Here is a 226,767-nt window from a genome sequence, read left to right on the forward strand (position 1 = left end):
GGCCGGAGAGCCTCGCCGCATCCGGTGCCATGATCAGGTCGCGCTTCCCGAAGCTCATCTCCCTCGAAGAGCGCCTTGCGGTGATGGATGCGCAGGGCGTGGATGTGCAGCTCGTCTCGCCCTCGCCCAGCCACTACTACCCGTGGGCGGGCGAGGAGCTCGCCGTATGGGCGGCGAAGGAGGCGAACGCGGCCATCGCCGAGCACGTGGCCGGTGCGCCCGAACGGCTGCGCGGGCTCGGGCTCGTGCCGTTGCAGCATCCGCGCCGTCTCGTCGAGCTGCTCGACGACGCCGTGCTGACCAACGGCCTGGCCGGGGTCGAGCTGTCGTCATTCGCGGGTGACGTGGAGCTCAGCGACGAGCGGCTCGACGACTTCTGGCGCCGTGCCGAGGAGCTCGAGGCGATCGTGTTCCTGCACCCGTTCGGCTGCAGCCTCGACGAGCGCCTCGACCGTTTCTACCTCTCCAACACGGTTGGACAGCCCGCCGAGAACGCGGCCGCGATCTCCCACCTCATCTTCGGTGGAGTGCTCGACCGCTTCCCGAACCTCGTGCTCATCGCGGCGCACGGCGGCGGCTATCTGCCGACGTTCATCGGCCGCTCCGACCATGCTTGGGAGGTGCGGCCCGAGGCGCGCACCTGCCTGCGCGCGCCGTCCACGTACCTGCGGCAGTTGAGCTTCGACTCGCTCGTGCACACGCCCGACGCGCTGCGGAACCTCGTCGCCGCCGTCGGCGCCGACCGGGTGCTCCTCGGCTCCGACTACCCGTTCGACATGGGCGTCGAGAACCCCGTCGAGCGTGTCCACGACGCGGAACTCGGCGCCGAGGACGAGGCGCAGATCCTGTTCGGCAACGCCGCGCGGCTGCCCCGCGTCTGGAACACCGTGGAGGCGGCCCGGTGAGATACGCCAGGTGGATGCGCGACGGCCGAACGCACGACGGAGTCGTCGTCGCGCACGAGGGCGGCGACCGGCTGCTCGCGTTCGCCGACGGGTTGACCGTGCTCGGCGCGACGAGGCTCGGCCTCGACCGCGCCAACGCGATCGCGGCCTCGCTCATCGAGGGCGCCTGGGCGGACGGGTCGCTGGGTCTCGCCCCGTCGCTCGCCGACGTCGAGCTGCTTGCGCCCATCGAGGCGCCGAGCGTGCGCGACTTCGTTGCGTTCGAGGAGCACGTCGAGGGCGTCGTGAAGTCGATCGACGGCGACTCGGGCGTCGTCGCCGAGTGGTACGACGCGCCCACCTTCTACTTCACCAACCCGCACTCGCTTGTGGGCAGCGGGGCGAGCATCCGCCCGCCGGTGACCGAGCGGCTCGACTTCGAGCTCGAGGTCGCCGTGATCGTCGGCGCGGTGGACGGCAGCGACGGGGCGAACCTCGACGAGGCGGCCGCGGCCGGCCACATCTTCGGGTACAGCGTCTTCAACGACTGGTCGGCGCGTGACATCCAGTCGCGTGAGATGAAGGTGCGCCTCGGACCCTGCAAGGGCAAGGACTTCGCCGCGACGCTCGGGCCGTGGATCGTCACGGCCGACGAGCTCGCCGACGCGCACGACGCCGACGGCTTCCTCGAGCTCGAGCTGCAGGTGCTCGTCAACGGCGAGCTGATCGGCAGCGATCTGCTCTCCAACATGGGCTGGTCGTTCCCGCAGCTCCTGGTCTACGCGTCGCGGAACTCGCGGGTCGTGGCGGGCGACGTGCTCGGTTCCGGCACCGCTGGCAACGGCGGATGCCTCGCCGAGCTGTGGGGACGCGCGGGCTCGCTCACGCCGCCACCGCTCGCGGAAGGCGACGTCGTCGAGCTGCGTGTCGAACGCATCGGCGACATCAGCAACGTCATCGGTGCGGCCGTCGACGCCGTGCCCGTTCCCCGCGCACGGACCGCGTCGCGGGCACGAACGAGAGGACGCGTGAGCGCATGAGCGGCACAGACTTCGGCGCGAGCCCAGCTCCGGCCACGAACGACATCGTCATCGTCGCCGCCGCCCGGACCCCGCAGGGCAAACTCAACGGGCAGCTCTCGACGCTGACCGCCCCGCAGCTCGGCACCGCCGCGATCAGCGGCGCGCTCGCACAGGGAAGCATCGACGCGTCGCTCGTCGACGCCGTCCTCGTCGGGCACGTGCTCTCCGCCGGGGTTGGCCAGAACGCCGGACGCCAGGCGGCGCTCGCCGCGGGCATCCCCGCCTGCGCGCACGTCGCCACCATCAACAAGGTCTGCCTCTCGGGGCTGACCGCCGTCATCGACGCTGCCCGGCTACTGAAGACCGGTGACGCGCAGCTCGTCGTCGCGGCCGGCATGGAGTCGATGAGCCAGGCACCGCACCTGCTCGCAGGCTCCCGCAAGGGCTGGGCGTACGGCTCCGTCGAGGCGCTCGACCATATGGCCCACGACGGGCTGACGGATGCGGCCTCCGGGCAGAGCATGGGCCTCCTCACCGAGCAGCACAACACGAGCCTCGGCATCACGCGCGAGGCGCAGGACGCGGTCGCCGCGCGCTCCCACCAGCGCGCCGCCGCGGCCGTGGATGCTGGGCGCTTCGACGCCGAGATCGTCGCCGTCGACGTGCCCGCGCGTCGCGGAGACCCCGTCCGGGTGACCCGCGACGAGGGCATCCGCCCCTCCACGACCGCCGAATCGCTTGCCGGGCTACGTGCCGCCTTCGCCGCGGACGGGACGATCACGGCAGGCAACGCCTCGCCCATCTCCGACGGTGCGTCCGCGGTTGTCCTCACGACTCGCGCGTTCGCCGATCAGCACGGCTACGAGGTGCTCGCGGTGGTAGGTGCGAGCGGACAGGTGGCCGGACCAGACGCATCGTTGCAGTCGCAGCCCTCACGAGCGATCGCGCGGGCCTGCGGGAAGCAGGGCATCGCGGCTTCGTCGCTCGATCACGTCGAGATCAACGAGGCCTTCGCCGCCGTCGTCGTGCAGTCGCAGGCCGAACTCGGCGTCACCGACGAAGTCGTGAACCCGCACGGCGGCGCGATCGCCCTCGGTCACCCGATCGGAGCATCCGGTGCCCGCGTCGTCGTGCACGCCGTGCACGAGCTCGCCCGCCGAGGCGGCGGAACCGCGGCCGTCGCCCTCTGCGGCGGAGGCGGCCAGGGCGACGCCCTCATCCTCACCCGCTGATTCGCTGACCGCTGACCCGCTGACCGCTGACCCGCTGACTGGGCCATCCGGTCACCGCTGATCTCCATCGGCAACCGTTGACCACCGGTCCCACCTCCTCGGTTTCGGGATGGCTTTGGCGCTTGGGGATGGCTTGCAAGCCATCTGCGTGCGCGGAACCCATCTCGAAACGGTGGGATGGGGTGCGGTGGGATCGGCTGGGTGGCGCTGCGCGACGAGTCTCGGGATGGCTTTCTCGCTTCGTGCTGGCGAACTTCGCGCAACGAAGTGAGAAACCCATCCCGAGGTTGGCAGGTGAGTGCGCCGGGTCGCGTCGCTGCCGAGCGGCTTTCGGGATGGCCTTCTCGCTTGGGGATGGCTTGCAACCCATCTGCGTGCGCGGAACCCATCTCGAAACTGCTGCGGCAGTCAGCCTGGCCGAGCCGACCTACGCGGCCGCGGCCCCGGCGTCCGCCTGCATGGCGGCGCCGGCCTGCGCGAAGAGCCGCCGCATCCATGCGTGCTCGGGGTCGCTGTTGTGGGTGGGATGCCACCAGAGGGCCGCCGAGATGGGGGTCGCGTCGAAGGGGGTCTCGAGGACGCGGAACCCTTCGCGGGGGATGAGCACGTCGGTGAGGCGCTTCTGCATGAGCGCGAGCCGGTTCGTGCCCTGGACGAAGTGGGGGAGCACGTGGAATCCTTCGACGACGGCGGCCACGGTGGGTTCGATGCCGAGCTCGCGGATCTGCCGGCTCGCGGAGGTGAACGCCGACCGGGAGAGGTAGTTGAACACCCAGGGCAGCTCGGCGATGTTCTCCATCGTGATGTGCTCGCCGACGTGCGGGTTGTCGTCGGTGCAGATGATGCGCCATTCGTCGGTGAACACGTCGCTGTAGGGGAGGTCGCTGAGGAAGCCGTGGGGGATCATCATGGCGTCGACGGAGCGGAGCTGCGCGATGGCGTCTTCGACGATGCTGGGGTTGTGCATCCGGAACCGGAACCGGACGCCGGGTGCTGTCTCGGCGGCGAGCTTGGAGACGGCGGCGCCGATGGTCGCGAAGCCGTAGTCGGAGCCGAGCACCGTGAACTCGCGCGTCGACTGCGTCGGGTTCCACTCGGCTTGGCTGTCGAACACTCGCCGCGCGGAGTCGAGGGCGGTGGCGGTGAGTTCGCTGAGTCGAACGGCGAGTGGTGTGAGTTCGTACGTGTTGCCGGTGCGGGCGAGGATCTTGTCGTTGAAGTGGGTGCGGAGCCTGCCGAGGGATGCGCTGAGCGCGGGCTGGCTGAGGTGCAGCCGTTCGGCGGCCCGGGTGACGCTCCGCTCGGTGAGGAGAGCGTCGAGCGAGACGAGCAAGTTCAGGTCGAGCCTGGACAGCGGTGTTTCTGTGGTCACGTCGTTGTGCTTCCGGATCAGGGGTGTGGCGCCAGCATATCCGTCTCGGTGATGCGCTCGGCGGGTTCCGGGCCGACAGTTATGCGGAGCATCGCAACTACTTATGTGTGTTTTGCGCACAAGCCTGCCAGACTGAACCCACGCTCCGGCACAGCCGGAGGATCTTCGACAACGCTGTCAAGAAAGGCAAACAATGTCTCACTCCCGTAACCAGCGGATGCGCCTCAGCGCAGCACTCGCCCTCCCGGTTGCCGGTGTCCTCGCTCTCACCGGTTGCGCAAGCGGCGGCGGCGACACCGCAGGTGGCGGCGCCACCGAGTTCTCCCTCACCTACGCGACCTCGAACAACCTCGAGAACCCGTACGAGGCACTCGCGACCGCCTACATGGAAGCCAACCCCGACGTGAAGATCACGTTGAACCCGCAGCCGAACGACCGCTACGGCGAGACGCTCCGCACGCAGCTGCAGGCCGGCAACGCACCGGATGTCATCCAGACCGCTCCCGGCTCCGGCCAGGGCCAGGCTGTTCTCAGCCTCGGTGAAGCAGGCTTCCTCGCACCGCTCGGCGAGACCGCATCCGGCGTCATCCCGGACGGCAGCGAGGCCCTCTACACGTACGAGGACCAGGTGCTCGCGCAGCCCGTCGACTTCACCGTCGCCGGTTTCGTCTACAGCAACGCCTCCGCCGAGGCCGCGGGCGTCACGAGCTACCCGGCCGACACCGCAGAGCTGCTCGGCAAGTGCGCAGACCTGACCTCCCAGGGCAAGTCGATGATCGTCATCGCCGGTGCCGCCGGCCCCAACACGGGTATGACCGCCATGTCGATCTCTGCGACCCGCGTCTACGCGGAGACGCCGGACTGGAACGAGCAGCGCGCCGCCGGTGACGTCACCTTCGCCGACTCGCAGGGCTGGAAGGACACGCTCGAGACCATCATCGAGCTCAAGGATGCTGGCTGCTTCCAGCCAGGTGCCGAGGGTGCTGGCTTCGACGTGATCACCAATAACATCACGCAGGGCACCTCGCTTGGCGGGTTCCTCCCCGGATCCTCCGCGAACGAGCTCGCCGAGGCGAACCCCGACCTCGACTTCTCCATCGAGCCCTTCCCGTCGGCTGACGGCGGCAAGCCGTACGTGCTCGCGAGCTCCAACTACTCGCTGTCCATCAACGCGGCCAGCGAGAAGCAGGAAGCCGCGCAGGCGTTCCTCGACTGGGTCGCGGGCGACGAGGGCGCGAAGCTCTTCTCGGACGTGTCCGGCGCACTCCCCGTCTCCGGCATCGAGAGCTACGAGTTCGAAGGCTCGCCGTACGCGAGCGTCGAGCAGGTCCTCACCGACGGCTCCTACACGCCGCTGCCCAACAGCCTCTGGCCGAACCAGGCGGTCTACGACGAACTGCAGAAGGGCGTCCAGGGTCTCTTCACCGGTCAGACCACGGTCGACAGTGTCCTCTCGGCGATGGATGCGGCCTGGGACAGCTGACCCCCAGGTCACGCACACCCCACCGCATCGACACGTAGCAAAGGAGCCAGTTCATGACTGCGACACTGCACAGCGACGGCAAGACCGAGTCTGCTGCTGAAGACCAGTCGCCCGAGGGGAAGGGTGGCAAGAACGCCACCCTTCCCCGCAAGGGGCGTCCTCTTCTCCAATTCGGCCACTGGTGGTGGGTGCTGCCCGGGCTCGTGCTCGTGGCGTTCATCCACTACGCCGCGACGGCCGCCGGAGGCTTCTTCGCGTTCACGAACTGGTCTGGCATCGGCTCGTTCACGTTCGTCGGGTTCGACAACTTCGCCGACATCTTCGCCGACCCGACCAAGATCGGCGCAGTCGGGAACACCCTGTTCCTCGCGTTCGGCTCGGTCATCCTCACCAACGTCGCCGGTCTGATCCTGGCCCTCGCCCTCAACCGCGGCCTCAAGAGCCGCTACATCCTCCGCACCCTGTTCTTCATGCCGGTGGTGCTGAGCCCCCTCGCCGTCGCCTACATCTGGAAGTTCATCTTCGAGTTCAACGGCCCGCTCAACGCCTTCCTCGGGATGCTCGGCCTCGCCGAGTACCAGAAGGCCTGGCTGGCGGACCCGAACTGGTCGATCTGGGCGGTGCTCATCGTCATCGTCTGGCAGAACACGGGCTTCACGATGGTCATCTACATCGCAGGCCTCGCCAGCGTGCCCGTCGAGATCGAAGAGGCGGCCGCGATCGACGGCGCCAGCCTCTTCCAGCGCTTCTGGTACATCACGCTGCCCTCCATCCGCTCGGCCGTCGCCATCGCGACGACGCTCGGTCTCGTGAACGGCCTGCGCATCTTCGACCAGGTAATGGCCCTCACGGGCGGTGGGCCGGCGGGTGCCACCGAGACGCTCGCGACCGAGGTCTACAAGCAGACCTTCTCGCTCGGCAACTTCGGCTACGGCGCCGCGCTCGCGCTCATCCTCACCGTCATCATCCTCATCTTCGCCGTCATCCAGCAGAAGCTCACGGCCGAACGCCCCGAGAAGGGACGCTGACATGTTCAGGTACACCAAGTTCACGCTGATCAGGGAAGTCGCGGTCTGGCTCGTCGCCATCGTCTTCCTGCTGCCGTTCTACTTCCTCGTCATCACGGCGTTCAAGAGCGACCAGGAGGTCTTCTCGACCTCGGCCACCGAGCTCCCCGCGACCTGGACGGTCGAGAACTTCGCCAACGTCATGACCGCGACCGGCCAGTCGAACGTGCTCCTCGGCCTGCTGAACAGCATCATCATCACGGGCGGCACGATCCTCTGCATGGTCATCCTGGGAGCGCTCGCGGGCTACGTCATCACGCGCAGCACCCGCCGGTGGACTCAGGTGTCGTACTACATCTTCCTCATCGCGATCATCCTGCCGACGCAGCTCGGCACCGTTCCCCTCTACATGGGAGCCCGCGCGCTCGGCCTCACCGGCTCGCTGTGGGGCATGATCGTGCTCTACACCGGCATGCTCCTGCCGCTAGCGATCTTCCTCTACGCCAACTTCTTCCGCGGCCTCGGCACGGACTATGAGGAGGCGGCGGCCCTCGACGGGGCGAGCCCGACCCAGGTGTTCTTCCAGATCATCCTGCCGCTCATGGCCCCCGCCACGGGAACGGTCGCGATCCTCGCCGGCCTCATCGTGTGGAACGACTTCTTCACGTCGCTCATCTTCCTCGGCGGCTCCGACTTCCAGACGCTGCCCGTGGCGATGTACTACTACGTCGGCGCGCTCGTCTCGCAGTGGAACCAGATCTTCTCCATCGTCATCATCTCGATGGTGCCGATCCTCATCTTCTACCTCGTCGCGCAGAAGCAGTTCATGCAGGGCTTCGCCGGCGGACTCAAGCACTAGGAATCGAGACCTCACATGGCAACGCAAGACACCCTGCTCAGCGAGCAGAGCCTCTTCCCGCACCCGGACGGCGCCGCGCTCAGCCTGCAGCTGCCCTGGTACCGCAGCGTCTGGCTCTCCTCGGTCACGGGCCTCGCGCTCGAGATCGACGGCACCCCCATCGACGCGTCGAAGCTCCGCCTCGAGCACCGCGGCGCGAGCTACCGCCTCGACGAGATCGCCGAGCAGTCGGAGGTGCTCTGGTTCCTGCAGGACCGCCCGCGCCTCGTCGTCGAGCTCGAGGAGCCGATCGCCGACGGCAGCGAGCACAGCATCCACCTCGTCGCCGACCTGCGCCTGCCGTACATGCAGATCAAGCCGGGCAGCGAGACCGAGCCCGGCCTCTACGTGCCGAACCACGTCGACGTCACCCGCACGCTCGTGGCCAGCGAGGCCGCCGAGGCCGTAACGACGCCGTACTTCGAGGCATCGGCAGCGGATGCGCTCGGCGAGTTCGCCGAGCCGCGCGAAAGCGACCCGTTCAAGCTCGGCCTCACCCTCTACTCGGCCACTGCCGAGTTCGCGGCCGGCTGGTACGACTTCGACTCCCTCCTGGCACGGGTCGCCGAGCTGGGCGTCGGCCCCGGCATCGAGATCGTCGCCTCGCAGATGGTGCCCACCTACCCGCACGTCTCCGATGAGTTCGTCACGAAGTGGCGCAGCGCGTTCGACAAGTACGGCTTCGACGCCAGCTCCTTCGGCGCGAACCTCGACATGGGTCGCAACCGCTCCCGCGACATGAGCCTCGACGAGGAGTTCGAGTTCACCGAGACGCTGCTGCAGTCGGCGAAGAAGCTCGACTTCCCGCTCGTGCGCATCCAGAGCGCGAAGCCGGAGCTGCTGCGACGCATCCTGCCCATCGCCGAGCGGCTGGACCTCAAGCTCGGCTACGAGATCCACGCACCGCTCGGGCCGAACGCCGAGCCGATCGTGAAGGTGCGCGAGGTCTTCGAGGAGTTCGACTCCCCGCTGCTCGGCTTCGTCGCCGACTTCTCGTCGACCATGCACAGCATGGCGCCGACGCTGCTGCGTTCCGTCAAGAAGCGTGGCCTTGACGACGCCGCGACCTCGAAGCTGCAGGAGATCTGGCGCACCGACGTGCCCATGCGGGAGCGCCAGCAGGCGTTCATCGCGTATCTCGAGGGCCGCGGCATCAACCCTGGCATTCTCGGCTCGCTCGCACACCTGTCGTTCAACATGCAGGGGCGAGTGGATGTGCGCGAGTGGGCGGACATCATGCCGCAGATCCTGCACGTGCACGCCAAGTTCTACGACATCGACGAGAACGGCGACGAGCCCGCCATCGACTACCGCGCGATCACCGAGGAGTTCGTGCGTGGAGGATTCTCGGGCTACATGTCGAGCGAGTGGGAGGGCCACGCGTTCGCGGACCTCGGCGAGGTCGACCCGTTGGTGCTCGTGCAGCGCCAGCACGCCCTCATCCGCCGCAGCATGCGCGAGGTACAGGCGCTCGCCTGACGCGTTCAACCGACGCAAACATACGAAGAAAGCATGCTCGTCCTTCAATGAGCATGCTTTCTTCGTGTTTTTCTACCCGTTCGCTCTGCGCTCCGACCGCATCCGCAGCACCTAAGGTGCGCATCAGTCTTTCTTATGACTGAAACCGACATAAGTGCGTAGAGTGGACGCACAGACACAGAGAGTGAGCAACGATGCTTCTCGAGAGAGACCTCATCCAGTCCGTCGGCTTCCGCAACGTGCGCGAGGGCGACAAGGTCACCGGATTCCAGTTCCAGCTGCGCATGCCGTCGTACCGCGGCATGGCCGCGTCCCTCATCGACGGAGTGGGCGTACAGGTCCCCGGCGTCGTCGACGTCGAACCGACCATCCCGCTCTGGACACTCCAGGGGAACACGTACACGCTCGAGGAGCTGTGGGTGTCGAAGGATGCGCGCTGGCAGCTCGACGAGCCCGCCACCATCACCGTTCCGCTCGAGGGCGGCCTGCCGGACGGCGTGCACGAGCTCTCGGTCGACCTGCGCCTGCGCATGTCGTACATCCCGCTCGAGCACCAGCCGAGCCGCTACCAGGTGACGAAGCACGTCACCCTCACCCCGGAGGCAGCAGGCGCGCAGTTCAAGTACGGTGTCTCCCTCTACAGCTACATGGGCGACTACGGCACGGTCATGGACCTCGAGACGTCACTGCGCACGATCGCCGACCTCGGCGCGACCGGCGTCGAGATCCTCGGCGAGGGGCACATCCCGAACTACCCGAACCCGAGCGACGAGTGGGTCGATGAGTGGTTCGCGCTGCTCGACAAGTACGCGCTCGAGCCCACCAACTACGGCTCCTGGATCGACACGCGGCTGCACTCGAGCGGACCGCAGGCCCGCGACCTCACAGCGGCCGAGGGTGCGGAGATCCTCCAGCGCGACCTGCGCCTCGCCAAGCGCCTCGGCTTCAGGTTCGTGCGCCCGAAGATCGGCGTCGTCACAAGCGACCTCGTGCCCCACCACAGCTGGACGGAAGCGGTCGAGCTGAGCCTCCCGCTCGCCGCAGAGCTCGACGTCATCATCTGCCCGGAGATCCACTCGCCGACGCCCATCAAGCACGAGGTCGTCGACGACTACATCGCGCTCATCAAGCGCACCGGCACGAAGCACTTCGGGCTGCTCCTCGACACCGGCATCTTCCAGGACCGGCCGATCCCGCTGCGCCCGGGCGAGCTGCCAGGCAAGCGCCCCGACTTCCTCGACGGCATCGGCGTCGACCCCGCCGACATCGCCGACATCATCGAGCACGTCGTGTTCATCCAGGCCAAGTTCCACGACATCGACGAGCACCTCGAAGACCAGCAGATCCCCTGGGAGCCCGTGCTCAAGGCCCTCAAGGATGCCGGCTACACGGGCTACCTCTCGAGCGAATACGAGGGCGAGCGCGAACCGTGGCGCTCCATCGAGCAGGTCCGCCGCCAGCACTCCCTCATCCGCCAGCTCACCGACCGCCTCTGAGCACACGGCTTCCCACACTTCGAACCTCTCCAAAGGACTCACACATGTACCAGCTCGCACCGAACATCGAACTCCTCTTCACCGAGGCAGGCGACTACCACGACCGCGTCCGCGCCGCCGCGGCCGCCGGCTTCGACGCCGTCGAGATGTGGGGGCCGACGGGCAAGGATGCGCCCGCGAAGCCCAAGGACCTCCCCGCTCTCAAGGCGGCCCTGCAGGAGACCGGCACGCAGCTCACCGCGCAGCTCGCCGAACCGCGCACGCAGTTCATGATCCCGCCCAAGGACCACTCCTTCTTCTACCAGTGCCTCGATGAGGGCGTCGCCATCGCCCAGGAGCTCGGCTGCCCGCGCCTCGTCGTCGGCAGCGGAACGGGCTTCGGCGGCTCGAAGCGCCAGACGCAGCTCGACGAGCTCATCGCGATCTACGAGAAGGCCATCGCCCAGATCGACGGCTCCGGCATCACCCTCGTGCTCGAGCCGGTCAACGTGCGCGTCGACCACCCCGGCTCGCTCCTCGACCGCACCTCCGAGGCCGTCTACGTCGCCCGCGGCGTGAACTCGCCCAACTTCGGCGTGCTCTACGACATCTACCACTCCGCCGTCGAGGGGGAGGACATGGCCGCCGAGCTCGCCAACGCCGGTGACATCGTCAAGTACGTGCAGCTTGCAGATGCACCGGGCCGAGGCGAGCCCGGCAGCGGGTCGCTCGACTGGGCGGAGAAGTTCTCCGTGCTGCGCGCATCCGGCTACGACGGGCCGATCGGCCTCGAGTACTACCCGACCACGGAGTCCGCGGCGTCGGTCGCCTTCGTGAAGGAAGCCGCGGCGTCGGCATGAGCCGCTACCCGGAGCGCGTCGACGTCGCCATCGTCGGCAGCGGACCCGCCGGCGCGACCTACGCGCGCATCCTGAGCGAGACGGCGCCGGAGCTGCGCATCGCGATGTTCGAGGTCGGGCCGACCGTCTCGAACCCTCCCGGCGCGCACGTCAAGAACATCGAGGACCTCGAGGAGCGGAGCGCTGCCCAGCGGCGCTCCGAGGGGCGGGGCGAGGCCGCGGCCAAGCTGAACAGCCCCGTGGCGCTCGCGCAGGGGAAGCGGCAGTCACGCCCAGGCACCTACCTGCTCCCCGACGACGACTTCTCGGTCGACGGCGGAGACGGGATGCCCGTCGCGGCGATGTCGAGCAACGTCGGCGGCATGTCCGCCCACTGGACGGGGGCCTGCCCGCGGCCAGGCGGGAGCGAGCGCATCAGCTTCTTGGACGCGACGGGCGAGCTCGACGAGCTGCTCGGCGAGGCCGAGCGCTTACTCGGGGTGACCACCGACGCGTTCGAGGGCGCACCCTTCAGCCAGCTCATCCGCGATCGGCTCGCGCCGGTCGTCGACGAGGGGCGTGAACCCTCCGCCCGCGTGCAGCGCATGCCGCTCGCTGTGCGCCGCCGCGAGGACGGACGCCTCGTCTGGTCCGGCTCCGACGTCGTCCTTGGTGACGTGACGCGCGAGAACCCCAACTTCGAGCTCTTCGACGAGTCCCTCGTCACCCGGACAGTCATCGGAGACGACGGAGCGGCCGCTGGCGTGGAGGTGCGCGACCTCAGCGAGGCCGGCGCAGAGCAGCTCAACGTGGTCGCGGCCCGGGTGGTCGTCGTCGCGGCGGATGCGCTGCGGACCCCGCAAGTCCTCTGGGCATCCGGGGTCCGCCCCGACGCGCTCGGCCGCTACCTCAACGACCAGTCGCAGGTGGTCTTCGCCGCCCGCATCACAGGCATCGAAGCCCCGGAAGGGTCGGCGACGGCAGCGAAGGACAAGGCCGCTGGCGCCATCAGCGAGACGAGCGGCGTCAGCTGGGTGCCCTACACCGACGCGAAGCCGTTCCACGGGCAGATCATGCAGCTCGACGCGTCCCCCGTGCCCGTCGCGGTCGACGACGCCGTCATCCCCGGCTCCATCGTCGGGCTCGGCATGTTCTGCGCGAAGGAGCTGCAGCGCGACGACCGCGTCCTCTTCACCGACGGCCACCACGACAGCTACGGGATGCCCGCCGTGCGCATCCACTACACGGCCACCGACAGGGACCGAGCGGTGATGGATGCGGCCGAGGCCGAGCTGCGCACGCTCGGCGACGCGGTCGGCGAGCCGCTCGACGAGCGGGTCATCCGCCTGCCGTTCGGCGCTTCCCTGCACTACCAGGGCACCACCCGCATGGGCGAGACCGACGACGGCGAGAGCGTCTGCTCTCCGACGAGCGAGGTGTGGGGCTTGCCGGGGCTCTACGTCGCCGGCAACGGCGTCATTCCCACCTCGACCGCTTGCAACCCGACGCTCACGGGCGTCGCGCTCGCGGTGAAGGGCGCCCGCGACGTCGCGGCGAAGCTCACCGCTGCACCAGCAGTCGCCGCCCAGGCGACGCAGCACTGACCATGACTGACAACTGGCTAGGAGGCCACCATGATTCCTGATCGGATCATCGAGCAGGACACGCTCAAGACGAACGGCACACGCACCTCGGTCGAGGTGCGCCTGCCCTGGTACCGCTCGCTCCCCGCATCCTGCATCTCCGAGTTCGGCCTCTCGGTCGACGGCATCGCCGCCCCGCTCGAGACGCTGCGCTGGACCATGAACGGCAAGACCTACGCACCGGATCAGCTCGCGGGCGACACAACCGAGTGGTGGTTCCCGACCGACTCGGTCGTCGTCGAAGGCGACATCCCCATCGCCGCGGGTGACGGAGACCACCAGGTCGACGTCGACCTGAAGCTCTACATCCCGTACATCGTGACCGACCACGGGGTGCTCCGCATCGAAGAACACAACTCCAAGACGATGAAGGCGGTCTCCGCATGACTGGCGAGCTCGGCACCCCCATCCAGGGGGTCACCCTCTACAGCTTCACCCGCGCGTTCCACGGTCGCGAGTACGACCTCGAAGGACTCATCCGCAAGGTCGCGGCCGAGGGCTTCGGGCCCGGCCTCGAGCTCATCGGCTTCTCGAGCATCCGCGGCTTCCCGAACATCACCGACGAGTTCGCCGGCTGGTTCTCCGACCTCGTCGAGGAGCTCGACCTCGTCCGCACCTCGCTCGCGGTCAACGCCGACATCGGCATCCACCGCGACCGCCTGCTCTCGCAGGACGAGCTCGTCGAGTACATGACGCGGCAGATCGAGGCGGCCGCCAAGCTCGGCTTCCCCGTCGCCCGCGTGCAGATCTCGATCACCCCGGACTCGATGGAGCTGCTCGCGCCGATCGCCGAGAAGCACGGCGTGACCCTCGCGCTCGAGGTGCACGCCGACCAGTACGCCTCGCACCCGCGCATCCTCGCGCTGCGCGACCGCTTCGAGCAGGTCGGCTCCCCGTTCCTCGGCTTCACCGCCGACTGGGGCGCCACCACCAAGGCGTTCGCCCCATCGGCCGTCGAGGCCTACCGCCGCCGCGGCGCGTCCGAGGAGCTGCTCGCCGAGCTCGTCGAGCTGTGGGACGGCTACTACGCAGAGGGCCCGCCCGCCGACCAGGGCGTGCACGGCAAGCGCTTCGGCTCGTTCATCGGCCTCGCCGCCAAGCACGGCCGACCGGACTTCGGCATCGACTTCGCCATCAACGGCACCGGCCTCTTCGGCCCGGCCCGCGTCGAGGACTGGCTCGAGATCATGCCGTGGGTCAAGCACGTGCACGGCAAGTTCTTCGGCATCGACGAGCACGGCGAGGAGCCCTCGGTTCCCGTGCGCGAGCTCATCGCGCTGCTCGTCGAGCAGGGCTACTCGGGCGCCGTCTCGAGCGAATACGAGGGCTGGCACTGGAACCACTGGCAGAGCCCGTTCGACATCATCCGCGCCGAGCACGCCGTGCAGCGCTCCGCGGCAGCGGATGCGGGCTCGCGCATGATCACCGACCCAGCCGAGGCGCGCCGCATCCTCGCCGCCCACCATGCACTGCCCGTACGCGGCTGAGCGCCGGGACCAGAAGGAGAACACCATGACAGACGGAATCGCAGGAACGGGCATCAAGCTCGGCATCACCCTCTACTCGCTGACCTCGGAGTTCGCGGCCGGCCTCTACACGCCGGAGACCCTCGTCGAGGCGGTGCATAAGGAAGGCCTCGGCACCGGCGTCGAGTTCAACATCGCGCAGCTGCTGCGCACCTACCCGGACACCGACAAGGAGTTCGTGAAGTTCTGGCGTGACACCCTCGAGCGCGATGGGCTCGAGCCCAGCGCCGTCGGCACGAACCTCGACATGGGGCGCCGCAAGGACCGCGATATGACGCCGGATGAGGAGTACGAGTTCTTCGCACGCCAGCTGGCGACGGCCAACGACTTCGGCTTCCGCACCGTCGTCATCCGCTCGGCCGGCAAGGAGCTGCTCGCGCGCCTCCTACCGCTCGCCGAGAAGTACGACCAGCGTCTCGGCTATGAGATCCACGCCCCCTCCGGCCCGAATGCCCCGCAGATCCACGCGATCCGCGAGATGTACGAGGAGCTCGGCAGCGAGCGCCTCGGCTTCACGGCCGACTTCAGCTCGACGATGCACAGCCTCTCGCCGCGCCTGCTGCGCACGCTCAGCAGCATGGGCATGCCGGAGGAGTACTTCCCCGTCATGGACGAGATCTGGCGTCGCCCGCAGCCGATGCACGTGCGCAACCAGGCCTTCGAGGACTTCCTCACGGAGGAGAAGTTTGACTTCGCCCGCCTCGGCCCGTTCACGCGCCTGGCCTTCAACATGCACGGTCTCGTCGAGCCGGAGGAATGGCTCGACATCATGCCGCAGATGTTCCACGTGCACGCGAAGTTCTACGACATCGACGAACACGGCGAGGAGCCGGCCATGGACACGGCGCGCATCGTGCGCCAGTTCGTGAAGGGCGGCTACCAGGGCTACCTCTCCAGCGAGTGGGAGGGCCACGCGTTCGCCGACCTCGGCGAGAGCGACCCGGTCGAGCAGGTGCGCCAGCAGCACGCGCTCATGCGCCGTGCCATCGAAGAGACCGCGGCCGAGGCGAACAGCCTCACGGTCGCCTGAGTCAAGGGACGAGAACAACATGGCAACACACAATTCACTCTTCGCCGAGAAGGATGTCACGCGCCGAGAGGACGGCATCAGCGTCTCCGTGCAGATCCCCTGGTACCGCAGCCTCTGGCTGTCGGCCGTCGACAATGTCGAGGTCAACGTCAACGGCGTCGCCATCCCGAAGGACAAGCTGCGCTTCGAGCTGCAGGGCCGCTCGTACACGATCGATGAGCTGCCTGAGCAGTCCGAGACGCTCTGGTTCCTCTCCGACCGGCCCGACATCGTCATCCAACTGGATGAGGTGCCCGCCGCCGGCGACAAGCTCACCGTCGAGGTCGTGCTCACGATGCGTCTCCTCTACATGCAGATCGCGCCGGGCCGCTACGTCACCAACCGCGTCCCTGTCGAGCGTGAGGTAGTGCTCGCATGACCCGGCCGTTGCGCGTGGCCATGATCGGCTACGGCTTCATGGGAGCCGCTCACTCGGTCGGCTGGCGGCAGGCGCCTCGCGTCTTCGGCCTGCCAGCCGAGGTCGAGATGGCGGTTGTGGTCGGGCGCAACGGCAAGGCCGTCGCGGATGCCGCGAAGCAGTGGGGCTGGCAGGAGTCGGCCACCGACTGGCGTGAGGTCATCGTGCGCGACGACATTGACATCGTCGACATCGTCACGCCAGGTGACTCGCACGCTGAGATCGCCATCGCGGCGCTCGAGGCGGGCAAGCACGTCATCGTCGAGAAGCCGCTCTCCAACACGGTCGCCGAGGGTGAGGCGATGGCGGATGCGGCTGCTCGCGCAGCTGAGCGCGGCGTGAAGTCGATGGTCGGGTTCACCTACCGTCGCGTGCCGGCCGTGACCCTCCTACGCGACCTGATCGCGGAGGGCAAGATCGGTCGCATCCACCGGGTGCGCGCCTCCTACCAGCAGGACTGGCTCGTCGACCCGGATGCGCCGCTGTCGTGGCGGCTGCAGAAAGAGCTCGCGGGCTCGGGTGCGCTCGGCGACATCGGGGCGCACGCCATCGACCTCACGCAGTTCGTCACGGGGCAGAACGTCGAGCGGGTCTCCGGCACGATCGACACGATCATCAACGAGCGGCCGCTCGCCGACGGCTCGGGCACCGGGTCGGTGACGGTCGACGACATCGCGATCTTCACCGGACGGCTCTCGGGCGGCGCGCTCGCCTCCTTCGACGCGAGCCGCTTCGCGACGGGCCGCAAGAACGCCCTCGCCATCGAGGTCTCCGGCGAGTTCGGCGCCCTCGCGTGGAACTTCGAGGACCTGAACTCGCTGCAGTACTACGACCGCACAGTCGACAGCCGGGCGCAGGGGTTCGCGCAGGTCCTCGTGACCGAGCCAGTCCATCCCTACGTCTCGGCGTGGTGGCCGGCCGGCCACATGCTCGGCTACGAGCACGGCTTCACGCACCAGGTCGTCGACCTCGTGGGCGCCATCGCCGACGGCGCCCCGCTGCACTCGAGCTTCGAAGAGGGGCTCAGCGTGCAGCGAGTGCTCGACGCCGTCGAGCGCAGCTCGGCCGCCGAGAGCGCGTGGGTCGAGACCCGGTCTGCCGTCGCTGTCTGAGCAGCGCGGCTTCAGCATTCGAGAACGTTAGTTAAGAGGAGAAGCATGTCTCGTCCTGTCACGTTGTTCACCGGTCAGTGGGCCGATCTGCCGTTCGAGGAGGTTGCTCGTCTTGCGGGGGAGTGGGGGTATGACGGTCTGGAGATCGCCTGCTGGGGTGATCACCTGGATCCGTGGCGGTGGGATGACGCCGAGTACGTCCAGGGGCGTCTCGACATCCTGGAGCGCAATGGTCTGAAGGTGTGGACGATCTCGAACCATTTGAAGGGGCAGGTGGTGTGCGACGACCCGATCGATCAGCGGCACCGCGACATCGTCTCCGACCGGGTCTGGGGCGACGGCGAGCCCGAGGGCGTGCGGCAGCGGGCCGCGGAAGAGCTGAAGAACACGGCCCGGTTGGCGGCAGCGTTGGGCGTGAAGACGGTGACCGGCTTCACTGGGTCGTCGATCTGGAAGTACGTGGCGATGTTCCCGCCCGCCACGGAGGCGATGGTGGATGCGGGCTATCAGGATTTCGCGGACCGGTGGAACCCGATCCTGGACGTGTTCGAGGAGGTCGGGGTGCGGTTCGCGCACGAGGTGCACCCGTCGGAGATCGCGTACGACTACTGGACCACGAAGCGCGCGCTGGAGGCGATCGGGCATCGGGAGTCGTTCGGGTTGAAGTGGGATCCGTCGCACATGGTGTGGCAGGACATCGACCCGGTGGGGTTCCTGTGGGACTTCCAGGACCGCATCTTCCATGTGCATTGCAAGGACACGAAGAAGCGCCTGTCGAATGGTCGGAATGGTCGCTTGTCGTCGCATCTGCCGTGGGCGGATCCGCGGCGGGGCTGGGACTTCATCTCGACCGGGCACGGGGATGTGCCGTGGGAGGACTGCTTCCGCATGCTGAACGCGATCGGCTACGAGGGTCCGTTGTCGGTGGAGTGGGAGGACGCGGGCATGGACCGCCTTGTCGGCGCGCCGGAAGCGTTGGGGTTCGTGCGCAAGCTCTCCACGTACCGCCCGTCCGAGGCGGCGTTCGACTCGGCCTTCTCCACGAAGCAGGACTAGCGGGCGGGCCTCGCGCACCGAGCAGGCCTCACCTCTCGCTGAAGCCGCGGCATCCGCACGAGAAACGCACGTTCCAGACGTCGGGAACGTGCGTTTCTCGTGTGTCGGGCGACGCGCATCCGCGACCTGTCGGCGAACCGCCCGCCCTGCTGACCCGGCCGCAGCCACACCAGAGATGTAGGTTCCTGGCGTCAGGAACCTACATCTCTCGTGTGTTTGATGTGGTGGGTGTGGAGCTGGCGGGAGTTGGAACGAGTGGGACGGTGCAGGCAGCGCGTCACCGGGTGGCGGCGGTGGATACGCCGTCTGCGATGGCCTCGCGTGCGAGCGCCAGGTGGGCGCGGGTTGCCTGCTCCGGCGTGAGCGTGTCGATCCACTCGTGGCCGCCCCACTCGCTGCAGAGCGTGCCCGTGAAGCCGACGGCGGCGAGCTCACTCGAGATCTCTCGGATGGGGTTCGAGATGCGGCCGTCGCTGTCGTCGAGGTCCCAGAACTTCAGGTGCACGCCGCTCGCGAGGGGCAGGATGTCGCGCAGCTCACGTGCATCCGACCGCCCGAACCGGATGACGAGGTTCATGAACATGGTGTGCACCGGCGGCGGCACGGTGCCGTCGCGGAGCTCGCCCTGGACGGTGGCGAGCGTGGCCGGGTTCCGCCAGTCGCCTTCGAGCGCATCGACGAGTGCCGGGTCGACCCCACCGGCCCGTAGCTTCGCGAGGTAGCTCGGCGGCAGCGACGGCATGAGCATGCTGATGTCGACGAGCAGGCGGATGCGGGGGTCGTCGATCGCGGCGACCGTTTCGACGGCGGCCGCATGCTGTGGCTTATCGGGCGACTGCTGGCCCTGGAGCTCCTCGTAGAGTGTGAGGCCGTGCTCGTGCAGGTCGGGGAGGAGCCGTTCGAGCAGTGCGGGGCCGGCCTGGCCGATCGGCAGGCGGATGCCCTCGGCGCCCAGTCGTTGGGCACCGCGCAGCTGGGGGAGGAGGAACTCGTAGCGCTCGTCCTCCGAGCGACGCGTTGTCGCCGTCAGCCAGTCGTCGAGGCTCGCCCCGACGATGCTCACGGAGGTTCCCGTGGCGTCGAGGGTCTCGCGGATGCTGGCCGTCTCGGCGTCCGCCGGGCTCGGGAATGTGCGCCAGGTCTGCGCGGCTTCCAGCTCGATGATGCTCGCTACGCCTGATGCGCCGATCGAGGCTGCGATCTCGGGGGAGGTGCGGTCGGCGACCATGAGCTCCGGCGACCAGTTGAAGGCGGATGCGGCGAGCGTCCATCCGCCGGGCAGCTGCGCGTTCACACTTGGCTCCCGACGGGGTCGAGTGCCACGTCACGGGATGCGCGCGGGGCCGTGAGCGGTGCGTCCAACTCGAGCCTGCGGGCGGCCGCGAACGGGAGGATGAGCGGCTGGCCTGGGCCCGCGCCCATGTTGGGGATGAGCAGCTTGAAGGCGACGAGCACTTCATGCGTGCCGGGGTCGAGGGGCACGTCGGATCGCACGACGATCCTGTCCTGCACGAACCACCACGTCGGGCTGGGTGCGAGCTCGGGAAGCGGCACGGTGTCTCCGTCGATCGTCACGCGGAGGTCGTGGAGGCTCGCGAGCGGCAGGGAGCGGATCCAGGGGAGTGAGACGCGGAGGGAGAAGCCTGTGTCTTCGCTGCGCAGTGCGTCGTCGAGCAGGATCGCGAGGCTCACGAACGTGCTCCCCGGGGTGCGCGGATGCGCGTGGCGTTGGTGGGCATGACACTCCTTTGTGACGGCCATCTTCGGCTTTAGGAGTGAACCTACCTGCTTATGTCGAAAATCGGAAGAAGTGGATGCTGGTGGCGCTGCGTGGATCAGCGCCCGAGCGCGAGCCCTGCGATCGTGGGGCGTCCATCCGCGAACCAGCGGGTGAACGTCTCCTCGAAGAGCTGCTCGCGCACCATCGCCGCCCCGCCACGCAGGGGTTCTCGCACGTCGTTGGCGGAGACGACGATGTTGAGGTCGCGCGTGGCGAGGGGGAGTGAGTGCTCGTAGACGCGCTGCCTGACCTCGGCGAGGAAGATCTCGCCGGCGGAGGCGAGGGCACCGCCGACCACGATGACCTTCGGGTTGAACATGTTGACGAGGGCTGAGATCGATTCGCCGATGATCTTCGCCGAGCGCTGCGCGAGCTGGATGGCGAGGGCGTCGCCGTCCTCCGCGCACATCGCGATCAGCTCGGGGTTGAGCTCTTCCCCCGCACGGGCGCGCCGCGCGAGGAGTCCGTCGTCCCCTGCATCGATCGCGAGCTGGGCGTCGCGGACAAGCGCCCAGCCGCCTGCCTCGGCTTCGAGGCAGCCGATCTTGCCGCACCGGCACTGCGAGGTCGAGCCGAACACCTTCACGTGGCCGATGTCCCCCGCCGCGCCGTTCGCGCCGCGGTGGATGCGCCCCCGTGAGACGAGGCCTGCTCCGATGCCCGAGCCGACCTTGACGTAGATGAGGTCGACCGACGGCACCTGACGATTCGTGCGCTCGTTGAGCGCGAGGAGGTTCGCGTCGTTGTCGACCCAGACGGGCGCGTCGAAGCGCTGCTCGAAACGGCGGCGGATGTCGAAGCCGTTCCAGCCCGGCATGATAGGCGGGGCCACGGGGCGGCCGGAGTCGAAGTCGACGGGCCCTGGAACGCCGACGGCGATTCCCCAGACGGGAAGCTCGCTGCCCCGGCTCTTCGCGTCCGCGGCGAGGAGCTCCTCGACGAGCTCGAGGGCGGCGTCCAGTGTCGCGGCCGGTCCGCTCGAGATCTCCCAGTCGAGGTGGGCCTGGGCGATCACGTCGCCTTCGAGCTGTGCCAGGCCGACGTGGATGTGCAGCGCGCCGAGCGCGCAGACCACGATGAGGCCGCTCTCGCCTCGGAAACGCAGCGTACGTGGCGCGCGGCCACCGGATGAGGGGCCGACGTCGCCCTCTTCGAGGAAGCCCATGCTGATGGCCTGTTCGACTCGCTGGGTGACGACCCCGCGGCCGAGGCCCGTGACCGTGCCGATCTGCGGGCGGGTCTGGGCCTCGCCCATTCGCACGAGGTTGACGACGCGGAGGAGGCTCGTGACTTCGTCGGTTTGAGCACCGAAGCGCAGCGTTGACTCTCTCATGGCCGAACTGTACCCAATATGTCGACCTTGCGTCGCAGGGAATGCCCAGATACGTTCGTCCACAACGATCTTTCGCACGAAACATACAAAAGCGGACAAGGAAGTCATCGCATGTGGTCAGTCGGCGTCATCGGGGCCGGGCCGGGCGTCTCTGCGCTCCACCTCCCCACCCTGGCTCGCTTGCCTGAGCTGTTCCAGGTCGTGCACATCGCCGATTCGGGGAGCGGCCGTGCGGCCGCGCTCGCGCATTCCGTCGGTGCCCGCAGCGGCTCCAGTGCCGACGAGGTGTTCCAGGATGCGCGTGTGCAGGTGGCGCTCATCTGCTCGCCGCCCACCGAGCACGCGGCGCACGTGCGGGCCGCTATCGAGGCCGGGGTCGCCGGCATCCTGTGCGAGAAGCCCCTCGCCACGACCGTCGCCGAGGCGGAAGCGCTGGTTGCCGTCTGTCGCGAGCGGGGAGTCGCGCTGCTCATCGGCACGAATCATCTCTATGACCCCGGGTGGGTGCAGGCTCGGCGGGCGATCGGGGAGTTGCGCGCGCCAGTCGACAGTGTGCAGGTCACGCTGTCGTTGCCCCCGAACGACCGCTACCACCGGCTGGTCACCGAGGTTCCTGCAGGCGAGGCTCCTTCCGTGCGGCATCCACCGCCCGGGCTCCCCGCCCACGTGCAGGCGGGCATCGTGCGGCAGCTCGTATCTGGCCTCGCGATCCATGACCTGCCCGCTGTCCGTGATCTGCTTCCCGGGTTCAATGGCATCGACTACGCGCGCTTCGTCGCCCCGCTCGGGTTCGTTCTCGGCTACCGCTCGGGTGGTGCCAGCGTGCAGGTCGCGGCCATCATGCGGGAGGGCGGGGCGGATGCGCGGTGGCGGCTGACGGCGTCGGCGGGGGAGGCGCGCGTCGATGTCGACTTCCCGCCGGCGTTCGTGCACGCCGGGGCCGCACGCGTGACGGTGCGTCATGCTGACGGTTCGGTCGGCTCACCACCGAGGTCGCCGCGTGACGGCTACGAGGCAGAGTGGCTCGCCCTCGCAGAGCTGCTCTCCGGCGGTGCTCCGCTCGAGTATGACGAGCAGCTGGAGGACACCCGCTACGCCCTCGAGCTCGCCGCGGCCGCCGCGGCGCACATCCAGGCGAGCGCCTCGTGAGCGCGCGCGTGCCCGTCTTCGTGCCGCCTTTCGAGCGTGACGCGGCCGGCCCTCGTGGCGACGTCCTGGCTGCCTATCGCGCGGCGATCCAAGCGCTGCCGTTGAGTGCGGAGGCTGCGGGAGGGGCGGAGGGGGCGGTGGTCGTCGTGGACGGCCGTGCCACGGGTGGCTGGGCTGCCGGGCTCGACGCCGCCCTGGCCGCGGGCGCGCTCGGTGTCGTCGTCGACGAGGCGGTCCTGTTGGATGCGGATGCGGTGGCGGATGCGAGTGTTGGAGCGAACTCGGGCACACATGTGCGCGCGGGCGCCGGTGCAGGTGCGCCCATGAGCGCAGGCGTGGCATCGGCGGCGGGTTGGGTACCCGTGCTGGTCGCGCGGCGGTTCCTCCCGAGGGGTCTCGCTGATGGGGTGGGTGCGCTCGTGGAGCCTCTGACGGATGGGGCTCGACTGGTCACTGTCGAGGTCGGGGGCGCGGCCTCGAGCGGCGTCCTGCGAGACGCGCTCGGCTGGGCTCGGGTGCTCACCGGGTCGCAGCTGACGCTGACGGCTGTGCGAGGGGGAGGGCGGGGTGTGATCGCGCTGGCCGAGTCGGAGCGCGGTTTCCCGGCGTCCATCTCCTGGCAGCGAGGATCCGGACCTGCCTGGTTGCGAGTCTCCGCGCTCGGCGCGACGGAGATCGAGGTGCTCGTCGATGCGGGGATGGGCGTCGCGGTGTGTGCCGTGCGATCCGCGCGGGGTGAGCAGGTCGTCCGGGATGGCTATGAGGACGGGCCGCGCGGCCAGCTGCGTCGCGCGATCGAGGCGGTACGTGCATGCGAACCGCTGGATGATGTGACCGGCGTGCTGGCAGACCTGGAGCTCCAGCGGCGGATTCAGGACGCGGTCTGGTCGCCGCAAGGCGGAGATGCGCGACTTGCAGACCATCTTTAGTTGTTTTTCTACATAAGTCTCGGTAGGGTGGTTCAGACGCAGGGGTTCCACGAACCCGTCACCGGCCGCGACGCAGCGGCCGAGGGCACACCATGTCGCGTAGATCGTCCGATCGTTCGGGCCCTTTTATGCCACTCTCACCGTTGAGACTCCGTCTCCTTGTCGCATCCCTCCTCACCGTCTCCTTCCTCGGCGCCCTCGACCACACCGTCGTGTCGACCTCGCTCGCGACCATCGCGGGCGACCTCGGCGCGCTCGAGCAGATGGGCTGGGTCGTCGTCAGCTACACGCTCGCGAGCACCGTCCTCCTGCCCGTGCTCGGCAAGCTCGGCGACATCGTCGGGCCCCGCGCCGTGTTCCTGTCGTCGCTCGTCCTGTTCCTCATCGCCTCGCTCGCGTGCGGGTTCGCCCCGAACATGGGGCTGCTCATCGTCGCTCGCGTATTCCAGGGCATGAGCTCGGCAGGGCTGCAGCTCATGTCGCAGACGATCATCGCGCAGGTCACGAGCCCGCGCGCCCGCCCCAAGTACATGGCCATCATCGGGGCGGCGTTCCCCGTCGCGATCCTCATCGGACCCCTGCTCGGCGGCATCATCGCCGACAACTGGGGCTGGCAGTGGGTGTTCTGGGTGAACCTCCCCGTGGGGGTGGCCGCCCTGGTCTTCGCGCTCGTCGCGATCCCGAGCATCCCCCGCGCGTCGGCCCCCGGGTTCGACGTCCTCGGCTCGGTCACCTTCACCGCGGCACTCGTCGCTCTCGTGCTCGGCGTGAGCTGGGTCGCCGACCCCGAGCTGCTCACCCCCGCTCTCTCAGCCTTCGGCATCGCCCTCGCCGCGTTCGCGCTGTTCTTCTGGGCAGAGGTGCGCGCCGCCAACCCGGTGGTGCCGCTCCACATCTTCAAGAACCGCACCGTCGCGGCGGGCACGGCGCTCTCCGCGATCATCGGCGTCGGCCTCTTCTCCATCACCGCCTACCTCCCCACCTATGTGCAGGTGGCGTACAGCACCACCGCGACCGTCTCCGGGCTCGTGCCCATCGCCACCGTCATGGGGATGCTCGTGAGCAACCTCCTCACGGGCTTCCTCGCCAGTCGCTCGGGTCGCTACCGCGTCTACCCGATCGTCGGCACGGCACTGGGCGCCGTCGGGCTCCTCATCATGTCGATGCTCCCCGTCGGGCTCCCGCTCTGGGTGCCGATGGTCGTCATGTTCGCCGTCGGGCTCGGCACCGGCTCGTTCATGAGCCTCATCGTCGCAGTCGTGCAGAGCGCCGCCCCCAAGAACGCCACGGGCGCCGTCACGGCGAGCGTCAACATCGTCCGCCAAGTCGGGTCGACCGTCACGACCGCCATCATCGGCGGGGTCATCGGGGCCGGCGTCGCCGCCATGCTGCCCATCGGATTCGACGCCGCAAGCCTCACACCGCAGCTCGTGCACGGCAGCGACGCGGCCTTCCAGGCCACCGTCGCCGAGATCTACCGCGACGTCTTCGCGCCCATCTTCATCGGCCTCTCCGCCGCGTACGCCGTCGGCTTCGTCGCCGCGCTCCTGCTCCCGCCAGGGCGCCTCTCCAACGAGACGGGGAGCATCCCCGTCGTCGCCGAACCCCAGAACGAGCCGGCGTCGCGCGCCTGAGCACGGCAGCCGCATCCACTCACCCCTCACTTCCAAGGAGGAAGCACATGACCAAGAACCCAGTCGTCGCGATCGTCGGCAGCGGACCCATCGGGGCCGCCTACGCGCGGATCCTCCTCGAGACGAACCCCGACGTGCGTGTCACGATGTTCGAAGCGGGCCCACAGCTCACCGACATCCCCGGTGAGAGCGTGCGCAACATCGCCGACCCCGCCGAGAAGGAACTGGCCCGTGAGCGGTCGCAGGGACCACAGGCCGGCGACTTCCGGGAGTCGCTCGGCATCCCCAAGGCGGCCGTCGTCGAGGGCATGTTCACGGCTCGGCAGGGCACGCACCTCCTCGACTTCGGCGGCGAGGGCTCCGCGCACACCGAGACGTTCCCCGCCGCGGCCGCCTCCACCAACGTCGGCGGCATGGGCGCGCACTGGACCTGCGCGACCCCCGCCCCCGAGTTCAGCGAGCGCGTCGACTTCATCGAGAACGCCGAATGGGATGACCTGCTCGCGAACGCCGAGCGACTGCTGCACGTGCAGTCGGCGGCCTTCGCCGACTCCGGCGTGGGCGCTGCGATCCGCTCGCTCCTCTCCGAGGAGTTCTCCGCAGAACTGCCGGAGGGCTTCGGGCCGAGCACGCTCCCCGTCGCGGGCGACGCGCAGCCAGACGGCACCGTCCGCTGGGCGGGTGCCGACGTCGTCTTCGGCCCGCTCGTCGAAGCAGGCAACCCCCTCGCGGAGCGCTTCGAGCTGCGCGACCTCACCCTCGTGCGTCGCGTCGAACGCGACGCCGACACCGGCAGCGTCACCGGCCTGACCGTCGAGGACCTCCGCACGGGAGAGACGAGCTTCTTCACCGCCGACGCCGTGGTCGTCGCTGCCGACGCCTTCCGCTCCCCGCAGCTCCTCTGGGCCTCCGGCATCCGCCCGGCCGCGCTCGGCCGCTACCTCACCGAGCACCCCGTCGTCATCTCGACCGTCGCACTCGACCCCGAGGGCATGGCGCGATTCGCCACCGACGCCGACCTCGAAGAGGAACTCGCCCGCCGAGCCCTCAACCCGGCCGACCCCGTCGGCGCCGTCAACCGCATCCCCTTCTCCGAACCCGACCACCCCTTCTCCCTGCAGGTCATGTACGCCGAGAACCCGCCGTTCCCGCTCGACCCCGCGCATCCGCACGCCGGCAACCGCTGGGGATACGTGAACATGGGATACGGGATGCGCAAGCACCCGCGCGTCGAAGACGGCATCACGTTCCACGACGACGAGCTCGACTACCGCGGCTTCCCCAACATGACCGTCGACTACGCGCTCACCGACGTGGAGAAGACGGAGATCGCCGCCGGCGAAGCGCACCTGCGCCGCGCCGGCGAGAAGCTCGGCACCTTCATCGCCGAGCCGCGCCTCCTGCCGAACGGGTCGAGCCTCCACTACCAGGGCACGATGCGCGCCGGCGCGAACGACGACGGCACCACCGTCGCCGACCCCTACTCACGGGTCTGGGGCATCGACAACCTCTACGTCGGCGGCAACGGGCTCATCCCCACCGCCACCACGATGAACCCCACACTGATGAGCGTCGCCATCGCGGTCCGCGGAGCGCGCAAGCTCGCAGAAGAACTCGCGTAAGGGCGTCGGGGCGCGGCAGCTCTCGTGAGTCGCCGCGCCCCCTTCATCGCGCTGTCCTCGTCGTCGGAGTCTCGGGGTGGTTTCCTCGCCTCCGGATGGGGTGCGGCGCATCCCGAAGTGCGAAAGCCATCCCCAGCCGCGCACGCTGGGCGCAGTTCGGGCATCGGCGTTCCCTCGCTGGTGGCTGCAACGGCAGGACCAGCCTTCTCGGGCTGGAAGATTCGCTTCGTTCGGGGAAAGTTCCCACAACGAAGCGAGGTTTCCAACTCGAACGTCTTGGCGCTGGCGTGTGCTCGCCCTCGACCGCGATGTCGGCGGCCGCCGCTACCATTGCCTCGGTTCGACCGCGCACCGGTCGGCGACTCGAAGGGGAGCAGTCATGGCCGCATTCGCAGAGGGCATTCCATCGTTCGCAGAAGGCCTGCCGCGCCCGAACGTCACGATCGACGAGGTGCGTCGCATCGCGGCCGAGCTGTACGGCGTCGCTGGTGAGGTTCGCGAGCTCGGCAGCCAGCAGGACCGCAACTTCCTGTTCACCGAGTCTGCTTCCGCCACGGAGGCGCACGGCCGCCGCGTCCTCTTCAAGATCAGCAACCGCGCCGTGCGCCGCGACGAGATCGAGGCGCAGAACGAGGCCATGCGGCGGATGCACGCCGCGGGTCACCCGTCGCCCGCCCCGCTCCCCAGTGTCAACGGCCGCGACATCGAGACGGCTGACGTGGACGGGGCACCGCACAGCATCCGCCTGCTGACGTTCGTCGAGGGCACGCCCCTCATCGACTTCGAGCACTTCTCCGCCGACACGATCGCGGCCATGGGCACGCTCGTCGGGCAGGTCGTCGCGACGCTCGCCGGCTTCGAGCATCCGGGACTCGACCGTGCGCTGCAGTGGGACCTGCGCGTCGGCGAGCAGCTCGTCGAGGAGCTCATCGGCTACGTCGTGGAGCCCGAACGGCAGGCCTTCGTGCTCGGCGCGCTCGAGGACGTCACGGCCGCGCTGGCCCCGGTCAAGGACGAACTGCCGCTGCAGGCCATCCACGGCGACCTCACCGACGACAACCTCGTCGCGACGGCTGGTGCCCTCGGACGCCCGGAGCTGTCGGGCATCATCGACTTCGGCGATGTGGGAACGGGGTGGCGCGTCGCCGAGCTCGCCGTCGCCTGCACCGCCGTGTTCCACCACGACCCGGCCAGACCGCTCGCCGTCCTGCCACTCATCCGCGCCTTCGACGAGGTGGTGCCGCTCACCGACGCCGAGATCGACGCACTGTGGCCGCTCATCGTGCTCAGAGGCGCGACCCTGGTGGTGAGCGGGCTGCAGCAGGTCGCCATCGACGAGGGCAACGACTACGCAGAGGCGGCGCTCAACCGCGAATGGACCATCTTCGCCGTCCCGGCCGCCCTCGACTCGCGCGTCGCGACGTCCGCGATCCGACGAGCACTCGGACGCACGGTTGCGCCAGGACCAGACGCGGCACCCAGCGGCGCGACGCTCCTCGACCCCGAACTCGCGCGCCGCACCCGAATCATCACGCTCGACCACACGAGCACGGCACTGCGCGACGGCTCCTGGCTCGGTGACGAAGGGGCCGAAGCCGAAGCGCAGCTGCTGCTGCTCGCCGCTCGCACAGGCGGGGTCGCCGCGACCCGTTTCGGGGAGCCGCGACTCACCCGCTCGGTGGGCGTCTCCCGTGACGCCCCCGCCAACGTCGCCACCGGCGTCGAGCTGTACAGCACAGGCGACCTCGCACTGACGGCGCCCTTCGCGGGACTCGTGTCCTCGGCCGAGGGACACGTCACGCTGACGGACGGCACCCGCACCCTGGTCATCGCCGGTGCCCGCGGGCTCATCGAGGGCCGCTCGCTCGAAGGAGAGAGCGCAGCTGTCCCCACCCGCGTCGACGAGGGTGACCCCTTCGCTGAGATCGCCGGCTGGGCGCAGGTCTCCCTGCAACTCGGCGAGGTGTCGGCGGTGGACGCCGCTGCCGCGCCGGTGCCGCGCTTCGTGACCGCCCAGGAGTTCCCGGCCTGGCTCGCCGTCATCGGCGACCCGAGCGAGCTCATCGGGCTGGCCCCGAGCGAGGCCCGAGCGGAGGGAGCCGGAGCCGGCGAGACCCTCCGCGCGCGACTCGACACCTACGCGCCCCTGCAGGGCCACTACTACGCGCATCCGCCGCAGTTCGAGCGCGGCTGGCGCGAGATGCTCATCGACACCGACGGCCGCCACTACCTCGACATGGTCAACAACGTCACCGCCCTCGGCCACGGGCATCCCGTGCTCGCGGACACGGTCGCGCAGCAATGGCGCATGCTCAACACCAACTCACGGTTCAACTACGCGTCGGTCGCCGAACTCAGCACCCGGCTCCTCGAGACCCTGCCCGACGGCTTCGACACCGTGCTGCTCGTCAACAGCGGCACCGAGGCCGTCGACCTCGCACTCCGGCTCACGAAAGCTTTCACGGGGCGCGACGACGTCGCCTGCGTCGAGGAGTCGTACCACGGCTGGTCGTACGCGGCCGATGCCGTGTCCACATCCACGTCAGACAACCCGCTCGCCGCCGAGCTGCGCGCACCATGGGTGCACGCCTTCGACGCGCCGAACGGCTACCGGGGCACGCATCGAGGTGAGGACGCGGGCCAGCGGTACGCGGCGGATGCGCTCGCCGAGCTCGAGCGCCTCGCCGCCGCCGGAACCCCGATCGGCACGTTCATCGCCGAGCCGCGGAACGGCAACGCGGGTGCCATCGAGGTGCCCCCGGGCTACCTCGCCGCCGTCTACGACGCGGTACGCGCCGGCGGGGGAGTCGTCATCTCCGACGAGGTCCAGGTCGGGTACGGGCGGCAGGGCGACGTGTTCTGGGGCTTCGAACAGCACCCCGGCCCTGACGGCGAGCCCATCGTGCCGGACGTCGTCACCGTTGCGAAGGCCATGGGCAACGGGCATCCGCTCGGCGCCGTCATCACGCGCTCCGAGATCGCCGAGGCCCTCGCCGACCAGGGCACCTTCTTCTCCTCCGCCGGCGGCTCCACGCTCAGCGCGAGGCTCGGCATGACCGTGCTCGACATCATGCGTGACGACCGGCTGCAAGAGAACGCGCGCGAGGTCGGCGGCTACCTGCGCGAGCAGCTGCTGGGCCTCGCCGAACGGCAACCGCTGATCGGCGCCATCCACGGACGCGGGCTGTACCAGGGCATCGAGCTGGTGCGCGACCGCGAGACCCTCGAGCCGGCCGCGGCCGAGACGCTCGCCCTCTGCGACCGGATGCTCGCCATCGGCATCATCGTGCAGCCCACCGGCGATCGCGGCAACGTGCTCAAGGTGAAGCCGCCGCTGTGCTTCACGAAGGAGAGCGCCGACACCTTCGTCGCCGCCCTCGACGAGGTCCTCACCCGCGGCCTCTGACCGCGCCCACGCCGCCCGCCCCGCGCGGGCTGCGACGGATGCCAGCTGAGCGGTAGACTCGTCTCCCGGTGTGCCGGGAAGTCTGGTCGGCGGCCGTGCCGGTTTCCGCGGCCGGTCTCAGACGTCAGGAGAACCATGACAGCACCCGCCACACGACCGACAGGCTTCGCGCGACTGAACGCGTGGATCATGCGCGAGACCACCGGAGGGGCCCTCCTCCTGTTCGCGGCCGCCATCGCCCTCATCTGGGCGAACTCGCCGTGGCGCGGAGGCTACGAGGCGCTCAGCGCGATCACGATCGGTCCCGCCGCCATCCACCTCGACCTGTCGCTCGCGACCTGGGCGGCCGACGGCCTGCTCGCCGTCTTCTTCTTCACCGTCGGCGTGGAGCTGAAGCACGAGTTCGTCTCGGGCAGCCTCCGCAAGCCGAAGGAGGCGGCGGTGCCCGTCCTCGGCGCCGTCGCGGGAATGGCGATGCCTGCCATCCTCTACGTGATCGCGGTAACCGTCCTCGGAGACACCTCCGCGCTCCACGGCTGGGCGATCCCGACAGCGACGGACATCGCCTTCGCCCTCGGAGTCCTCGCCATCTTCGGACGCGGCCTCCCGCGCGGAGTCCGCACCTTCCTGCTGACGCTCGCGGTCGTCGACGACCTCCTTGCGATCGTCATCATCGCCATCTTCTACACGGCGGGCATCAACCTGCTCGCACTGCTCGGATCGCTCGTCGCGGTCGGCGTCTTCCTGCTCGTCGTCCGCTCCAAGCGCCCCTCCTGGTGGCTGCTGCTGCCGATCGCGCTCATCGCCTGGGCGCTCATGCACGAGGCCGGGGTGCACGCGACCATCGCGGGAGTGCTCCTCGGCTTCTGCGTGCCGTCCAAGAAGATCCACGGCGAAACCGACTCGCGCACGCATCTCTTCGGCGACAAGATCGGTCCGTTCTCGTCTGGCTTCGCACTGCCCGTCTTCGCGTTCTTCGCCGCCGGAGTGAACGTCGTGGATGGCGATGGCCTCGGAGCGGTGCTCTCACAGCCCGTGTTCGTAGCGATCGCAGCGGCGCTCGTGCTCGGAAAGCTCGTCGGCGTGCTCGGCATGACGGCGCTGGTCGTGAAGCTGACGCCGCTGAGGCTCCCCGACGCGATCGGCGTCAGAGACCTGCTCCCGGTCGGCTTCCTCACCGGCATCGGCTTCACCGTCTCACTGCTCATCGCCGAGCTCTCGTTCCCCGACTCGGAGCATACGGCGGCTGCCAAGCTCGCCGTGCTCGGTGGCAGCCTCCTCGCAGCCGTGCTCGCTGCCATCACCCTGCGTCACGACGCGAAGCGCGCTCGCAGCGACGACATGAATGAGGACGGCATCCCCGACATCGACAGGACGCCGATCGGAAGCGACGCCGACGAGTCCGAGATCGACGCCCACGTCGACGGGCGCGACGCGCAGCCGCACACCAAGGAGAGCTGACTCCAGCGCCAGCCGAGAAGAGCCGGGCCCGCATCCACGTGCCAGTGGATGCGGGCCCGGCTCTTCTCTGCGGGTCAGGTACGCCGGGTCAGCCGCGCGCCTTGGCTTCGTCGACGACGGTGACGGGGCCCGTCACGCTGAGCTCGTTCTCCCAGCAGTGCACGCCCTGGAGCTCCGGGAGGCGTGAGCGCGTGAAGACGGGATCCTTGCCCAGCTTGCGCTGGTCGGTGTAGTCCTTCAGCAGCTTGAAGGCCACGCCGGAGAGGAGGCCGATGGCGACGAGGTTCACGAGCGCCATGAGCCCCATGATGCCGTCTGCCGTGTTCCAGATGAGGTCGGCCGAGGCGATGGACCCGAGGAGGACGACGGCCACGACGGCGAAGCGGTAGACGCGGAGCACGGTCTTGTTCGGGTTGATGAACTCGATGTTCGATTCGCCGTAGTAGTAGTTGCCGATGATCGAGCTGAACGCGAGCAGGAAGATGATGATGCTCAGCAGGATGTTCGACCACGGCCCAAGCGCCCCGACGACGGCCGCTTGCGTGAGCGCGATCCCTCGTTCTGCCCCCGCGAGGTCCGGCGTCGAGACGAGGACGATGAAGGCGGTGATCGAGCAGACCAGGAACGTGTCGAAGTAGACTCCGAGCGTCTGCACGAGGCCCTGCTTGACGGGGTGGGTGACCGCGGCGCTGGCGCCTGCGTTCGGGGCTGAGCCGAGGCCCGCCTCGTTCGAGAACATGCCTCGCTTGACGCCGGTCATGATGATGGTGCCCACGGTTGCGCCGAGCACCTCGTTGAAGCCGAACGCCTGCGTGAAGATCTGTCCGAACACGACCGGCAGCTGGTCGATGTTCATGCCGACGATGACGATGCCCATGAGCAGGTACATGAGGGCCATGAGGGGCACGACGGCCTGCGTGATCGAGGCGATGCGGTGCACGCCGCCGAAGATGACCAGCGCGGTCAGGACGGCGAGGACGATGCCGACGACCCACGGGATCCAGCTGACGTCGCCGTCGAAGCTCGCCGAGACGGTCGCGGAGATGGTGTTCGCCTGGAGGGAGCTGAAGGCGAAGGGGAAGCAGATGACGAGGATGACGGCGAAGAGGATGCCCATCCAGCGCGACTTCAGCCCGTACTGCATGTAGTAGGCGGGCCCGCCGCGGAAGCTGTCCTTGTCGCGAACCTTGTAGAGCTGCCCGAGCGTGGACTCCACGAAGCTCGACGCGCCGCCGATGAACGCCATCGCCCACATCCAGAACACTGCGCCTGGCCCGCCGATGGCGATCGCGGTGCCGACGCCGGCGATGTTGCCGACTCCGACTCGCGACGCGGCGGAGATCGTGAACGCCTGGAACGCGGAGACCGACTGCGGCTCGCCCGCATCGTTGAGGGGGGTCTTGTTCGTGAGGGTGCGGAACATCTCCGGGATGAGGCGGAACTGGACCACGCCGGAGCGGATGGTGAAGTACACGCCGAGCAGGGCCAGGATGGGCAGCACTGCCCACGTCCACAGCAGATCACCGCCGGCGAGTATGAGTTCGTTGATGAAGTCCATAGTGTGAGTATGCCCGCAGGGAAGTTTCGCTGGAGTAACGATGCGGACTACTGGGATGGGCGACATCGCACCGGTCCCGTGCGCGGACGCTCCTGCAACGAGTCTCGGGATGGGTTCCACGTTTCCGGATGGGCTGCAACCCATCCCGAAGCGTGGAACCCATCCCGAGTCAGAGGGGGCGTCCGCGATGCGAGCGACCTAGTGCGCCATCTCGCCCTGCAGCGAGGCTGCGGCCGGAACGTCGGCGTCGACCGGAGCCTTGCGCACCCACTTCTTGAGCGCGACGACGGTCAGGCCGGAGATGACGGTTCCGATGAGGATCGCGAGCACGAACCAGAGCAGGTTGCCGATGGCGAAGAACACGAAGATTCCGCCGTGGGGTGCCTGCGAGGTGACGCCCGTCGCCATGGTGATGGCGCCGGTGGCCGCGCCGCCGAGGATGCTGGCGGGGATCACGCGCAGCGGGTCGGCTGCGGCGAAGGGGATGGCGCCTTCGGAGATGAAGGCGGCGCCGAGGAGCCAAGCGGCACGGCCGTTCTCCTTCTCCACGGGGGAGAAGAGGCGAGGCGCGATGGTTGTCGCGAGTGCCATGGCGAGCGGCGGGACCATGCCGGCTGCCATGACGGTTGCCATGATCATCCAGGGTGCCTGGTTGTCGAACGATCCGGCGCCGAGGCCGGCGACTGCGAACGCGTAGGCGACCTTGTTGACGGGGCCTCCGAGGTCGAAGCACATCATGGTGCCGAGGATGATGCCGAGGAGCACGGCGCTGGCGCCGGTGAGGCCGGTGAGCCAGGTGTTGAGGCCGTTGGTGAGGGCCGCGATGGGGCCGCCGAGGAGGATCACCATGAGGCCGGAGGCGATGATGGAGCCGACGAGCGGGATGATGACGACCGGCATGAGGCCGCGCATCCAGCGGGGCACGTTCCACGAGCCGATCCAGTAGGCGGCGCCACCTGCGATGAGGCCACCGACGATGCCGCCGATGAAGCCGGCGCCCATGATGCCTGCGACGGCACCGGCGACGAAGCCGGGCGCGATGCCTGGTCGGTCGGCGATCGCGTAGGCGATGTAGCCGGCGAGGGCTGGTACGAGGAAGCCCATCGAGGCTTGGCCGATGGCGGATGCGACGGCGCCGAGGTAGACGAGGAGGCCCGAGCGGGTTGCCTCGTCCGGCGGCAGGTTGAAGAGGGAGTTCTGCAGGATGATGTCGGTGTTGCGGCCGTCGCTGACGATGTCGTAGCCGCCGAGGAGGAAGCCGAGGGCGATGAGGAGGCCGCCACCTGCGACGAACGGGATCATGTAGCTGACGCCGGTGAGCAGCCAGCGCTTGATGCGGGCGCCGACGCTCTCGTTGGCGTTGTTCTCGGAGGCTTCGCTGGAGTCGGCGGCCGGGACGCGCTTGGCGTTCGGGTCCTTGGCTGCGGCGACGGCCTCGTTGAGCAGCTCATCCGGGTGGTCGATGCCGCGCTTCACGGGCGACTGCACGACGGGCTTGCCGGCGAAGCGGCCGCGGTCGCGCACGTCGACGTCGTTGGCGAAGATGACGGCGTCTGCACGCTTGATCATGGCGGGGTCGAGGGGCGTGACCTTCGAGGAGCCCTGGGGCTCCACGTAGAACTCGATGCCCATCTCCTTGGCCTTCGCGGTGAGCGCATCCGCTGACATGAAGGTGTGTGCGATGCCGGTGGCGCAGGACGTGACGGCGACGATGACGGGGCCGGTGGATGCGCCGCTCGCGGCAGGAGCCGCGGGTGCGGCAGCAGCTGCCGGCTTCGCTTCCTCTGGCTCGAGCGCCTTCTCGACGATCGCGACGATCTCTTCCGGGGTGGTCGCGGCGCGGAGCGAGTCGTTGAACTCGGGGACCATGAGGGAGCGGGCGAGCTTGGAGAGCATCTGGAGGTGCTCGTCGTGGGCGCCGTCGGGGGCGGCGATGAAGAAGACGAGGTCGCTTGGCCCGTCGTGCGCGCCGAAGTCGACACCCGGGTTGAGGCGCGACATGGCGAGGGTGGCCTCGGTGACGGCGCCGGAGCGGCAGTGCGGGATGGCGATGCCGCCGGGCACGCCGGTTGCTCCCTGCTCTTCGCGGGCGAGGGCGTCGGCGGCGAGCCCTGCGGCGTCGGTCGCGCGGCCCTGCGAGACGACGCGTTCGGCGAGGTTGCGGATGACATCGGTCTTGTCCGCACCGAGGTCGACGTCGAGGGCGACGAGCCCTGGCGTGATGTAGGTGGTCATGAGGCGTTCTCCTTGGTGCTGGTTGCGATGCTGTTGCTGTGTTCGCCGGTGGTGGCGAGGTGGTCGATGCGGACGAGGTCGGGCTGTGTCTGCTCGGGGGATGGGACTCCGCTGCCTGGGAGGGAAGCTGCGGCGCTTCCGTGGGCGACGGCTTGGGCGAGGGCGCGTTCGGGGGTGGCCCCGGTGACGCTCGCGAGCAGGTAGCCGGCGAGCGACGAGTCGCCTGCTCCGACGGTGCTGCGCACGCGAGTGGGTGGCGGGGTGGCGAAGAGGCTCGTGGTGGCGTCGCGGTAGATGGCGCCTGCGCCGCCGAGGGTGGCGAGCACGGCGTCGGCGCCTCGCTCGAGTGCCCGTCCTGCTGCGTCGGCGGCGAGCTGCGGGTCGGCTTCGAGGGTGTCTCCGTCGGAGATGCCGCTCAGGTCGGCGAGTTCGAATGCGTTCGGCTTGATGAGCTGCACGCGGGTTCCGGATGCGAGGAGCGCTTCGAGTGGGGCGTCTGAGCTGTCGACGGCGACACGCGGTGATGCGCTGCCGAGCTCGGCGCGAACGGCCTCGATGAGCGTTGCATAGAAGGAGGAGTCGACTCCGAGCGGCAGGGAGCCCGCGAGGACAAGCCAGTCGACGCCGTGGGATGCGGCGACGACGGCGGCGACGAGGGCGTCTGCTTCGTCGGCGCTGAGGTGCGGGCCGGGCTCGTTGAGCTTGGTGGTGGTGCCGTCGGTCTCGGTGACGGCGAAGTTTGTGCGCACCTTGCCCTCGATGCGCACGGGGAGCATCCGGAGTCCTTCGGCCTCGACGAGGTGCGTGAAGTCGTCGTCTGCGGACGCGGGGAAGATGGCGAGGTTGTCGAGCTTGGAGGCGCGGAGCGCACGGGAGACATTGATGCCCTTGCCGCCCGCCTGCGACTCGCTGCCGGTGAGCCGCTGGACTTCACCTCGAGCGAGCGGGTGGGGGAGGGCGAGGGTCTTGTCGATTGCTGGGTTGGCGGTGACGGTGACGATCATGCGAGCACTGCTTCCACGTCGTTCTCGGTGAGCGCGGCGGCGAGTGCCGCACGCGGGGGCTGGTCGGTGACCAGGGCATCGACGCCGGAGAGCGGCGCGATGTGGGTGAGGGCGTCTTGGTCGAACTTGGAGGCGTCGACGGCGACGACCACTCGGCGGGCGCCTCGGCACATGGCCGACTTCACTGCCGCCTCGTCGGGGTCTGGGGTGCTGAGCCCGAATTCGGCGCTGATGCCGTTGGTGCCGACGAAGGCGAGGTCGGGGCGGAGCGCGGCGAGCTGGGCGAGGGCGCTCGGGCCGACGGCGGCGCTCGTGAGGCCTCGCACTCGCCCGCCGATGGCGATCGTCGTGAGTTCGCTGTGCGCCGCGAGGAGCGCGAGGATGGGCAGGGAGTTGCTGATGACCTGCAGCTTCGCGAGCTCGTCTGAGGGTCGTCGCACGAGGGCTGCGGCGATCTCGGCGGTGGTCGTCCCGGCGTCGATGAGGATGGACCCGGTGAATCCGCGGGGGATGAGGCGCTCGGCGGCTTCGCCGATGCTCACCTTGGCGTCGTGGTTGAGCGGCTGGCGTTCGGCGACGGCGGTCTCGGCGAGGCTGCCGAGGGCGTTGCTGACGGCTCCGCCGTGGACTCGTCTGACGAGGTTCTCGAGCTCGAGCTGGTCGAGGTCGCGGCGGATGGTCTCCGGTGTGACGTCGAGGTCGCTCGCGAGTTCGCGCACGGCGACTTTCCCGTGCTGCGTAATGCGTTCGAGGATGAGCGCGTGCCGCTCCGTTGCGTACATGGATGCTCCTGTGCGATCCGGGTGTTGGTTCTGGTGGAGAGCGTACGCTCGAATCGGAAGTAAAACAAGAGAAACAAACACAAACACAGAATCAACTGCGATGGGCGCGCTTGCTACGCTCCAGCGGTGACCCAACGCGACGCTTCCTCACCTGCACCAGACGCCGATCAGTTCGCTCCCGAGCAGTTGCGGGAGCTCCTCGACATCGCGGTGACGCTGGCGACGGAGGCCGGCGAACTCGTGGCTGCGCGCCGGAAGGAAGGCGTGGCGGTCGCCGACACGAAGTCGTCGTCGGTGGACATCGTCACCGCATCTGACCGGGAATCAGAGGCCCACATCCGCCGCCGTCTCGAGGAGCTCCGCCCTGGCGATGGCTTCTTCGGTGAGGAATCAGACGCCACGGCAAGCGAGACGGGACTGACCTGGGTGGTCGACCCCATCGACGGCACCGTCAACTACCTCTACGGCTACCCGAACTACGCGGTGAGCGTCGCGGTCGTTCTCGGCGATCCAGGTTCGGAGCCCTCGAGCTTCACCGCGCTCGCCTCCGCCGTCGTCAACCCCGAAGGTCGCGAGTCCTTCACTGCCATGCGCGGGCAGGGGGCCTGGTGCAACGGCGAGCGGCTGCGCGTGGATGCGGCCCCGCCTCTCGAGCTCGCGCTCGTCGGCACGGGCTTCAGCTACTCGGCCGAGCGTCGTGTGCAGCAGGCGGAGCAGTGGAAGACGCTCGCTGGCCGAGTGCGCGACCTGCGCCGCGTTGGCGCCGCATCCCTTGATCTCTGCAACATCGCGATCAACCGGCTGGACGCGTACTACGAGTCGGGACTCAACCCTTGGGATCACGCGGGTGCCGCGCTGGTCGCTCGTGAGGCCGGAGCCGTCGTCGTGGGCGAGGCGATGGGACGCGAAGGGCGCCGCCTGATCATCGCGGCGAAGCCAGGACTGGAGCTCGAGCTGGCCGATCTGGTCACGGCGCTTCCTGGGGTCGGCCTCTGAATTCGTAACGGTGGCACGCCCGAGGTGCGCTCGTCCCGAGGAAAATCTGTGGGCTTGAAATGTCGTTCGCACCCGCGAGTTCCCGCGTGGTTACTGGCCAGGGGGGCCGGTGCGTCGGCCGTTTGGCCGCATGGCGCGGGGGACCGATTCTCCGGAGACCTTGAAGTTTCCGTGACCTGCGCGTTACTATTTACCAGTTCGTTATAAACCGCGGTAAGGATTTGAATCGTTGACTTCCCTTCTCACATCGGGCCAGGAGCAGGCTCAGCCGGCGCCCATGACCCGTCGAGAACTCCGCGAAGCAGAGCGTCTCGCATCGCTCGCGGCTAACGCGCCAGAGGCAACGCCGGAGGCATTCGCCTCCCGCCGTGCCCGCCGCGAGGCGGAGCGCACCTCGACTCCGGTGCAGACGTCCCCCGTCATCACCGCGGCTCTCGCGCCGCAGCTCGTGTCGGTCGCCGAGGCGGCCCCGGTCGTCTCCGCACCTGCGCCGGCTCCCGCCTCCATCGTCACGCCGAGCATCGCCGAAGTCGCGCAGATCCGCTCCGACGAGACCGAATCGACCGCTCGTATCGAGCGCGCTTCGGTCGCGGTCCTCGAGGTGCCGCTGAGCTTCGCACGCAACGAAGAGGCGCTCCGCCCCGAGGTGGACAGCAAGACCGGCCGCCGCGGCCTCGTCCGGGTCAAGAACTCGGAGTCGTCGCACAAGAAGCGCGGCGCCCTCCTCCGCGGCGCGGCAGGCGTCACAGCACTCGGCTTCGCAGCCACCATCGCCGTCGTCTCGACGATGCCGGCCAACGCGACGTCCACCCAGGAGGACCAGGTCGCAGGCGACAGTGCAGCAGCGCTCGCCGACGCCGTCTCCTCGGTTCCCGGCCAGACCCTCACGGTCTCCGGTGGCGAAGGCACGACGGTCGAGCGCGAAGACGCGTACGCCGTCACCACGATGGGGTCGGCCACCGCCGCCAACCTCATGAGCCTCGTCGACCGTGGCACGTACAAGAACGACCTCTCGTCGACCGTGCAGTGGCCGTTCCCGGTCGGCGTCGCGATCACCGACGACTTCGGTCCGCGCGTCTCGCCCGGCGGCGTCGGCAGCACGAACCACATGGGCATCGACTTCGCGCCGGCGCAGGGCACTCCGATCGGATCGATCGCGGGTGGCACCGTCAAGAGCGTCACCCCGACCGACAACGGCGGCCTGGGCGTGCACGTGATCGTCGAGCACGTCATCAACGGCCAGAGCTACGAGAGCGTCTACGGTCACATGCTGGTCGGCTCCATCGCGGTCAAGGTCGGCGACGTCGTGAAGGTCGGCGACGAGCTCGGCAAGGTCGGCAACACGGGCGCATCCACTGGCCCCCACCTGCACCTCGAGGTGCACACGGCGGATGGCAACAAGATCGACCCGATCGCCTTCCTCACGCAGTTCAACGTGGTTTCCACAGTCGTCACGATGCCGGGCGAGAGCGCCGGCGCGTAACACTCGGTCCACGACGAGGGTCGTGTTCTCACGGGGTTCCGTGAGGTGCTATCCTCATCTGGTGCCATTCGGAGCCACAAGCTCGATTGGCATCTCGCCCCGATAGCTCAGTGGTAGAGCACTTCCATGGTAAGGAAGGGGTCGTCGGTTCAAACCCGACTCGGGGCTCCATTCTGGAGCAGGTGTCTGTTGCAGAAACCCTTGGCTGGGTAGCTCAGTTGGTGAGAGCGCACGACTCATAATCGTGAGGTCGAGAGTTCGAATCTCTCTCCAGCTACAGACGAAGACCCGGTTGCCGACAAGGCAGCCGGGTTTTCTGCGTTACGCGGCGCACCGCTGTCGGTCTCGCCCGAGAGTCATGCCAGGGAGGTCTCGAGCACCTACGCGATCACAACGCTCTCGTCGGAGTACCAGCGGTGGTGCCCCCTGCCCGTGCTGAGACCACCAGGCCTGCAACCCCAGCTGCCACGCGACGGCGGTGTCCGCGTCGACGACCCGGGAGAGCGCCTTGGAGAGCTTCTCGGGTCCCGGCTCGGCGTGAGTTCTCGGGCGCAGAGCGAGGTGGCGGCGCACGCTCCTCTGCACGTGAAACGTGCAGCGTTGGATCTTCGTGTCTGGGCAGCAGGAGCGGGCTGTCGACGCTAACCGGAACCGCCACCGCAGACCACAACCACAGGAGCAGGGCGCGCGCCAAGAGCGCCGTCCAGGCGGTCGATGACTCGGTCGAGCACCATTGCCACACCAGTACCAGCAGGTCCTCGGTGACCGCGATCAACAGGCACCACAAACCGATAGAGGACCCATGGACCAGAACGACGCGATGGCGCGTCTCGACCGGGCCCAGCGTTGGCTCGATCTCCCAGCACGACGCCTACGCGGTCCGGCGCCGCAAGTGTCGGGCGGCGCTCGGGCCGCCGAGCTCGTTCGGGGAGAGCTTCTCGAGCAGCCACAGCAGGAACTCCCGCAGTTCATTCCGGCGAGCCAGGTCAGCGCGCTTCCGGACCAACGAAGACCCACGCGTCTGACACCGCCACCGCTGGGTCCCTGCGGCTGTTCTCTCGTTCTTCACTACGAGTGTGTGCGCGGAGCCTGAGCCATCAGAGCGGCTCTGAGAGGTGAGGTGCAGCTGCTGGCGCAGGGAGGGGATCCCTGTCGCTCCCCATGCTGCTCTCGCGGGGGAGTTCAGCGGTGGCGCTCTCGGCGCGATCGGATGGGCTGGCCACTTTTGTCTGCTTACTCCAACGTGTGGTTCCTCAACGCGCACGGCAAAGATGGAACTCACAGATGAAGTTCATCCAGATACTGAATCTACTGACGGTCCATTCTCTGAATGGGCCGAGACTGGATTGCATGTTCTTTGCTGGACACGAAGACCGAGGTCTGATTCCTCGAAGGTGAGGGACCGGACCTCGGTCTTACTGCGGGCGCAGGGACTCGCTGGTTCAGCAGGTGTTGGTCGCGAAGAGCGGCACCTTGGCGTAGATATCGTCGTTGGCGGTCTCGGCGCCAACGGGCCGAGGTGCGAACGTGAACGTGTAGGAGAGTGTGAGCGGGCCGGAGAGTGTCGCCGTGAATGACGAGGTGCGCGGAGCGGGCGGTGGTCCGGCGATCAGGATCTGCTCGAATCCGGGGTCCGGGTTGCGAGTCTGACCGGCGTAGACCGTCTGCGTCGGTGCGCCAGCCTGGGCGGCCGTGATCATGAGGCCCTGCTTGCTGGATCCGTTGGCGGCGATTCCGAGGCTGCCTCGGAGTCCCCACGAGAACGTGTAGGTGCGTCCGGCGACGACGTTGAACGTGGTTGACAGCGTCACGGTCGCCGTGGTGCTCGTTGACAAGTTATCGGCCACTGACAGGAACGTGTCGGTGGTGGTGTCGTACTGGATTGGGCCGGTGTTCTGAACGAACTGGCCATCGGTAGCGCCACTGCGTGTCCACTGGTTGAACTCGGTGAAGACAGGACAGGGCTGCGAGGCCACGGCAAATGGAGCGGCGGCCGCCAGTGCGATCACGGGTGCAGCCCAAGCTGCGGACGTGACGACGGTGCGCCGGGGTACTGAGTTGGACAAGAGCTCTCTCCGGGGATTCGTGCGAACAAGTGAACCAAAAGTGGTTCGGCCCGGAACCCAGCGCGAGACGGGGCAAGAAGACCGTATTTTGTGTTAATCCTCGAAAGTTGTCTCCTGTAGGTGGTGGGCTCGTGCTGTCGCCTGGGGTGGTTTCGCTGCCTACGACGAGCTCGTCGCCCTTCCGTGGCCGAGTCGACACGGCCTTCTGCTGACGTCAGGAGAAGGATCCGAAGCGGCGATCGCGCGTAACGTGATTGTAGATTCCCTCAGTTATCTCAGATTAACGGAAAACCTCTTTTCATTGAATGGTCCGGTCCAGGCGCGCGGGTCATGTAGTAGCGCCCATTAAGCGAACCCACGTCGTGTCGGCTCTTATTCCATTTTTGCAGTGTTTTCCTGTCATGTGTGCGGCTAATGAGTCGTTATGTGAATAGTCAAGTGGGCTCGGTGATCTTCCCGTCTCGACTCATCGTTCTGCGGGTATCGACAGCCAGCCGCTTGACGATTGGAATCAGGCTTCACTATGTTGTGCAGTATTCCGGCAACCCGACCGGAGGGACTCCCACTCCCACCCCTGCAGCGACTGCTGCCCCAGATCGCGAGGTACCCGAGTTGAACACTGTGCAGTCCGTTGAGATTTCTTCCCCCGACCAGGCCTCGACGACCCGTCGCTCCCTGATCACGGCAGGCGCGTGGGCAGTGCCCGTGGTCGCCGCCGCGGTGGCGACGCCAATGGCTGCCGCATCGCAACAGCCAGCCTGCCCGACGTGCATCAAGGCGGGCGTCCTCGGTCCTGTCACCTCGCAGGCGATCGTCCTGGGCAACAAGGGCTCTCTGCTGTTCGCCGGCGCCTTCGGGCTCGACTCGCGGACCTGCAACCTGAACCTGTTCCAGCCGCTGTACACCTCACTCGTGACGTCGGCGACCCTGACGATGAGCAACGGGGCGACGTACACCGGATCCGGGCTTGGAACAGGCACGGGTACGTTCGGTCAGCTCGGCGCGCTCCCCGGTTCATTCCTGTTCACCAACGTCTCGTTCCCGAACGGCACCTATCTCGCGAACAGCAACCCCGTTCGGCCGACCAAGATCACCATCACGGTCAACGTCGTTCTGATCGGCCTCCCGAGCCTCATCTCAATCACCTGCCCGCAGACGCTCACCTGGAACCTGAACACCTTCGGCATCGGCACGGTCATCTTCGGCGCCGGCACGATCAACTACTCGGGAAGTGCAACACCTGCTCCTTGACCGGTCCGCCGTGGACGGTGGAACGCCGCTGGCCGTGTGCCTGCTCTTCGAGCGCAGTGCGCTGAGCAGATCGCAGACGGCCAGAGGTAAGACAAATGCGGGCCCCGGCAAGATGCCGGGGCCCGCATTCGAGGTCGTGCGGGGTGCTACGCCTTGTTCTTGCTGCCGCGGCTCGTGATGAAGCCCCAGATGAGGAGCACGATGATCGAGCCACCGATGGCGAGAAGCCAGCTGCTGAGCGAGAAGAACGCGTCGACGCCCTCGCCGAAGAGCATGCCGCCGATCCAGCCGCCGAGCAGTGCTCCGATGACGCCGAGGATGAGGGTTGCGATCCATCCGCCGCCCTGCTTGCCGGGCAGGATGAGCTTCGCGATGGCCCCGGCGATGAGTCCGAGAAGGAGGAATGCGAGGAATCCCATGAGAGCTCCAAAGTTCGATGTTGACTGTAGTCGCCGGTGTCGGACGCTGGTCGACCGTCGTGGCGCTTGTGGCGCTCGGCGGTGCAGCCAGGCTGTTCACCGGACAGTCCATTGTGGGCCCCCGATATCGGTATATGGAAATCCTGTGCGCAAACACTCGGAAAGCCGTGCTCTTCCTGTGATAGTTGCGCACATATCCGCGATAATCGCAGAAAAAATCAGAAAAAGGCCCCGGATGCAAGATCCGGGGCCTTATCTGTTGTTTGTGCTAGTTGCTACTGTCTTACATCTTCGACGGCGGCATGAGCACCGAGTCGATCAGGTAGACAGTTGCGTTGGCCGTCTGGACTCCACCGCAGATGACCTTGGCGCCACCGGCGCCGACGGTCAGGTCGTCGCCCGAGCCCTCAACGGTGACGGTCTCGCCCTGGACGGTCGTGTGCTCGCCGGCGATCTCGTCAGGCAGGATCTGGCCCTCGACGACGTGGTAGGTCAGGATGCCCGAGAGCAGGTCCGCGTCGGTCTTGAGCGTCTCGATGGTGCCAGCGTCGATCTTGCCGAAGGCCTCATCCACTGGTGCGAAGACCGTGAACTCGCCGCCGTTCAGCGTCGAGACGAGGTCGACGTCAGGGTTGAGCTGGCCGGAGACAGCTGCGGTGAGCTGCGTGAGCAGCGGGTTGTTGGAAGCCGCGACCGCGACCGGGTCCTGGGACATGCCCTGAACCGAGCCAGCGCCGTCCGGTACCTGAGCCGCGTAGTCGGCGCAGCCGGGGCCAACGAGGTTGGCGGCTGGGTCCATCGTCTCCATGGAGGTCTCCATCGGCGACTCCATGGTCGTCTCCATGGGGGACGCTTCCATCGAGGCGTCAGGCTCAGCCGTGGGGGCCGAGTTCGAGCAGGCTGCCAGGCCGAAGGTCGAGATGGCCGCCAGCGAGAGGAGGGCGAGTGAGCCCTTCCTGGTGATAGTGCGCATAACTTCACTCCTCATTTCTCGGCCGGTGGGCCGGAGCCGCATCCGTTGCGGTTCACTGAGACATTCGGAGGCCCTCCCGGGACGGATTGGAAAAGTTCGGAATAAATTCCGGGACGCCCGACTTGCGGCTTTCGAGTCCTTACATATGGGTGCCCCTCCGAGACTCGGGATGTGACCTCCTTCAGCAACAGAAGAGGTGGTGGGACCAAACCGAAACGGACACCGCTCCGAACTCAGTTCACAGGCATCACTGACCGCCTGACAGCCACGCTGCAGGGAGCGCAACATGATCTCGCTAGGACTCATCGGCTTCCTCGGAGGCCTCATCACGGGAATATCACCATGCATCCTCCCGGTGCTGCCCGTCATCTTCTTCTCGGGCGGCGTGCAAGGTGCGCGCAGCGACGAGGAGATGCAGGCCGAGGCCCAGGATCCCGGGGCCGATGGGCCCGACGAGGGCGCGCTCAAGACGAGAGTCAAGAGCGAGCAGAAGACGAAGCGGCGCGCATCCGCCCGTCCCTACCTCGTCATCCTGGGCCTCGTTACAAGCTTCAGCGTCTTCACGCTGCTCGGCTCGCTGCTCCTCAGCCTCCTCGGCCTCCCCCAGGACGTGCTCCGCTGGGCGGGCATCATCGTGCTGGTGCTCATCGGCATCGGCCTCATCGTGCCGAAGTTCGAGCACCTCCTCGAGAAGCCGTTCTCGTGGATCCCGCAGAAGCAGGTCAACACCGACCGCGGCGGGTTCCTCCTCGGCATCGCCCTCGGCGCCGTCTACGTGCCATGCGCCGGCCCCGTGCTCGCCGCCATCACCGTCGCAGGCTCGACGGGCCAGATCGGCATCGAGACGGTCATCCTCACGGTGACCTTCGGCATCGGCGCGGCCATCCCACTCCTCATCTTCGCCCTCGCAGGGCGTCGAGTGGGGGAGCGCGTCAAGTCCTTCCGCAAGCACCAGCGCGGCATCCGCATCACCGCCGGCGTCGTCATGATCGCCCTCGCGATCGGCCTCGTCTTCAACCTGCCGCAGATCCTGCAGCGTCTCGTCCCCGACTACACGGCGGGCCTGCAGGAGCAGTTCAACTCGAACGAGCAGGTCGAAGAGGCCCTCGCGTTCGGCGGCCTCGTCAACGAGCAGAACGAGCAGCTCACGAACTGCACGCCCGGTGATCCTGAGCTCGGCGACTGCGGTCCCGCCCCCGAGATCCTCGACATCCAAGAGTGGATGAACACCCCGAACGGCGAAGAGGTGCAGCTCGCAGCGCAGGCAGCTGAGGGCAAGGTCGTGCTCATCGACTTCTGGGCCTACTCATGCATCAACTGCATCCGCTCCATCCCTCACGTCACCGCCTGGGACCAGGCCTACAAAGACGCGGGCCTGCAGGTCATCGGCATCCACTCTCCCGAGTACGCCTTCGAGAAAGAAGCCTCCAACGTCTCGAACGCCATCGACGAGTTCGGCATCGAGTACCCCGTCGCCCTCGACAACAACCTCGGCACGTGGACGAACTACCGCAACCGCTACTGGCCAGCCCACTACCTGATCGACGCGAACGGCACCGTCCGCGCCATCCACTTCGGTGAGGGCGGATACGCGGAGACGGAAGCCCAGATCCGCGACCTCCTCAAGGAAGCTAACCCCGACGTGCAGCTGCCGGGCGAGACCGACACGTCCGACACCACGCCAGAGCTTGGAAGCACGACCCCCGAGACGTACCTGATGCCGACGAAGGTCGTCAACTACGCAGGTGAGGGCGAGTACGGCCAGGGCGACCGCAGCTTCACGTTCCCCGGACAGCAGCAGCAGGACACCTTCGCGCTCGAGGGCGACTTCAACCTCGACTCTCAGGGCATCAGAAGTGACGACGAAGGCAAGATCAGGCTCTCGTACACCGCCTCGACCATTCGGATGGTGCTCGGCGGATCCGGAACGGTGACCGTCGACGACGGCACGGGCCCCCGCGAGATCCAAGTCGAAGGAAACCCGGGCTCGTACCTCCTCTTCGAAGGGGACGAGAGCAAGCAGGGAGAGCTGACCGTCACTCTGGGGGGTGGCGTGGATGCTTACTCATTCACCTTCGGTTGAGGCCAGGCCGAACGTCCCAGCCCCCGCCCGAACCAGCGCTGATTCACAGGTTGACGTCAACCGAATTCGCGAAAGCTTCGAGAGATGGCAAGCTGAACTGGTGAGCGAAGCCATCGGAGAGATAGAGGAACTTCTCGTGCGTACCGCCACAGGAAGCAAGGAAGCCTTCTCCACCCTCTACGACCTCATGGCCCCGCGAGTTCTTGGGCTCATCCGGCGAGTGCTTGTCGACCAGGCGCAATCCGAAGAGGTCGCGCAGGAGGTGCTGCTGGAGATCTGGCAGACCGCCGCGTCGTACTCGCCGAGCAAGGGCAAGGCGACCACCTGGATGCTGACTGTCGCGCACCGCAGAGCCATCGACCGGGTGCGTGCATCCCAGGCGTCGAAGGATCGTGACCTGAAGATCGGGGTGCGGGACTTCGAGGGCGAACGCGACGACGTCGCCGAGTCAGCGGAGATCAGCATCGAGCACAAGCGGGCGCAGCAGGCGCTCGCGAAGCTCAGCGATCAACAACGTGAAGCGGTCACGCTGGCCTACTACGGGGGTCTCACGCAGAGTGAGATCGCGGAACGGCTCGAGGTGCCGCTCGGTACGGTGAAGACGAGAATCAGAGACGGAATGAATCGGTTGCGACGAGAGTTGGGGGTGGAATCATGAGCAACGAACAGGATCGCGAACGCGAAGAGCTCGAGCAGCTGCTCGCTGCAGAGGCGCTCTCCGCCAACGACTTCGACGACGCCGCCGACCGGGCGCTCATGAACAAGCTCCTGGCCGACGGTGAGCTCGCCGAGGAGTTCGAGAGCTACCAGGAAGCCGCGGCGCAGCTCGCGCTCGCCACTGACCCCGTCCAGCCTCCCGTCTCCATGAAGGACTCGCTGTTCGCGAAGCTCGACAGCTTCCCGCAGCAGAACCCGGTCGGCGACGAGCGGGACGCGACGTCCTCCGCCGACGCCTCGGACGCGACCGAAGTGCCTTCGCGCGCCGACGTGGCGAACGAGGACACCCACGGCGAGGGGCAGCGCAAGCTCTCCCTCGTCCCGGAGCCGCAGACCGGCGAGGACGACGATCGTGATCTCCACGACGATCGTCGAGTCGCCTCGGCCGGCGGGGGAGCATCCAGCACCGGCAACCCAGGGGACGACTTCGGTCCCGTCGAGACGCGTGCCCGTGGCCGTTGGTTCCGCAGCAGCGCGCAGGCGATGTTCGCGGCAACCGCAGCCGTCGTGCTGGCCGTCGGCCTGTTCCTCGGCGGAGGCTTCGCCTTCGGCGGGTTCGGTCAGGATGGGCAGGAGCCGCCGACCGCGGACGGTGACGTCGCGCTGATCCTCGCCGCACCCGACGTCGACAGCGCCCGCACGGAGGTCGCTGGCGGCGGCACCGTCACCGTCTACTGGTCCGAGGAACTCGGTCGGTCGGCGGTCGTCGCCCACGGCATGGCCCAGCTGCCAGCTGAGAACGACTACGAGCTCTGGTACATCGACGGCGAGGGGCCGGCGCCAGCCGGCATCCTGACGATGGCCGACGGATCCCCGGCAGTGCGCGTGCTCGACGGCACGTTCGCGCCCGGCATGGCCGTCGGTGTCACCGTCGAGTCGAAGGGCGGCTCGGAGACGGGCCTCCCCACCACCGACCCTGTCGCGGTCGTGCAGAGCTAGACGCCCAGCAGAACACAGCAGGACAGGCCCTCGAGCGGCTCGACCGCTCGGGGGTCTTCCCTGTCCCGGACGGCCCGAGCGCCGCAATGTCAACCCATCATCTTTCGGTCAGTCTGAAGTCATAGCCTCGCGAGCATGGCAACCCCAGGCACGCCCCCATCCGGCCCCGCAGGCAACGACTTCACGACCGGCGACGCCCCCGCCAACAACAGCACTCCCGCGACCCCCGCACCGACCGGCAACGAGCCCGCGCTCAAGGCCAAGCCGCGCCCCGACGGGTCCGCTCCCCGCGTCCTGGTCTTCGGCTCCACCGGCTACCTCGGGGGACGCCTCGTGCCGCGCCTCCTCACCGCCGGCTACCGCGTGCGCGTGCTCGCCCGCAACGCGGGGCGCGTCGCCGCCTACGACTGGGGCGACCAGGTCGACGTCGTCGTGGGCGACGCCGACGACGCGAAAGCCGTGGGGGAGGCGATGCAGGACGTCGACGTCGTCTACTACCTCGTGCACGCCATGGGCTCCGGCTCCGACTTCGAGCGCACCGACCTGAAGCTCGCCGAGAACGTCGCCGAGCAGGCCGCGAAGGCGAACGTCTCCCGCATCGTGTACCTCGGCGGCCTGCATCCCGACGACGCGAAGCTCTCGAAGCACCTGCGCTCCCGCAAGGAGGTCGGCGAGGTCTTCCTGAACTCGCCCGTACCGACGATCGTGCTGCAGGCCGGCATCGTCATCGGTTCAGGATCGGCGTCGTTCGAGATGGTGCGCCACCTCACCGACGTGCTGCCCTACATGCCCGCCCCGCAGTGGGTGCGCAACCACATCCAGCCCATCGCCGTGCGCGACGTGCTCCACTACCTCCTCGGTGCCGCCCGAGTGGAAGCGGACGTGAACCGTCCGCTCGACATCGGCGGGCCCGACGTGCTCAGGTACGGGCAGATGATGAACGGGTATGCGGTGAAAGCGGGGCTCCCGCAGCGGGCCATCGCCTCGCTCCCCGTCTTCACGCCCGGCCTCGCATCGAGGTGGGTGAACCTCGTCACGCCCATACCGAAGTCCATCGCCCGCCCCCTCGTCGAGTCGCTGCAGAACGAATGCGTCGTCAAGAACCGAGACGTGGACGCGCTCATCCCGCCGCCCGAGGAAGGCCTCACGACGTACCTGCGAGCGGTCGAGCTGGCACTCGGCCGCGAGAAGCTCCGCGCGACCGAGACCAGCTGGCGAGACGCGAACGTGCACAACTCGCCGAGCGACCCCCTGCCCGCCGACCCCGACTGGGCAGGGCAGACGGTGTTCACCGACGAGCAGTCGAAGGAGAGCACGGTGCCACCCGAGCAGCTGTTCCGGGTCATCGAAGGCATCGGCGGTGACAACGGCTGGTACTCGTCGAAGCTGCTCTGGGGAGCCAGAGGCGTCATGGACAAGCTCGTCGGCGGCGTCGGCCTGCGCCGTGGACGCACGAACCCCGACCGTCTCGCGGAAGGCGACGCCCTCGACTTCTGGCGCGTCGAGACCATCGAACGCGGAGGCGAGCACGGCTCGCTGCTCCGCCTGCGCGCCGAGATGCGCGTGCCAGGGCTCGCCTGGCTCGAGATGCGGGCCGTGCCGGTGGGCGACGGTGACAACGAGGCGGACGCGCGCGGCGACGACGAGACGGGCGGGGAGCGCATCCGCTCTCGCTACGAGCAGCGCGCCGTCTACTTCCCGCAGGGCCTGCTCGGCCGCCTCTACTGGGCCGCCGTCTTCCCCTTCCACGGCTTCATCTTCGCGACGATGGCCTCCCGCATCGTCGCGACGGCAGCCGCGAACGCTGACGACTGAGGGCTCCCACTCTCATCCCTCCGGCCGGTCCCTCCGGCGACCTTCTGGGGCCCCAGCATCCACACGGAAAGTGCCGGTTCGTTACGCAACGAACCGGCACTTTCCGTGTGTCTACGTGCGGGGTGACGGATGAAGGGCGGCGGGCGTGGATGCGGGCACGGATGCGCGTTCTCGCTCAGCGAGAGGGGTGCTTTCGTCGGTCGGTTCGTTCTCCGTAGCCTCGCAGCGAGCGCCGCGCACCTGAGCGCAGGCGCCGCTCGAGTCAAGGAGGATTCATGAGCACCGAACAGCGCGTCGCCATCGTCACGGGAGCAGCACGGGGCATCGGCAAGGGGATCGCAGAGCGTCTCGGCCGGGACGGACTGCACGTCATCGTCGCCGACTTGGAAGGCGCCCAGGCTGGCGTCGAGGAGACGGTGACCGCCATCGAGCACGCGGGAGGCCGCGCGACGGGAGCTGTCGTCGACGTCACGGATGAAGCATCCGTCGACGCCCTCGTCGAGTTCACGGCCGAGAGAGCCGGGAAGCTGGATGTGTTCATCGCCAACGCCGGCATCGCGCAGGTCGAGTCTCTGCTCGACTACTCGAGCGCCGACTTCCAGCGGGTGCTCGACGTGAACGTCACCGGTGTCTTCTACCAGTACCGGGCCGCGGCCAGGCAGTTCATCAAGCAGGGCAGCGGAGGCAAGATCATCGGGGCGGCATCGATCGTCGCGTTCCGCCCGTTCGCGCTCCTCGGCCCGTACTCGGCGTCGAAGTGGGCCGTGCGCGGCCTCACCCAGGCAGCTGCGATGGAGTGGGCGGAGCACAAGATCACGGTCAACGCGTACGGCCCCGGCATCGTGGGCACCGCCATGTGGGATCTCATCGACGAGAAGCTCGGCGCGAAGCAGGGGCTCGCGAAGGGTGAGGCGCTCGCGGAGAACGCGAAGTCCATCCTCCTCGGCCGAGTCTCCGTGCCGAACGACGTCGCGCAGCTCGTCTCCTACCTGTCCTCCGAGGACTCCGACTACGTCACCGGCCAGACGATCCTCGTCGACGGCGGCATCCAGTTCAGCTAGTCACTCGCCCCTCCGCACGGCCGCGCCACTCCCGCGCTCGCGTCGCCCGGGGGCATCCACGCGGGGATTGCAGCTTGCTGACATCACGAGCCTGTGTTCCTCGTGTGGATGCACCCGGTTCGGGTGTCTCAGCGTTCGGTGACGCGGCGTGTTCGGAGGGCGTGCGCATGAGTGACGAATGCCGAAGGATCAGGCCAGAGGTCTGCGAGCACCAGGCGTTCCGGATGCCAATCCAAGGCCGCCACTCTCCGCGCCCGCCTGACATCCTTCTGCCATTGGCTCCGACTCGTTCGGTGCCCATCCCCGTCGTAGTCGTAGAGGATGCGTGCTTCCACGTCAGCGCAGTCACCGCGCGCGATCTTGCGCCCGTCCGGCCCGTAGAGGACGTGCTGCACCGCGAGCATCGGGTATCCCGACTGCTCGAGGTGGAAGCGCATCGTCGTCTCGTAAGGCGACTCGACGGTCAACCGGATGAGGGGCAGGACCTCGCGGAGCTTCGAAGCGCCGGTGCCAGGCGACCAGGCGAGAGCGGCGGTTGAGAGCTGCTCGGGCGTCGAGAGGTTTCCCCACCACCGACGCCCGGGATACCAGCGAGAAGTGGTCACCAGTGCGTCCGCGAGGACAAGCAGGTCCATGACGTCGAGCTCCCTCGCGAGCAGACAGAAGATCAGCTCGGGCGACGGCAGCCGCAGTCCGTCGAACTCGAAGGTGCGCCAGGCGTGCTGCGGCACGATACGAGTGGTCGTGCCCCGCGGCGAAGACGAGCTGAAGCCTTGCGGCACGATGAGGTGGACTCGTTCGTCCTGTGCAAAGTGCAGAGGCAGCGGAAGCCCGAGGATGCGTGCTGCTGAGACGGCACCGAACGCTTGCCGCTGCCGTGCCCTCGCCGCGTAGCTCAGGTCGCGATTCCGGAGCCGTTCGCTGGCATGCTCGAGCTCGGTCATGGTTGCGAGCCGGGCCTGCTCGGCTTCACTGAGCGGGGCGACCCGAACACCGTAGAACGGCCGATCCAGGTTCGCGTTGTCGAGCCGTCCGCGGCCGACGCCCATCGCGCGAGCATCCGCGACCGTGAACCCGGCCTTGCGGAGTGAGTCTGGCAACGGGATGCGCTCCCGCGCACGGGCCTTCGGCGTTCGCCAGCCCGTCAACCGACTCTCACAGGGCGGGGGAGGTTCACGCCGGCAGTCGAATCGCTCGTGCGGGAGCGCTCCGCGCGCTGAACTCGCGTGCTCCGCTGGTCGTGGTGCTCATCGTCTCCTGGTGCCATGCGCAGATGCGAGAAGCGCGCCCCCGCGCGTGGGCGCTTCCTGTCTGCGCCTGTGGATAACTCGCTCTTTCCCTCGCCCCCGCTCACTCTCTGAGCCCACCGCATCCGCTCGCAGACACACGAGGAGTGCATGCTCGTTCGGGAACGAACACGCACTCCTCGTGTGGATGGAGCCCCGTGCGGGAGACAAGAGGCGGGGCGGGGCGCGGCCGGGGCGCCCCCAGGCGCTACGCGGAGAGGGGGGCCTTCTCTCGGAGGAGCGCGATGAACTTGCCGAACCAGGGGCCGTTGTCGTTCCAGGCGCGGGCGCTCACGAGGTTGCCGTCGACGAGCGCCTCCGAGCTCTGGTAGGTGCCGCCCCCAGCTTCGATGTCGGCTGCGATCTCGGGGAAGCCGGACGTGATGCGCCCCTCGAGCACACCTGCCTTGGCGAGGATGATCGGCCCGTGGCAGGTGACGGCGACGGGGGAGTCCTCGCCGAAGAAGTGCTTCACGATGCGCTTCACGTCCTCGTTGTTGCGCAGGTACTCGGGGGCGCGCCCACCGGGCACGACCAGCGCGACGTAGTCGGAGGGGTTCACATCGGCGAGGGCGATGTCGGCGTTCCAGCCGTGGCCGAGCTTCTCCGTGAACGTGTCGTAGCCCTCGAAGTCGTGCACCACGAACTGCAGGCGCTTCTTGGTCGGCGCGGCGATGACGGGCTCGTAGCCCTCCTCACGGAGCCGCTCGTACGGGTAGAACACCTCGAGGGTCTCGGAAAAGTCACCGGCGAGGATAAGGACCTTGGACATCGTTGTCTCCTGTTCTCAGTTGCTGCGGGCGCGAAGGGCGCCATCTGTGGGATGCGCGGGGCCGTTCTCATCCGCCCCGACACGTCACAGACTCCCGTCGCGGCGACCGCCCAGGCAACGCCGTTTCTTGCATGTCGAGAATGCGAGTGGTGAGGGAATGGGCCTGCGGGGCACCGTATGAGCACCGCATCCACCACCGCGTCGCCGTTGACACGAGGCGGATGCTGGCCCCGCACCGGGCGTTTCGAGTCCGGCATCGACGGACCTTTCAGTGACCAATGCACAGTGAAACCTCAATGGAGAGGAGAGCGACACCCATGGCATATCCGGCCAAATACCCCCAGCTCAACGAGACGGAGCTCACCGAGCATGCGCGCGATCTGCTCGTGCGCGTCATCCGGGTGGCATTTCCGCACCCGACCTTCCCCGATTCGCCGTACCAGCGGACCGCCAACATCATCCTCGAGGAGTCGAAGTCGTCGACGTGGCTGCGGGTCACGCTCACGCAGGGGCTCCTCACGCTCGACTCCCTGTCGGCGGGCGACTTCACCGCCCTCGACGAGGATCAGGCGACCGCGGTGCTGCGCAGCATCGAGCACACCGACTTCTTCGGCTTCATCCGCCGCACCACGGTGTTGAACCTCTACGACGACCCGGAAGTGTGGAAGGCGGTCGGCTACGAGGGCTCATCGTTCGAGCTCGGCGGGTACGTGCACCGCGGCTTCAACGACCTCGACTGGGTGCCCGAGCCGCTCATCGAGGAGCCGGCGGATGTGCCCTTCTCGCCGCTGCCCGGACTGAAGCGTCCGCAGACGGGCGCCGTGCGCATCCCGGCGGCATCCGCCGCCGATGCGACCGGCGACGGCACCCCCATCTCCACCAACCAGCCAGGCGAACTCGCCGCGAGCCACGAAGGAGTCGAGCGATGACCGAGGACACGGGCGCACGCGCCACGCAGTTCGGGAAGCCCATCCCGCAGGACGACGAGGTCGTCGTCGTCGTCGGGTCCGGGGCGGGAGGCGGCACCATCGCGCACGAGCTGACCGCGAAGGGTATCCCCGTGGTGGTGCTCGAGGCCGGGCCGTACCTGCGCAACGAGGACTACGAGAACAACGAGTGGCAGGCGTTCAATCAGATGGCGTGGCTGGATGCGCGCACCACGAGCGGTTCGTGGCGCATCGCGAAGGATTTCCCGAACCTGCCCGCGTGGATCGTGAAGGCGGTCGGTGGCACGACGACGCACTGGTCGGGTGCGACGCCGCGCTTCTACGAGCACGAGTTCAAGGCGCGCAGCACGTACGGTCGCGTCGACGGCGCCAACCTCCTCGACTGGCCGATCACGCTCGAGGAGCTCGCGCCCTGGTACGTGAAGGCGGAGGACGCGATCGGGTCGACGCACACGGGCGGGCGGGCGCCGCTGCCGGCGAACAACAACTACAAGGTGCTCGCCGAGGGCGCGAAGCGGGCCGGTTACACGCACTACTCGACGGGGCCATACGGGACGAACGCGGAGCCGTACGACGGGCGGCCCGCATCCATCCAGGATGGCTTCAACTTCCAGGGAGACAAGAACAAGTCGAAGTGGAGCACGATGGTGCGCGAGATCCCGCGCGCCCTCGAGACGGGGCTGCTTGACCTGCGAACCGAGAGCCACGCCGTGCAGATCACGCATGATGTCGACGGGCGAGCGGATGGGGTGCTCTACCTCGACCGGGACGGCAACCTGCAGCGCCAGCGCGCCAGGGTCGTCGTCGTCGCGGGCAACTCGATCGAGACGCCACGCCTCCTGCTGCTGAGCGCGAGCTCGCTGTTCCCAGACGGCCTCGCGAACTCGTCCGGCCAGGTCGGCCGCAACTACATGCGCCACACGACCGGCTCGCTGTACGCCCGCTTCGACAAGCCCGTGCGCATGTATCGCGGCGAGACGATGGCCGGCGTGATCCGGGATGAGTCAGGCCACAACCCGAGCCGCGGCTTCGTGGGCGGCTATTTCATGGAGACGCTGTCGCTTGGGCCCGCGTTCCTGGCGAGCTTCGCCGACCCCGGCGCGTGGGGCAAGTCCTTCACCTCGGTGCTCGACGCGTACGAGAACACGGCAGGTATGTGGATTGTCGGTGAGGACCTTCCGCAGGAGTCGAACCGCATCACCCTGAACCGCTCGGTGACGGACGCGAACGGGCTGCCCGTCCCGAACGTGCACTACGACGACCACCCCAACGACGCGGCCATGCGCGAGCACGGCTACGACCGTGGCACGCTGCTCTACGAGGCCGTCGGTGCGGAGCACGTGCACCGCACGCCGCCATACCCGTCGACCCACAACCTCGGGACGGCGCGGATGAGCGAGCGACCCGAGGACGGTGTCGTCGACCGGTGGGGTGCATCCCACGACGTGCCGAACCTGTTCGTGGGCGACGGCTCTGTGTTCACGACGAGCGCCGCGGCCAACCCCACGCTCACGATCGTGGCGCTCGCCATGCGCCAGGCCGACTACCTGGCGACGCAGCTGCGCGCCGGCGAGCTGTAGGGAGCGGTCATGAGCCACGCAACACTCACCGCGGGCCCAGTCTTCGCTGCGCATACTGCTGCGGTGAGTGTCGACGTGGATGCCCCCGCAAACAGATCCGCCCCCTCGGTCGCCGCCGTGCCACCCCTCGAGCTGGACGCGAGTCCGGGCATGGCGTCGGCCGCGCCTTCCTCGAGCACGCTCAAGGCGCTGTCGCTGCTGGAACTGGTCGCCCAGAACGGCGGTGCGAGCGCGACGGAGATCAAGGAGACGCTCGGGTTCTCGCTGCCCACCGTCTACCGGCTCGCCCAGCTGCTGGTGGATGCGGACTACCTCGTGCATCTGCGTGAGGAGCGCCGGTTCGAACTGGGGTACAAGGTGCACGAGCTCGGGCGGGCGCTGCATCAGCAGCTCGGTGTCTCGCCGCCCATGCGGGCGGTCGTGCAGGCGCTGCACGAGGCAGGCGACGTCGCGGCGTACTTCGCGGTCTACCGGGGCACGGACGTGGTCGTGGCGCACGTCGCCGATTCGGCGCGTGCACAGCGGATCCGCCCCCTTGAGTTCGGCTTCCACGAGGCGACGCACGCGACGGCGTTCGGCAAGATCATCCTCGCCGGCATGAGCGTGGAGGAGCGCGACTCGTTCCTCGACGCGAACGGCATGCCCTCCTTCACGGATGCGACGATCACGTCACGCGACGAGCTCGAGCGGCACCTCGAACGGGTCCGGTTGCGCGGCGTGGCCTGGGAGCGCGAGGAGTTCGTGCCGGGTCACACGTGCGCGGCCGTCGGCGTGCGCAGCGCCTCGGGCGAGGTGATCGGAGCGGTGGCGCTGTCGCTCGAGTCACCGCGTCTTGGCCACCGCTCGGATGAGCTCGAGCGGCTCCTGCGCGGCGCGGGTGCCAGAGCCAGCCACCTCGTTCGCCGCGGGCGCTGAGCGCGCGATCTCGAGCCCGCGCAGCTCGAGCTCGCGGAAGGGCGTCGTGTTTCGGCGTTCATCCGGATGCAGGCACGCGGGAGATGCTGGTTCGTTGCGGAACGAGCATGCGCTCTTCGTGTGTGTGCGTGCGACGGAGACGCTCACTCGGGGAAGCCTGCGTGCGCGGAGGGCGGGAGGGGGTGCAGGGGGGCGCGAAGGCTGACGAGCCGGGTCAGTCGGCGGATGCGCCCAGGAACTCGACGTCGGTGCTGGCCGTGAGCGGCTCGTCGGTGACATCCGTGACGGTCACCGTGATCGTGTACGTGCCCGGCGTGCCGAGCTCGAAGGAGATGTCGCCGCAGACGGTGTCGTAGTTGCTGGGGAGCGCCTTGGCGGTGCGCGTGATCGTGTCGACGCCCTCGGCGCTCGCGGTGTACTCGCAGGTGCCGGATCGTGTGACGCCCGAGACGCGGGCCTCAGCTGTGATCCAGGAATGCCGGTCGTCGGCGGTCGCAGCGAAGATCAGGTCACCGTCGGACTCAGTGGCGCCGGGCTGGTCGGGGGCCGCTGACGAGGTCGGGGAACCGGGCGCGAACGTGCCGCTCGCTGATTCGGAGCTCGCTCCGGAACTGTCCGCGGTGCATCCGGTCAGTCCGACGACCACCATGATGGCGGCCAGAACCCCGACACCCGCTGTCGTCCAGCGGGCCGGGGAGCTGCGGCGTGAGGTCATGGATCAGGCTCGGTTTTGGAGCTCCTTGACGGCGCGCGCGAAGTCGCGGGTCTGCAGCACTTCGAGGGCGGCCCCTGCGTCGGATCCGGCCGAGACTACGCAGAGCTCGTCGATCTTGTTGATGAAGCCCAGGATGCGGCCGTCCTTGACGACGCGATACGTGTGCTCGGAGAGGCGGTCGACTCGGCCCTCGGCGGGCATCGTCGCGGTGAGAGGTGGAACGGGGAATGGCATGAGGCTCCTGCCGTCATTGGCGACCGTCTCGAACGGATAGTCGTATCCTCGCGCATCGACATGTGCGCGGAGCCGCTTCCACGGGATCTATGGAGGGTTCTCACCACATCTGTGGGAAGGCGATACCTCTGAGAAATACACCTTCCAGCCGATGGCTGTTCAGCTCTTGCCTCCCGGGCCGGGCAGGTGCTACCCAAGACAGATGGTTCGACTGCGAAGGTGGACGCCGACTCAGTCCGCGTGGACGCGGCATGCAGCGGGGAGCGGCTTCAGCTATCGGGATGAGCGCGGAGAGCGCATCGTCGACCCCGTGGTGCGCGCTCGACTCGCATCGCTCGCCATCCCGCCGGCGTGGCGGGACGTGCGCATCGCGCCCCACGAGAACGCCCACGTGCTGGCGGTGGGTGTGGATGCGCTCGGCCGCACCCAGTACATTTACCATCCCGACTGGACCGCGAAGCGCCAGATCGTGACCTTCGACCGGGCCCTGGAGCTCTCGCGCGTGCTGCCGTCGGCGCGGCGCGCGGCGACGAGGGCGCTCCGCACGGTGCATGACGGACGCGAGGCATCGCTCGCGGCGAGCTTCAAGCTCCTCGACACGGCGTTCCTTCGCGTCGGCAGTGAGCGGTCGGCGAAGCAGTTCGGGCACCGCGGCCTGACGACGCTCCTGAACCGGCACATCTCGCTGCAGGACGAGCAGGTGCTGCTCGAGTTCAAGGGAAAGAGCGGGGTGCCGTGGAGCGCCCTCATCGAGGACCTCGAACTCGTCTCGTTCCTCGGTGAGCGCAAGGCGAGCGGGTCGCCGGGGCGGCGCATCCTGTCGTGGAGGGACGGCCGCGCCTGGCGTCGCCTCTCGGCTCGGGAAGTCAACGACGACATCAGGATGCGAACGAAGGGCGAGTTCACTGCGAAGGACTTCCGCACGCTGCACGGCACGGTCTTCGCCGCGAGGCGACTGGCTGAGCTGGGCGTCGGGGCGACGGTGCGCGAGCGCACGTCACTCGTCGCGCACGCGGTGCGGGATACCGCGGAGCTGCTCGGGAACACGCCGGCGGTCGCGCGTTCGAGCTACATCGATCCAAGGGTCATCGAGGCCTACGACGAGGGGCGGGTCGTCGAGGTGGGGCGTGGGTCCGGGGAGGCGGCGCTGCGGAAGCTCCTCCTGGGTTCGTCCAGCTGACAGCCAGGTCGCGCACACGGGCCGTCCACGTTTCGGGGAGGTCCGTGCGAGACGGTGGATGCCTGCTCGCCGCGGGTGAACATCCCGGCTTCGATCGAGCAGCACACTCTTTCCCCCGACGAAAGGACGATCAGCAATGACGACTCTCGACACCAAGCGCGTGGCCTTCCTCCTCACGAACGACTTCGAGGACAGCGAGCTCACGAGCCCATGGGGCGCCGTGACCGAGGCTGGAGGCGATGCCTCACTCGTCTCTCCCGAGTCCGGCAGCGTGAAGGGCAAGAACGGGCATGAGCAGTCCGTGGACCTCATCTCGGCCGACGCCAGAGCGGGCGACTTCGACGCGCTCGTCCTGCCCGGCGGCGTCGGCAACGCTGATCTGCTCCGCCTCGACGAGGCGTCGGTCAGCTTCGTGCGCGACTTCTTCGAGGCGCACAAGCCGGTCGCGGTGATCTGCCACGGCGCGTGGATCCTCACCGACGCGAAGGTGCTCGACGGGCGCACGCTCACGAGCTTCCCGAGCCTCAAGACCGACCTCATCAACGCCGGCGCGACGTGGGTCGACGAGGAGGTCCATGTCGACCAGGGCCTCGTCTCGAGCCGAACGCCAGACGACCTCCCCGCGTTCAACGCGAAGCTCGTCGAAGAGGTCGCGGAGGGCAAGCACCGGGGCCAGACCGCCTGACCCGGCTTGGGCTCCCGACGCGAGGGGCGGGTGGATGCACGCATCCACTCGCCCCTCGCGCGTCTGCACGACGGCGTCCGCGCGAAGATGAGGCCGCTCTCATCTTCAGGGCACTGTGCGTCTCATGAACGCTCACGAAACTTGGGGCTACCGAGGCGAAGTCACGCCTCGGCAGACAACAGGAGGCAGCAGCCATGAACAAGAAGAAGAACACCTGGATCATCGTCGGTTCGGCCAGCGCCCTCGGCCTCGGCATCCTGACCGTCGGCGGGGCTGGCGTCGCCAACGCCCTCGAAGTGCGCGACGTGCCCGGCGAGCAGCTCAACCTCTCGACGCCGTCCGCGACGAGCAGCCCAGCCGCATCCACCACCCCATCGGCCTCTCCCACGACGGGCAGCAGCGCCTCACCAACCGCGACGCCCGTCTTCAGCTCCCCGAGCCCCGTCTCGGCGCAGACCCCGCAGAGCGTGCCGACTGTTCAGAGTCCCGTCTCCGCGCAGAGCCCCGTGAGTGCGCAGAGCCCGGTCTCCGCGCAGAGCCCGGTGAGCGCGCAGACCCCGCCGTCCGTGCCGAGCGCGTAGTCGCCGTTCTCCACAGCTGAGCACGTTCCCGGGCTGTCGCGCAGCGACCCCGGTAGGTTCGAGGCAGAGCCGCGGGACGCGGCGGCAGAGGACTCAGCACGACAGCAGCTCAGTGCAGCGCCGCAGGAGGAGCACATGTTCGCAGCAGCCAGGCAGGTGATCGAGGCCGTCGCCACGGGCACCGGCCGGGAGGTGGCGTCGGTCACGCTCGCCTGCGCTGAGCCGAGCGGCGACGGCGTGCTTGCCGGTTACGACGTCGAGCTCGCGTCGCTGCAGGGACCGGACGAGCGCATCCGTCTGTTCATCGACACGGCGACGAACCCCGCGGCCGCTTCGGTCGCCGGCGAATCGCAGCAGTGGACCACCGTGCAGAACCCCGCGACCCGCGAGCAGGTGCGCGTGTGGCGCTACCCGCACGACCCCGCCCTTCCCGCCCTCCCCGCGACGGCCTTCCCCGACTCCGCGCGCGAGACCGCGGCGCGCTTCGGCGCCGTCGGCGATGGGCAGCTCGAGATGCTCGCGTACCGGCCAGGGCGCCGGGCGGTGCTGCGTCTCGCCGGCCCCGAGGGGACCCTCTTCTTCAAGGTCGTCCGACCGGGGCACGCGGAACCGCTCCACCGCATCCACGAGGAGCTCGCCGGTGCCGGCGTGGCAGTGCCGCGAAGCCGAGGCTGGAGTGAGGCGGGCCTCGTCGCCCTCGAGCGCATGCCGGGCGTTCCCGCCGACTCACACGTGCCCCGAACACCGGATGCGCGGCTCGCGTTCCTGCGGGAGCTGCAGTCACTGGTCGCGTCCATCGGCGCCGCCAGAGTCTCCCGTGGAGCCCGCGCGAGCCTGACGGCGGGACTCGACTGGTACCTGCTGCGCCTCCACGACCTCCTCCCCGCGCGCAGGGCCGACATCGATGGGGTGGCCGCGTGCATCCGCGCGGAGGTCGCCCGAGCGCGCCCGGGGCCAGCGCGCACCGTGCACGGCGACCTCCACCTCGGCCAGATCTTCGTCGAGCCGCACGCCCAGACCGACGGCCGCGCCACGATCACGGGCGTCGTCGACATCGACACGGCGGGCGTCGGCGACCTCGCCGACGACCTCGGCGGTCTCTACGCCCACGCGATCGTGACCGCCCTCACCCACGACCTCTGCGGGAGGACCGATCTCCGGACCTCGACGTTCGAGCTCGCCGAGCTCGTGCGCCTCGCGTGGGGCGACTTCGCACACACCTGGAACAACCCAGGACAGGTCGGAACGCTCACCGACGACCCCGACCTGAGCATCCGCGCCAACGCGGTCGCCCTCACCCACCTGCTCTCGCACGCCTTCGGCGCCGCGGTCCGCGGCGGGGCCGGGCTCGACGCACTGCCGGACCGCATCCTCGATTTCGCCGTCGCCCTCTCGAAGGAGCCGAGACGATGACCACCCAGAAGTCCCGCCCGCGTTGGCTGATCCTTGCCTGCGCGGTTGCCGGAGCGCTCGCGATCGCGCTCGCCGGGGTCACGTTCGCTCAGGCCATGTCGCTGCGCTCGTCACCGGGTGAGACTCTCGACGTCGGGCCCATCGTCGGCGCGCAGTCGCCCGGGACGACCATCAGCGTGCCCCCGTCACCGACTGCCCCGGCCTCCCCGTCGCCCAGCAGCGTGCCCGACCCGGTGCAGCCCTCGCTGCCGACGGGAAGCATCCAGGCGCCAGTGCCGGTCGACCCGGTCGCGCCGTCGCAGATCGACGACGACGATGATGATGATGACGACGACGACGACGGGGACGACGAGGACTGACCTGGGGACGCCGAGGGGCACCCGTCGGTGCGCGCGGGCTCGGCTCAGCGCAGGCGGTAGCCCATGCCCCGCACCGTCTCGATCCGGTCCGCGCCGATCTTGCCGCGCAGGTACCGCACGTACACGTCGACGACGTTCGAGCCAGGATCGAAGTCGAACCCCCACACTCGGCTCAGCAGCTGTTCGCGGCTGAGCACCTGACCTGGGTTGCCGAAGAACTGCTCGGCGAGGCCGAACTCGCGCGCCGACAGGTCGATGTCGGTGCCATTCACCCGCACACGCCGCGTTCGGAGGTCGAGCAGCAGGTCGTCATGGGTGAGCTCGGTGGCCGCCACCTGGCCCGCATCCCGAAGCCGCAGGCGGATGCGCGCGAGCAGCTCGTCGAACTTGAACGGCTTCGCGAGGTAGTCGTTGGCCCCGCCATCGAGGCCCCGCACCGTCGCCTCGACTGAGGTGCGGGCCGTGAGCATGATGACGGGGACGGCGTTGCCTTCGGCGCGAAGTCGGTCGAGGACTTCGAAGCCGTCGAGACCTGGGAGTCCGACGTCGAGGAGCACCAGATCGAAGTCACCGCCGCGGGCGAGCTCGAAGCCGTCGGTGCCGTTGACCGCGACCGTCACGGCGTAGCCGCTCGACTTCAGGCCCTTCTCGACGAACGAGGCGATGCGCGCCTCGTCTTCGACGACCAGGATGCTGCTCATGCGGGGTCCTCTCGCTGGGGTTCGGATGTTGTGTCAGCCGGCTCCGGACCGAAGGCGGCGCCGGCGCCGGGCAGCACGATCGTGAACGTCGACCCGACGCCCGGTTCGCTCTCGAGTTCGACGCGCCCGCCGTGGCCGCGAGCGATGGACTGCACGATCGACAGCCCGAGGCCCGATCCGGTCTGGCTGCGTCCCGTCTCTGCCCGCCCGAAGCGGTCGAACACGCGGTCCTGGGCTGATGGGGGGATGCCGACGCCCTCGTCCCGCACCCACAGGCGCAGCTCGCCGCGCGCATCCACGAGGCTCCCGAGGCCGACCCGCGAGCCTGTTGGCGAGTACTTCGCTGCATTGTCGGCGAGCTGCAGCCAGGCCTGCGTGATGCGTCGCGCGTCGACATCGACGACAACCGGCGCCGTCTGCTCGAGCACCCACCGGTGCGCCGAGAGCGCGCTCGCCTTCGCGTGCACCTGCTCGGTCAGCTCGAGCACGTCGCACGGCGCCAGGCTCAGCAGCCCCTGCTGCTCGCTGACGGCGAGCGCCTCGATGTCGTCGATGAGCTCGCTCATCCGGTCGAGCTCATCGAGGGCGAGGGCAACCGTCTCTCGGGTCTCTGCGGGGTCTGTCGGGTCGAGGATCTCGAAGTGTCCCCGCACGATCGTGATGGGGGTCTTCAACTCGTGGCGCACGTCATCGAGCAGCTGCCGTTGGGCGGTGAGGGAGCCGTCGAGACGGTCGAGCATGCCGTTGATCGTGGCGGTGAGCGCGGAGACGTCATCGTGGCCGACGACGGGGATGCGCGCGGATCGGTTGCTGCCCGTGATGGAGGCCGCCGTCTCCCGCAGCTCACGCAGCGGCCTGAGCAGACGGCCCGCGACGAACCAGCCGACGAGGGCGATCACGGCGAGGGCGGCGACGGCGACAAGGGCGTACGTCTGGAAGGTGCTGTTGGTGTCGGCGAGCTCGGCACGCAGGTCGTAGGCGGCGAGGTAGAGGGCCGTGCTCGTGCCGTCACCCACGGTGAACGGCACGGCCACGTACCGGAGGGCGTGGGTGGCGTCGACGAACGTGCCCATGCGCACCGAGCCGTCGGCGGTCTCGCCCACGGCGCGTTCGACGAGGGCGGGGAGCTCGACGAGCGAGAAGGGCGTCGCGGTCGATGGGATGAACGCGGGCGCTCCGTCAATGAGTCCGAGCGCTCCCTCGTTGCGTTCCGGGATGAGGCGCTGCATGACGAGCTCGAGCGCCTCGGTTGAGCTCGCGAACGTTCGGGCGGCGTCTGGCGCGGTCGCTGATGGGCTGGAGGTCGCGGACGGGCTGGCGGAGTCAGGTGTCGTCGGTGCCGCGAGCTCCTGCCCGCTCACGAGCCCGCGCACGCTCTCGGCCACGGTGATGAGTCGTTCGTCGACGCCCGTGAGCACGCGCTCGCGGGCGGCGACGTAGCTCGTGGCGCCCGCAACGACCATGCCGAGCATCGTGACGAGCAGGATCGACGCGAGGATGCGCACCCGCACCGAGGAGCGCGGCCGCACCTCCAGCCGTGCCTCGCCCGCCGTCATCACCCGCATCCATCGATTATCCGGGGCGCAGGAGTCCGGAGCCTGGCAGGTGAGAAGACTCTCACGCGGACGCCACGGGCGGACCTCTGTCCACAGGCAACTCTGCTCATTCCACAAGTCCCAGCGGGATGACGAGGTGGCGCGTAGGCTCGTCGCGTGGAAACCGAGCGCTATGAACTGACCAGGCGAGCCAGCCTGGAGGTCCTGCGCGCCGAAGCGCAGGACGAGCGCGAGACGATGATCTACGCACGTGCCCGCAACGGGGAGGACCCGTGGCGCTTCATGCAGGAGCTGCCGACCGTCGACGAGCTGGTCGTGCTGCTCATGCGTGCCGAAGCGCTCGAGCGGGGTGGCGACGAGGCGCCGGAGAGCGGCGCGCACGACGCGCAGCTCATGCGTCGTATCGCGACGGAGTATCCGCCGCTCAGCACCACGGTGTGGACGATGCTCGCGGGCGAGAGCCGCTTCGGCGACCGGTGGAGCGCCTGACCTTCCGCCGTCGCGGCATCCGCGTTCCGGGGCATCCGCGCGCAGCGCACCCCTGCCCGTAGGCTTGGCCGCATGTCGGTGTCAGAACTCTCGGTGAGCGCGCAGAACTACCTCAAGGTGGTCTGGAGTCTCCAAGAGTGGTCGGATGCGCCCGTCACGGCCACGATCGTCGCCGAGCGGCTGCAGCTCCGGCTCTCGACCGTCTCCGAGGGTATCCGCAAGCTCGCCGACCAGGGCCTGCTGGAGCACGCGCGCTACGGGAGCATCTCGCTCACGGCGGAAGGGCGCGCGCACGCGCTCGCCATGATTCGCAGGCACCGGCTGCTCGAGACGTTCCTCGTCGAGGTGCTGCAGTACGGGTGGGATGAGGTGCATGACGAGGCCGAGAACCTCGAGCACTCCGTGTCCGACCTCATGGTCGATCGAATCGACGCGCTGCTCGGGCACCCGGAGCGCGACCCGCACGGCGACCCGATCCCGTCAGCGACCGGCGAGGTGAGCATCCCGCAGGCTGTGCTGCTCGGCAGCCTCGACGCGGGCACGCGTGTTGTCGTCGAGCGCATCTCCGACTCCGACCCCGAGCTGCTCAAGTACTTCGCCGCCAAGGGGCTCACCGTCGGGGCGCGACTCGAGATCGGCGAAAGCGACCCGTACTCCGAGTCGCTCCTGGTGGGCGTCGTGGATGCGGCGTCCGCGGCCTCGTTCGCGCTCGGCCCGGTGGCTGCTCGCGCCGTCTGGGTGACCTCGGTCTGAGGTCGGAGACCTACGCGACCCTCGCGCGCCGTCGCGCGAGGAAGCGCGACGTGACGAGCCCCTGCGTCGGCGAGAGCAGGTAGGCGAGCAGGAACGCGACGCCCTGCGCGAGCACGATCATGCCGCCCGACGCCGCGTCGAGGTAGTAGCTGGCGTAGAGGCCGATGGCGGAGCAGGCGACGGACACGATGGGGGCGATGACGAGCATCCGCGCGAAGCTGCGCGTGAGCACGGTCGCGGTGGCGCCGGGGATGATGAGCATCGCGACGACGAGGATGACGCCGACGGTCTGCAACGCGACGACGGCCGTCAGTGCGAGGAGTCCGAGGAGTGCGCCTCGCAGCAGTCGCGGGTTGAGGCCGATCGCGTGGGCGTGGGTGGCGTCGAAGGCGACGAGCGTGAAGTCGCGCCGCTTCACGAGCAGCACGATGGCGACGATCGCGGCGAGGATGCCGATCTGTACGAGGTCCGTGTTGCTGACGCCCAGGAGGTTGCCGAAGAGGATGTGGCTGAGGTCGGTCTGGCTTGGGGTGACGGAGATGAGGACGAGGCCGAACGCGAAGAGGGTCGTGAAGACGATGCCGATCGCCGCGTCCTCCTTCACCCTGCTCGTGTCGCGGATGACGCCGATGAGGCCAACGGCGACGAGCCCGAACACGAGGGCACCGAGCGCGAACGGTGCGCCCACGATGTAGGCGAGCACGACCCCGGGGAGGACGGCGTGCGAGACGGCGTCGCCCATGAGGGACCAGCCGATGAGGACCAGCCAGCAGCTGAGGAGGGCGCAGACGATGGCTGTGATGATCGTCGTGATGAGGGCCCGCACCATGAACTCGTAGCCGAGCGGCTCGAGGAGGAGGTCGACGAGATTCATGCGCGGTCTCCATCTCGGTGTTCACGCCGCTCACGGCGCAGAGTTGTGGATGCTTGCTGTCGAGGCGGCGGGGAGCTGCAGATCGCCACAACTCTGTCTGCGGATGCGGGGGTCATGCTGCCGCTCCCTTGCCCGTGTCGATGCCGAAGGCGAGGGCCAGGTTCTCCGGCCTGATGATCTCCTCGGGGCTGGCGTGCAGGAGCACGCGCCGGTTGAAGAGCACGGCCTCGTCGGCGAGCTCGGGCAGCGAGCCGAGGTCGTGCGTGGCGATCAGGATGCAGACGCCCTGCGCCGCGAGCTCGCGGAGGAGGCGCGTCATGGTCGCCTGTGACCTGGTGTCGACGCCCGCGAAGGGCTCGTCGAGCAGCAGCACCTGGGCCTCCTGGGCGATGCCGCGGGCGACGAAGGCGCGCTTGCGCTGCCCACCGGAGAGCTGCCCGATCTGGCGGCCCGCGAGGTCGCTCAGCTCGACGCGCTCGAGCGCCGCATCGACGGCGGCGTGGTCGCGCGCCTTCGGCCTCCTGGTGATGCCGAGGTGCCCGTAGCGGCCCGTCATGACGACGTCCCGCACCGACAGCGGGAAGTCCCAGTCGACCTGCTCGCTCTGCGGGACGTAGCTGACGCTGCCCCGCTTGCGCGCATCCGCCGACGAGCCACCGAGGATGCGGACCGTGCCCGCATCGGGGCGCACGACGCCCATGATGGACTTGAAGAGCGTCGACTTCCCGGAGCCGTTCATGCCGATGAGGCCGCACACGCGCCCCGGTGAGATGGTGAGGCTGGCGCCGTCGAGCGCGAGCACCTCGCCGTAGTGCACCGTGAGGGCGTCGACCTCGATGGCGGGGGACGCGGCGGTGCCGGGTTCGGATGCGCTGCTGGGGCCGGAGCTGGACGCGCGGCTCACGACTCGCGTCCCTTCTCACCGGTGAGGCCGGCCACGATCGTGTCGACGTCGTGCCGGATCAGGTCGAGGTAGCTGGGCACTGGGCCGTCCTCCTCGCTCAGCGAGTCGACGTAGAGCGTGCCGCCGAACTCGGCGTCCGTGGCGTCCACGACCTGACGCATGGGTGCATCCGAGACGGTCGACTCGCAGAAGACGGCGGGTACGTCGTTGTCGCGCACGTGGTCGATGACGCCCGCGATCTGCTGCGGCGTGGCCTGCTGCTCCGCGTTGACGGGCCAGATGTAGACCTCCTGCAGCCCGGCATCGCGGGCGAGGTAGGAGAAGGCTCCTTCGCACGTGACGAGTGCGCGCTGCGAGGTGGGGAGCGGCTCGATCGCGGCGACGAGCTCGTCGTGCACGGCCTGCAGCTCGGCCTTGTAGGCGGCGGCGTTCTCCTCGAAGATGCTCGCGCTTGCTGGCGCGAGGTCGGAGAAGGCCGTGACCATGTTGTCGACGTAGAGCTGCACGTTGAGGGGCGACATCCAGGCGTGCGGGTTGGGGAGCCCCGCGTAGGCGTCCCCCGCGATCGGCACCTCTTCGACGCCGTCGCTGACGACGACGTGCGGCACATCCATGCTCGCGACGAACTGCTCGAACCACGCCTCGAGGTTCATGCCGTTGTCGAGGATCAGGTCGGCCTCGGAGGCCTTCGCGACGTCGAGGGGGGTTGGTTCGTAGCCGTGGATCTCCGCGCCGACCTTGGTGATCGACTCGACCCGGAGCTCGTCGCCGGCGACCTGTCTGGCGATGTCGGCGAGCACTGTGAAGGTGGTGAGGACGACCGGGCGGTCGTCGCCCTCGGCGGCGGGGGCGCAAGCGGTGAGGGATGCGAGCGCGACGAGTGCGAGGCCGGCCGCGACGATGCGGGTGGCCTTCCGTCTGGCTGCATGCAGCACGGGGGTCAGCATGCCCAGAGCATAGCGCTACGGCTTGGGGAAGAAGAATGTTCGGTGCACCGAACCTCCGTACCGGAGTCGGGGCGGCCCGCGCGCGCCCGGAGTGATCCACAGGGTGAAAGACGCTCAGCGGGAGCATGCGGATGCGAACGTAGGCTGTGGCCACGATGTCACCAGGCGACCCCGGCGAGGAGCTGCGGCACCGGCCGAGCGTGCCGATGCCGCTGACTGTCGACCCCGCTTCGGGTCAAGCGGCCGGGTCTCGCTCGGGAGGATCCGCCGGGGGCGCTTCCGGCGCTCGGCATGGTGCGGACGCAGAAGAGACGCGCTTCCAGAGCGACTGCGTGCGCTGCGTAGCCCTCTGCTGCTCGGCCCTCGCCTTCTCTCGGGGCGACGACTTCGCCCACGAGAAGCCAGCAGGCAAACCGTGCCGCAACCTCGACGAGAACCTCGGCTGCAGCATCCACGCGGTGCTCCTCGAGCGCGGGTACCGGGGCTGCACCGTCTTCGAGTGCCACGGCGCCGGACAGCGGGTCACGCAGGAGACCTTCGGCGGCGGCGACTGGCGCGAGGGCGAGGGGCTGCGCGACGCGATGTTCGCGGTGTTCCCGCTCGTGCGTCAACTGCACGAGGTGCTGTGGCTGCTGACCGAGGCCAGGCGGCGCACAGCCGACCGGCCGCTGCTGCGCCGAATCGACTCCCTGTTCGATCGGGTGGATGCGCAGGCCGCGTCCCCCAGCGTGGCCGTGCTGCGAGCGGCAGTCGAATCGAGCAGGCCCGCCGCGGGCGAACTGCTTGGAGCCGTGAGCCTCGAAGTGAGGCGGGCGCACGCGCCCCGCCGCCGCGCATCCGGGGCCTGGTCGCGGGTCGAGCCGCGCGGCGTCTACCTCGGCACCGACTTCTCCGGAGGAGACCTGCGCGCCGTGGAGTTGCGCGGGGCTCTGCTTATCGCGGCGAAGCTTCGTGGCGCAGACCTGCGATGGGCCGACCTCCTCGGCGCCGACCTGCGGGACGCCGAGCTGCACGGAGCCGACCTGCGCCACGTGCTGCACCTCACGCAGCCGCAGCTGGCGGCGGCGTTCGGAGACGAGACGACCCAGCTGCCGGACTCGCTCACCCGGCCTCGCCACTGGATCTGAGACCGGGGCTGACGATGCGCGCCCGCTGGCAGATGTCGGTCAGTGTTCTTTCGTAGCGTGAGCGTGTTCCACAGGCTGACACCCACGGAGGGGCCATGAAGATCCGCCGCACGATCATCGTGTTCGACGCCGCTGACATCGATGCGGAGAGCACCTTCTGGGCGTCCCTGCTGGAGGGCGCGGTCGAGAAGGAGGACGACTGGCACAGTGTCTACGCTGACGGCGAGTGGAGGCTCGGCATCCAGCTCGCTCCCGACCACGTGGCACCGCGGTGGCCTGACGGGCATCCCCCACAGCAGATCCACCTGGACCTCTACATCGACGACCTCGAGGAGGGGCACAGGAGAGTGCTCGAGCTCGGCGGCCGTCTCCTCAAGGCAAGCGACAAGCCCGGCAGCCCCGACGAGTTCGTGGTCTACGCCGATCCCGCGGGCCACCCGTTCTGCCTCTGCAGAGCACCCCAGGGCTGAGTCGAAGCTCGGCGCCGCGCGGGCTCTGGCAGGGCCGGCCCCTGTCCCGGCCGGGAGTCCACGGATCGCCCAGACTCGGCCGCAACAATCGCACCATGAGCGACGAGAACACGCGAGAGTCCGGGGCCGATGACGATCAGCGGGAGCGCCGGAGCGCCGAGCATCTGCCGCCGGAAGGAGTTGACGAGGCGACCATCGCTGCTGTCGGGAAGCTCACGGAGGCGCTCGAGATGGTCGACCAGGCGCGCGGGCTGCTCTACAGCTTCCACCGGCTGACGGGGGCTGCCGACCTGGCGTTGGGTGAGGCATCCGATGCGCTGCGGGACGCGGGACACGTTGAGCTCGCCGACCGGCTCGACTCGGAGCTGGTCGGCCGCAACGTGATCGAGGGGCGGTGGACGTTCCAGATCGTCGAGGACTACGACGACACCTACTGGGAGCCGTTCCGGGCGGCAGAACGCGACGTCAGGGAGCAGCTCGTCGCAGGTCGCCGCCACCTCGCCGAGGCGGCGATGAAGGAGGACCGCCGAACGCACGGGGCACGCCACCACGAGGCGCGGCCCAGCGGCGGAGCGTAGCGGGCCCTGCCGACTCCCCAGCTACGATGCTGGGCGTGGCAGCAGACGGAGTGCGGGGTCGGTACGCGAAGGGTGTCGAGCGCAAGCGCGAGATCTTGGCGGTGGCCTACGAGACGCTCCGCGAGACGGGCGCAGGCGGGGCCTCGCTGCGCGCGATCGGTGAGTCCATCGGCGTCTCCCACGGCATGCTGACGCACTACTTCGGCTCGAGAGAGGGGCTGCTCGTCGAGGTCATCCGCGAGCACGACCGCGTCAACGACGAGCGCATGCCGGATTCCGTCTCGCTCGTGCAGCGGATGCGCTCGAGTGCTGAGTTCAACGTGCAGTTCCCCGGCATGGTCTCGCTGTTCACGGAGATGCTCGCGAAGTCGGTGGAGGCTGGGGATGGTCCTGCTCGTTCGTTCTTCACGGCGCGGTTCGCCCGGGCGAGGGTCAAGCTGGCGGCCGAGCTCGGCGGCCAGCTCGCGGCGCTCCCCGAGGAGCGCCGTGCTGATGCGGCCATGCTCGTCGACCTGATCATGGCCGCATCCGACGGGCTGCAGGTGCGATGGCTCCTGGACCCGAGCGTCGATGTTGCGGGCACTCTAGGGCTGCTGGAGCGGCTCGGCCGAACCAGCTGAACCCGAACAATGAAAGTTGCCAAATGGCAATTTTCTAGTAACGTCTCTCGTGAGAGCGAACCGCGATGTGGCGGGCGCCCACCGACACAGGAGTCAACGTGCCCACCACCCGACCAGCAGCACCCGGCACCCCACAGGAATCACAGCGCCCGGTGACCTCGCTGCAGCTCTACAGCATCAACTCGCACCTCGAGGTCGACCTCGACGGCACCCTCGCTCGGCTCGGTGAGATCGGGCTGCGCAACGTCGAGGCCTTCGCCTTCGTCGACCGCGCCGACGAGCTCGCCGCGGCCTTCGAGCGGCACGGCATCGCCGCCCCGACGGGACACGCCATGCTCGTCGCGAACGAGGTCACGCGAGAAGGCGTGACGACGCAGGTGCCGAGCCACGCGACCACGTTCGAGGCGGCGAAGAAGCTCGGCATGCGGTACGTCATCGACCCCGCCGTCTTCGACTGGTCGACGCGCGAGAAGGTCGAAGCGACGGCCGCGGCGCTCAACGAGGCCTCGAAGGCCGCCGCCGAGCATGGCCTCCGCGTCGGATATCACAACCATGCGTGGGAGCTCAGCAACCGCATCGACGGCGTCCCGGCCCTCGAGTACTTCGCTGGGCTCGTCGACGACGAGGTGGTGCTCGAGGTCGACGTCTACTGGGCGCACATCGGCGGCGTGGAGGCACCCGCTCTGCTCGCTCGCCTCGGCGACCGTGTCAAGGCGCTCCACATCAAGGACGGCCCCCAGGTCGAGAACCCGTTCCTCACGGATGCGCCCTTCGACCCGTCCGGTCTCGGCCAGGTGGCGGCCGGCCAGGGTGTCATCCCGCTCGGTGCGGCCCTCGACGCCGCCCCGTCGGCGGAGTTCGCCGTCATCGAGTTCGACCACTACGACGGCGACATCTTCGCGGCGATTGCCACGAGCTTCGACTACCTGGAGAACCGCGCATGAGCCTCCCGCAGGCAGCAGCCGCAGGCGCAGCCGCATCCGCATCCGCATCCGCCAGGAGCGGCCCCGTCGGCATCGGCATCATCGGCACGGGCATGATCAGCAACGCCTACCTCGACAACCTCATCCGCTTCCCCGACGTCCGCGTGGTGGCGCTCGGTGACCTGAACGAGGCGCTGGCCGCAGAGAAAGCGGCGGCATATGGTGTTCCGTTCTCGGGGTCACCGGCTTCCGTGCTCGCGAACGCCGAGGTCGAGATCGTTATCAACCTCACCATCCCCGCAGCGCACGTGCCGGTCGCCCTCGACGCGATCGCGGCGGGCAAGCACGTGTGGATCGAGAAGCCCATCGGCATCAACCGCGAGGAGGCGAAGGCCCTCCTCTTGGCCGCCGACGCGGCCGGCCTGCGCGTGGGAGTGGCGCCCGACACGGTGCTGAACCCGGGCATCCAGACCGCCCTGCGGCACCTGGCGGCGGGTGCCATCGGCACCCCGCTCACGGCGCGCACCATGATGCGCTACTCGGGCCCCGACCTCTTCCACCCGAACCCGGCGTTCCTCTTCGCCCGAGGCGGCGGCCCCCTGCTCGACATGGGGCCGTACTACGTGACGACGCTCGTGAGCGCCTTCGGTCCTGTCCGCAAGGTCTACGCCACGGGATCGACGGCCAAGGAGACGCGCACCGTCAAGCTCGGCCCGCTCACCGGACAGTCGTTCCCCGTCTCCGTGCTGACGCACGTGGATGCGCTGGTCACCTTCGAGAGCGGGGCGAGCGCGCAGCTCACCTTCAGCAACGACTCCCCGTTGGCGGAGATGGGCACGGTCGAGATCATCGGGGCCGGCGGGATGCTCCTGACCCCGGATCCGAACCACGCCGATGGCGGCACGAGGGTCGCGCGGCACCCGCAGGAGTACGCGGAGGTGCTCCAACCGACCTGGGAGGACTACCCCGAGGAGGGCACCGTCACGGGCCGCGGCTACGGTGCTCTCGACATGGCGCGGGGCATCCGCGAGGGGCTCCCGCACGTCGCGACCGGGGAACTGGCGCTGCACGTGCTCGACATCATGCTCGCCATCGAGGAGTCGGCGGCGGCCGGTGAGGTCGTGGTCATCGGAAGCACGGTCGATCCGGTCCCGCTCGTCGACCACACGCGAGACCCGTTCGCGGCGACGCTGGGCGCCTAGGAGCTGGCTCTCCTGGGCTCAGGGGGCCAGCGGTCGCGCGAGCACGCGCTCGAGCACCGCTCGGGAGCCGGTGATCCGCGCATCCACCGCCGAGAGGTCGCGCCGCTTCCAGAGCACGAGCAGCGCGTCCCCGGCGGTGACCTCGAGCGTCGCGTCGGCCGGCGTCGTCTCGCTCGCGGCCGTCGAGGGGTCCGCCGGTGCCTCGTCGACGGGTCCGAGTCGGACGCGCACGCCGAAGCTCCTGCTATCGCCTGGGCGCTCGAGCCGGTCTCGCAGCCGCAGCTCGACGCGTTCCTCGAGCGACTGCATCCGCCCGAGCGCGACCTGCCTCGGGTACATGTCCTCGGCCACCTCAGCGACACCGACCGCGGCGAGGTTCGAAGGGATCGGCACGGCGATGCCCAGGCTGTCGGTCGCGTCCCAGAGGTGCAGGACCGTCTCGAGCGCCTGACGCTTCGCCCACGTCGAGGCACGTGCAGGAGGGTAGAGGGCCCAGCATGGCGTGTCCTCCGGCAGCTCGCGCAGCGTCGCCACGAGGTCCGCGGCGCCCTCACGGAACCACCCGACGAGCGCGTCCCGGTCGGCGAGCGGCGCATCCGGAGTCTGACGGTCGACCTGCTGCCCGCCGCCGAGCAGCTGGGCATGCGCCCACCGGTGCACGCCGCCGAGGTGACGTGCGAGTTCGGCGAGCGACCAGCCCGGGCAGGACGGCACGGGCGTCGCGAGATCTGCCGATTCGAGGAGCAGGCCGAACCCGGTCGCGGCGTCCTCGGTCATGTCGATGAAGTCTGCATGGCGCATGGTCTGAGCCTAGAGAGTGGAGCGCGCGGCCGGTCAGCGACGGCGGACGCGCCCGTGGAGCTTCACGAGGGACGGCACGACGAGGTACACGGCGAGCGGGACCACGACGAGCGTCACGACGCACGCCCGCGCGATGGGGTGCCAGTTGCCGACGAGCGGCTCGGCCAGCATCGAGGTGATCGCCACGAGCGGGAAGATGGCGAGCCACGTCAGCACGGCCCGGGCGTGGATCGACGGCGGGGCGGGCAAGCCTCCCGCTGGCGGCACGGCTGGGCCGATCGGATCGCCCGTCGGAGCGTCGCTCCCCGTCATGCCGGTGTCTCGTGACTCATGAGAGCCGATGGTAGCCCCCGGATGCGTCGCTGTCGGGCTCGCGGAGCGTCCGCGCGTTAGGAGACGGCTCACGATCGTTAGGCAGGAGCCCGTCGCGCGCGGCCAGCCGAGTTGCGAGGGTGGTCGCATGGGCCGACCGGCCCGCAACAAGGAGGTTGCCGATGTCAGAACTCGCTCCGCTCGAAAGCCTGCTCCCCGCCGGCCCGCTGCCGTACCTGCTCGGGGACGGCGAGGGCGACAAGCTCGTGCTCTTCGACCAGCTCTTCACCCTGCTCACGACGTCGCCGCAGACCACCGGCCAGTTCGACGCGTTCATCACCGAGGGGCGTCCCGGTCGCCCCGTCCCGCCGCACTTCCACGCGGAGACGCACGAGACGTTCTTCGTGCTGGAGGGCGCCATCCGCCTGTGGATCGACGACCGGCAGGGCAACCGGGAGACGCGCATCCTCGAGGCCGGGGGCTTCGGGTTCGTGCCGAAGGACACGATCCACTCGTACCGCATCGAGCGCACGGGCAAGATCTTCGGCGTCACGAGCGCCGGGTTCACCGACTTCTTCCGGGCCGTCGCCAGGCCGACCGCGAAGCCGGGCATCCCGGAAGAAGCAGAATTTCACATTCCAGCGCCGGAGGTCTTCGGTGCCGAGGGAGCGAAGCACGACGTGCACTTCGTGCACGGATACGAGCTGTTCGATTGAAGCGCCCACTGCCTTCCCATGAGCGCGCGGGTTCGGCCCGCGGTCGCGTCCAACGCGACATCGTCTTCTCGGAGCCGCCCGGGTTCCGGCCCCTCACGCTCGACCTGCACCTGCCGGATGGCGGGCAGCCGCCCGTCATCGTGTTCGTCCACGGCGGCGGCTGGTTCCGCGGCAGCAGGCGCGTGTTCACCCCGGGCCGCACCGAGGAGGAGACCTTCGGACGGCTGACGCGTGCGGGGTGGGCGGTGGCGTCCGTCGACTATCGGCTGAGCGGGGAGGCGACGTTCCCGGCGCCGCTCGCCGACGTCGAGGCCGCGGTCGCATGGGTGCTCGAAGAGGGCGCCACGACGTTCGGCCTCGACTCCTCGCGCCTCGCGCTCTGGGGAGAGTCCGCCGGCGGGCACCTCGCTGCCCTCGCGGCCTCGGCGCCGGGCACGCCGGTGCGCGCGGTCGTCGACTGGTACGGACCGAGCGACCTGGCCGCCATCCCCAAGCAGCCGACGCCGCCGACGCAGCGGGGGGACGTCGCGTCGCCGAGCAGGGAGGAGATGCTCATCGGCGGGCCCCTCACCGAGCATCGCGAGCTGACGAGGGCCGCAAGCCCGGCCCTCGTGGTGCACGCCGGCATGCCGCCGTTCCTGCTCGCACACGGGACCGCCGACGGCATGGTGCCAAGCGAGCAGAGCGTGCGGCTGCGGGATGCGCTCGAGTCGGTGGGTGCTCACGTCGAGCTGCAGCTCGTGGCCGGGGCCGACCACATGTGGCGGGGGCTCGACGATCTCGATGTCGTTATGGGGCCAGCCTTGCGGTTCCTCGACGAGCAGGTCCTGTCGCCCGCGGAGTCGCGCTGACCGGGCCGTCTAGTCTCTGACCATGGATATCCCAGTCCACGCCGTGCAGTACTTCTGCGTGCTCGCGGAAGAGCTGCACTTCGGCCGAGCGGCTGAGCGCATCCGCATCGCGACGCCGTCGCTGAGCCAGCAGATCGGCCGCCTCGAACGGCAGCTCGGCGTGAAGCTCTTCGACCGCGACTCTCGCCCGCTGACGCTCACCCCGCACGGCCTCGAATTGCTGCCCCTCGCACGGCGGCTGCGCGACGATCACCGGGAGATCCTCGATTGGGCGAGGCTGCTCTCGAGGGAGCAGGCGGTGCCGCGGCTGCGGCTCGGCGTCGTCGCCTCGGCGACCGGGTCGCTGGCGGCGTCGGCCATCGGCTCGATGCTGCAGCGGGTGCCGGATGCGCGGCTCGAGATGCGCCGCACGGGGTTCTTCGACGTCGCCGCCGACCTCCTGGCGGACCGCGTCGACGTGGTGTTGGCGCCGTCGCCTGTGAGCGGCTCCGACGAGGTCGCATGCGAGCCGCTGTGGACGGAGGGGCGGATGCTCGTGGTCCCCGCCGATCATCGGCTGGCGGGCCGCACCTCCGTCTCGATCATGGAGACCGACGACGAGATCTTCGTCGCCGCGTCCGCCGGCCCGCAGGAGATCCTCGACTGGTGGCTCGTGAGTCCGAGGCCGGACGGGCGGCGGATCGTGCCCGGCGCATCCGCTGACAGCATGGAGGGTCTGCTGGAGCTCGTGGCCGCTGGCGTCGGGGTCAACATCGCCGGGAGCGCGGCCGCGAAGCACTACCAGCGGGACGACGTCGTGTTCGTGCCGATCGACGACGTCGACCCCGTCACGGTCATGATGTGCACGCTGCTCGCGACCGAGAATCCGCTTGTGCCCGTGTTCCGTGAGCTCATGCGAGGGCAGGTCACGGGCTGACCCCTGCTTCCGCCGCCCGGCGCAGCCTCTGCCCGCCTGCCCCGCAACCGCGAGCGCCTGTCTACTCGTCCGCGGTCTCCTGCTTGCCGCGCATCACGAGCAGCGGGTCCGGCTTCGTGACGACGTCGTGATCCTTGCCCTCGTACTCGAACTGTCCGAGCCAGAATCGCATGGCGTTGAGGCGGGCGCGCTTCTTGTCGTTGGAGCGGATGATCGTCCACGGCGCGTGCTTCTTGTCGGTGAGGCGGAACGTCTCCTCCTTCGCCGCCGTGTAGTCCTCCCAGCGGTCGAGGGAGGCGAGGTCCATGGGGGAGAGCTTCCAGCGGCGCACCGGGTCGAGCTGACGGATCGCGAAGCGCGTGCGCTGCTCGGTGCGCGACACGGAGAACCAGAACTTCGTGACATGGATGCCCGAGTCGACGAGCATCTTCTCGAACGCGGGCGCCTGCTGCATGAACTGCGCGTGCTCGTCGTCGCTGCAGAACCCCATCACGCGCTCCACACCTGAACGGTTGTACCAGGAGCGGTCGAAGAGCACGAGCTCCCCGTCGGTGGGGAGGTGCTGGATGTAGCGCTGGAAGAACCACTGGCCGCGCTCGCGGTCGCTCGGCTTGGCGAGGGCGACGACGCGCGCCTTGCGCGGGTTGAGGTGCTCCGTGAAGCGCTTGATGGTGCCGCCCTTGCCCGCCGCGTCTCGCCCCTCGAAGAGGATCACCGCGCGCCGGTCGTTGTCTTCCATCCAGTACTGGCACTTCAGCAGCTCGACCTGCAGGCGGTACTTCTCGCTCTCGTACTCGTCGCGGCTCAGCCGCTCCTCGTACGGGTACCCCTCCTGCCAGGTGTAGACGGGGTTGCCCTGCGGGTCGATGAGGTCCGGGTCGTTGGTGTGGCCGTCGCGGACCGAGTAGCCGAGCGTGCGCAGGTGCTCGATGTACTCGCGCAGGTCCTGGGGTTGATCGATGGCCATGCGTTCCTCCGAGGTTCAGATGCCGCGCATCCACCCGCCGCGGCCTGCGGCGGGGGATGCGGCGACCATACTGCGCCGTGAAGGCAAACGGGATGTGTACGAGCGCGGTCAGGCCGGAACCACCGTGCGGCATCGCTACAGCCGTCCGTAGACCACCTCGGTGCGTGGTGCGGGCAGCTGGGTCAGTGGAACCGGGGCCGGTCGCTGCGCGGTGGTTGACAGCGACACCGCGCTTCGCCTCGCGGCCGCCAGGCCGATCGACTCCATGATGTCCAGGACGTGCAGGGCCATCTCGGCCGACGAGCGATGCGCCTCGTTCTGGGCGACCGCGCGTGCCAGGTCCGCGACCCCGTAGCCGCGGCCGGCCTCCGCGTATCCGGCCAGAGCAGGGACATCTCGCCACTCGCGTCCCGTGCCGAGGAGCTCGACGCCGCCGTCGAAGATGTTCGGATCGGGCACCGTCACCGACCCCGCCGTGCCGTGCACTTCGATGCGCGGCTGTCGGGACCCCCACTGCTCGAAGCTCAAGAGCAGTGTCGACACAGCGCCGCCCTCATGCTCGAGCACAGCGGTCACATGCGTGTCGACCTCGACGGCGATGGGCTCTCCCGCGCGTGGGCCGCTCGCGATCGACCTGCGGCGATCCGAGCGTCCGGTGGTCGCCGTCACGCTTCGCACCGGCCCGAGCAGCGTGGCCAGCGCCGTCAGGTAGTAGGGGCCCATGTCGAACAGCGGTCCGCCGCCGGTCTTGTAGTAGAAGTCCGGAGCGGGATGCCATCGCTCGTGCCCCGGGGAGGACCAGCTCGCGCTCGCGGCGACGGGAACTCCGATGTGGCCGCCATCGATGACGGCGCGCGCAGTCTGCAGGCCCGTCCCGAGCACCGTGTCCGGTGCCCCGGCGATCCGCAGCCGCCGGCTGCTCGCCAGGTCGAGCAGCTGGCGGCCGTCGGCGACGGTCAGAGCGAGCGGCTTCTCGACGTACACGTGCTTGCCCGATTCGAGGGCAGCCGTGCACACGTCGAGGTGCGCGGCCGGGATGGTGAGGTTGATGATCGTGTCGACGTCGTCGGCGCGCATCAGCTCGTCGACGGTGAGCGCGCGGGCGCCGCGGCCGTACTGCTCGGCGGCGGTCCGGGCACGTTCGTCGTCGAGGTCCGCGACCGCGACGAGCCTGACGTCGTCCAATCGGGCGAGGCTGTCGAGGTACTGGCCGCTGATCACCCCGGCCCCGACGATGGCGACACGCATGCGCTGGTCGGGTCGAAGCGCCTCCGGTCGAAGCGCCTTCGGAGCGCGCAGGCCGATTGCGGCCGTTTCCGGCGCAGGGGTCATGATCGAGCTGCCCATAGCAGCCCCCGTTCTGTGAGCGTGCGGATGGGGTCCTGCTGGAGCACGTCGAGGTGGTGGCCAGAGGTCGAGACGAAGATCCGCCCCTGTCCCCAGAACCGCTTCCACACGGACGGGGTCGTCACGGGCTCGTGCCACGGATCCCAGGGGCGAACGGGCTGGGTCGTGGTCGCCAGCACCTTCATGTACGGGTCCGCGAGGACCCAGTACTGCTCGGAGTCGATCGTGAAGTCGTCGATCCCGGCCATGATCGCGTCGGTGCGTCCGGCCTTGGTCACCTCGATGGTGTGGGGCCGGTAGTTGTCGGCCTGCTCGCCCGTGCGATCCGCGGGGTCGCATCCGGGATGCGCGGCGAACTGCCCGCCGACGAGCTGCAGGTAGTCGGCGTTGTTGCGGTAGGAGTCGATGATGCCGCCGTGCCAGCCGGCGAAGCCGGTGCCGGCGGTGACGGCTGCGCGCAGCGCCTCGAACTCCTCCTTCTCGATGGTGCTCTTCGTCACGGTCTGCACGATGAGGTCGACGGTGGGGAGGTAGCCGGGTTCGGCGTACACGGCCGGTCCGTTCTCCACTCGCACTTCGAATCCCTCGCGCTCAAGGAAGGCCCGCATGTAGTCGCTGGTCTCCACCGGTTCGTGACCGGCCCATCCGCCCCTGACCATGAGCGCTGACCGTGTCGCCGTCATTTGCCGAACCCCGCGGTCATGCCGCTCACCAGCTGGCGTCTGCCGAAGATGTAGAGGGCGAGGATGGGCAGCGTCGAGAGCACGACCGCCGCCATGATGCCGGGAACGTTCACGTTGAATTCTCCTTGGAAGGTCCAGAGCGAGAGGGGCAGCACCCGGTTCTCGGGGCTCTGGGTGAGGACGAGCGGGAACAGGAAGGCGTTCCACACGGTGAGGGAGTCGTAGATGGCGACCGTCACGAGGGCGGGACGGGCGAGGGGCGCCACGAGCGACCACAGGGTGCGCCACTGGGTGGCACCGTCGACGCGCATCGAGTCGAACAGCTCGGTGGGGATGTCGCGCAGGAAGTTGACCAGGATGAGCACCGTGATCGGGATGGCGAAGCCGACGGACGGGAGGATGACCGCGGCGAGGGTGTCGTAGAGGCCCGCCTGGCTGAGCATGTAGAAGAGGGGGACGATGGTCGCCTGCAGTGGGATGGCGAGCCCCATGAGGAGCAGTGAGAAGGACACCTTGGCGGTCCAGTGCGTGGAGCGCACGATGACGAACGCGGCCATGAGGGAGACGGTGACGGTGACGGCGACCGCGACGGTCGTCACGATGATGCTGTTGGCGAGGTAGAGCAGGAAGTCGCTCTGCAGGACGAGGAGATAGGCCTCGAGCGTCGGCTCGGACGACGGCAGCAGCTGGTTGTCGCTGAAGAAGCCCGCCTGGGGTCGGAAGCTGGTGATGACGATGTAGTACACCGGCACGATGATCACGAGCAGCCAGGCGAAGCCACCGAGGGCACCGAGCACGTTGGGGGTGCGTCGGCCGCCGCGTCGCTCGCGGGGTGGTCGGGGGTACGTGGGCCTGCTGGCCAGCTTGGGTGCGGTGGCGGTCATGTTCAGGCTCCTTCCTGGTCGCTCTTCATGCGGGAGAAGCCGCTGACGCGGGTGATGCCCAGCGCGATCAGGAGTCCCACCACGACCAGCACCATGGCGAGCACGCTGGCGCCGCCCATGTCGTTCGCGGCGAAGCCGGTCAGGTACATGTCGATGGGCAGGATGCGGATGCCGTAGCCGGGGACCCCGCCGGTGAGGACGAAGATGACGTCGAAGTAGGTGAGCGAGCCGACGAGCATGATGGTGGATGAGGTGACGATGGTGTGTCGTAGCTGGGGGAGGGTAACGTACCAGAACGTCTGCAGTCGACCCGCTCCGTCCAGCTCGGCTGCTTCGTAGAGGGTGCGGGGGATCTGTCGGACGCCGGCCTGGTAGAGCAGGGCGTGGAAGGGAACGAACTGCCAGGCGATGAGGAAGACGACGGTGACGAAGATCAGCTGGGGGTTGCCGAGCCAGTCCTGCCGCAGCAGCTCGAGTCCGGGAGTCGCGCCGAGCCCGAAGTTCGGGTCGAGGATGGCCTTGAACGCGAGTGCGGTCGCGGCGGAGGACAGGATGAGGGGGATGAAGTAGAGCGCGGCGAGCACGGCGCGATACTTCTGGTGCCCAGCGGTGAAGACGCCGAGGAGCAGGCTGATGGGGGTCTGCACCAGCCAGGAGACGACGATGACCTGCAGGCTCAGCATGAGCCCGTTCCGGAAGTTGTCGCCGCCGAGGATGCGCGTCCAGTTCTCGAGCCCAACCCATTCGGGGTCGGAGATGGCGTCCCAGCTCGTGAAGCTCAACCACAGGGCAACTGCGAGGGGGACGATGGCGAACAGGGCGTAGAGCGCGACGGCGGGGAGCAGGAGGATGGGGTTCGGTCGGTCCGTGATGCCTTTGCGGCCCGTCGGCTTGGGGCTGTGGTCTGCGGCGGCGGGATGCGGAGTGCCGTCGGAGGGTACGCGAGGCTTCTCGCCGCGTGAGGCCGACGATGCGCCGGCAGGCAGGATCGTGGAGGTCATGGTCAGAGGGTCGCGTTCATGTTGGTGGAGAACTCCTCTGGCGTGATCTGCAGGTTGAAGAGACGGTCGAGGTTCGTGAGCATCTCCTGCGCCTGGCCCGGCTCCAGCGCCTGGTCCCAGGACATCTGGAAGTTCGGTGCGTCGCTGATCATCTGGTAGACCGTCTCGCCGAAGGCCGCGTCCGGAAGGTCGGCGATGGTGTCGTCGATGTCCGCGAGCGGTGGCACCTGGTTGGCCTCGATCAGTCGGTCGACGAATGGCTCGTCCCAGAGCCCGGTCTTCAGGTAGTCGATGGCCACGGCCTGCTGTGCTTCCGTGGCGTCCGCCGACACGGAGAAGTAGCTGGTCGGGTTGCCGACGATGTTGGCAGGGTCGCCCGTGCCGCCTTCCACGGTGGGGAAGGGGAGGTAGCCGAGGGAGCTCTCCGCGAACTCCGGCGCCTGCTCGCGGAAGGTGTTGTTCACCCACGTGCCCTGCAGGAGCATGGCGGCCTTGCCCGTGTAGAGGAGGGCGGCGTCGGCGCTCGAGTCGGTGGTCACGGAGGCGAAGCCGTCGGCGAACCCTCCGGCTTCCACGAGGTCCTGGATCATCTCGTTGGCCTGGATGATCGCGGGGTGCGACCAGGCGCCGGCCTCACCGGCGAGGATTGCGTCGAAGACCTCGGGCCCGCCGATGCGGTCGGCGAGGTACTCGAGCCACATCAGCTCCGGCCACTTGGCGGCGCCGGCGAGGGCGAACGGTGCGACGCCTGCCGCGTTGAGCTTCTCGACGGCGACCAGCAGCTCGTCCCAGGTCTCGGGGGGCTCGACGCCAGCTTCATCCATCACGTCCTCGTTGACGTAGAGGACGACGGGGGCCACTGCCTTCATCGGCACCGCGTAGACCGCGCCGTCGAAGGTCACAGGGTCGAGGGCGAACGGCAGGAACCGGTCGAGGTCGTCCCCGAGCGCATCGCTCAGGTCGACGACCTTGTCGGCGTCGACGTACGACTGCAGCGTGCCGCCGCCCTTGTTGTAGATGACGCTCGGACCGGCACCGGCGCCGATGGCTGTCCTGATCTTGGACTTGTACGCCTCGCCCTCGAAGTACGTGGCTTCGAGCTGCGCGTCCGGATGCGCGGCGTTCCAGTCGGCCACCGAGGGGTCGACCGTCTCTTCCTGGTCCGACGTGATTCCCCACAGGGTCACGGCGTCGCCAGCGCTGGAACCGGCGCTTCCTGAGCCGCCGGCGCAAGACGCGAGCAGCGCGGCGACGGACAGTGCGGCGAGGGAGGTCACCGCCCGTTTCGCCAGCGTGCGGGGTCGGGATTTCGGGGGACGTGAGGGCATCATGGCTCTTCCTTGAGTTAGGTGCGTGGTGCGGTGTCGAGGGGCGGTGAACCCGCTCCCGGTGCCGTGTGGCGAACCTATGCGTCACGCAAAGAGGAGCGCAAGTCGTCGCAGTGCTATTGGAAACTTTTCGCTGGCGGGGCGGTGCTCTCGCGAACCTTGAGCTTCGTTGCGAGCTCGAGGCGCGTGCCTCCGGTGGTGGCGTCCTCCGCACGAAGCACGATCTTCACCGCCTCGGAGGCCATCTGCTCCAGCGGCTGCGTGACGGTCGTCAGGCCAGGGGTGATCCACCCCGCGAGCGGGATGTCGTCGAACCCCACGACGGACACGTCCTCGGGGATGGCGAGCCCGAGGCGACGGGCCGCCTCGTAGACGCCGAGCGCTTCCATGTCGTTCGAGCAGAAGACCGCGCTCGGCCGATCCGGACCGCTGAGCAGGCGCAGGCCCGCGGCGACGCCTGAATCCCGGGTGAAGTCTCCTGCGACGACCCGGCCGGGCTTGAGGGTGAGGCCCGCGTTCTCCACCGCGTGGCGGAAGCCGGACAATCTGGCGTGCGTGCAGAGCATGTCGGACGGCCCCGTGATGATGCCGAGGTCCCGATGGCCGAGGCTGATCAGGTACTCCGTTGCTGCCACGCCGCCCGACCAGTTCGTCGCGCCCACCGACGACACGTCGGAGTCAGGGGAACCGGCGGGGTCGATGAGGACGAACGGGATGTTCCGCGTCTGCAGTCGTCGCTTGTGGTCGGCCGAGAGGTCCGTGAGCACGAGGATGACCGCGACGGGGCGTCGCCTGGCGACTCCGTCGATCCAGGCGGCGCCAGGATCGTGCCTGGCCTGCGTCTGGGTCAGCACGATGGACAGGCCCTGCTGGCGCGCGATCGCCTCGACGCCTCGCACGATCTCCAGCGCCCACATGCTGGACAGGCCCTGCTCGACCACCACCTCGATCAGGCCACCGGAGCGCCCGAAGTCGCCCGGACGGAGGTACCCGTGCTCGTGCAGCAGCTGCTCGACCCGCTCGCGCGTGCCCGCGGAGACGCCCTTGCGTCCGTTGAGGACCTTGGAGACCGTCGACAGGGACACGGAGGCCTGCTCGGCGATGACCGCCATGGTCGGCTTCGGAGGAAAACTATCGCTCATGAGTGAGACGTTATCGACGGATGCCCTCTCGGGCAATGCACCCGCGTCGGGTTGAATGCCTCAGAGCCCGACTCGACCGGCCTCTGCCACGGCACCCGCGAGCGGACGATACTGGAGACCGAACCGACCGGAGGAGACGACGTTGCCGAAGAAGCGCATCACCCTGCCCAAGGAATTCAGGCGGGGCGAGACCTACACGGTCGCCGAGCTGGAGGAGATCTTCGAGAAGGTCGAGACGACCGCCCTCGGCCGCGACGTCAACAAGGAGTCCGCGCTCATGAGCGACCGGCTCGACGCAGCTGGCATCCGCTGGCTGGTCGAGCACGGTGCAGAGGTGAACGCGGTCGACCGCTTCGGCAACACTGCGCTGACCCACCATTCGAAGTGGAAGGCGAAGCTCGACGTCGTGGCCGCGCTTCTCGAACATGGCGCAGACCCCAACATCACGGGTCACTCCTCGCCGCTGGCTGCTGCGGCCGAGTACGGGAACATCGATGGCCTCACCCTGCTCCTCGATGCGGGCGCGGACCCGCTCGTGGACTTCGGGCGTCGCGGTGAGACGGCGCTCGACCGCGCGATGACGAGGATGAAGGACTACCACGCGCCGCGGGCGCTCGAGGTGGCGCGCATCCTCGTCTCCCGCGGCGCGACCGTCTCCGGGGACACCCCCAAGTACCTGCGCCAGACGATGTCGCACCTGCAGGGACTCATCGCCAGGGGCAAGGGGTCCGAGGAAAACCTCGCGATTCTGTTCGAGCTGTTCGAGCTGCTCGGCGTGGAACCGACGGTGCCGCCGAGGGTTCTCGCTCCAGGCGAGCCCATCACGGTCACGGCTGAGGGATGGAAGGCGCAGTACAGCGAGCTGTGGAAGATGCTGGTGCCAGGCGGCGGTGCTGCCGAGAGCGTGCAGGGCGAGGTCGTGCGCATCGCCGGTCGCGTCGGCAACGAGATCCTCGGCAACGGCGGCGGCAACTGGGACAAGGACTTCGACAGGATGCTGCAGGCGTACCGCGCGCACGTGCGCACGGGAGCACCGCTCGAGGAGGCGGAGCTGGTGAGCCTCGACCAGGCAGTCGGTCGGCTCGCCGGCGGATCCTTCGACGAGCCGGCCGTCGATACGCTCACGGAGCTCGCCGTGACGTGGGTGCTCCGGAACCCGGACCGCGTCGACCTGCCGAAGCCGAGCTACCGACGGTAGTCACTCCTCCCGCATGGCCTCAGCGAAGGGTCTCGGCGCCCGGTGCTTCGGCTGCGCCGGGGCGGTGCCCGGGTTCGTCAGCGGGGGAGTGGATGCGCTCACCGGGTCACCCGCCCGCAGGACCAACTCCTCGTCGAAGTGGCGGATCAGGAGGGGCTCGCCGGTACTGAGCTGGTAGACGGTCGCCTCTGGCCGGATCTCGACGTGCAGCCGTCGACCCTGCACGAGCATCCCGAAGCGGATGCGTGTCAGCTGATCCGGGAGGCGAGGCGCGAATCGGAGCCCGCTGTCGCTTTCGCGCAGGCCGCCGAGACCAGCCGTTACGGCCGTCCAGATGCCGGCGAGCGACGCCATGTGCAGCCCCTGCGAGGTGTTGTCGCGGAGGTCATCGAGGTCCAGCGTTGCAGCCTCGGCCAGGTAGTCGGCGGCGAGCTGCAGGTGCCCGACCTCGGCCGCGAGGATCGACTGCACGGAGGCGGACAGTGAAGAGTCACGCACCGTCAGAGCCTCCGAGTACTCAAAGGCCCGCTTCTTGTCCTCGAAGGTGAACGCCTCGTGTGCGAAGTAGAGGGCGAGTACCAGGTCGGCCTGCTTGATCACCTGCTTGCGGTACAGGTGGAAGTACGGGAAGTGCTCCTGCAGGGGGTACTGGGATGCGGAGGTGCCGGCGAAGTCCCATTGTGCGAGGTCCGTCGACCCGGCCGCGTGCGCGTGGACGCCGCGGCGCTCGTCGAACGGCACCACGATGGCGTCGGCGGCGTGCATCCACCGTCGGATCTCGTCGTCATCGACGCCGAGCGCGCCCGCTTCGGCGTGGTGACGTTCGGCGACGGATATCGCGGCGCGCAGGTTCAGGCGCGCCATGAGGTTCGTGAACGTGTTGTCGTCGACAAGCGCCGAGTACTCGTCCGGACCGGTCACGCCGTCGAAGTGCAGGCCCCCGTCCGGGTCCCAGCGTCCGAGCGAGCACCAGAGCCGGGCGGTCTCGACGAGCACGTCGACGGCGACCTCCCGCTCGAAGCGCTCGTCACCGGTCGTGCGGATGTGGTGCACCATCGCCGCGGCGATGTCGGCGTTGACGTGGAACGCGGCGGTGCTCGCGGGCCAGTATCCGGAGCTCTCCCGGCCGTCGATCGTGCGCCACGCGAACGCGGCCCCCTCGAGCTTCAGGAGCTTCGCGCGCTCGCGGGCGTAGTCGAGCGTCGAGTGCCGCCAGCGCAGCGCCTGCTCGGCGGCGGACGGCACCGTCGCGGAGAGGAATGGCAGCACGTAGCTCTCGAAATCCCAGAACGTGTGACCAAGGTAGCCAGCGCCGGTGAGGCCCTTGCCTGGCACCGAACGCGCCTCGAGCCGGGCTGCCGACTGGTAGACGTGGAAGAGCGCGAAGCGGGTCGCCTGCTGCAGCCGCGGCGATCCGTCGATCTCCACGTCCGCGCACGCCCAGAACTCGTCGAGGTTCGAGCGCTGGTCGGCGAGCACCCGCTCCCAGCCGTCTCGCCTCGCGTCGTCGACGGCGCCCTCCGCCCGGTCGCGCAACGTCTCCGGGGAGAGCGTCGACGAGAACTCGTGGCCGACGTACTTCGTGATCTCCAGGACCTCCCCGGCTTTGAGCTCCGCGCTCACGGTCGTGCGCGCCAGGTCGCGGGATGTCTCGGTCTCGATGCTCGGAGGCGTCGCGCACGTGCCCGCGACCACGTTGTCCATGGCGACGGCGATGCTGATGCCGCTCCTCAGCGTGCGATGCACGAGTGTGGCCGCGCTTCCCAGCGAGAAGTGTCCGAGGCCTTCGAACGGCTCGTCGAGCTGGTCGTTGACCCGCTGGTCGGGGTGCACCTCCGGCATGTCCTCGTTGGCGACGACCTCGGACTGCACGCTCACGTGCACGCCGTCGCCGAGCGCCTCGACCTCGTGATGCACGGCCGCGAGCGAGCGATGGGTGAGCGAGACGAGGCGGATGCTGGTGACCCGCACCGTGCGCCCAGCGGGCGACGTCCATTCGAGGTCGCGCCGGAGCGTGCCGGCGCGGAAGTCGAGGCGCTGCTCGTGGCGCACGACCGTGCCCCGGCGGAGATCCAGCGGCTCATCGCCAACGAGCAGGCGGAGCACCTGTCCGTTCTGCACATTCACGACGCTCTGCCCCGTGTCCGGATACCCGTAGCCGTCCTCGGCGTACGGCATGGGGTGGTCCTCGAAGACGCCGTTCAGGTACGTGCCGAGCACTTCGTGCGGGTCGCCCTCGTCGAAGTTGGCTCTCCAGCCGATGTGGCCGTTGGAGAGGGCGAACACCGACTCGAGGTGCGCGAGCTGGGGTGCGTCGAGGTCGAGTCCGGTGAAGCCGAGGCTCCATGGTGCGACATCGAAGGGGATCGCGCCGGTCACGCGAGCGTCTCGCCGTCGGTCGAGGGGAGGTCGGAAGGGGGGAGCATGCTGCCCTTTCTGTCGGGAGGGAGCCGTCGGAGCTTGGGGTGCCCGCCAAGGCGTTGCACGCTCGCGCCGGCAGCTTGCGTCGCGCGCTGCCCTGCCTCGCGGGGGCTCGCTCCAGAGAGCAGCGCGGTCGTGAGCGTCGCGACGAACGCGTCACCCGCGCCGGTGGGGTCGACCGTTCGGGTGCGCTCGTGCGGCAGGAACACGTGTTCACCAGGCCAGGCGATGAGCTCAGCATCGTCGACCGTGAGCGCGACGACGCGGGGGCCGAGGTCGAGGAGCGTCGAGGCCGTGCGGAGCGCGTCTTCTCGGTTCCTGACCTCGGACCCGGACAGCATCGACGCCTCTCTCGCGTTCGCGCGCACCACATCGGCGAATCCGACAAGCTCGTCTCGTCTGGCCCTGTCCTCGGTCGCGTCGACGGCTCCGTCGAGGACCAGCAGCGCTCTCGGGACGCCGTTCGCGGGTCGCTGCCTCGTGAGCTGCGCAGCGGCGAGCAGCGTGTCGAAGGGCTGCTGCAGCTGCAGGACGACGGCGTCCGCCGTCGTCAGAGCTGTCGCGGCGCGGACGTCGTCAGGGGTGAGGAGCGCCTGCTGCGGGATGTGCTCGAGCAGTCGGCGCACGCCGCCATCGGCGACGACATCCGTGAGGAGCGCCGTCGCGCCGCGTCGGACGACGTGGCGCGTATCGAGACCGTGGCTGGCGGCTTCGCGCAGCATCTCCGTGCCGTCACCGTCTTCACCCAGGACAGCGATCAGCGAGACCCGCGCGGTGGGATCGAGCTGGCGGATCCCGACGGCGATGCTCGCGCCCTTTCCGCCCAGACGTTCGATGCGCTCGCTGACTACGGCACTCGCCCCCGCGTCCGGGATCCCCGCAACGCGCAGCACAAGATCCCGGCCGGCCTGCCCGAACACCGCGACGCGCGCCGGCGAGACGGGCTGGGCCGTGCGCGCGGGGATGCCCGGGGTGCCGTTCGACATGAGGAGAGGGTACCGACGTCCCCTTGGACATCTCATGGTGGTGAGCGTGCAGCGGCGTCAGGTCCGACCGGTCCCTCGGATCGACGCCAGCGTCTGCGCCCCGTCCGGGATGCCCGCGACGGGAACCAGCACCACGTCCTGCATCTTCCAGTCGAGTCGCGCGAGATCCCGTGCGACGTCCTGCAGCGCATCCACGGTCGGGGGATGTGGGTCGACGGGCACGACGAACGCCTCCACGTGGAACACCTGACCCTGGTCGCGCATCCGAACGCCGACCTCGTCGACCCACGTTTCGTCCTGGAGTCGCAGGATCACCCGCTTCATCAGCGGATGCGGTTCCTGATCGTCGTGGGTACGCGCCTGCTCGTCGAGAAGGTCGCGCACCGAGGACCGCGTGTTCTTGACCCCGTCCCAGACGATCCCGGCGGAGATGAAGAGCGCCGCGACGCCGTCGAGCCACCAGAGTCCGACCCCGATGCCGAGCACACCCAGGATCGACGCGGCGTTCGTCTGCCAGTCGGCTTTCGCCATGTCGGCGTCCGCCGCGAGCAGCTTGTTGTGGAGCTTCGGGGCGAGCCTGGCCTTCGCGCGACCGTAGACGAGCGGTCCGACGACGATGACCGCCATGACGGCGATCATCAGCCACCCCTGCCAGATGACGGTCCCGAGGAGCTGGACGCTGCCGATGGTGGGATGCTCGGCGTTCACCAACCCCAGGACGGACTCCACCGCGAGGTGGCCGCCGACGGCAAGGAGAGCGACACCGGCGACGAGATGCCCGATGCCCATTGCCCGATGCAGCCCGAACGGGAAGGTGCGGGTCGGCTTGCGCCGGATGAACACGAGCGCGATCAGAAACACGAACTGCGGGATGAGGGAGAGCATGTCCTCGATCCAGGCGGTCTTCATCGCCTGCGAGTTGCCCACGACGAACGCGACGAGCGTGATGGTGCAGGCAGTGAAGCCGATGGTCGCCCACTCCCAGCGAACCGCGGCCCTCAGCGCCTCTCGCTGCTCCTGTGGCAGGTCCGTGCGGCCCGTGCTCCCCACTGGAATCTCCTCGCCGTCACGCGTTACCCACTGGTCGACTCCGAATCAGTGTCACGAACGCGTCCGCGGGTCGGGAGACCTTGACGTGGGTTGCTGACGGTGCAAGGGCGAGAGGAAGCTGGGAGGTCAAGCGGTTGTCGCCGTATCCGGCCCGAACGTAGCGTCGCGGGCATGAGCCACTACGAGAAGAAGAACCCGCTCGACCTCTACCCGAAGCCGCCGTTCCCCGAACAGGAGCAGCAGCTCCCCGGCCTGGCGCGGAAGATGACCCCCAAACCGGACCACGGCGAGGAGAGCTACGTCGGCCTCGGCCGGCTGAAGGGGTTCCGCGGCATCGTCACGGGTGGTGACTCGGGCATCGGCCGAGCGGCAGCGATCGCCCTGAGCCGAGAAGGCGCCGACCTCGCCCTGAACTACCTCCCGAGCGAGCAGGCGGATGCGGAGGAAGTGCGCGACCTGCTCGTCCGCGAGGGGCGGAAGATCTTGCTCCTGCCGGGCGACATCAGCGACGAGCAGTTCTGCCGTGACCTCGTCGAACGCGCCGTCGCGGAGCTCCGCGGACTCGACACGCTCGTCATGGTCGCCGGCCACCAGGAGAGCAACGGCGACATCACCACCATGACCACCGAGAGCATCGACCAGACGATGAAGACCAACGTCTACTCGCTGTTCTGGCTGACGCAGGCGGCGCTCCCGCACCTCGAACCGGGCTCGTCCATCGTCACGACCGGCTCCATCCAGGGCGCCGAGCCGTCGCCTGACAAGCTCGACTACGCACTCACGAAGGGCGCGATCGGCGTCTTCACCGCTGGACTGGCGCAGCAGCTCGCGCCGAAGGGCATCCGAGTCAACTCGATCGCGCCGGGCCCGATCTGGACGCCGCTGCAGCCAGCCTCATCTGACGGCGAGACCGTGGCGCACTTCGGCGAGCAGGCCCCGTACGGGCGACCGGGACAGCCCGCTGAGCTGGGCGCCGCGTACGTGCACCTGGTCAGCCCGGAATCGAGCTACACGAGCGGGGCGACGATCACGATCGCCGGAGGCACGCCCGCGTTCTAGGACGCGGAGCGATGAACGGGAAGGCGAGGCGATGAGCGAGCGCACGAAGACCGGTGTATCGGGGCCCAGGGTGGTGTTCTGGGCCTGGACGCTGCTCATCGGCTCCGGTCTCGCGGCCATGCTGATCCTGCCTCTGGTGGGGCGCTGACCATGCGGCGCGGCATCCGCGATGCGGGGCTCAGCCTCGCCTTCCTCGTGTTCTTCGTCCTGGCCCTCCTGGGCCAGTCGATCGCGGGTCACGCATACCTGAACGAGCAGCAGGCGCAGCACGGGGACGCGAAGGTCGGGTATCTCGAGTACGTGTCCTCCTCGGACTTCATCGTGGACGTCGCCGAGAACTGGCAGTCCGAGTTCCTGCAGTTCTTCCTCTTCATCCTCGCGACGATCTGGCTCGTGCAGCGCGGATCGCCGGAATCGAAGCAGCCGGGTGATGAGGGCGTCGGCACCGACGTGGAGCAGTCCGTCGGCCGACACGCCCGAGCCGACTCGCCGAAGTGGGCGAAGAGTCGAGGGATCAGGCTGTGGGTCTACTCGAACTCCCTGCTGCTCGTCATGGGTGGCGTCTTCCTGGCCTCCTGGCTGGCGCAGTCCATCGCTGGGCGTGTGGTCGCGAACGAGGAGGGTGCGCAGCACGGCCAGCCTCCCGCGACCTGGGTCGAGTACGTGGTGTCGGCCGACTTCTGGAATCGATCACTGCAGAACTGGCAGTCCGAGTTCCTCGCGGTCGGGGCGATGGTGGTGTTCTCCATCTACCTGCGCCAGCGGGGTTCCAGCGAGTCGAAGCCGGTCGGCGTGCCGCACCGCACGAGCAGCGTCGAGGCCGACTGACTGCTCAGCGCACCCAGCGCACGCCCTGGGCGTTCCCGGCGGCGGCCCGTATCCTTGGACGCATCCCCCAGGCTGACAGGAGCACACCATGGGCACGCTCGTCTACGACAGCACGTCGATCCACTTCGACGACCGTCTGCTGACCCACCTGCAGATCGTGATCGTCCAGAAGCTGAGTCGCAACGAGTCGTTCCTGATGTCCTGGAAGGACTCACCATCAGTCGGCGACGGTCGCTCGGCGATCTGGCTGACCCCGAACACGTCCATGCAGTTCAAGTTCCTAGGCGGCAAGGTGCCGGAGATCAATCGCGAGTGGCTCAAGCGGCTCGGCGAGTCAGCCGAGAGCAGCACGGGGCTTCTCGTGACGGATGAAGAGGGCAAGCTCGCACTCGTCGGCACGGACGCGCCCTACCCGGGCACGCTCCGCTGAGCGACCCGAGCTGACAGGCGGGTCAGTACTGATCGAAGTCGATGAACACCACGTCGCCGCGGTCGGCGCCGTGGTCGTCTTCGGCGTCCCGGACGGCCTTGAGGACATCGATTCGAACATGCGTGGCTGGCGTGATCAGCACCTCAGGGCTGTCCGGCCGGCTGCCGATGGGGACGAGGCTGCCGCCCGCCCGCAGCGCGGCGCGGATGTCGCCGTGCAGGCGGGAGATCGACTCGGCGTCATGGATCACGAACCGATCATGGTTGACCGTGAGCACAATCGACATCGGTGACCTCGCTTCCGGCCCCGCTCGGCTGGGGCGTTGCGAAGTTGTTCGGAGCCCCAGGCGGTTCGGATGGGAAGGCGGGTCGATCGACGCGCTGATGCATCCGGCGCCCCGTCGCACGATCAGTGCACGGGGCAGCGGGATGCAGCGGGCTCCGACCTGGACCGGCTCGATGGCGCAGCCGGGCGGATGAGCCCTCCGGAGGAGGGCTTCGTGGGCAGTCGCCTCCGGTTCACCTCCAGGCCGACGCCCGAGATGTCGACGCGGGGGTCGCTGAGGGCTGCGATGGCGGTCGCGAGGCCCGCGATCGCGAGCTTCTCTCCGGGGCAGCGGTGCCCGGCCGCGACGTCGCCCCCACCGTGGGGGATGAACTCGGTGATGGACTCGTAGTCGTCGACGTCGAGGAAGCGCTCCGGCCGGTAAGCACCAGCGTCCTCCCAGGAGCTGTCGTCGGTGTTCGTGCCGAGGATGTCGAGGAGCAGCCGTCCACCAGCCGGAACGCGTGCACCGTCGAGCTCGATGTCGTGGCGCGCCCAGCCGGGCAGCAACGGTACGAAAGGCGCGGTGCGCCGAACCTCCTGCGCGAATGCGGTGGCAAGCGGGCCGCCATGCAACGAACCGCGGGCCGCCGCTTCGTCGCCGATCCGCGCGCGCCAACCGGGTCGGTCGTGCAACTCCTTCGCGGCGAAGGCCACGAAGCGTGCGACGGCGATCATCGGGCGGATGCTGTTCTGCAGCTCGATCCCCGCCAGTCGCGGCGACAGCAGCTCCCCCCGCTCGTCGACGTGCCAGGCCCACGCGTGCAGCGCGGTTTCAGAGGGGGCAGGGATCGTCCCTGCGCGTGCCGCCTCGACGAGGCGTGCAGCGTGCCGGTCCGACCACATCCGATTGCCGAACGCGAGCAGGAACTCGGGAGAGTAAGGGACACCGAACCCGTCGACGATCTGGGCGAGACGCGCCGCCCACCGCGATTTCGCGGCCGCCGTGCCCGGCAAGCCCGCCCAGGTCATGGATGCCCGGCCGAACGCGGCCACCGCCGCGTCGTAGGCCGATGCGTCGTGGTCGCCGCCGGCCCAGGCCTCCACCTGCGCTCGCCACTCGCGCTCGAGGTGGGGGACCAGCTCCTCGACGCGATCGTCGTCGTAGGCCACGCGCAGGAACGTCGCCTTCCGGTGCCGGTGCGCGGCCCCGTCGAGGCTGTGCACCGAGCCGTGGCCGAAGAGCGACTCCTGCACGAACGTGGGCATCGCCCCGTGGCGCGCGATGCTGCCTTCGTCGTAGAACAGCCGGACGGCGTCGCTGCCGCGCACCAGCAGGGCTTCCCTGCCGAGGAGCCGCAGTGGCACCGCCCTGGCCTGCGCGCGAGCCCTGCTCCAGATGTGTGCCCCGAACCCGTAGCCCCTCGTCATCAACGACAGTGAGTCGTCGTCGAGGACAGCCCGCCAGGCAGGGGCGTCGGAATCTCCGGTCGAGCGGTTGTCGGTGGCCAGTGCGGTTTCGGACATGCATCCAGGCTGGCAAATCCCCTCGGCAGATCGCTGGGGAACTACTCCGCGCGAGGTGAGCGTCCCGTCTGGATCAGTACTCGTCGAAGTCGACGAAGACGATCTCGTCGCGGTCGTCGCTCGTGCCTGGGTCTGGCGAGTCGAGCGGCAGGATGTCGATGCGCACGTTCGTGGACGGCGTCACGAGGACCTCGGGGCCGTCCGCGGTGTCGCCGATCACGAGCATGCGCCCACCGGACCGGGCCGCGTCCTCGATCTCCGCACGCACACGAGTGATCGCGTCCGGGTCGCGCAGCACGAACTGCTCACGATTGACGGTGATGAGAATGGACATGGCTGACCCCGGTTCAGCCTCCCGGCGGAGGCGTCTCATATCTCGACGCCAAGGTCCGAGTTCAGCGGCTGGCGGCGACCGTGCGCCGCCGGCGGAGTGCACGGGGCGCGTCGGCGAGGTCTGGGCCAACACCGAGAGCGTACGCCCTCAACGTGAGAATGGGTGGGTCAGATGTCGAGCGTGCGCGCCACGAGCTGCGCGGCGACCTGCGAGAGCGACAGCCGATTCGATCTCGCGTATCCGCGGATCACATCGAACGCCTCCTCGGGCGTGATGGAGCGGCGGTAGGCGACGACTCCCTTTGCCTGCTCGATCACGACGCGGCTCTTCAGCGCGTTCTGCAGCTGCTCGCGCACGGTGTCGGCGTGACGAATCGTGCGCTCCTGGATGATGCCGATGGTCGCGACGTCCGCGAGCGCGCGAGCAGCGACGGTCTCCTGGCGCGGGAACTCACCGGGCGCCGCGCGCAGCAGGTTGAGGGTGCCGATCGTGGTGTCCCGCAGCTTCAGCGGAACCGCCTGCACGGCCAGGTAGCCGTGCTCGAGCGCACTCTCCTTGAACATTCGCCATGATTCCGGGGCCTCCCGGATGTCCTCGATCGCGACGATGCGTCCCTCGCTGAAGCTCTGGATGCACGGACCCGCATCCGCGGAGATCTGCATCGTCTCGACGACGCTCGCCGCCTCGCTCGTGGAGACCACCAGCTCGAGGTCGCCGTGCTCGTCGGCGAGCAGGATCCCAGCCGCCGTCACCTCCAGCAGCGACTGGCAGCGGTCCACGAGCGTCTGCAGCAGGTCCACGACGTCGTAGCCCGCGACGAGCGTGTCGGCGAGCACCGCGAAGGTCTCGAGCAGCTGCGTGTCCCTTGCATCGCGGATCATCGCCGCTCCTCGATTCCGGACGGCCCCGCTCGGAACGCCAGCTGTCCGGCGAGGATCTCCTCGGCGACCTCCATCATGGATCGACCTGTCGCGAAGGCGTGTCCCTGGATGACGAGGGTCGCCTCGTCCGCGGTCGTCTCGAGCTGCGCCAGCACCATCCCGGTCGCCTGATGGATCTTGCGACGCGAGTGCTTGCCCTCCGGTTGGGGGTCGTCGCCCGAGGAGGCGAGCGCGAGGCGGAGGACGTTGCGCGCGACGAGCGAGGCGAGGTGAGTGGCCTGACGCGTCTGGAGCGGCTCGAAGCCGATCGGGGCGGCGGCGTAGAGGTCGATGGCCCCGACCCGCAGCGGGCCGACCAGCATCGGGAACGCGAAGAGAGCTCCCACCTTGTCGCGGGGGATGGCCGGGCCGAACGCCGGCCAGCGGGTGTCTGGCAGCTCTCGGAGATTCGGCTCGAGAACAGGGCGCCCTGTGGCGAGGGTGTCCCAGCATGGTCCCTCGCCGAGGTCGAACTGCAGCTCATCCAGCCGTGCGGCGACCTCGTTCGACGCAGAGACCGTCTGGTTGCCGAGCAGCTCGCCGATCGTGGAGACGGCCGCGCCCGAGACGGGGAACAGCCCGACGAGGGAGTCAGCCACGCCATCGACAGAATCGAGCGGCGCCTGCAGCGTCTGCACTGCCGCGTCGTAAGCGTCTCGTGCCATGTTGATTCCGTTCTCAGTCTCGAAAAGCTCGGAACAATCCTAGGGGAGATCACCAGCTTGTCGGGGCGTCTTCGCTAGCACATGACTTCGCGTCGATCCAGGCCCAGATTCCTGGCCCGCGAGGGCGTTCACTTGACGGAGACATCTTTTCCCGGCGGAGGTGGACATGCCATTCCTAGTGACGGTTGATGACCGTGCGCACTATGTCGAGGATGACGCGATGCCGACGTTGCAGCACATGATCGTGGATGCGGTCAGGCAGGGAGGGGACCTGGTTCGGTTCCCGGCGCGCGGGCGTCTCAAGCGGTGGGAGCTCATCACCACTGCCTCGTCCGTGAGTGTCCGAGAGGTGCCGGTCGTCGCCGCCGAGGAGGATGATGGCGCGCCGTTCGCGGACATCTCCTTCTACGACTTCGAGAGCTGACGCTCGTGCGCTGCCCGATGCTCGAGTTTCGATTCCGGCGGTGGCGCGCTCTGCCGAGCCGCCGGCTGATAGGGGACCGGCTCGTTGGACTGCGTGCATTCGGGAACCAGATGCAACCCCGCGGCTGAGTCGTTCGTCGCGATGATGGCACGCACCCAGTGCTCGTTGAGGTTCGGTGCACGGCTGCCGCGGAATCGGAACCGCAGGTCGGTCTGCGGCGTGATCCAGATCGACTCGCGTCCACCGCCGAGGTCTTTCGACCGCGGGCAGGTGAAGGCGACGCTGCGTCCCGCGCGGAGCAGGCTCAAGATGGCCACGCGCAGGTGCGCCAGAGGCCGGTCTTCGATCTCGATCGCGTGGGCATCAGCCCCGTAGTACAGATATCCCATCGCGGTCCCCCGATCTTCGTGGCCTTCTAGTAGCGTCCCGAGGCCGAGTTGAAAATTCGAGGGGTAGAGATCGCTGGCGAGTTGTGCTAAGGCCACTTGTGGTGGGCGGTTCCTGGTTGCCCGCTGTCGGGGGACGCCAGCGCGAGCTCGCCGTCCTCCCCGGTGACGATAAGGCCCGTCGAGCTGTCCGCGGACCGCCCGAGCGACGACAGCCAGTCGCGGTTCACCGACGGTGCCTTGCTGCCGTAGAACTTGAAGGAGATCGGGACGTTCGGCGTGAGCCAGATCGCCGCCCTCCCATCACCCGCGCTCGCGGACTCCTTCCACGACATGAGAAACGCCTCGTGGCGACGGAACTTCTGGATGATCACGATCTGCAGATGCTGGAGGAGTCGGTCCTCGAACTCCAGGTGCAAGGACGCGTACGTGAGGGTTCCCATCGTGCTGCCTTTCCGGTCGGCGTGTGTGTGTGGCACGTGCATCCAGCCTAGGAAGCGCGCCGAACAGAGACGCGAGGATTCCCTCCGGCTCCGATTCGCGCTAGAGGCGGGGGCACCCAGACGGTCGGCTACCGGCGAGCCGTCGCGATCACTAGCGGCACGGCAACGCTGGCGCAAGCCGTTTCAGGTTCCTCCGTCCCCCTCTAGGTTCGCTGGGTGCCGAGTCCGAGGAGGTGGTGATCGATGACGGTTCTCGAGTTAACGGGGGTCGTGACCCTCATCCAGTTCGCGGTGCTCTGGGCGTGCGCCGCGGGCTGCGCCGCCTGGCAGCTCGCCAAGCGAGCTCGACACTGGATCCGCTACCACGTTCCCTCGATGCGCGCTACCACTGCCTCCGGTGATCCGGATGCGGGACGCTGGAAGCAGACGGACAGGGAGGTCCTCATGGAAACCAACCAGCATCCAGCCGCCGCCGGCTCGACATCCGAGACTGCGCTCGCCGGGATCATAGACATCAGAGAGTCGTTCGTCGAAGCGCCACTGCGCAGCGAGATCCGAGAGCTCCTCTGGCAGATCGAGTACCCAGCCTCGGGCGACGACCTGCTGCGTGAGGCCGTGCGTCGCCATCTATCGCCGCCAGCCATCGACGTGCTGCGCAACGCACGGGGCCGGTCCTTCGACGGCTGCCACGCCGTGTGCCGCTGTCTGCACCTCTGACACGAGGCGACGGTGCCCGCCCCGCGGTCGCCCTCAGGACAGGCACCGTCGCCGGCCCAGCAGTTACCAGGACTTGGGCATGCTGGAGCCGTCACCGATCTTGCTCTTCGTGATGATGCTCAGGCTGCCGCTGCTCTCGAGCACGACTGCGGCGATCTGACCGAGGTCGCCTTCACCGCTCTGCCGAACCGCCTGCTCGAGGTCGCCGCGCGAGACGCGGGCGCGCCGGAGCGCCTCGTCATCGACGCGGCCGTCGCGCAGCAGCAGCGTCGGCGGGGCCGTGATGACACGCTGCGCGGTACGGGACCGGGCGACCGCCCACGCCATGAGCACTTGCAGGAGCAGCAGGAGCAGCAGCGCCACGACACCCTCGAGGAACGACACATCCGCAGTGAGCAGCACGGTCGCCAGGACCGAACCCAGCGAGACCGTCACGACGAGGTCGAACGCGCTCAGCTGTGTCAGCGTCCGCTTGCCGGAAACCCTGATGAGCACGATGAGCGTGACGTAGCTCGCCGTGCCGACCAGCGCGATGCGGGCGAGGTCATACCAGCTGTCGAACCACATATTCTCCGTCCTCCCGGGGTCGGATCCGACCCCTCCGGGGTCTACTGGAGCGTTGCCAGGAGGTCATCGCAGGCGGCCACGCAGCGACGACACGCCTCTGCGCAGACGCGGCAGTGATCGTGCATGCGCGCGTGCTTCTCGCACTCCTCAGCGCAGCTTAGGCACGCCTGGCGGCAGGCCTCGACGAGCGCGCGAAGACCGCGCGTGTCTCCATCCGCCCGGCGGGCGAGCACGGACCCCGTCACGGTGCAGAGTTCCGCGCAGTCGAGGTCAGATCGGATGCAGGGTGCGAGATCGGCGACCCGATCCTCCGTGAGGCACGCTCCCGCGCAAGCCGAGCAGGCCAGCGCGCAGTCCGAGCACGCCTCGAGGCACCGACGGATGAGGTCGGCGCCGTCCTGCGTCTTCGCATCGTTCCGCGGATCACTCACCAGCGGTCTCCGCGGTGCGCGGCTCGAGCCCGAGGTCCTGCCCCTGACGTGGATCAGCGGCCGGGGTGGGTTCACCGATATCGGAGAGATTGGGCTCCCCGCGCCCGGCGACCGACTCCGCGACCTCGCTCAGATCGGTCGTCGCTGGATCGAGTGTCCCCTCAGCCGCGGCCGCATCCTCCTCGTCCGGCGTGCTGGGGTCGAGCAGGTGGCTGCTCACGAGGAGATCTCCTCGACCGTCTCACCGGTCTCCTCCGCGGAGAGCGCTCGGGCCACATCCGCCTGGCTGATGATGCCGACCAGATCGTGACCGTCGATGACGGGCAGACGCCGAACCTGGTGCTCCTGCATCACCTGGAGGGCCTCCCTTGCATCGTCGTCCGCGCCGATCGTCACCGGCTTTCCTTCCGCGAGGTCTCCGGCCCTGGTCGCGCTCGGGTCACCGCCCTCGGCGATGCACTTCACCACGATGTCGCGATCGGTCAGCATGCCCTTGAGCCGCTGGTCCTCTCCGCAGATCGGCAATGAGCCGACATCGAGGTCCCGCAGCAGACGCGCGGCCTCGGCAAGCGTGTCGTTCTCCCCGACGCACTTCGGGGTCCTGGTCATCAGTTCACGAGCGAGCGTCATCTCCCTCACCTTCCTTCCCTGTGTGGTTTGCCACCGTGTGTGGTCTTCTCGACGCTACGAGCCTGAACTCTCAGCTTCGACCGGTTGACATGCGCGGGGAGCAGAAGCGCGGCGGCCTCTGCCGAGGGGGTGAGTGCACGCTGACTCGTAACGCGGAGCATCCCGAATGGCGAAGCGGGGCCGCTGCGCCTACGGTCAAAGGCATGCCTGACGTCCTCCCCGATGAGCGCCCCCTCCGCATCGCGTTTGTCGTGCTCCACACCTCCCCCCTCGACGAGCCGGGCACCAAGGACGCGGGTGGCATGAACGTCGTGGTGCTGGCGCAGGCGGAGGCGCTCGCGGACCGCGGCCACCAGATCGAGCTCATCACGAGGCGCAGCGACCCCGACGCGGAACCTACCGTGCAGCTCCGCGAGAACCTGCGCCTCCACAACCTCGACGCCGGCCCCGCGCGGCTCATCTCGAAAGGCGAGCACGAGCACGTCATCGACGAGTTTCGGGATGCGCTGGCCGTCCTCCTCGTCGAGCTGTCCGTCGACGTGCTCCACGCCCAGCACTGGTTCTCCGGCGTCGCCGCGCTCCCCGTCGCACGCGAGCTGGGCATCCCGATCGCGCAGAGCTTCCACTCCATCGCCGCCGGCAGCTCGACGCCGCTCGCCGACGGGGAGCGCGCCGAGTCGCCAGGCCGCCTCGCCGGCGAAGCGATGCTCGCGAAGTCGGCCGACGCCATCGTCGTCGTGAGCAGAGCGGAGCGCGACACCGTCCTCTCGAGGCTCGGCGGCAACCCAGCGATCACCCACATCGTGCCGCCCGGCGTCGACGCCGACCTCTTCTTCCCGGCCCGGGACGCGCGGGCAGAGCCAGCCGCCCGGGAGTCGCGACCCAAGCGCGCCCTGTCCGCCGGTCGCCTGCATCCGCTCAAGGGCTTCGACCTGGCGCTCGACGCGATCGCCGAGATCGACGACGACGTGCGCCCCGACTACGTGCTCGTGGGCGCCGCCCCTCCGGACGACGACGGGCGCGCCTACGAAGCGAAGCTGCACGAGGCGGTCGCGCGGCACGGGCTCGCCGAGCACGTGCAGTACATCGGCTCGCTCAGCAGGCACGCGCTCGCCGCCCAGCTGCGGCTCGTCGACGTCGTGCTGATCCCCTCGCACTCCGAGACGTACGGTCTGGTCGCGCTCGAAGCCGCAGCCTCGGGAGTGCCGGTTGTGGCCTCCGCCGCTGGCGGGCTTCGCGAAGCCGTTGTCGACGGCGTCACCGGCACGTTGCTCGAGACCCGCGACCCTGCGGACTGGGCGGCTGCCATCGCGGGCATCCTGCGCGACCCGGCGCGTGCCGAGCGCATGAGCGTAGCCGCGCGCGAGCACGCGCTCGCCCACTCGTGGGACCTCAGCGCCGAAGGGCTCCTGGCCGTGTTCCGCCAGCTGGTCGCCCGCGCAGAGCCGGGACCAACACATGCCTGAGCGGCGCGCGAGCCTGCTCGACTCCGTGCGCCACGTCCTCATCGTGCACGCGCATCCCGACGACGAAGCCCTCGCGGGCGGCGCCTTGCTCCGCGAGCTGCACGAGCGCGGCACCAAGGTGACGCTCGTGACCTGCACGCGGGGTGAGCTCGGTGAGATCGTCGCGGGCGTCCTTCCCGCCGACACGTCGGTCGCGGACCTCGCAGACGTGCGCGAGCGCGAGCTGCGCGGATCCCTCGATGCGCTTGGCATCGACCACCACCGGTGGCTCGGAACGCCGCCCGCACGGGCAGCGGGCCTCGAGGCGCGCGAGTACCGCGACTCCGGGATGCGCTGGCTGCGGCCAGGTCTCGCGGGTCCCGCCGACGACACCGACCTGCGGGCGTTCAGCGTGGCCCCGATCGAGGAGGTGACGGCCGACCTCGCCGCCGTCATCGCGCACGACGAGCCGGATCTCGTCATCAGCTACGACGCGACGGGCGGCTACGGGCACCCCGACCACGTTCGAGCTCGGGAAGCGAGCCTCGCCGCCGCGCAGGGTGCCGGCGTCCGGTTCGCCGAGCTCGTCGAGCAGAGCGAACGTGATCTCGCGGCCGAGATCGGCGACCTCGAATGGTTCGACCTCGAGCAGCACCGCGCCGCCGTCGTCGCGGCCCTGCGCAGCCACCGCACGCAGCTCACGGTCGACGATGACGGTTCCGCGCTGGTGCACTCCGGCGGTCAGCGCCAGGACGTGCACCTCGCGATCGGCCTGCGCGAAGTGGTCGCGTAGGCCGCGTTCCTGAAATATGGCGACGAAGTCGGTTTCCGGGCGTCACACGCTGTCTTCCGATGGCCGGCTCGTCTAGGCTCGCCGTGCAACATGCTCCGGGGTCGGTGAAAGTCCGAACCGGCGGTGAGAGTCCGCGACCCGCTCGTCCGCGAGCGGTTGACTCAGTGAAATTCTGGGACCGACGGTTAAAGTCCGGATGGTAGGTGCATGGGAGGCGCTCGTTTCGGCGAGGGCCTTCGTTGGCGTCGGCTGCCGGAATCTCCGGCTGCGCCGGCACCGGGATATGGCCCCGTGGCACGCGAAATGCGGAGGTCACCGGCGATGCCGATCCAAGAATCCAACCGCGTCGAGTCTGTCGACGCCGCCATGCAACTGGCGCTCTCCCTCGCGGCCCGCGGGCCACTGAGAGACCCGAACCCGAGGGTCGGGTGCGTGCTGCTCGCACCGCCGTCTCCGGGCGGCGGCCCGCGCCGCATCCTGGGACGCGGCTTCCACCGAGGGGCCGGCACCCCGCACGCGGAGGCCGCCGCGCTCGACGACGCCCGGTCTGCCGGCGCGGAGGTGCGGGGTGCGACGGCCGTCGTGACGCTCGAACCGTGCTCCCACACCGGGCGGACGCCGTCGTGCGCGGAGGCCCTGCTCGGCGCCGGCGTCGCTGAGGTCGTCTACTCGGTCGCCGACCCGAACCCGGTCGCGGCCGGGGGAGCGGCACGTCTGCGCACGCGCGGGGTGCACGCGCTCGGAGGGCTCCGGGCTGCCGAAGGGGAGGCGCTCCTGCGCGTCTGGCTCACCGCCGTCGCCCAGCGTCGGCCGTTCGTGACGCTCAAGCTCGCGTCCACCCTCGACGGGCGGATCGCCGCCGCAGACGGGTCGAGCCGGTGGATCACCTCGGAAGCCGCGAGGCTGCATGCGCACCAGCGGCGCAGCGAGGCGTGCGCGATCCTCGTCGGCACGGGCACGCAGAGCTCCGATGACCCGACGCTCTCCGTCCGCGGGCCCGCGGCCGGCTATGCGCCGCAACCTCTCCGCGTCGTGATGGGGCTGCGGGACGTGGCCGCAGACGCCGCCGTTCGCGCGGACCCCGAGCTGTTCGTCCACCTGAGGACCCACGACCCGGTCACCGCACTCGAGGAGCTGCGCCTGCTCGGCGTCCGCCACGCGATCGTCGAGGGCGGACCGACCATCTCGGCGGCGTTCCTGCGAGCGGGTCTCGTCGACGAGATCGACGCCTACGTCGCGCCGATCCTCCTGGGCGACGGCGCGAGCTCCGTCGCGTCGCTCGACATCGGACGTCTGCGCGACGCGAGCCGATGGGCCACCGAGTCCGTGCGTGCGCTCGGCGTCGACACGCTCATCCACCTCGTTCGGGACACGCGCGCGAACGCGGAGCACGACCGCGCCTTCTCCGCCGAGGGAGTCGCAGCATGAGCGCCCAGCTCGCCCGCGCGCTCGAAGCGCTGCGGGCCGGGCGGCCGGTACTCGTCGCCGACGACGCCTCGCGCGAGAACGAGGTCGACGCGATCCTCGCCGCCACCACGGCGACGCCCGAGTGGGTGGGGTGGATCATCCGCCACTCGTCCGGACTCCTGTGCGCGCCGCTGCCCGGCCACCTCGCCGATCGGCTCGAACTGCCGCTCATGGTCGAACGCAGCGAGGATGCGCGCGGCACCGCCTACACGGTCACCGTGGATGCGGCCGCTGGCGTGACGACCGGCATCTCGGCAAGCGACCGCGCGACGACCGTGCGCGCGCTCGCGGCCGCCGGTTCGACGCCGCGCGACCTCATCCGCCCCGGGCACGTGCTGCCGCTGCGCGCCGTCGACGGCGGCGTGCTCGAGCGACCGGGGCACACGGAAGCGGCCGTCGACCTCGTGCGCCTGGCCGGTGCAGGCGAGGTCGGCGTCATCGCGGAGCTCGTGCGCGACGACGGCGAGATGCTCTCGTACGCCGAGGCAGGCGCGCTCGCATCGGCGCACGACCTCGTGCTGCTGCACGTCGACGACATCGTCGGCTACCGGATGCGGCACCCGGGCTTCCCGGCCCTGACCGGCACGCAGAGCCAGCACCACCACGAAACGAGCACACGCGCCACGGCGGCGCTGACGAGAGGAGCACGGCGATGAGCGGACAGGGAGCACCGGCGGTGCAGGCAGACGGCACCGGGATGAGGGTCGTGATCGTCGCGGCTCGGTGGCACGACACGGCGATGGCGGCGCTGCTCGACGGCGCCCAACGCGCCCTTGCGGCGTCCGGCGTCACCGACGTTCGAGTCGTGCGGGTGCCCGGCTCGTTCGAGTTGCCCGTCGCCGCGAGCCGGGTCGCCGCCAGCGGGCCGGATGCGATCGTCGCCCTGGGCGTCGTCATCCGCGGCGGCACCCCGCACTTCGAGTACGTGTGCTCGGCCGCGACCGCCGGTCTCACCGACGTCGCCGTGCGCACGGGCATCCCGGTCGGGTTCGGCGTGCTGACCTGCGACGACGAGGAGCAGGTGCAGGCGCGCATCGGCCTGCCAGGCAGCTTCGAAGACAAGGGGGCGGATGCGACGCTCGCTGCCATCGCCACGGCCACCGCACTGCGCGACTTCCCGGCCGCATCCGTCCCGGTCCCCTCCGCCGCGGCGGGTGAGTGACCGTGTTCACCGGCATCATCGAAGAGCTCGGCCAGATCACGAGCATCGTCAGGCGCGACACGGATGCGCGCCTCACGGTGCGCGGTCCGCTCAGCGTGAGCGACGCCAAGGTGGGCGACTCCATCTCCGTCGACGGAGTGTGCCTTACCGTCGCCGAGCTGCTGGGCGACGGCTTCACGGCCGACGTCATGGGGGAGACCCTGCGCGCATCCGCCCTCGGCGACCGCGCAGTGGGTGACGCCGTGAACCTCGAACGAGCCATGCGGCTCGGCGACCGGCTCGGCGGCCACATCGTGCAGGGGCACGTCGATTCGACGAGCGAGGTGCTGGAGGTCGAGCGGTTCGACGCGTGGCGGCGCATCCGCTTCGCCATCGACCCGGTGCACGCCGGGCTGCTCGTCGACAAGGGGTCGGTGGCCGTGTCCGGGGTGTCGCTGACGGTCAGCGCGGTCGGAACGGCGGGCCCGAGCGGGACGTCAGGCAACAGCGACTGGTTCGAGGTGTCGCTCATCCCCGAGACGCTCAGCGCTACGACGCTCGGCACACTCGGCGTCGGCGACCACGTCAACGTCGAGACGGACATCCTCGCGCGGCACGTCGCGCGGCTCGCGAGCTTCGCGGGTGCTGGAGCCTCCCGGACCCACTGAGCTGAGGCGGCTGCGGGCGGCTGGTCCGCTCAGGCGTCACGGAGCCGCTCGGGCACCTGAGCATTCTCAGTCACGCTGGCGACCACGAGGTTCCCGGGCAGCCCACACGGTTCGGGGCGGTGTTGTGGTCGTCAAAACACCCCGGAAGCGACCACAAGTGCGCCCTCGCCCGATCCTCGCCTTCGCTCTGCAATCCGCTGCCTGGGGCAGAATGGGGCGATGCAGGGTCATGGTGCAGCCGAAGCAGGCGAAGGCGACGCGCGCGACGACAGCGACGCCGCCGGCCGGAAGGCCGCGGTCGTCAGCGTCATCGAGTCGTGGCGGGTCGACTCCGGCAGAGTCATCGCTCACGCCGCCCACCGCGAGCGCTTCGAGCGATGCGTCGGCGAGCTGTTCGGCGACGCGGCCACCGCCCACCCGTTGCTCTGGTCGGGAAGCCCAGCCGGCACCAACACTGTCGACGCCGACTGGCGGCGCATCTGGGCCGACGTGCTCGAGAGCGTGCCCCTCGCCGACTCGTGGTTCCCACGACTGTCGGCGCACCTCGCCGCTGAGAGCGAGGCTGGCCGCGACCGCGACCGCGACCGCGTGCTCGTCGAGCTCGCCCTGCGGCCGGCCCCGGAGGCGCGGCCGCTCACCAAGCTCGTGACGCGGCTCGACGAACGCCGCTGGCCGACGCTCAAGGGACCCGATTTCCCGTACCTGTCGGAGCTCCGGGCGAGCGCTGCCGAGCACGGCGCCGCGGACGCGCTGCTCATCGACGATCGCGGCGTCATCACCGAGGCCGCCCACGGCACCGTCGTCGGCTGGCGCGGCGAGACCCTCGTGATCCCCGCCGCACGTCGCCGCGTTCAGGGGACCACGCTCGGCGTGCTCGACAAGCTGCTCGCCATGGCGGGCGTCCCGCGCGTGGAAGGCGAGCTGCGCGCCGACCCGCTCGCCGCATCCGCCGACCGGGGCTGGGACGAGCTCTGGTACCTCAACACGCTCCACGGCATCAGCCCCGTCTCCATGCTCGACGGCACTCGGCTCGGCCTCGACGTCGCACGCGTGCGCCGTTGGCGTCCGCGCCTCGAGGAGACGAGCGCCGTGCCGCTCCTCGACGGCCGCCCGCCTGACGGGCGCGGCGCGTGATCGTCGTCGTCGACAACCGCGACTCCTACACCTACAACCTCGTGCAGCTGCTGCTCGAGCTCAGCGACCACGAGGTGCGGATCGTCGATGCGGGCGACCCTGCTCGCATCGACGACTGCCTGAGCTGGATCGACGATGGCATCGTCTCGGGGCTCGTCATCTCCCCGGGCCCGGGCCATCCCTCGAACCTCCTCGATTTCGGAGGATCGGCGATGGTGCTGGATGCCGCCCTCGCACCTGCGCTGGACCTGCCCGTCTTCGGGGTCTGCCTCGGACACCAGGGCATCGCCGTCCACTTCGGTGGCAAGGTCATCGCGGCGCCGACGGCAAGGCACGGCTGGCGCAGCCCCATCGAGCACGACGGCACCGGCCCCTTCTCCGCTGTTCCCCAGGGCACGCTCGCCACCCGCTACCACTCGCTGGTCGTGGACGAACCGCTGCCAGCAGGCCTGCGCGTCACCGCGCGCAGCGAGGACGGCGTCGTGCAGGGCATCGAAGTTGAGGGCAGACCCGTCTGGGGTGTGCAGTTCCATCCGGAGTCGATCGCGAGCGAGCACGGACGACACATGGTCGCGAACTTCGTGGCGGCAGTGGATGCGAGGGGTCGAGGAGCGCTGGCAGGCGTCGAGCTGACCGGACACGACGCCGAACGCGGCGATCATCCGCCGACCGGGACGCGCTACGGACCGACGTCAGAGGCGTTGACGGTACCCACGGCGCAGGCTGCGAGCGAGAAGACGGCGGCGTCCGCGCCCTCCCACACCGCAGCGCAAGCGGCACCAGCCGGCTCCGATGGTGCAGCCCAGCAGGATGCGCGCGACCTCTTCGTCGCGAGCCGCACGGTGCGGGGACCGCAGGTCGACGGACGCGCGGCCGCCGAGACAGCCGCCGCACAGATCTACCGTGACCTGCTGCGGCAGGGCTCCGCGAGCGCATGGGTCGAGGTGCCTGACGAGACGGGCAGGCAGGCGCAGTGGAGCATCCTCGCCGACGACGCCCAGATCGCCAGTCCAGACGACGGAACCGAACTGGCGCGCGTTCTGCGCCTGGTCGGCGATGGCAGCTTCGGTGTCGTGCAGCGGACGCTCGAAGGCATGCGGGCCGTGGGCGGCGAGGGGCTCGCGTTCCGTGGCGGGCTGCTCGGCTTCTTCGGCTACGAGCTCGGCGTTCGGATGCTCGGCGCACTGCCCCCGGTGGGTGACGCCGCCGAGCCTCGTCTCCCGGACGCGTGGTGGCTCGACCCAAGGCGCGCCGTCATCGTCGACCGCGCGACCGGTGCGGTCACCGTCATCGCGACGGCCACGAGGTCCGCGCTCGCGGAGTCGGCGGCAGACCGCTTCAGCGAGGAAGTCCGGGCCGCGCTCGACGACCAGACGGCGCGCGCGCGCCACGCGGGCGGCCCCCGCGGTGAGACGGCAGCCTCGGTGGGGCACGGCTCGTCGTCCCTCGACGAGACTGCATCATTCGCGCGGCGTGGCAGGCAACCCAGCTCGGACGCCCTCGTCGCGGGCACCTGGCACACGTCCAGAGCCCAATACGCCGCCGACATCGCCCGGTGCCGCGAGCATCTCCTCGCCGGCGACTCCTACGAGCTCTGTCTCACCAACGAGTTCAGGCCGGACGCCGACCCGGACCCCTTCGACCTCTTCCTCGAGCTGCGCGCTTCCGATCCTGCGCCGTACGCCGCGCTGCTCGAGTTCGACGGCGGCGCCGTCGTGAGCGCCTCCCCGGAGCGGTTCCTGCGCGGCACCCCAGACGGCGACTACGAGACGAAGCCCATCAAGGGCACCACCGCCCGCGCATCCGACCCGCTGCTCGACGCGGCAGCCGCCCGCGAGCTCGCGAACGACCCGAAGGTCTTCGCCGAGAACCTCATGATCGTCGACCTGCTGCGCAACGACCTCGGACGCGTCTGCACGCCAGGCTCCGTGCACGTGCCGAGCCTCATGGCCGTCGAGTCGTACGCGACCGTGCACCAGCTCGTCACCACGGTGCGCGGCTCGGCGCCTGGCGTGCCACCCCTCGACGTCGTGCGGGCGCTGTTCCCCGGCGGGTCCATGACGGGGGCACCCAAGCTGCGCAGCGTCGAGTTGCTGCGTGAGATCGAGGGCCGCAACCGCGGCGTCTACTCTGGCGTGCTCGGCGTGCTCGGCGCCGACGGCTCGACCGAGCTGAGCATCGTCATCCGCACGGCAGTCAGGGATGCGCGGGGCTGGTCGATCGGGGCAGGTGGCGCGATCGTGCTCGCCAGTGACGCAGAGGCCGAGACGCTCGAGGTCGAGCTGAAGGCGAGCGCCCTGCGCCGCGCCTTCGCCAGGGCGGCGAAGGGCTGACGCGTCCCTGGACCGACGCCTCGCCGAGTCAGGCCCGCGTCCCGCCCGGTCAGGCGACCCGGGTGCCTGGCGGGAGGCGCTTCGCGGGCGTCTTCGTGCGCGCCCACGCGCCCACGAGTAGGCCACCGGCAAGCACCAGCTGCAGCGCGAGGCCAACAAACCAGCTCGGCGCTGTCGAGGCCACGACGTCGTCGGGCGTCGGCCCTTCAACGTAGTTCATGCCGTTCGGATCGGCGCAGCCGTCGTAGCGCTGCTCGCCCATGTCCGGGGTGATCTGCGATTGTCTGAGCAGGAGCTTCGCCCCCGCGAAGAAGTCGTCCGGCTGACCGTACTCACCGAAGGAGACCGGGGTGGCGTCAGTGAGCACCGCGAACGGGTTCGCGGCCAGCACTCCCCAGACCAGGTCGTAGCGAGGTACCTCGTACGTGTAGGTCTCCCAGGGGCCGCAGGTGAAGTTGTTCACGTCGAGCTCCTCGTTCGGCGCGAGCTCCTCGTAGACCGGGTAGCGGGAGATGTTCGTCACCTCGGCCGTCACGGCCGCACCGCCGAGCCCGAACGCGATGCCGGTGCCCACGGTGAGCGCCGCGATCGTGAGGTAGCTCGCCGCGACGGAGAAGAGCGGGCGCGCGAGGATGCCGCTGAAGCCCACCCCGATGGCGGCGACGACACCGACCTCCACGAGCAGCACGAGCAGCGACACGAGCACCTGGACCGGCGCGACGGCACCAACGACCCCGGCGAAGATCAGGAAGGGAGCTGCCACGATGAGGAAGGCGAGGCCCGTGATCCAGGCCGCAACGAACTTCGCGGCCACGATCTCCGCCGTCGTCGCGAGCGTCACCTGGATGGGCGCGAGCGTCGCGGCATCCCGGTCGCCATTGATCGCGTTGCCGCTGAGCGTCGGCGACACCAGCAGGGCAAGCAGCAGCACGAAGTACACGATGATCGAGTACATCCACGAGCCCGACTGCTGCAGGTCGCCGAACACCGCCAAGGAGAGCACCGTCATGCCGAGGAGCAGCACCGCGAAGATGCCGAGCAGCACGTACCAGGCGACGTTGCGGAGGCGCTGGCGCAGTTCCAGGTTGACGAGCGTCGTGATGCGGGCGGGGCTCATGACTGGTCTCCGAGGTCGAGGTACGTGTGCTCGATATCGCCGAGGGCCGGAGCGAACTCGGCGACGTCGATGCCGGCCGTGAGGATCGTCCGCAGCCCGGCGGCTGCTGCGGCATCCGACGGGAACGGCACGAGGAAGCCCGTCCGTTCGACGCGGATGCTCGGGGCAGCTGCGCCGAGGACTTCTGCGAGCCGGTCTGGCCCGATGCCTTCCGTCAACACCCGAACCCGCCACTGCCGCTCTCGTGCCGACGCCTGCGCGAGCCTGTCGGCCCGCACCGTCACCCCCGCCTCGATGAAGACGGCGTCGTCGACGATCTCGTCGAGCTCCGAGAGCACGTGGCTCGAGATGAGGATCGTGCACCCGGCCGCCGCGAGCTCCCGCAGGTGCTCGCGCAGGCCGACCCGCGCACGTGCATCCAGACCAGACGCCGGTTCGTCGAGGAGCAGCACGCTTGGGTTGTGTACAAGCGCGCGGGCGAGGCCGAGGAGCTGCTTCTGGCCGCGGGACAGCACACGCGCCGGGGTCTTGGCGAGCTCCGTGAGGCCGACCCTTGCGAGCAGTTCGGTCGCGCGCGCGTCTGCCGCGGCGCGCGGCAGGTCGTAGAGGCGGGCGGTCGTCACGAGGGTGTCGTGGACCGAGAGCGACGGCCAGGCGCCGAGCGAATCTGGCATCCACCCCAGCTGCGCCCTCACCTCCGCCGTCGACGCCGACGGGTCGAGCCCGTGGATGCGGATCGTGCCGGCATCCGGTTGAAGCAGCGATGCGAGCATCAGCAGCAGCGTCGTCTTTCCAGAGCCGTTCGGGCCGACAAGGCCTGTCACTGCGCCGGCACGCGCGGTGAAGCTCACATCTCGGACCGCTTGCGCTGAGCCGAAGGAGCGCCGGACGTTCTCGACGCCAATTCCGCGTTCTGACATGCGCCCAAACGTAGCGAGCCGCTGTGTCGCCACGCTGGGAGCGCAGGCGAGGCTGGTCGAGGCGGTTCGCCCTGACACGGCGGTCGTGACCAACTTCAGTGCGATATCCGCCGATTCTCATGCCTCGGGGTCGATTTCGTCCGAAATGGCACGCAAAAGGGACAGCCGCCTCGGCATCGACCGCCGCGGAGTCCCGCCGCCGGCGCAATCGTCCGTCACATAGCGTCGCGAAGGTGGACCGGGCACCGCCACTGTCACAGGATGGTCAGATGCTCGTGAGCCGCTCGGCTCCGAACAACACCCGACAGCAAGCTCGACAACCTGGAAGGAGTTCGCACATGTGCCGTCTGCTCGCTTACGCAGCCCCACGTGACACCACCGTCACGAAGGTGATCGGAGACATGAACAGCGACGCCTTCCAGCGCATGACCAGCGTGCACAACGACGGCTGGGGTACCGCCTGGCTCGCCGCCGGGTTCGGCGAGACCGAGCGCGAGATCGAATCGCTGCGCATCTCCACGCCTGGCCAGAACGACCCGCTGCTGTCGACACTCCTCGCGGATGCGCCCTCCAACGCCCGCATCGTGCACCTGCGCCTCGCGACCGACGACTTCAAGCGCACCAAGGTCAACACGCATCCGTTCGTCGCCGATGGACTCGCCTTCGCCCACAACGGATCGATTGTCCCGACGTGGCGCTTCGACGACCTGCTCCGCCCAGAGATTCGCGCGACGGTCGCGGGCGACACCGACAGCGAGCTGTACTTCGGGCTCGTCCGGCAGAATGTCCGCGACGGGCTCACGCTCGAAGACGCCGCTGCCGCTGCCGTCCGCGTGCTCCGCGCCGAGTTCCCGGAATCGAGCCTCAACGCGACCATCCTCTCCGCGCACGAGCTCGTCGTCGTGCACGCCTCCAGCACGGCCCACGTCACCGAGGAGACGTTCGCGCGGTACGGCATCGACGCATCCACGCTCCCCAACGGGCACACCGACGAGTACTACCGGCTGAGCATGCTCCGCGCGGCCGACGGCACCACCGTCTTCTCGTCGACGGGCATCGACACGGCCGGCTGGACCTCGGTTCCGGAAGACACGATCTCCCGCGTCGACCTCGACTCGCTCGACTTCACGCAACGTGCACTCTTCTCGAGCGCAGCCGAGGCCCGCGCCTCAGTGTCCGGAGCAGCCGCGGCCACCGCATCCACGCAGCCGCGCCTCGTCGCCGTCTAGCTCTCCGCACCCGGCCCGCCTCGGCCTGGCTTGCTTCGTCGGCCCCGCCCGCACGCTCTCGGGATGGAAGCCTCGCTTCGTTGCGGAAAGCTCTCCACAACGAAGCGAGGTTCCCATCCCGGGAGCGTCCCCGCGCCGAGCTCGGGCCTACAGCGCCAAGCCGGTGTGCTTCCACCAGAGCTCGTATGTGACGACCATGAGCGCGATGTAGGCGGGCAGCAGCACGAGCGAGAGTCGGAGCAGGTCGCGCGGGTCGAGTCCCTGGCCGTCACCGTCCGCATCCGTGAACACGAGCAGCGCCTTCGAGCTGACCGGCAGCGTGAGGCAGTAGTCGATGCCGATGCTCACGATGAACACCACCGCGACGGGGGAAAGGTCGGCCGTCGCAGCGAGCGCGAGGAACGGGGGGATGAGCGCGATCGCGCGCACCGTGTGCGACGTGACGTAGAGGTGCGCGGTGACCGACAGTGCCGCGATGATGACCATGAGCGCGAGGGCGGACGTGAGCCCTCCGATACCGCTCACCGCGAAGAGGCTGGAGACGATCCAGTCGCCGGCCCCCGTCTCGACGAGCGCTCCGCCGAGCGCGAGTGCACCCGCGACGAACAGCACGAGCGGCCAGGACACCGCGGCTACGCCTTCCTTCCACTTCATCACGCCGATGCCTGGCGCGCAGAGCACAACCGCGGCGATGATCGTGACGGCGGCGATGCCGAGCCCGTGCAGGGGTTCCGTCAGCCAGCCGACGAGCGCCAGGCCGACGACCGCGGCCACGATGCGCTCGGCGCGCGTGAGCGGCGACCGGCCCGATGGCTGCAGGCGCACCTGCTGCGCGATCGGTCGGCGACGCTCTTCGCGGCGCAGGAAGAGGGCCTGCACGGCGACGCACACGGCGACGCTCGCGGCGATGCCGAACGGGGCACCCCAGAGCGCCCACTGCAGGTAGGAGATGGTGTCGCCGGTCGTCTGCTGCAGGAGGTCGACGGCGACGAGGTGCGACGTCGCGCCGACGAGCGTCGCCGTCGTCGAGACGAGGACAACCGTGGGCATCAGCAGCGCGAGCGCCTTCGCGATCCGCGCGTCGCCCAGCCGCTCCGTCAGCGAGCGGTACACGGGCAGCAGCACTGCGGCACGGCCCGAAGTGGATGGCACGAGGAACGACAGCGGGACGACGGCCGCGGTGACCATCCACATCAGTCCGCGCACGGTCCGTGCCCGCCCGACGATCGCGCTCGTCAGACGAGCGGCGAGCCCCGAGCCAGCCGTGGCGCCGCCGATGATGAACGCCCCGATGATGAGCCACACGACGTCGTTGCCGAGTGCGGAGAAGAACTGCTCCTGGCGTCCCGTCGGGATGCACGCCAGCAAGCCTGCGCCGAGGGCGACATAGCCGGGTTCGAGGTCCGTCAGCGTCCACAGCACCGTGGCGGCACCGAAGGCGAACAACGCCAGCCGCATCTCCGCCGGGAGCTCGCCGGGCAGACAGGCCACGGCCCCGATGGCCGTGATGAGGGCGAGCGCCCAGCGTGTGCGGATGTGCAGGCGCGCCCACGCGCGGAGAGGCGCGGCGAGGGACGCGCGGGCCGAGAAGGCGCGCGTCGGCCGTGCTGGACGCTCGTCGCTCCCCGCCTGCTCCTGTCCTCGCCCCGGGACCTGGCCGGGTTCGTGTTCTCGTTCTCGTTCTTGGCCGACCTCGACCCGCGTGCTCACGACACGCTCCGCAGCAACGGTACCGGCTCGGAGCGCTCGACCTGCCCGAGCTGGCAGCCGATCATCATGAGCCGCATGGAACGTTCTGCCGCGTCGGTGAGCAGCTGCGGTGAGCGGGCGATCGACTCTTCCAGGGTCAGGGGGAGCGGCACGATCGAGACGATCGCGTCGATGCCGATGTCGTGCACGTCTCTGGCGTGCCGGCCGATGGTGCCGGCGAGCGCGAACACGGGCTTGCCCTGCTCCTTGGCGCGCCGCGCGACCTCGGCGGGCACCTTGCCGTGCGGCGTCTGCTCGTCGATGGACCCCTCGGCCGTGATGACGAGGTCGGCCTGCCGAACGAGCGCATCCAGGTCGACGTGGTCGAGCATGACTTCGAACCGCGGCATGAGGCGCGCCCCGATGCCGCCCGCGAGGCCAGCGCCGAGGCCACCGGATGCGCCGGTGCAGCTTCCGGTGGCGAGGTCGTAGGACTTCGGCTGCACCCCATCGCGGCTCAGCACGCCGGCCCAGCGCTCGAGCGCCGCGTCGAGGGTCTCGACCTGCTCGGGCGTCGCCCCCTTCTGCGGGCCGAAGACTCGGGCGACGCCGCGAGGCCCAGTGAGCACGTTGTGCGGGTTGCAGGCGACGAAGACGTCGACGCCGGCGAGGCGCCCGTCGAGTGCCGAGAGGTCGAGTGCCGTCACGTCGGCGAGGGAGTTGCCACCGTCGCCGATCTCCGCACCGGAGGAGTCGGTGATGCGTGCGCCAAGGGCCTGCAGAGCGCCCGACCCGCCGTCGCAGGTTCCCGAGTCGCCGCAGCCCACGAGGATTCGCTTGGCCCCCTCGTCCAGGGCTGCGCGGATGAGCTCGCCCACTCCGCGCGTGGTCGTCGCGCCCGGGTCTCGAAGGTCCTGCGGCACGAGGCGGAGCCCCGCGGCCTCGGCCATCTCGACGACCGCCGTGCCCTTCGCATCACCCCCGAGGAGGGCGAGGACCGCGGTCACGGGGAGGCCGACGGGGCCCGTGACCGTGCGCTCGACGAGTCGCCCTCCCGTGGCTGCCGCGAGCGTCCGCGCCGACCCCTCGCCGCCGTCGACGACCGGGACGCGGTCGATCACCGCGCCGGGGAGCACTCGGCGCACACCGGACGCGATGGCGTCCGCGACCTGCTCCGCCGAGAGGCTCTCCTTGAAACCGCTTGGGGCAACCAGAATGCGTCCTGGAACCTGTGTCATCTTCGCCGACCTCCTCGAGGCCACAGCGCCAATCGCTGCGGCGTGAGTACGACACTGGTCGTCGTTCATAAACCATTCATGACCCGTTCATGAGGAAGATCTCACGGCGCGAGCCGCAGCGATCCCTCGCGCGGACGCCTGCGCCCTGCGGCGGCGTCTCGAGATGGCCTGCGCGCTTCGGGATGGCTTGCAACCCATCCCGAGGCGCGCAACCCATCTCGAAACCCGCGATGGTGGCGTCCTTCCCCGAACGCTGACATCGGCACCAGAGAACGAGCCACCGACATTGGGAGGGCAGCACTCCGCGTCCGTCTGCGCGCGGGCCGCCTCATGTCAGTGCCGGTGCCGCCCCGTAGACTGGCGGCCGTGTCTGTGAACCCTGAACTTGCCGGCCGCCGGTACGAGCTCCCCGAGCCGTACCTCGTGGGCCGAGAGCACATCCGCTCGTTCGCGAAGGCCGTGCTGGCCTCGCACCCGACGCACTTCGACGTGACTGCCGCGCAGGCCGCTGGATACGCCGACCTCGTCGCGCCCGCCACGTTCCCCGCCGTGCTGCAGGACGCCGGGCTGCAGCTGCTGCTCTCCGACCCTGAAGCGCAGATCGAGCTCTCGCACATCGTGCACGGCGACGAGCGCTTCACGTACGTGCGGCCCATCGTCGCCGGCGACGAGCTGCGAGCCTCCCTCGAGGTCAAGAGCGTCAAGTCGCTTGGCGGCAACTCCATGATCACCGCCGAGACGGTGCTGACGGATGCCGCAGGCGAGACGGTCGTGACGGCCTCGGCCACCCTCGTCGTCCGCGCCACCCCCAACGAGAGCGAGTAGCCGCATGACCGATTCGACTGCCATCGCGAAGCTCCCTCGCCCCGACTTCACCGAATTCGCGGTGGGCACGGTCATCGCGGAACGCACGGTGACGCTCACGCGGGACAACCTCGTTCGCTACGCCGGCGCATCCGGCGACTTCAACCCCATCCACTACCGCGATGACGTCGCCGAAGAGGTCGGCCTCCCCGGGGTGCTCGCGCACGGGATGCTCACCATGGGGGTCGCGCTGCAGCCGGTCGTCGACACGCTCGGCGATCCTGGCCGCGTCGTCGACTACCAGGTGCGGTTCACTCGCCCCGTCGTCGTCGACCCGCAGGACGGCGCTGAGGTGTCGATCGTGGCGAAGATCGGTCAGCTCGCGGGGGAAGACGGCATCGGCCGCATCGATCTCGTGGTCTCCTTCGGCGGACAGACGGTGCTCGCCAAATCGCAGGTGCGCGCCAACTTCCAGGGCGAGGTGCCCGCGGGGCTCCCTGAGGAGATCGTCGCGTGACGAGGCTCTCCGAGCTGACGACCACGCAGGTCGGTGGCGAGGCGACGAACCTCGTCGCCGCCGCGACCCGCGACGAGCTGGTCGACGCTGCCAGGAAGCTCTTCGCGAACTACGAGCAGCCGCTTGTCCTGGGGGGCGGGTCCAACACGATCGCGACCGACGACCGTATCGACGAACCCGTCCTGCACGTCATGACGCGGGGCATCCATCAGCTCGACGGCCCCGTCGACAAGGTCGGGCAGGCGCGCGTGCGCGTCGACGCCGGGGAGTCGTGGACGACGCTCGTCGACTACGCGGTCGCCCGCAACTGGAGCGGCATCGAGGCCCTCGCGGGCATCCCCGGCTCGGTTGGCGCGACGCCCGTCCAGAACATCGGGGCGTACGGCCAGGAGCTCTCCGACGTGCTCGCGCGCGTCGAGTTCTACGACGCCGACCTCGACGCCGTTCGCTGGATCGACGCAGCCGACCTGAACCTCGGCTACCGCACGTCCGCCATCAAGCGCGGTGAGCTGCGGGGCGTGGTCACCCGCGTCGAGCTCGACCTCGTCGAGATGCCGGAAGGCCAGAGCGAACCCGTGCGCTACGACCAGCTCGCCCGCGCCCTGAACGTGCCCCTCGGCGAGCGGATGCCCGTGCACGTCGTGCGCGACGCCGTCGTCCGACTGCGGGCGTCGAAGGGCATGGTGCTGGATGCGCACGACCAGGACTCCGTCTCGTCTGGCTCGTTCTTCATGAACCCCATCGTGCGTTCGTCGTTCGCGAGCGAGCTGCCGGAGATGCCGAAGTTCGACGCGGGCAAGGACGAGGACGGTGCGCCGCTCGTGAAGCTCAGCGCCGCCTGGCTCATCGACCACGCAGGGGTGAAGAAGGGCTTCTCGCTGCCGGGCTCGAACGCGGCGATCTCGTCGAAGCACACCCTCGCGATCACCAACCGAGGCGGAGCGACGGCGGAGCAGATCGTGGAGCTCGCCCGCTACGTGCGGGCCCGCGTCGAAGCCGAGTATGGCGTGCGGCTCGTCAACGAGCCCGTCCTCGTCGGCCTTGAGCTCTAGAGCCCGCAAGGACCGGTGAGGCCGAAGCCCCGAAGCGCTGACAGCGTTTCGGGGCTTCGGGGCTTCCATGGTGGTTCCGCGGGCGTTTGCCTGGAACGCGATTCAGTGGTGCATGCACTGTGTGCACCAGGCGCGGAGGGCTGCCTGCTCGAGGCGGGCTCGCGCCGCGCTGTTGCGGCGGTGGCGATGCTGCTCAGCGTGGTTCAGCTCGGGGCCCTGACGCCGCGCTGTGCGCATGATCAGCCACAGCGCGACTCGCAGCTCCAGGCGCTGGAGCAGCGAGGACGTCGTCGTGGTGGTGGGTGCGAAGGTGACGAGTACGGTGCTCGGCGTCGGGGTCTGGACGGTGGTCATGACGTGGTGCATGAGAGGCGTTTCTCTTGAAGAGGACGTGCGAAAAGGGGCTCTCGATGGAGCGGCGCTGCGCGGGCATTGCACGGCGGAGGTGCTTGCCGGGGCGGCAGGAGAGGGCTTGGGCTGCTGTGCCGAGGCGCATCCGGGCTGAGCGGGGACAGAGTCCACCCGCGACGCGGAGCTTAGGAGATGTGGGCGCCCAGCAGACGGGTCACCGGACGCTGCTTGTTGAACGTGATCGTACGCATCATCGGGACTCCTCTCTGTCTAGGCGCGTGCTGCGACCCTATCGATACTGCGGTTGCCCGTCAATCGTGTCTCGGGCGAGGGGCGCAACCGGAATGAGAGGTGAACCTCACCACGATCGAAACGCGACCCCTTCGCGGAGGGTTCAGTCGAGGACGACGGAGGCGCTCGGCTCCTCGCCATCGAAGCTGACCGAGACGGTCAGCGGCGAGCCCGTGATGTCTGCCGGTAGGTCGATCTCGCTCGTGTGCGGCGAATAGTCTGCGGTGCAAACCTGGTCGGCGTAGGCGGTGGTGTCCGCGTACTGCAGGTCGAGCGTCTGCGCATCCACCGCGTTGACTTCGATGAGGATCGCAGGGCACCCCGAGCTTCCCCACGTGGTCACCGAGATCGAACTGCCCTCGTCGAGCCACAGCACGAGCGGCCCCTCCATGTCTCCGGCACCCACGTCGCCGCTGTGCTCGGGAGGCAGGCCGCCGTAGCTGTCGGTCGCGACGCTCGTCGGCATGGACGGGTCCGCGCATCCACTCAGCGCAAGCGCCGCCACGGCAATCACGGGGAAGGTGAGCAGGGCCCGACGCGCAGACTTCATGACCTCAACCCTAGGACGGGCGCCTGGGATGCTCCGGCGTCTCACCTCGCCGGAGCAGGCCGAGGTCGAGGCCACGCGTCACGGCGCGCACCCGCGAGTTGACGTCCAGCTTGGTGAAGACCTTGCCGAGGTGCGTCTTCACGGTCGCCTCCCCGATGTGGAGGCGAATTGCGATCTCGGGGTTCGAGAGTCCGTCGGCGACGAGCCTCAGCACCTGCAGCTCACGCTCACTCAGCGCGGGCCCCACGTCGGCCGAACCGGCGGGCGGATGCGCGACACCAGGACCGCCGGACGCCGCGGCAGCAGCCGCCCGGGTCTGCGCGACCAGCTTCGCGGTCACCGAGGGCGCGAGTGCGAGCTCGCCCGCGGCGACCCGACGCACGGCCTCGACGAGCTCCGCGCCGCTCGCGGTCTTGAGCAGGTAACCGCTCGCACCGGCCTCGATGGCACCGATGATCGCGTCATCGCTGTCGTACGTCGTGACGACGAGCACACGAGTGCTCGGGAGGGTCGCCAGGATCTGTCGCGTCGCCGAGACGCCGTCGGTGCCCGGCATCCGGAGGTCCATGACGACGACCGCCGGTGTCGTCGCGAGCGCCCGGGTGACCGCCTCGGCGCCGTCTGCTGCCTCAGCCACGACCTCGATGTCAGCTTCGTCCTCGAATATGCCGACCAGGCCCGCGCGGACGATGGGGTGGTCATCGGCGACCAGGATGCGGATCACGCGTGGTCACCTGCCCTCGCCGGAATCGTCACGGTCACGATCGTGCCACGGCCCGGTTCGCTGGAGATGGAGACGAGGCCGCCGATGGCCGCGGCACGGTCGCGGAGGCTGGCGAGACCGAATCCGGCGGGCTCGGCGTCGAGTGCGAACCCGCGGCCGTCGTCCTCGATCTGCAGGCGGACGCTGGTGCCCAGCAACGTCACGGAAAGATGCACGTTCGACGCGTGCGCGTGCCGCCTCGAATTGGACAGGGCCTCCTGGGCGCAGCGGAGCAGCACCACCTCGCTCTCCCGGTCGAGAGCGCCGGGCGCGACCTCGATCTGCGACTCAGCCAGCACCCCCGTCTCTCGCCGGAACCGCTCGACGAGGCGCGCGACCGCATCGGGGAAGGTGGCGACGGCTGCGTCGGCCGACCGCACAGGCGCGTTCTCGGCGATGAGCACCCGGGCCTCTGCCAGGGCATCGCGGGCAAGCGACGCGATGAGGTCGGCTCGCTCCTCCTGGGCCAGGAGCGCGGCCTGCGCAACCTCACCGGCGGCGCCCTCCTCGTCCCGCAGGCGGGAGATGTCCTTCGCGCTCCGATCGGCGAGCATGGCGAGCCCCGCGAGGGTCTGAGCGAGGGTGTCGTGCAGGTCGCGCGAGATGCGCTCACGTTCGACAGACGCGCCGCTCTGCCGTGACAGCTCCTGCACGTGATCCTGAGCGGCCGTGAGCTGCTCGAGCAGCTCACGGCGCTCATCCGCCACGCGCCAGGCATAGCTGATCGAGAGTCCGATGCCGCAGGTCGCCGCGATGCTGAAGAGCTGGCCGGGAAGGATGTCGGGGATCTCCTCGACACCGTTGTAGAGCGCCGACACGGCGCCGATGCCGAACGCGATGGCGATCGAGACGAGGATGCTCCGCCGCGCGCTCACGCACACGAGCCAGACAAGCGGGTAGATGAGGGTCTGCACGAACCCGGTCCAGGGCACGAGCACCATCGCCACCGTCACGAGGAGCGTCATGAGCACGATGAGCGCCGCGCCCCGGCGTCGGTCGCCGACGGACCTCACGCCGAAGACCAGCCACACCACGGGGATGAGGAGCAGAGCTCCCGTTGCGATGAGGCCTTCCGTGCGCTCTGCGGAAGTCCGGGCCGTGGCCGCGACGAAACCGGCGACCACGGCGTTCGCGAGCGCCGTGCCCACGATGAGCACGTGCCACCAGCGGCCGTTCCGAACCAGGAAATCCATCACGTGCTCATCCTCTCGCGACCCACCGACATCCATCCCGCCGAGTGCCGCCGGCTAGCTGCGACCGCGACTCCACCGGAACGTCAGCAGGCTCGCGACGAGACCGATGACCGTCCAGACGCCCAGTGTGATCGCCGCGCTGCCGAGACCCCATGTGCCGCCGACCTCCGCCGCCGCGAATGCGTCTGGCAGGAACACGCTGCGCATGCCCCGAACGAGCCCGGCGAGAGGGAAGAGGTTCGAGACCTGCTGCATCCACTCGGGCAGGACCGAGAACTGCACGTAGATGCCTGAGAGGAACTGCGGGACGAGCACCAGGGGCAGGACGATCGCGGATGCGGACCTGGCAGACCGAGGGATCGCGGAGATCGCGATGCCAAGAGCGGCAAAGCAGAGGATGCCCAGGAGCGACAGCCACGCGAACCGCATCCACAGCTCGCTCGAGTCCGGCAGCGTGATGTCGAATGCGACGACGGCGAGCGCGATGACCAGTGCGAGCTGCGCCGTGCAGGTGAGGAGGACGAGCCCGATCTTCCCGATGAAGAACGAGACGGGACTGAGCGGGGTCGCGCCGAGGCGGGCGAGGCCGCCCTCATGCTTCTCGGTGGCGATGTCGATGCCGAGGAACTGCATGCCCGAGAGGAGGATCGCCATCGCGAGCATGCCCGTCAGGTAGTACTGCGACATCGTCACGTCGGCGAACCTCGGATCGTCGACGACCGCCTCACCGCTGAAGATCGACGCGAAGAGCGCGAACATGACCAGAGGGAACAGGAAGACGAAGAACACCTGATCGGTCTGGCGGAAGTACCCTCGCAGCTCGAAGGAGATGCGACGCAGCCCGTTGCCGATCGTCGACTTGGGGCGAGCCGCCGAACGTAGCCCCGACGAAGGGGCGTCGTGTGTGCTGCTGCCGGCGCTGCTGGGCGCTGAGGTCTGAGTCATTTCGTGCCTCCGAGGAGTGCGGGAGCGAGTGCTGCAGGGGTGGCTTCTGCCGGATGCGCCGGGCTGGCGACCGGATGCTCGCCGATGATCTCGAGGTAGACGTCCTCGAGCGAGGGCCGGGTGACGGTGAGGCCGGCGGGCTCCGGGCCGAGCCTGCCCGCGAGCGCGGCTACGAGCTGGGCGGGCGCATCCGTCTTCTGCTCTCGCCATCGGCCGTCGGCTTCCTGCCAGCGCACCCGCGGAGTGCGGGAGGCAGGCCCACCGATCGTCGTGATGTCACCGATCTCCACGAGCTTCCCTGCCGCGATGATCCCGGCTCGGTCGCTGAGGTGCTCCGCTTCGTCGAGGTAGTGCGTCGTGAGCACCATCGTCATGCCCTCGCCCTTCAGCTGCTGGATGAGCCCCCAGAACTCGCGGCGGGCGTTGGGATCGAAGCCCGTTGTCGGCTCATCGAGGAACAGCACCTCCGGGTTGCCGATGATGCCGAGCGCGACATCGACACGGCGCTTCTGGCCGCCGGAGAGGCGACCGACCCGCTGCGTCGCGAACGGCGCGATCCCGCAGCGCTCGATGGTCTCGTCGACATCGCGAGGCTGTCGGTAGAGGCTCGCGAAGTGACGCAGCACCTCACGCGCCGAGTAGCGCTCGATGTCGGCGCTCGACTGGCTGACGACCCCGATGCGGCCGCGCCATCCGGCGTCGCCGTGCGCCGGGTCATGGCCGAGCACGCGCGCACTGCCGGACGTCGCCGTGCGGAAGCCCTCGAGGATCTCGATGGTGGTGCTCTTGCCGGCCCCGTTCGGGCCGAGTAGTGCGAAGGTCTCGCCGTGGCGGACCTCGAAGGAGAGGCCGTCGACGACGTCGCGGTCTCCGTAGCGCTTGACGAGGTCGGTGACCTCTATGGCTGCCTGTGTGCTCATGCTCCTATCCAACGGTGAGCCTCCTCGCAGCGGCAGGGCCCGACCGGCTGATTCGCCTCCACCGATCGGGGGAGAGGCCGTGGCCCGCAGACTTCGGTGACAACGCAGCGGGTTCGTCGCGCGACTTCGCGCTTCACCGCGTTTTGTCACCGAAGTTCGCCGATCACGCGGCGACCGAAGCCACGACGGCACCCGCGCATACTGGAGGCATGGCCTCGACCGACCTCGACGAGCTGCGCCGCCTCAGACGCGCACGCGACTTCATCGATCGCGAGTACGCTCGGCCGCTCGACGTTCCGGCCATGGCGAAGGCGGCTCACATGTCGACGGCGCATTTCAGCCGCCGATTTCGGGAGGCGTACGGCGAGACGCCGTACGCGCACCTCATGACGAGGCGCATCGAGCGGGCGAAAGCGCTGCTGCGCCGAGGCGATGTGAGCGTGACGGATGCGTGCTCTGCAGTCGGCGCGACGAGCCTGGGGTCGTTCAGCAGCCGCTTCACGGAGATCGTGGGAGAGTCGCCGAGCGCGTACCGGGCCCGCGATCACAGCGAGAGCGTTGTCATCCCCAGCTGCACCTCGCAGATCTGGGGTCGGCCCCGGCGGGTCCACGAGCGCGCAGGCAATGCTCGGGACCGGGCTGCCGTGCCGGTCGTCGAGGCTCCGAGCAGTTTCCAAGAAGTGAATGTCGGTGGCCCGTCCTAGCATCGGAGACATGACACTCTCACTCAGCCACGTGCACGTGTTCGCCGACGATCCGGATGCTGCGCTCGTGTTCTACCGCGACGCCCTCGGCCTCGAGGTGCGCAGCGAGGTCCCGAACGAGGGCTTCCGGTGGATCACCCTGTCGACTCCCGAGCAGCCAGAGCTCGAGATCGTGCTCTCCCATCCGAAGGCAGGTCGTTCCGAGCAGGACGGCGAGACGCTGTCGGCGATGCTCGCGAAGGGTGAGCTGCCCGGTCTCCTGTTCCGCACGAGCGACCTCGACGCGCTCTTCGAGAAGGCGCAGGCGGCGGGTGGGGTCGAAGTGCTCCAGGAGCCGACCGACCAGTTCTGGGGCGTGCGGGACGCGGCCTTCCGTGACCCCTCTGGCAACCTGGTGAGGGTGAGTCAGGCGTAGCCGGAACGCCTAGCACGGTCTCGCGGTGACAGGCTGTCGATTGCTCGGCTGGCTCCCCGGTTCGAGGCAGAAGATCGCGCCATGACTACAGTCGCTGACACGATCGTCGATATCCTCCACGATGCCGGAGTCGAGCGGGTCTACGGGCTTCCCGGTGACTCGCTCAACGGATTCACCGACGCCATCCGCCGGAACGGGCACGTCGCCTGGTCGCATGTGCGACATGAGGAGGCGGCTGCCTTCGCTGCATCTGCGGACGCCGCGCTGACCGGGGACCTGGCCGTCTGCGCTGGCAGCTGCGGGCCGGGCAACCTGCACCTCATCAACGGCCTCTACGACGCGAACCGCAGCCGCGTGCCCGTGCTCGCGATCGCCGCCCACATCCCTTCCGCTGAGATCGGCAGCGGCTACTTCCAGGAGACGCACCCGCAGGAGCTCTTCCGCGAGAGCAGCGTCTACTGCGAGATGGTCAGCGTGCCCGAGCAGCTGCCACGGGTGCTCGAGATCGCAATGCGCGCCGCCGTCGAGAAACAGGGCGTGGCCGTGGTCGTGATCCCGGGGGAGATCTTCCTGAAGGAGAGCGCCGGGCGACGCAAGTCAGCGCCGATCCTCCCCACCAGGTCGGTGGTGCGCCCGGCGGACGAGGACCTCGCGAGGGCTGCGGACATCCTCAACTCGGCGAAGAAGGTCACGATTCTCGGCGGCGCTGGCACGCAGGGAGCGCACGCGCAGCTGCTGGCAGCGGCAGAGGCGCTCCAGGCCCCGATCGTCCACGCGCTCCGCGGCAAGGAGTTCATCGAGTACGACAACCCCTATGACGTCGGCATGACGGGGCTGCTCGGCTTCTCGTCCGGCTACCGCGCCATCGAGGACTGCGACGCGCTCCTCATGCTCGGTACCGACTTCCCCTACCAGCAGTTCTTCCCATCGAAGGCGAAGATCATCCAGGTCGACATCCGCGGCGAGCAGCTCGGCAAGCGCACGCCGCTCGACCTGGGACTGGTCGGCGACGTCGGGGACACCCTCGACGCGCTGCTCCCGCTCCTCGCGGGAGACAAGAGCGGCAAGCACCTCGAGACGTCCGTCAAGCACTACCGCAAGGCGCGGAAGGAGCTCGACTCGCTCGCCGACAACGACCACGGGCGCACGCCCATCCACCCGCAGTACGTGGCCCGTCTTGTCAGCGAGCTCGCGACGCGAGACGCCGTGTTCATCCCGGATGTTGGCTCACCCGTCGTGTGGGCCGCCCGCTACCTCGAGATGAACGGGCAGCGAAGGCTCATCGGCTCGTTCAGCCACGGCACGATGGCCAACGCCGTGCCGCAGGCCATCGGCGCGCAGTCGGCGTTCCCCGACCGCCAGGTGGTGGCGCTCGCGGGCGATGGCGGACTCGCGATGCTCCTCGGTGAGCTGCTCACGCTCAGGCAGAGCAAGCTCCCCGTGAAGATCGTCGTCTTCAACAATTCGTCGCTGAACTTCGTCGAGGTCGAGATGAAGGCCGCCGGCTTCGTCAACTACGGCACGGACCTCGAGAACCCGAACTTCGCGGACGTCGCGAAGGCAGTCGGAATCCACGGCCAGCGGGTCGAGAACCCGAACGATCTCGAGGGCGCCCTCAGGGAGGCGTTCGCGCACGACGGGCCGGCGCTCATCGATGTGGTGACGGCGAGGCAGGAGCTGTCGATTCCCCCGACCATCTCAGCGGAGCAGGTCAAGGGATTCACGCTGTACGCGCTGCGCACCGTCCTGTCCGGGCGTGGTGACGAGCTTGTCGACCTCGCCGACACGAACCTGCTTCGCCGCATCTTCGACTGAGTCGCAGCTCTCCGGATGAGGACGGCCAAGCTCGCTCGGTGAGGACCGCCCGCGCCAAGGCGACTGCCTGACGCGGGCGGTACTCTCGCAGGCATGACGCAACCGCCCCTCACACCACCGCCGGGCCAGAACGGCGGTCAGGATCGACGCCGGGATCGGCCGCGAGGTGGTGGGCCAGTGCCACCCGCGCCGGCTGCCGGTCCGCAGGCCCCCTGGGGTGTGCCGTCGGCCGGCGTGCCGCAGGGGAACCCCCGAGTGCCCGGACAGTTCTCCGCACCACCGCGCGCCTCCGGACCGGAGCAAGGGCAGTACCCCGCGCCTGGCCGGTACCCCGCGCCGGGCCAGTTCCCCGCGCCGGCCCAGCACCCGGCGAACGGCCAGTATTCCCCGAACAACCAGTACCCCGCGCACGGTCAGCACTCTGCGAACGGCCCTTTCCCTGCTCAGGGAAACTTCCCGTCGCTGGCTCCGACGCCTCATCCCGGGCAGGATCCAGGGCAGCCTGGCGCCCGGGTCCCCGGTCGGGGGCCATTCGTGCAGGGCCCTCCCGTGAATCTCCCCGCCGGTGTCCCGCCGCCCCGGTTCGCGCCGCAGCAGCAGGAGGCCGCGCAGCCGAGGCGCCGCGAGCTGGGGGAGGATCCGGAACTGCAGAAGCAGCGCAAGCGCCCGGTCGGCCTCCTCGTCGGCATCGGCATCAGCGGTGTCGCGATCGTCGCCCTCGTCGTCGGCCTCTTCATGGCGTTCACCTCGCCGAACGACCCGACCGTCCCCGTCGGGGGCGCCGACCCGCAGGCTCCGACCTCGACTCCCGTCCCGACGAGCACGCTCATGCCCGCCGCCCCCCAGGACGCGGCCCCCGGGTACATCCCGATCACGACGGACGTCGTGTTCCCGAACGGGATCACGGTGGTGAATCCGCCGGTCGGCGGCTGGGAGCAGGACGTCTCCGAGCGGCAGCCGAACCTGTACATCCTGAGCGACCCGCAGTCCGGCGCGTACTTCTCGGTGGCGCAGGAGAACCTGCACAAGAGCGAGTACCGCGACGAGGACATGACGCGGTCGGAGCTGAACTCTGCCTCGCTGCAGTTCACGGCGAAGCCCGAGCCGATCGGTGACCCCGTGCCGCTGGTTCTCAAGGGGCAGGGAGGGTACGAGCTGGAGCTGCTCGCGCAGCGCCTCCGCTGGTCGGACGGATCCGAGGGGATGATGGCGACGCGCTACATGCCGTCGACCGGCACGAAGATCACCATCTTGGCGAATGCGTGGGGCGGCGAGCTCGACGACCCGAACTCGCGCATCTCGCAGAAGGTGGCTGAGATCAGCTTCACGACGCCGTAGTCGCGCCTGCCCGCGGGCCTGAAACCGCGAAAGGCCAGTTTCGCCCCGTCCTGAGCGTCAGGATGGGGCGAAACTGGCCTCTTCAGTGCAGCGGGCGCAGCGGGCCGCCGCGTGCCTAGAGCTCGACGCCGGCGAAGAGCTTCTGCAGGCGCTGCACGCCTTCCAGCAGCGCGTCGTCGCCGAGCGCGTAGCTGAGGCGCAGGTAGCCGGACGGCCCGAACGCCTCACCTGGCACGACGGCGACCTCAGCGACGTCGAGGATGAGGTCGGCGAGGTCAAGCGACGAGGTGATCTGGCGTCCCTCGATCTCCTTGCCGATGAGCTGCTGCACGTCGGCGTAGACGTAGAAGGCGCCCTCAGGCGTCGGGACGCGGAAGCCGTTGACCTTGCTGAGCTCCTCGACCATGGTCTTGCGGCGGCGGTCGAAGGCGAGGCGCATCTCCTCGACGGGCTCGGTCGGCCCCGTGAGGGCTGCGATGGCCGCTCGCTGCGCGATGTTGTTGACGTTGCTCGACAGGTGCGACTGCAGGTTGCCTGCGCCCTTGATGGCGTCGGCAGGGCCGACCATCCACCCGACGCGCCAGCCGGTCATCGCGAAGGACTTGGCGACGCCGTTGACGAGGATGGTGCGGTCGGCGACGGCAGGGGCCGCTTCGACGATGGAGACGGCGCGGACGCCGTCGTAGGTGAGGTTCTGGTAGATCTCGTCGGCGATGACCCAGATGCCGTGCTCGGCGGCCCACTCGCCGATGGCGCGCGTCTCCTCCTCGGAGTAGACGGCACCCGTCGGGTTGGACGGCGAGACGAAGAGCATCGCCTTCGTGGCGGGGGTGCGAGCCGCCTCGAGCTGGTCGACGGTGACCTTGTACTCCTGGTCGGCGCCGGCGAAGACGGGGACGGTCGTGCCGCCGGCGAGCTGGATGACCTCGGGGTACGTGGTCCAGTAGGGGGCGGGGAGGAGGACCTCGTCGCCAGCGCCGACGACCGTGTTGATGGCCTGGTAGACGGCCTGCTTGCCGCCGTTCGTGACGATGACCTGCGAGGCGGGGACATCCCAGCCGGAATCGCGCTTCGTCTTCTCGGCGATGGCCTCTCGGAGCTCCGGCAGGCCGGCCGCCGGGGTGTAGCGGTGGTTCTTCGGGTCGCTGACGGCGACGAGTGCCGCTTCGACGACGTGCTGCGGGGTGGGGAAGTCGGGCTCGCCAGCTGCGTAGCTGATGACGGGTCGGCCGGCGGCCTTGAGGCCCTTGGCCTTCGCGTCGACCTTGAGCGTTGCGGATTCGGCGATCGCGGCGATGCGAGGAGAGAGACGTGAGTCGGAAACCATGGCCCTGAGTCTAGGTCCGGAGGCGCGTCGCCGTCCGCGAGTTGCGCCCGCGTTGGACTTCCGGCGCGCACCTGTCGTATGCTTTCCTGGTTGCCGAAAGCGACATACTGAACCGCGCCTGAAACCGTTCCATATGGAGCGGCTGCAGACGGTATCAGGGTGAACGGATGCGCGCATCCGGTGTTCACGCAAAGGGCGGTGGCTCAATTGGTAGAGCAGCGGTCTCCAAAACCGCAGGTTGCAGGTTCGAGTCCTGTCCGCCCTGCATTTCGGTGCTGAACGCACCCACTACGGGGCCCACCATCGAAGGTCTCAACCATCGAAAGGGAGAGCGCGTGAGTCCAAGCAAGTCCGACGAAGCGACCGACGTCGCCGAGTCAAAGCGAGGCTCCGAGCCCAAGCGCGGCCTTGTCGGCCGCATCGCTCTCTTCTTCCGCCAGGTCATGGGCGAGCTCAAGAAGGTCGTCACACCGACCCGCGCGGAGCTCTTCAAGTTCACGGGTGTCGTGCTCGTCTTCGTCATCTTCATGATGTTGCTCGTCACGGTGCTCGACCTGCTCTTCGGGTGGGGCGCATCGTGGGTCTTCGGTCAGGGCAGCTCGCTGTTCCCGAGCGAGCCGGCGGCGACGCCCGTTCCGACGGAATAGTCGCACCGCTCCGGCTCCCGAGCCTCCACCGAAAAGGGCGAGCAGCCCCGCACCACACAATCGAGATGAGGAATCGTGTCAGACCCGAACGTCGCCGACCCGAACGGTCTTTACGAGACCGCGCTGGAGCAGGACTCCGAAGTCGCAGAGGCCCAGGAGGGTGACCGCGACATCGACGCAGAGTTCGATGAGGCCCACGAGATCGAAGAGTCCGACGAAGTCGTGACCGAGGAAGACCTCGACGACGGAGAAGGCGCCGATGTCGTCGACCCCGAGGTCGACGCGATCGTCAACGATGTCCTCGAGATCGACACGAGCGAGGAAGAGGCTGCTGCGGCCGCCGCGACCGAAGATGAAGAGGTCGAGGCTCGCGAGGAAGACCCCGACGTCGACCCGTACGAGACCTTCAAGCGCGAGCTGCGCCTCAAGCCTGGCAAGTGGTACGTCATCCACACGTACGCCGGCTTCGAGCGTCGCGTCAAGCAGAACCTGCACCAGCGCACCGAGTCCATGAACATGAGCGACTTCATCTACCAGGTGGAAGTGCCCATGGAGGACGTGGTCGAGATCAAGAACGGCCAGCGCAAGATGGTCACGCGCGTCCGCATCCCCGGCTACGTGCTCGTGCGCCTCATGCTGAACGAGGACAGCTGGTCCGTCGTGCGCCACACCCCGGGTGTCACGGGCTTCGTGGGCAACGCCCACAACCCGACCCCGTTGCGCTTCAACGAGGCATTTGAGATGCTGAAGAGTCTTGTCGAGATCGCAGAAGCACCCGCGAAGGCGAACGCTTCAGGTCAGGGTGGCGTGCAGAAGCGCCAGCCGATCGCAGAGATCGACTTCGAGATCGGCGAGACCATCACGATCAAGGAGGGCTCCTTCGAGGGGCTCACCGGCTCGATCAGCGAGATCAAGCCGGAGAGCGGCAAGCTCACCGTGCTCGTGTCGCTCTTCGAGCGCGAGACCCCCGTCGAGCTCAGCTTCGACCAGGTCACCAAGCTCTAGCACTCGCTCCCACCAAGCGACTGCCCCTAAACCACCGGAGTCCGGAACCGCCGGGCCACCGGGAGAGCACCGCGCGTCTGCGCGGAGTTCGAATCGAAAGAAGGAAAAGACATGGCACCCAAGAAGAAGGTCTCGGGTCTGATCAAGCTTCAGATCCAGGCTGGCGCCGCTAACCCGGCTCCTCCTATCGGCCCCGCGCTCGGTCAGCACGGCGTCAACATCATGGAGTTCTGCAAGGCCTACAACGCGGCTACCGAGTCGCAGCGTGGCAATGTGATCCCCGTCGAGATCACCGTGTACGAAGACCGTTCGTTCACCTTCATCCTGAAGACCCCTCCTGCTGCCGAGCTGATCAAGAAGGCTGCCGGCGTCAAGAAGGGCTCCCCGACGCCTCACACGGCCAAGGTCGGCAAGCTCACCGCCGCCCAGGTCCGCGAGATCGCGGAGGCGAAGCAGTCCGACCTGAACGCGAACGACCTCGACATGGCGTCGCGCATCATCGCCGGTACGGCTCGCTCCATGGGAATCACGGTCGAGGGCTAAGGCCTTCCCGCTCCCAACACCACACGTCGCGCCTCGGGCGCGGCATTGAACATCGCGGGAGAGCCGGCCAGGCTCGCAACCGCAACTCTTGAAGGAGAACAACATGGCTAAGTCCAAGGCATACCGTGCCGCGGCAGAGAAGATCGGCGAGGACAAGTTCTACGGTCTCGCCGAGGCCGTCGAGCTCGCACGCGAGACCGGCTCGTCCAAGTTCAACAGCACCGTCGAGGTCGCTCTTCGCCTGGGTGTAGACCCGCGCAAGGCCGACCAGATGGTTCGTGGCACCGTCAGCCTGCCCAACGGCACCGGCAAGACGGCCAAGGTCATCGTCTTCGCGACGGGTGACAAGGCTGAGGCAGCTATCGCCGCCGGCGCCGACGAGGTCGGCGGCGACGAGCTCATCGCTCGCGTTGCAGACGGCTGGACCGACTTCGACTCCGCAGTCGCCACCCCTGACCTCATGGGCAAGGTCGGACGCCTCGGAAAGGTCCTCGGACCCCGTGGCCTCATGCCGAACCCGAAGACCGGAACGGTCACGACCGACCCGGCCAAGGCTGTCACCGAGATCAAGGGCGGAAAGATCGAGTTCCGCGTCGACAAGCACTCCAACGTGCACTTCATCGTCGGCAAGTCGGCGTTCACGTCGGAGCAGCTCGGAGAGAACCTCCGCGCAGCCCTCGACGAGGTCGTCCGCCTCAAGCCGTCGAGCTCGAAGGGCCGCTACATCCAGAAGGCCGTCGTCTCGACGACCTTCGGCCCCGGCATCCCGCTGGACGTCAACGCGATCTAGTCTGTCGCGAGCTGCACAGCTCAGGCGGATGCATGCATCCGCCAGCACGAACGGCCCAGTCTTCGGACTGGGCCGTTCGTGCGTTCCCGGTGAGAGCACCCACCGGCCCGCGCCCACCCCGGCTACGCGTGCGCGTGTGCGTGCATCGAGATGCTGTTGCTCGCTGCGCTGAGGATCGCGATGACGGTTGCCGACAGCACTGACCGGTCTCGGCCGGCCACCCAGCGTGTGCCTGAGGAGGTTCGGTACTCCAGGAGTGTCAGCGCTTCGCTGCTGCTGCCCACCCCGAGCGCTGTCTGGTGGAGCGAGAGGATGTCGACGGTGACGCCCGCACTTGCGAGCAGCTTCGTGACGGCCTCTGCTGGTCCAATGCCGTCGAAGGTGCCGCTGTGCTCAGCGCCGTCGATGCCCACGCGGATGCTCGTGCGTGATGCCCCCGCGTGGGTCTCGACGCTGAGATCGAGCAGTTCGACGTCCGGAGACGAGCCGCCCAGGTAGCTGCGCTCGAAGAGCTCGAGCAGCTGTGCGGCCCCCACCTCCTGGCCGTTCGCATCGGTGTGCTCCTGAACGCGTCGAGCGAAGTCGATCTGGAGGCGCCGGGGGAGTTCGATGCCGTATTCGGTTTCGAGCAGGTAGGCGATACCGCCCTTGCCGGACTGCGAATTGACGCGGATGACGGCGTCGTAGCTGCGACCGATGTCCGCCGGGTCGATGGGCAGGTAGGGGACCCGCCACTCGATGTCACGTTCTGGTCGCCCCTCGTGCGCGGCGCGGGAGCGCTGCTCGGCGAACCCCTTCCTGATGGCGTCCTGGTGTGTGCCGCTGAAGGCGGTGTGGACGAGGTCGCCCACGTACGGGTGCCTGGCGTGGACCTCGATGCGGTTGCTGTCTTCCACGGTGCGGCGTATCTCGTCGATGTCGGAGAAGTCGATCATGGGGTCGATGCCCTGCGCGTGCAGGTTCAGGGCGAGGATTGCGATGTCGACGTTGCCCGTGCGCTCGCCGTTGCCGAAGATGCACCCTTCCACGCGCTGCGCACCCGCGAGCACCGCCAGTTCTGCGCACGCGACTCCCGTTCCTCGGTCGTTGTGGGGGTGCACGGAGAGGATCACGGAGTCGCGTCGCGCCAGGTGCTTGTGCATGTACTCGATCTGGTCCGCGTAGATGTTCGGGGTTGCGACTTCCACGGTGGCGGGGAGGTTCAGGATGACCGGCCGCTCGGGGGTCGCCATCCAGAGTTCCGTGACGGCATTGCAGATGTCGAGGACGTAGTCGGGTTCGGTGAGGTTGAACACCTCTGGTGAGAACTCGAATCGCACGTTCGGCAGGTGGCCGGCGAGCTCGAGGACGTCGCTCGCGCCGGCGAGGATCAGCTCTCTGAGCTGCTGCTTGCTCTTCCCGAGAACCACGTCGCGCCAGGCGGGGGCTGTCGCCGTGTAGAGGTGGATGACGACTGGGTTCCGGATCCCCAGGATGGCGGCGACTGTTCGTTCGATCAGGTCACGACGCGCTGGTGTGAACACGACGATCGTGACGTCCTCCGGTGCGAGTTCGGTGGTCGCGATGAGACGTACGAAGTCGTAGTCGGTCTGGGAAGCGGAGGGGTAGCCGACTTCGATCTCCTTGTATCCCAGGCGGATCATGAGCTCGAAGAATCGGTGCTTGCGGTCGGGGTCCATGGGCTCGGAGAGCGCCTGGTTTCCGTCCCGCAGGTCGACGGGGACCCAGAGGGGCGCGGCCGTGAGTCGATTCGCGGGCCAGTCTCGTTCGGTGAGTGGCACGTCTACTCGGGAGTGGACGTCGCGGTAGCGGTGGGAGGGCATCTGCGAGTGTCGCTGGCGGTTCCAGTGCGGTGCCTGGTCGGGAACGGGGCCGGCGGGTGTGGAGATCCAGGATTCGTTGCTGTGCATGTTCTTGTCCTCTTCGGTCGTGCGGGGGTGACGACCGGCGCGCGTTTCGGCTCCACGACGGGGAGCCGGTCAGGCTAGGACCCGTCGTGGCGGCGGAGGAGAAGGAACGGTGCGTGGAGCATGCGACAGAATCTAGCACAACTCCTCAGACAAGTAGAGGAGTGTTCGAGATGGGGGATGATGGGGGCATGAGCGCACTCCGCCGTGAACCTCTCGCCGAGCAGGCCGCCCAGCTGCTCCTCGAGCGAATCCGCGAAGGGGAATGGGAGCTGGGACAGAAGCTGCCGGGCGAGACGACCCTCGCGCCCCAACTCGGGGTCGGGCGGTCGACGATCCGCGAAGCCATACGCCAGCTCGCGGGGAGCGGCGTGCTCGCCACCAAGCAGGGGGCGGGGGTGTTCGTCACCGCTCTCGACGCGGCTGAGCCCCTGGATGCGATCGTGGGGCGCGCGGATATCGAGAGAGTGATCGAGGCCCGCATCGCCATCGAAGTGGAAGCCTCCGGGCTCGCGGCCGCACGGCGCACAGCTGCGGAGCTCCAGACGATGATCCGCGCCGCAGACGCCCGGAAGGCGCAGCGCGCGAGTGTCGAAGCGCACGTCGACGCGGACATCGCGCTGCACCGCAGCATCGTCATCGCCGCGCACAACGAGATCCTCACGGAGCTCTTCGACGGGTTCGCGCCCCGAAGCAGGCAGGCGATGATCGGCATGCTGCGCCTTCGCGGCGAGTTCGGTGGTGACGCCGACCACGACGTCCACCTCCGCATCCTGGACGCGATCGAAGCGCAGGACGCCCCGACGGCCGCCGCCCTCACTCGTGACCATCTGCTCGAGCTCAAAGCGACGACGCGCTAGTCGCGTCGGGGTGCCGCTGACTACGCGTCGATGTCGAGGACGACCTTCCCGCGCACGTGGCCGTCGGCGATGAGCTCCTGCGCGGCGCCGGCCTCGGCGAGGGGGAAGACCCGGTCGACGTGCGTCTGCAGGGCTCCCTGCTCGAAGAGCTGCGTGATGGTCTGCAGGATGCGTCCCTCTGGCGAGAGCTTGAGCGTGGAGGCGACGATGCCTCGGTTCTCGGCGGCGGCCTCGTCGAAGAGCTCCGGGTAGCTGCCGGTCGGCACGTTGATGAGTGTGCCACCGTCGCGGAGGACGTGAAGGGACCGGCTGCCGGTCTGGTCTTTGACGTTGCCGATGAGGTCGATGACGACGTCGACGGGTTCGCCGATGACGTCCTCGAAGCGCTCGTTGCGGTAGTCGATGACCTGGTCCGCGCCGAGCTCGCGCAACCACTCGTGGTTGCGCTCGGAGGCCGTGGTGATGACGTGCGCGCCGAAGTACTTCGCGAGCTGCACTGCGAAGTGGCCGACCCCGCCAGCGCCTGCGTGGATGAGGACGCGCTGTCCCGTGTAGACGCCGCCTGCTTCGACGACGGCGGCCCAGGCGGTGAGCACGGCGAGTGGGACGCCGCCAGCCTCGATGAAGGACAGGTTCTTGGGCTTCTTCGCGAGGCTCATGAAGGGGACCGACACGTATTCGGCGTACGCACCCGAGTAGCGGGGGAAGAGGAGCATCCCGTACACCTCGTCGCCGGGCTGGAAGGGCGCGAGCTCGTAGGAAGCCCGGACGACGACACCGGAGAACTCGCCGCCGAGGGTGGACGGGAAGCTGGTGATCGCCTTCGCGGCACCGGCACCTGAGCGGGTCTTGCCGTCGATGGGGTTCACTCCCGCGGCCTTGACGCGCACCAGCGTGTCCGAGTTCAGGGTGAGGGGCACGGCGGTCTCGCCCAACTGCATCATCTCGGGTCCGCCGATGCCCGTGAGCAGGGCCGCGCGCATGGTGTCTGAGGTCGGCTGGAGGTCTGAGGCGTCAGTCATGGCGCCATTCTCGCGCGGACGAGATGAGACTCTCGTGAACGAGATGGGCGTGGCCGGGAGGATGCTCGCTACGCGTACGTCTCGGCGTCGTAGAACGACTGCGTGTAGTCGCTCGTGCTGTGCGTGTTCCCGTATCCATGGGTGGGCGCAGTGTTGCCGGTCGAGTACTGGGCGAACTCGCCCCGGTACTTCTCGACATCCTTGAGCACCTCGTTGGCGAGGGTCACGAGCTTGGCGATCTCTTCCTCGTCGCGGTCGATCCACACGAACTTCGGTTCGCGGTCGACGACGATGAAGTCCTGGTGTCGCTCCCACACCATGAGGGTGCGTTCGGCGCCGAGCACGTACTGCTGCCACCAGATCTGGCGCATGTAGGAGCGGGGGATGCGCTTCCACACCTTGTTGGTGGTCTTGATCTCGGCGAGGAGGATGCGGCCCTCTTCGTCGCAGTGCAGGCCGTCGGGGGTCGCGAGGTGGCTCTTGGACGCCTCGGCGTGGAACAGGAGGCCGCTTGCCGGGATGCCGTGGCGCTCGAGGACCCACCTGGCGATCTCCGGTTCGCGCTGGCGTCCGAAGTCGGTGTAGGCGTTCCCGTTGAAGGAGTTGCCCATGACCTTGTCTTTGACGACCTGCTTGACCGACGACGGTGTTGCGAGGCGTGCCGCATCGGTCGCCGTGACGCCGTCGGCGCGGGCCTTGAGCCACGCGGCACGGTCGTTGGAGTCGGCGAGGACGCGCAGGAGGTGAGCGCTCATGGCCTCGACCTCCGGGGTCGCGGGAAGCTCGATCGCGGTGCTCTCGGCCGAGGCCGGGCCGCGGGCGCGCCACACGCCGACCTCGCTCGCCGAGAGCGGTGTCGTCGCCGGCGCCGGGCGGGTCTCCGAGGTGTAGAAGCGCGGCAGGGACTCCACCCGGGGTGCCGGTGCGGGTGCCGGTGCGGGTGCCGACGCGTAGTCCATCAGCGCGGCCGGGCCGTAGAGCTCACGGTCACGGCGGCGCGACTTCGGCGCCTCCTGGGGTTCGCCGAACCAGGACGTCTCGTCGACGTCGTGGCTCGGGCGGAACATGACCATCCGCCTATTCTTTCCCACACCACCGACAGTCGCGGTACCAAGCGCCGAGGTGCCGAAAGAATGTCGTCGCCGATCGGTGCGCGAGCGGACCGGACGACACGGGCGGCGGGCGTCAGCTCAGGCTTCGTCGCCTCCGGCGGCCATGATCGCAGTGGCGAGGGCGCGCGCGCCGTGGTCCGCATCCACGTCTTCGACGTACTCCTCCGGCGAGTGGGAGATGCCGCTCGGGTTGCGGATGAACAGCATGGCGGTCGGCAGGTGCGCGGCGAGCACGCCGGCATCGTGGCCGGCGCCTGTGTCGAGCACCGGCGCGTTGGGGAGGGCATGCTGAAGTGTGTCTCGGAGGCTCGCGTCGAAGGACACGGTGGGGGAGAGCGACTCCTCGACGAGCGTCGCCTCGCAGCCCTGCTCTCCGGCCACCTCCATAGCCCGGGCGCGAATGCGCTCGACGAGGGCGGCGGTCACCTCGTCGTCGGGGTGGCGCACGTCGAGCCACGCGTCGACGCGGGAGGCGATGACGTTCGTTCCGCCGGGCACGGGCTCGAGCCGACCGACGGTCGCTCGGGCGCCTGGCACCGACCGGGCGATCTCCTCGATGCCGACGATGAGGCGCGCCGCGGCCACCATGGGGTCGCGCCGGTCGGCCATGAGCGTGGTGCCGGCGTGGTTGCCCTGGCCGGTGAAGCTGACGCGCCAGCGGCCGTGGCCCAGGATGGAGGATCCGATCGCGACTGGGCCCGCGAGGTCGATGAGGCCGCGGCCCTGCTCCACATGCAGTTCGATGAACGCGCTGAACTGTGCGACCCGAGCGGGGTCGGGGCCGAGGTGCTCTGGGTCGAATCCGGCCGCGGCGGAAGCCTCGGCGAAGGTCGTTCCGTCCGCATCCCGGAGCGAGCGCGCGCGGTCCGGGTCGATGGCGCCCGTGAGGAGCCTGGACCCGAGGCAGGCGACGCCGAAGCGCGACCCCTCCTCTTCGGGGAAGACGGCGATCGCGACGGCGACGCTCGGCGTGCGCCCTTCGCTGCGCAGCAGGTCGATCGCGGCGAGGGCCGCCGTCACGCCGAGGGGCCCGTCGAACGCACCCCCGCCTGGGACGGAGTCGAGGTGGCTGCCCGTGATGAGCGCGCCGGAACGGGCTCCGTCTGCTCGGTCCCACCATGCCCAGATGATGCCGTTGGCGTCGACCTCGATGTCGAGGCCTCGAGCCTGGGCGGCGGCGAGGAACCATTCGCGCAACTCGAGTTCGGGATGCGAGTAGACGGGCCTGCTGTAGCCGCCGCGGGTTCGATCGCGGCCCAGGTGCTCGATCTCGCGCATGAGCGAGGAGACGCTCGTCGGCTGCTTGGCCTTGCTGGTCGCTTCCATGCTCTCCATGATGCTCTCCCCGTTCATGCGCGCGCACCGGCCTGGGCCGCGACGCGGAATTCGGCCGGCACGCTTCCGGTTCCCGTGAGCACGTCAGCTGCGAGCTCCCCGAGCAGCGGCGCGAATTTCCCGCCGTGCCCGGAGCAGGCGGAGACGACCACCAGGTTGTCGACTCGGTCGATCACGAAGTCCTCCGTCGGTGTCGTCGTGAAGAGGCAGGTGGTCTCTGCGTAGGGCTCCGGCTCCACGCCTGGCAGGAACGCTTCCGCGTAGGCGACGAGAGCGCGCCGATTGGCCGCATCCACGACCCCGTCCTGCGCGAGCGCGGAGTCGATGATCTTGCCGCCGTTGAACTGGGCGACCTTCTGCCCGCGCCAGTCCGCGTCGCGGCCACCGGGGAGTCCGTAGGTCTGCAGCTCGCGCGATTTGAAGATGAAGGTGGGCCAGGGGTCGGCGTCGGTCCCGGCGTCCTCCGCCTCGCGGTAGGGGAAGTGGTAGGCCTGCTCCTGCCGCACCTCGAGCGCCGGGAACTGGTCGAGGAATGCGCTCGGCAGTGAGAGCTCCCCGAGGAGTGCCGGGAGCCAGCCGCCGGCGGCGACCACGATCGCGTCCGCCTCGGCGACCTCGCCGGTCGCCGAGTGCACGCGGTAACCGGCGCCTCGGCGCTCAACTCGAGCGACTGGCCACGAGGTTCGCACCTCGAGCCGGCCGGTCGCGGAGGCGGCCGCCAGCATCGCGTCGACAGTGCCGCCCGCGTCGAGCACGCCGGCCCCAGGGTGCCAGAGCACGTCGGTCTCGAAACGGAACTGCGGCCAGCGCGCACGCGCCTCGCCTGGGCTGAGGAGCTCGTGCTCGACGCCAGCTGCCTCCAACACGGTCGCGAGGCCGCCGGGGTTGCGGATGTCGCCGTGGTCGAGTGCACCCGTGGGTCGGATGAGCCGGGTTCCGGTCGTGCGCTGCAGCTCGTCCCACCCTGCCTTCGAGCGCACGACGAGATCGGTGTACGTCTGCTCGGGATACGCGTAGCGGAAGATGCGCGCGGACCCGTGAGAGCTGCCGTGCTCGTTGGCGGGCGTCGTGCGCTCGAGCACCGTCACGTGGTGCCCGCGCTCGGCGAGCTGCCAGGCAGCTGCGGCGCCCGCGAGTCCCGCGCCGATGACGATGGTGTCGGTCATGTCCACTCCTCGAGAGGTCGTCCGGGTGGTGCTGTGCATCGATTACCGCATCCTCGGTGCGCCGCGTCCAATATCATTGCGGTACGTTTTGATAGCCCTCTCGAATGGATCACATGGAGCTGCGCCAGCTCAGGTACTTCGTCGCCGTCGCCGACGAACTGCACTTCGGTCGCGCCGCCGCGCGCCTGCACATGACTCAGCCGCCACTGACCGTCGCCGTGCGCAGGCTCGAGGAGGAACTCGGTGCGCAGCTCTTCGAGCGAACGACTCGCACTGTCTCGCTGACGGCGGCCGGTCGCATGTTCCGTCAGCGAATCGGTGTGGTCCTCGAAGACCTGGACGCCGCAGTCGCCGACCTCGCCGACGTCGCGGCCGGCACCGCAGGCAGGCTTCGCGTGGGGTTCGTGAGCTCCGCGAGCTACAGCGTGCTGCCAAGGGGTCTGCGGGCGTTCCAGGAACTGAGACCGCGCGTCCGTCTCGAGCCCCGGTCGCTCACGAGTGCCGAGCAGATCACGCTGCTGCTCGAGGGTGAACTCGACGTGGGGATCCTCCGCGACCCGCTCACCGTGCCTGGCCTGCGGTCGACACTCCTCGAAAGCGAGGACCTGGTCGCGGTGCTTCCGGCCCGCGACCCGCTCGCCGCGGAGTCGACCGTGGCACCGGCGCGCTTCCACGAGAAAGAGGTGGTGCTCTTCCCCTTCGAGCTCATGCCCGGCTTCGTGTCCGCCGTCATGACCTGGCTCGGGGAAGCCCAGGCCGTGCCGCGCATCGTGCAGAGCGTCATCCACCAGGAGACGGTGCTCGGTCTCGTCGCAGCGGGTGTCGGTGCGTCGATCCTGCCCGCGTCGGTCGCCCGCTTCCACATGCCCGGTGTGATCACGCGCCCCCTGCTGGGGTCGCCTCGAACGGAGCTCCACGCAGTCGAGAGCCAGCGCTCCCATCCGAGCGCGCACCTTCTCGTCGACAGCCTCCGCGGACCGCGGTAACGGTTCACGCGACCCGCGTTGACGAGACGCCCGCGACGATGTACTCTTTCGGGAGCCCAAGACCGCAGGTCTTCGTTGTGCGTGAGAACGTACACGAACGAAGAGTTCGCAAGAACGTCCCGCGCAGGTGTACGAAGCAAAGTTGTCGTGCGAGCAATCGCATCCTCTCCGCTCCGGCCATCTGCGGCCGGAGCGTTTTTTGTGTGTTGTGCATCGAAGATGCGCCTGCGGTGCGTGAATGACAAACGTGATTCACGTGCAAGAGAGAGAGGAGTGCCATGGCGACCAAGGAAGCAACAGTTGCCGAGCTTCAGGACTTGTTCCAGAACTCGACCGCCGTCCTGCTGACTGAGTACCGCGGTCTCACTGTTGCGCAGCTCAAGACGCTGCGTCGCACGATCGGTGAGCACGCAAGCTACGCCGTGGTGAAGAACACGCTGACGAAGATTGCGGCGAACAACGCCGGAATCACCGCGTTCGACGACGAGCTGGCCGGACCGAGCGCAATCGCGTTCGTGCACGGCGACCCCGTCGCGGTCGCGAAGAGTCTTCGTACCTTCGCCAAGGACAACCCTCAGCTGGTTCTGAAGGGCGGTTTCTTCGACGGAAACGCTCTCAGCGCAGAAGAGGTCAACAAGCTCGCCGACCTCGAGTCCCGCGAAGTTCTGCTCGGCAAGCTTGCCGGCGCCTTCAAGGCCTCGCTGTTCGGTGCCGCATACCTGTTCACCGCGCCTGCAGCCAAGGCTGTTCGCACGGTCGAGGCATTGCGCGAAAAGCAGGAGTCCGCGAACTAGTCCTTCGGGATCTCGCGGCTAGAACAACACACAAGGAGAAAACACATGGCAAAGCTCACGACTGACGAGCTCATCGCAGCATTCAAGGAGCTCACGCTCATCGAGCTCTCCGAGTTCGTCAAGGCGTTCGAGGAGACCTTCGAGGTCACCGCTGCTGCTCCCGTTGCAGTTGCAGGCGTTGCTGCTGCGGCAGCTGACGCACCCGAAGAGGAGGAGAAGACGGAGTTCGACGTCATCCTCGAGGGTGCTGGCGACAAGAAGATCCAGGTCATCAAGGAGGTGCGCGCCCTCACGAGCCTCGGTCTCGGTGAGGCGAAGGCACTCGTTGACGGCGCTCCGAAGCCCGTTCTCGAAGGCGTCAACAAGGAAGCTGCTGACAAGGCAAAGGACGCCCTCGAGGCTGCCGGCGCTTCGGTGACCGTCAAGTAGTCATCCCGCAGCTGTTCTTCGCGGCGTGTTCCGACACGCCGAGGGAACTTTTTTCACGAGGCATCGCATCCGGTTTCCGGATGCGGTGCCTCGTTTCGTTTCCCCAGGAAATCCCTGTTGAAGATGCGATTTCTGAGGTCAGTGTGACGAATGTGACTGGTGTGTCGACGGAGAATCGCGACTTTCCGCGTGTCGCTTGACCTGTTTTTGGCCTCGACGGACAATAATCCGCCGTGTTAGCGTCCCTTCATGCTTTCCGACACCTTCAAGAGCGCTCGCGCTCGCACCACGGCCCTCGTCATCGCCTTCGGCGTCGTTGCCGGTGGAGTCGCCGTCACGGCAGCGCCCTCGTTCGCCGCGAATGGCGACCAGGTAGACGCGAGCGTCGATGGTGAGACCAGCGCTGCATCCGCATCGGTCTCTGCGGACTCGATCTCCGCTGATTCCTCTGGTCTCACGGTCACCGGCTCAGGATTCACGCCGGGCAACCTCGTGTACGTGCGAGTTGTCGGACCAGAGGGCCAGACGAACTGGTCCTGGGGTACCGAGTCGCACGAAGTCGACGCATCAGGCGCCGTCAGTGCCGAACTGACCAGCGACGAAGACTGGAGCGAGGGCGACTACTCGGTCGTGCTCTTCGAGTCGGACGACGTGCAGGCTTCAACGGGCTTCTCGGCCGTGGCACCCACCGGCACCGCCACCCCTGAGCCCACGGAGACCGAGACGGCCACGCCTGAGCCGACCGAGACCGAGACGGCTACGCCTGAGCCCACGGAGACCGAGACGGCCACGCCTGAGCCGACCGAGACCTCCACGGAGACGCCTGAGCCCACGCTCACCGAAGAGCCGACGCTCGAGCCGACCGAGACGGCGAGCGTTTCGCCCACCGCCACCGAGACGGTGACCCCGGAACCGACCGAGACCGAGGCGCCCATCGCTGCACCGGCCGTCGCCACCGAGCAGGCCAGCTACACGCAGGAGGAGGCTGCTGAGGGCATCACGTATGTCGCCACCGGCTTCACGCCTGGCGTTGAGCTCGGCCTCACACTGCTGCTCCCCGACAACACGACTGCGGAGTTCGAGTCGGCCGAGCCGATCATTCCGGATGCGGAAGGCAACTACGCGGGAATCATCACCTACGACGGTGCCTGGGATGCTGGCGACTATGGCATCACCCTGACGAGCATCAGCCCGGCCGTGGGTGAAGAGACTGGCGCTCCGGCGGCTGACTCCGCACGAGGTGTGCCGCTGATCGTCCAGGAGGAGTCCGACCTGACGGCCCCCGCGGAGTCGTCCGCGGCGGTCGAGCTCGAGGCGGATGCGCCGGCAGAGGAGCAGACGGCGACGACGTCCTTCGCCGTCACCGGTGAGACGCCCGCGACTTCCGACGCTTCGCCGAGCTCGACAGCCGCACCGGCTGGCAATGGCGGCACCGGGAGCGGGAACGCGGACACCAAGGGCAAGGCCCAGAGCAAGTCCCTCGCGACGACGGGCGCCGAGGATGCGTTCGGTGCCGCCGGCATCGGCCTCCTGGTTCTCGGGCTCGGCGCGGCGGCTGTCACCGGGGCGCGCTTCCTGAGCCGCCGTCGCGAGAGCTGAAGGCCGCACGACCTGCACTGACGCTGAGCGGGGCTGGCACCATACGGTGTCCAGCCCCGCTCGTGCGTTACGCCGGGGGTGATCTCCCATGATTTTTCAATCAAGTGGGAAGAAGTCCCCACGTTCAAAACCGGTCCACCAGCGGCCGAAGAAAATGGCGTTCATCTGGGGTTTGTCTCAAGTGCGGCACTCAAAATCCGGGCGGAGCCCACCGAAATCGTCTGAAGCCTTCTGGACATCACCTGTGAGTCAGGCCAGTCTTGGGTTATGGCTTCCTCATTCTCTTCGTCGCGCAAGCGCGCATCTGCCCTCACGATCGCCTTCGGTGTGCTCGCCAGCGGCGCCGTGCTGACCGCTGCTCCCGCTTTTGCAGCGACCACCACGCCGCCAGCAACGCCCGCCGAGACGCCGGCCGCCACCGAGTCGGCGACGCCGACCGAGACGACGACTCCCACCGAGTCGGCCCCGGCCACGACGACCCCGACCGAGGAGTCGACGCCGACGTCGACCCCGGACGAGTCGGCGCCGGCCGAGCCCACCGAGACGGCAGAGGCTCCGGCCGCTGCGGGCGCGGCGACGAAGCCGAGCTTCACGCCGGACGAGGGCATCACCTACGTCCTCACGGGTCTGGCGCCCGAGGCTCCGCTTTCGAGCATCACGCTCACGTTCCCCGACGGAACCGCACAGGCGGTGCCCGCGGGCGCCGGCAACAGCTGGAACGTCGGAGAAGACGGCTCCTACGCCGGCGAGATCACCAACACGGCGCTCTTCGACGAGGGCGACTACTCGGTGACCGTCACCCAGGACTACGTCGACGCTGCTGGCGCTCCCGCACAGAACGTCGTCACGTTCGGCTTCAATGTCGCGGCTGTGTCCACGGGAACGCCCACGCCGACCGCTGAGCCGACCCCGACGGTCGAAGCCCCTGTCGCCTACGCGAACGCGGACAGCTTCCTCCCGACGGAGAACATCACGTACACGGCGCAGAACTTCACGCCTGGCCTCGCGCTCGACATCACCGTCGTCTACCCAGACGGCTCCTCGGTCACGGTCGACCCGACCGACGACTCCGTCGTCGCCGAGGACGGCACCTACCCGGGCGTCCTCATCAACCAGTCGGGTGCCCCGCTGCCCGTCGGTGAGTACACGGTGACGCTCTCGCAGTCGAGCGGCCTGTCCGCAACGTTCACGTTCCTGATCGCCGAGGCGACGCCTGGCACCACGACGGCGCCCACGTCGACCGCAGCTCCTGCGGGCAACGGCGGCACCAACGCCGGCCACACGACGCCTGAGCTCGCCACCACGGGTGCCGAGGATGTCTTCGGTGCGGCAGGCATCGGCCTCCTCGCGCTCGCGACCGGCGCCGGCGTGCTCGTCGCCCGCCGCCTGGCGGCCAAGAAGGCCTAGCGCCTCACCGAGTTGCGCTGAGAGGGCGTCACCTTCGGGTGACGCCCTCTTTCGTCCGCTCGCCAGCGTCCGCTCGCCAGCGTCCGCTCGCCCGCGTCCGCTCGCCTCTGCTCTGCCTGCGCCAGCTCACCACAGACATGCGGGAAGTGCAGCTTCCTCGAGCCACGAGCGTGTGTTTTCCGCGTGTATGCGCCCGACGGCGCCCAGCAGGGCGGAGTTGTGGTCGGCACGTCGACGAGGGTGGGCGAATGACGAAAGCCCCGACCGGGGATCCCTGGTCAGGGCTTTCGTGCACATGGCGGAGGATAGGGGATTCGAACCCCTGAGGGCTTTCACCCAACACGCTTTCCAAGCGTGCGCCATAGGCCACTAGGCGAATCCTCCACGGGAGCGCCAGGCGCTCACCTCGAAAGAGCATACCGGTTCCAGCGACCGTTCGTGAACGCGAGCACCAAATCGCTCCAGAGAGGGAGGCCCGGCGGGCCTCCCTCTAGAGCTTCTTGACTGCTGCGCCGATCTCTTCGTCTCCGGAGACGACCTCGAACTGCTTGTGGATGCCGGCGTGGCGGTCGAGGAGGGCGGCGATCACCGCTGCCACGTCGGCACGGGGGATGGACCCGCGTTCGACCTGCTCGCCGATCTTGACGCTGCCCGTGGCGTCGTCGGTGAGTCCTCCCGGCCGGACGATGGTCCAGTCGAGCTTCGCGCTGCGGCCGCGGATGTTGGCGTCGGCTTCGCTCTTGGCGCGGAGGTACACCTGGTAGACGTCGTCCGAGTCCCGGTCGAAGGTGTCCGTGCCGATTGCGGAGACGACGACGAACCTGCGGATGTTCGCGAGCTCGGCCGCATCCGCCGACAGGATCGCCCCGTCACGGTCGAGCGTGAGCTTCCGCTCGGGACCGCTGTTGGGGCCCGCGCCTGCCGCGAAGACGACCGCGTCCACGTGCCCCAGCTGCTTCGCGAGGTCTGTTGGCGTGCTCTGCTCGAGGTCGGCGATCACCGGATCCGCGCCGAGCTCCTTGAGGGAGTCGACGTGCTCCGGGTTTCGGACGACGCTCGTGACGCGGTGCCCGCGCTGCAGGAGCTGGGTCGTAAGAAGACGTGCGATCTGACCGTTTCCACCGATGACTGCGATTCTCATGCCACCCAGTCAAGCTGGTGAGTCTGAGTTCGAGGCCAGCGTTCGCCGCGGGCGATCTGCCAGGCCGCGGGAGTGGCAGAGTTCGGCGGGGAAAAGAAAAGACCCCCCGCGCACCCGCCAGAGCCCGGTTACCCTTGCTGCGTTTCCGCCCTGGGGGAGTTGGCCTGGATGGCGCCACGCGAGGAGCCGTCGACCATCATAGCGCGATGGGCGCGAGACGCGAATCCGGTGCATCCGCAATTGGCAGGATCGCGACAGCCCGCTGACTCATCGCCCGACTAGCATTGCGAGGCGTGGGGACAAGCATCTACATCACGTCATCAGAGGGTCACTCTGGCAAGTCAGCCGTCGCGCTCGGAGTGGTGAACGCCCTGAGCCGCTCGATCGGGCGCGTGGGTGTGTTCCGGCCCATCGTGCAGAGCGCCGAAGTTCGCGACGACATCCTCGAGCTGCTCCTCTCGCAGCTCGACCCGCAGAACCGCGGCCCGGAGTACGAGTCCGGTTTCGGCGTCACCTACGACGACGTGCACGCCGACCCTGATGAGGCGCTCTCCCGCATCGTCACCCGGTACCGCGCCCTCGAGCGCCGCTGCGACACGGTCGTCATCGTGGGCAGCGACTTCACCGACGTCGGCAACCCGGCCGAGCTGGGCTTCAACGCGAGGGTTGCCGCGAACCTCGGCGCGCCGGTCCTTCTCGTCCTGACCGGCCTCGACGCCGACAAGGGCCAGCCGCGCACCCCGGAGCAGCTCGCGCAGGCGCTCGAGGTGACCCTGCCCGAACTTGACGCCGCGCACGCGACGCTGCTCGCGATCACCATCAACCGCGCCGACGAGAACGCCACGGAAGAGGTGCGTCGAGCTGTCGCCGAGCGGGCTCTGCGCGAGCTCGGCCACAAGGTTCCCGTGTGGGCGATCCCCGAGACGCCGCTGCTCATGGCCCCCTCGCTCTCGCAGCTGCTGGACGCGGTGGGCGGGGAGCTCGTCTACGGCGACCGCGAGCTGCTCGGTCGCGAGGTGCTCGGCATCGTCCTCGCGGGCATGTCGATGCAGAACGTCCTCGAACGTCTCAAGGAGGGCGCGGTCGTCGTCATCGCGGCCGACCGCACCGAGGTGCTGCTCGCCGTGCTCCTCGCGCAGCGCGCGGAGACCTTCCCGTCCCTCACGGGCATCGTCGTGAACGGCCCGTTCGAGTTCCCGCCGGCCATCGAGCGGCTCATCAACGGTCTCAACGTCGAGGTGCCTATCATCCGCACCAACTTCGGCACCTACGACACGGCGCAGCGCATCATGCAGACGCGCGGTCGACTCGCGGCCGCGGGAATCTCGCGCCGCAAGATCGACCTCGCCCTCGCGAAGTTCGAGCAGCACATCCCGGCCATCGAGGTCGTGGCGCTCCTCAACGTGAAGCAGTCGCTGGTCGTCACGCCGCTCATGTTCGAGAACACGCTCCTCGACCGTGCACGCTCGGACCGCAAGCACATCGTGCTTCCGGAGGGCAGCGACGACCGCATCCTCGTGGCCGCCGGCTCTCTGCTGGCCCGCGAGGTCGCCGAGATCACGATCCTGGGTGAGGAGTCGGAGGTGCGTGGCCGTGCGTCCGCGCTCGGCGTCGACATCTCAGCCGCCCACGTGCTCAGCACGAGCAACCCCGACTACGTCGCGCGCTTCGCCGAGGAGTACGCGAGACTGCGTTCGCACAAGGGCGTCACCATCGAGGCCGCGACCGAGCGCGTGCGCGACGTCAGCTACTTCGGCACCCTCATGGTGCACCTGGGCCTCGCGGACGGGATGGTCTCGGGCGCGGCCCACACGACCGCGCACACCATCCGCCCCGGCTTCGAGATCGTCAAGACCAAGGCTGGTGTCTCCGTGGTCTCGAGCGTGTTCCTCATGGCCCTCGCCGACCGCGTCCTCGTGTACGGCGACTGCGCCGTGAACCCGGACCCGACGGCGGAGCAGCTCGCCGACATCGCGATCTCCTCGGCCGAGACGGCGAGCCAGTTCGACATCGCGCCTCGCGTCGCGATGCTCTCCTACTCGACGGGCGAGTCGGGCTCCGGTGCCGACGTCGACAAGGTGCGCACGGCGACCGGCATCGTGCGTGAGCGCATGCCGGAGCTGCTCGTCGAGGGGCCGATCCAATACGACGCGGCGACGGATGCCGCGGTCGCGAGCAAGAAGATGCCGGGCAGCCAGGTGGCCGGCCGCGCGACGGTCTTCATCTTCCCCGACCTCAACACGGGCAACAACACGTACAAGGCGGTGCAGCGCTCCGCCGGCGCCGTGGCGATCGGCCCGATCCTGCAGGGGCTGGGCAAGCCCATCAACGACCTCTCGCGCGGCGCGCTCGTCTCCGACATCATCAACACCGTCGCCATCACCGCGATCCAGGCGCAAGGCTCGTAGAGGCCGCAGCCGCACATTCTTCCCGCTTCCCGCGGGTCTCGAGAAAGGGTGCCCATGAGCATCGTCCTGGTCGTCAACTCCGGCTCGTCGTCCTTCAAGTACCAGCTCATCGACATGGAACGCGAGGAGACGCTCGCGTCCGGCCTCGTGGAGCGCATCGGCGAGGGCGTCGCGAGCGTCACCCACAGGACCGGGGGAGCGACCATCACCCGTGAGGCGGACATCCCCGACCACACTCGGGGCTTCGAGGCGATGCTCGAGGGGTTCGAGGAGCACGGGCCGGACCTCGCCGAGTTCCCGCCGGTCGTCGTGGGGCACCGAGTCGTGCACGGTGGGCGTCGCTTCTTCGACGCGGCCGTCATCGACGGCAAGGTGCTGCAGGACATCGATGACCTCATCCCGCTCGCCCCGCTCCACAACCCCGCGAACCTCGAGGGCATCGTGGGCGCGCGCGACGTCTTCGCCGACACGCCCCACGTCGCGGTCTTCGACACCGCGTTCCACACGACCATGAGCGAAGCGTCGTCGCTGTACGCACTGGATGCGGAGGTCGCGAAGGAGCACCGCGTGCGCAAGTACGGAGCGCACGGCACGAGCCACAAGTTCGTGTCCGAGGAGACCGCCCGCTTCCTGGGGCGCGACCTCGCCGGCCTCAAGACGATCGTGCTCCACATCGGCAACGGCGCGAGCATGTGCGCGGTCGACGGTGGCCGCTCCGTCGAGACGAGCATGGGCATGACGCCGCTCGAGGGGCTCGTCATGGGAACCCGCACCGGCGACCTCGACCCCGCCGTCCTGGTGCACCTGTCGCGCCGCGGCGGATACACGATCGACCAGCTCGACGACCTCCTCAACCGCAAGTCGGGACTCCTGGGGCTCACGGGCTCCGGTGACATGCGAGACGTGCGCCAGAAGGCCAGCGCCGGCGACGAGCGCGCGCAGCTCGGCCTCGCGGTCTACGCGCACCGCATCCGCCACTACCTGGGCGCGTACATGCTGCTGCTCGGCGGCGCCGACGCGATCGTCTTCACGGCGGGCATCGGCGAGAACGACGCCAAGCTGCGCGCCGAGGTGCTCGACGGCCTCGAATGGCTGGGCGTGAAGCTCTCACCCGAGCGCAACGAGTCGGCATCGCGGGATGCGCGCCGCATCTCGGCCGACGACTCGCGCATCGAGGTGCTGGTCGTCCCGACCAATGAGGAACTCGAGATCGCGCGCCAGAGTCTGGCCGCGATCGCCTGAGCCCGGCTGGCGCGCGCCGCCCATGCTCGTCCCACCGGAGCGATCGCTGCCAGCGAAACGGCCCTTCTGGGGTCCTCTGAAGGGCCACTTGGCTGGCGGCGATTTCGTTTCGGGCGCTGTGAAGGGCCACTTTGCTGGCAGGGCTGGTGTCTGCGCCGCTGCGGAAATCGGAGTCGCCACAGGTGAAGCCGGGGCCGCGCCGGATGTCGGTGGTGCCGTCTACGATGGAGCGCATGGCCACAGCCCTGTACCGCCGCTATCGGCCTGAGAACTTCGCCGAGATGATCGGGCAGTCGCAGGTCACCGAACCCCTCATGACCGCGCTGCGCACCGGTCGCGTCAACCACGCGTATCTCTTCTCCGGCCCACGCGGCTGCGGCAAGACGAGCTCTGCGCGCATCCTCGCCCGCTGCCTGAACTGCGCCGAGGGGCCGACCGACACCCCGTGCGGTGTCTGCCAGAGCTGCGTCGAGCTGGCGCGCGATGGCGGGGGGTCGCTCGACGTCTTCGAGATCGACGCGGCCAGCCACGGAGGCGTGGAGGACGCGCGCGAGCTGCGCGAGCGCGCCATCCTCGCGCCGAGCCGCGACCGCTACAAGATCTTCATCATCGATGAGGCGCACATGGTGACCTCGGCCGGCTTCAACGCCCTGCTCAAGGTCGTCGAGGAGCCGCCGGAGCACGTGCGCTTCGTGTTCGCGACGACCGAGCCCGAGAAGGTCATCGGCACGATCCGCTCGCGCACGCATCACTACCCGTTCCGGCTCATCCCGCCGGCTCTCATGCTCGAGTACGTTGAAGAGCTCTGCACGAGCGAGGGCGTCACGGCTGAGCCCGGCGTGCTCCCGCTCGTCGTGCGCGCAGGCGGTGGCTCGGCGCGAGACACGCTCTCGCTGCTCGACCAGATCATCGCCGGTTCCGAGACGGGCCTCCTCGGCTACCAGCGCGCAGCCGCGCTGCTGGGCTTCACGGGCCAGGAGCTGCTCGACGAGTCGATCGACGCCTTCGCCGACGCAGATCCGGCCGCGGCCTACACGGCCGTCGACCGCGTCATCCAGTCTGGCCAGGACCCGCGCCGCTACGTCGAGGACCTCCTCGAGCGTCTGCGCGACCTCATCGTCGCCAAGGCCACAGGGCCAGGCGCCGGAGCGGTCCTTCGCGGCCTTGGGGCGGATGAGGTCGAGGCCCTGCGCGTGCAGGCCGGCCGGTTCTCGCCCGCCGCGCTCACCGGCATCGCCGACCTCGTCAACGAGACGCTCACCGAGATGAGCGGCGTCACCTCGCCGAAGCTTCACCTCGAGCTGCTCGTCGCGCGCATCCTCGTCGCGTCGCGCGCTGACTTCATCGACAGCGGCACGCTGCTCGCGGTGGCGGATGCGCCAGGCACGTCGCCGATGCGACTCGCGGCTGCGGCGGCCGCGCCCGCCGTTGCCGCGCCTGCTGCGCTGCCCGTTTCCACTGTTGCTGCGCCTGGCCAGGAGCCCGCTCCCGCGGCAGCGCCGGAGCCCTCCTCGGAGCGACAGCCCCAGGCCCAGTCCGCACCGCGTCCGGTGCAGAATGCCGACTCGGCGCCGAGTGAACGCCAAGCGCCTCCCGCCACTCCGGCTGCTCCTTCTGTCCCCTCAGCGGCAGAGCCGGACACCGCCTCCGCCGCGCGCCTGGCCGCCGCATCGTGGGCCGCCGCGACTCCGGGCTCCGGAGTTGCGCCGGCAACGGCTGCGCCAGAGCCGACCGTGTCTGCGCCGGAGCCGGCTGCGCCGGAGCCGGTTGTCCTCGCTCCGGGCAGCAGCGACGCGCCGGCCGACGCCGACGCTCCCGCCGAGGACGAGCCCGCCGCCCCGTCCGTCGCAGCCTCCGCTGCAGCCCCCGCCTCGGGCGGCGCACCTGCGTCGGACGTCGAGTCCGCGCCCGGCACCGAATCGGCTCCGGAGATCGAAGCTGCTGCACTCGGAACTGCGCGAGACACCGCGTCAGAGCCGGGACCCGCTCCGGATCCTGACGTCACGTCGGCGCCGGAACCTGCGTCTGCTCTGGACGTCGCATCGGCGCCGGAAACGGCACCTTCGTCCGAAGTCGCACCCGCGCCGGCACCCGCGCCTGCGTCAGAGGCTGCGCCCGGCGGAGCCGCCGACCCCGCTCACGCTCCGGCTCCGCACGCGACCGCGGCTCGCGCATCCGCTGAACCACCCGTCTTCGCGCAGCTGCGCGACGCCTGGCCCACGCTGCTCGAGCGCATGCGCGACCTCGGCGGCACGCACGCCTGGAGCGTCGCGCAGTCCGTGCACCCGCGGGATCTCGCCGGCGACCTGCTCGTGTTCGAGGTGCCGTCCCGAGCCGTGCTCGACCAGTTCCGTGGTGAGCGGGGCGCAACCGACTCCCCGAGCGCCGTGCTGCGCACCGCGATCAACGAGATGTTCGGCATCACCGTGAAGTTCCAGCCGCAGCGCCCTGGCGGGGCAGCGACCGGCGGGGCGGGCAGCGCCCAGGCGGCCAACCGCGCCGACGAGCCAGCGTCAGCCCCCGCGGAGCCCGACCCGGCACGAGGCCGACAGTCCGACGCGGCCCGCGCGCAGGGAACGTCCGGGGGTGCGGCGGCGCCTCGGTCGCAGGCCGGACAGCCCGCGCAGCGTGAGCGTGCTGCAGCGACCCCAGCAGCGAACGCGGAAGCTCCCGCCGCGCATTCCGCGCAGGCCACCTCGGCCGCCGGCCCTTCGAGCGGCCTGAACTGGACCGTCGCGAAGATCCCCGGCCAACAGTCCCTCCCCGACGACGGGCCAGGCTCCGGATGGGCAACCGCCGCGATCCCCGGGGCAGGGGCCGCGCAGGGTGCGGCCTCCGCGACGCGGGCGCCAGCAGCGTCCGCGCCAGCTGCATCCGCCGTCGTCTCGGCCCCCGCCGAAGCGCCTGTCGCGACACAGACCGCAGCGGTCGACGAAGCCCAGGCGCCCGCAGCGCCGCCCGCCCCGAAGGGCACCCAGCGCGTCGCGAGCGCGCCCGTCATTCCCGGCGTCGAGCGCTACGGAGAGGCGATCGTGCGCGAGCGACTCGGCGCCCGCTTCATCGGCGAAGACATCATCGTGCCCGAGCCCGAAGCGGTCGAGCTGCCACCCGACGACGACTTCTCCGCACCACCACCACCTGAAGACGGCGGCTACTGAGCCGTGTCTGCAGCATCATCCGAAGGCCGGGGACTCTGACCCATGTATGAAGGCATCATCCAGGACCTCATCGACGAACTCGGTCGGCTGCCAGGCGTCGGCCCCAAGTCGGCGCAGCGCATCGCGTTCCACATCGTGCAGACGCAGTCGTTCGACGTGTCGCGGCTCGCGCAGATCCTCGCCACCGTCCGCGAGCGGGTGCAGTTCTGCACCGTCTGCGGCAACGTCAGCGAAGGTCCCGAGTGCAACGTGTGCCGGGACCCGCGGCGCGACCGCACCGTCATCTGCGTCGTCGAGGAGCCGAAGGACGTGGCCGCCATCGAGCGCACCCGCGAGTTCGGCGGCCTCTTCCACGTTCTCGGGGGAGCCATCAACCCCATGGAGGGCATCGGCCCCGACGACCTGAACATCCGCACCCTCCTCGCCAGGCTCGAATCCGGCGAGGTGAAGGAGGTCATCGTCGCGACCGACCCGAACCTCGAAGGCGACGCCACCGCGTCCTACCTCAGCAGGCTCCTCACGAGCATCGGAGTGCCCGTGTCGCGGCTCGCGTCCGGCCTCCCCGTCGGCGGCGACCTCGAGTACGCCGACGAGATCACCCTCGGCCGCGCCTTCTCCGGACGCCGCGCCATCGACTGACCCCCTCGCGACACCCGCCGCCCTCACCGTCCTCCAGGTTGTCGCGACTCGGTCACGGCCCTGCAATCAACGGAAACGAACGCCCCCCGCGCTAGGAACGGCATGCCCCCGCCGGATAGGATGGGAGCTTGTGGCGCGCGGGCACAGCTCGACGCGCATCCTGAACCGGAGGAGACAAGACACGTGAGTCTGATCGTCCAGAAGTACGGCGGATCATCGGTCGCGGATGCGGAGAGCATCAAGCGAGTGGCCCGCCGAGTAGTCGAGACCCGCAAAGCGGGCAACGACGTCGTCGTGGCCGTCTCCGCAATGGGCGACACCACCGACGACCTCATCGACCTGGCGCACCAGATCGCGACGATTCCGGACGCACGCGAGTTCGACATGCTCGTCACGACCGGTGAGCGCGTCTCGATGGCACTCCTCGCTATGGCCATCAAGGACCTCGGCATGGACGCCAGGAGCTACACGGGCAGCCAGGCCGGCATGATCACCGACTCCACGCACGGCGACGCGCGCATCGTCGACGTCACCCCCGTGCGTGTGCGCGAAGCGCTCGACGAAGGGGCCATCGCGATCGTCGCCGGCTTCCAGGGCTTCAACCGCGACTCGAAAGACATCACCACGCTGGGCCGCGGCGGCTCCGACACGACGGCCGTCGCGCTCGCGGCCGCCCTCGGTGCGGACGTCTGCGAGATCTACACCGACGTCGACGGCGTCTTCTCCGCCGACCCGCGCATCGTGCCGAAGGCCCACAAGCTGAACTACATCTCCAGCGAGGAGATGCTCGAGCTCGCCGCCTCCGGCGCGAAGGTCCTGCACATCCGCGCCGTCGAGTACGCACGCCGACAGGGAGTCACGCTCCACGTCCGCTCGTCGTTCTCGGACCACGAGGGCACCATCGTCTACAACCCAGATCGGGCAGAGGAGTACGAAGTGGAAGCAGCAATGATCGCGGGTGTCGCCCACGACCTGAGCCAGGCCAAGATCACCATCGCGGGCGTCCCTGACGTGCCAGGCAAGGCGGCCGCGATCTTCACGATCGTCGCCGAGCAGGGCGCGAACATCGACATGATCGTGCAGAACGTGTCCGAGCAGGACACGAAGGTCACCGACATCTCCTTCACGCTGCCGAAGGCGGACGCGCAGCGCGTGCTCGACGCCATCGCCTCGGAGGGCGAGCAGATCGGCTACGCGTCGCTGCGCCTCACGGAGGACATCGGCAAGATCTCCCTCGTCGGCTCCGGCATGCGCACGAACATCGGCGTCACCGCGAAGCTCTTCACGGCGCTCAAGGATGCCGGCATCAACATCGACATGATCTCCACCTCCGAGATCCGCATCTCGATCATCACGCAGGCCGACCTCGTCACCGAGGCAACCCGCGTCATCCACACCGCGTTCGACCTCGACGGCGACGCCGAGGCAGTCGTCTACGCAGGCACGGGTCGCTGACGCGGCCGAGCAGAAAAGAGCACTCATGAGCACCAAGTTGAACGTCGCCGTCGTCGGCGCGACTGGCCAGGTGGGCGCCGTCATGCGCACCCTCCTCGAGGAGCGCGACTTCCCGGTCGAGAGCATCCGCTTCTTCGCGTCGGCCCGCTCGGCCGGCACGACCCTCCCGTTCCGCGGTGAGGACATCACGGTCGAAGACGTGGCGGTCGCCGATGTCAGCGGCATCGACATCGCCCTCTTCTCCGCCGGCGCGACCACGTCGCGTGCGCAGGCCGAGCGCTTCGCCGCCGCCGGCGCGCTCGTCATCGACAACTCGAGCGCCTGGCGCCGCGACCCCGAGGTGCCGCTCGTGGTCTCCGAGGTCAACCCGGAAGAGATCGTCGCGCCGCCCAAGGGCATCATCGCGAACCCGAACTGCACGACCATGGCCGCCATGCCGGTCCTGAAGGTGCTGCACGAGGCCGCTGGCCTCCAGCGCCTCATCGTGTCGACCTACCAGGCCACGTCCGGCTCTGGCCTCGCGGGCGCCCGTGAGCTGTCGGGGCAGGCAGTCGCGGCGGTCGGGCAGGGTGAGGATGCGCTCCTCGGGCTGGTGCACAACGGTTCGGCCGTCGAGTTCCCGGCCTCCGACAAGTACGTCGCGCCCATCGCGTTCAACGTCATCCCGCTCGCCGGCTCGGTTGTCGACGACGGCACGGAAGAGACCGACGAAGAGCAGAAGCTGCGCAACGAGAGCCGCAAGATCCTCGGCCTCCCCGAGCTGCGCGTGAGCGGAACGTGCGTGCGCGTGCCCGTCTTCACCGGCCACTCCCTGTCGATCAACGCCGAGTTCGCGGAGGCGCTGACGCCCGACCGCGCCCGCGAGCTCCTCGCCGAGGCACCCGGCGTCGCCCTCGTGGACGTGCCCACGCCGCAGCAGGCAGCCGGTGCGGACCCGAGCCTCGTCGGCCGCATCCGCCAGGACCAGTCGGTCGACGGCAACCGTGGTCTCGCGCTGTTCATCTCGAACGACAACCTCCGCAAGGGCGCCGCGCTCAACGCGGTGCAGATCGCGGAGCTGGTCGCCGCGAAAGCGTAGTCGCCACGGCGTAGACGCAAGAACGGGCACCCCTCGCGGGTGTCCGTTTTTGCGTTCGCGGGAGTGGTCGAGGTGGCCTGGCCCCTGTTTCGGGTGCAGACCATTCGAAAACAGCAAAAATCGGCGAATGTGCAGGCCCCGCTGCCCACGTGAAGCGGATGCGCATCCGCCCCCGTCGTAGACTGATTCGGTGACTGATTCACAGAAGATCTACGACGTCGTTCTGATCGGCGGGGGCATCATGAGTGCCACCCTCGGCTCGCTGCTCTCGAAGCTGGAGCCCGAGTGGAGCATCAAGATCATCGAGCGACTCGACGGGCTCGCTCAGGAGAGCTCGAGCCCGTGGAACAACGCGGGCACGGGCCACGCCGCCCTCTGCGAGCTCAACTACACGCCTGAGAAGGACGGCGTCATCGACGCGTCCAAGGCGATCCAGATCAACGAGCAGTTCCAGGTGTCGCGCCAGTTCTGGGCCACCCTCGTCGAGGCCGGCGAGCTGCCCGAGCCGTCAGGCTTCATCAACTCCGTGCCGCACATGACGTTCGTTCGCGGTGCTGAGAACGTCGACTTCCTGCGCCGCCGCTTCGAGCTGCTCAAGACCGAGCCGCTCTTCTCGACGATGGAGTTCTCGGACGACCCGGAGGTCATCAAGGCCTGGGCTCCGACGCTCGTCGAAGGCCGACCGGCAGGCGAGAAGATCGCGGCGACTCGCGTAGCCGCGGGCACCGACGTCGACTTCGGCTCGCTCACCCACAAGCTCGTGCAGGGCCTCGTCGACCGGGGCGCCGTGCTGCGGCTCAACACGGAGGTCATCGCGCTCCGCCAGCAGCGCGACGGCATCTGGCAGATCGCGACGCAGCAGCTCGCTGGCGAGCAGAAGGGCCGCAAGAACGTCACCCGCGCGCGCTTCGTGTTCGTGGGGGCCGGCGGCGGGGCGCTCCCGCTCCTCCAGAAGTCGGGCATCGACGAGATCAAGGGTTACGGCGGGTTCCCGATCTCGGGTCAGTTCCTGCGCACCGACAACCCCGCGGTCGTCGAGAAGCACCTCGCGAAGGTCTACGGCAAGGCGTCGGTCGGCGCTCCGCCCATGTCGGTGCCGCATCTCGACACCCGCGTCGTCGACGGCAAGCCGGCCCTCATGTTCGGGCCGTATGCGGGCTTCAGCCCCAAGTACCTCAAGACGGGCAGCTACCTCGACCTCGTCAAGTCGCTGCGACCGCACAACCTCATCCCGATGCTCGCCGTCGCGAAGGACAACTTCGACCTCGTCACCTACCTCGTCGGCCAGGTGCTCGCGAGCAAGGACAAGAAGTTCGAGCAGCTGAAGGAGTTCTTCCCCGAGGCGAACGCCGCCGACTGGCGTCTCATCACGGCCGGTCAGCGTGTGCAGGTCATGAAGAAGGACCCGAAGCGCGGTGGGATCCTGCAGATGGGCACCGAGGTCGTCGCGAAGAAGGACGGCTCGATCGCCGGCCTCCTCGGAGCCTCGCCCGGCGCATCCGTCGCCGTCCCGGTCATGATCGACCTGCTCGGCCGCTGCTACCCGGAGAAGAAGGCCGAGTGGGCGCCGAAGCTCGAGGCGCTCGTGCCGAGCCTCGGCACCGACGTGAACTCGTCGGCCGAGCTCGCAGATTCGACGCAGACTGCAAGCGCTGAGGCGCTCGAGCTGAACGCGCACTAGGCGACCTGGCCGGGGCAGCACCCGGCCGGTCGACGCGCGCTCCCGAGGCCGTCCCGCACAAGCGGGGCGGCCTCGGTGCGTGCGGAGCGCTGGGGCATTCGAACTCTCACCGCGCCAGGGCGTCACGGTGATGTGGGTCTGCGTCGTTGTCGACACCTCACGTGCCAATCGAGGTGACGTGAGGTCGAAAATGCTGCCTCAGGCGGCGATGTTCGTCGCCTCGTCACCGTGACTGTCCGCGTCGAGCGCGTTCGTGCCGCGAGCCGCCGTGGCGCGGCCGCGTTGCCGCGGTCGCCGTCGCGTGGCTGCGAGCGCTCGGTCAGCCGCGTCTCGCCCGAAGCGTGAGGCGCGCGACGACGCCGACGAGGAGGACCGCGAGGGCCGACACGAGGGCCAGTGGCGGCAGGGTCACGACGAGGGTGAGGCAGCCCACAGCGCCGAGCACCGACACACCGCGAGGGACACTGCGGTGCTCCCGCGCCTGCGTGAGAGCGCTGAGGTTGGCGATCAGGTAGTAGACGAGCACGCCGGCGCTCGAGAAGCCGATGACCTCGCGGATGTCGCCGACGCAGATGAGCAGTGCGGCGCCGAGCGCGACGGCGAGCACCGCGGCCCTCGGCACCGCGGTCGACGGATGCTGCTGCGCCAGCGCAGCAGGGAGGTCGCGTCGTCGCCCCATCGCCATCGCGGTGCGGGAGCTGCCCGCGAGTACGGCCGAGAGCGCGCCGATCGACGAGACGGCGGCGAGGACGCTGACGGCGGCGACCGCGACGGGCTGCGTCTCGACGAGCGCCGCGATCGGGGCCGGGGTGAGCGGGAGCCTGCCCGGGCCGAGGGTGTTGAGCAGGGCCCAGCCGAGGACTGCCAGCAAGCTGCTGACGATGGCGAACGACAGGAGCATCGCGCGGGGGACAGTGCGTCGCGGATCTCGCACTTCTTCGGACAGCGTCGCGACGCGGGCGTAGCCGGCGAAGGCGAAGAACAGGATGCCGGCGCCCTGCAGCACCCCGGGTGCGGAGAAGACACTGTCGTCTTCGTTCGCTGAGCCGAACAGCGGTGGAGAGACCTGCGCGACGACGAGGACGCCGATCAGCCCAGCGATCACGACGCTGCCGATGACGGTCGCGACGGCGGCGGTGCGCGTGATGCCGAGCATTCCGGCCGCCGTGACGGCGACGAGCACGGCGAGGGCGACCGGCCGCGCGAGGGGTTCGGGTACGAGGTAGGCGGCGGTGGTGATGGCCATGGCGGCGACGGACGCCGTCTTGCCGATCACGAACCCCCAGCCGGCGAGGAACCCTGGCCATTCGCCGAGCTGCTCGCGGCCGTAGAGGTACACGCCGCCCGCTCCGGGGTGCTGGCGCGCGAGCTGCGCGGTCGATGCGGCGTTGCTCGCGGCGACGACGAGCGCGATCGCGAGACTGAGGAGGAGCCAGCCGCCCGCCGCTTGCGCCGCCGGTGCGTAGGCGGAGAAGACCCCGGCGCCGAGCATCGCGGAGACGCCGATGGCCGTCGCGCCGAGCGTGCCGATCTTCTTCGGCCCCGCACCTGTCGTCATCCGCCGCCCCACCTCGTCCGTGTCACTCTGCCGTCCAGGCGACGATAGAGGCGGCAGGTGAACGCCGCGCGGCGAGTACGCTCGTGCGATGACCGAAGCTCAGTTCACGATTCGTGCGACGACGCCAGACGACTGGCGGGCTGTGCGGGCGATCAGGCTCGAGATGCTCAAGGACACTCCCATCGCGTACACGGAGACCCTGTCGGAGGCGTTCGGCCACGATGAGCGGGAGTGGCGCAGGCGGGGTGCCCGGGGGGATGCCGCCGACGGCATCTCGCTTGTCGCCGAGCTCGACGGCGGCACCTGGGTGGGCACGATGGGGTGCGTTTCCTTCCGCGACGAGCCGTGGCCCATGCTCGTGAGCGTCTACGTGGCGGAAGGCTACCGTGGCAGGGCGGCGGGGGTGACGGATGCGCTCCTCGGGGAGGTCGAGGCGTGGGCGTCGTCGCGCGCATCCGGTCTCATGCTGCACGTGCACGAGGACAATGCGCGGGCTCGGGCCGCGTACGAGCGGCGCGGGTTCGTCGCGACGGGCTCCACGATTCCGTACCCGTTGAACCGTCGGCAGCGGGAGCTGGAGATGGTCAAGCGGCTCTGACGTTGTCCGCCGGTGGCGGCGGCGCGAGGTGGGCGGATGTCGGTGCGGGCGGGTACGATCGACCGGGCTCAGCCCTGAAACGAGGAGGACCATGGCCAAGCTGTACTTCCGCTACGGGGCGATGAACTCGGGCAAGTCGACGGCGCTGCTGCAGGCCGCGTTCAACTACGAGGAGCGTGGGCACCGGGTTGTGCTCGCGAAGCCCGCGGTCGACACGAAGGCTGAGGGCGAGATCGCGTCTCGCCTCGGCATGACGAGGCGCGTGGAGATCCTGGTGGGTGCCGAGGACAGCCCCCGCGAGCAGCTCGCGGCGCTGGTTGCCGACGGCCAGCCCATCTCGTGTCTGCTCGTCGACGAGGCGCAGTTCTTGACGACCTGGCAGGTCGACGAGCTGCTGCGCATCGCGGTGCTCGACGGCATCCCCGTGCTCGCGTACGGCATCCGCACCGACTTCCAGACGATCGCGTTCCCTGGCAGTCAGCGGCTGCTCGAGATCGCGCACTCGCTGGAGGAGCTCAAGACGATCTGCCGCTGCGGGCGGAAGGCGATCTTCAACGGCCGCCGCGTTGCTGGCGAGTTCGTGTTCGACGGCGGCCAGGTCGCGATCGACCAGGGCGAGGTCAGCTACGAGTCGATGTGCGGCAACTGCTACCTCGAGGCGTCGCACGGACGCCTCGGGGCCGGGCGCGTCTAGGTCGTATCTGACCGGCGCACCCGACCCCGTCGCGTTCATCCTGGGCTAGCGGCTAGGCCTGCTCGCCCAGCTCTGCCCGCAGGATCGCAGCGCCCGCAGACAGTGCGCTCAGCTTGCCGTAGGCGACGTCGCGCGGCAGGGGAGCCATGCCGCAGTTTGTGCTCGCGATGAGCTTGTCGGCATCCACGAACTGGAGGGCCTTGCGGAGGGTGTCGGCGACCTCTTCCGGCGTCTCGATCTGCTCGCTTGCCACGTCGATGGCGCCGAGCATGACCTTCTTGCCGCGGATGAGCTCGACGAGGTCCGTCGGCACGTGGGAGTGGTGGCTCTCGAGGGAGACGATGTCGATGGAGGACTTCTGGATGAGCGGGAACGTCCGCTCGTACTGACGCCACTCGGCCCCGAGCGTCGCCTTCCAGTCGTTGTTCGCCTTGATGCCGTAGCCGTAGCAGATGTGCACGACCGTCTCGGCGCGGAGGCCCTCTGCCGCGCGCTCGAGGGCTGCGACTCCCCAGTCCGCCACGTCGTCGAAGAAGACGTTGAAGGCGGGCTCGTCGAACTGGATGATGTCGACGCCGGCGGCCTCGAGCTCCTTGGCTTCCTGGTTGAGGATGGTCGCGAACTCCCACGCCAGCTTCTCGCGGCTCTTGTAGTGCCGGTCGGAGAGGGTGTCGATCATCGTCATCGGCCCTGGGAGCGCCCACTTGATGGGCTGGTCGGTCTGTGCGCGCAGGAACTTCGCGTCGTCGAGGAAAACGGGCTGCTTGCGGCTGACGGCGCCGACGACCGTGGGGACGCTCGCGTCGTAGCGGTCGCGGATGCGGACCGTCTCCCGGTTCTCGAAGTCGACGCCCTCGAGGTGCTCGATGAACGTCGTCACGAAGTGCTGGCGGGTCTGCTCGCCGTCGCTGATGATGTCGACGCCGCGCCGACGCTGTTCCTGCACCGCGATGCGCAGGGCATCCTGCTTGCCTTCGACGAGCGCCGCGCCCTCGAGCTCCCAGGGCGACCAGAGGACCTCGGGCTTGGCGAGCCATGACGGCTTGGGGAGGCTGCCAACGCTGGCAACGGGGAGGAGGGTGTTCATGATCGTCGATCCTTCGTCGGTCATCGGGCGGAGACGGAGTAGGTGGCGGCCCACGCATCCAGCACGTCGCCGTGGGGCTTCACGAAGTGCTCGGCCGTGTACGCGCCCTGCGTCTTCGCGAGCTGGCTGCGCTCTTCGCGGTCGTAGCCGATCTCGGTCCGGGAGAAGTCCTGCTGGTCGAGCGTGGGGCTGTAGACGTTGGCCGCGGCGGAGTTGGCGTTGTAGATCTCGGGGCGGTAGATCTTCTGGAACGCCTCCATCGTGCTGATCGTGCCGGTGAGCTCGAGGGTGGAGTAGTCGGTGAGCAGGTCGCCGCGGAAGTAGAACGCGAGGGGTGCGACGCTGCCTGGCGGCATGAAGTAGCGGACCTGGAGGCCCATCTTGCCGAAGTACTGGTCGGTCAGCGAGTAGTCGTCCTGCCGGTACTCGACGCCGAGGACCGGGTGGTGGTTGTCGGTGCGCGTGTACGTCTTGCTGGTGGAGACGCTGATGCAGATGACGGGCGACTTGTGGAACCGCTGCTGGTAGGCGGGGGAGTCGAGGAAGTGCTGGAAGAGCTTGCCGTGGAGCTCGCCGAAGCCGTCGGGCAGGGTGAAGCCGGTGCCGCCCGCGTTGGCGGCTGGCAGCAGCACGCTGAAGTCGTAGTCGCGCAGGTAGGAGGAGAAGTTGTTGCCGACGATGCCCTGGTGGCGCTTGCCGGTGTGCTGGTCGACGATGCCGATGTCGAGGACCTCGAGCAGGGGGAACTCCCGGTCGTCGCCGTCGTCGTCGAACTGCAGCGAGGCGGAGATGATGTCGAGCTCGAGCGTGTACCGGTCGCCGGTGGGGTTGTCCCACCGGGCGAGGTCGTTGAAGCGCCGGTCGATCATCGTGAGGGCGTTGCGCAGGTTCTGCTGGCGGTGCTCGCCGCGGGCCAGGTTGGCGAAGTTCGTGGTGATGCGGGAGCTTTCCGACGGCGCGTAGTGCTCGTCGAAGCGTGTGGTGGTGATGTTGAACGTGATGTCGTTCGCCATGTGAGGCCAATCCGGGAGTCGTGAGGCCGGCAGGCCTGTGGGCGTGGATGCATTTATTGTGCAGGCGGGCGGTGGCTATCGGGTAATCCGTCGCAACTATTCGTCACTATAGTTTTGGGCTATGAGTCGGCGATCGAACGGCGTGACCCTGCAGCAGCTCCACTACTTCGTGGAGGTCGCGGCGGAACGCTCGATCAGCGCCGCCGCCGACGTCCTCTTCGTCGCCCAGCCGACGATGTCGGCGGCGATGAAGGACCTCGAGTCGCGCGTGGGCCGCGCCCTTCTCGTGCGGTCGGCCCGCGGCGTCTCCCTGACCACTGACGGCACCGAGTTCCTCCGCTACGCGAAGCAGGTGGTCGAGCAGATGGCGCTCCTCGAGCAGCGGTATCTGGGCCGTCCGCCGTCGCGGCGGCTGCTCGGGGTGTCGGCGCAGCACTACTCGTTCGCGGTGGATGCGTTCGTGCGGATGGTGAAGGCGACCGGGGCTGCCGAGTACGAGTTCTCGCTTCGCGAGACCCGCACGTGGGAGATCATCGAGGACGTGCGGACGCTCCGCAGCGAGCTCGGCCTTCTGTACCGGAACGACTTCAACGGCAACGTCATCGACAAGCTGCTGCGCGATTCAGGTCTGGTGTTCCATCCGCTGTTCCTCGCACAGCCGCACATCTTCGTCTCGCGGCGGAACCGCTCGCGTCCCGGAAGCGCGCGACGCTCGACGACTTGGCTGACCTGCCCAGGCTCACGTTCGACCAGGGCGCGAACAACTCGTTCTACTTCGCCGAGGAGATCCTCTCGACCCTGTCGAGCAGACGGGAGATCCGCGTCTCCGACCGGGCGACGATCTTCAACCTCATGATCGGCCTCGACGGCTACACCATCTCGACCGGCATCATCAGCGACGACCTCGACCCTGGCATCGTCGCCGTGCCCCTGGAGGTGGATGAACGTATCGAGATCGGCTGGATCGGCCACTCCGCGATCCCCCTCACAGAGCAGGCGCAGCGGTACCTCGACGAGGTGCGGGCGGTTGTCGCGGAGGCGGGTGTGGAACTGCTCGGGTAGGGGCAACCTCAGATCGTTTCCCAGGTCTCGAACTTTCAGTGCATTATCGCGCACTCTGTACGTTTTCTTCGATTCGACGTACGCTGTCCCCATGAGTCAGATCGCTATCACCGATGCCCGTGCTCGCCTGGCCTCGATCATCGACGACGCGCGCCTCGAGCCCGTGTACCTGACTCGGCGGAACCGGCCCGTCGCGGCCGTGATCGACGCCGCCCAGTTGCAGCAGCTCCTCGAGGACGCAGAGGAACTCGCGGACATTCGAGCAGTGGACGCTGCGTGGGAAGAGACCGAGGCGCTGGGGGAGGAGCCGATTCCGTGGGATGCCGTCAAGCGTGACCTCGGCCTCGCTCTGTGAGCTACCAGATCCTGGTCCTCCCGGCGGCGGCCAGAGCCATCAAGAAGCTCCCGCCGGAAGCGAAGCGTCGCATCCAGGCCGCGGTCGAGCTGCTCGCGGAGGACCCACGACCACCTGCCGCGAAGAAGCTCACCGGACGCCCTGAGTGGCGCGTTCGGACCGGTGATTACCGCGTGCTGTATCGCATTCAGGACGACGTCTTGACCGTGGTGATCGTTCACGCTGGCCACCGGCGTGAGGTCTACGACAAGTAGGCGGGGCGAGTACTCGCTCCTGTGCGCACACTTGGGGCGGCCAGCGCTGCTTCCCGTGTGGTCCTGACCCCGTTTCTGCGCGATCACCTGTCCTCGGTTAGGCGCGACCTCCGGCCTCGAACGTCACCCGCCCGGCGACAACCGTCAGCACCGTCCGTGCCGTGAGCAGGCTCGCGGCGGGCTCGCTCAGCACGTCCGTGTCGACGACGAAGAAGTCGGCGGCGAGTCCCTCGCGGATCTCGCCACGCCAGTCCGCGTCGCCGACCGAGGCTGCCGCATCCCGCGTCGCGTGCACGATCGCGCGCTCGATCGGCACCGTGCGGCCAAGTGTCTGCCCGGCAGGGAAGGCCGGGTCGAGCGCCGACTCGCGGGTCGCCGCGACGTACAGGTTCGCGAGCGGACCGTAGGGGGCGGTGGGCGCATCCGTCGAGAACGCGAGCGTCGCCTGCGCGTCTTCGTACTCGTGCCACGCGAAGCCGCGCTCCACACGGTCGTCGTCGAGCTGCGCGATCCAGTTGCCGAGGATCGCCGGATCGGCGTGCACGGGCTGCATGGACGCGGTCACACCGAGCGCCGCCATCCGCTCCGCCGTGCCGGGCACGGCGTACTCGAGGTGCTCGATGCGGTGCCGACGCGGAATCTCGCCGTTCGCCTCGAACGCGTGCTCGAGCGCATCCAGTGCCATCGTGCTCGCGGCGTCGCCGATCGCGTGCATCGCGACTTGCAGGCCGGCCGCATCCGCGGCGGCGACCACGGGGAAGAGACGTTCCGCCGGCCAGATGGCGTCGGCGTTCGACCCGTCGGAGTACGGCTGGCTCATGGCCGCCGTGCAGGCGTCGATCGTGCCGTCGAGGATGAGCTTGATGCCGACGACGCGCAGCCACGGTGACGTAAAGCTGGCCGCCAGCGACGCAGCGCGCTCGACCTGCTCGAGGTTCGCCGCATCGTCGTCGGCATTGGACACGAGCCAGTGCGCGGCGACCCGCAGCGGAAGCTGGCCGTCACGGCGGTCGGCGGCGCGCTGCAGCGCATCGAGGGCGACCTCGTTGAGCGCCATGTCGACGACTCCCGTCACCCCGGCCTCGCTGTAGGCGGCGAGCACGCGTTCAACGGCGGCGTCGCGGTCGGCGTCGGTCATCGCGAGGTCGCGCTGCACCCACGCGTACTCGACCGCGGCGGTCTCGTAGAGCATGCCGTTCGGCTCCCCGTCGGCGTCGCGCTCGATGCGGCCGCCGCTCGGGTCCGGCGTCTCACGAGTGATGCCGAGCTCGCGCAGCGCCGCGCTGTTCACCCAGCACGAGTGGTAGTCGTTGGCGTCGAGATACACGGGCACATCCGCCACGACCTCGTCGATCATCGCCGCTGTCGGGGCGCCGCCGGGGATCGAGTCGAAGAGCCAGCCTCGACCCCGAAGGACCCTCGAATCCGGGTCAGCGGCCCGAGCCTCCGCGAGCAGGCGCTGGACCTCGGCGAGGTCGCGCGCGTCCGTGAGCCCGACCTGGCCAAGCGCCTCGCCCATCATGACGAGGTGCGTGTGCGCATCCGTGATGCCCGGGAGCACCAGCTGCCCGCCGAGGTCGACGGTCGAATCAGGGGCGGGCGCGAAGTCGCGCGCGTCCGCCTCGCCGCCGACGAACGCGAACACACCATCGCGCACGACGAACGCGCTCGCGTCCACGGCATCCACCGGTTCAGCGGATGCGGCGCCTTGGAAGACGCGGCCGTTCAGGTAGAGGGTTGTGGTCATGCGAGTGCCTCCGCGGTGTTCGGGATGGATCGTTCGGTGCGAGTGGAGATGGCGGCGATGATGCCGGTCGGCACGGCGAGGACGAAGCTCGTGATGCCGAGCGCCAGCGTGAAGCCCTGCGCGCCGAGGAGCTCGCTCAGGCTGGCGCCGATGAGGGGCGTGAGGGCTGAGCCGACGAGGTACACCGACAGCAGGGGTCCCGACCAGCGGCCGCGAGCATCCAGCGCCGCCGCCGTCGACAGGAAGTACATGAACGCGACGGCGTAGATCGAGTTCCAGGCGACGAACGCCACGATGAGCGCCGTCTCGTCGGTGAGCGTGCCCTGCACGATCTTCAGGATGCCGCCGAGCACCAGCAGGACGACAAGCGGCACCGCGCGGCCGAGGCGGTTGCCGATCGCCATGAGTGCGAGCGAACCGAGGAGCCCACCCGCCGTGGCGCCGGAGAGCGCGATGCCGAGCCCCTCCGGCGTCAGGCCGCTGGTCTCCGCGCCGATGATGCCGATCATGGCCCACAGCGAATCCTCGCTCGCGGCCCAGAGGGCGAAGACGATGAGCAGGACGAAGCCGCTGATCGTGAGGAGGCGCGAGGGCGCGGCGCTCTGGGTGCGGATCGCGCCGGTCGGCGGGATCTCGATGGGCATGGCCTCGCCCGTCGCGGCCCCTGCCGTTCCGAGGCTGGCGCCCTGGTCGAGGATGGGCGCGCGGGGGAGCCACGTCGTCACGACCAGGCCGATGGCTGAGAAGAGCGCGAGCGCGCCGAAGACGTTGAGGGGGCCGAGTCCGAGCATGGGGAGGACTGCGAGGACGATCGTGATGACGCCTCGGTTCGCGAAGCCGTTCCATCCCGCGACACGATCCGGGTTCCGGAACGACGCCATGGCGGCTCCGGCGGAGGCGACTGCACCGCCCGCGCCGACGCCGCCGATCAGCAGGCCGGGAATGGTGAGCGCCGGGATGAGGGCGGCCGCGAGGAAGCCGAGGGTCGCGACGCCGAGCCCGATGCGGGCGACCAGGTGCCGATGCCTCCCGGCGCAGAGGCCCGCGGCGGCAAGGCCGGCGACGGCGGTCAGGAGGAGCGTGCCGGTGACGAGCCAGCTCGCGGCGAGCACATCGAGGTCGATGGCCTCCTGTGCCGCGCTGATCATGTAGGGCGACAGGTTCACGGCGAGGTACCCCGCGATCGCGATGGCGAACGTCGCGGAGGCCGGCGCGAGACGCAGGGGCACTCTCGTGCTGAGTTCGGCTGCAGTGGTCATGTGGCTCCAGGAGGGGGTCCGGGCTCGGCCGGGGCCGGGTCGCTGTGGTGAGTCTTGGGGCGCCGCGGAGGCGGGGAACAGATTTGGCGAACACCATTCGCCAGTGAATGGTGTTCGCTAGTATGCACGGAGATGACGCGAAGTGGAAGACATCCCGAACATTTTCGTCGAGTGCCCGAATCGGGATGCAGAATGTCGCAGCGCGCGAAGGAGCGAGTGGATGGACGGACGCAGGATCGTGGGCCTCACGCCGGCCCTCATCGCGGACGCCGGGCTCGAGCTGGTCGAGGGAGGCGAGCCGTTCGGTGTCAACGCCATCGCCCGCAAGCTGGGCGTCCGGCCGTCGTCGCTGTACAAGCACGTCTCCGGGCTCGACGACATCGTCGAGCTCATGCGTGGTCACCTCGTCGAGCGGTATCGCACGGCGCCCGGGGAGCGCCCCTGGGATGCATTCGTGGAAGAGGCCGTGCGTCGACAGCGGCGAATGTACGCCGACCATCCGGCGCTGCTGCCCTTCCTCATCGGGAAGACCATCACGAGCCCAACGGTGATCGACGCGTATGACGACCTCGCTCTCGCCCTGCAGTCCGGAGGCTTCCCGGACGACGAGATCCTCACGCTCATCGGCATGATCGACGCGTTCGCCCTCGGTTTCGGGCTGGAGCTGGCCTCGCCGGAACAGGTCTGGCGGCCGGACTCGCCCACTCAGCTCTTCGGAACGCTCCTCGCTGCCTCCCGATCGGGTTCTGAACGCGTCGAGCGCTCGTTCGAACTGGCCCTCGAAGTCCTGCTGGCGGCACTGCGCGATCGCCTCGCCGCGAGCAACCGCAGCTAAGAGCCCAGGGTCGAGTTGTGGTCGTTCTGACGCTCGAATGGCGACCACAACTCAGCCCTGGGCGGGGAGGGGGCCAGAGATTGGAGTGGGTGAGGAGGCCTCGAGCGCGGTCTCATCCCTCCGACTGATTTCACCACTGCCGGCGCGAAGTGCCACGTCACAGCGGGGCGGAGGGGCAACCGATTCAGTAGCCTGGGTGCACCCGCCCGAGCCCCCGACCGCCGGAGCCCCCATGACGTATTCGCACGGTGCAGCGCCCGAGCGCACCAGCAGCAGCCCGTGGCTGTCCGTCGCGCTCGGTGTCGTGCTGGTGGCCGCGCTCGCCGTGCTTGGGTTCTTCTTCGGCGGCTCGCTGCTCACGCAGATGACGAGTCGGGCCGCGGAGGTCGATGAGACCGTGGCCGTCGGTGGCGAGGAGGCCGGAGTCTCGGTCGTCGCGCCAGCCGGGTGGGTCATCGTGCCCCACTACTTCGGGACAGACACCGTCACGCTTCGCAGCCCGGATGCGCGCCTCGAGATCACCCTGCGGGTGCCGGCGCAGCCGCTGTCCATGGTGGATGCCTCCGACGTCGCAGGCGTGGAGGCCGCCGAGTCGCTCGTGCGCGATGGCGAGGTGCCAGAGGGGGCGCTGACCTCCGGGCTCGGCAGCCTGTTCTGGATCGACGAATCGCCGAAGGACGGACTCTCGGTTCGCCACGGCAGCTACGAGTACGGGCAGCCCGCCGCTGAAGGGCAGGGCGCACCCGGCGTGATGGTCGGGGCCGCGGCAGTGTCGAGCCCGGGCGCCGTCTCGCCGAACGCATCGGTGCTGTTCAGCGTCAGCGCCGACGACCTCGACCGGTACCGTCCGGCGATCGCGCAGATCCTCGAGAGCATCGGCGGGCCGGTCGCATGACGGATGCATCCCGACAGCGCTCCAAGCGCCGCCCTGTCCGGCGCCTGCTCGGCGTCGCGATGCTCGGCGTGGCCACCTTCGCGCTCGCGGCGTGCACGCCCGCGCCCGATCTCGCCTGGCAGCCGCCCGTGCGCGCCGCCGTCACGAGCTTCGACGAGGCCGTCGGCGACGTCGCCGGTGCAGAACCAGGCTCCACCCCGCTCGACCACCACCGCATCCGCGATTCAGCGCCCGCCGTCGACGCGAGATGGACGGAGGTGCCGGGTCAGACCGACCTGAACGCGCGCGTCCGCTCACTCGTGGTCGACGCCGTCGGCGCGTTCGCCTCCCGCCTCGGCACCACCTACGAGCCTGAAGCCGCTGCTGCCGGCGCCGGCCTCGGCAGTCGCGGCTGCGAGGGGGGCTCGAGCAGCACGCTCGCCGCGGAGGTGCTCGCGCAGGGCGGCGCCACCGAGGGGGAGGCGCTCGTCATCACGTGCGAGATCGTGGTGGCGAGCGGCAGCGAGTTCGGCGAGCGCGTGCGGGTCGTGGAAGGCACCGTCGGCGCGACGCCGGCCGTGACCCGCGACGAGAGCTTCGTGTTCTTCGCCGACACGGCCACCGCGCAGCAGGCGGGCGGGGCCGACGTCATCACCGCGGACGCGGCGCTCTCGATCTGGAACGAGCTCGTGCTCGCCGCGCGCCGCGAGCTCGGAGCGCTCTGGGACACGCAGGTCGCGCCGCCGAGCGAAGCCAACGCAGCCGTGCTCGCGAAGGGCTTCGCCGACGTCACGCCGACGCCGGACGGCGGGCTGCGCATCGGCATCCCCGCAGGGCTGCTCACCCCCGAGATGGATGTGTCCGGCGGCGCGGACGCGGCCCCGCCGATCTCGCCGGACGGCGAGACGACGCTCGTGGTCGGCGAGCCGATCTCGCACCGCTTCCCGAGCATCCACATCGCAGCCGACGCGGCGGCCCCGATGCTCACCGACCTCGGCCGCGAGCTCGTCGCGGCCTCCGCGACGCCGCAGCCGCTGCTCGCTGGCGAACGGCCGCTGGCGGGCGAGCGCGACGTGAACTGCGAGCTGTTCGCGTGCGTCGCCCTCACCTTCGACGACGGCCCAGCCCCGATCACGGAGACCCTGCTCGGGCAGCTCCGGGACCACGACGCGACGGCCACGTTCTTCCTCGTCGGCCCGAACGTGCAGCGCTACCCGGAGATCGCGCGGCAGATCGACGACGACGGGCACCAGCTCGGCAACCACTCCTGGTCGCATCCGCAGTTCACGACCCTCGACGACAAGAAGATCGAGGAGGAGGTCAAGAAGACGAACGACGCCATCCTCGCCGCGACCGGCGAACGGCCGAGCGTCTTCCGGCCCCCGTACGGCGACGTCGACGCGCGTGTGCTCACGAAGGTCGGCATGCCCTCGATCCTCTGGGACATCGACACCCTCGACTGGGAGGGGCCGCCCCACGAGACGATCGTCGACCGCGGAGCGAACGAGGCCGAGGCCGGCTCCATCATCCTCATGCACGACATCCACGACTCGACCGTGGACGCCGTGCCCGAGATCCTCACGGGCCTGCACGATCGGGGGTTCGTGCTCGTCACCATCGACCAGATCTTCGGCGGCGCCCCGGCCGCGGGGAACAGCTACACCTCGGCGCGCTGAGCGGCGGCGTGCTGCGAGGCGCCGATCAGGGGTCGGACGTTGCAGGGCCCGCGGCCGGTCAGGCCACGACCTGCCCCGCCCAGGACCGCACGACGCCCGCCAGCGCCTCGCGCGCATCCTCGAACTCGGCGACGCTCGAGAACGACGCGATGGCCCGGTTCCGGCCGGGCCACGTGAGCAGCTTCGGGGGAGCGGAGACCACGATCTCCGGATGCTCGGGCTTCACCTTCGCGCCGGTGTGGAGCACGAGCTGCACGGCGCTCGGGCGCCGCAGGTTGAGGGTGGCGAAGTCATCGGCGGCCTCGTAGTTCGGCGCCTTCCACTTGATGCTCTCGACGACGGCGGGGTGCGCGTCGAGCAAGAGCGCCCGCAGCCCCACCGCCACGTCCTTCAGCGGATGCTCGAGCTCGGTGAAGTAGGCGTCGACATCCGGGGACGGGGCAGCGGTCATGCCGTCAGCGTAGACCCGTGGCCTGATGACCGTCGGGCTCGCCGCCCCGTTCCGAGATCGGCGCCCGGCTAGTACTTCGCGGACTGCCCGCCGTCGATCGGCACAACCGCGGCGTTGATGTAGCTCGCGTCGTCCGAGAGGAGGAACGCGACGACGGCCGCGATCTCCTCCGGCTGCCCGTAGCGCTTGGTCGGGTTGATCTGGATGAACTGCTCTGCGGCCTTCTTGGGGTTCTCCGCGTCGAGCTGGCGCATGGAGTTCTCGACCATCGGGGTCCAGATCGCGCCGGGCGCGATGGCGTTGATGCGCACGCCGAACTGCCCGTACTCGACGGCCGAGTTACGGGTGAGGCCGACGACTCCGTGCTTCGCGGCCGCGTAGCCGGACTGGTTGCCGACGCCACGGATGCCGCCGACGGAGGCCGTGTTCACGACGTAGCCGGAGCCCTGCTCGCGCATGACCTTGAGCACCTTCTCGAGGCCGAGGAACACCCCGCGGAGGTTGATGGAGACGACGCGCTCGAACTCCTCGGCGCCGAAGTCCTCGGTGAGGTTCTGGCGGCCCTCGATGCCGGCGTTGTTGAAGAAGCCGTCGATACGGCCGAAGCGCTCCACGGTGGCCGCGACGTACGCCTCGGTCTCGGCTTCGCTCGAGACGTCCGCGGTCGTCGTGAAGACCTCGGCGTCTGGCGCGGCCTCGAGGATGGCGGCCCTGCTCGCCTCCAGCCCCTGCTCGGAGATGTCGACGAGCGCGAGCTTCCCACCCTCGCTCGCGACGCGGACGGCGGTCGCGCGGCCGAGACCGGACCCTCCGCCAGTGATCAGAACGACCTTGTTGGTGAACCGGGACATGCTGCTCCTTCGTTGAATCGCATCGCCCGGCAGGCGCAGGACGACACTTTAGTTATGTCGTGGGCCAGTGAATTTATTCCCACACCCTGACGCCCTGCCACCCCGCACCTCCGCCCCCAGGGAGCATCCACATCCGCTTCCTAGGATTGCGACATGACTCAGGCGACGCAGGATGCACGGCCAGACGGCGAAGAAGCGGCACGCGACGAAGCGGATGAGCAGGGCGTGTACTCGAAAGCGGGTCAGCCCTTCGACCGCGACACGAACTACATCGGCGACCGCATCACGAAGGACGCGCGCCCGGTGGGCGACGGCATCCAGACCTGGCCCGTCGAAGCCGGCCGCTACCGACTCGTCGTCGCCCGCGCCTGCCCCTGGGCGAACCGCGCCATCATCGTGCGCCGCCTCCTCGGCCTCGAGGACGCGATCTCGATGGGCGTCTGCGGACCCGTCCACGACAAGCGCTCGTGGACGTTCGACAAGGACCCGGACGGACTCGACCCCGTGCTCCGCATCCCGCGCATCCAGGACGCCTACCTCACTCGCTTCCCCGACTACCCGCGCGGCATCACGGTGCCCGCGATCGTGGATGTGCCGAGCGGCGGAGTCGTCACCAACGACTACCCGTGGATCACGCTCGACTTCTCGACCGAGTGGACCGAGTTCCACCGCGACGGGGCGCCCGACCTCTACCCGGAGCCGCTGCGCGACGAGATGGACGCCGTCATGAAGCACATCTACACGGAGATCAACAACGGCGTCTACCGGTGCGGCTTCGCGGGCTCGCAGGAAGCCTACGACGAGGCCTACGACCGGCTCTTCTCGGCGCTCGACATCGTCTCCGAGCGGCTCGAGACCCGCCGCTACCTCATGGGCGACACCATCACCGAAGCCGACGTGCGGCTCTTCACGACGCTCGCCCGCTTCGACGCCGTCTACCACGGCCACTTCAAGTGCAACCGGCAGAAGCTCAGCGAGATGCCGGTGCTGTGGGCCTACGCGCGCGACCTGTTCCAGACTCCAGGCTTCGGCGACACCACCGACTTCGTCGACATCAAGCGCCACTACTACGAGGTGCACCGCGACATCAACCCGAGCGGCATCGTGCCAGCTGGCCCCGAGCTGCACAACTGGAACCTGCCGCATTTCCGCGAGCAGCTCGGCGGCTCCCCGTTCGGCGACGGCACCCCTCCGGGGCCGAACCTCGAACCCATCGAAGCTGGCCACGACCTCGTGCACCTCGGGCGGTCGCACGCATGAGCGCCTCCGTGGTCGACGTGCTCGACGACTTCGCCGGGCGGCCCCTCGAGGCCGCCGAGCGCCTCGCGCGCGACCTGACCGGGGCAACCCTCAACGCGCATCCCGGCGGCCACGACAACTCGATCGCCTGGCTGCTCTGGCACACGGGACGCGAGATCGACGTCCAGGTCGCCGGGCTCACCGAGGGCCAGGAAGTCTGGTCCTCTCAAGGATTCGACAGCCGCTTCGGGCTCGGCGAGCTGGGCGATTCAGTCGGATACGGGCACACGCCCTCCGAGGCGCGGGCCGTGGTCGTCGACGACGCGGCGCTGCTGCTCGACTACCTGCGTGCTGCGACGGATGCGCTGCGCGCGCACATCCGCTCGCTCAGCGCAGACGCCCTCGGCGAGGTCATCGACGAGGACTGGGACCCGCCCGTCACGCGAGCCGCCCGCCTCGTCAGCATCATCGATGACGCGGCGCAGCACATCGGGCAGGCCGCCTACGCGGCCGGGATCCTGCGCGGCTGAGGACGCGCCGGGAGCATCCACGCCCGACAGGTCATCTTCACCCCATTTCGACGCACGAAACGGGGTGAAGACGACCCATCGGCGGGCAACGTGCCTAGAACGTGTTCACGGCCTCATTCGCCTCAGACCCAGCGCTGCGACTGCCCTTGCGACCCGTGAAGATCACGATCGCGCCCCCGATCGCCGCGACGAGCGCGATCGCACCCCAGATGCCGACCGCAGCCCACGCGGCGCCGCCGATGACGAGCAGTGGGACGAACGTGATGGCGGCAACCTCGACGGGGACCACGGGCAGGTAGGCGATCGAGAAGTCCTCGAGCGTGCGCGACTTCATGCGCGGGTCCACGATGCGCAGCAGCGCGATGCCCGTCGCGACGGCCCCGGTTGCCCAACCCCACGTGAAGAGCTGACGCTCGAACCAGCCGTCCTGCATGAGACGCGGCGCCGCGACGAAGCCCAGAAGCAGGCAGAAGACGAGCCCGACGAGGAACAGGATGAGCAGCGCCAGCCAGTTGTCGGCGACGATGCTCGGCACGATCGACACCATGCCGCACACGACGAGGACGTCGGTCGCAGCGCCCGAGACCGAACGGAGCGAGTCGGGGTCGATGTACTTGCGGGTCCTGGTGACCGCCATGAGGCCCCGGAGGGCGAGGCCGACGATGAAGGCGATCGAGAAGAGCGGGAACGCAACCGCAGGGATGAGCTCGCCGAGCACCAGGTTGATGCCGTAGGCGCCCGCGGCGACGGCCGCGACGATCGCCGCCTGGAACGCGAGCGACTCGATCGTGCCACCCGAGAAGGTGTGCGTGCCGATCACGGGGCGAGCCTTGACCTGGTCGAGCACGCCCGTGCGCAGATCGTCCGGCATTCCCTTCATGCCCGCGAATTCCTTCGCGTGGCCGCGCATCGCGCCGATCTTCGCCTGGATGATGCCGCCGACCACGCCGACGAGCATGCCGACGGTCGCCGCTGTGAACGCGATCGACTGCACCTCGGGCTGCCCCGCATCCGCGAACACCGCCCCGATCGCAGCCGCGGAGCCGAAGCCGCCAGCCCAGCCGGCGAAGAGCATCAGGCCGATGCTGTCGGGCGCCCCGAGCAGCGGGCCGAGCAGGAGCAGCACCAGCACGAGGCCGATGACGACCTGCAGCGAGTACATGAGCACGCCGTACGCGGCGAAGCCGGCAACGTTGCGGCCGATCTTGAAGATGTTGAAGTCATCGGTGAGCGCGAGGCACGCGAACACGATGACGATGAGCAGCGAGCCGTACGTGCCGAGCTGATCGGAGAAGGGAAGCAGGCCGAACCCGTTCGGTCCGAGCAGCAGGCCAAGCGCTCCCGCGATGACGGAAGCCGGGATCATCATGGTCTGCAGGGGCTTGATCGTGGCTCTCGCGAGCGTGCCGACGATGAGCAGCATGCCGATGAGGCCGGCATCGACGAGGAGAGCTTGAGGCGTGTACTCCACGGGGACTCTTTTCTGTGGTGAGGGATCTTCGGCCCGGTCGACGGTGACCGGCTGGGTCGTGCGGTCAGCTGATGAGGGCGTGCGCGGACGCCCAGGAGCGGAGGGATGCGGTCAGCGGTTCGAGAAGCCCGAGCGGATCCCCTGCGGTGACCCGAACGGCCAGGGGGTAGCTGTGCTCCGCATCCTGCAGCTCGCGGAAGGCCACCCCGGGCCACGGATGCACCGCGAGGGACTGCGGGACGAGGGCGACCCCGAGCCCACAGCTCACGAGCCCGAGCATCGCCTGTTCGCTGGTCACCCGGGAGGCGATGCGCAGCGGGTTGCCCGAGCGGAGGAACGCACCGACCGTCAGATCGAACGCGAGCGGAGCGCGGCCGCGGTCGAAGAGCACCAGGGGATGGTCGCGCAGCTCGTCGGTGGAGATCGCCTCTCGGCCTGCGAGCTCGTGCCCCTCGGCGACCGCGACGCAGAGGCGCTCGCGGAAGGCGACCACGTGCCGGTCGCTGTCTGGGGACAGGTCGCGGAGCAAGGCGACATCGAGGTCGCCATCGTCGACGGACGTCGTCAGGTCGGCGTTGCTGCCGTCTGAGACGTCGACGGCGAAGGGTGCAAGCGCGTCAGAGCGGATGAGCGCGGGCAGCGCGCTGGAGAAGAGGGAGCTGACCGAGCCGATGCGCAGCACCCGCGTCGCGGGCTGCTCGCTGGCCGCCGACGCGAGTCGCTGGAGTCCTTCGGCGCGGCGGCGAATCTCGACGGCTTCCGGGTACAGGGCCTCGGCGGCGGCCGTCGGGGTGACGTCGCGGCCGCCGCGTTGGAAGAGCGTCACGCCGAGCTGGGTCTCGAGGGCGGCCACGGCCTGGCTCACGGGCGACTGGGCCAGGCCGAGCCGTTTTGCTGCGCGCGTGAAGCTGCGCTCCGTGTAGACGGCGACGAAGCAGCGGAGCTGCTTGAGGCTGATCTCGCTCATACGGCGAACCGGTGCGGGGACAGGCGGGAGATCTCGAACTCGGGCGTGCGGCCCAGCGCGATATCCGCGAGGAGGTCGCCGAAGGCGGGGGTGAACTTGAACCCGTGCCCCGAGTATCCGGTGCCGACCGTGACCCGGTCGCTGATCCTCCCGATGACCGGGGTCTTGTCGGCGGTGAAGATGTCGGCGTGCACGGAGTGCTTCGCGATCCCGTCCGGAAGCCCGGGGATGAGGGTGTGGATGTCTCGCGAGATCTTCGCGCGTTCCGCGGCGCTCAACCGTCGTTCGAGGTGCTCTGGGGCATCGATGTCTCCCCACTTCGCGTCGTAGCCGGCTTTCACGAGCGAACCGTCGAGCGTGGGGACGCCGAAGATGTGCACCGCGCCGTGGTCGCGGATGAACGCTGGGAAGACGGCGGGGTCGAAGTCGCTGGGGTTCTGCGGGGCGAACCAGGTGAGGGCGATGGGCTTGATCGTGAGGTGCCGGTCGAGGGTTGGCAGGAGCATCGGGGTCCAGATGCCCGCCGAGACGATGGCCTGCCTGGCCGTGAGCGTACCCTCGGGGGTCACGACGCGGACTGCGTCCCCGGTCTCCTCGATCGAGAGCACCGGCGAGTTGCCGCGGAGCTCGGCGCCGGCCGCGGTCGCGCGCCGCTGGATCTCGGTGACCGCCGATTCCGGTCGAAGCGCACCACCCAGCTCGTCGAGCACAGCGATCTCGTCGCTCAGCTCCTGGTGCTGCGGGTAGCGTGCCGCGAGCTCTGCCGTCGTGAACGTGGTGTGCGGGATGTCGGCCGCGGCGAGCGAACGACGGACCTGCTCCATGCGGGGATCTGCCGGTGACCCGATCGAGAGCACCCCGGTCGGATGGAAGATCGGCGCGAGGCTCTCGTCTGCGAGCTCAAGCCATGCCCGACGGGATGCGAGGAGCAGCGGCACGTAGTGGGCGCCCTCGTGGTACGCCGCGCGGAACAGACGGCTCTCGCCCGCGTAGGCCCCGTCGTCGTGGATGAGCGATTGAGCCTCGAGGCCGAGCACGCTCGCGCCGTTGCAGGCGAGGTTCCAGGACGCGTACGAACCGGCGGCCCCGAGGCCGATGACAATGACGTCTGCATCCATGCTGACGATCCTGCGACGATCACGGCTGTGAAGCAAGACGTAAAACAGATGGGCGAGAAGAGTTTACAAATGAGAAACAGCTGACAGCCTGCCGCACACCCGTACCACGCGCACCGTCAGATGTCCGACAGCGCCTTCGCGATGGCAAGGTGCAGCGTCACCAGCGTCGGCCATCCCTCCTCGGCAACCTGATGCGCGTTCAGCACGGCGTGCGCGATGCACCACTCCCTCGCGTCGTCGAGGTCGATGCCCGCCTCGCCGCAGATGAGCTCGACTCGGCTCCGCACCTCGGCATGCATGAGCGACCCGCCACGGTAGTCCTCGACGCGGGTGCGCAGCGCCGGGTACACCTCGAAGCCGGCCGGACCCGCCACGGGCTTCGGGTCGATCGCCAGCCACGGCTCCCGCTCGGCAGCGAGGACGTTGCCATAGTGCAGGTCCAGATGCAGCAGCTTCTGCTCGTAGGGCCGGGAGTCGAACGTGTCGAGCGCCCTGTCCACCCAGCGGCGAGGCACCGACGGCGGATGCGCGCGCAACGGCTCGATCCACCCGCGCGCCTCTGCGCGGAAGTCAGGAACCGAGTGCGGGGGAGCGACGTTCAGCCAACGCAACAGGCCGCCGATCACGAGGCAGGCGTCATCGGTCTCGATCGCGTGCAGGTCCCGATCGGAGTCGAGCGGCTCGAGAAGCAGCGCGAAGTCCGCCGGGTGGGCGGCAGTCAGCCGCACGACGCCCTCACCGTTCCAGTGCCGTAAGCCGAGGTGCTCTGACGCTGCCTCCCGGTGGGGCCAGCTGAGCTTCAGCATGTGCGGCTCGCCGCGCCGCGTGACCGGGATGACGATCGCGTTGTGCCCGTTGCGGGCCTCGCCGGCGACGGTGAGATCCCACGCGCCGAGCCGCTCGTCGATGAGTGAGGGCAGTCGGCGCAGCCAGGCGTCGCCGTCATCCGCGATGTCCGCGGGCCGCCCCGAGAGGCGCCGCACGAGGTCGTCCGGAATCAGCACTTCGCCCACGCGTTCGACATGCGCCGAAAGTACACCATGCTGATCGCGCAAAAGGCCCGAGTTCGCAATGCGAACTCGGGCCTGTCTGTCGGGGTAGCGGGATTTGAACCCACGACCTCTTCGTCCCGAACGAAGCGCGCTACCAAACTGCGCCACACCCCGATCGCTCACCGCTGAGCGGCGAACTCCCCAAGAGTACCCGAAGCTGGCTCGCGCCGCCAACCGAGGGCGCGAGCCACGGAAACTCCTAGGGGCCGGACGAGACGAACAGGCGAAGCTGCCCGGTCGGCTCGATCGGCGTGCCCGTTGCAGGGTCGGTGCGAATCACCTGGCCGCTCGGAACGGTGGCGCTCGCCTCGGAGATGACGGTCACTGTTCCGGTGAACCCTGCACCCGCCAGAAGCGAGGTCGCCTCGTCCTGCGTCTTCCCGGTCACGTCAGGAGCAAGCAGGCCGGTCGTCGAATCGTCGGGGAGCGCGGAGGGGTGGATGGTGACGGTCGTCCCCTTGTCGACACGCGTGTTCGCGGTCGGCAGGGTGTTCGCGACGCTGCCAGGCGACTGGTCCGAGTCGACCGAGGGGCCGATCGAGACGCCGAAGCCGAGGCTCTCGAGCACCTGGCGCGCCTCTTCCGTGGAGCGTCCCGTCAGGTCTGGGATCGTCGCGAGAACCAGGGCGTCCTCATCCTCGACGTACTCGGGGAAGTCCGCACCCCCGTAGGTGCTCATCGCGTGCCCGATGATGTCGTTGAAGAGCACGTGACGCGTCTGGCTTCCCGCGGCGAGCGGCAGGTCGACGTCGTACATGGGCACGAGGCCGTTGGCGTTGCCGACCCAGACGGCGAGGCCGACCTTCGTCGTCGCCCCGACCATCCACGTCTGCAGGCCGTTGTCGGTGGTGCCCGTCTTGCCGATGAGCGGCACGATGCCCGGGTTCGACCGGGAACCGGTGCCCCCGTTGACGACTCCGGCGAGTGCCTCGTCGACGCCGGCCGCGACCTGCGGCGAGACGGCCTGGATGCAGCGCGACTTGGGTCCGGTGACCTCCGTGCCGTCTGGCAGCGTCACACGGTCGATGCCCGTGGGGGAGCAAGAGACGCCGTTGTTCGCGAGGCCGGACATGACGGTCGCCATGGACAGCGGAGCCATCTCGTTGGCGGCGCCCAGGATGGCGGCGGGAACGGACTGGTTGATGGCTCCGTCGGCGCGGTGACCGCCGAGTGCCATCGCAGTGTCGCGGATGCGGCACTGGTCGAGGCGCTCCGCCATCGTCACGTAGGCGGTGTTGATCGACGACGCCGTCGCCGACTTCACGGAGACGGTGCCGACCCGCTGGCCGCTGTCGTTGGTCGGTGCCCAGGGGCCGTCGGATTCGGCGTCGCAGGTGTTGGAGAAGTTCTCCAGGTAGAACGTGCGGTTCTGGCCTGGCACCGAGGAGTAGAGCGACTTGCCAGACGCGATCCACTCGGCGAGCGTGAAGATCTTGTAGGTCGATCCGGTCTGGAAGCCCGTCGAGCCGCCGTACTCGTAGTCGGTGTTGTAGTTCACCGAGGTGACGCCGGGCTGCTCCTGGTTCTCGGCGACCTCGCTGAACTGGGTGTTCTGCACCATCGCGAGGATGCGTCCCGTGCCGTTCTCGACCATGGAGGCGGCGGCGCCCAGGTCGGTTCCAGGGTAGGTCGACGGCACCGCGTTCTGCATGGACTGCGTCGCGACGCTCTGCATGTCGAGGTCGAGGGACGTGTAGATCTTGTAGCCCTTGCCGGCGAGGTTGAAGTTGCGCTCCGCTTCGGTGGCGCCGAACGCCTCGTCCTGGAGCACGGAGAGCTGCACGAACTTGCAGAAGTACTTCGCGTTGCCCTCGGCGAACTCGCAGCCGTGGTTGGGGTCCTTGACGTTCGGCTCGACCGGCAGCGCGATGGTGGACTCGTAGGTCGCCTGGTCGATGGCGCCCTCTTCCATCATCCGCATGAGGATGTAGTCGCGGCGCTCCTTGTTGCCCGCGATGTTCTCTTCGCGGTCGAGGCGGTAGGCGTTGGGCTCCTGCACGATGGCGATGAGGCTTGCGGCCTCCTGCAGGTTCAGGTCGATCGCCGGCTTGCCGAAGTAGCGCTGCGCGGCCGACTCGATGCCGTACGTGGTGCCGCCGAAGAGGGCGATGTTGAGGTAGCCCTGGAGGATCTCGTCCTTCGAGTACTGCTGCTCGACGCCGATGGCGAGGCGCATCTCCTGCAGCTTGCGCCCCGTGTTCGGGTCGGTCGCCTCGATGTAGGCCTTCTCGCTCTCGGCCGGGTCGAGGATCGCCTCGGCCTCCTGCACGCGCACGTTGCGGACCCACTGCATGGTGATCGTGGAGGCACCGGCGGAGGCGTCGCCGATGACGGACGTGACGAGCGCTCGGGCCGCGGAGATGACGTCGACGCCGTCGTGCTCGCGGAAGCGCGGGTCCTCGACCGAGATCGCCGCGAGCGGCACCCACGGTGAGATCTTGTCGAGCGGGACCTCGACGCGGTTCTGGTTGTAGAACTGGGCGAACTTGACGTCCTGCCCGCCCTGCTTCGCGTAGAGCTCGGTGACCTGCTGGAGCTCGTTGATCTCCAGGTAGTCGGGGAGGCTCTCGAAGAGGTTGATCGAGCTGTTCTCCGCGATGTTGGCGACGGAGACGAGCGGAGTCACGAGCGCGGTGATCAGGACGGCGGCGAGGCCGCTCACCCCGACCAGGCCGAGGACGCGCGTCAACGGACCGCGCTTCCAGCTTCCACGTTTCTTTGTTGCCATGGCGTCACGATACCCGGGGTAGGAAGGTCAGAAGCGTCGCCTCCGGCGGGCACGCGAAACGCACGGGGGCGTAGATCGACGTGCCGAGGCCGGCGGAGACGTGGAGTGCGGCCGTGCGGCCGCGCGAGGTCCACGTGCTCAGGCCCTTGACCTGCTCGCGTGGGATGTCGCAGTTGGTGACGAGTGCGCCGTAGCCGGGCACGCAGACCTGCCCGCCGTGCGTGTGCCCGGCGAAGATCGCGTCTGCACCGAGGTCGACGAGACCGCTCAGCACCCGCTGGTAGGGGGCGTGCGCGAGCCCGATCGTGAGGTCCCAGTCCTGGCCCTCCGATGCCTCCCGCAGCGCCTTGCCTGCGGCAGCGAAGTCGTCGGCCTCGATGTGCGGATCGTTGACACCGAAGAAGCGGATGCGCCTGCCGGCGACCTCGAGGACGGCCGCCATGTTGTTGAGTGGCGTCCAGCCGAGGCGGTTGAAGTGCCCGGTGAGGGTCTTCGTGTCGAGGCGCGGGGCCTTCTTCGCCACGTGCGCGGAGCGGCCGAAGTAGGTGAAGGGGTTCTTGAGCACGGGCCCCAGGTAGTCGTTCGAGCCGTAGACGTGCACCGAGGGGATGCCCTCGAACGGCTCCAGCATGTGCGCGACCGTGGGGATGGCGTCGACGTGACCCAGGTTGTCGCCGGTGCCGACGACGAGGTCCGGCTTCAGTGCGGCGAGGCCCCTCACGAAGTCCTGCTTCTTTCGCTGCCACGGCGCGACATGGAAGTCGCTGAGGTGCAGCACGCGCAGCGGGGTCGAGCCGGGCGGCAGGATGCGCGACTCGACGCGGCGCAGACGGAAGGCCCGGCGCTCGATCATCGTGCCGTAGACGGCGGTCGCCGCCCCCACCCCGAGGAGGGTGAGGGCGACGGCGCTGGCTGCTCCGAGAGGGGATGAGCCAGGTTTGAGTCCGGAAGGTCTCCCGGAGCTCGAGGTGGCGACGGAATTCGCCATGGTGGAACTCGTTTCAGTCAGTGCGATGACCCGCTAGGGGCCGGAAGAGACGTAGACCTGGATGGACCCGGTGCGCTCGAGCTCCGCGCCGGGGGCCGGGTCGGTGCGGATGACCTGCCCGCTCGGCACGGTCTCGCTCTTCTCGGTCAGGATCGCCATCGTGCCGTTGAACCCCAGCTGGGACAGGGTCGACTGCGCCTGTTCCTGGGTCTGACCGGCGAGGTCAGGGGCGGCGAGGGCGTCTGACGTCGGCGCGGTGTCCGGTCCGCGCGACGGGTTGATCGTGATCGTCGTGCCCTGCGTGACGCGCGTGTTGGCGCTCGGCAGTGTGCTCGCGACGGTTCCCTCCGGCTGGTCGGATTCGACGGGGTTGCCGACCGAGACGGTGAAGCCGAGGCCCTCGAGGGACGTCTTCGCCTCAGCCGTTGACTTGCCGGCGAGGTCTGGGACCGTCACCTGCTCGTTCTGGACGGCGCTGCCGGTGGGCTCGGGGAACGAGTCGCCGCCGTAGACGCGCATCGCCTGCGCGATGACGTCGTTGAAGATGACGTGACGGGTCTGGCTGCCGACGGCGCGGGGCAGGTCCACGCCGTACATGGGCACCTGTCCGCTCGCGTTGCCGACCCAGACGGCGAGGCCGACCTTCGAGGTCGCGCCGACCATCCACGTCTGCAGGCCGCTGTCCGTCGTGCCGGTCTTGCCCATCAGCGGTGCGATGCCGGGGTTGGATGCGCTACCGGTGCCGCCGTTCGCAACGCCCTGGAGCGCCGAGGTGACTCCGGCGGCGACCTCTGGGGTGACCGCCTGGTTGCATGTCGACTTCGGTGCCTCGAGGGCGGAGCCGTCACGCAGCGTGATGCTGTCGATGGCGATGGGCGAGCAGGTGACGCCGCCGTTCGCGAAGCCGGCTACCGCGGTCGCCATGGAGAGCGGCGCGATGGTGTTCGTGCCGAGCACGGCTGCCGGGTTCGACTCGTTGACCGCGCCGTCGGCACGGTGCGCGCCCATGGCCATGGCCGTGTCGCGGATGCGGCACTGGTCGAGCTGCTCAGCCATCGCCACGTAGGCCGTGTTGATGGACTGCGAGGTGGCCTGGCGGACGGAGACGTTGCCGACCTTCGCGCCACCGTCGTTCGTCGGCGACCAGGAGCCGCCGTCGGCGCCGAGGCAGGAGTTCTGGAAGTTGATGAGGTTGAAGGCGCGGTCCTTGCCGTTGACCGACGCGTTGAGCGACTTGCCCGATGCGAGCCATTCGGCGAGCGTGAACATCTTGTACGTCGACCCGACCTGGAAGCCGGTGGAGCCGCCGTACTCGTAGTCGGTGTTGTAGTTCACCGAGGTGTAGCCGGGTTGGCCCGCGAGCTCCTCGGTGTCACCGAAGGCGGTGTTCTGGACCATCATGAGCACGCGCCCCGTGCCCTCCTCGACCATCGAGGCAGCTGATCCCATGTCCATGCCCTCGACGTACGAGGGAACCGCGGAGGCCATGGAAGCCTGGCCCTGCGCCTGCATGTCGAGGTCCAGGGTGGTCTTGATCTGGTAGCCCTTGGTCTGGAAGTTGAACTGCCGTTCCTCGTAGGTCTCGCCGAAGGCCGGGTCCTGCACCATGATGAGCCGGACGTAGTCGCAGAAGTACTGCGCGTTGCCCTCGGCAGCGCCGCAGCCGTGCCTCGGCTCGGTCGGGCGGGGCTCGACGGGCGTCGCGATGGTCGCCTCGTAGGTCGCCTGGTCGATCGCGCCTTCCTCCATCATGCGCATGAGGATGTAGTCGCGGCGGATCTTGTTCGCCTCGATGTTCTCTGGCACGTCGAGGCGGTAGGCGTTGGGCTCCTGCACGATGGCGATGAGGCTGGCCGACTCCTGCAGGTTCAGGTCGAGGGCCGACTTCCCGAAGTAGCGCTGTGCCGCCGACTCGATGCCGTACGTCGTTCCGCCGAAGAGGGCGATGTTGAGGTAGCCCTGCAGGATCTCGTCCTTCGAGAACTGCTTCTCGACGCCGATCGCGAGGCGCATCTCCTGGAGCTTGCGGCCCGTGGTGGTCTCGGTCGCCTCGAGGTAGGCCTTGTCGCGCTCCTCCTGGTTGGGGATCGCCTCGGCCGTCTGCACGCGCACGTTGCGCACGTACTGCATGGTGATCGTGGATGCACCTGCCGCTCCGTCGCCGATGACGGACTGCGCGAGTGCTCGTGCCGCGGAGATGACGTCGACGCCGCCGTGCTCACGGAAGCGCGGGTCTTCCACCGAGATGGCAGCTGCTGCGACGTACGGGGAGATCTGGTCGAGCGAGACCTCCTCGCGGTTCTGGTTGTAGAACTCGGCGAACTTCTGTCCGTTGGAGGCATACAGCTCGGTCTTCTGCTGCAGCGAGCCGATCTCGAGGTACGTCGGGAGGTTCTCGAACAGCGAGATGGTGCTGTTCGCGGCCACACCGGTGACGGCGATGAGCGGCGTGATCATGGCCGTGACGAGCACGCCCGCGACTCCGCTCATACCGAGCAGCCCTAGGAGGCCGCCCAGAATGTTGCGTTTGGGCGCCCCTGGATTCGTGACAGACATAGGATCAAGGGTAAGTCACACCCGCTCTCGACGTCTTCAGGAGTGTTCAATGAGAACCCCATGAAGCGCCTGAGCGCTCACGCACAGGAGGACGTCCATGCAGAAGTGGGAATATTTCATCACCCCGCTCCCGTTGCACACCCCCACTGTCATCCTCAACAACTGGGGTGCTCAGGGCTGGGAACTGGTCCAGGTTTCCACCAACGCTGAGGGCGGCTCCGTCGCCTACATGAAGCGTCCGATCGCGGGGGAGCAGTCATGAGCCAGGTCGAAGAGCGTCTCGGCGCCATGGGAATGGCGGTGCCGCCCGTCGCCGCTCCGGTCGCCGACTACGTCCCGGCTGTCGAGCACGGCGGTCTCGTCTACACGTCCGGCCAGCTGCCGTTCATCGAGGGTGCCATCCCCGAGAAGGGCAAGGTCGGCGCCGAGGTCCCGCGTGATGATGCGATCGAGTTCGCCGCCTTCGCCGGCCTCAACGCGCTCGCCTCCATCAAGTCCGTCATCGGCGACCTCGACCGCGTCACGCGCGTGGTGAAGGTCACGGTCTACGTCGCCTCCGCTCCGGACTTCACGGAGCAGCCCCTGGTCGCCAACGGCGTCTCCGAGATGCTCGGCCTCGCGTTCGGCGATGCGGGCAAGCATGTCCGCGCCGCGGTCGGCGTCGCCGTGCTGCCGCTCGACTCGCCCGTCGAGGTCGACCTCATCGTCGCCTACGAGTAGCGAGCCCGCCCGCGAGCATCCGCACACCACGAAGCCCTGCACCTCTCTTCCGGGAGGTGCAGGGCTTCGTTCGTCTCGCCGTACGGTTCAGTCGTCGTCAGCGGTCCCGGATGCGACACCCGCGGAGATCGCGGACATCACGGACGCATCGGTGAGCGTGGTCGTGTCGCCCACGGCCTTGCCGTCCGCCACGTCTCGAAGCAGGCGGCGCATGATCTTGCCGGAACGCGTCTTCGGCAGCTCGGCGACGACGTACACCTGGCGCGGCCTGGCGATCGCGCCGATCTTCGTCGAGACGTGCGAGCGCAGCACCTGGGGTGCATCCGACGCCTCGATCTCGGCCTTCTTGCTCTCCTTGAGCACGACGAACGCGACGACCGCCTGCCCCGTCGTCTCATCGCTTGCGCCGACGACCGCCGACTCGGCGACGAACGGGTGGTCGACGAGCGCCGACTCGATCTCCGTCGTCGACAGCCGGTGCCCGGAGACGTTCATGACGTCGTCGACCCGACCGAGCAGCCACAGGTGGCCGTCCTTGTCGACGCCCGCGCCATCGCCCGCGAAGTAGCGCCCGGGGAACTGCGACCAGTACGTCTCGATGAACCGCTCGCGGTCGCCGTAGATGCCGCGCGCCATGGAAGGCCACGGCTCGGTGATCGTGAGCAGCCCCATCTCACCCGGATTGACCCGCTCGCCCTGGTCGTCGACGACCTCGACGACAACACCGGGCACCGGCACCTGCGCGGCACCGGGTTTGAGCGCCACCTGGCTGGGGATCGCGGAGATCATGATGGCCCCCGTCTCCGTCTGCCACCACGTGTCGACGACCGGCACCCGGTTGCCGCCGATGACCTCCCGGTACCAGGCCCACGCCTCCGGGTTGATCGGCTCGCCCACCGAGCCGAGCAGGCGGATCGATGAGAGGTCGTACTTGGCGGGGATCTGCCTGCCCGACTTCATGTAGCCGCGGATCGCCGTCGGCGCCGTGTAGAAGATCGTGACGCCGTAGCGCTGGATGATGTCGAACCAGCGGCCGAGGTCCGGAGTGTCGTGCGTGCCCTCGTACATGACCTGCGTCGCGCCGTTGGCCAGGGGCCCGTAGACGAAGTAGCTGTGCCCCGTCACCCAGCCGACGTCGGCCGAGCACCAGTACACGTCCTGCTCCGGCTTGAGATCGAAGATCGTGCGGTGCGTGAACGAGGTCTGCGTGAGGTAGCCGCCCGTCGTGTGCAGCAACCCCTTCGGCTTCCCCGTGGTGCCCGACGTGTAGAGGATGAACAGCGGATGCTCGGCGGGGAACGGCTTGGCGACGTGCTCGTCGCCGACCTGTGCGATCTCCTCGTCCCACCACAGGTCCCTGCCCGGCGTGAGCGACACCTCGTTGTCGGCACGACGCACTACGAGGACATGCTGGACGGTGTGCCCCTCGGCCTCGAGCGCCGCATCCACGGTCTCCTTGAGTGGGAAGATGCGGCCCTTGCGGATGCTGCCGTCGCTCGTGATGACGAGCTTGGCGTTCGCATCCTCGACGCGGCTGCGGATGGAGTCGGCGCTGAACCCGCCGAAGATGACGGAGTGCACGGCGCCGATGCGCGCGCAGGCGAGCATCGCGACGACGGTCTCTGGGATCATCGGCATGTAGATCGCGACGACGTCCCCTGCCGTGACGCCGAGGCTCTCCAGGAGGTTCGCGGCACGCTTGACCTCGCCGAGGAGGTCCGAGTACGTGATGGTGCGCTTGTCGCCAGGCTCGCCCTCCCAATAGATCGCGACCCGGTCTCCGTTGCCGGCGAGCACGTGGCGGTCGACGCAGTTGTAGCTGGCGTTGAGCGTGCCGTCGCCGAACCACTTCGCGAACGGGGCGTCGCTCCAGTCGAGGACCTCTGTGAAGGGGGTCGACCAGTGCAGCTCCCTGGCCTGGTCCGCCCAGAAGCCGAGCCTGTCCTCCTCGGCGCGCGCCATGAGGTCTGCGGGTACGGGGGATGAGGACGTGAAGTCGTCGCTTGGCGGGAAGGTCTCGAGGTCTTCCAGGAGGTGTTCGATCTTGTCAGCCACCACAGGTCCTTTCGCGTCATTGCGATCCGGCACCGCCTCAATGCGGCGCAGCGTGCCAGAAGTCTACGGAGCGAGGATGTGCCGTGACTCCCGCCTTTTGGGGGGAATGTCCGCGGGCTTCGGTGGCAGGCCGTCTCGTTTCGGGCGCATGTGAACCCGAACGTGTGCCAGCCGTGGCGCAGTCCATGCCACGTGGACGCGTCAGCGCGCGGCGTGTCGAGGGTGAAAAATGCGGCAGATACCGTGACCTCGCGCGGAAGTGCGGGCTGCAGGCGAACATTTTTCGATAGCCAGCCACCTGGCTGCTTTTCCGGACCAAATATGCACTACCATGGACCTCGATGGTTTCGCTCTCTGTCGCAACTATCGTCGCTCTGCAGCAATCAACCCCCCCCTGAACGCTGCATGAGCTGAGGCGCTCGGATATCCCCCTGTCCGGGCGCCTCTTCAATTCTCCTGCGACCCCGGTCCGGCGCGACTCCGTCGTCGCCTGCCCTGTGCACAGTGGTCCATGCACAGCCGCGACATCGTTCGAACTCGACGGCCTCTGGTGTTCGTACGCTTCGTGCATGGCACACGGCTCAGCTCTTGAAACGACATCAGGCCAGCGCTTCGTCGCTCGTCCGGCCTCGCAGCGTGCGGCCTCGCTGCCGTTGCTGCCGCGCACCGCGGAGAGTGTTCCGCGATCCGTTCGGACATTGACGCGAGGTCAGGCCGACGCGTTCGGTCCCCTGGCGATGTACGTCGCCGATGGCGACGTCACCGACCTCTTCGTCAACGGCACCGGCGGGCTCTTCGTCGATCGAGGCAGCGGTGCCGAGCGGGAAGATTCCTGGGTGGCGCCGAGCGAGCGGGTGCTGCGTGAACTGGCCGTCCGCATCGTCGCTGCAGGCGGCAGGCACCTCGACGAGTCCGCGCCGTGCGTCGACGTGCGCATCGCCGACGGCATCCGCGTGCACGCCGTCCTGCCGCCGGTGTCGATCTCCGGCACGCTCCTCTCCATTCGGGCGCCGAGAGTCCGCCAGCTCACCATCGAACAGCTCGACCGGCAGGCGTTCTTCTCCCCTGGCGCGGAGGAGCTCGTGAGGGAAGCGGTGCGGGCTCGCGCCAACGTGCTCATCACCGGCGCCGGCGGAAGCGGGAAGACGACGTTCCTCTCCGCGATCCTCTCGGAGTCAGACCCCCGCGACCGCATCGTCGTGATCGAGGACGTCGCAGAGCTCCGCATCGCGCATCCCCACAGCGTCTCGCTCGAGGCGAGACAGGCGAACATCGAGGGTGCAGGGAGCGTGCCGCTCGAACGGCTCGTCCGCGAGTCGCTGCGGATGCGCCCGGACAGGCTCGTGCTCGGCGAATGTCGCGGCGCCGAACTCCGGGAGCTCCTGGCCGCGCTCAACACGGGACACGACGGTGGCGCTGGGACGCTCCACGCGAACTCCCTCACCGACGTGCCCTCGCGTCTCGAGGCGCTCGGCGCGCTTGCCGGCATGACGCAGGATGCGGTCGCCAGGCAGACCGTGAGCGCGATCGACCTCGTCATGCACGTCGAGCGCTCGTCCGTCGGGCACCGGCGGCTCGCCGACATCGGGGAGTTCTGCGTCGATGAGGCCGGACGCCTGGCGATCGCATCGGTCCTGCGTCGGGCATCGGGCCAGGCGGAGAACGTCACGACCCTCTCGCATGCCACCACCGGTGCGGCTGATGGCGGCCACGGGGAGGGTAGCCGGCGCGAGCCCGGTCACCGGAGTCTCGGCCGGCGATGACCGAGCATGAGGTCGACGCTGCGGAGCGCACCGCGGCGGTCGTCGAGCGACTCGCAGCCCTGCTCGCAGGCGGCACGACGTCGGATTCTGCGTGGCAGCACGTCGCGAGCTTCGCTGCCTCCGAGGAATCGCCGAGGCTCGGACGAACCGGCTGGAGGCGGCGCGCGTCATGGGTGGAAACCAGGCTGCGCGTGGGGATTCCCCGGCCCGCGCGGTGGCGCGCCGCCGCCGGCGATCCCGTCGAGCTCACCATCGCGAGAGGCGTGCGCGCTGGCGAGCGAGTTGGCACGATGCTCCGGGAGCGCGAGGAGCCGAGCTGGCGAGCCCTCGGGTGCGCCTGGTCCCTCGCCGAGAGCACGGGAGCCCCGCTTGCCCGGGGTCTCGGCGAGCTGGCCCAGACGTTCCGCGACTTCGGCGCCTCCGAACGGGAGGTCCAACTCGCGCTCGCGGGCCCGAGCAGCGCCGCACGGCTCGTCATGGCGTTGCCCGCCGTCGGAATCCTTCTCGGGCTCGCGCTCGGCTTCGACAGTCTCGGCATGCTCTTCGGGACGCCCATCGGCCTCGCCTGCCTTGGGGGAGGGGCCGCCCTCATGGTCACCGCGCACCTCTGGAACAGGGCACTCATCGCAGCGGCGTCACGACGAGAGCAGCTGCCCGGCCTCGCCCTGGACCTGACGGCACTCGGGATGCTGGGAGGCGCATCCGTCGCCGCGGTCCGCCCACTGGTGCAGCGCGCACTCGACGACGCGGCGCTCGGTACCGGTCGGCACTCCACGGCGCGAACGGGCCTCGGCGGCGGGCGCGTCGACCGGGTGCTGGAGCTCGCCCGCGAGGCCGGGGTGCCCGCCGCATCCCTCTTGCGCAGCGAAGCCGCGCTCGAGCGACGCGACGCGCGCGCCGCATCGAGCAAGCAGGCGGCCGAACTCGGCGTGCGACTCATGCTGCCGCTCGGCCTGTGCGTGCTCCCGGCCTTCCTCCTGCTCGGCGTCGCCCCGCTCATCCTCGCCGTCGTGACCCAGACCATCTCGCGGCTCTGAGCCGCCCGAAACGCCCGTGCCGCATTCGAACCGTCGATACGTAATAAGAGAGGTACACCCATGTTCCAGATCACGACCTTCGGCGACGCATCCCGCGGCCTGCTGAGCAGACTCCGGCAGCGGATGCGCGATGACGAGGGGGCGGCGACAGCCGAGTACGCGATCGCGACGATGGCAGCCGTCGCGTTCGCGGGGCTCCTCGTCGTCATCATGCAGAGCGATGAGGTCAAGGGCCTGCTCGAGAACATCATCCGCACCGCACTCACGCTGGACGAATGATGCGCCGGGTGCCCCGATGGCTCCCGCCCGCGAGCTCGCAACGTGGGTCGGCGACGGCGGAGTTCGCCATCGCGGCACCCGTGGTCGTCCTCCTGCTCGCCTTCTGCCTGACGGGACTGCAGGGCGTCGTCGTGCAGATCCGGTTGCAGGATGCCGTCGCCGACGCTGTCAGGCTCGTGGCACGTGGTGACGACGAGGCCATCGCTCGCGAGTACGTGCATTCGCTCGTACCCGACGCGGAACTCGAGATCAGCCGGCCAGACGGCCTCGTCTGCGCGCGCGCATCCACGCCACTCGTCCTCGGCGAGCGCGTACTCCCCGTGGACATCGGCGCCCGCGCCTGCGCCCTCGGCGGCGGACGATGAGCGCCGAGGCGTCGGCACCTCCCCGAAACCTGGGCGGAGAACGGGGCGCCGGCGGAGTCGTGATGCTGGCGGTCTCGCTCCTTCTCCTTGCGCTCACCGTCGGAGCCGTCAACGTGCTGTCGGCATTCCCCGCCAAGCAGACAGCACACGCCGCGGCCGACGCCGGCGCCCTCGCCGCCGCCGACGTCGCGTCAGGGCTGAAGCCGGGCGATCCGTGCGAGGAAGCAGCCCGTGTCGTCACCGCGAACGGCGCCTCGCTCGAGGCCTGCACGGTCAGCGGCCGTGAGGCCGTTGTGCGAGTTCGTGTAGAGTCCGGCCCGTTCGTCTTTTCGGAACCATCGAGGGCAGGACCGCCACCTCGCTGAGAAGCCGTGAAGCGGAGCCGCCGGCAGTCGGAGGCCTTCCGCCCAGCCACCCCGTCCATATAATGACGCCCACGGGTGGCAACAGCCCCCACATAACTCCGGCCAGCCGGAATCGTCGTGCGAAAGCACGCAGACCCATCCAAGGAACGCTTGTGTCAGGCAGCAACACACTGGTCATCGTCGAGTCGCCGACCAAAGTGAAGAGCATCTCGCAGTATCTCGGTGATGACTACACCGTGCTCGCCAGCGTCGGACACATCCGCGACCTCATCGAGCCCAAGAACCTCCCGCCCGAACTCAAGAAGGGCTCCCTCGGGAAGTTCAGCGTCGACGTCGACAACGGCTTCGAGCCGTACTACGTGGTCTCCGACCAGAAGAAGAAGACCGTCGCCGAGCTCAAGCGGGCGCTCAAGGACGCCGACGAGCTCATCCTCGCAACTGATGAGGACCGCGAAGGGGAGGCCATCGCCTGGCACCTCCTGCAGGTGCTCCAGCCGAAGGTCCCCGTCAAGCGCATGGTGTTCCACGAGATCACCCGCGAGGCGATCGAAGCCGCGAAGGACCGCACACGCGACATCGACGTGCACCTCGTCGACGCGCAGGAGACCAGGCGCATCCTCGACCGCCTCTACGGCTACGAGGTGTCGCCCGTGCTGTGGCGCAAGGTCGGCCCCGGGCTCTCCGCCGGCCGCGTGCAGTCAGCCGCGACACGCCTCATCGTCGACCGCGAGCGCGAACGTCTCGCATTCGTGAAGGCCAGCTACTGGGGTGTCGAAGCCCGCTTCGCGCCAGAGCAGGGCAAGGACGGCTCGGCGTTCGTCGCCCGTCTGACGAAGCTCGACGGCGAGCGCGTCGCCACCGGACGCGACTTCGACGACCACGGTGTGCTCAAGAACTCCTCCGTGATCCTCGGCGAAGCCGAGGCGACCACCATGACCGTGCAGCTCACGGCCGGCACGGTCCCCGTCACGGTGTCCTCCGTCGAGTCCAAGCCGTACACTCGACGCCCCGCCGCGCCGTTCACGACCTCGACCCTGCAGCAGGAGGCCGCCCGCAAGCTGCGCTTCACTGCACGACAGACGATGAGCGTCGCCCAGTCGCTGTACGAGAACGGCTACATCACGTACATGCGTACCGACTCCTCGTCGCTGTCGTCGCAGGCGCTCAACGCTGCGCGCACGCAGGCCGCCAAGCTCTACGGAGCCGAGACGGTTCCATCGGCGCCTCGCCTCTACGGCTCGAAGTCGAAGAACGCGCAGGAAGCGCACGAGGCCGTCAGGCCCGCCGGGTCCACGTTCGCGCTGCCGAGCGAGCTTCGACCCAAGCTGAGCCCCAACGACTTCAAGCTGTACGACCTCATCTGGAAGCGCACCATCGCCTCGCAGATGGCTGACGCAAAGGGCCAGACAGCGACCGTCACGATCGACGCCTCGCCCATCGACGTCTCCGATGCGCAGGGCACCGTCACCAGCCGCGTCGCCGAGTTCCAGGCGTCCGGCACCGTCATCACCTTCCGCGGCTTCCTCGCCGCCTACGAGGAAGGGAAAGACGAGGCGCGCGACGACTCGACCACAGCAGAAGCGAAGCTGCCGCCGCTCACCAAGGGGCAGAAGCTCGACCCGGAGACGGCAGACGCGAAGAGCCACGAGACCAGCCCGCCCCCGCGCTACACGGAGGCGAGCCTCGTCAAGACCCTCGACGAGCTCGGCATCGGCCGCCCGTCGACGTATGCGTCCATCATCTCCACCATCATCGACCGCGGATACGTCGCCCCGCGCGGCAGCGCGCTCGTTCCCAGCTGGACGGCATTCTCCGTCGTGCGCCTCCTCGAAGAGCACTTCCACGACCTCGTCGAGTACAACTTCACGGCGCAGATGGAAGGCGACCTCGACCGCATCGCCGCAGGCACCGAGCAGCGCAACGACTGGCTGCGCGGGTTCTACTTCGGAACCGACGACCACAAGGGGCTCCGCGGCGTCATCGACAACCTCGGCGAGATCGATGCGCGCGAGATCAACTCGACCCCGCTCGCCGACGGCATCGTCCTGCGCATCGGACGCTACGGCCCCTACCTCGAGGTCGCTCCCGAGACCGAGGGCGAGACCCCGCGGCGCGTCAACGTCCCCGAGGACCTGGCTCCAGACGAGCTGACGGCGGAGAAGGCCGTCGAGCTCGTCGAAGCGCCCATCCAGACGGATCGCGTGCTCGGCGTCGTCCCCGAAACCGGCAAGCGCATCGTCGTGAAGGACGGCCGGTTCGGCCCGTACGTGACCGAGGCTCCGTCTGAGGCCGAGGAAGCCGCCGCTGAGGCTGAGGCCAAGGCGAAGGCACTCGCGGAGGAAGCCGAAGCGAAGGCAGCCGCTGCCGAGGGTCGTCCCGTCAAGAAGCCGCGCGCCAAAAAGGCCGCAGCCGCCGAGAAGCCACGCACGGCGTCCCTCTTCAAGTCGATGATCCCAGAGCAGGTCACCTACGAGCAGGCGATCGGGCTGCTCGAGCTGCCCAGGGTGGTCGGCGTCGACGCCGAGACGGGTGCCGAGATCACGGCCCAGAACGGCCGGTACGGGCCGTACCTGAAGAAGGGCACCGACACGCGGTCCCTCACGAGCGAGGACGAGATCTTCACCGTCACGCTCGAGGCCGCCAACGAGCTCTTCGCCCAGCCCAAGTACGGGGCACGCACGACGAAGGCGGCCATCAAGGAGTTCGAAGCCGACCCCGTGAGCGGCAAGCCGATCAAGATCAAGGACGGTCGCTTCGGCCCGTACGTCACCGACGGCGAGACCAACGTGACCGTGTCACGCGGCGCCAACCCGGAGGACGTCACGTTCGAGGAAGCCGTGCAGATGCTCGCCGACAAGCGCGCCAAGGGTCCGGTGAAACGCAAGACCACGGCAGCGAAGAAGCCTGCAGCGAAGAAGCCCGCCGCCAAGAAGCCCGCCGCCTCCAAGGCAGCAGCGACGAAGACGACGGCAGCGAAGAAGCCTGCCGCGAAGCGCGCGCCAGCCAAGAAGCCTGCGGCCAAGGCCAGCGGGGCAGCAAGCAGCGAATGACGGGCCTCTTCATCACGCTCGAGGGCGGCGACGGCGCGGGCAAATCAACGCACTCGGCCCTGCTCGAGGACTGGCTGGCGGGCCTCGGGCAGACGGTCGTGCGCACGCGCGAACCGGGCGGCACCGATCTCGGCGCCGACATCCGCGAGCTCGTGCTGCACCGCAAGGGACACATGGACGCCAGAGCCGAGGCGCTCCTGTACGCCGCCGACCGTGCACACCACATCGCAACCGTCGTCCGGCCAGCGCTCGAGCGCGGCGACATCGTCGTGCAGGACCGCTACCTCGACTCCTCCATCGCCTACCAGGGCACGGGCCGCGAGCTCGGTGCCGACGAGGTCAGGGACCTCTCGCTGTGGGCCTCGCGCGGCCTGCTCCCCGACCTCACCGTGCTCTTCGACCTCGATCCGGAAGAGGGGCGCAGACGCATCGGCGCGACCCGCGGCACCTACGATCGGCTCGAAGCCGAATCGAAGGACTTCCACGACGCCGTCCGCGCCGCCTTCCTCGGCCTCGCCGCCGCCGAGCCGGACAGATTCCTCGTGATCGACGCGACCCAACCCCGAGAGCGTGTGGCCGAGCGCATCCGCACCCGCGTCGCCGAGCTCCTCGAGCGGCGCCCGGTCGGCGCGTAGCCATGACCGTCTGGGACGACCTCTCCGGTCAGGACGACGCGATCGCCCTGTTCTCGAACGCGGCGAAGGCCTCCAAGCGCGGTGCAGTGGACACGAGCGGCATGACGAACTCGTGGCTCATCACCGGCCCACCCGGTTCCGGTCGAAGCAACATGGGCTACGCCTTCGCGGCGGCACTGCTGTGCCCGAACGACGGATGCGGCGTCTGCCCGTCCTGCGTGCAGGTGCGCGCCCGCTCGCACCCCGACCTCACGGCCGTCGTCACGGAAACCGTGCAGCTCGACATCAAGACGGCACGCGAACTCGTCGAGCGCGCATCCATGTCGCCGATGACCGGGCGTTACCGGGTCATCCTCGTCGAAGACGCCGACCGCATGGTCGCACGCACCTCGAACACGCTGCTCAAGGCCATCGAAGAGCCCCCGGAGTCGACCGTGTGGGTGCTCTGCGCGCCCAGCGAGGCCGACCTGCTGCCCACGATCCGCTCACGCGTCCGCAGCGTGCGGCTTCGGGTGCCGGAAGTCCGAGACGTCGCCGGACTGCTCGTGCGTCGCGACGGCATCGAACCGGAGATCGCCCTGCGGGCCGCACGCGAGGCGCAGAGCCACGTCGGCATGGCCAAGCGACTCGCCACGAGCGAAGAGGCGTGGGGCCGCCGCGACGCGTCCCTCGACGGCCTGCTCGACATCCGCACCACCGGTGACGCCGTCCGGAAGGCCGCGCAACTCGTCGCCATCGCCGACGAGGACGCCACCGCCAACGCGGCAGACCGCGACGACAAGGAGCGGGCAGCCGCATTCCGGTCCCTCGGACTCACCCCGGGCCAGGCAGTGCCGAGGCAGCTGCGCGGACAGATCCGCGAACTCGAAGAGCATCAGAAGCGCAGAGCCAAGCGCGGTCAGGTCGACGCGATCGATCGCATCCTGACCGACTCGGTCTCCCTGCTGCGAGACCTGCTCATGCTGCAGCTCGCACTCCCGGTCGAGCTCGTCAACGAGCACCGACGGCGCGAACTGGAATCCGCAACCAGCTCCCGCAGCTCCGACGACGTGCTCACGAGCATCGACGCGGCGAGCAAAGCCAGAGCACGACTCGCCGCAAACGTTCCCGTGGCGCTTGTCCTCGAGGCATTCTTGATCAGCTGGACGACGAAGCAGCAGGGAGCATCATGACCAGACCCACCACTCGTCGCGCGACGACGCGCAGCATCCGCGCCTCGCTCCTCACCGGCGCAGCCGTCTTCCTGCTCAGCGGATGCACGCTCGTCACGACGCTTGCAGGCGGAGGCTCCGGCGGGGGCGGCGGGCAGACGGAGGACGTCGACGTCATCCCGACCGGCCTCGACCCCAGCATCCAGACCTTCTACGAGCAGGACCTCGGCTGGGACGAGTGCGGCAGCGGTCTCGAATGCGCAACCGCGGAAGCTCCCATGGACTGGGCAGACGGGACCTCGGAGCAGATCGAGCTCGCCATGGTGAAGGTACCCGCATCGAGCGGCAACCCGATCGGGACGATCTTCACCAACCCCGGCGGCCCCGGCGCATCCGGAGTCTCGTTCGTGCGCGACAGCGCCCAGTATGTCTTCACGCCGGAGCTCATGGAGGACTTCGACATCGTGGGCTGGGACCCGCGCGGTGTCGGTGAGTCGAGCGCGGTCGAGTGCCGGGACGATGCCGGCATGGACGAGTGGTTCTACGGCGTCGACGAGAACCTCGATCCGGACACCGCGACCGACGAGCAGATCATCGCCGAGGTCACCGCGAACTCGAAGGAGTTCGCCGACGACTGCCTCGAGAACACCGGAGCGCTCCTCGAGTTCGTCGACACGAAGAGCACCGTGCAGGACCTCGACCTGCTGCGCGCGCTCGTCGGCGACCCCAAGGTCAACTACTTCGGGTTCTCCTACGGCACCGACATCGGCGCGCAGTACATCGACATGTTCCCGGAAACCGTCGGCCGCGTCGTGCTCGACGGCGCCACGGACCCGACCCTGTCGACGTTCGAGGTGGTGCTCGCCCAGCAGGGGGCCTTCGGCGAGGCCACCCGCACCTACCTCGAAGACTGCCTGACCACGACGAGCTGCCCGTTCACCGGCACCGTCGACGAGGCGATCGCGAAGATCAACACCCTCATGGCAGAGGCCGACGACACCCTCCCCGTGAACGCAGACGGCCGCAAGCTCACAAGCGGGGTCATCGACACGGCCATCAGCTCGGCCCTCTACAACAACCAGAGCTGGCCGTACCTGAGCGACGCATTCGCCACCTTCGAGACAGCCGGCGACCCCGCAGGCTTTTTCGCGCTCAGCGACTCCTACTACGGACGCGGCCCCGACGGCACCTACGCCGACAACATGTTCGAGGCCTTCACCGCCATCAACTGCCTCGACTACCCGGTGGAGACCGATCCGGCCAAGATCGCCGACTTCAACCGACAGATCGCAGAATCGACGCCGATCGGCATTCCGGGACCCGAAGCGCTCGGGGACACGACCTGCCAGCAGTGGGCATTCCCCTCCACGAACGAGCTCGCACCCGTCACGGGCGCAGGAGCCGACCCCGTCCTCGTCATCGGCACGACCGGAGACCCAGCCACGCCGTATGCGTGGGCGGAGGCCGTGACCGAGCAGCTCGAGTCGGCCACGCTGCTCACCTTCGAAGGCGAAGGACACCTCGCCTACACGCAGGGCGACAGCTGCATCACCGGAGCTGTCGACGCCTACTTCATCGACGGCACCATGCCCGCCGAAGGGCTGGTCTGCTGACCGCGACACCCCGATGTGCACTTGAGCAAAGTGTGCGTTATGCTTTGGTGTCGAGTTCAGCACCCCAGGGAGCTGAGCTGCAGGCAGGCCGCCTTAGCTCAGTCGGCAGAGCGATTCACTCGTAATGAATAGGTCGCGAGTTCGATTCTCGCAGGCGGCCCCATCGCCCCTCCGCACTTCGGTGCGGAGGGGCTCTTGTCTTCCCGGTCACCCCGCCTCCCGTACGCTGAACAGATGCTCGAGCGCAGGCACCACCTCCCCGATCAGCATCCGCCACTCGCGTTCCCGGCGCTGCGGAGCCCGGCGCACCAGCTGGGACCTGGCGAGCCGTTCGACTTCTCGCGACGGGTCGCCGTCATGGCGATCGTCAACCGCACCCCCGACTCCTTCTACGACGACGGGGCGACGTTCGGTCTCCAGAGCGCGGTGGATGCGGTGCTCGCCGCTGAGCGCGCTGGCGCCGACATCGTCGACATCGGCGGGCAGCCGTTCGCTCCAGGGGAAGAGCTCTCGGAGGCGGATGAGATCGCCAGGGTCGTGCCGGTGATCCGCGCTGTCCGCGAGCGCACGGGCGTGCCGATCTCCGCGGAGACGTACCGTGCGCGCGTCGCGGAGGCCTGCATCGAGGCGGGCGCGGGCATCATCAACGACACGAGCGGCCTCCGCGATGAGGACCTCGCGAGAGTCGTGGCGGCCTCCGGCGTGCAGCTCGTCATCACGCACAGCGTCGCGGCGCCGAGGGCGGAGCTCACCCGCCCGCACTACGACGATGTCGTCGGCGAGGTGCGGGCGTTCCTCGAAGCACGCGCCGAACGTGCCCTCGAACTCGGCGTCGGGGAAGAGCAGCTCATCATCGACCCGGGTCATGACCTCAACAAGAACACCATGCACACGCTCGAGCTGACCAGGCGCTTCGACGAGATCTCATCGATCGGCTTCCCCGCGCTCGCCGCCGTCTCCAACAAGGACTTCATCGGGGAGAGCCTCGATCGGGAGAAGCGGGACCGGGTCGCGGGCTCCCTTGCATCCGCCGTCGCGTGCATCCTGCTCGGCGCTCGCATCGTCCGCATGCACAACGTGCCAGAAGCTGTGGATGCGACGAGGATGACCGAAGCGATTCTCGGGCTCCGCGCTCCCGCCTACACCCGCCACAACCTGTAGCGCCCACCCCGCTCGCATCCAACTCACCACTGCCGCGCACATCGGCGTGGCATGCTCTCACCATGAACGCTCCATCCGCGGCGATCCGCTCGCTGCTCGGCCCAGCAGGCGAGCACGGGTGGCTCGACGACGAGCAGCTGCTCGCCCACTACGCCTACCCCGCGAACGGCGCGTTCCGCTTGAACTTCGTCGCGAGCGTCGACGGCGCCGCGATGGGCGGCGACGGCCGGTCGGGGAGCCTCGGCACGGCAGCCGACCATCGGGTCTTCGAGCTGCTGCGTCGCCTCGCCGACCTCGTGCTCGTCGGCGCAGGCACGCTCCGGGACGAGGGATACGTCGGCCTTCGCGTCTCCGAGGCCTCCGTCGCGTGGCGAGAGGCGCGGGGACGGCCAGCGCACCCGACGCTCGGCATCGTCTCGAGCCGCCTGGCCCTCGACCCCAAGCATGAGATGTTCGCGGACGCACCCGTCCCGCCGATCGTCGTCACCCCGGTCTCCGACCCGGAACGGCTCGCACCCTTCCGGGAGGTCGCGACCGTGCTGACCGTGCCAGAGCATCCGGACCGCCCAGGAACCCTCGACGTCACCGAGCTGCGCGCCATGCTGCGAGAGCTCGACCACACCGAGGTGCTCTGCGAGGGTGGGCCCTCGCTCTTCGGCGAGATCAACGCGCAGGGTGCGTTCGACGAGCTCTGCCTCACCGTGTCGCCCGTGCTCGTGGGCGGGACGGAAGGGCGCATCGCGCACTCGGAGACCCTCGCGCAGCATCCGCTGGCTCTCGCTGGGGTCCTCGAATGCGATCACACGCTGCTGCTCCACTACCGGCGCTCGGCCGGGCTCAGCTGACCCGATCTCGAAATCGCACTGCGCGGCCGGTGGCCCGGGTCGCGTGCAGGACGTCAGGCGGCACGCACCCGAGCGCTGGCTAGACTGGCAGCTTGGCGCGGCGTCACGAGACGCGGGTCGCCCAGGTTCCATTCGGAGGTGACATGGCCAGCTCAGGCAGCGCGCGCACGCGGCGCCCAGGTGCTGGCCGCCTGATCGGCTTCGCCCTCGCGGGCGTCCTCGCGCTCGGCGCAGGGTTCGCCGCGGGCGGAGGGGGCTTCGCCGTCGTGGCCCCTGCCTTCGCGGGCGAGGCCCAGGAGCTCGCCCCGAAGACACTCGGTGCCGTCCGGGAGACCCCCGTCGAGGCGCCCGCGGCAGAGCCCGTCCGCACATGCTCCATCGAAGACGTCGCCAGTGCCGGCGCCGCACTCGACTTCCACGGTGTCGTCGTCGACACCCAGAGCGGCGAGACGGTCTACGAGCGGAAGGCGACGGATGCGGTGCCGACGGCCTCCGTCATGAAGCTCCTCACCACGACTGCCGCGATCGAGGTGCTCGGCCCCGACTTCCGCATCCCGACCCGCGCCTACGCAGGCAGCGAGCCCGGAAGCGTCGTCATCGTCGGCGGGGGAGACGTGACGCTCGCCTCGACCGATACCGGCGCGGCCAGCTACTACTCCGGTGCCACGGCGACGCTCGCCGACCTCGCCGCGCAGACCCGGACGGCATGGGCGAACGACCCGAGCCTCTCCGGCACCGCGCTCACGCAGGTGCTCGTCGACGAGTCGGCGTTCAGCGGCGCCGAATGGCAGCCGTCCTGGTCGCAGGCCGACCGCACGGACGGCTACATCAGCCCCATCTCCGCGCTCATGGTCGACGGCGGACGCCAGGACCCGGCGAACCTCGTCTCGCCCCGCACGGAGGATCCGAGCGGGGCCGCGGCCGCCGCGTTCGCCACGAGGCTCGGCGCCTCGACCACGGGCGCGAACGGGTCTGCGCCGGACGGCGCCAAGCTGCTCGGCGAGGTCTGGTCCCAACCCGTCTCCGAACTCGTGCACTACGCGCTCATCGACAGCGACAACAACGTCGCCGAGATGCTCGCGCGTCTCGTGGCGATCGAACAGGGCGTCGGAACGGACTTCGGCGCCATCCAGGACTCGACGAGCAAGGCGCTCTCGACGCTGGGCCTCGACACGAGCGGGCTCGTGCTCGCTGACGGGTCCGGCCTCTCCGCCGATAACCGGGTGCCTCCCGAGCTGGTCGCAGAGCTCCTCCAGACCATCTCGCAGCCCGACGTCGCCGCCTCCCAGCTGCTCGACGACCTCCCCGCGTCAGGCCAGACGGGCACCCTGCAGTCGCGCCTCACACCGCTCGGGGTGCCCCAGGGGGCGATCACCGCGAAGACCGGCTGGATCAACGAGGTCTACGGCCTGGCCGGATACCTGACCGCCGCCGACGGCAGCAGGCTCACGTTCGCGTTCTTCGTCGTCGGTGCCGTCACGCCCGCGAACCGCGACGCGCTCGACACCATCGCCGCGCGCACCTACTCGTGCGGAGCGTCCCTCGCCAACTGGTGACGTCCGCCGGGCGCGATCCGGGTGCGCCTGGCCCATCCAGGCGGCCTGCGGCAGACTGGGGACATGAGCCGTGCACTGCTGATCGTCGACGTCCAGAACGACTTCACCGAGGGCGGCGCCCTCGAGACCGACGGCGGTGCGGCCGTCGCCGCCGGCATCACCGAGCACCTCGCCAGCAGCCGCGAGCAGTACGACGTCGTCGCCGCGTCCCGAGACTGGCACGACGCGGACAGCGACAACGGCGGACACTTCCACGCGCAGCCCGACTTCGTCGACAGCTGGCCGGAGCACTGCGTCGCCGGGACCGCTGGCGCTGACTATCACCCAGCCCTCGACACGAAGCTCGTCGACCTGCACATCTTCAAGGGCCAGGGGTCACCGTCGTACTCGGCGTTCGACGGTTCGACGGCAGAGGGCGAGACGCTCGCCGACGCGCTGCGCGCACGAGGCGTCGACGAGCTCGACGTGGTCGGCATCGCGACCGACCACTGCGTGCGTGCATCCGCCCTCGACGGACAACGGGCCGGGTTCACGGTGCGCGTCATCGACGGACTCACCTCCGCTGTCAGCCCCCAGACGCGAGCCGCTGCTCTCGAGGAGCTCCGCGCCGCCGGCATCACGGTCGAGTAGCCCCGGCTCCCCCGCGCGACGGCGGTCCGCCGTCGCCTCGGCGCTGACCGGGTCCCGTCTTCCGCGTTTCGGGATGGGAGAGTCGCTTCGTTCGGGGAAACTTCCCCGAACGCGGCGATCTTCCCATCCCAGAACGCTGACCGGGTCCGACTTCCGGGTTTCAGGATGGGAGAGTCGCTTCGTGCTGGAAGGTTTCCAAGCACGAAGCGACTTTCCCATCCCGAAAGCAACGTTTGGCGGGCGGAACGGATGGCGGCGCGTCTGTGTGTCTGCGTCCGTGTCCGTGTCTGCGTCCGTGTCCGTGTTCACGCCGAGCTGCTGCGCGTTGGCGTGGTCATGGGCGTGCCGGCTGCTGCTGCGTCGACCGGCCCTTAGATTCGGGATGGCCTGCACGCTTCGGGATGGGGTACAAGCCATCCCGAAGCGTGCAACCCATCCCGAAACTGGCATGCTCTGTGCCCCGAGGGCGCTGATCGGATCCCGACCGCCGCGCTTCGGGATCGAAAAGTCGCTTCGTGCTGGATAGTCTCCCTGAACGAAGTCACTTTCCCATCCCGAACTCGGGGGCGTGGGCGGAGCCGGGCGCGGGCGTGGGCGTCGGCGAAGGTGCGGGCCGCCGCGGAGTCAGCGCGGGAGCAGCAGCTGGTGCTGCGCGAGCTCCCGGTAGAGCGGCACGGTGTCGACGAGCTCAAGGTGCTTGCCGCGGCCGAGCACCTGGCCGTGCTCGAGGACGACGATCTCGTCGCTGTCGACGACAGTCGAGAGGCGGTGCGCGATGACGATGACGCTTCGGCCCTCGGACACCTTGTCGAGCGCGTCGCGCATGAGTCGTTCGTTGGCGCCGTCGAGGGCGGATGTCGACTCGTCGAGCAGCAGGATGGGCGGGGCCGAGAGCAGGGCGCGCGCGATGGCGAGGCGCTGCCGCTCGCCGCCGGAGAGCATGACGCCGGATTCGCCGACCTGGGTGTCGAGGCGGTCGTCGCTGCGGTCGAGCACGTCGCCGAGGTTCACCTCGCGCAGCACCTGCTCGCAGGCGACGTCGTCGGCGTCCGGCCGCCCGAGGAGCAGGTTCTCGCGCAGGGAGCCGGCGAGGACGGGCGCATCCTGCTGCACGTAGCCGAGCTGCGCGCGCAGCTGCTGCCGGTCGATGGACCGAAGGTCGACGCCGCCGAGGCGGATGCTTCCGCCGGTGGGGTCGTAGAAGCGCTCCAGCAGGGCGAGGGCCGTGGACTTGCCGGAGCCTGAGGGGCCGACGAGGGCGAGACGCTCACCGCGTCGCAGCGCGAAGCTGACGCCGTCGAGCACGAGGGGTGCCTCGACTCGTGCCTGTGCGCCGTCCTCGGCGAAGAGGCGGGCGTCGGGATCGGAGGCGGCACCCGTCATGGCCGCTGCCATGCCGCCGCGCGAGGACTCGCGGCGGATCGTCTCGAGTCTCGCGGCAGCGCGCTCGCGGGCGGCGCGTGCGCGCACGACGTCCTCCGGGTAGTGGAAGGAGACCGCGTCGAACTCGACGGCGGGCGCATCCGGAGCCGCGTGCTCGTTGGCCGGTCCCTCGAGGACAGCAAGCGGCGCCTCGGTGCGGTCGCTGGACCCCTCTTCGGGGATGGCGATGATCTCCTCGATGCGTCCCAGGGCGCCGAGTGCCGTGTTGACGGCGGTGAGGGCGCCGAAGAAGAGGCCGAGGGGCATGATCATCATGAACAGGAACATGATGAAGGCGATGAGGTTGGCGATGCTGAGGTCTCCCGCTGCGACGCGGAGCCCGCCGACGCCGAGCACTGCGATGAGCGCGCCCTGCATGGCGAAGCCCGCGACGGGCACGATGAACGCCGAGATGCGGGCGACGTCGAGGCCGCGCTCGTACGCCCCGACCGCGTCGGCGTCGACGAGGCGCTCTTCGCGTTCGGTCGCCCCGAACGCCCGAACGGTGCGGACCGAGGAGATGGCCCGCTCGACGGATGCGGTCAGGTCGCCGACCTTCTGCTGTGCTGCGGCGCTGGCCTCGCGGATGCGCATCGACATGCCGACGACGAGCAGGAGCGCGACGACGACGACGGCGAAGGTGATGAGGAAGAGCACGCCGTCGAGCACGATCATGGCGATCACGGCGCCGATGAAGGTGAGCGCGCCGCCGATGGCCTCGACGAGACCCTGCGTGAGCACGGCACGGAGCATCGTGGTGTCGCTGCCGACGCGCGATACGAGGTCGCCCGTTCGGCGTGCGTCGAATTCCGCGACGGGCAGCCGCAGCAGCTTCGCGACGAGGCGGCGGCGGGTGTTGAGGACGATCGACTCGCCAGTGCGCTGGAGGAGGAAGTGCTGGACGCCGTTCGCGATCGCGCCGAGGACAACAGCGCCGACGAGTACCCAGACGACCCAGGCGGCGATCGTGCCGACTTCGACCTGCCCGATGAGCACGTTGACGAGCAGCGGCTGCGCGAGGCTCAACGCCGAGCTGAAGATGCTGATCGCGATGATGCCGGCGAGGAGCGGCTTGTTTACGAGCAGGTGGGGGAGGAGCTGCTTGAACGTGGCCCTCGGCGCCCCAGACTCCTTGCGAGGCGGGCGCCGGAGGAAGCCACCCCGCTTCTTCTGCGACGTGTCCTCGCCGCCGACGGATGCTGAACCTACTGGCTTGTCGCCCAAACTCCTGGCCTTTCGCCCGCAGCGCGCTGGAGTGCGCGCACGCCGATGTCGCGCAGTCGTGTGCGCGCACCCGCCAAGGGTACCCGGCGCGACCTGAATCGACTTGGCTGGCTGGGCGCGGGCCAGCAACGACGACGGGGCCGAGCATCCGCGGTGGATGCACGGCCCCGTCGACGAGGTGCGAGAGCTACTTCGTGTTGGTCACGTAGGCGATGTCGCGAGTCTCCTTGGAGAGCAGGAGCGCACCGAACGTCAGCACGGCCGCACCGGCGAGGTACACGCCGACCCAGAAGGGGCTGCCGTCGCCGAACGCCCAGAGGGCGATGAAGACGGTCGGCGCGAAGCCGGCGCCGAACACGCTCGACAGGTTGTAGGCGATCGCGCTGCCCGTGTAGCGCACGTTGGCGGGGAACAGCTCGGGCAGAACGGCGCTCATGGGTCCGAAGGTGAGGCCCATGAGGGTCATGCCGATGATGAGCATCGCCTGCGGGCCGAAGAACTCGTGGAGGCCGATGAGCGGCGTCATCGCGAAGCCGAAGACGAAGATCGCGCCGGTGGTCCAGAGCAGCATCTTGCGGCGCCCGTACTTCTCGGCCAGCGGGCCGGAGACGAGCGTGAAGATGCCGAAGAACACGACGGACACGATGAGCATGATGAGGAACGTCTCGCGCTGGTACCCGAGCCCAGGCACCCAGGTGCTGGGGTCGAAGGGCTCGCCGGCTTCTGCAGCCTTCGCGGCAGCCTGCTCTCGGGTTGCCTTGGTGCCGAAGGACAGCGTGAACGCGGTCATCATGTAGAAGAGCACGTAGGTGGCGAGCATGATGAACGTGCCGAGGATGATCTGGCGCCAGCTGGTCTTGAATGCCGCGAAGAGCGGGACCTTGGAGACCTCACCGGCCTGGACGACCTTCTCGAACGCGGGTGTCTCCATGAGGCTGATTCGCACCCAGAGGCCGACGATGACGAGGATCGCGCTGAGGAGGAACGGCACTCGCCAGCCCCAGGCGAAGAACGTCTCGTCGCTCATGAAGTGGGAGAGCAGCACGAACAGCAGGTTGCCGAGGATGAAGCCGATGGGGGCGCCGAGCTGCGGGAAGGTGCCGTAGATGGCGCGCTTGCCCGCTGGTGCGTTCTCGGTGGCGAGGAGGGCAGCGCCGCTCCACTCGCCGCCGAGCCCGAGGCCCTGGCAGAACCGCATGATGACGAGCAGTGTCGGCGCGAGGATCTCCCAGCCGGGCGTGAGCGCAGTGGGGAGGAGGCCGATCGCGAAGGTCGCGATACCCATGGTGAGGAGCGTCGCGACGAGGGTGCCCTTGCGGCCGATTCGGTCGCCGAAGTGGCCGAAGAGGATGGAGCCGATGGGGCGTGCGATGAACGCGACGCCGAAGACGGCGAACGAGGCGAGCAGTGCCGTCGTCTCGTTGTCGTTCGGGAAGAACAGGGCGGGGAAGACGAGGCTCGCCGCGGTCGCGTAGATGTAGAAGTCGTAGAACTCGATGGAAGTTCCGACGAGGCTCGCGGTGAGGACCTTCCCGCGGGAGTTCTTGACCTCGAACTCCTCGGCCGATGCACCTGGCGTGGTCTTGCTGGGGGATGACACGTTGCTCCTGAGACAGCTGGCTCGCTGGTGAGACGCGGTTTCGGTGCGGGTTGCGCGGTGCAGGAACTCAGAGCAGCGGTGGATGGAACGCGCCCGGCCCGGTTGATTGCAGGTCTGCTGACGCGAGTTCGACCGGATGCTTGTGGCTTCCGGCCGAGAAGAGGTTACACCGCATTCGTCGCTTTCGCTGGCCCCCTACCCAGCGCGCGGCGGCCTGGCCGCGACGGCGTGGCGCAGCTCAGCTCGCTGCGTCGTCACCCGGAAGCTGCGGGAGCTCGCTCATGATGTGCCCCATGCGCTGGACCTTGGTCGTGAGGTACGCCAGGTTCGCATCCTCACGACCGACCTCGAGGGGCACGCGCTCCTCGACGGTGATGCCGTGAGCCTCGAGCGCCTCAGCCTTCGCCGGGTTGTTCGTGAGCAGGCGGATGCGGGAGATCTCGAGGTCGTCGAGCATCTGCGCGGCGGCCGTGTAGGCGCGACTGTCGGCGGGCAGTCCAAGCGCGAGGTTCGCATCCACCGTGTCGAGCCCCTGCTCCTGGAGGGCGTAGGCGCGGAGCTTGTTGAGGAGGCCGATGCCTCGACCCTCGTGGCCGCGCAGGTACAGGACGATGCCGCCGTCTCGGCCGATGGCCTCGAGGGAGGCGTCGAGCTGTGGTCCGCACTCGCACTTCAGCGAGCCGAAGGCTTCCCCGGTGAGGCACTCGGAATGCACTCGGACGATGGCGCCGTTCTCCGGCTCGCCGGAGATGATGGCGAGGTGCAGCTGTCCGTTGGAGTCGTCGGTGTAGGCGCGGAAGCGGAGCACGCCGTGCCTGGTGGGGATCGAGGTCTCCGCCTCGAAGGTGATGGACGCTGGGGAATCGCTCATGGGGTCGCTTTCGTTCTACCGAGCGGCTAGACGCGAGAATGCGCCGAGTCGGTAGCCGAGGCCCCACGCGAACACGCGCCAGACTGCCTCGACGATGATGTCGCTCGACATCTTGGAGGCGCCTTCCTGGCGTTCGACGAACGTGATCGGCACCTCGCTCACGCGGATGCCGGATCGTTCGAAGAGCCAGGCCATCTCGATCTGGAAGCAGTAGCCCGCGCTCTTGATGCGGGTGAGGTCGAAGCCCTGGAGGAGGGCGACGCGGTAGCCGCGGTAGCCGGCCGTGATGTCGCGGATCTTGCTCTGCAGGAGCACGCGCGCGTAGATCGACGCTCCTCGGGAGAGGATCTGGCGCTGCAGTGGCCAGTTCTCGGTGCGTCCACCCGGCATCCAGCGTGTGCCGATGACGAGGCCAGCGCCGGCGTCGAGGGCGTCGATCATCTCGGGCAGCCGCTCCGGCGGGTGCGATCCGTCGGCGTCGAACTCGAACACGTAGGTGTACCCGCGCTCGGCTGCGATGGCGAAGCCCTCGAGGTAGGCGGTGCCCAGCCCGAGCTTGCCTGCGCGATGCAGCACGCTGACGCGTTCATCCGCCGCGGCCATCTCGTCGGCCATCTCGCCGGTGCCGTCCGGGCTGTTGTCGTCGACGACCAGGACATGGATGCGCGAGTCGGCACCAAGAACGCGGTCCACGATGGAGCGGACGTTCTCGCGTTCGTTGTAGGTGGGGATGATGACGAGCGTTTCGGGCATTGCGTCATCCTAGCGCGGGGAGGAGCCGGAAATGATGCGACCTCGTGGGCTGTGCACAGCGCCCTGATGCAGCGACCTGGCGGTGGCGGAGACTCAGCGGATCGGCTTGGGGAACCCGACCCGCTCGTAGACCTGATCGAGCGTGCTGACTGCGAGTTCGTTGGCGCGCTCAGCGCCTCGGGCGAGGATGCGGTCGAGTTCGGCCGGGTCGGCGAGGAGCTCGTTGGTGCGCTCGCGGATGGGCGCGAATGTCGACTCGACCAGCTCTGCGAGCCCCTTCTTCAGGTCACCGTACCCACCACCGGCGTATTGGGCGGCGACGTCCTCGATCGTCGATCCGGAGAGGACCGAGGCGATCGTGAGGAGGTTGGAGACGCCGGGCTTGGCCTCGCGGTCGAAGCGGATCTCGCCGTCGGCGTCGGTCACGGCGCGCATGATCTTCTTGCGCGTGACCTTCTCATCGTCGAGGAGCCGCAGGAGTCCGGCGTCGGACTCGGCCGACTTGGACATCTTCGCCGTTGGGTTCTGCAGGTCATAGACCTTCGCGGTCTCTTTCATGATGTGCGGTTCCGGAACCACGAAGGTGGTCCCGAAGCGGCTGTTGAATCGCTCCGCCAGGTTGCGAGTCAGCTCGATGTGCTGGCGCTGGTCTTCTCCGACCGGCACCGAGGCGGCCTGGTACAGGAGGATGTCGGCAGCCATGAGGACGGGGTAGGTGAAGAGGCCGACGGTGGTCGTGTCGGTGCCGTACCGCTGCGACTTGTCCTTGAACTGGGTCATGCGGCTTGCCTCGCCGAAGCCGGTGATCGTGGAGAGCACCCACTGCAGCTGCGCGTGCGCGGGAACGGCAGACTGCACGAAGAGGATGGAGCGCTCGGGGTCGATCCCGGCCGCGATGTACTGGGCTGCCGTCACCCGGGTGCGCTCGAGTAGAGATGCCGGCTCGAACGGCACCGTGATGGCGTGCTGGTCGACGACGCAGTAGATGGCCGTGTAGTCCTCCTGCATGGGCACCCAGTTGCTGAGCGCGCCCACGAAGTTGCCGAGGTGGAGCGAGTCGGCTGAGGGCTGCATGCCGGAGAAGAGCACGGGCTTGGTCATCTGTTGTTCCTCGGGGTCGTGCGGTTGGTGACGCGAGTGTGAAGGTGCTTCAGAACGTGTAGTCGACGACGACAGGCGCGTGGTCCGACCAGCGAGTGTCGTAGCTCGCCGCACGGTCGACGGCGTAGGTGGCGGCCCGCTGCGCGAGGTCAGGGGTGGCGACGTGGTAGTCGATGCGCCAGCCCGTGTCGTTGTCGAAGGCCTGGCCGCGCTGTGACCACCACGTGTACGGGCCCTCGACCTCGCCGGAGAGGCGGCGGCCCACATCCACGAAGCCGAGCCCGGTGCCGGTGGAGCCGTCCGCACCCTCGACGCTGGCACCGCTCTCCCCGAAGATGCGGTCGAAGTAGGCGCGCTCGCGCGGCAGGAAGCCCGCGCGCTTCACGTTGCCCTTCCAGTTCTTGATGTCGAGCTTCGTGTGCCCGACATTGAGGTCGCCGACGACGAGCGAGTGCGAACTGTGCGCCTGTAGCTCAGGGAGTCTCGCGGTCATGGCGTCGAGGAACTTCCACTTCTCGTCCTGCTTCGGCGTGTCTGCCTCGCCCGAGTTCACATAGCAGCTCACGACGGTCAGCGGAGTGCCGTCGATGTCGAAGTAGGCCTCGAGCCAGCGGCCGGCCGAGTCGAAGTCGTCTGCCCCGAGGTCGGTGCGGACCTCGCGGATCGGGATGCGCGACGCGATCGCGACACCAGCTCGCCCCTTCGCGGTGGCCAGGTGGTCGTGCAGCTCCCAGTCGGCCGTGTCGATGAGCTTCCGCAGCTCCTCGGTGGGTGCACGCACCTCCTGCAGCGCGAGGATGTCGACGTCGCGCTCAGCGAGCCACTCGCCCATGCCCTTCTTGTAGGCGGCACGGACTCCGTTGACGTTCACTGACGCGATGCGAATGGTCTTTGGCATGGGTTCGAGTCTAGACGCGACCACCGACACGGGGTCCCGGGTGCTGTCGCTGCGACCGACGCTAGACGCGTCCGCCCTCGAAGCGCCGACGCTGGGCCTCGGCCTCGACGCGACGCTGCTCGCGCAGCAGGGAGCGGTACTCGGCCATCGCCTTCCAGCGGAAGAAGCGCGGCGCCGCGTTCAGGCGCTCCCTCGCCTCGATGACCTCGGTCGCGATCTTCTGACGCTCGGCGCGCAGGATGGTGTCGGTCGACTCCTCCCTGGCTTCCTTCGCGGTGAGGAGCCTCGGAGACGCTCCGATGTCATCCATCGTCACCTTGACCCACGAGGCGGTGAGCAGCAGCACCGTGCAGAGCAGGTTGAGGAAGATCATGAGGCCCAGGAGGACGGCGAAGGAGGCGACGAGCGGGTTGCTCGTCGCGCCGCCGATGAGCGCGGTCGAGATCTGCTTCAGGACGCCGATGATGATCGCCCCGAGGAACGCGGCGAAGAACAGGGAACGGGTCGGGATGCGCAGGCCGGCGAGGATGCGCAGGATGCCGGCGAGGACGGCGGTGTCGAATGCGAGGAGGATCAGCACCGTCACGATGCGGATGACGACCAGCGCGAAGCCGCTCGACTCGTCGATGCCCACGGTCTCGAGCAGCGACGACAGGAACGAGGAGGAGAGCACGGTGAGCGCCGCCGAGATAGCGAGCGCGATCGCGAACGCCAGGAGGAAGCCCAGATCGATGAGCTTCTGCACGACGAAGTTGCGCTTCGTGGCGACGGGCACGTCGAAGATCGTGCGGATGCCCGTGCGCGCCTGGGCGAGCCAGCCGAGCGCGGTGCCGAGGGTGCCGACCAGCGCGATGGCGCTCGCCCAGCCGAATGCGCCGGTGTTCTCGAGCAGGCTCGGGTCGATGGCGCCGTCTTCCCCGATCAGGCCCGGAAGCGAGGAATTGAGCACTCCGATGAGCCCGTCGCGCAGCTCCGGACTGGTCGCGAGGAAGATGCCCGCGACAGAGAAGAGGAGCCAGATACCCGCGAAGATGGAGAAGATAGCGGAATAGGCCATGCCGCCAGCGAGTACCGAGGCGCTTCTCGCCCCGAAATGAGCGAAGACTCGGGCAGGGCGAGTAGCTTGAGCCCAGGCGATCAGCGCTTTCATGCGCTCGCCGAACGGCGCCTCCGGGGGGAACTTCGGAAACGGCGGCGCGAACGTGGAACTGCGCGAACTCTTGCCTGAGTTTTGCTCGGTCACGGTCGAAGCCTACGTTGCTGTGCCGATACGCTGTCTGAGTTACCAGCACGAAGGAGTTGCTATGAAATACACGGGGTTTGGCGTCGGGACCGGCGTCGCTTTCGGTGAAGTCCTGCGCATGCCTGATCCGCTCCCCGAGCCGGCCGACGAGCGCGCCACTGGCGACGCCGCGACCGAGTACGAGCGAGCGATCGAGGCACTCCGTGAAACCGGCGAGGCCCTCACCGCTCGTGCGGCGACGGTCGACGGCGCCGCGAAGAACGTGCTCGAGTCGCAGGCCATGATGGCTGCGGACCCGTCGCTTGCAGACAGCATCAAGTCGGCCACCGAAGCCGGCAAGACCGCCGAGCGCGCCGTCTTCGAATCCTTCTCCTCCTTCGCCGAGATGCTGAAGAGCCTCGGCGGCTACCTCGCTGAGCGGGCCACCGACCTCGGTGATGTCTCGCAGCGCGTCATCGCGCTGCTCCGCGGCGTCCCAGCCCCCGAGGTGCCCTCGAGCGACACCCCGTTCATCCTCGTCGCGCACGACCTCGCGCCTGCCGACACGGCGAAGCTCGACCTGTCGAAGGTGCTCGCGCTCGTCACTCGCGACGGCAGCCCGAAGGCGCACACGGGCATCCTCGCGGCCGAGAAGGGCCTCCCCGCCGTCGTCGCCGTCAAGGAAGCCGACAGCCTGCTCGACGGCACGACGATCGTCGTCGATGCGGCCAAGGGGCAGGTCATCACCGAGCCCAGTGCGGAGCGCATCGCTGAGGCGCAGGCCGAGATCGACCGCGTCGCGGCGATGAAGGCCGCCCCGGTCGAGCCGGGTGAGCTCGCAGACGGCACACCCGTGCAGATCCTCGCCAACATCGGCAAGCCGGCGGATGCGGAGCGCGCAGCCGCCCTCGGTGCCGAGGGCGTCGGCCTCTTCCGGACCGAGTTCCTCTTCCTCGACAGCGACACCGCCCCGACGGTGGAGAAGCAGACGGCTGACTACACGGCCGCGCTCGCCCACTTCCCTGGCAAGAAGGTCGTCGTGCGCGTCCTCGACGCCGGAGCCGACAAGCCCCTCGCGTTCCTCACCGAGGCCGACGAGCCGAACCCGGCTCTCGGGCTCCGCGGCATCCGCGTGCTCATGAAGAAGGAGCAGATCCTCCGCGATCAGCTCCAGGCGCTCGCCAACGCTCAGGCCGCGACCGAGGCGAAGGTCTGGGTCATGGCGCCGATGGTCTCCGACGCGCACGAGAGCGAGCACTTCACGTCGCTCGCCCGCGAGTACGGCCTCATGACGGCCGGAAGCATGATCGAGGTTCCCTCCGCGGCGCTCCTGGCCGAGCAGATCCTCGAGACGAGCGACTTCGTCTCTGTCGGCACCAACGACCTGACGCAGTACACGCTGGCCGCGGACCGCCTGCTTGGCAGCGTCGCCGCGTTCCAGGACCCGTGGCACCCGGCTGTGCTTCGACTCATCGAGCGCATCGGTGACGCGGGCGAGCACCACCAGAAGAATGTCGGCGTGTGCGGCGAGGCTGCGGCCGACCCGAACCTCGCGATCGTGCTCGTGGGGCTCGGCGTGCGCTCGCTCTCGATGGCGCCTCCCGCGTTCGTCGAGGTCCGCGCGGCGCTCAAGCGCGTCACGCTCGAGCAGGCGAAGGAGATCGCGCACCTCGCGATCTTCGCGAAGTCCGCGGAGGGCGCGAAGGGCCGCGTCGTCGACGCGCTCGCGACGCGCGGCGTCATCACGACGGCCGTGCCCGTCGTCGAGGTCTAGCCACTCGTTCTGAAGCCGAGCGGATCTCCGCCCGGCTGAGCAGATCCCCAGCGGGGTGCATCCGGAACCTTCCGGAGGCACCCCGCTCTGCTGTGCGCTCGTTCTCTGCGCCAGCTGCGGGCGGGCTCACTAACCGTGGTCTCGGGATGGGGTACGCGCGTCGGGATGGGTTGCAACCCATCCGGAAGCGAGGAAGCCATCCCGCGTCGAGGGCGGACGCTCGATCGTGAGTGTGTCCCCGCTTGATCGGCACGGCCAGCGCGGGTCGCGTATAGTTGCACACAATCCAAAAAACGACGGGATGCGCATGCCTGAACTCGGCCCCGTGGCCGCTCTCCAACGCGTCACGGTGCGGTACGGAGCCGGCGCGCCCGCGCTCGACGGCATCGACCTCGAGTTGCGCCGCGGTGAGATCATCGGCATCGTGGGGGAGTCGGGTGCCGGCAAGTCGACGCTGCTGCGGCTGCTCGACGCCGACGAGACGCCGAGTGCGGGTCGGGTGCTCATCGAGGGCGCCGACCCGTCCGGGATGCGCGAACGAGAGCGCCGGGCTCTGCGCCGCCGCATCGGCATGGTGTTCCAGAGCTTCAACCTGCTCGCGAACCGCACGGCTCGGCAGAACGTGGAGCTCCCGCTTCGGCTCCAACGGCGCCGCGACCCCGCGTTCGTCGACGAGCTCCTCGACTACGTGGGTCTCAGCGATCGCGGCAGCGCCTACCCAGCCCAGCTCTCCGGCGGGCAGAAGCAGCGGGTCGCCATCGCTCGGGCCCTCGTGACGAGGCCCCCGCTTCTGCTCTGTGATGAGCCCACGTCCGCGCTCGACGAGCGCACGACCAGCGACATCCTGCGGCTGCTCGCCTCCACCAGGGACGACTTCGGCACGACCATCGCGCTCGTCACGCACGAGCTCGCCGCCGTCAAGGCGATCTGCGACCGCGCCGCCATTCTCGACAAGGGGTGGCTGCAGGGCATCGTGACGGTGGAGCACAGCGCTCGGGACGACCGCGGCTCGTACGTCGAGCACGCCAAGCGGGTGCTCGGGTCGTGATGGAGCTCCTCGACAGCATCGTGACCTCTCTCACCGCCAACGCCGACGCCATCTGGCAGGCGCTCGGCGAGACGGGCTACATGCTCGTCTTCTCCCTCGCGGCTGCGATCGTGCTCGGTCTGCCGCTCGGCGTGGTCATCTTCCTGACCCGCCCCGGCGGGGTGCGCGAGAACCGCGTCATCTGGCGGGTCGCGAACCTCTACGTGACCGTCGTGCGCTCGTTCCCGTTCTTGCTCTTCGTGGTCTTTCTCATCCCAGTCACCCGCCTCGTGTTCGGCACGACGTTCGGCACGCAGGCCGCGACGTTCCCGCTGTGCTTCGTCGGCGTCGCGATCTACGCGAGGCTCGTCGAGCAGATCCTGCTCGAGGTTCCGTCCGGCGTGCTGCACGCGGCGAGGTCGATGGGGGCTGACACCGGGCAGATCGTCACCCGGTTCCTCTTCGTCGAAGCGCGCAGCGGACTCGTCTACGCGCTCACCTCCGCCGCGATCAGCCTGCTCTCCTACTCGACGGTGCTCGGCGTCGTCGGCGGCGGCGGCCTCGGCGACTTCGCCCTCCGGTTCGGATACCAGGAGTACGACTACCCGCTCATGTACACGACCATCGTGATCGTCATCGTGTGCGTCCAGCTGCTGCAGACCGGCGGCCACCGGCTCTCGGTGGCGCTCGACCGGCGCTGACCGCATCCCGCCCCCTGCATCCATCCCTCGAACGCACCGAAAAGGAACCACCAGCTATGACACTTCGACTCCGCACGATCGGGGCCGCGCTTGCCGTCGGATCCCTCGCCCTCCTCACCGCAGGATGCGCGCCAGCCGCCGGCGGGGCGAGCGGTGGCGACGTCGTCACCATCAAGGTGGCGGCGACGGTCACCCCGATGACGGATGTCGTGGAGGCGGCGGCCGAGGCCATCGAGGACGGCTACGAGATCGAGCTCGTCCCGGTCTCCGACTACGTGCAGCCGAACGTCCTCGTCGAGAACGGGGAGATCGACGCGAACTTCGTGCAGTTCGTGCCGTTCATGGAGGAGTTCAACACCAAGAACGATGCGTCGCTCGCGGGCGTCACGCCGATCTACTCGACGGTCGTCGCGTTCTACTCGAAGACCCTGTCTTCCCTTGACGAGCTGCCGCAGGGTGGCAGCGTCGTCATCCCCAACGACAGCGCGAACGCTGGACGCGCGCTGCAGCTGCTTGCCGATGGCGGCATCATCACCCTCGACGAGGGCGTCGACCGCTTCACGGCCAAGGTGACGGACATCACCGACAACCCGCGCGAGCTTGCCATCACGCAGGTCGACCTGCTGCAGCTCAACACGGCCTACGAGGAGGCGGACGCGGTCTTCAATCTGCCGTCGTTCGCGCGGCAGCTCGGGTTGACGCCCGTCGACAACGGGCTCGCCGTGGAGCAGGATGAGCAGTTCGCGGTGACGCTCGTGACACGCGAGGACAAGCTCGGCACCCCGGAGATCGCCGCGCTCGAGAAGGCGTTCACGAGCGACGAGGTTCGGGAGATGCTCGAGTCGCTGGACGTCCCGCCGGCCTTCTAGCGAGCAGGGTCACCGCCGCGGATCGCTGCCAGGCGAATGGCCCAGACGGCCTTCGCTGAGGCGATCACCGCCAGTCGATGTGCCCTTCTCGGAGCGTCATTCGGGCCACTTGGCTGGCAGCGTTCGAGGGTGGACTGGCAGCGTTCGAGGGTGGCGAGCGGGCGGGGCGCGGTCGGTGGGGAGTGGAGCCGTGGGCTCGGCGCGGTGGTCAGGCGCTGAACTCGCGCAGCAGCAGCGACGCGTTGTGCCCGCCGAAGCCGAACGAGTTCGACAGCACGGTGCGGATGCGGGCGGGGCGCGCCTCGTGCGCGACGATGTCCAGGTCCGGGAACTCCGGGTCGTCGAGGTTGAGGGTTGGCGGGATCACGGAGTCGCGCATCGTGAGCAGCGAGATGACCGCCTCGAGGGCCCCGGCGGCGCCCAGCAGGTGGCCTGTGGCGGACTTGTTCGCGGTCACGGGAACCTCGCCCAGGCGTGAGCTGAGGAGCTCGCGAAGCGCGGCCGTCTCCATGGCGTCGTTGAGCGGCGTGCTCGTGCCGTGCGCGTTGACGTGGTCGAGCCCGCTCGCGTCGAGGCTTGCGTCGTCCAGCGCGGCGCGCATGGCGGCGAGTGCTCCGCTGCCGTCGGGTCGCGGAGCCGTCGGATGGTACGCATCCGATGTCGCGCCGTATCCGGCGATCTCCCCGAGGATGTCGGCACCGCGCGCGAGCGCGCTGTCTTCTGACTCGACGAGCAGCGCGGCCGCACCCGCCGACATCACGAATCCGTGCCTGCCGCGGTCGAAGGGTCGGCTGGCAGCTTCCGGGGCATCGTCGTGCCCGAGCGCGACGGCGCCGAGGGTGGCGTTGACGGCGAGGTTGACGCGGTTGAGGCAGTCGTCCGCCGCGACGACGAGCACGGCGTCGGCGTACCCGTGCCTGATGGTGCGCATCGCCTCGCCGAGGGCGACGGTGCCGCTCGCGCAGGTCGCGGAGAGGCCGGCGGTGGCGCCGCGCGCGCCATACCGTTCACTCAGGTACGCAGCGGCTGCGTCTGGGCCGCCGTACACGACGACGCCTGGCGGCACGCGGCGAGGCCCGGAGCTGTCGAGGATGCGCGAGGCATCCTGGGTGAGCGAGACGGGACCGGAGCCGGTCGCGATGGTCACCGCGAACCTGGTCGAGTCGAATGGCAGCGACCCTGGCGTGATGCCCGTCGAGCGCATGGCTTCGTCGGCGGCGGCCACCGCGTAGTGCGCGTGCCGATCGAGGCGGGCGACGTCCCGCTTGGGGAGGTGGTCTGCTGCGACGAAGCCGCGCACCTCGCCCGCGACGCGCACAGCGAGGTCGGCGACATCAACGCTCTCGATGCGTCGGATGCCGCTGCGGCCCGCGAGCAGCGACGACCAGATGCTCGGAACATCGAGCCCGTTCGGGGCGACCGCACCGACGCCGGTCACGACGGCGCGTCTCACAGCCGCTCCGCGTCGCCTGCGGTGACGAGGTCGAGGACGGCCGAGCGGCGGATCTTGCCACCTGCCGTTCGTGGCAGCAGGGATGCGCGATAGAGGCGGTGGGGCACGAACTGTGGGGCGAGGCGCGCCCGCAGGTGGCCGAGCATCCGCGCCTTGCTGGGGAGCGCATCCGCGTCTCCCTCGATCACGACCGCCACGAGCGAGCCGAGCGTGTCGTCCGGCAGCGCGACGGCGCAGCACTGCTCGCAGCCCGGCAGCGAGGCCAGGGCGCGCTCGACCTGGGGGAGCGACACCTTGTGCCCGCCGGAGACGGCGACGTCACCGGCGCGGCCGAGCAGCTGGATGCGCCCGTCCGCGAACGACGCGAGGTCGTTGACGCTCGCCCACCCTTCGGTATCGGTGATGCGGTCTGCGCTCGTTGCAGCGAGGTATCGCTCGACGGCGGAAGCCACGCGAATGTGCAGCGTGCCGGTCTCGCCAGCTGGCACGTCCGCCCCAGCGTCGTCGCGCACACTCACCTCGACGCCGGCGAATGGGGCGAGGTTCGTGCCGTCGCCCTCGTCGCTGTACCCGATGAACCCGATCTCGGAGGCCCCGTAGTAGCTGCGCAGGTGAGCCGTTGGGACGGCCTCCTCGAAGCCGCTGCGGATGTGCGCGGGCTGGTTGGCCCCACCAGTGATGACCTCGAGGAGCGAGTCGAGCGACAGCTCGTTCCGGCGTGCCGCCTGGAGGAGGGCAGGCAGCATGGCGGGCACACCGACGAACCGCTCGACGCGCTCTTCCGCGATGGTGCGGGAAACCGCTCGCGCATCGAACGTGCTCTGCAGGTGGAGCGAACCACCAGTCCCGAGCACCTCGACGAGCGCGTACAGCGTGAGGCTGTAGGAGAGTGGGCCGGGCGCGATCGTCGAGCGGCCGTCGGCGGTGCCGAGGTAGCGGCGGCTGATGCCGACGTTGTGGTCCCAGCTGCCGCGCGTGCGGAGGAACCCCTTGGGGAGGTCGGTGGTGCCCGAGGTGAACAGCAGCAGGAAGGGCTCGTCACGCGGCCTGACCTCGGGACCAGGTGCCGCCTCGCCTCGCCTGGCGAGCGCCTCCGCGGCGGCTAGGTCGAACGAAGCCAGCGACATCACCGTCCCACCCCAGGCTGCGGCGTCCAGCTGCTCGGCGAACTCCGGGTCGTCGGTGATGACGAGCGCCGGTTCGACTCGGCGCAGGATCTCGAGGCGGTGCTCGAGCGGCCAGAGCGGGTCGAGCACGGCGGCGACTCCGCGGAAGCTGATGACACCGGTCAGGAGGCGTGCAGCGTCGATGGCGCGTGACAAGGAGAGCGCCACGATCGGGACGCCCCCGGTCTCGGCGGCGGACGCACCGCTCGCGGCCGGCTCCGACGAGTCGAGCAGCGTCTCGACACCTGCCCGCACCTGGGCGCAGGAGCTCGACAGCTCGCCGTAGGTGAAGCGCTCGCCGTCACCGGCCAGCGCGGTGCGGGTGGGCCAGCGGTCGGCGGTGTCGATGAGCGTGCGAGTGATGGGCACCGGACGAGTCTAAGTCGTGAACCTCAGCACGACCGAGGCGAGCGGGCATCCCGGAGCGGGAACCTCAGTCGAGCCCGACGCCGTTCCGCAGCTCGCGACCCTTCGCGATGTCCCTGTCGATCTGCTCGAGCCGCTTCGAGCTCGCCTTCGTGTCGCGGGGCGGCAGCTGAATGCTCTGCTCAGCCTCGATGCCCCCGCGCAGCTCCCGCACCCGCTCGATCTCCGCGTCGCACTGCGCGCCGAAGAGGAGCGCGAGGTTGACGATCCACAGCCAGAGCAGGGCGATGATGACACCGGCGACGCCGCCGTACAGCCGCTCGTAGCTGCTGAAGTTCGCGACGTAGAAGAAGAAGCCGCCACTCGCGACGACCGTCACGACCAGTGCGATGAACGCGCCGAGCGTCATCCACTTGAACTTCGGCAGCCTCACGTTGGGCGTTCCGTAGAAGAGCACCGCGATCATCACGATCACGACGACGAGGACGATGGGCCAGCGGGCGAAGCTCCAGACCGTGAGCGATGCGTCGCCGAGGCCGATGAGACCGCCGACCGCCGCGGCCACAGGCCCGGAGAGCGCCAGGATTCCGAAGATCAGCAGCATGAGCACGAGGAGGACGATCGTCCAGATCATCATGATCGGGCGGAGCTTCCAGAACGGGCGACCCTCGTCGATCTCGTAGACCGTGTTCATGGCGTGCGAGAAGCAGTTCACGTACCCGGACGCCGACCAGAGGGCACCGAGCAGACCGACCACGAACGCAGTTCCGGCGCCGCTGGACTCGCCGAGCTGCTCGACCGTGTTCCGCAGCGTCTCGGCGAAGGTCGGATCGGCCAGGTAGGTCGACATCTCGTCGATGAACGACACCGCCTCCTCCGTCAGGCCGAAGAGGCCGATGACCGACATGAGCGCCAGTAGTGCGGGGAAGACCCCGAGCAGCATGTAGAACGTGAGCGCGGCGGCGAGCACCGTGCTCTTGTCGCGCAGGAACTCGCGGACGGCGCGCGCCAGGATGTAGCGCCAAGCCGGACCGAGAACCGGTTTGAGCCCTTCCGGCTTGCGCGGATCCCTCGCATCCGGGGCCGTCTGCGCCTTGACGACGCTGGTCTCGTGGGGTGAGCCGGGAGTGGTCATAGGAGCAGGCTAGGCGGGGGCGGCGAGCCGAGGCGGAGGGCGCGCGCTCCGGAACCGGAGTCGCCTTCGGGGGACGCGGTGAGGCGTGACGAGTGGAGACGCGAAGAAGGGCAGCCGATCTCGGCTGCCCCTCCTCGCGTCCGGTCGCTGGACTGCTAGACGCGGCCCTTGAGCATCGCCTGCTTGACCTCGGCGATGGCCTTGGTCACCTGGATGCCACGGGGGCAGGCTTCGGTGCAGTTGAAGGTGGTGCGGCAGCGCCACACGCCCTCACGGTCGTTGAGGATGTCGAGGCGGACCTTCGCGTCTTCGTCACGGGAGTCGAAGATGAAGCGGTGCGCGTTCACGATCGCCGCCGGTCCGAAGTACTGGCCGTCGGTCCAGAAGACGGGGCACGACGTGGTGCACGCGGCGCACAGGATGCACTTGGTGGTGTCGTCGAAGCGCTCGCGGTCGGCGATCGACTGGAAGCGCTCCTTGCCCTTCTCGGGCTCAGCCTGTGCCTTCAGGAAGGGCTGGACCTCGCGGTACGCCTCGAAGAACGGCTCCATGTCGACGATGAGGTCCTTCTCGAGGGGGAGTCCCTTGATGGCCTCGACGTAGATGGGCTTCGAGATGTCGAGGTCCTTGACCAGCGTCTTGCAGGCGAGGCGGTTGCGGCCGTTGATGCGCATGGCATCGGAACCGCAGATGCCGTGCGCGCAGGAGCGGCGGAACGCGAGCGAGCCGTCCTGGTCCCACTTGATGCGGTGCAGCGCGTCGAGGATGCGGTCGGTCGGGTACATCTCGACGTCGAACGCCTCCCAGTACGGCTCGGTGTCCGTCTCGGGGCTGTAGCGGCGGACGTTGAGCGTCACCGTGAACGGCTTGGGAGCCTCGATGGCCGCCTCGGGGGCTTCAGTTGTTGCAGCAGTCATTCGTTCCGCCCTTCCTAGTACTTGCGCTCGGTCGGCTCGTAGCGCGTCACGCGCACGGGCTTCTTGTCGAGTCGGATGTGGTCGGCGGGGTCGGGGGACTTCCGGTCGCCGGTCAGGTACGCCATGGTGTGGTGCATCCAGTTGACGTCGTCGCGCTTGGGGAAGTCGTCGCGCATGTGGCCGCCACGGCTTTCCTCACGGTTGAGCGCGCAGTAGACGAGCACCTCGGCGAGGTCGAGCAGGAAGCCGAGCTCGATGCCTTCGAGGAGCTCCGTGTTGTAGCGCTTGCCCTTGTCGAAGACGGCGATCTGCGTGTACCGCTCGCGCAGCGAGTGGATGACCTTGGTCGCCTCGGTCAGTGTCTCCGACGTGCGGAAGACCTGGGCGTTCTTGTCCATCGTCTCCTGCAGCTCGCGGCGGAGGCCGGCGACGGACTCGGTGCCGGTGGAGGCCTGGAGGTCGTCGACCATGCTCTTCACGAACGCGGCGGCGTCGTCGGGCAGGGGAGCGAACTCGGCGGTCTTGACGTACTCGACGGCGTTGCGGCCGCTTCGCTTGCCGAAGACGTTGATGTCGAGCAGCGAGTTGGTGCCGAGTCGGTTCGAGCCGTGCACCGAGACGCAGGCGCATTCGCCGGCTGCGTACAGGCCCGGGATGACGGTCTCGTTGTCGGAGAGCACCTCACCTGCGTTGTTCGTGGGGATGCCGCCCATCGCGTAGTGCGCGGTCGGGTAGACGGGCACGGGCTCGGTGACCGGGTCGACGCCGAGGTAGGTGCGCGCGAACTCGGTGATGTCGGGCAGCTTCGTCTCGAGTACCTCGGCGCCGAGGTGGGTGCAGTCGAGGTAGACGTAGTCCTTGTGTGGGCCGGCGCCGCGACCGTCGAGGACTTCCTGCACCATGGAGCGGGCGACGATGTCGCGGGGGGCGAGGTCCTTGATGGTGGGCGCGTAGCGCTCCATGAAGCGCTCACCGGATGCGTTGCGGAGGATCGCGCCCTCGCCGCGTGCGCCCTCGGTGAGGAGGATGCCGAGGCCGGCAAGACCGGTGGGGTGGAACTGGTAGAACTCCATGTCCTCGAGCGGGAGGCCACGGCGCCACACGATCCCCATGCCGTCGCCCGTGAGCGTGTGCGCGTTCGACGTCGTCTTGAAGACCTTGCCGAAGCCGCCCGTCGCGAAGATGAAGGCCTTCCCCTGGAAGACGTGCAGCTCGCCTGTCTTGAGCTCGAGCGCCACGATGGCCGCGGGGACCTCCTGGCCGTCGACCTCGGTCATGACGATGTCGAGCGCGTAGAACTCGTTGAAGAACTTCACGTTGTGCTTGACGCAGTTCTGGTACAGCGTCTGGAGGATCATGTGGCCGGTGCGGTCGGCCGCGTAGCAGGCGCGGCGAACCGGTGCCTTGCCGTGGTCGCGCGTGTGGCCACCGAAGCGGCGCTGGTCGATCTTGCCCTCTGGCGTGCGGTTGAAGGGGAGGCCCATGTTCTCGAGGTCGATGACCGCCTCGATGGCTTCCTTCGCGAGGATCTCGGCAGAGTCCTGGTCGACGATGTAGTCGCCGCCCTTGACGGTGTCGTAGGTGTGCCACTCCCAGTTGTCGTCCTCGACGTTCGCGAGGGCCGCGGCCATGCCGCCCTGGGCCGCACCGGTGTGCGAGCGAGTCGGGTAGAGCTTCGTGACGACAGCGGTGTCTGCGCCCTGGGCGGCCTCGATGGCCGCGCGCATCCCTGCACCACCAGCGCCGACGATGACGATCTCGTGCTGGTGGTAGTGGACGCCGTCGACGGTGCGCGTCGGAGCGAGCTTCTCTGCCATATGTCTGTGGCTCTTCTTTCTCAGGTGGTGGAAGTCGTGTGGCCGAACGCCGCGGCTAGGCCGGGCAGAAGCTCGGCAGGTTCTCGGCGGCGCCGTTGGCGGGGCACGGGTCGAACGTGTAGATCACGAGGAGGCCCAGGACGATGAGCACCGTCGTGACGATGAACAGCGTCACCTGCAGGGCGCGGCGCGTGCTGGCCTTCGACACGTAGTCGTTGATGATCGTGCGCATGCCGTTGGCGCCGTGGATGAACGCGAGGACGAGCATGAGCGTGTCCCAGACGACCCAGAACGGGTCGGCCATCTTGCCGGCGACGAAGGCGAAGTCGATCGCCGCGACTCCCTGCCCGACCATGAGGTTCGTGAACAGGTGGCCGAAGATCAGGATGACGAGCAGCACGCCGGAGACGCGCATGAATGCCCATCCAATGCGCTCCCAGTTGGTGCTGTTCTTGGCGGCAGCTGCCGAGCGCGGGTACTCGATGGTTTCGATAGTCATGGCAGCTCCCTCCTAGTGGCTGAACACGTTGATGAGGTGGCGGGGCGTGAAGCCGATCATCGTGACGACGCACAGGCCGATGACGATCCAGAACATGAGCTTCTGGTACTTCGCGCCGCCCGGCAGGAAGTCGATGAGGATGATGCGGATGCCATTGAACGCGTGGTAGCAGATGGCTGCCACGAGTCCGACCTCGCCGATGCCCATGATGGGCGTCTGGTAGGTGTGGATGGCCGCGTTGTAGGCCTCGGGGCTGACGCGCACGAGCGACGTGTCGAGCACGTGCACGATCAGGAAGAAGAAGATGGAGACGCCGGTGATGCGGTGGAGAACCCAGGACCACATGCCCTCGTTCCCCCGGTACAGCGTGCCGCCGCGATGCGGCTTCTTCGCTGACTTCTTCGGGGCTGTCGAGCCCGCCGGAGCTGGTGTCTGTACGGCTGACACGGGATTGCCCTTCTGTCGCGTTGCGTTCTTCCGCTCAGGACTCTTGCGCCGAGGAGGTGAAGATGAGCGGCAGGCCCCAACCACACTGCGTTGGGCATGTTGATACCCGCCTAGACTACGCCTCCCGCGCTCCTCAGCTGGGAAGGTTTACCTTCCTTTGTGGTGTTTCGGCGGTGACGTCCGCGCCTGGGCCCGAACGCTCAGGCGTGGGGCAGAACGCTCGGCTGCCGCGCATCCGTCATGACGGAAGCGTAGTGCGCGAGGAGCTCGTCGCAGACGCTCGTCCACGAGCGGGAGAGCACGCGCCGTCGGCCGGCCTCGCCCATGCGCGCTCGAAGACCCGGGGAATCGACGAGGTGCTCGAGCATGCCCCTGAGGTCGAGGTCGCCCGCTCGGTCAGGATCGAAATGGAAGCCGTCGACGCCGTGCTCGACGAGGTCGATCGGGCCACCGGCGTACGGCGCCACGACGGGGATGCCGCTCGCGTGCGCCTCCTGGATGGTCTGACCGAACGTCTCCTCTGTTCCCGTGTGCACGAAGACGTCGAAGCTCGCGTAGGCCAGAGCCAGGTCGCGGCCACCGAGCCTGCCGGCGAAGTGCACGGGCACGCCCTTGAGTGCCTTGCGGATGCTCGGTTCAGAAGGCCCATCGCCCACGACGACGAGCTGCACCCCATCGAGGCCGCGCAGCGAGGCGAGGCGCTCGACCTGCTTCTCCGGTGCGAGGCGACCGACGTAGCCGATGATCGTGCGGGAGTCGGCGCCCAGCCGCCGGCGGCTGTTCTGCACGGCCTGTTCGTGCTTGTTCCGCGGGTGATAGGTCTCGAGGTCGACGCCTCGACCCCAGCGGGTGGCGTTGGTGATCTTCGCGCGACGCAGATCACCGAGCGCCGCGCTCGACGGCGCGAGGGTCAGATCCGCGTTGTTGTGCAGCCAGCGGATGAACCACCAGGCGAAGCCCTCCATGGCGCTCAGGCGGTTGCGCTTCGTGTACCCGGCGACGTCGGTCTGGAAGACGGCGACGCTCGGGATGCCGCGTCGCTTCGCGGCGGCGATCGCCTGCGATCCCAGAAAGAGGGGGCTCGCCGCGTGCACGATGTCGGGCGCGAACTCGGCGAGGAGTCGGTCCACCCTGGGGGAGGGGAGGCCCACGGGGAACTGGCGGTAGTCGAGCGCCGGCACCTCGACGACACGAAACCCGCGATACTCGCTCGGCGAGCCGGCGGCCGGGGTGATGATCATCGCCTCATGGCCGCGCAGTGCGAGGTGGTCGAGCACCTTGCACACGCTGTTCGTCACGCCGTTGACAGTGGGGAGGAAGCTCTCGGTGACGACCGCGATGCGCATGATGCGAAGGTAGGCGGTCGGCGTGGCATCGAGGTGAACTCCCGGCGACGTGTTCCCGACGACATATCCACAGCTTCGTCACGCCGAAACCAGCAGGAGACAGTGTTCCCCTATGGTGTTGCGCATGGCAGATGCGATCGATCGGTTCTATGGCGTGATCCCAGCGGGAGGCGTCGGTTCCCGACTCTGGCCCCTCTCGCGGGCCGAAGCCCCGAAGTTCCTCCACGACGTCGTCGGAAACGGCTCGACCCTGCTCAGGGCGACCTGGGACCGGCTCGCGCCGCTGTGCGCTGAAGACCGGCTGCTCGTGGTGACGGGTGAGGCGCACGCGAAGGAGGTGCGCGCGCAGCTTCCCGAGCTCATCGAGGAGAACATCGTGCTCGAGAGCGAGGGTCGGGAATCGACGGCGGCGATCGGACTCGCCGCCGCGATCCTGCAGCGTCGTGTGCCGGACGCCATCATCGGCTCGTTCGCCGCTGACCACCTCATCGGCGCGACCGATCGCTTTGCCGCGGCAGTCCGCGAGGCCGTCGAGGCTGCCGACGCCGGCGTCATCGTGACGATCGGCATCCAGCCCATCGAGCCGTCCACCGCGTTCGGCTACATCCGCGCCGGCAAGCCCCTCAAGATCCCGGCCGCACCGAGCGCCCGCAAGGTCGACGCATTCGTCGAGAAGCCCAAGGAGGCGACCGCGCGTCGCTACCTGGCCTCAGGCGAGTACCTGTGGAACGCCGGCATGTTCTTCGCGCGCGTCGACCGCCTCATGGAGGCGCTCGCCGAGTCGAACCCAGCCCTGGCCGCTGGCATCAACGAGATCGCGGATGCCTGGGGCACCGAGCAGCAGGCCGAGGTCACGGCGCGCGTCTGGCCTGGCCTCGAGAAGATCGCCATCGACTACACGGTGGCCGAGCCGGCCGCCGCGCGTGGTGAGCTCGCCGTCATCCCCGGCTACTTCCAGTGGGACGACGTGGGTGACTTCGCAGCAGTGAGCCGACTCCGCAAGAGCACCAACGGCAATGGGGTGACGGTGCACGGAGACGAGAGCAACGTCGTCGTCGTGGATGGCTCGGGTCTCATCGTCAACCACACCGACCGGGTCGTCGCCATCGCCGGCATCAAGGACATCGTCGTGGTCGATACGCCGGATGCGCTGCTCGTCACGACCGCGGCCAACGCGCAGAAGGTGAAGCAGCTGGTCGCAGAGATTAAGGCGTCGAGGCGCCCGGAAGTCCTGTAGTCCGCCTCCTCCTTCTCTGCGCGCGCGTGCACGGTCACAACGATCCGTGCACGCGCGTAGCGGTCTGGGCTCGGCGCCCACTACTCTTCCGGCATGTCACGCTCTCGCATCCCAGGCGCCTTCGGTGCCCTCGCCGTCGCCACCCTCGCTCTGACCGCCTGCCAGGCTCCGCCGGAGGCCCCGGGCTCGACGGATGCGGCGGGCGCTGGCAGCGACTACCTCGCGTGCATGGTCGCGAACAGCGGCAACATCCAGGACCGCTCCTTCAACCAGGCCGTCTTCGAGTCGCTCGAGGCTGCGCAGGAGGAGTACGGCGTGGACATGCGCGAGACCGTCTCGCAGTCACAGGCCGACTACGAGACCAACCTCGAGACCATGGTCGGTGAGGGCTGCGACTACATCGTGACGGTCGGGTGGGAGCTCGCCGACGCGACCAGGGCGTCCGCCGAGGCGAATCCCGACATCACGTACTCGATCGTCGACGAAGTGGTCGAAGGGCCGAACGTGGCCTCGATCGTGCACGACACCGCGCAGGCCGCGTTCCTCGCCGGGTACCTCGCGGCCGGCGTCAGCCAGACGGGCGTCGTCGGGACCTTCGGCGGCGGCAACCAGCCACCCGTGACCGTGTTCATGGATGGCTTCGCGGCGGGCGTCGAGCAGTACAACACCGCCAAGGGCGCGTCGGTGCGTGTCGTCGGGTGGGATCCGAAGACGCAGCAGGGCTCGTTCACGGACGACTTCACCAACACGAACGCCGCGCAGACGACAGCGCAGGGGCTCATCTCGCAGGGTGCGGACATCATCATGCCTGTCGCGGCCCAAGCCGGTGAAGGCGCCGCCGCGGCAGCGCTCGCGGCCGGCGACGTCGGCATCATCTGGGTCGACTCCGACGGCTACGAGCTGCTCGGCGAGGAGTACCGCCCCCTGCTCGTGACGACGGTCGAGAAGCGGATGGAGCCGGCCATCCTGGGCGTCATCGGCTCCGACATCGACGGCACCTTCGAACCGGGCAACAACGTCGGCACGCTCGGGAACGACGGAGTCGGGCTTTCCTCCTTCCACGACTGGGACTCGAAGATCCCCGCCGAGCTGAAAGCCGAGGTCGAGGACCTGTTGGCCAAGATCGTGGCTGGGGAGATCGTCGTCGAGTCACCGTCGTCACCGACGGGCGCGAACTGAGCGGATTCGCGACCCGATCCAGCATCCCGCACCGACCGATCGGCTCGGAGAATTCCGGCCCCGTGAGAATCGACGCTCGACGCGCCGAGAAACACACTCGTAACTGTGCAACGGTCGGGTTTCGATTCCGATCTCGGCCGTATTGTGACGCCGGGCTACGGCTATGCTCGGGCAATCACCAGCTTCGTCGGCATCCGCGTTCTGCGGTGCGACGGACATCCAACTCAGGAGGATCGAGAGTGGCTATCTCTTCGAAGCAGCGCTTCGCTGCAATTGGCACCATGGGCGTCGCAGCCCTCGTGCTCGCCGGTTGTGCCCCAGCTCCGGATGCGGGCGACGCGCCAGCTGAAGGTGCATCCGACTTCACCGCGTGCATGGTGTCTGACGAGGGCGGGTTCGACGACCGCTCCTTCAACCAGCTCGCGCACACCGGTCTGGAGAACGCGGAGTCCGAGCTCGGAGTCAGCGTGCTCGAAGCAGAGTCAGCGACGCCGGACGACTACGCGGCCAACCTGACGACCATGGTCGACCAGGGCTGCAACATCATCGTCCCCGTCGGCTTCAAGCTGGCCGACGCGACGGCTGCGGCCGCCGAGGCGAACCCAGAGGTCGACTTCGCGATCGTCGACGTCGAGGGCCTCGGCATCCCGAACGTGCTCGAGCTCAACTACGACACGGCGCAGGCCGCGTTCCTCGCCGGCTACGCAGCAGCCGCGTACTCGAAGACGGGCACCGTCGCCACCTACGGCGGCGCGGCCATCCCGACCGTCACGATCTTCATGGACGGCTTCGCCAACGGCGTCAAGCACTTCAACGAGGTCAAGGGCAAGGACGTCAAGGTCATCGGCTGGGACGTCGACTCGCAGCAGGGCTCGTTCGTCGATGACTTCACGAACGTCTCCCGTGCCAAGGAGATCTCCACCGGCTTCCTGAGCCAGGGTGCGGACGTCATCCTCCCCGTCGGCGGGCCCCTCTACCAGGGCGCAGCAGAAGCGATCCGCGAAGGCGGCCAGGACGCCGTCATCCTCGGCGTCGACTCCGACCTCGCCATCGCTGACGAGCAGTACGCGGACATCATCCTCGTCTCGATCATGAAGGGACTCGACGTCACCGTTCTCGACGCCATCTCCCAGAGCGTCGACGGCACCTTCGAAGGTGGCACGACCTACACGGGCGTCCTCGAGAACGAGGGCGTCAGCCTCTCCGGCTTCGGTGCCTTCGAGTCGGAGCTGCCGGAAGGCACGCTCGACGAGATCGACGCTCTGAAGCAGGAAGTCATCGACGGCAAGTACCCGGAACTGTCGCCTTCCTCACCAAAGGTCTGACCCTCCGGCGTCTGGACTGACGTCCGGGCACAACATGGATGCGGGGCCGTCGCGCAACTCGCGGCGGCCCCGTAGCATGCCTACGCATGGAATCCGAGCCGGTGGTGGCCACCCGCCGCTCCGGCTCCAGCACGACCGGCCCACCAGGCCGTATCCCGCACTACCGCACAGCGAAGTGGACCGCTATGAAACTCGAGCTTCGAGGCATCACCAAGCGATTTGGTGCCTTCACGGCCAACGACAACATCAACCTCACGATCGAGGAGGGCGAGATCCATGCGCTCCTCGGCGAGAACGGTGCTGGCAAGTCGACCCTGATGAACGTGCTCTACGGCCTGTACCAGGCCGACGAGGGCGAGATCCTGCTGGACGACGCCGTCCAGCACTTCTCCGGGCCGGGAGACGCCATGGCCTCCG

At 68.8% G+C, this 226,767-nt stretch carries 208 protein-coding genes, 6 tRNA genes, 1 other RNA gene, 3 pseudogenes and 1 riboswitch (2 of these 219 only partly in view); of the genes and pseudogenes, 126 read left to right on the forward strand and 92 right to left on the reverse strand.

What is annotated here, in order from left to right; all coding sequences use genetic code 11:
* The 3 genes in view from C5C17_RS03690 to C5C17_RS03700 are tightly spaced (each overlapping or abutting the next) and all read left to right on the forward strand, a layout consistent with a single transcriptional unit that may run on beyond the window.
* Window positions 1-905, forward strand: the 3' portion of a protein-coding gene (locus C5C17_RS03690) for an amidohydrolase family protein (protein ID WP_104252028.1). The gene continues 175 nt to the left of window position 1, outside the view; only the last 905 of its 1,080 coding nucleotides appear in the window; its start codon lies off the left edge, out of view; the stop codon is at window positions 903-905.
* Window positions 902-1,924 (forward strand): fumarylacetoacetate hydrolase family protein, encoded by a 1,023-nt coding sequence (locus tag C5C17_RS03695; protein WP_258065886.1) that lies wholly within the window; start codon window positions 902-904, stop codon window positions 1,922-1,924. Before C5C17_RS03690 ends, C5C17_RS03695 begins: the two co-directional genes overlap by 4 nt.
* On the forward strand, window positions 1,921-3,138 hold the full coding sequence (locus tag C5C17_RS03700; protein WP_104252030.1) for an acetyl-CoA C-acetyltransferase: 1,218 nt from the start codon (window positions 1,921-1,923) through the stop codon (window positions 3,136-3,138). The genes C5C17_RS03695 and C5C17_RS03700 overlap by 4 nt, the downstream gene beginning before the upstream one ends.
* 427 nt (window positions 3,139-3,565) lie before the next feature.
* On the opposite strand, the gene C5C17_RS03705 is transcribed toward C5C17_RS03700, so the two are convergent.
* A complete protein-coding gene (locus C5C17_RS03705) occupies window positions 3,566-4,510 on the reverse strand; it encodes a LysR family transcriptional regulator (protein WP_104252031.1) in 945 nt (314 codons plus the stop codon).
* 193 nt (window positions 4,511-4,703) lie between these two features.
* Here C5C17_RS03705 and C5C17_RS03710 point away from each other — a divergent pair, with 193 nt between their 5' ends.
* The 13 genes from C5C17_RS03710 to C5C17_RS03770 all read left to right on the forward strand — a co-directional run bounded on the left by C5C17_RS03710 (window position 4,704) and on the right by C5C17_RS03770 (window position 18,515).
* On the forward strand, window positions 4,704-5,993 hold the full coding sequence (locus C5C17_RS03710) for an ABC transporter substrate-binding protein (protein WP_104252032.1): 1,290 nt from the start codon (window positions 4,704-4,706) through the stop codon (window positions 5,991-5,993).
* Window positions 5,994-6,046: 53 nt separating this feature from the next.
* The gene (locus C5C17_RS03715; protein WP_104252033.1) at window positions 6,047-7,021 is read left to right on the forward strand and encodes a carbohydrate ABC transporter permease; all 975 of its coding nucleotides are present in this window, start codon (window positions 6,047-6,049) and stop codon (window positions 7,019-7,021) included.
* A gap of 1 nt (window position 7,022) precedes the next feature.
* A complete protein-coding gene (locus C5C17_RS03720; protein ID WP_104252034.1) occupies window positions 7,023-7,859 on the forward strand; it encodes a carbohydrate ABC transporter permease in 837 nt (278 codons plus the stop codon).
* A gap of 15 nt (window positions 7,860-7,874) precedes the next feature.
* Complete coding sequence (locus C5C17_RS03725; protein ID WP_104252035.1) at window positions 7,875-9,377, forward strand: DUF6379 domain-containing protein; 1,503 nt, start codon at window positions 7,875-7,877, stop codon at window positions 9,375-9,377.
* 194 nt (window positions 9,378-9,571) lie between these two features.
* Complete coding sequence (locus tag C5C17_RS03730) at window positions 9,572-10,873, forward strand: DUF6379 domain-containing protein (RefSeq protein WP_104252036.1); 1,302 nt, start codon at window positions 9,572-9,574, stop codon at window positions 10,871-10,873.
* 44 nt (window positions 10,874-10,917) lie between these two features.
* On the forward strand, window positions 10,918-11,712 hold the full coding sequence (locus tag C5C17_RS03735) for a TIM barrel protein (RefSeq protein ID WP_104252037.1): 795 nt from the start codon (window positions 10,918-10,920) through the stop codon (window positions 11,710-11,712).
* On the forward strand, window positions 11,709-13,295 hold the full coding sequence (locus tag C5C17_RS03740) for a GMC oxidoreductase (RefSeq protein WP_104252038.1): 1,587 nt from the start codon (window positions 11,709-11,711) through the stop codon (window positions 13,293-13,295). Before C5C17_RS03735 ends, C5C17_RS03740 begins: the two co-directional genes overlap by 4 nt.
* 30 nt (window positions 13,296-13,325) lie before the next feature.
* Window positions 13,326-13,721: a DUF6379 domain-containing protein gene (locus C5C17_RS03745; RefSeq protein ID WP_104252039.1), complete on the forward strand. Its 396-nt coding sequence runs from the start codon at window positions 13,326-13,328 to the stop codon at window positions 13,719-13,721.
* Window positions 13,718-14,821, forward strand: a complete 1,104-nt coding sequence (locus C5C17_RS03750; RefSeq protein ID WP_104252040.1) for a sugar phosphate isomerase/epimerase — start codon at window positions 13,718-13,720, stop codon at window positions 14,819-14,821. The genes C5C17_RS03745 and C5C17_RS03750 overlap by 4 nt, the downstream gene beginning before the upstream one ends.
* A 25-nt stretch (window positions 14,822-14,846) precedes the next feature.
* Window positions 14,847-15,890: a sugar phosphate isomerase/epimerase gene (locus C5C17_RS03755; protein WP_104252287.1), complete on the forward strand. Its 1,044-nt coding sequence runs from the start codon at window positions 14,847-14,849 to the stop codon at window positions 15,888-15,890.
* A 19-nt stretch (window positions 15,891-15,909) separates the two neighbouring features.
* On the forward strand, window positions 15,910-16,308 hold the full coding sequence (locus C5C17_RS03760; protein WP_104252041.1) for a DUF6379 domain-containing protein: 399 nt from the start codon (window positions 15,910-15,912) through the stop codon (window positions 16,306-16,308).
* Window positions 16,305-17,459 carry a Gfo/Idh/MocA family protein gene (locus C5C17_RS03765; protein ID WP_104252042.1) on the forward strand — a complete coding sequence of 385 codons (1,155 nt, stop codon included), beginning with the start codon at window positions 16,305-16,307 and terminating at the stop codon, window positions 17,457-17,459. Before C5C17_RS03760 ends, C5C17_RS03765 begins: the two co-directional genes overlap by 4 nt.
* A gap of 45 nt (window positions 17,460-17,504) precedes the next feature.
* Entirely contained in the window at window positions 17,505-18,515 is a 1,011-nt protein-coding gene (locus C5C17_RS03770; protein WP_104252043.1) for a sugar phosphate isomerase/epimerase, read from the forward strand.
* A 277-nt stretch (window positions 18,516-18,792) separates the two neighbouring features.
* Here the strand turns inward: C5C17_RS03770 and C5C17_RS03775 are convergent, their stop codons facing one another.
* From C5C17_RS03775 to C5C17_RS03785, 3 genes are all read right to left on the reverse strand, one after another.
* Complete coding sequence (locus C5C17_RS03775; RefSeq protein ID WP_104252044.1) at window positions 18,793-19,809, reverse strand: restriction endonuclease subunit R; 1,017 nt, start codon at window positions 19,807-19,809, stop codon at window positions 18,793-18,795.
* Window positions 19,806-20,207 carry a hypothetical protein gene (locus C5C17_RS03780; protein WP_104252045.1) on the reverse strand — a complete coding sequence of 134 codons (402 nt, stop codon included), beginning with the start codon at window positions 20,205-20,207 and terminating at the stop codon, window positions 19,806-19,808. The genes C5C17_RS03775 and C5C17_RS03780 overlap by 4 nt, the downstream gene beginning before the upstream one ends.
* A gap of 143 nt (window positions 20,208-20,350) precedes the next feature.
* Window positions 20,351-21,628 (reverse strand): ROK family protein, encoded by a 1,278-nt coding sequence (locus C5C17_RS03785; RefSeq protein ID WP_104252046.1) that lies wholly within the window; start codon window positions 21,626-21,628, stop codon window positions 20,351-20,353.
* A gap of 111 nt (window positions 21,629-21,739) precedes the next feature.
* Between C5C17_RS03785 and C5C17_RS03790 the strand changes: the two genes are divergently transcribed.
* The 6 genes from C5C17_RS03790 (at window position 21,740) to nhaA (ending at window position 31,829) form a co-directional block, all read left to right on the forward strand.
* On the forward strand, window positions 21,740-22,777 hold the full coding sequence (locus C5C17_RS03790; RefSeq protein ID WP_104252047.1) for a Gfo/Idh/MocA family protein: 1,038 nt from the start codon (window positions 21,740-21,742) through the stop codon (window positions 22,775-22,777).
* Window positions 22,774-23,706, forward strand: a complete 933-nt coding sequence (locus C5C17_RS03795; protein ID WP_104252048.1) for a hypothetical protein — start codon at window positions 22,774-22,776, stop codon at window positions 23,704-23,706. The genes C5C17_RS03790 and C5C17_RS03795 overlap by 4 nt, the downstream gene beginning before the upstream one ends.
* Before the next feature lie 128 nt (window positions 23,707-23,834).
* Window positions 23,835-25,340, forward strand: a complete 1,506-nt coding sequence (locus C5C17_RS03800; RefSeq protein WP_104252049.1) for an MFS transporter — start codon at window positions 23,835-23,837, stop codon at window positions 25,338-25,340.
* Between the two features lie 47 nt (window positions 25,341-25,387).
* Window positions 25,388-26,962 (forward strand): GMC oxidoreductase, encoded by a 1,575-nt coding sequence (locus tag C5C17_RS03805; protein WP_104252050.1) that lies wholly within the window; start codon window positions 25,388-25,390, stop codon window positions 26,960-26,962.
* A gap of 379 nt (window positions 26,963-27,341) precedes the next feature.
* Entirely contained in the window at window positions 27,342-30,368 is a 3,027-nt protein-coding gene (locus tag C5C17_RS03810) for an aminotransferase (protein ID WP_104252051.1), read from the forward strand.
* Window positions 30,369-30,503: 135 nt separating this feature from the next.
* Window positions 30,504-31,829: a Na+/H+ antiporter NhaA gene (gene nhaA / locus C5C17_RS03815; protein ID WP_104252052.1), complete on the forward strand. Its 1,326-nt coding sequence runs from the start codon at window positions 30,504-30,506 to the stop codon at window positions 31,827-31,829.
* An 88-nt stretch (window positions 31,830-31,917) separates the two neighbouring features.
* On the opposite strand, the gene C5C17_RS03820 is transcribed toward nhaA, so the two are convergent.
* The 4 genes from C5C17_RS03820 to C5C17_RS03835 form a co-directional block, all read right to left on the reverse strand.
* The gene (locus C5C17_RS03820; protein ID WP_104252053.1) at window positions 31,918-33,387 is read right to left on the reverse strand and encodes a sodium:alanine symporter family protein; all 1,470 of its coding nucleotides are present in this window, start codon (window positions 33,385-33,387) and stop codon (window positions 31,918-31,920) included.
* 198 nt (window positions 33,388-33,585) lie between these two features.
* Window positions 33,586-35,622: a fructose-specific PTS transporter subunit EIIC gene (locus C5C17_RS03825; RefSeq protein ID WP_104252054.1), complete on the reverse strand. Its 2,037-nt coding sequence runs from the start codon at window positions 35,620-35,622 to the stop codon at window positions 33,586-33,588.
* Entirely contained in the window at window positions 35,619-36,626 is a 1,008-nt protein-coding gene (locus C5C17_RS03830; protein WP_104252055.1) for a 1-phosphofructokinase family hexose kinase, read from the reverse strand. The genes C5C17_RS03825 and C5C17_RS03830 overlap by 4 nt, the downstream gene beginning before the upstream one ends.
* Entirely contained in the window at window positions 36,623-37,408 is a 786-nt protein-coding gene (locus tag C5C17_RS03835) for a DeoR/GlpR family DNA-binding transcription regulator (protein ID WP_104252056.1), read from the reverse strand. The genes C5C17_RS03830 and C5C17_RS03835 overlap by 4 nt, the downstream gene beginning before the upstream one ends.
* A gap of 186 nt (window positions 37,409-37,594) precedes the next feature.
* Between C5C17_RS03835 and C5C17_RS03840 the strand changes: the two genes are divergently transcribed.
* The 4 genes from C5C17_RS03840 to C5C17_RS03855 all read left to right on the forward strand — a co-directional run bounded on the left by C5C17_RS03840 (window position 37,595) and on the right by C5C17_RS03855 (window position 40,164).
* Complete coding sequence (locus C5C17_RS03840; protein WP_104252288.1) at window positions 37,595-38,404, forward strand: inositol monophosphatase family protein; 810 nt, start codon at window positions 37,595-37,597, stop codon at window positions 38,402-38,404.
* 229 nt (window positions 38,405-38,633) lie between these two features.
* Entirely contained in the window at window positions 38,634-39,887 is a 1,254-nt protein-coding gene (locus C5C17_RS03845) for a M23 family metallopeptidase (protein ID WP_146079071.1), read from the forward strand.
* Between the two features lie 96 nt (window positions 39,888-39,983).
* A tRNA-Thr gene (locus tag C5C17_RS03850) sits at window positions 39,984-40,058 on the forward strand.
* Between the two features lie 32 nt (window positions 40,059-40,090).
* Window positions 40,091-40,164, forward strand: a tRNA-Met gene (locus C5C17_RS03855).
* A 1,165-nt stretch (window positions 40,165-41,329) separates the two neighbouring features.
* Here C5C17_RS03855 and C5C17_RS03860 read toward each other — a convergent pair.
* A complete protein-coding gene (locus C5C17_RS03860; protein ID WP_146079072.1) occupies window positions 41,330-41,698 on the reverse strand; it encodes a hypothetical protein in 369 nt (122 codons plus the stop codon).
* Between the two features lie 867 nt (window positions 41,699-42,565).
* Between C5C17_RS03860 and C5C17_RS03865 the strand changes: the two genes are divergently transcribed.
* Window positions 42,566-43,204 (forward strand): hypothetical protein, encoded by a 639-nt coding sequence (locus tag C5C17_RS03865; RefSeq protein ID WP_146079073.1) that lies wholly within the window; start codon window positions 42,566-42,568, stop codon window positions 43,202-43,204.
* Window positions 43,205-43,350: 146 nt separating this feature from the next.
* On the opposite strand, the gene C5C17_RS03870 is transcribed toward C5C17_RS03865, so the two are convergent.
* Entirely contained in the window at window positions 43,351-43,623 is a 273-nt protein-coding gene (locus tag C5C17_RS03870; RefSeq protein WP_104252060.1) for a GlsB/YeaQ/YmgE family stress response membrane protein, read from the reverse strand.
* Window positions 43,624-43,906: 283 nt separating this feature from the next.
* Window positions 43,907-44,596, reverse strand: a complete 690-nt coding sequence (locus tag C5C17_RS03875) for a fasciclin domain-containing protein (RefSeq protein WP_104252061.1) — start codon at window positions 44,594-44,596, stop codon at window positions 43,907-43,909.
* Window positions 44,597-44,882: 286 nt separating this feature from the next.
* Here C5C17_RS03875 and C5C17_RS03880 point away from each other — a divergent pair, with 286 nt between their 5' ends.
* The 5 genes from C5C17_RS03880 to C5C17_RS03900 all read left to right on the forward strand — a co-directional run bounded on the left by C5C17_RS03880 (window position 44,883) and on the right by C5C17_RS03900 (window position 51,211).
* The gene (locus tag C5C17_RS03880; protein WP_104252062.1) at window positions 44,883-46,679 is read left to right on the forward strand and encodes a cytochrome c biogenesis protein CcdA; all 1,797 of its coding nucleotides are present in this window, start codon (window positions 44,883-44,885) and stop codon (window positions 46,677-46,679) included.
* Between the two features lie 97 nt (window positions 46,680-46,776).
* Entirely contained in the window at window positions 46,777-47,337 is a 561-nt protein-coding gene (gene sigK / locus C5C17_RS03885) for an ECF RNA polymerase sigma factor SigK (protein WP_249312354.1), read from the forward strand.
* Window positions 47,334-48,335 (forward strand): anti-sigma factor, encoded by a 1,002-nt coding sequence (locus C5C17_RS03890; RefSeq protein ID WP_104252063.1) that lies wholly within the window; start codon window positions 47,334-47,336, stop codon window positions 48,333-48,335. The genes sigK and C5C17_RS03890 overlap by 4 nt, the downstream gene beginning before the upstream one ends.
* 135 nt (window positions 48,336-48,470) lie before the next feature.
* A complete protein-coding gene (locus C5C17_RS03895; protein ID WP_104252064.1) occupies window positions 48,471-50,150 on the forward strand; it encodes an SDR family oxidoreductase in 1,680 nt (559 codons plus the stop codon).
* A 275-nt stretch (window positions 50,151-50,425) separates the two neighbouring features.
* A complete protein-coding gene (locus C5C17_RS03900) occupies window positions 50,426-51,211 on the forward strand; it encodes an SDR family NAD(P)-dependent oxidoreductase (protein WP_104252065.1) in 786 nt (261 codons plus the stop codon).
* 128 nt (window positions 51,212-51,339) lie between these two features.
* On the opposite strand, the gene C5C17_RS03905 is transcribed toward C5C17_RS03900, so the two are convergent.
* A complete protein-coding gene (locus tag C5C17_RS03905; RefSeq protein ID WP_104252066.1) occupies window positions 51,340-52,311 on the reverse strand; it encodes a hypothetical protein in 972 nt (323 codons plus the stop codon).
* Window positions 52,312-52,645: 334 nt separating this feature from the next.
* On the opposite strand from C5C17_RS03905, the pseudogene C5C17_RS19120 reads away from it, so the two are divergent.
* Window positions 52,646-52,699 (forward strand): annotated as a pseudogene (locus C5C17_RS19120) (hypothetical protein); the annotation flags it as partial.
* 6 nt (window positions 52,700-52,705) lie between these two features.
* On the opposite strand, the gene C5C17_RS03910 reads toward C5C17_RS19120, so the two are convergent.
* Window positions 52,706-53,269, reverse strand: a complete 564-nt coding sequence (locus C5C17_RS03910) for a DJ-1/PfpI family protein (RefSeq protein ID WP_104252067.1) — start codon at window positions 53,267-53,269, stop codon at window positions 52,706-52,708.
* Window positions 53,270-53,586: 317 nt separating this feature from the next.
* Here C5C17_RS03910 and C5C17_RS03915 point away from each other — a divergent pair, with 317 nt between their 5' ends.
* Genes C5C17_RS03915 through C5C17_RS03925 form a run of 3 tightly spaced genes read left to right on the forward strand, consistent with a single transcriptional unit; the run spans window position 53,587 to window position 56,711 of the window.
* Window positions 53,587-54,198, forward strand: coding sequence for a hypothetical protein (locus C5C17_RS03915; protein WP_181028473.1), 612 nt, complete (start codon window positions 53,587-53,589; stop codon window positions 54,196-54,198).
* Entirely contained in the window at window positions 54,195-55,796 is a 1,602-nt protein-coding gene (locus C5C17_RS03920; protein ID WP_104252068.1) for a GMC family oxidoreductase, read from the forward strand. Before C5C17_RS03915 ends, C5C17_RS03920 begins: the two co-directional genes overlap by 4 nt.
* 9 nt (window positions 55,797-55,805) lie before the next feature.
* On the forward strand, window positions 55,806-56,711 hold the full coding sequence (locus tag C5C17_RS03925; RefSeq protein ID WP_104252069.1) for an IclR family transcriptional regulator: 906 nt from the start codon (window positions 55,806-55,808) through the stop codon (window positions 56,709-56,711).
* A gap of 214 nt (window positions 56,712-56,925) precedes the next feature.
* Here the strand turns inward: C5C17_RS03925 and C5C17_RS03930 are convergent, their stop codons facing one another.
* Together C5C17_RS03930 and C5C17_RS03935 are read right to left on the reverse strand one after the other, a co-directional pair.
* The gene (locus tag C5C17_RS03930) at window positions 56,926-57,426 is read right to left on the reverse strand and encodes a hypothetical protein (protein ID WP_104252070.1); all 501 of its coding nucleotides are present in this window, start codon (window positions 57,424-57,426) and stop codon (window positions 56,926-56,928) included.
* 3 nt (window positions 57,427-57,429) lie between these two features.
* Window positions 57,430-57,660 carry a hypothetical protein gene (locus C5C17_RS03935; RefSeq protein ID WP_104252071.1) on the reverse strand — a complete coding sequence of 77 codons (231 nt, stop codon included), beginning with the start codon at window positions 57,658-57,660 and terminating at the stop codon, window positions 57,430-57,432.
* A gap of 202 nt (window positions 57,661-57,862) precedes the next feature.
* Here C5C17_RS03935 and C5C17_RS03940 point away from each other — a divergent pair, with 202 nt between their 5' ends.
* The 5 genes from C5C17_RS03940 (at window position 57,863) to C5C17_RS18510 (ending at window position 61,878) form a co-directional block, all read left to right on the forward strand.
* Entirely contained in the window at window positions 57,863-58,840 is a 978-nt protein-coding gene (locus C5C17_RS03940) for a DNA topoisomerase IB (RefSeq protein WP_104252072.1), read from the forward strand.
* 136 nt (window positions 58,841-58,976) lie between these two features.
* Window positions 58,977-59,525 carry a type 1 glutamine amidotransferase domain-containing protein gene (locus C5C17_RS03945; RefSeq protein WP_104252073.1) on the forward strand — a complete coding sequence of 183 codons (549 nt, stop codon included), beginning with the start codon at window positions 58,977-58,979 and terminating at the stop codon, window positions 59,523-59,525.
* A gap of 194 nt (window positions 59,526-59,719) precedes the next feature.
* Complete coding sequence (locus C5C17_RS03950) at window positions 59,720-60,106, forward strand: hypothetical protein (RefSeq protein WP_104252074.1); 387 nt, start codon at window positions 59,720-59,722, stop codon at window positions 60,104-60,106.
* Between the two features lie 135 nt (window positions 60,107-60,241).
* Window positions 60,242-61,519, forward strand: coding sequence for a phosphotransferase family protein (locus tag C5C17_RS03955; protein WP_104252075.1), 1,278 nt, complete (start codon window positions 60,242-60,244; stop codon window positions 61,517-61,519).
* Window positions 61,516-61,878 (forward strand): hypothetical protein, encoded by a 363-nt coding sequence (locus C5C17_RS18510; protein ID WP_181028474.1) that lies wholly within the window; start codon window positions 61,516-61,518, stop codon window positions 61,876-61,878. Before C5C17_RS03955 ends, C5C17_RS18510 begins: the two co-directional genes overlap by 4 nt.
* Window positions 61,879-61,922: 44 nt before the next feature.
* Here the strand turns inward: C5C17_RS18510 and C5C17_RS03965 are convergent, their stop codons facing one another.
* Both C5C17_RS03965 and C5C17_RS03970 read right to left on the reverse strand, forming a co-directional pair.
* The gene (locus tag C5C17_RS03965; protein WP_104252076.1) at window positions 61,923-62,579 is read right to left on the reverse strand and encodes a response regulator transcription factor; all 657 of its coding nucleotides are present in this window, start codon (window positions 62,577-62,579) and stop codon (window positions 61,923-61,925) included.
* A complete protein-coding gene (locus C5C17_RS03970) occupies window positions 62,576-64,144 on the reverse strand; it encodes a cell wall metabolism sensor histidine kinase WalK (protein ID WP_146079074.1) in 1,569 nt (522 codons plus the stop codon). Before C5C17_RS03970 ends, C5C17_RS03965 begins: the two co-directional genes overlap by 4 nt.
* A 147-nt stretch (window positions 64,145-64,291) precedes the next feature.
* Here C5C17_RS03970 and C5C17_RS03975 point away from each other — a divergent pair, with 147 nt between their 5' ends.
* Together C5C17_RS03975 and C5C17_RS03980 are read left to right on the forward strand one after the other, a co-directional pair.
* Window positions 64,292-64,624, forward strand: a complete 333-nt coding sequence (locus C5C17_RS03975) for a tryptophan synthase subunit alpha (protein WP_244296265.1) — start codon at window positions 64,292-64,294, stop codon at window positions 64,622-64,624.
* A 72-nt stretch (window positions 64,625-64,696) separates the two neighbouring features.
* Window positions 64,697-65,377, forward strand: coding sequence for a metal-dependent transcriptional regulator (locus tag C5C17_RS03980; RefSeq protein ID WP_104252078.1), 681 nt, complete (start codon window positions 64,697-64,699; stop codon window positions 65,375-65,377).
* A 10-nt stretch (window positions 65,378-65,387) separates the two neighbouring features.
* Here the strand turns inward: C5C17_RS03980 and C5C17_RS03985 are convergent, their stop codons facing one another.
* The 3 genes from C5C17_RS03985 to C5C17_RS03995 all read right to left on the reverse strand — a co-directional run bounded on the left by C5C17_RS03985 (window position 65,388) and on the right by C5C17_RS03995 (window position 68,102).
* A complete protein-coding gene (locus C5C17_RS03985) occupies window positions 65,388-66,251 on the reverse strand; it encodes a metal ABC transporter permease (RefSeq protein WP_104252079.1) in 864 nt (287 codons plus the stop codon).
* 112 nt (window positions 66,252-66,363) lie between these two features.
* Window positions 66,364-67,155, reverse strand: coding sequence for a metal ABC transporter ATP-binding protein (locus tag C5C17_RS03990; protein WP_104252080.1), 792 nt, complete (start codon window positions 67,153-67,155; stop codon window positions 66,364-66,366).
* Window positions 67,152-68,102, reverse strand: coding sequence for a metal ABC transporter substrate-binding protein (locus tag C5C17_RS03995; protein WP_104252081.1), 951 nt, complete (start codon window positions 68,100-68,102; stop codon window positions 67,152-67,154). Before C5C17_RS03995 ends, C5C17_RS03990 begins: the two co-directional genes overlap by 4 nt.
* Before the next feature lie 155 nt (window positions 68,103-68,257).
* On the opposite strand from C5C17_RS03995, the gene C5C17_RS04000 reads away from it, so the two are divergent.
* From C5C17_RS04000 to C5C17_RS04025, 6 genes are all read left to right on the forward strand, one after another.
* Complete coding sequence (locus C5C17_RS04000; RefSeq protein WP_258065898.1) at window positions 68,258-69,229, forward strand: pentapeptide repeat-containing protein; 972 nt, start codon at window positions 68,258-68,260, stop codon at window positions 69,227-69,229.
* Between the two features lie 95 nt (window positions 69,230-69,324).
* Window positions 69,325-69,699 (forward strand): VOC family protein, encoded by a 375-nt coding sequence (locus C5C17_RS04005; RefSeq protein ID WP_104252082.1) that lies wholly within the window; start codon window positions 69,325-69,327, stop codon window positions 69,697-69,699.
* Between the two features lie 95 nt (window positions 69,700-69,794).
* Window positions 69,795-70,277, forward strand: coding sequence for a hypothetical protein (locus tag C5C17_RS04010; RefSeq protein ID WP_181028475.1), 483 nt, complete (start codon window positions 69,795-69,797; stop codon window positions 70,275-70,277).
* A gap of 35 nt (window positions 70,278-70,312) precedes the next feature.
* Window positions 70,313-70,897 carry a TetR/AcrR family transcriptional regulator gene (locus C5C17_RS04015; RefSeq protein WP_181028476.1) on the forward strand — a complete coding sequence of 195 codons (585 nt, stop codon included), beginning with the start codon at window positions 70,313-70,315 and terminating at the stop codon, window positions 70,895-70,897.
* Between the two features lie 98 nt (window positions 70,898-70,995).
* A complete protein-coding gene (locus C5C17_RS04020) occupies window positions 70,996-71,841 on the forward strand; it encodes a sugar phosphate isomerase/epimerase (RefSeq protein ID WP_258065900.1) in 846 nt (281 codons plus the stop codon).
* Entirely contained in the window at window positions 71,838-73,022 is a 1,185-nt protein-coding gene (locus C5C17_RS04025) for a Gfo/Idh/MocA family protein (protein WP_104252085.1), read from the forward strand. The genes C5C17_RS04020 and C5C17_RS04025 overlap by 4 nt, the downstream gene beginning before the upstream one ends.
* A gap of 18 nt (window positions 73,023-73,040) precedes the next feature.
* Here C5C17_RS04025 and C5C17_RS04030 read toward each other — a convergent pair whose 3' ends face one another.
* Together C5C17_RS04030 and C5C17_RS04035 are read right to left on the reverse strand one after the other, a co-directional pair.
* The gene (locus C5C17_RS04030; RefSeq protein WP_104252086.1) at window positions 73,041-73,823 is read right to left on the reverse strand and encodes a maleylpyruvate isomerase family mycothiol-dependent enzyme; all 783 of its coding nucleotides are present in this window, start codon (window positions 73,821-73,823) and stop codon (window positions 73,041-73,043) included.
* A gap of 33 nt (window positions 73,824-73,856) precedes the next feature.
* On the reverse strand, window positions 73,857-74,135 hold the full coding sequence (locus C5C17_RS04035) for a hypothetical protein (RefSeq protein WP_219820474.1): 279 nt from the start codon (window positions 74,133-74,135) through the stop codon (window positions 73,857-73,859).
* A 182-nt stretch (window positions 74,136-74,317) separates the two neighbouring features.
* Between C5C17_RS04035 and C5C17_RS04040 the strand changes: the two genes are divergently transcribed.
* The 3 genes from C5C17_RS04040 to C5C17_RS04050 are packed head-to-tail and all read left to right on the forward strand — an operon-like array spanning window position 74,318 to window position 76,618.
* Complete coding sequence (locus C5C17_RS04040; RefSeq protein WP_104252087.1) at window positions 74,318-74,851, forward strand: quercetin 2,3-dioxygenase; 534 nt, start codon at window positions 74,318-74,320, stop codon at window positions 74,849-74,851.
* On the forward strand, window positions 74,848-75,702 hold the full coding sequence (locus tag C5C17_RS04045) for an alpha/beta hydrolase (RefSeq protein ID WP_181028477.1): 855 nt from the start codon (window positions 74,848-74,850) through the stop codon (window positions 75,700-75,702). The genes C5C17_RS04040 and C5C17_RS04045 overlap by 4 nt, the downstream gene beginning before the upstream one ends.
* Window positions 75,703-75,724: 22 nt before the next feature.
* Window positions 75,725-76,618 (forward strand): LysR family transcriptional regulator, encoded by an 894-nt coding sequence (locus C5C17_RS04050; protein WP_104252089.1) that lies wholly within the window; start codon window positions 75,725-75,727, stop codon window positions 76,616-76,618.
* Window positions 76,619-76,679: 61 nt separating this feature from the next.
* On the opposite strand, the gene ppk2 is transcribed toward C5C17_RS04050, so the two are convergent.
* The 7 genes from ppk2 to C5C17_RS04085 form a co-directional block, all read right to left on the reverse strand.
* Window positions 76,680-77,585 (reverse strand): polyphosphate kinase 2, encoded by a 906-nt coding sequence (gene ppk2 / locus C5C17_RS04055; protein WP_104252090.1) that lies wholly within the window; start codon window positions 77,583-77,585, stop codon window positions 76,680-76,682.
* Between the two features lie 135 nt (window positions 77,586-77,720).
* On the reverse strand, window positions 77,721-78,833 hold the full coding sequence (locus C5C17_RS04060; RefSeq protein ID WP_104252294.1) for a Gfo/Idh/MocA family protein: 1,113 nt from the start codon (window positions 78,831-78,833) through the stop codon (window positions 77,721-77,723).
* 80 nt (window positions 78,834-78,913) lie between these two features.
* The gene (locus C5C17_RS04065) at window positions 78,914-79,615 is read right to left on the reverse strand and encodes a ThuA domain-containing protein (protein ID WP_104252091.1); all 702 of its coding nucleotides are present in this window, start codon (window positions 79,613-79,615) and stop codon (window positions 78,914-78,916) included.
* Window positions 79,612-80,499, reverse strand: coding sequence for a carbohydrate ABC transporter permease (locus C5C17_RS04070; protein WP_104252092.1), 888 nt, complete (start codon window positions 80,497-80,499; stop codon window positions 79,612-79,614). The genes C5C17_RS04065 and C5C17_RS04070 overlap by 4 nt, the downstream gene beginning before the upstream one ends.
* 2 nt (window positions 80,500-80,501) lie before the next feature.
* Window positions 80,502-81,500 carry a carbohydrate ABC transporter permease gene (locus tag C5C17_RS04075; protein WP_104252093.1) on the reverse strand — a complete coding sequence of 333 codons (999 nt, stop codon included), beginning with the start codon at window positions 81,498-81,500 and terminating at the stop codon, window positions 80,502-80,504.
* A 2-nt stretch (window positions 81,501-81,502) separates the two neighbouring features.
* Window positions 81,503-82,777 (reverse strand): extracellular solute-binding protein, encoded by a 1,275-nt coding sequence (locus C5C17_RS04080; RefSeq protein WP_258065903.1) that lies wholly within the window; start codon window positions 82,775-82,777, stop codon window positions 81,503-81,505.
* A 167-nt stretch (window positions 82,778-82,944) separates the two neighbouring features.
* Window positions 82,945-83,970, reverse strand: coding sequence for a LacI family DNA-binding transcriptional regulator (locus C5C17_RS04085; RefSeq protein ID WP_104252094.1), 1,026 nt, complete (start codon window positions 83,968-83,970; stop codon window positions 82,945-82,947).
* 142 nt (window positions 83,971-84,112) lie between these two features.
* On the opposite strand from C5C17_RS04085, the gene C5C17_RS04090 reads away from it, so the two are divergent.
* The gene (locus tag C5C17_RS04090) at window positions 84,113-85,168 is read left to right on the forward strand and encodes an ankyrin repeat domain-containing protein (RefSeq protein WP_181028478.1); all 1,056 of its coding nucleotides are present in this window, start codon (window positions 84,113-84,115) and stop codon (window positions 85,166-85,168) included.
* On the opposite strand, the gene C5C17_RS04095 is transcribed toward C5C17_RS04090, so the two are convergent.
* The 3 genes from C5C17_RS04095 to C5C17_RS04105 are packed head-to-tail and all read right to left on the reverse strand — an operon-like array spanning window position 85,169 to window position 89,625.
* Entirely contained in the window at window positions 85,169-87,547 is a 2,379-nt protein-coding gene (locus C5C17_RS04095; RefSeq protein WP_104252096.1) for a glycoside hydrolase family 65 protein, read from the reverse strand.
* Window positions 87,544-88,575, reverse strand: a complete 1,032-nt coding sequence (locus C5C17_RS04100; RefSeq protein ID WP_104252097.1) for a PfkB family carbohydrate kinase — start codon at window positions 88,573-88,575, stop codon at window positions 87,544-87,546. Before C5C17_RS04100 ends, C5C17_RS04095 begins: the two co-directional genes overlap by 4 nt.
* 57 nt (window positions 88,576-88,632) lie before the next feature.
* The gene (locus tag C5C17_RS04105; protein WP_104252098.1) at window positions 88,633-89,625 is read right to left on the reverse strand and encodes a cation diffusion facilitator family transporter; all 993 of its coding nucleotides are present in this window, start codon (window positions 89,623-89,625) and stop codon (window positions 88,633-88,635) included.
* A 171-nt stretch (window positions 89,626-89,796) separates the two neighbouring features.
* On the opposite strand from C5C17_RS04105, the gene C5C17_RS04110 reads away from it, so the two are divergent.
* The 3 genes from C5C17_RS04110 (at window position 89,797) to C5C17_RS04120 (ending at window position 91,942) form a co-directional block, all read left to right on the forward strand.
* Window positions 89,797-90,684, forward strand: coding sequence for an SDR family oxidoreductase (locus tag C5C17_RS04110; protein WP_104252099.1), 888 nt, complete (start codon window positions 89,797-89,799; stop codon window positions 90,682-90,684).
* A 150-nt stretch (window positions 90,685-90,834) separates the two neighbouring features.
* Complete coding sequence (locus C5C17_RS04115; RefSeq protein ID WP_104252100.1) at window positions 90,835-91,512, forward strand: DUF6766 family protein; 678 nt, start codon at window positions 90,835-90,837, stop codon at window positions 91,510-91,512.
* 88 nt (window positions 91,513-91,600) lie between these two features.
* Window positions 91,601-91,942 (forward strand): ATP-dependent DNA ligase, encoded by a 342-nt coding sequence (locus C5C17_RS04120; RefSeq protein WP_104252101.1) that lies wholly within the window; start codon window positions 91,601-91,603, stop codon window positions 91,940-91,942.
* Between the two features lie 22 nt (window positions 91,943-91,964).
* Here C5C17_RS04120 and C5C17_RS04125 read toward each other — a convergent pair whose 3' ends face one another.
* The 5 genes from C5C17_RS04125 to C5C17_RS04145 all read right to left on the reverse strand — a co-directional run bounded on the left by C5C17_RS04125 (window position 91,965) and on the right by C5C17_RS04145 (window position 95,652).
* Entirely contained in the window at window positions 91,965-92,228 is a 264-nt protein-coding gene (locus tag C5C17_RS04125) for a hypothetical protein (RefSeq protein ID WP_104252102.1), read from the reverse strand.
* 122 nt (window positions 92,229-92,350) lie between these two features.
* Window positions 92,351-93,733 carry a cytochrome P450 gene (locus C5C17_RS04130; RefSeq protein ID WP_104252103.1) on the reverse strand — a complete coding sequence of 461 codons (1,383 nt, stop codon included), beginning with the start codon at window positions 93,731-93,733 and terminating at the stop codon, window positions 92,351-92,353.
* Between the two features lie 73 nt (window positions 93,734-93,806).
* Complete coding sequence (locus tag C5C17_RS04135) at window positions 93,807-94,067, reverse strand: hypothetical protein (protein ID WP_104252104.1); 261 nt, start codon at window positions 94,065-94,067, stop codon at window positions 93,807-93,809.
* A gap of 167 nt (window positions 94,068-94,234) precedes the next feature.
* Window positions 94,235-94,948, reverse strand: coding sequence for a GAF and ANTAR domain-containing protein (locus tag C5C17_RS04140; protein ID WP_258065905.1), 714 nt, complete (start codon window positions 94,946-94,948; stop codon window positions 94,235-94,237).
* Window positions 94,945-95,652, reverse strand: coding sequence for a GAF and ANTAR domain-containing protein (locus C5C17_RS04145; RefSeq protein ID WP_104252105.1), 708 nt, complete (start codon window positions 95,650-95,652; stop codon window positions 94,945-94,947). Before C5C17_RS04145 ends, C5C17_RS04140 begins: the two co-directional genes overlap by 4 nt.
* Window positions 95,653-95,818: 166 nt before the next feature.
* Here C5C17_RS04145 and C5C17_RS04150 point away from each other — a divergent pair, with 166 nt between their 5' ends.
* Window positions 95,819-96,076 (forward strand): hypothetical protein, encoded by a 258-nt coding sequence (locus C5C17_RS04150; protein ID WP_104252106.1) that lies wholly within the window; start codon window positions 95,819-95,821, stop codon window positions 96,074-96,076.
* On the opposite strand, the gene C5C17_RS04155 is transcribed toward C5C17_RS04150, so the two are convergent.
* Both C5C17_RS04155 and C5C17_RS04160 read right to left on the reverse strand, forming a co-directional pair.
* The gene (locus C5C17_RS04155; protein ID WP_104252107.1) at window positions 96,058-96,465 is read right to left on the reverse strand and encodes an ATP-dependent DNA ligase; all 408 of its coding nucleotides are present in this window, start codon (window positions 96,463-96,465) and stop codon (window positions 96,058-96,060) included. The two genes, C5C17_RS04150 and C5C17_RS04155, sit on opposite strands and share 19 nt — an antisense overlap.
* Before the next feature lie 86 nt (window positions 96,466-96,551).
* Window positions 96,552-96,941 (reverse strand): ATP-dependent DNA ligase, encoded by a 390-nt coding sequence (locus C5C17_RS04160; RefSeq protein WP_258065906.1) that lies wholly within the window; start codon window positions 96,939-96,941, stop codon window positions 96,552-96,554.
* A 207-nt stretch (window positions 96,942-97,148) separates the two neighbouring features.
* On the opposite strand from C5C17_RS04160, the gene C5C17_RS04165 reads away from it, so the two are divergent.
* Complete coding sequence (locus tag C5C17_RS04165; RefSeq protein WP_104252109.1) at window positions 97,149-97,622, forward strand: DUF2795 domain-containing protein; 474 nt, start codon at window positions 97,149-97,151, stop codon at window positions 97,620-97,622.
* 63 nt (window positions 97,623-97,685) lie between these two features.
* Here the strand turns inward: C5C17_RS04165 and C5C17_RS04170 are convergent, their stop codons facing one another.
* From C5C17_RS04170 to C5C17_RS04180, 3 genes are all read right to left on the reverse strand, one after another.
* The gene (locus C5C17_RS04170; RefSeq protein ID WP_104252110.1) at window positions 97,686-98,189 is read right to left on the reverse strand and encodes a DUF421 domain-containing protein; all 504 of its coding nucleotides are present in this window, start codon (window positions 98,187-98,189) and stop codon (window positions 97,686-97,688) included.
* Between the two features lie 423 nt (window positions 98,190-98,612).
* Window positions 98,613-98,840, reverse strand: a complete 228-nt coding sequence (locus C5C17_RS18515; RefSeq protein WP_181028479.1) for a hypothetical protein — start codon at window positions 98,838-98,840, stop codon at window positions 98,613-98,615.
* Window positions 98,837-99,250 carry a CBS domain-containing protein gene (locus tag C5C17_RS04180; protein ID WP_104252111.1) on the reverse strand — a complete coding sequence of 138 codons (414 nt, stop codon included), beginning with the start codon at window positions 99,248-99,250 and terminating at the stop codon, window positions 98,837-98,839. The genes C5C17_RS18515 and C5C17_RS04180 overlap by 4 nt, the downstream gene beginning before the upstream one ends.
* Before the next feature lie 203 nt (window positions 99,251-99,453).
* Between C5C17_RS04180 and C5C17_RS04185 the strand changes: the two genes are divergently transcribed.
* The 8 genes and pseudogenes from C5C17_RS04185 (at window position 99,454) to C5C17_RS04220 (ending at window position 108,231) form a co-directional block, all read left to right on the forward strand.
* Window positions 99,454-100,716, forward strand: a complete 1,263-nt coding sequence (locus C5C17_RS04185) for a glycosyltransferase (RefSeq protein WP_104252112.1) — start codon at window positions 99,454-99,456, stop codon at window positions 100,714-100,716.
* Entirely contained in the window at window positions 100,709-101,488 is a 780-nt protein-coding gene (locus tag C5C17_RS04190; protein WP_104252113.1) for a PIG-L deacetylase family protein, read from the forward strand. The genes C5C17_RS04185 and C5C17_RS04190 overlap by 8 nt, the downstream gene beginning before the upstream one ends.
* An 87-nt stretch (window positions 101,489-101,575) precedes the next feature.
* Window positions 101,576-101,700, forward strand: a riboswitch (FMN riboswitch).
* Between the two features lie 109 nt (window positions 101,701-101,809).
* The gene (gene ribD / locus C5C17_RS04195; protein WP_104252114.1) at window positions 101,810-102,916 is read left to right on the forward strand and encodes a bifunctional diaminohydroxyphosphoribosylaminopyrimidine deaminase/5-amino-6-(5-phosphoribosylamino)uracil reductase RibD; all 1,107 of its coding nucleotides are present in this window, start codon (window positions 101,810-101,812) and stop codon (window positions 102,914-102,916) included.
* Window positions 102,913-103,515: pseudogene (ribB, locus tag C5C17_RS04200) on the forward strand (3,4-dihydroxy-2-butanone-4-phosphate synthase); the annotation flags it as partial. The gene ribD and the pseudogene ribB, both read left to right, overlap by 4 nt.
* Window positions 103,516-103,607: 92 nt before the next feature.
* A complete protein-coding gene (ribH, locus tag C5C17_RS04205; protein ID WP_104252116.1) occupies window positions 103,608-104,117 on the forward strand; it encodes a 6,7-dimethyl-8-ribityllumazine synthase in 510 nt (169 codons plus the stop codon).
* A 2-nt stretch (window positions 104,118-104,119) separates the two neighbouring features.
* Window positions 104,120-104,764, forward strand: coding sequence for a riboflavin synthase (locus C5C17_RS04210; RefSeq protein WP_104252298.1), 645 nt, complete (start codon window positions 104,120-104,122; stop codon window positions 104,762-104,764).
* A 219-nt stretch (window positions 104,765-104,983) separates the two neighbouring features.
* A complete protein-coding gene (locus C5C17_RS04215; protein ID WP_104252117.1) occupies window positions 104,984-105,898 on the forward strand; it encodes an aminotransferase class IV in 915 nt (304 codons plus the stop codon).
* The gene (locus C5C17_RS04220) at window positions 105,895-108,231 is read left to right on the forward strand and encodes a chorismate-binding protein (RefSeq protein WP_104252118.1); all 2,337 of its coding nucleotides are present in this window, start codon (window positions 105,895-105,897) and stop codon (window positions 108,229-108,231) included. The genes C5C17_RS04215 and C5C17_RS04220 overlap by 4 nt, the downstream gene beginning before the upstream one ends.
* Window positions 108,232-108,280: 49 nt before the next feature.
* On the opposite strand, the gene C5C17_RS04225 is transcribed toward C5C17_RS04220, so the two are convergent.
* A complete protein-coding gene (locus tag C5C17_RS04225) occupies window positions 108,281-109,348 on the reverse strand; it encodes an ABC transporter permease (RefSeq protein ID WP_104252119.1) in 1,068 nt (355 codons plus the stop codon).
* Entirely contained in the window at window positions 109,345-110,268 is a 924-nt protein-coding gene (locus tag C5C17_RS04230; RefSeq protein ID WP_104252120.1) for an ABC transporter ATP-binding protein, read from the reverse strand. The genes C5C17_RS04225 and C5C17_RS04230 overlap by 4 nt, the downstream gene beginning before the upstream one ends.
* A 338-nt stretch (window positions 110,269-110,606) precedes the next feature.
* Between C5C17_RS04230 and C5C17_RS04235 the strand changes: the two genes are divergently transcribed.
* A complete protein-coding gene (locus C5C17_RS04235) occupies window positions 110,607-111,497 on the forward strand; it encodes a class II glutamine amidotransferase (RefSeq protein ID WP_181028480.1) in 891 nt (296 codons plus the stop codon).
* A gap of 147 nt (window positions 111,498-111,644) precedes the next feature.
* Here C5C17_RS04235 and C5C17_RS04240 read toward each other — a convergent pair whose 3' ends face one another.
* Both C5C17_RS04240 and C5C17_RS04245 read right to left on the reverse strand, forming a co-directional pair.
* Window positions 111,645-113,207 (reverse strand): SLC13 family permease, encoded by a 1,563-nt coding sequence (locus C5C17_RS04240; protein WP_181028481.1) that lies wholly within the window; start codon window positions 113,205-113,207, stop codon window positions 111,645-111,647.
* Window positions 113,204-114,424: a glycerate kinase gene (locus C5C17_RS04245; protein ID WP_104252123.1), complete on the reverse strand. Its 1,221-nt coding sequence runs from the start codon at window positions 114,422-114,424 to the stop codon at window positions 113,204-113,206. The genes C5C17_RS04240 and C5C17_RS04245 overlap by 4 nt, the downstream gene beginning before the upstream one ends.
* Window positions 114,425-114,796: 372 nt before the next feature.
* Here C5C17_RS04245 and C5C17_RS04250 point away from each other — a divergent pair, with 372 nt between their 5' ends.
* Genes C5C17_RS04250 through C5C17_RS04260 form a run of 3 tightly spaced genes read left to right on the forward strand, consistent with a single transcriptional unit; the run spans window position 114,797 to window position 116,797 of the window.
* Entirely contained in the window at window positions 114,797-115,249 is a 453-nt protein-coding gene (locus C5C17_RS04250) for a MaoC family dehydratase N-terminal domain-containing protein (RefSeq protein WP_374953896.1), read from the forward strand.
* A 4-nt stretch (window positions 115,250-115,253) separates the two neighbouring features.
* Window positions 115,254-115,745, forward strand: coding sequence for a MaoC/PaaZ C-terminal domain-containing protein (locus tag C5C17_RS04255; RefSeq protein ID WP_104252125.1), 492 nt, complete (start codon window positions 115,254-115,256; stop codon window positions 115,743-115,745).
* A complete protein-coding gene (locus C5C17_RS04260) occupies window positions 115,742-116,797 on the forward strand; it encodes a UDP-N-acetylmuramate dehydrogenase (protein WP_104252126.1) in 1,056 nt (351 codons plus the stop codon). The genes C5C17_RS04255 and C5C17_RS04260 overlap by 4 nt, the downstream gene beginning before the upstream one ends.
* 102 nt (window positions 116,798-116,899) lie before the next feature.
* Here the strand turns inward: C5C17_RS04260 and C5C17_RS04265 are convergent, their stop codons facing one another.
* From C5C17_RS04265 to C5C17_RS04290, 6 genes are all read right to left on the reverse strand, one after another.
* Window positions 116,900-117,151, reverse strand: coding sequence for a hypothetical protein (locus C5C17_RS04265; RefSeq protein WP_146079075.1), 252 nt, complete (start codon window positions 117,149-117,151; stop codon window positions 116,900-116,902).
* A gap of 391 nt (window positions 117,152-117,542) precedes the next feature.
* Window positions 117,543-117,989, reverse strand: coding sequence for a hypothetical protein (locus C5C17_RS04270; protein WP_146079076.1), 447 nt, complete (start codon window positions 117,987-117,989; stop codon window positions 117,543-117,545).
* Between the two features lie 10 nt (window positions 117,990-117,999).
* Window positions 118,000-118,713, reverse strand: a complete 714-nt coding sequence (locus tag C5C17_RS04275) for a response regulator transcription factor (RefSeq protein WP_104252129.1) — start codon at window positions 118,711-118,713, stop codon at window positions 118,000-118,002.
* Entirely contained in the window at window positions 118,710-119,945 is a 1,236-nt protein-coding gene (locus C5C17_RS04280; RefSeq protein WP_258065953.1) for a sensor histidine kinase, read from the reverse strand. Before C5C17_RS04280 ends, C5C17_RS04275 begins: the two co-directional genes overlap by 4 nt.
* A 54-nt stretch (window positions 119,946-119,999) precedes the next feature.
* Window positions 120,000-120,890 carry an ABC transporter permease gene (locus C5C17_RS04285; protein ID WP_104252131.1) on the reverse strand — a complete coding sequence of 297 codons (891 nt, stop codon included), beginning with the start codon at window positions 120,888-120,890 and terminating at the stop codon, window positions 120,000-120,002.
* Window positions 120,887-121,810: an ABC transporter ATP-binding protein gene (locus tag C5C17_RS04290; RefSeq protein WP_104252132.1), complete on the reverse strand. Its 924-nt coding sequence runs from the start codon at window positions 121,808-121,810 to the stop codon at window positions 120,887-120,889. The genes C5C17_RS04285 and C5C17_RS04290 overlap by 4 nt, the downstream gene beginning before the upstream one ends.
* Before the next feature lie 209 nt (window positions 121,811-122,019).
* On the opposite strand from C5C17_RS04290, the gene C5C17_RS04295 reads away from it, so the two are divergent.
* The 4 genes from C5C17_RS04295 to C5C17_RS04310 all read left to right on the forward strand — a co-directional run bounded on the left by C5C17_RS04295 (window position 122,020) and on the right by C5C17_RS04310 (window position 126,082).
* Window positions 122,020-122,514, forward strand: coding sequence for a helix-turn-helix domain-containing protein (locus tag C5C17_RS04295; RefSeq protein ID WP_104252133.1), 495 nt, complete (start codon window positions 122,020-122,022; stop codon window positions 122,512-122,514).
* Between the two features lie 10 nt (window positions 122,515-122,524).
* Window positions 122,525-122,929, forward strand: a complete 405-nt coding sequence (locus C5C17_RS04300; RefSeq protein ID WP_104252134.1) for a VOC family protein — start codon at window positions 122,525-122,527, stop codon at window positions 122,927-122,929.
* An 81-nt stretch (window positions 122,930-123,010) separates the two neighbouring features.
* Window positions 123,011-124,744 carry a ubiquinone-dependent pyruvate dehydrogenase gene (gene poxB / locus C5C17_RS04305; RefSeq protein WP_104252135.1) on the forward strand — a complete coding sequence of 578 codons (1,734 nt, stop codon included), beginning with the start codon at window positions 123,011-123,013 and terminating at the stop codon, window positions 124,742-124,744.
* 549 nt (window positions 124,745-125,293) lie between these two features.
* Entirely contained in the window at window positions 125,294-126,082 is a 789-nt protein-coding gene (locus C5C17_RS04310) for a hypothetical protein (protein WP_104252136.1), read from the forward strand.
* Window positions 126,083-126,197: 115 nt separating this feature from the next.
* Here C5C17_RS04310 and C5C17_RS04315 read toward each other — a convergent pair whose 3' ends face one another.
* Window positions 126,198-127,409, reverse strand: a complete 1,212-nt coding sequence (locus tag C5C17_RS04315; RefSeq protein ID WP_181028483.1) for a pyridoxal phosphate-dependent aminotransferase — start codon at window positions 127,407-127,409, stop codon at window positions 126,198-126,200.
* A gap of 192 nt (window positions 127,410-127,601) precedes the next feature.
* Between C5C17_RS04315 and C5C17_RS04320 the strand changes: the two genes are divergently transcribed.
* From C5C17_RS04320 to rplA, 5 genes are all read left to right on the forward strand, one after another.
* Window positions 127,602-127,674 (forward strand) — tRNA-Trp (locus C5C17_RS04320).
* 70 nt (window positions 127,675-127,744) lie between these two features.
* Complete coding sequence (gene secE / locus C5C17_RS04325; RefSeq protein WP_104252138.1) at window positions 127,745-128,056, forward strand: preprotein translocase subunit SecE; 312 nt, start codon at window positions 127,745-127,747, stop codon at window positions 128,054-128,056.
* Window positions 128,057-128,131: 75 nt separating this feature from the next.
* Window positions 128,132-129,061, forward strand: a complete 930-nt coding sequence (nusG, locus tag C5C17_RS04330; protein WP_104252139.1) for a transcription termination/antitermination protein NusG — start codon at window positions 128,132-128,134, stop codon at window positions 129,059-129,061.
* Window positions 129,062-129,172: 111 nt separating this feature from the next.
* Window positions 129,173-129,604, forward strand: a complete 432-nt coding sequence (gene rplK / locus C5C17_RS04335; protein ID WP_104252140.1) for a 50S ribosomal protein L11 — start codon at window positions 129,173-129,175, stop codon at window positions 129,602-129,604.
* Window positions 129,605-129,707: 103 nt separating this feature from the next.
* The gene (gene rplA, locus C5C17_RS04340; protein ID WP_068482355.1) at window positions 129,708-130,394 is read left to right on the forward strand and encodes a 50S ribosomal protein L1; all 687 of its coding nucleotides are present in this window, start codon (window positions 129,708-129,710) and stop codon (window positions 130,392-130,394) included.
* Between the two features lie 122 nt (window positions 130,395-130,516).
* Here rplA and C5C17_RS04345 read toward each other — a convergent pair whose 3' ends face one another.
* Entirely contained in the window at window positions 130,517-132,217 is a 1,701-nt protein-coding gene (locus tag C5C17_RS04345; protein WP_374953897.1) for a 2-isopropylmalate synthase, read from the reverse strand.
* A 275-nt stretch (window positions 132,218-132,492) separates the two neighbouring features.
* On the opposite strand from C5C17_RS04345, the gene C5C17_RS04350 reads away from it, so the two are divergent.
* On the forward strand, window positions 132,493-133,161 hold the full coding sequence (locus tag C5C17_RS04350) for a FadR/GntR family transcriptional regulator (protein WP_104252142.1): 669 nt from the start codon (window positions 132,493-132,495) through the stop codon (window positions 133,159-133,161).
* A gap of 20 nt (window positions 133,162-133,181) precedes the next feature.
* On the opposite strand, the gene C5C17_RS04355 is transcribed toward C5C17_RS04350, so the two are convergent.
* The 4 genes from C5C17_RS04355 to C5C17_RS04370 all read right to left on the reverse strand — a co-directional run bounded on the left by C5C17_RS04355 (window position 133,182) and on the right by C5C17_RS04370 (window position 137,796).
* Window positions 133,182-134,183: an NADP-dependent oxidoreductase gene (locus tag C5C17_RS04355; protein WP_258065910.1), complete on the reverse strand. Its 1,002-nt coding sequence runs from the start codon at window positions 134,181-134,183 to the stop codon at window positions 133,182-133,184.
* 68 nt (window positions 134,184-134,251) lie between these two features.
* Entirely contained in the window at window positions 134,252-135,256 is a 1,005-nt protein-coding gene (locus C5C17_RS04360; RefSeq protein ID WP_258065911.1) for a YqaJ viral recombinase family protein, read from the reverse strand.
* Between the two features lie 117 nt (window positions 135,257-135,373).
* The gene (locus C5C17_RS04365; RefSeq protein ID WP_104252301.1) at window positions 135,374-136,621 is read right to left on the reverse strand and encodes an allantoate amidohydrolase; all 1,248 of its coding nucleotides are present in this window, start codon (window positions 136,619-136,621) and stop codon (window positions 135,374-135,376) included.
* 23 nt (window positions 136,622-136,644) lie between these two features.
* Window positions 136,645-137,796, reverse strand: coding sequence for an FAD-dependent oxidoreductase (locus C5C17_RS04370; RefSeq protein WP_104252143.1), 1,152 nt, complete (start codon window positions 137,794-137,796; stop codon window positions 136,645-136,647).
* A 104-nt stretch (window positions 137,797-137,900) separates the two neighbouring features.
* On the opposite strand from C5C17_RS04370, the gene C5C17_RS04375 reads away from it, so the two are divergent.
* The 5 genes from C5C17_RS04375 to C5C17_RS04395 all read left to right on the forward strand — a co-directional run bounded on the left by C5C17_RS04375 (window position 137,901) and on the right by C5C17_RS04395 (window position 143,011).
* Window positions 137,901-138,782, forward strand: a complete 882-nt coding sequence (locus tag C5C17_RS04375) for a LysR substrate-binding domain-containing protein (RefSeq protein WP_258065917.1) — start codon at window positions 137,901-137,903, stop codon at window positions 138,780-138,782.
* A gap of 278 nt (window positions 138,783-139,060) precedes the next feature.
* Window positions 139,061-139,576, forward strand: a complete 516-nt coding sequence (gene rplJ, locus C5C17_RS04380) for a 50S ribosomal protein L10 (protein WP_104252145.1) — start codon at window positions 139,061-139,063, stop codon at window positions 139,574-139,576.
* A gap of 45 nt (window positions 139,577-139,621) precedes the next feature.
* Window positions 139,622-140,005 (forward strand): 50S ribosomal protein L7/L12, encoded by a 384-nt coding sequence (gene rplL, locus C5C17_RS04385; protein ID WP_104252146.1) that lies wholly within the window; start codon window positions 139,622-139,624, stop codon window positions 140,003-140,005.
* 249 nt (window positions 140,006-140,254) lie between these two features.
* A complete protein-coding gene (locus tag C5C17_RS18520) occupies window positions 140,255-141,604 on the forward strand; it encodes a hypothetical protein (RefSeq protein ID WP_181028484.1) in 1,350 nt (449 codons plus the stop codon).
* Window positions 141,605-141,871: 267 nt separating this feature from the next.
* Window positions 141,872-143,011, forward strand: coding sequence for a hypothetical protein (locus C5C17_RS04395; RefSeq protein WP_104252147.1), 1,140 nt, complete (start codon window positions 141,872-141,874; stop codon window positions 143,009-143,011).
* Window positions 143,012-143,307: 296 nt separating this feature from the next.
* On the opposite strand, the gene C5C17_RS04400 is transcribed toward C5C17_RS04395, so the two are convergent.
* The 3 genes from C5C17_RS04400 to ffs form a co-directional block, all read right to left on the reverse strand.
* Window positions 143,308-143,395: transfer RNA gene (locus tag C5C17_RS04400), tRNA-Ser, on the reverse strand.
* A gap of 106 nt (window positions 143,396-143,501) precedes the next feature.
* Entirely contained in the window at window positions 143,502-144,152 is a 651-nt protein-coding gene (locus C5C17_RS04405) for an SDR family oxidoreductase (RefSeq protein ID WP_104252148.1), read from the reverse strand.
* Window positions 144,153-144,246: 94 nt separating this feature from the next.
* Window positions 144,247-144,343: signal recognition particle sRNA small type (ffs, locus tag C5C17_RS04410), an RNA gene on the reverse strand.
* 102 nt (window positions 144,344-144,445) lie between these two features.
* On the opposite strand from ffs, the gene pta reads away from it, so the two are divergent.
* The 7 genes from pta to C5C17_RS04445 all read left to right on the forward strand — a co-directional run bounded on the left by pta (window position 144,446) and on the right by C5C17_RS04445 (window position 155,813).
* Window positions 144,446-146,560: a phosphate acetyltransferase gene (gene pta, locus C5C17_RS04415; protein WP_104252303.1), complete on the forward strand. Its 2,115-nt coding sequence runs from the start codon at window positions 144,446-144,448 to the stop codon at window positions 146,558-146,560.
* Window positions 146,561-146,614: 54 nt separating this feature from the next.
* Window positions 146,615-147,802 (forward strand): acetate/propionate family kinase, encoded by a 1,188-nt coding sequence (locus tag C5C17_RS04420; protein WP_104252149.1) that lies wholly within the window; start codon window positions 146,615-146,617, stop codon window positions 147,800-147,802.
* 233 nt (window positions 147,803-148,035) lie between these two features.
* On the forward strand, window positions 148,036-150,960 hold the full coding sequence (locus tag C5C17_RS04425; RefSeq protein ID WP_104252150.1) for a DNA polymerase III subunit gamma and tau: 2,925 nt from the start codon (window positions 148,036-148,038) through the stop codon (window positions 150,958-150,960).
* A 42-nt stretch (window positions 150,961-151,002) separates the two neighbouring features.
* Window positions 151,003-151,599: a recombination mediator RecR gene (gene recR, locus C5C17_RS04430; RefSeq protein WP_104252151.1), complete on the forward strand. Its 597-nt coding sequence runs from the start codon at window positions 151,003-151,005 to the stop codon at window positions 151,597-151,599.
* A gap of 183 nt (window positions 151,600-151,782) precedes the next feature.
* Window positions 151,783-153,054: an aspartate kinase gene (locus C5C17_RS04435; RefSeq protein WP_104252152.1), complete on the forward strand. Its 1,272-nt coding sequence runs from the start codon at window positions 151,783-151,785 to the stop codon at window positions 153,052-153,054.
* Window positions 153,055-153,079: 25 nt separating this feature from the next.
* Window positions 153,080-154,132: an aspartate-semialdehyde dehydrogenase gene (locus C5C17_RS04440; RefSeq protein WP_104252153.1), complete on the forward strand. Its 1,053-nt coding sequence runs from the start codon at window positions 153,080-153,082 to the stop codon at window positions 154,130-154,132.
* 190 nt (window positions 154,133-154,322) lie between these two features.
* Window positions 154,323-155,813, forward strand: a complete 1,491-nt coding sequence (locus tag C5C17_RS04445; RefSeq protein WP_104252154.1) for a malate:quinone oxidoreductase — start codon at window positions 154,323-154,325, stop codon at window positions 155,811-155,813.
* A gap of 319 nt (window positions 155,814-156,132) precedes the next feature.
* On the opposite strand, the gene C5C17_RS04450 is transcribed toward C5C17_RS04445, so the two are convergent.
* Entirely contained in the window at window positions 156,133-157,371 is a 1,239-nt protein-coding gene (locus tag C5C17_RS04450; RefSeq protein WP_104252155.1) for an APC family permease, read from the reverse strand.
* 88 nt (window positions 157,372-157,459) lie between these two features.
* On the opposite strand from C5C17_RS04450, the gene C5C17_RS04455 reads away from it, so the two are divergent.
* Window positions 157,460-157,969: a GNAT family N-acetyltransferase gene (locus tag C5C17_RS04455; protein ID WP_104252156.1), complete on the forward strand. Its 510-nt coding sequence runs from the start codon at window positions 157,460-157,462 to the stop codon at window positions 157,967-157,969.
* A gap of 91 nt (window positions 157,970-158,060) precedes the next feature.
* On the forward strand, window positions 158,061-158,663 hold the full coding sequence (locus tag C5C17_RS04460; protein WP_104252157.1) for a thymidine kinase: 603 nt from the start codon (window positions 158,061-158,063) through the stop codon (window positions 158,661-158,663).
* A gap of 52 nt (window positions 158,664-158,715) precedes the next feature.
* On the opposite strand, the gene C5C17_RS04465 is transcribed toward C5C17_RS04460, so the two are convergent.
* On the reverse strand, window positions 158,716-159,750 hold the full coding sequence (locus tag C5C17_RS04465) for a methionine synthase (protein ID WP_104252304.1): 1,035 nt from the start codon (window positions 159,748-159,750) through the stop codon (window positions 158,716-158,718).
* A gap of 20 nt (window positions 159,751-159,770) precedes the next feature.
* Window positions 159,771-160,763 (reverse strand): DUF1852 domain-containing protein, encoded by a 993-nt coding sequence (locus C5C17_RS04470; protein ID WP_104252158.1) that lies wholly within the window; start codon window positions 160,761-160,763, stop codon window positions 159,771-159,773.
* A 121-nt stretch (window positions 160,764-160,884) separates the two neighbouring features.
* Here C5C17_RS04470 and C5C17_RS04475 point away from each other — a divergent pair.
* The 3 genes and pseudogenes from C5C17_RS04475 (at window position 160,885) to C5C17_RS04485 (ending at window position 162,434) form a co-directional block, all read left to right on the forward strand.
* Window positions 160,885-161,825 (forward strand): annotated as a pseudogene (locus tag C5C17_RS04475) (LysR family transcriptional regulator).
* Window positions 161,826-161,916: 91 nt separating this feature from the next.
* Window positions 161,917-162,180 (forward strand): type II toxin-antitoxin system Phd/YefM family antitoxin, encoded by a 264-nt coding sequence (locus tag C5C17_RS04480; RefSeq protein ID WP_104252159.1) that lies wholly within the window; start codon window positions 161,917-161,919, stop codon window positions 162,178-162,180.
* The gene (locus C5C17_RS04485; protein ID WP_104252160.1) at window positions 162,177-162,434 is read left to right on the forward strand and encodes a type II toxin-antitoxin system RelE/ParE family toxin; all 258 of its coding nucleotides are present in this window, start codon (window positions 162,177-162,179) and stop codon (window positions 162,432-162,434) included. Before C5C17_RS04480 ends, C5C17_RS04485 begins: the two co-directional genes overlap by 4 nt.
* A gap of 97 nt (window positions 162,435-162,531) precedes the next feature.
* Here the strand turns inward: C5C17_RS04485 and C5C17_RS04490 are convergent, their stop codons facing one another.
* Both C5C17_RS04490 and C5C17_RS04495 read right to left on the reverse strand, forming a co-directional pair.
* Window positions 162,532-164,181, reverse strand: a complete 1,650-nt coding sequence (locus C5C17_RS04490) for an amidohydrolase (protein ID WP_104252161.1) — start codon at window positions 164,179-164,181, stop codon at window positions 162,532-162,534.
* Window positions 164,178-165,440, reverse strand: a complete 1,263-nt coding sequence (locus tag C5C17_RS04495; protein WP_104252162.1) for an MFS transporter — start codon at window positions 165,438-165,440, stop codon at window positions 164,178-164,180. Before C5C17_RS04495 ends, C5C17_RS04490 begins: the two co-directional genes overlap by 4 nt.
* Window positions 165,441-165,660: 220 nt before the next feature.
* On the opposite strand from C5C17_RS04495, the gene C5C17_RS04500 reads away from it, so the two are divergent.
* From C5C17_RS04500 to C5C17_RS04510, 3 genes are all read left to right on the forward strand, one after another.
* A complete protein-coding gene (locus tag C5C17_RS04500; protein WP_104252163.1) occupies window positions 165,661-166,275 on the forward strand; it encodes a TetR/AcrR family transcriptional regulator in 615 nt (204 codons plus the stop codon).
* 232 nt (window positions 166,276-166,507) lie between these two features.
* Window positions 166,508-167,170, forward strand: coding sequence for a hypothetical protein (locus C5C17_RS04505; protein WP_104252164.1), 663 nt, complete (start codon window positions 166,508-166,510; stop codon window positions 167,168-167,170).
* Entirely contained in the window at window positions 167,167-168,825 is a 1,659-nt protein-coding gene (locus C5C17_RS04510; protein ID WP_104252165.1) for a polysaccharide deacetylase family protein, read from the forward strand. Before C5C17_RS04505 ends, C5C17_RS04510 begins: the two co-directional genes overlap by 4 nt.
* Window positions 168,826-168,883: 58 nt before the next feature.
* Here the strand turns inward: C5C17_RS04510 and C5C17_RS04515 are convergent, their stop codons facing one another.
* Both C5C17_RS04515 and C5C17_RS04520 read right to left on the reverse strand, forming a co-directional pair.
* Entirely contained in the window at window positions 168,884-169,276 is a 393-nt protein-coding gene (locus C5C17_RS04515; protein ID WP_104252166.1) for a DUF1801 domain-containing protein, read from the reverse strand.
* Between the two features lie 68 nt (window positions 169,277-169,344).
* On the reverse strand, window positions 169,345-170,127 hold the full coding sequence (locus tag C5C17_RS04520) for a glucose 1-dehydrogenase (RefSeq protein WP_104252167.1): 783 nt from the start codon (window positions 170,125-170,127) through the stop codon (window positions 169,345-169,347).
* A gap of 153 nt (window positions 170,128-170,280) precedes the next feature.
* On the opposite strand from C5C17_RS04520, the gene C5C17_RS04525 reads away from it, so the two are divergent.
* Window positions 170,281-171,387 carry a glutathione S-transferase family protein gene (locus C5C17_RS04525; protein WP_104252168.1) on the forward strand — a complete coding sequence of 369 codons (1,107 nt, stop codon included), beginning with the start codon at window positions 170,281-170,283 and terminating at the stop codon, window positions 171,385-171,387.
* A complete protein-coding gene (locus C5C17_RS04530) occupies window positions 171,384-171,896 on the forward strand; it encodes a DinB family protein (protein WP_104252169.1) in 513 nt (170 codons plus the stop codon). Before C5C17_RS04525 ends, C5C17_RS04530 begins: the two co-directional genes overlap by 4 nt.
* A gap of 94 nt (window positions 171,897-171,990) precedes the next feature.
* On the opposite strand, the gene C5C17_RS04535 is transcribed toward C5C17_RS04530, so the two are convergent.
* The 8 genes from C5C17_RS04535 to C5C17_RS04570 form a co-directional block, all read right to left on the reverse strand.
* Entirely contained in the window at window positions 171,991-173,367 is a 1,377-nt protein-coding gene (locus C5C17_RS04535) for a sodium/glutamate symporter (RefSeq protein WP_258065921.1), read from the reverse strand.
* A 64-nt stretch (window positions 173,368-173,431) separates the two neighbouring features.
* Window positions 173,432-174,334, reverse strand: coding sequence for a LysR family transcriptional regulator (locus tag C5C17_RS04540; RefSeq protein WP_104252170.1), 903 nt, complete (start codon window positions 174,332-174,334; stop codon window positions 173,432-173,434).
* Window positions 174,331-175,452, reverse strand: a complete 1,122-nt coding sequence (gene solA / locus C5C17_RS04545; RefSeq protein WP_104252171.1) for an N-methyl-L-tryptophan oxidase — start codon at window positions 175,450-175,452, stop codon at window positions 174,331-174,333. The genes C5C17_RS04540 and solA overlap by 4 nt, the downstream gene beginning before the upstream one ends.
* Before the next feature lie 116 nt (window positions 175,453-175,568).
* Window positions 175,569-176,465: an aminoglycoside phosphotransferase family protein gene (locus tag C5C17_RS04550; protein ID WP_181028485.1), complete on the reverse strand. Its 897-nt coding sequence runs from the start codon at window positions 176,463-176,465 to the stop codon at window positions 175,569-175,571.
* Between the two features lie 79 nt (window positions 176,466-176,544).
* A tRNA-Pro gene (locus C5C17_RS04555) sits at window positions 176,545-176,618 on the reverse strand.
* Between the two features lie 85 nt (window positions 176,619-176,703).
* Complete coding sequence (locus tag C5C17_RS04560; RefSeq protein ID WP_104252173.1) at window positions 176,704-179,232, reverse strand: transglycosylase domain-containing protein; 2,529 nt, start codon at window positions 179,230-179,232, stop codon at window positions 176,704-176,706.
* A 4-nt stretch (window positions 179,233-179,236) separates the two neighbouring features.
* Window positions 179,237-180,220 carry a metallophosphoesterase gene (locus C5C17_RS04565; protein ID WP_146079077.1) on the reverse strand — a complete coding sequence of 328 codons (984 nt, stop codon included), beginning with the start codon at window positions 180,218-180,220 and terminating at the stop codon, window positions 179,237-179,239.
* Between the two features lie 33 nt (window positions 180,221-180,253).
* Window positions 180,254-182,776 (reverse strand): transglycosylase domain-containing protein, encoded by a 2,523-nt coding sequence (locus C5C17_RS04570; RefSeq protein ID WP_104252174.1) that lies wholly within the window; start codon window positions 182,774-182,776, stop codon window positions 180,254-180,256.
* Window positions 182,777-182,873: 97 nt separating this feature from the next.
* Between C5C17_RS04570 and C5C17_RS18525 the strand changes: the two genes are divergently transcribed.
* Together C5C17_RS18525 and C5C17_RS04575 are read left to right on the forward strand one after the other, a co-directional pair.
* A complete protein-coding gene (locus C5C17_RS18525) occupies window positions 182,874-183,038 on the forward strand; it encodes a hypothetical protein (protein ID WP_167516566.1) in 165 nt (54 codons plus the stop codon).
* Window positions 183,035-183,496: a RidA family protein gene (locus C5C17_RS04575; protein WP_104252175.1), complete on the forward strand. Its 462-nt coding sequence runs from the start codon at window positions 183,035-183,037 to the stop codon at window positions 183,494-183,496. Before C5C17_RS18525 ends, C5C17_RS04575 begins: the two co-directional genes overlap by 4 nt.
* An 87-nt stretch (window positions 183,497-183,583) precedes the next feature.
* On the opposite strand, the gene acs is transcribed toward C5C17_RS04575, so the two are convergent.
* Window positions 183,584-185,551: an acetate--CoA ligase gene (acs, locus tag C5C17_RS04580; RefSeq protein ID WP_104252307.1), complete on the reverse strand. Its 1,968-nt coding sequence runs from the start codon at window positions 185,549-185,551 to the stop codon at window positions 183,584-183,586.
* A gap of 569 nt (window positions 185,552-186,120) precedes the next feature.
* On the opposite strand from acs, the gene C5C17_RS04585 reads away from it, so the two are divergent.
* From C5C17_RS04585 to C5C17_RS04650, 14 genes are all read left to right on the forward strand, one after another.
* On the forward strand, window positions 186,121-187,314 hold the full coding sequence (locus C5C17_RS04585; protein ID WP_104252176.1) for a TadA family conjugal transfer-associated ATPase: 1,194 nt from the start codon (window positions 186,121-186,123) through the stop codon (window positions 187,312-187,314).
* A complete protein-coding gene (locus tag C5C17_RS04590) occupies window positions 187,311-188,351 on the forward strand; it encodes a hypothetical protein (RefSeq protein ID WP_104252177.1) in 1,041 nt (346 codons plus the stop codon). Before C5C17_RS04585 ends, C5C17_RS04590 begins: the two co-directional genes overlap by 4 nt.
* A gap of 60 nt (window positions 188,352-188,411) precedes the next feature.
* Window positions 188,412-188,630, forward strand: a complete 219-nt coding sequence (locus C5C17_RS04595; protein WP_104252178.1) for a DUF4244 domain-containing protein — start codon at window positions 188,412-188,414, stop codon at window positions 188,628-188,630.
* A gap of 8 nt (window positions 188,631-188,638) precedes the next feature.
* Entirely contained in the window at window positions 188,639-188,995 is a 357-nt protein-coding gene (locus tag C5C17_RS04600; RefSeq protein WP_258065924.1) for a TadE/TadG family type IV pilus assembly protein, read from the forward strand.
* Window positions 188,992-189,360 (forward strand): Rv3654c family TadE-like protein, encoded by a 369-nt coding sequence (locus C5C17_RS04605; protein WP_104252179.1) that lies wholly within the window; start codon window positions 188,992-188,994, stop codon window positions 189,358-189,360. The genes C5C17_RS04600 and C5C17_RS04605 overlap by 4 nt, the downstream gene beginning before the upstream one ends.
* Before the next feature lie 152 nt (window positions 189,361-189,512).
* The gene (gene topA / locus C5C17_RS04610) at window positions 189,513-192,410 is read left to right on the forward strand and encodes a type I DNA topoisomerase (RefSeq protein ID WP_244296250.1); all 2,898 of its coding nucleotides are present in this window, start codon (window positions 189,513-189,515) and stop codon (window positions 192,408-192,410) included.
* Window positions 192,407-193,045 (forward strand): dTMP kinase, encoded by a 639-nt coding sequence (gene tmk / locus C5C17_RS04615; RefSeq protein WP_104252181.1) that lies wholly within the window; start codon window positions 192,407-192,409, stop codon window positions 193,043-193,045. The genes topA and tmk overlap by 4 nt, the downstream gene beginning before the upstream one ends.
* A 2-nt stretch (window positions 193,046-193,047) precedes the next feature.
* On the forward strand, window positions 193,048-194,217 hold the full coding sequence (locus C5C17_RS04620; protein ID WP_104252182.1) for a DNA polymerase III subunit delta': 1,170 nt from the start codon (window positions 193,048-193,050) through the stop codon (window positions 194,215-194,217).
* Window positions 194,214-195,809, forward strand: coding sequence for an alpha/beta hydrolase (locus C5C17_RS04625; protein ID WP_104252183.1), 1,596 nt, complete (start codon window positions 194,214-194,216; stop codon window positions 195,807-195,809). Before C5C17_RS04620 ends, C5C17_RS04625 begins: the two co-directional genes overlap by 4 nt.
* An 87-nt stretch (window positions 195,810-195,896) precedes the next feature.
* Window positions 195,897-195,972, forward strand: a tRNA-Thr gene (locus C5C17_RS04630).
* Window positions 195,973-196,043: 71 nt separating this feature from the next.
* Window positions 196,044-196,970 carry a dihydropteroate synthase gene (gene folP / locus C5C17_RS04635; protein WP_104252184.1) on the forward strand — a complete coding sequence of 309 codons (927 nt, stop codon included), beginning with the start codon at window positions 196,044-196,046 and terminating at the stop codon, window positions 196,968-196,970.
* Window positions 196,971-197,032: 62 nt separating this feature from the next.
* Entirely contained in the window at window positions 197,033-197,815 is a 783-nt protein-coding gene (locus C5C17_RS04640; RefSeq protein ID WP_104252185.1) for a dihydrofolate reductase family protein, read from the forward strand.
* A gap of 143 nt (window positions 197,816-197,958) precedes the next feature.
* Window positions 197,959-199,371 (forward strand): D-alanyl-D-alanine carboxypeptidase/D-alanyl-D-alanine-endopeptidase, encoded by a 1,413-nt coding sequence (gene dacB / locus C5C17_RS04645; protein ID WP_104252186.1) that lies wholly within the window; start codon window positions 197,959-197,961, stop codon window positions 199,369-199,371.
* Window positions 199,372-199,434: 63 nt separating this feature from the next.
* Window positions 199,435-200,001, forward strand: a complete 567-nt coding sequence (locus C5C17_RS04650; protein ID WP_104252187.1) for an isochorismatase family protein — start codon at window positions 199,435-199,437, stop codon at window positions 199,999-200,001.
* A 624-nt stretch (window positions 200,002-200,625) separates the two neighbouring features.
* Here the strand turns inward: C5C17_RS04650 and C5C17_RS04655 are convergent.
* The 7 genes from C5C17_RS04655 to C5C17_RS04685 all read right to left on the reverse strand — a co-directional run bounded on the left by C5C17_RS04655 (window position 200,626) and on the right by C5C17_RS04685 (window position 209,020).
* On the reverse strand, window positions 200,626-202,647 hold the full coding sequence (locus C5C17_RS04655; RefSeq protein ID WP_104252188.1) for an ABC transporter ATP-binding protein: 2,022 nt from the start codon (window positions 202,645-202,647) through the stop codon (window positions 200,626-200,628).
* A 187-nt stretch (window positions 202,648-202,834) separates the two neighbouring features.
* Window positions 202,835-204,247 (reverse strand): MFS transporter, encoded by a 1,413-nt coding sequence (locus C5C17_RS04660; protein WP_104252189.1) that lies wholly within the window; start codon window positions 204,245-204,247, stop codon window positions 202,835-202,837.
* 238 nt (window positions 204,248-204,485) lie between these two features.
* The gene (gene ribA / locus C5C17_RS04665; RefSeq protein WP_104252190.1) at window positions 204,486-205,118 is read right to left on the reverse strand and encodes a GTP cyclohydrolase II; all 633 of its coding nucleotides are present in this window, start codon (window positions 205,116-205,118) and stop codon (window positions 204,486-204,488) included.
* 15 nt (window positions 205,119-205,133) lie between these two features.
* On the reverse strand, window positions 205,134-205,871 hold the full coding sequence (locus C5C17_RS04670) for a polyprenol monophosphomannose synthase (RefSeq protein ID WP_104252191.1): 738 nt from the start codon (window positions 205,869-205,871) through the stop codon (window positions 205,134-205,136).
* A gap of 93 nt (window positions 205,872-205,964) precedes the next feature.
* Window positions 205,965-206,972, reverse strand: coding sequence for a tryptophan--tRNA ligase (gene trpS, locus C5C17_RS04675; protein WP_104252192.1), 1,008 nt, complete (start codon window positions 206,970-206,972; stop codon window positions 205,965-205,967).
* A gap of 49 nt (window positions 206,973-207,021) precedes the next feature.
* The gene (locus tag C5C17_RS04680) at window positions 207,022-207,870 is read right to left on the reverse strand and encodes an exodeoxyribonuclease III (RefSeq protein WP_104252193.1); all 849 of its coding nucleotides are present in this window, start codon (window positions 207,868-207,870) and stop codon (window positions 207,022-207,024) included.
* Between the two features lie 61 nt (window positions 207,871-207,931).
* Window positions 207,932-209,020 carry a YihY/virulence factor BrkB family protein gene (locus C5C17_RS04685; RefSeq protein ID WP_258065956.1) on the reverse strand — a complete coding sequence of 363 codons (1,089 nt, stop codon included), beginning with the start codon at window positions 209,018-209,020 and terminating at the stop codon, window positions 207,932-207,934.
* 154 nt (window positions 209,021-209,174) lie between these two features.
* Here C5C17_RS04685 and ptsP point away from each other — a divergent pair, with 154 nt between their 5' ends.
* From ptsP to C5C17_RS04705, 4 genes are all read left to right on the forward strand, one after another.
* Window positions 209,175-210,866, forward strand: coding sequence for a phosphoenolpyruvate--protein phosphotransferase (ptsP, locus tag C5C17_RS04690; RefSeq protein ID WP_104252195.1), 1,692 nt, complete (start codon window positions 209,175-209,177; stop codon window positions 210,864-210,866).
* Between the two features lie 307 nt (window positions 210,867-211,173).
* Window positions 211,174-211,914 (forward strand): ATP-binding cassette domain-containing protein, encoded by a 741-nt coding sequence (locus C5C17_RS04695; RefSeq protein WP_258065926.1) that lies wholly within the window; start codon window positions 211,174-211,176, stop codon window positions 211,912-211,914.
* Window positions 211,914-212,594, forward strand: coding sequence for a methionine ABC transporter permease (locus C5C17_RS04700; RefSeq protein ID WP_104252197.1), 681 nt, complete (start codon window positions 211,914-211,916; stop codon window positions 212,592-212,594). Before C5C17_RS04695 ends, C5C17_RS04700 begins: the two co-directional genes overlap by 1 nt.
* Before the next feature lie 56 nt (window positions 212,595-212,650).
* Complete coding sequence (locus C5C17_RS04705) at window positions 212,651-213,463, forward strand: MetQ/NlpA family ABC transporter substrate-binding protein (RefSeq protein WP_104252198.1); 813 nt, start codon at window positions 212,651-212,653, stop codon at window positions 213,461-213,463.
* 208 nt (window positions 213,464-213,671) lie between these two features.
* On the opposite strand, the gene C5C17_RS04710 is transcribed toward C5C17_RS04705, so the two are convergent.
* The 8 genes from C5C17_RS04710 to C5C17_RS04745 form a co-directional block, all read right to left on the reverse strand.
* The gene (locus tag C5C17_RS04710; RefSeq protein ID WP_104252199.1) at window positions 213,672-214,916 is read right to left on the reverse strand and encodes a beta-ketoacyl synthase; all 1,245 of its coding nucleotides are present in this window, start codon (window positions 214,914-214,916) and stop codon (window positions 213,672-213,674) included.
* Entirely contained in the window at window positions 214,913-216,451 is a 1,539-nt protein-coding gene (locus C5C17_RS04715; protein ID WP_104252200.1) for a class I adenylate-forming enzyme family protein, read from the reverse strand. Before C5C17_RS04715 ends, C5C17_RS04710 begins: the two co-directional genes overlap by 4 nt.
* A gap of 64 nt (window positions 216,452-216,515) precedes the next feature.
* Entirely contained in the window at window positions 216,516-217,583 is a 1,068-nt protein-coding gene (locus tag C5C17_RS04720; protein WP_104252201.1) for a YihY/virulence factor BrkB family protein, read from the reverse strand.
* Window positions 217,584-217,738: 155 nt separating this feature from the next.
* Window positions 217,739-218,500, reverse strand: a complete 762-nt coding sequence (locus tag C5C17_RS04725) for a succinate dehydrogenase iron-sulfur subunit (RefSeq protein WP_104252202.1) — start codon at window positions 218,498-218,500, stop codon at window positions 217,739-217,741.
* Window positions 218,501-218,514: 14 nt separating this feature from the next.
* A complete protein-coding gene (gene sdhA / locus C5C17_RS04730) occupies window positions 218,515-220,317 on the reverse strand; it encodes a succinate dehydrogenase flavoprotein subunit (protein ID WP_104252203.1) in 1,803 nt (600 codons plus the stop codon).
* Window positions 220,318-220,372: 55 nt separating this feature from the next.
* Window positions 220,373-220,816, reverse strand: a complete 444-nt coding sequence (gene sdhD / locus C5C17_RS04735; RefSeq protein ID WP_179557903.1) for a succinate dehydrogenase, hydrophobic membrane anchor protein — start codon at window positions 220,814-220,816, stop codon at window positions 220,373-220,375.
* A 12-nt stretch (window positions 220,817-220,828) separates the two neighbouring features.
* Entirely contained in the window at window positions 220,829-221,161 is a 333-nt protein-coding gene (gene sdhC / locus C5C17_RS04740) for a succinate dehydrogenase, cytochrome b556 subunit (protein WP_104252310.1), read from the reverse strand.
* Window positions 221,162-221,463: 302 nt separating this feature from the next.
* The gene (locus C5C17_RS04745; protein WP_104252204.1) at window positions 221,464-222,609 is read right to left on the reverse strand and encodes a glycosyltransferase family 1 protein; all 1,146 of its coding nucleotides are present in this window, start codon (window positions 222,607-222,609) and stop codon (window positions 221,464-221,466) included.
* Between the two features lie 124 nt (window positions 222,610-222,733).
* On the opposite strand from C5C17_RS04745, the gene C5C17_RS04750 reads away from it, so the two are divergent.
* The 4 genes from C5C17_RS04750 to C5C17_RS04765 all read left to right on the forward strand — a co-directional run.
* Window positions 222,734-223,846, forward strand: coding sequence for a mannose-1-phosphate guanylyltransferase (locus tag C5C17_RS04750; RefSeq protein ID WP_104252205.1), 1,113 nt, complete (start codon window positions 222,734-222,736; stop codon window positions 223,844-223,846).
* Window positions 223,847-223,939: 93 nt separating this feature from the next.
* Window positions 223,940-225,025: a BMP family protein gene (locus tag C5C17_RS04755; protein ID WP_104252206.1), complete on the forward strand. Its 1,086-nt coding sequence runs from the start codon at window positions 223,940-223,942 to the stop codon at window positions 225,023-225,025.
* A 239-nt stretch (window positions 225,026-225,264) separates the two neighbouring features.
* Window positions 225,265-226,350, forward strand: a complete 1,086-nt coding sequence (locus C5C17_RS04760) for a BMP family protein (protein WP_104252207.1) — start codon at window positions 225,265-225,267, stop codon at window positions 226,348-226,350.
* Between the two features lie 185 nt (window positions 226,351-226,535).
* Window positions 226,536-226,767: the beginning of an ABC transporter ATP-binding protein gene (locus tag C5C17_RS04765; protein ID WP_104252208.1), read on the forward strand. It continues 1,268 nt past the right edge of the window; the window shows 232 of its 1,500 coding nt (coding positions 1-232); it begins with the start codon at window positions 226,536-226,538; the stop codon falls past the right edge of the window.

Origin of the sequence: Pseudoclavibacter sp. RFBA6 (assembly GCF_002931575.1) — a bacterium.
Lineage (GTDB): Bacteria > Actinomycetota > Actinomycetes > Actinomycetales > Microbacteriaceae > Pseudoclavibacter > Pseudoclavibacter terrae.

Bases quoted from the DNA above. Each gene is read 5' to 3' on its own strand.
- C5C17_RS03700 (WP_104252030.1), top strand. From the start codon at position 1,921: ATGAGCGGCACAGACTTCGGCGCGAGCCCAGCTCCGGCCACGAACGAC.
- C5C17_RS03710 (WP_104252032.1), top strand. From the start codon at position 4,704: ATGTCTCACTCCCGTAACCAGCGGATGCGCCTCAGCGCAGCACTCGCC.
- C5C17_RS03715 (WP_104252033.1), top strand. From the start codon at position 6,047: ATGACTGCGACACTGCACAGCGACGGCAAGACCGAGTCTGCTGCTGAA.
- C5C17_RS03720 (WP_104252034.1), top strand. From the start codon at position 7,023: ATGTTCAGGTACACCAAGTTCACGCTGATCAGGGAAGTCGCGGTCTGG.
- C5C17_RS03725 (WP_104252035.1), top strand. From the start codon at position 7,875: ATGGCAACGCAAGACACCCTGCTCAGCGAGCAGAGCCTCTTCCCGCAC.
- C5C17_RS03730 (WP_104252036.1), top strand. From the start codon at position 9,572: ATGCTTCTCGAGAGAGACCTCATCCAGTCCGTCGGCTTCCGCAACGTG.
- C5C17_RS03735 (WP_104252037.1), top strand. From the start codon at position 10,918: ATGTACCAGCTCGCACCGAACATCGAACTCCTCTTCACCGAGGCAGGC.
- C5C17_RS03740 (WP_104252038.1), top strand. From the start codon at position 11,709: ATGAGCCGCTACCCGGAGCGCGTCGACGTCGCCATCGTCGGCAGCGGA.
- C5C17_RS03745 (WP_104252039.1), top strand. From the start codon at position 13,326: ATGATTCCTGATCGGATCATCGAGCAGGACACGCTCAAGACGAACGGC.
- C5C17_RS03750 (WP_104252040.1), top strand. From the start codon at position 13,718: ATGACTGGCGAGCTCGGCACCCCCATCCAGGGGGTCACCCTCTACAGC.
- C5C17_RS03755 (WP_104252287.1), top strand. From the start codon at position 14,847: ATGACAGACGGAATCGCAGGAACGGGCATCAAGCTCGGCATCACCCTC.
- C5C17_RS03760 (WP_104252041.1), top strand. From the start codon at position 15,910: ATGGCAACACACAATTCACTCTTCGCCGAGAAGGATGTCACGCGCCGA.
- C5C17_RS03765 (WP_104252042.1), top strand. From the start codon at position 16,305: ATGACCCGGCCGTTGCGCGTGGCCATGATCGGCTACGGCTTCATGGGA.
- C5C17_RS03770 (WP_104252043.1), top strand. From the start codon at position 17,505: ATGTCTCGTCCTGTCACGTTGTTCACCGGTCAGTGGGCCGATCTGCCG.
- C5C17_RS03785 (WP_104252046.1), bottom strand. From the start codon at position 21,628: ATGAGAGAGTCAACGCTGCGCTTCGGTGCTCAAACCGACGAAGTCACG.
- C5C17_RS03790 (WP_104252047.1), top strand. From the start codon at position 21,740: ATGTGGTCAGTCGGCGTCATCGGGGCCGGGCCGGGCGTCTCTGCGCTC.
- C5C17_RS03800 (WP_104252049.1), top strand. From the start codon at position 23,835: ATGCCACTCTCACCGTTGAGACTCCGTCTCCTTGTCGCATCCCTCCTC.
- C5C17_RS03805 (WP_104252050.1), top strand. From the start codon at position 25,388: ATGACCAAGAACCCAGTCGTCGCGATCGTCGGCAGCGGACCCATCGGG.
- C5C17_RS03810 (WP_104252051.1), top strand. From the start codon at position 27,342: ATGGCCGCATTCGCAGAGGGCATTCCATCGTTCGCAGAAGGCCTGCCG.
- nhaA (WP_104252052.1), top strand. From the start codon at position 30,504: ATGACAGCACCCGCCACACGACCGACAGGCTTCGCGCGACTGAACGCG.
- C5C17_RS03820 (WP_104252053.1), bottom strand. From the start codon at position 33,387: ATGGACTTCATCAACGAACTCATACTCGCCGGCGGTGATCTGCTGTGG.
- C5C17_RS03825 (WP_104252054.1), bottom strand. From the start codon at position 35,622: ATGACCACCTACATCACGCCAGGGCTCGTCGCCCTCGACGTCGACCTC.
- C5C17_RS03830 (WP_104252055.1), bottom strand. From the start codon at position 36,626: ATGATCGTCACCGTCACCGCCAACCCAGCAATCGACAAGACCCTCGCC.
- C5C17_RS03835 (WP_104252056.1), bottom strand. From the start codon at position 37,408: ATGTACGCAACGGAGCGGCACGCGCTCATCCTCGAACGCATTACGCAG.
- C5C17_RS03870 (WP_104252060.1), bottom strand. From the start codon at position 43,623: ATGGGATTCCTCGCATTCCTCCTTCTCGGACTCATCGCCGGGGCCATC.
- C5C17_RS03875 (WP_104252061.1), bottom strand. From the start codon at position 44,596: ATGCGCACTATCACCAGGAAGGGCTCACTCGCCCTCCTCTCGCTGGCG.
- C5C17_RS03880 (WP_104252062.1), top strand. From the start codon at position 44,883: ATGATCTCGCTAGGACTCATCGGCTTCCTCGGAGGCCTCATCACGGGA.
- C5C17_RS03890 (WP_104252063.1), top strand. From the start codon at position 47,334: ATGAGCAACGAACAGGATCGCGAACGCGAAGAGCTCGAGCAGCTGCTC.
- C5C17_RS03895 (WP_104252064.1), top strand. From the start codon at position 48,471: ATGGCAACCCCAGGCACGCCCCCATCCGGCCCCGCAGGCAACGACTTC.
- C5C17_RS03900 (WP_104252065.1), top strand. From the start codon at position 50,426: ATGAGCACCGAACAGCGCGTCGCCATCGTCACGGGAGCAGCACGGGGC.
- C5C17_RS03910 (WP_104252067.1), bottom strand. From the start codon at position 53,269: ATGTCCAAGGTCCTTATCCTCGCCGGTGACTTTTCCGAGACCCTCGAG.
- C5C17_RS03915 (WP_181028473.1), top strand. From the start codon at position 53,587: ATGGCATATCCGGCCAAATACCCCCAGCTCAACGAGACGGAGCTCACC.
- C5C17_RS03920 (WP_104252068.1), top strand. From the start codon at position 54,195: ATGACCGAGGACACGGGCGCACGCGCCACGCAGTTCGGGAAGCCCATC.
- C5C17_RS03925 (WP_104252069.1), top strand. From the start codon at position 55,806: ATGAGCCACGCAACACTCACCGCGGGCCCAGTCTTCGCTGCGCATACT.
- C5C17_RS03930 (WP_104252070.1), bottom strand. From the start codon at position 57,426: ATGACCTCACGCCGCAGCTCCCCGGCCCGCTGGACGACAGCGGGTGTC.
- C5C17_RS03935 (WP_104252071.1), bottom strand. From the start codon at position 57,660: ATGCCATTCCCCGTTCCACCTCTCACCGCGACGATGCCCGCCGAGGGC.
- C5C17_RS03940 (WP_104252072.1), top strand. From the start codon at position 57,863: ATGGTTCGACTGCGAAGGTGGACGCCGACTCAGTCCGCGTGGACGCGG.
- C5C17_RS03945 (WP_104252073.1), top strand. From the start codon at position 58,977: ATGACGACTCTCGACACCAAGCGCGTGGCCTTCCTCCTCACGAACGAC.
- C5C17_RS03950 (WP_104252074.1), top strand. From the start codon at position 59,720: ATGAACAAGAAGAAGAACACCTGGATCATCGTCGGTTCGGCCAGCGCC.
- C5C17_RS03955 (WP_104252075.1), top strand. From the start codon at position 60,242: ATGTTCGCAGCAGCCAGGCAGGTGATCGAGGCCGTCGCCACGGGCACC.
- C5C17_RS18510 (WP_181028474.1), top strand. From the start codon at position 61,516: ATGACCACCCAGAAGTCCCGCCCGCGTTGGCTGATCCTTGCCTGCGCG.
- C5C17_RS03965 (WP_104252076.1), bottom strand. From the start codon at position 62,579: ATGAGCAGCATCCTGGTCGTCGAAGACGAGGCGCGCATCGCCTCGTTC.
- C5C17_RS03970 (WP_146079074.1), bottom strand. From the start codon at position 64,144: ATGCGGGTGATGACGGCGGGCGAGGCACGGCTGGAGGTGCGGCCGCGC.
- C5C17_RS03980 (WP_104252078.1), top strand. From the start codon at position 64,697: ATGTCGGTGTCAGAACTCTCGGTGAGCGCGCAGAACTACCTCAAGGTG.
- C5C17_RS03985 (WP_104252079.1), bottom strand. From the start codon at position 66,251: ATGAATCTCGTCGACCTCCTCCTCGAGCCGCTCGGCTACGAGTTCATG.
- C5C17_RS03995 (WP_104252081.1), bottom strand. From the start codon at position 68,102: ATGCTGACCCCCGTGCTGCATGCAGCCAGACGGAAGGCCACCCGCATC.
- C5C17_RS04000 (WP_258065898.1), top strand. From the start codon at position 68,258: ATGTCACCAGGCGACCCCGGCGAGGAGCTGCGGCACCGGCCGAGCGTG.
- C5C17_RS04005 (WP_104252082.1), top strand. From the start codon at position 69,325: ATGAAGATCCGCCGCACGATCATCGTGTTCGACGCCGCTGACATCGAT.
- C5C17_RS04010 (WP_181028475.1), top strand. From the start codon at position 69,795: ATGAGCGACGAGAACACGCGAGAGTCCGGGGCCGATGACGATCAGCGG.
- C5C17_RS04025 (WP_104252085.1), top strand. From the start codon at position 71,838: ATGAGCCTCCCGCAGGCAGCAGCCGCAGGCGCAGCCGCATCCGCATCC.
- C5C17_RS04030 (WP_104252086.1), bottom strand. From the start codon at position 73,823: ATGCGCCATGCAGACTTCATCGACATGACCGAGGACGCCGCGACCGGG.
- C5C17_RS04035 (WP_219820474.1), bottom strand. From the start codon at position 74,135: ATGACGGGGAGCGACGCTCCGACGGGCGATCCGATCGGCCCAGCCGTG.
- C5C17_RS04040 (WP_104252087.1), top strand. From the start codon at position 74,318: ATGTCAGAACTCGCTCCGCTCGAAAGCCTGCTCCCCGCCGGCCCGCTG.
- C5C17_RS04050 (WP_104252089.1), top strand. From the start codon at position 75,725: ATGGATATCCCAGTCCACGCCGTGCAGTACTTCTGCGTGCTCGCGGAA.
- ppk2 (WP_104252090.1), bottom strand. From the start codon at position 77,585: ATGGCCATCGATCAACCCCAGGACCTGCGCGAGTACATCGAGCACCTG.
- C5C17_RS04060 (WP_104252294.1), bottom strand. From the start codon at position 78,833: ATGCGTGTCGCCATCGTCGGGGCCGGGGTGATCAGCGGCCAGTACCTC.
- C5C17_RS04065 (WP_104252091.1), bottom strand. From the start codon at position 79,615: ATGACGGCGACACGGTCAGCGCTCATGGTCAGGGGCGGATGGGCCGGT.
- C5C17_RS04070 (WP_104252092.1), bottom strand. From the start codon at position 80,499: ATGACCGCCACCGCACCCAAGCTGGCCAGCAGGCCCACGTACCCCCGA.
- C5C17_RS04075 (WP_104252093.1), bottom strand. From the start codon at position 81,500: ATGACCTCCACGATCCTGCCTGCCGGCGCATCGTCGGCCTCACGCGGC.
- C5C17_RS04085 (WP_104252094.1), bottom strand. From the start codon at position 83,970: ATGAGCGATAGTTTTCCTCCGAAGCCGACCATGGCGGTCATCGCCGAG.
- C5C17_RS04100 (WP_104252097.1), bottom strand. From the start codon at position 88,575: ATGTCGAACGGCACCCCGGGCATCCCCGCGCGCACGGCCCAGCCCGTC.
- C5C17_RS04110 (WP_104252099.1), top strand. From the start codon at position 89,797: ATGAGCCACTACGAGAAGAAGAACCCGCTCGACCTCTACCCGAAGCCG.
- C5C17_RS04115 (WP_104252100.1), top strand. From the start codon at position 90,835: ATGCGGCGCGGCATCCGCGATGCGGGGCTCAGCCTCGCCTTCCTCGTG.
- C5C17_RS04120 (WP_104252101.1), top strand. From the start codon at position 91,601: ATGGGCACGCTCGTCTACGACAGCACGTCGATCCACTTCGACGACCGT.
- C5C17_RS04125 (WP_104252102.1), bottom strand. From the start codon at position 92,228: ATGTCGATTGTGCTCACGGTCAACCATGATCGGTTCGTGATCCATGAC.
- C5C17_RS04130 (WP_104252103.1), bottom strand. From the start codon at position 93,733: ATGTCCGAAACCGCACTGGCCACCGACAACCGCTCGACCGGAGATTCC.
- C5C17_RS04135 (WP_104252104.1), bottom strand. From the start codon at position 94,067: ATGTCCATTCTCATCACCGTCAATCGTGAGCAGTTCGTGCTGCGCGAC.
- C5C17_RS04140 (WP_258065905.1), bottom strand. From the start codon at position 94,948: ATGATCCGCGATGCAAGGGACACGCAGCTGCTCGAGACCTTCGCGGTG.
- C5C17_RS04145 (WP_104252105.1), bottom strand. From the start codon at position 95,652: ATGGCACGAGACGCTTACGACGCGGCAGTGCAGACGCTGCAGGCGCCG.
- C5C17_RS04150 (WP_104252106.1), top strand. From the start codon at position 95,819: ATGCCATTCCTAGTGACGGTTGATGACCGTGCGCACTATGTCGAGGAT.
- C5C17_RS04155 (WP_104252107.1), bottom strand. From the start codon at position 96,465: ATGGGATATCTGTACTACGGGGCTGATGCCCACGCGATCGAGATCGAA.
- C5C17_RS04165 (WP_104252109.1), top strand. From the start codon at position 97,149: ATGACGGTTCTCGAGTTAACGGGGGTCGTGACCCTCATCCAGTTCGCG.
- C5C17_RS04170 (WP_104252110.1), bottom strand. From the start codon at position 98,189: ATGTGGTTCGACAGCTGGTATGACCTCGCCCGCATCGCGCTGGTCGGC.
- C5C17_RS04180 (WP_104252111.1), bottom strand. From the start codon at position 99,250: ATGACGCTCGCTCGTGAACTGATGACCAGGACCCCGAAGTGCGTCGGG.
- C5C17_RS04185 (WP_104252112.1), top strand. From the start codon at position 99,454: ATGCCTGACGTCCTCCCCGATGAGCGCCCCCTCCGCATCGCGTTTGTC.
- C5C17_RS04190 (WP_104252113.1), top strand. From the start codon at position 100,709: ATGCCTGAGCGGCGCGCGAGCCTGCTCGACTCCGTGCGCCACGTCCTC.
- ribD (WP_104252114.1), top strand. From the start codon at position 101,810: ATGCCGATCCAAGAATCCAACCGCGTCGAGTCTGTCGACGCCGCCATG.
- ribH (WP_104252116.1), top strand. From the start codon at position 103,608: ATGAGCGGACAGGGAGCACCGGCGGTGCAGGCAGACGGCACCGGGATG.
- C5C17_RS04215 (WP_104252117.1), top strand. From the start codon at position 104,984: ATGCAGGGTCATGGTGCAGCCGAAGCAGGCGAAGGCGACGCGCGCGAC.
- C5C17_RS04225 (WP_104252119.1), bottom strand. From the start codon at position 109,348: ATGAGCCCCGCCCGCATCACGACGCTCGTCAACCTGGAACTGCGCCAG.
- C5C17_RS04230 (WP_104252120.1), bottom strand. From the start codon at position 110,268: ATGTCAGAACGCGGAATTGGCGTCGAGAACGTCCGGCGCTCCTTCGGC.
- C5C17_RS04235 (WP_181028480.1), top strand. From the start codon at position 110,607: ATGTGCCGTCTGCTCGCTTACGCAGCCCCACGTGACACCACCGTCACG.
- C5C17_RS04245 (WP_104252123.1), bottom strand. From the start codon at position 114,424: ATGACACAGGTTCCAGGACGCATTCTGGTTGCCCCAAGCGGTTTCAAG.
- C5C17_RS04255 (WP_104252125.1), top strand. From the start codon at position 115,254: ATGACCGATTCGACTGCCATCGCGAAGCTCCCTCGCCCCGACTTCACC.
- C5C17_RS04265 (WP_146079075.1), bottom strand. From the start codon at position 117,151: ATGACCACCGTCCAGACCCCGACGCCGAGCACCGTACTCGTCACCTTC.
- C5C17_RS04270 (WP_146079076.1), bottom strand. From the start codon at position 117,989: ATGAAGTCTGCGCGTCGGGCCCTGCTCACCTTCCCCGTGATTGCCGTG.
- C5C17_RS04280 (WP_258065953.1), bottom strand. From the start codon at position 119,945: ATGGATTTCCTGGTTCGGAACGGCCGCTGGTGGCACGTGCTCATCGTG.
- C5C17_RS04285 (WP_104252131.1), bottom strand. From the start codon at position 120,890: ATGACTCAGACCTCAGCGCCCAGCAGCGCCGGCAGCAGCACACACGAC.
- C5C17_RS04290 (WP_104252132.1), bottom strand. From the start codon at position 121,810: ATGAGCACACAGGCAGCCATAGAGGTCACCGACCTCGTCAAGCGCTAC.
- C5C17_RS04295 (WP_104252133.1), top strand. From the start codon at position 122,020: ATGGCCTCGACCGACCTCGACGAGCTGCGCCGCCTCAGACGCGCACGC.
- C5C17_RS04300 (WP_104252134.1), top strand. From the start codon at position 122,525: ATGACACTCTCACTCAGCCACGTGCACGTGTTCGCCGACGATCCGGAT.
- poxB (WP_104252135.1), top strand. From the start codon at position 123,011: ATGACTACAGTCGCTGACACGATCGTCGATATCCTCCACGATGCCGGA.
- C5C17_RS04315 (WP_181028483.1), bottom strand. From the start codon at position 127,409: ATGGTTTCCGACTCACGTCTCTCTCCTCGCATCGCCGCGATCGCCGAA.
- rplK (WP_104252140.1), top strand. From the start codon at position 129,173: ATGGCACCCAAGAAGAAGGTCTCGGGTCTGATCAAGCTTCAGATCCAG.
- rplA (WP_068482355.1), top strand. From the start codon at position 129,708: ATGGCTAAGTCCAAGGCATACCGTGCCGCGGCAGAGAAGATCGGCGAG.
- C5C17_RS04345 (WP_374953897.1), bottom strand. From the start codon at position 132,217: ATGCCCTCCCACCGCTACCGCGACGTCCACTCCCGAGTAGACGTGCCA.
- C5C17_RS04350 (WP_104252142.1), top strand. From the start codon at position 132,493: ATGAGCGCACTCCGCCGTGAACCTCTCGCCGAGCAGGCCGCCCAGCTG.
- C5C17_RS04355 (WP_258065910.1), bottom strand. From the start codon at position 134,183: ATGACTGACGCCTCAGACCTCCAGCCGACCTCAGACACCATGCGCGCG.
- C5C17_RS04360 (WP_258065911.1), bottom strand. From the start codon at position 135,256: ATGGTCATGTTCCGCCCGAGCCACGACGTCGACGAGACGTCCTGGTTC.
- C5C17_RS04365 (WP_104252301.1), bottom strand. From the start codon at position 136,621: ATGGAAGCGACCAGCAAGGCCAAGCAGCCGACGAGCGTCTCCTCGCTC.
- C5C17_RS04370 (WP_104252143.1), bottom strand. From the start codon at position 137,796: ATGACCGACACCATCGTCATCGGCGCGGGACTCGCGGGCGCCGCAGCT.
- C5C17_RS04375 (WP_258065917.1), top strand. From the start codon at position 137,901: ATGGATCACATGGAGCTGCGCCAGCTCAGGTACTTCGTCGCCGTCGCC.
- rplJ (WP_104252145.1), top strand. From the start codon at position 139,061: ATGGCGACCAAGGAAGCAACAGTTGCCGAGCTTCAGGACTTGTTCCAG.
- rplL (WP_104252146.1), top strand. From the start codon at position 139,622: ATGGCAAAGCTCACGACTGACGAGCTCATCGCAGCATTCAAGGAGCTC.
- C5C17_RS18520 (WP_181028484.1), top strand. From the start codon at position 140,255: ATGCTTTCCGACACCTTCAAGAGCGCTCGCGCTCGCACCACGGCCCTC.
- C5C17_RS04395 (WP_104252147.1), top strand. From the start codon at position 141,872: ATGGCTTCCTCATTCTCTTCGTCGCGCAAGCGCGCATCTGCCCTCACG.
- C5C17_RS04405 (WP_104252148.1), bottom strand. From the start codon at position 144,152: ATGAGAATCGCAGTCATCGGTGGAAACGGTCAGATCGCACGTCTTCTT.
- C5C17_RS04420 (WP_104252149.1), top strand. From the start codon at position 146,615: ATGAGCATCGTCCTGGTCGTCAACTCCGGCTCGTCGTCCTTCAAGTAC.
- C5C17_RS04425 (WP_104252150.1), top strand. From the start codon at position 148,036: ATGGCCACAGCCCTGTACCGCCGCTATCGGCCTGAGAACTTCGCCGAG.
- recR (WP_104252151.1), top strand. From the start codon at position 151,003: ATGTATGAAGGCATCATCCAGGACCTCATCGACGAACTCGGTCGGCTG.
- C5C17_RS04440 (WP_104252153.1), top strand. From the start codon at position 153,080: ATGAGCACCAAGTTGAACGTCGCCGTCGTCGGCGCGACTGGCCAGGTG.
- C5C17_RS04450 (WP_104252155.1), bottom strand. From the start codon at position 157,371: ATGACGACAGGTGCGGGGCCGAAGAAGATCGGCACGCTCGGCGCGACG.
- C5C17_RS04455 (WP_104252156.1), top strand. From the start codon at position 157,460: ATGACCGAAGCTCAGTTCACGATTCGTGCGACGACGCCAGACGACTGG.
- C5C17_RS04460 (WP_104252157.1), top strand. From the start codon at position 158,061: ATGGCCAAGCTGTACTTCCGCTACGGGGCGATGAACTCGGGCAAGTCG.
- C5C17_RS04465 (WP_104252304.1), bottom strand. From the start codon at position 159,750: ATGAACACCCTCCTCCCCGTTGCCAGCGTTGGCAGCCTCCCCAAGCCG.
- C5C17_RS04470 (WP_104252158.1), bottom strand. From the start codon at position 160,763: ATGGCGAACGACATCACGTTCAACATCACCACCACACGCTTCGACGAG.
- C5C17_RS04480 (WP_104252159.1), top strand. From the start codon at position 161,917: ATGAGTCAGATCGCTATCACCGATGCCCGTGCTCGCCTGGCCTCGATC.
- C5C17_RS04490 (WP_104252161.1), bottom strand. From the start codon at position 164,181: ATGACCACAACCCTCTACCTGAACGGCCGCGTCTTCCAAGGCGCCGCA.
- C5C17_RS04495 (WP_104252162.1), bottom strand. From the start codon at position 165,440: ATGACCACTGCAGCCGAACTCAGCACGAGAGTGCCCCTGCGTCTCGCG.
- C5C17_RS04500 (WP_104252163.1), top strand. From the start codon at position 165,661: ATGGACGGACGCAGGATCGTGGGCCTCACGCCGGCCCTCATCGCGGAC.
- C5C17_RS04505 (WP_104252164.1), top strand. From the start codon at position 166,508: ATGACGTATTCGCACGGTGCAGCGCCCGAGCGCACCAGCAGCAGCCCG.
- C5C17_RS04510 (WP_104252165.1), top strand. From the start codon at position 167,167: ATGACGGATGCATCCCGACAGCGCTCCAAGCGCCGCCCTGTCCGGCGC.
- C5C17_RS04515 (WP_104252166.1), bottom strand. From the start codon at position 169,276: ATGACCGCTGCCCCGTCCCCGGATGTCGACGCCTACTTCACCGAGCTC.
- C5C17_RS04520 (WP_104252167.1), bottom strand. From the start codon at position 170,127: ATGTCCCGGTTCACCAACAAGGTCGTTCTGATCACTGGCGGAGGGTCC.
- C5C17_RS04525 (WP_104252168.1), top strand. From the start codon at position 170,281: ATGACTCAGGCGACGCAGGATGCACGGCCAGACGGCGAAGAAGCGGCA.
- C5C17_RS04530 (WP_104252169.1), top strand. From the start codon at position 171,384: ATGAGCGCCTCCGTGGTCGACGTGCTCGACGACTTCGCCGGGCGGCCC.
- C5C17_RS04540 (WP_104252170.1), bottom strand. From the start codon at position 174,334: ATGAGCGAGATCAGCCTCAAGCAGCTCCGCTGCTTCGTCGCCGTCTAC.
- solA (WP_104252171.1), bottom strand. From the start codon at position 175,452: ATGGATGCAGACGTCATTGTCATCGGCCTCGGGGCCGCCGGTTCGTAC.
- C5C17_RS04560 (WP_104252173.1), bottom strand. From the start codon at position 179,232: ATGGCAACAAAGAAACGTGGAAGCTGGAAGCGCGGTCCGTTGACGCGC.
- C5C17_RS04565 (WP_146079077.1), bottom strand. From the start codon at position 180,220: ATGGCGAATTCCGTCGCCACCTCGAGCTCCGGGAGACCTTCCGGACTC.
- C5C17_RS04570 (WP_104252174.1), bottom strand. From the start codon at position 182,776: ATGTCTGTCACGAATCCAGGGGCGCCCAAACGCAACATTCTGGGCGGC.
- C5C17_RS18525 (WP_167516566.1), top strand. From the start codon at position 182,874: ATGCAGAAGTGGGAATATTTCATCACCCCGCTCCCGTTGCACACCCCC.
- C5C17_RS04575 (WP_104252175.1), top strand. From the start codon at position 183,035: ATGAGCCAGGTCGAAGAGCGTCTCGGCGCCATGGGAATGGCGGTGCCG.
- C5C17_RS04585 (WP_104252176.1), top strand. From the start codon at position 186,121: ATGGCACACGGCTCAGCTCTTGAAACGACATCAGGCCAGCGCTTCGTC.
- C5C17_RS04590 (WP_104252177.1), top strand. From the start codon at position 187,311: ATGACCGAGCATGAGGTCGACGCTGCGGAGCGCACCGCGGCGGTCGTC.
- C5C17_RS04595 (WP_104252178.1), top strand. From the start codon at position 188,412: ATGTTCCAGATCACGACCTTCGGCGACGCATCCCGCGGCCTGCTGAGC.
- C5C17_RS04605 (WP_104252179.1), top strand. From the start codon at position 188,992: ATGAGCGCCGAGGCGTCGGCACCTCCCCGAAACCTGGGCGGAGAACGG.
- tmk (WP_104252181.1), top strand. From the start codon at position 192,407: ATGACGGGCCTCTTCATCACGCTCGAGGGCGGCGACGGCGCGGGCAAA.
- C5C17_RS04620 (WP_104252182.1), top strand. From the start codon at position 193,048: ATGACCGTCTGGGACGACCTCTCCGGTCAGGACGACGCGATCGCCCTG.
- C5C17_RS04625 (WP_104252183.1), top strand. From the start codon at position 194,214: ATGACCAGACCCACCACTCGTCGCGCGACGACGCGCAGCATCCGCGCC.
- folP (WP_104252184.1), top strand. From the start codon at position 196,044: ATGCTCGAGCGCAGGCACCACCTCCCCGATCAGCATCCGCCACTCGCG.
- C5C17_RS04640 (WP_104252185.1), top strand. From the start codon at position 197,033: ATGAACGCTCCATCCGCGGCGATCCGCTCGCTGCTCGGCCCAGCAGGC.
- dacB (WP_104252186.1), top strand. From the start codon at position 197,959: ATGGCCAGCTCAGGCAGCGCGCGCACGCGGCGCCCAGGTGCTGGCCGC.
- C5C17_RS04650 (WP_104252187.1), top strand. From the start codon at position 199,435: ATGAGCCGTGCACTGCTGATCGTCGACGTCCAGAACGACTTCACCGAG.
- ribA (WP_104252190.1), bottom strand. From the start codon at position 205,118: ATGAGCGATTCCCCAGCGTCCATCACCTTCGAGGCGGAGACCTCGATC.
- C5C17_RS04670 (WP_104252191.1), bottom strand. From the start codon at position 205,871: ATGCCCGAAACGCTCGTCATCATCCCCACCTACAACGAACGCGAGAAC.
- trpS (WP_104252192.1), bottom strand. From the start codon at position 206,972: ATGACCAAGCCCGTGCTCTTCTCCGGCATGCAGCCCTCAGCCGACTCG.
- C5C17_RS04680 (WP_104252193.1), bottom strand. From the start codon at position 207,870: ATGCCAAAGACCATTCGCATCGCGTCAGTGAACGTCAACGGAGTCCGT.
- C5C17_RS04685 (WP_258065956.1), bottom strand. From the start codon at position 209,020: ATGAAAGCGCTGATCGCCTGGGCTCAAGCTACTCGCCCTGCCCGAGTC.
- ptsP (WP_104252195.1), top strand. From the start codon at position 209,175: ATGAAATACACGGGGTTTGGCGTCGGGACCGGCGTCGCTTTCGGTGAA.
- C5C17_RS04695 (WP_258065926.1), top strand. From the start codon at position 211,174: ATGCCTGAACTCGGCCCCGTGGCCGCTCTCCAACGCGTCACGGTGCGG.
- C5C17_RS04700 (WP_104252197.1), top strand. From the start codon at position 211,914: ATGGAGCTCCTCGACAGCATCGTGACCTCTCTCACCGCCAACGCCGAC.
- C5C17_RS04705 (WP_104252198.1), top strand. From the start codon at position 212,651: ATGACACTTCGACTCCGCACGATCGGGGCCGCGCTTGCCGTCGGATCC.
- C5C17_RS04720 (WP_104252201.1), bottom strand. From the start codon at position 217,583: ATGACCACTCCCGGCTCACCCCACGAGACCAGCGTCGTCAAGGCGCAG.
- C5C17_RS04725 (WP_104252202.1), bottom strand. From the start codon at position 218,500: ATGACTGCTGCAACAACTGAAGCCCCCGAGGCGGCCATCGAGGCTCCC.
- sdhA (WP_104252203.1), bottom strand. From the start codon at position 220,317: ATGGCAGAGAAGCTCGCTCCGACGCGCACCGTCGACGGCGTCCACTAC.
- sdhD (WP_179557903.1), bottom strand. From the start codon at position 220,816: ATGACTATCGAAACCATCGAGTACCCGCGCTCGGCAGCTGCCGCCAAG.
- sdhC (WP_104252310.1), bottom strand. From the start codon at position 221,161: ATGTGGTCCTGGGTTCTCCACCGCATCACCGGCGTCTCCATCTTCTTC.
- C5C17_RS04745 (WP_104252204.1), bottom strand. From the start codon at position 222,609: ATGCGCATCGCGGTCGTCACCGAGAGCTTCCTCCCCACTGTCAACGGC.
- C5C17_RS04750 (WP_104252205.1), top strand. From the start codon at position 222,734: ATGGCAGATGCGATCGATCGGTTCTATGGCGTGATCCCAGCGGGAGGC.
- C5C17_RS04755 (WP_104252206.1), top strand. From the start codon at position 223,940: ATGTCACGCTCTCGCATCCCAGGCGCCTTCGGTGCCCTCGCCGTCGCC.